This is a genomic window from Streptomyces xylophagus, from assembly GCF_000716435.1.
GTDB lineage: Bacteria > Actinomycetota > Actinomycetes > Streptomycetales > Streptomycetaceae > Streptomyces > Streptomyces xylophagus.
The window spans coordinates 173015-401863 of sequence record NZ_JNWO01000005.1; the positions used below are offsets into that span (position 1 = coordinate 173015).

General features: G+C 69.6%; 210 protein-coding genes, 1 pseudogene and 1 riboswitch (2 of these 212 only partly in view). Of the genes and pseudogenes, 99 read left to right on the plus strand and 112 right to left on the minus strand.

Going from position 1 to position 228849, the window contains the following annotated elements; all coding sequences use genetic code 11:
- Both OO70_RS12075 and OO70_RS12080 read right to left on the minus strand, forming a co-directional pair.
- A protein-coding gene (locus tag OO70_RS12075; RefSeq protein ID WP_043668252.1) for a DUF885 domain-containing protein crosses the window boundary here: on the minus strand, positions 1-1391 show its 5' portion. Its footprint begins 301 nt before the window's first position; only the first 1391 of its 1692 coding nucleotides appear in the window; the start codon lies at positions 1389-1391; its stop codon lies beyond the left edge, outside the window.
- A gap of 33 nt (positions 1392-1424) precedes the next feature.
- The gene (locus OO70_RS12080) at positions 1425-1919 is read right to left on the minus strand and encodes an Lrp/AsnC family transcriptional regulator (RefSeq protein ID WP_043668255.1); all 495 of its coding nucleotides are present in this window, start codon (positions 1917-1919) and stop codon (positions 1425-1427) included.
- Positions 1920-1961: 42 nt separating this feature from the next.
- Here OO70_RS12080 and OO70_RS12085 point away from each other — a divergent pair, with 42 nt between their 5' ends.
- Positions 1962-3227, plus strand: coding sequence for a trans-sulfuration enzyme family protein (locus tag OO70_RS12085; protein WP_199827301.1), 1266 nt, complete (start codon positions 1962-1964; stop codon positions 3225-3227).
- Here the strand turns inward: OO70_RS12085 and OO70_RS12090 are convergent.
- From OO70_RS12090 to OO70_RS12115, 6 genes are all read right to left on the minus strand, one after another.
- Complete coding sequence (locus OO70_RS12090) at positions 3196-4665, minus strand: GNAT family N-acetyltransferase (protein WP_234336829.1); 1470 nt, start codon at positions 4663-4665, stop codon at positions 3196-3198. The two genes, OO70_RS12085 and OO70_RS12090, sit on opposite strands and share 32 nt — an antisense overlap.
- Positions 4666-4809: 144 nt before the next feature.
- Entirely contained in the window at positions 4810-7473 is a 2664-nt protein-coding gene (locus OO70_RS12095) for a DUF7824 domain-containing protein (protein ID WP_043668258.1), read from the minus strand.
- Positions 7470-8897 (minus strand): SWIM zinc finger family protein, encoded by a 1428-nt coding sequence (locus OO70_RS12100; RefSeq protein WP_043668260.1) that lies wholly within the window; start codon positions 8895-8897, stop codon positions 7470-7472. The genes OO70_RS12095 and OO70_RS12100 overlap by 4 nt, the downstream gene beginning before the upstream one ends.
- A 141-nt stretch (positions 8898-9038) precedes the next feature.
- Positions 9039-10622 carry an alkaline phosphatase D family protein gene (locus tag OO70_RS12105; RefSeq protein WP_043668265.1) on the minus strand — a complete coding sequence of 528 codons (1584 nt, stop codon included), beginning with the start codon at positions 10620-10622 and terminating at the stop codon, positions 9039-9041.
- 125 nt (positions 10623-10747) lie between these two features.
- Positions 10748-12223: a MocR-like pyridoxine biosynthesis transcription factor PdxR gene (gene pdxR, locus OO70_RS12110; RefSeq protein ID WP_043668268.1), complete on the minus strand. Its 1476-nt coding sequence runs from the start codon at positions 12221-12223 to the stop codon at positions 10748-10750.
- Positions 12224-12332: 109 nt separating this feature from the next.
- Positions 12333-13583, minus strand: coding sequence for a tyrosine-type recombinase/integrase (locus tag OO70_RS12115; protein ID WP_158711447.1), 1251 nt, complete (start codon positions 13581-13583; stop codon positions 12333-12335).
- A gap of 194 nt (positions 13584-13777) precedes the next feature.
- Here OO70_RS12115 and OO70_RS12120 point away from each other — a divergent pair, with 194 nt between their 5' ends.
- The 7 genes from OO70_RS12120 to OO70_RS54520 all read left to right on the plus strand — a co-directional run bounded on the left by OO70_RS12120 (position 13778) and on the right by OO70_RS54520 (position 20335).
- The gene (locus tag OO70_RS12120) at positions 13778-14032 is read left to right on the plus strand and encodes a helix-turn-helix transcriptional regulator (RefSeq protein ID WP_078651366.1); all 255 of its coding nucleotides are present in this window, start codon (positions 13778-13780) and stop codon (positions 14030-14032) included.
- A gap of 38 nt (positions 14033-14070) precedes the next feature.
- Positions 14071-14352, plus strand: coding sequence for a helix-turn-helix domain-containing protein (locus OO70_RS57020; RefSeq protein WP_407702766.1), 282 nt, complete (start codon positions 14071-14073; stop codon positions 14350-14352).
- Complete coding sequence (locus OO70_RS54515; RefSeq protein WP_158711448.1) at positions 14349-14525, plus strand: hypothetical protein; 177 nt, start codon at positions 14349-14351, stop codon at positions 14523-14525. Before OO70_RS57020 ends, OO70_RS54515 begins: the two co-directional genes overlap by 4 nt.
- Complete coding sequence (locus OO70_RS12130) at positions 14522-14983, plus strand: hypothetical protein (RefSeq protein ID WP_043668282.1); 462 nt, start codon at positions 14522-14524, stop codon at positions 14981-14983. The genes OO70_RS54515 and OO70_RS12130 overlap by 4 nt, the downstream gene beginning before the upstream one ends.
- Positions 14984-15105: 122 nt before the next feature.
- Positions 15106-15291, plus strand: a complete 186-nt coding sequence (locus OO70_RS12135) for a ribbon-helix-helix protein, CopG family (protein WP_043668284.1) — start codon at positions 15106-15108, stop codon at positions 15289-15291.
- Positions 15292-15631: 340 nt separating this feature from the next.
- The gene (locus tag OO70_RS51230; RefSeq protein ID WP_051741128.1) at positions 15632-18316 is read left to right on the plus strand and encodes a bifunctional DNA primase/polymerase; all 2685 of its coding nucleotides are present in this window, start codon (positions 15632-15634) and stop codon (positions 18314-18316) included.
- Positions 18317-19996: 1680 nt separating this feature from the next.
- Positions 19997-20335 (plus strand): hypothetical protein, encoded by a 339-nt coding sequence (locus OO70_RS54520; RefSeq protein ID WP_158711449.1) that lies wholly within the window; start codon positions 19997-19999, stop codon positions 20333-20335.
- On the opposite strand, the gene OO70_RS12145 is transcribed toward OO70_RS54520, so the two are convergent.
- The 3 genes from OO70_RS12145 to OO70_RS12155 all read right to left on the minus strand — a co-directional run bounded on the left by OO70_RS12145 (position 20275) and on the right by OO70_RS12155 (position 22739).
- Positions 20275-20757: a hypothetical protein gene (locus OO70_RS12145; RefSeq protein ID WP_043668287.1), complete on the minus strand. Its 483-nt coding sequence runs from the start codon at positions 20755-20757 to the stop codon at positions 20275-20277. The two genes, OO70_RS54520 and OO70_RS12145, sit on opposite strands and share 61 nt — an antisense overlap.
- A gap of 674 nt (positions 20758-21431) precedes the next feature.
- On the minus strand, positions 21432-21929 hold the full coding sequence (locus tag OO70_RS12150; RefSeq protein ID WP_043668290.1) for a hypothetical protein: 498 nt from the start codon (positions 21927-21929) through the stop codon (positions 21432-21434).
- 90 nt (positions 21930-22019) lie between these two features.
- On the minus strand, positions 22020-22739 hold the full coding sequence (locus OO70_RS12155; protein WP_043668292.1) for a hypothetical protein: 720 nt from the start codon (positions 22737-22739) through the stop codon (positions 22020-22022).
- A gap of 222 nt (positions 22740-22961) precedes the next feature.
- Here OO70_RS12155 and OO70_RS12160 point away from each other — a divergent pair, with 222 nt between their 5' ends.
- Both OO70_RS12160 and OO70_RS12165 read left to right on the plus strand, forming a co-directional pair.
- Complete coding sequence (locus tag OO70_RS12160; protein ID WP_043668296.1) at positions 22962-23639, plus strand: hypothetical protein; 678 nt, start codon at positions 22962-22964, stop codon at positions 23637-23639.
- Positions 23640-23682: 43 nt separating this feature from the next.
- A complete protein-coding gene (locus OO70_RS12165) occupies positions 23683-24306 on the plus strand; it encodes a hypothetical protein (protein WP_043668300.1) in 624 nt (207 codons plus the stop codon).
- Positions 24307-24341: 35 nt separating this feature from the next.
- Here OO70_RS12165 and OO70_RS12170 read toward each other — a convergent pair whose 3' ends face one another.
- Complete coding sequence (locus tag OO70_RS12170; RefSeq protein ID WP_043668303.1) at positions 24342-24632, minus strand: hypothetical protein; 291 nt, start codon at positions 24630-24632, stop codon at positions 24342-24344.
- 298 nt (positions 24633-24930) lie between these two features.
- Between OO70_RS12170 and OO70_RS12175 the strand changes: the two genes are divergently transcribed.
- From OO70_RS12175 to OO70_RS12200, 6 genes are all read left to right on the plus strand, one after another.
- Positions 24931-25515 carry a hypothetical protein gene (locus OO70_RS12175; protein WP_158711450.1) on the plus strand — a complete coding sequence of 195 codons (585 nt, stop codon included), beginning with the start codon at positions 24931-24933 and terminating at the stop codon, positions 25513-25515.
- 75 nt (positions 25516-25590) lie between these two features.
- Positions 25591-25800 carry a hypothetical protein gene (locus tag OO70_RS12180; protein ID WP_158711451.1) on the plus strand — a complete coding sequence of 70 codons (210 nt, stop codon included), beginning with the start codon at positions 25591-25593 and terminating at the stop codon, positions 25798-25800.
- Positions 25797-26258 (plus strand): hypothetical protein, encoded by a 462-nt coding sequence (locus OO70_RS12185; RefSeq protein WP_043668312.1) that lies wholly within the window; start codon positions 25797-25799, stop codon positions 26256-26258. The genes OO70_RS12180 and OO70_RS12185 overlap by 4 nt, the downstream gene beginning before the upstream one ends.
- Positions 26255-26650, plus strand: a complete 396-nt coding sequence (locus OO70_RS12190; protein WP_043668315.1) for a hypothetical protein — start codon at positions 26255-26257, stop codon at positions 26648-26650. The genes OO70_RS12185 and OO70_RS12190 overlap by 4 nt, the downstream gene beginning before the upstream one ends.
- Positions 26647-27207: a GIY-YIG nuclease family protein gene (locus tag OO70_RS12195; RefSeq protein ID WP_158711452.1), complete on the plus strand. Its 561-nt coding sequence runs from the start codon at positions 26647-26649 to the stop codon at positions 27205-27207. Before OO70_RS12190 ends, OO70_RS12195 begins: the two co-directional genes overlap by 4 nt.
- 166 nt (positions 27208-27373) lie before the next feature.
- A complete protein-coding gene (locus tag OO70_RS12200) occupies positions 27374-28300 on the plus strand; it encodes a hypothetical protein (RefSeq protein ID WP_051741129.1) in 927 nt (308 codons plus the stop codon).
- A 43-nt stretch (positions 28301-28343) separates the two neighbouring features.
- On the opposite strand, the gene OO70_RS12205 is transcribed toward OO70_RS12200, so the two are convergent.
- Positions 28344-29108, minus strand: a complete 765-nt coding sequence (locus OO70_RS12205) for a restriction endonuclease (RefSeq protein ID WP_234336830.1) — start codon at positions 29106-29108, stop codon at positions 28344-28346.
- A 220-nt stretch (positions 29109-29328) separates the two neighbouring features.
- Between OO70_RS12205 and OO70_RS53710 the strand changes: the two genes are divergently transcribed.
- The 6 genes from OO70_RS53710 to OO70_RS12230 all read left to right on the plus strand — a co-directional run bounded on the left by OO70_RS53710 (position 29329) and on the right by OO70_RS12230 (position 34583).
- Positions 29329-29583, plus strand: coding sequence for a helix-turn-helix domain-containing protein (locus tag OO70_RS53710; protein ID WP_158711453.1), 255 nt, complete (start codon positions 29329-29331; stop codon positions 29581-29583).
- A 255-nt stretch (positions 29584-29838) separates the two neighbouring features.
- On the plus strand, positions 29839-30264 hold the full coding sequence (locus OO70_RS12210) for a hypothetical protein (RefSeq protein WP_043668324.1): 426 nt from the start codon (positions 29839-29841) through the stop codon (positions 30262-30264).
- Complete coding sequence (locus OO70_RS12215) at positions 30261-30785, plus strand: hypothetical protein (protein ID WP_158711454.1); 525 nt, start codon at positions 30261-30263, stop codon at positions 30783-30785. Before OO70_RS12210 ends, OO70_RS12215 begins: the two co-directional genes overlap by 4 nt.
- The gene (locus OO70_RS12220) at positions 30782-31666 is read left to right on the plus strand and encodes a hypothetical protein (RefSeq protein ID WP_043668330.1); all 885 of its coding nucleotides are present in this window, start codon (positions 30782-30784) and stop codon (positions 31664-31666) included. Before OO70_RS12215 ends, OO70_RS12220 begins: the two co-directional genes overlap by 4 nt.
- A 156-nt stretch (positions 31667-31822) precedes the next feature.
- Entirely contained in the window at positions 31823-32269 is a 447-nt protein-coding gene (locus OO70_RS12225) for a hypothetical protein (protein ID WP_043668332.1), read from the plus strand.
- Between the two features lies 1 nt (position 32270).
- On the plus strand, positions 32271-34583 hold the full coding sequence (locus OO70_RS12230; protein WP_043668335.1) for a Kelch repeat-containing protein: 2313 nt from the start codon (positions 32271-32273) through the stop codon (positions 34581-34583).
- Between the two features lie 158 nt (positions 34584-34741).
- On the opposite strand, the gene OO70_RS12235 is transcribed toward OO70_RS12230, so the two are convergent.
- Positions 34742-35992 (minus strand): AlbA family DNA-binding domain-containing protein, encoded by a 1251-nt coding sequence (locus OO70_RS12235; RefSeq protein ID WP_158711455.1) that lies wholly within the window; start codon positions 35990-35992, stop codon positions 34742-34744.
- A gap of 598 nt (positions 35993-36590) precedes the next feature.
- Here OO70_RS12235 and OO70_RS12240 point away from each other — a divergent pair.
- The 3 genes from OO70_RS12240 (at position 36591) to OO70_RS12250 (ending at position 37879) form a co-directional block, all read left to right on the plus strand.
- On the plus strand, positions 36591-36869 hold the full coding sequence (locus OO70_RS12240) for a hypothetical protein (protein WP_043668341.1): 279 nt from the start codon (positions 36591-36593) through the stop codon (positions 36867-36869).
- Between the two features lie 133 nt (positions 36870-37002).
- Positions 37003-37215 (plus strand): hypothetical protein, encoded by a 213-nt coding sequence (locus OO70_RS12245; RefSeq protein ID WP_158711456.1) that lies wholly within the window; start codon positions 37003-37005, stop codon positions 37213-37215.
- A 112-nt stretch (positions 37216-37327) separates the two neighbouring features.
- Positions 37328-37879 (plus strand): hypothetical protein, encoded by a 552-nt coding sequence (locus OO70_RS12250; RefSeq protein ID WP_043668347.1) that lies wholly within the window; start codon positions 37328-37330, stop codon positions 37877-37879.
- An 89-nt stretch (positions 37880-37968) separates the two neighbouring features.
- Here the strand turns inward: OO70_RS12250 and OO70_RS12255 are convergent, their stop codons facing one another.
- The 3 genes from OO70_RS12255 to OO70_RS12265 are packed head-to-tail and all read right to left on the minus strand — an operon-like array spanning position 37969 to position 39159.
- A complete protein-coding gene (locus OO70_RS12255) occupies positions 37969-38481 on the minus strand; it encodes a hypothetical protein (protein ID WP_043668350.1) in 513 nt (170 codons plus the stop codon).
- Positions 38478-38777: a hypothetical protein gene (locus tag OO70_RS12260; RefSeq protein WP_043668352.1), complete on the minus strand. Its 300-nt coding sequence runs from the start codon at positions 38775-38777 to the stop codon at positions 38478-38480. The genes OO70_RS12255 and OO70_RS12260 overlap by 4 nt, the downstream gene beginning before the upstream one ends.
- Positions 38761-39159 (minus strand): DUF6415 family natural product biosynthesis protein, encoded by a 399-nt coding sequence (locus OO70_RS12265; RefSeq protein WP_043668355.1) that lies wholly within the window; start codon positions 39157-39159, stop codon positions 38761-38763. Before OO70_RS12265 ends, OO70_RS12260 begins: the two co-directional genes overlap by 17 nt.
- A 236-nt stretch (positions 39160-39395) precedes the next feature.
- Here OO70_RS12265 and OO70_RS12270 point away from each other — a divergent pair, with 236 nt between their 5' ends.
- Genes OO70_RS12270 through OO70_RS12280 form a run of 3 tightly spaced genes read left to right on the plus strand, consistent with a single transcriptional unit; the run spans position 39396 to position 41034 of the window.
- On the plus strand, positions 39396-39656 hold the full coding sequence (locus OO70_RS12270; RefSeq protein WP_043668358.1) for a hypothetical protein: 261 nt from the start codon (positions 39396-39398) through the stop codon (positions 39654-39656).
- Positions 39628-40155, plus strand: a complete 528-nt coding sequence (locus OO70_RS12275; protein WP_043668361.1) for a DUF6879 family protein — start codon at positions 39628-39630, stop codon at positions 40153-40155. Before OO70_RS12270 ends, OO70_RS12275 begins: the two co-directional genes overlap by 29 nt.
- 24 nt (positions 40156-40179) lie before the next feature.
- Positions 40180-41034, plus strand: a complete 855-nt coding sequence (locus OO70_RS12280) for a Scr1 family TA system antitoxin-like transcriptional regulator (RefSeq protein WP_043668363.1) — start codon at positions 40180-40182, stop codon at positions 41032-41034.
- A gap of 435 nt (positions 41035-41469) precedes the next feature.
- Here OO70_RS12280 and OO70_RS12285 read toward each other — a convergent pair whose 3' ends face one another.
- Entirely contained in the window at positions 41470-41853 is a 384-nt protein-coding gene (locus tag OO70_RS12285) for a hypothetical protein (RefSeq protein WP_043668367.1), read from the minus strand.
- Between the two features lie 321 nt (positions 41854-42174).
- Here OO70_RS12285 and OO70_RS52335 point away from each other — a divergent pair.
- Positions 42175-43011, plus strand: a pseudogene (locus OO70_RS52335) (DMT family transporter); the annotation flags it as partial.
- 45 nt (positions 43012-43056) lie between these two features.
- On the opposite strand, the gene OO70_RS12300 reads toward OO70_RS52335, so the two are convergent.
- Positions 43057-43887, minus strand: coding sequence for an alpha/beta fold hydrolase (locus OO70_RS12300; protein WP_043668374.1), 831 nt, complete (start codon positions 43885-43887; stop codon positions 43057-43059).
- 159 nt (positions 43888-44046) lie between these two features.
- On the opposite strand from OO70_RS12300, the gene OO70_RS12305 reads away from it, so the two are divergent.
- Positions 44047-44931, plus strand: coding sequence for an RNA polymerase sigma-70 factor (locus OO70_RS12305; RefSeq protein WP_043668377.1), 885 nt, complete (start codon positions 44047-44049; stop codon positions 44929-44931).
- Between the two features lie 239 nt (positions 44932-45170).
- Entirely contained in the window at positions 45171-45932 is a 762-nt protein-coding gene (locus OO70_RS12310; RefSeq protein WP_043668380.1) for a GntR family transcriptional regulator, read from the plus strand.
- A gap of 156 nt (positions 45933-46088) precedes the next feature.
- On the opposite strand, the gene OO70_RS12315 is transcribed toward OO70_RS12310, so the two are convergent.
- The 3 genes from OO70_RS12315 to OO70_RS12325 form a co-directional block, all read right to left on the minus strand.
- Positions 46089-47243, minus strand: coding sequence for an ROK family transcriptional regulator (locus OO70_RS12315; RefSeq protein WP_019070977.1), 1155 nt, complete (start codon positions 47241-47243; stop codon positions 46089-46091).
- 99 nt (positions 47244-47342) lie between these two features.
- Positions 47343-48005 carry a response regulator transcription factor gene (locus OO70_RS12320; RefSeq protein ID WP_043668383.1) on the minus strand — a complete coding sequence of 221 codons (663 nt, stop codon included), beginning with the start codon at positions 48003-48005 and terminating at the stop codon, positions 47343-47345.
- 14 nt (positions 48006-48019) lie between these two features.
- Positions 48020-49177 (minus strand): sensor histidine kinase, encoded by a 1158-nt coding sequence (locus OO70_RS12325; protein ID WP_043668386.1) that lies wholly within the window; start codon positions 49175-49177, stop codon positions 48020-48022.
- A gap of 108 nt (positions 49178-49285) precedes the next feature.
- On the opposite strand from OO70_RS12325, the gene OO70_RS12330 reads away from it, so the two are divergent.
- A complete protein-coding gene (locus tag OO70_RS12330) occupies positions 49286-50206 on the plus strand; it encodes an ABC transporter ATP-binding protein (RefSeq protein ID WP_043668389.1) in 921 nt (306 codons plus the stop codon).
- Positions 50207-50208: 2 nt separating this feature from the next.
- The gene (locus OO70_RS12335; protein WP_043668391.1) at positions 50209-50931 is read left to right on the plus strand and encodes an ABC transporter permease subunit; all 723 of its coding nucleotides are present in this window, start codon (positions 50209-50211) and stop codon (positions 50929-50931) included.
- Between the two features lie 68 nt (positions 50932-50999).
- On the opposite strand, the gene mug is transcribed toward OO70_RS12335, so the two are convergent.
- The 7 genes from mug to OO70_RS12370 all read right to left on the minus strand — a co-directional run bounded on the left by mug (position 51000) and on the right by OO70_RS12370 (position 57188).
- Positions 51000-51545 (minus strand): G/U mismatch-specific DNA glycosylase, encoded by a 546-nt coding sequence (gene mug / locus OO70_RS12340; protein WP_078651367.1) that lies wholly within the window; start codon positions 51543-51545, stop codon positions 51000-51002.
- Positions 51542-52984: an adenylosuccinate lyase gene (gene purB, locus OO70_RS12345; protein WP_043668397.1), complete on the minus strand. Its 1443-nt coding sequence runs from the start codon at positions 52982-52984 to the stop codon at positions 51542-51544. The genes mug and purB overlap by 4 nt, the downstream gene beginning before the upstream one ends.
- A gap of 59 nt (positions 52985-53043) precedes the next feature.
- On the minus strand, positions 53044-53400 hold the full coding sequence (locus OO70_RS12350) for a DUF4326 domain-containing protein (RefSeq protein WP_043668400.1): 357 nt from the start codon (positions 53398-53400) through the stop codon (positions 53044-53046).
- A gap of 6 nt (positions 53401-53406) precedes the next feature.
- Positions 53407-54189: an SGNH/GDSL hydrolase family protein gene (locus OO70_RS12355; RefSeq protein WP_043668405.1), complete on the minus strand. Its 783-nt coding sequence runs from the start codon at positions 54187-54189 to the stop codon at positions 53407-53409.
- Positions 54190-54257: 68 nt separating this feature from the next.
- Positions 54258-55271: a hemolysin family protein gene (locus tag OO70_RS12360; RefSeq protein ID WP_043668408.1), complete on the minus strand. Its 1014-nt coding sequence runs from the start codon at positions 55269-55271 to the stop codon at positions 54258-54260.
- Positions 55268-56608, minus strand: a complete 1341-nt coding sequence (locus OO70_RS12365) for a hemolysin family protein (RefSeq protein WP_043668411.1) — start codon at positions 56606-56608, stop codon at positions 55268-55270. The genes OO70_RS12360 and OO70_RS12365 overlap by 4 nt, the downstream gene beginning before the upstream one ends.
- Positions 56609-56762: 154 nt before the next feature.
- Positions 56763-57188: a GNAT family N-acetyltransferase gene (locus OO70_RS12370; protein ID WP_043668414.1), complete on the minus strand. Its 426-nt coding sequence runs from the start codon at positions 57186-57188 to the stop codon at positions 56763-56765.
- A 181-nt stretch (positions 57189-57369) separates the two neighbouring features.
- On the opposite strand from OO70_RS12370, the gene OO70_RS12375 reads away from it, so the two are divergent.
- Positions 57370-58266, plus strand: a complete 897-nt coding sequence (locus tag OO70_RS12375) for a helix-turn-helix transcriptional regulator (protein WP_078651368.1) — start codon at positions 57370-57372, stop codon at positions 58264-58266.
- Here the strand turns inward: OO70_RS12375 and OO70_RS12380 are convergent.
- From OO70_RS12380 to OO70_RS12390, 3 genes are all read right to left on the minus strand, one after another.
- A complete protein-coding gene (locus tag OO70_RS12380; protein WP_043668421.1) occupies positions 58161-59063 on the minus strand; it encodes an LLM class F420-dependent oxidoreductase in 903 nt (300 codons plus the stop codon). The two genes, OO70_RS12375 and OO70_RS12380, sit on opposite strands and share 106 nt — an antisense overlap.
- Positions 59064-59167: 104 nt before the next feature.
- Positions 59168-61738: an ABC transporter permease gene (locus OO70_RS12385; protein WP_043668425.1), complete on the minus strand. Its 2571-nt coding sequence runs from the start codon at positions 61736-61738 to the stop codon at positions 59168-59170.
- A 4-nt stretch (positions 61739-61742) separates the two neighbouring features.
- Complete coding sequence (locus OO70_RS12390) at positions 61743-62573, minus strand: ABC transporter ATP-binding protein (RefSeq protein WP_043668429.1); 831 nt, start codon at positions 62571-62573, stop codon at positions 61743-61745.
- 250 nt (positions 62574-62823) lie between these two features.
- Between OO70_RS12390 and OO70_RS12395 the strand changes: the two genes are divergently transcribed.
- Positions 62824-63063 (plus strand): hypothetical protein, encoded by a 240-nt coding sequence (locus tag OO70_RS12395; RefSeq protein WP_043668432.1) that lies wholly within the window; start codon positions 62824-62826, stop codon positions 63061-63063.
- A gap of 5 nt (positions 63064-63068) precedes the next feature.
- Entirely contained in the window at positions 63069-63443 is a 375-nt protein-coding gene (locus OO70_RS12400; protein WP_043668435.1) for a hypothetical protein, read from the plus strand.
- Here the strand turns inward: OO70_RS12400 and OO70_RS12405 are convergent, their stop codons facing one another.
- On the minus strand, positions 63444-64139 hold the full coding sequence (locus tag OO70_RS12405) for a class I SAM-dependent methyltransferase (protein ID WP_043668438.1): 696 nt from the start codon (positions 64137-64139) through the stop codon (positions 63444-63446).
- A gap of 130 nt (positions 64140-64269) precedes the next feature.
- On the minus strand, positions 64270-64956 hold the full coding sequence (locus OO70_RS12410; RefSeq protein ID WP_043668440.1) for an esterase/lipase family protein: 687 nt from the start codon (positions 64954-64956) through the stop codon (positions 64270-64272).
- 114 nt (positions 64957-65070) lie between these two features.
- Here OO70_RS12410 and OO70_RS55930 point away from each other — a divergent pair, with 114 nt between their 5' ends.
- Complete coding sequence (locus OO70_RS55930) at positions 65071-68154, plus strand: LuxR C-terminal-related transcriptional regulator (protein WP_407702764.1); 3084 nt, start codon at positions 65071-65073, stop codon at positions 68152-68154.
- 42 nt (positions 68155-68196) lie between these two features.
- Here the strand turns inward: OO70_RS55930 and OO70_RS12425 are convergent, their stop codons facing one another.
- From OO70_RS12425 to bioB, 4 genes are read right to left on the minus strand one after another with little or no spacing between them, the layout of a single operon-like run.
- The gene (locus OO70_RS12425) at positions 68197-68685 is read right to left on the minus strand and encodes a hypothetical protein (protein WP_234336831.1); all 489 of its coding nucleotides are present in this window, start codon (positions 68683-68685) and stop codon (positions 68197-68199) included.
- Positions 68682-69455 carry a dethiobiotin synthase gene (gene bioD, locus OO70_RS12430; protein ID WP_051741135.1) on the minus strand — a complete coding sequence of 258 codons (774 nt, stop codon included), beginning with the start codon at positions 69453-69455 and terminating at the stop codon, positions 68682-68684. Before bioD ends, OO70_RS12425 begins: the two co-directional genes overlap by 4 nt.
- Before the next feature lies 1 nt (position 69456).
- Positions 69457-70749 carry an adenosylmethionine--8-amino-7-oxononanoate transaminase gene (locus tag OO70_RS12435; protein ID WP_043668448.1) on the minus strand — a complete coding sequence of 431 codons (1293 nt, stop codon included), beginning with the start codon at positions 70747-70749 and terminating at the stop codon, positions 69457-69459.
- A complete protein-coding gene (bioB, locus tag OO70_RS12440; RefSeq protein WP_043668450.1) occupies positions 70742-71986 on the minus strand; it encodes a biotin synthase BioB in 1245 nt (414 codons plus the stop codon). Before bioB ends, OO70_RS12435 begins: the two co-directional genes overlap by 8 nt.
- 147 nt (positions 71987-72133) lie before the next feature.
- Here bioB and OO70_RS12445 point away from each other — a divergent pair, with 147 nt between their 5' ends.
- On the plus strand, positions 72134-73261 hold the full coding sequence (locus tag OO70_RS12445) for an 8-amino-7-oxononanoate synthase (protein WP_043668452.1): 1128 nt from the start codon (positions 72134-72136) through the stop codon (positions 73259-73261).
- Between the two features lie 44 nt (positions 73262-73305).
- Here OO70_RS12445 and OO70_RS12450 read toward each other — a convergent pair whose 3' ends face one another.
- Together OO70_RS12450 and OO70_RS12455 are read right to left on the minus strand one after the other, a co-directional pair.
- Complete coding sequence (locus tag OO70_RS12450; RefSeq protein WP_043668455.1) at positions 73306-73530, minus strand: DUF397 domain-containing protein; 225 nt, start codon at positions 73528-73530, stop codon at positions 73306-73308.
- A 9-nt stretch (positions 73531-73539) separates the two neighbouring features.
- The gene (locus OO70_RS12455) at positions 73540-74409 is read right to left on the minus strand and encodes a helix-turn-helix domain-containing protein (protein WP_043668458.1); all 870 of its coding nucleotides are present in this window, start codon (positions 74407-74409) and stop codon (positions 73540-73542) included.
- Between the two features lie 212 nt (positions 74410-74621).
- On the opposite strand from OO70_RS12455, the gene OO70_RS12460 reads away from it, so the two are divergent.
- Complete coding sequence (locus OO70_RS12460; RefSeq protein ID WP_043668461.1) at positions 74622-75080, plus strand: ATP-binding protein; 459 nt, start codon at positions 74622-74624, stop codon at positions 75078-75080.
- Between the two features lie 96 nt (positions 75081-75176).
- On the opposite strand, the gene OO70_RS12465 is transcribed toward OO70_RS12460, so the two are convergent.
- The 3 genes from OO70_RS12465 to OO70_RS12475 form a co-directional block, all read right to left on the minus strand.
- Complete coding sequence (locus OO70_RS12465; protein WP_043668464.1) at positions 75177-75650, minus strand: C40 family peptidase; 474 nt, start codon at positions 75648-75650, stop codon at positions 75177-75179.
- Between the two features lie 3 nt (positions 75651-75653).
- A riboswitch (cyclic di-AMP (ydaO/yuaA leader) is annotated at positions 75654-75833 on the minus strand.
- Between the two features lie 372 nt (positions 75834-76205).
- The gene (locus OO70_RS12470; protein ID WP_043668467.1) at positions 76206-76514 is read right to left on the minus strand and encodes a hypothetical protein; all 309 of its coding nucleotides are present in this window, start codon (positions 76512-76514) and stop codon (positions 76206-76208) included.
- 7 nt (positions 76515-76521) lie between these two features.
- Entirely contained in the window at positions 76522-77157 is a 636-nt protein-coding gene (locus OO70_RS12475; protein WP_043668471.1) for an ATP-dependent Clp protease proteolytic subunit, read from the minus strand.
- 63 nt (positions 77158-77220) lie between these two features.
- On the opposite strand from OO70_RS12475, the gene OO70_RS12480 reads away from it, so the two are divergent.
- The 8 genes from OO70_RS12480 (at position 77221) to OO70_RS12515 (ending at position 84237) form a co-directional block, all read left to right on the plus strand.
- Positions 77221-77508, plus strand: coding sequence for a type II toxin-antitoxin system Phd/YefM family antitoxin (locus OO70_RS12480; protein WP_043668474.1), 288 nt, complete (start codon positions 77221-77223; stop codon positions 77506-77508).
- A gap of 288 nt (positions 77509-77796) precedes the next feature.
- Complete coding sequence (locus tag OO70_RS12485) at positions 77797-78099, plus strand: urease subunit gamma (protein WP_020270782.1); 303 nt, start codon at positions 77797-77799, stop codon at positions 78097-78099.
- 17 nt (positions 78100-78116) lie between these two features.
- Complete coding sequence (locus OO70_RS12490; RefSeq protein ID WP_043668481.1) at positions 78117-78428, plus strand: urease subunit beta; 312 nt, start codon at positions 78117-78119, stop codon at positions 78426-78428.
- The gene (locus OO70_RS12495; RefSeq protein WP_043668484.1) at positions 78421-80142 is read left to right on the plus strand and encodes an urease subunit alpha; all 1722 of its coding nucleotides are present in this window, start codon (positions 78421-78423) and stop codon (positions 80140-80142) included. Before OO70_RS12490 ends, OO70_RS12495 begins: the two co-directional genes overlap by 8 nt.
- Complete coding sequence (locus OO70_RS12500; RefSeq protein ID WP_043668487.1) at positions 80142-80816, plus strand: urease accessory protein UreF; 675 nt, start codon at positions 80142-80144, stop codon at positions 80814-80816. The genes OO70_RS12495 and OO70_RS12500 overlap by 1 nt, the downstream gene beginning before the upstream one ends.
- A 243-nt stretch (positions 80817-81059) precedes the next feature.
- The gene (ureG, locus tag OO70_RS12505) at positions 81060-81737 is read left to right on the plus strand and encodes an urease accessory protein UreG (RefSeq protein ID WP_043668491.1); all 678 of its coding nucleotides are present in this window, start codon (positions 81060-81062) and stop codon (positions 81735-81737) included.
- Entirely contained in the window at positions 81725-82492 is a 768-nt protein-coding gene (locus OO70_RS12510) for an urease accessory protein UreD (protein ID WP_043668494.1), read from the plus strand. The genes ureG and OO70_RS12510 overlap by 13 nt, the downstream gene beginning before the upstream one ends.
- A gap of 134 nt (positions 82493-82626) precedes the next feature.
- Positions 82627-84237, plus strand: coding sequence for an alpha/beta hydrolase (locus tag OO70_RS12515; RefSeq protein WP_043668497.1), 1611 nt, complete (start codon positions 82627-82629; stop codon positions 84235-84237).
- A gap of 94 nt (positions 84238-84331) precedes the next feature.
- Here the strand turns inward: OO70_RS12515 and OO70_RS12520 are convergent, their stop codons facing one another.
- The 4 genes from OO70_RS12520 to OO70_RS12535 all read right to left on the minus strand — a co-directional run bounded on the left by OO70_RS12520 (position 84332) and on the right by OO70_RS12535 (position 89801).
- Positions 84332-85051 carry a lysophospholipid acyltransferase family protein gene (locus OO70_RS12520; RefSeq protein ID WP_043668500.1) on the minus strand — a complete coding sequence of 240 codons (720 nt, stop codon included), beginning with the start codon at positions 85049-85051 and terminating at the stop codon, positions 84332-84334.
- A 203-nt stretch (positions 85052-85254) separates the two neighbouring features.
- Entirely contained in the window at positions 85255-87132 is a 1878-nt protein-coding gene (locus tag OO70_RS12525; RefSeq protein ID WP_043668502.1) for a phospholipase C, read from the minus strand.
- 189 nt (positions 87133-87321) lie between these two features.
- A complete protein-coding gene (gene efeB, locus OO70_RS12530; protein WP_043668505.1) occupies positions 87322-88539 on the minus strand; it encodes an iron uptake transporter deferrochelatase/peroxidase subunit in 1218 nt (405 codons plus the stop codon).
- Positions 88536-89801 (minus strand): EfeM/EfeO family lipoprotein, encoded by a 1266-nt coding sequence (locus OO70_RS12535; protein WP_043668508.1) that lies wholly within the window; start codon positions 89799-89801, stop codon positions 88536-88538. The genes efeB and OO70_RS12535 overlap by 4 nt, the downstream gene beginning before the upstream one ends.
- 322 nt (positions 89802-90123) lie before the next feature.
- Here OO70_RS12535 and OO70_RS12540 point away from each other — a divergent pair, with 322 nt between their 5' ends.
- Positions 90124-90336 carry a hypothetical protein gene (locus tag OO70_RS12540; protein ID WP_043668511.1) on the plus strand — a complete coding sequence of 71 codons (213 nt, stop codon included), beginning with the start codon at positions 90124-90126 and terminating at the stop codon, positions 90334-90336.
- Between the two features lie 56 nt (positions 90337-90392).
- On the opposite strand, the gene rocD is transcribed toward OO70_RS12540, so the two are convergent.
- From rocD to OO70_RS12555, 3 genes are all read right to left on the minus strand, one after another.
- Positions 90393-91631 carry an ornithine--oxo-acid transaminase gene (rocD, locus tag OO70_RS12545; protein WP_043668513.1) on the minus strand — a complete coding sequence of 413 codons (1239 nt, stop codon included), beginning with the start codon at positions 91629-91631 and terminating at the stop codon, positions 90393-90395.
- The gene (gene ddaH / locus OO70_RS12550) at positions 91628-92440 is read right to left on the minus strand and encodes a dimethylargininase (protein WP_043668516.1); all 813 of its coding nucleotides are present in this window, start codon (positions 92438-92440) and stop codon (positions 91628-91630) included. Before ddaH ends, rocD begins: the two co-directional genes overlap by 4 nt.
- Positions 92441-92563: 123 nt before the next feature.
- The gene (locus OO70_RS12555) at positions 92564-93067 is read right to left on the minus strand and encodes an Lrp/AsnC family transcriptional regulator (RefSeq protein ID WP_043668519.1); all 504 of its coding nucleotides are present in this window, start codon (positions 93065-93067) and stop codon (positions 92564-92566) included.
- 77 nt (positions 93068-93144) lie between these two features.
- Between OO70_RS12555 and OO70_RS12560 the strand changes: the two genes are divergently transcribed.
- The 4 genes from OO70_RS12560 (at position 93145) to OO70_RS12575 (ending at position 97295) form a co-directional block, all read left to right on the plus strand.
- Positions 93145-93894, plus strand: coding sequence for a LytR/AlgR family response regulator transcription factor (locus OO70_RS12560; RefSeq protein ID WP_043668522.1), 750 nt, complete (start codon positions 93145-93147; stop codon positions 93892-93894).
- A 2-nt stretch (positions 93895-93896) separates the two neighbouring features.
- The gene (locus OO70_RS12565) at positions 93897-94256 is read left to right on the plus strand and encodes a hypothetical protein (RefSeq protein ID WP_043669057.1); all 360 of its coding nucleotides are present in this window, start codon (positions 93897-93899) and stop codon (positions 94254-94256) included.
- 5 nt (positions 94257-94261) lie between these two features.
- Positions 94262-95974 (plus strand): sodium/solute symporter, encoded by a 1713-nt coding sequence (locus OO70_RS12570; RefSeq protein WP_043668526.1) that lies wholly within the window; start codon positions 94262-94264, stop codon positions 95972-95974.
- A gap of 103 nt (positions 95975-96077) precedes the next feature.
- The gene (locus OO70_RS12575; protein ID WP_043668529.1) at positions 96078-97295 is read left to right on the plus strand and encodes a sensor histidine kinase; all 1218 of its coding nucleotides are present in this window, start codon (positions 96078-96080) and stop codon (positions 97293-97295) included.
- Between the two features lie 6 nt (positions 97296-97301).
- Here the strand turns inward: OO70_RS12575 and OO70_RS53725 are convergent, their stop codons facing one another.
- The 7 genes from OO70_RS53725 to OO70_RS12610 all read right to left on the minus strand — a co-directional run bounded on the left by OO70_RS53725 (position 97302) and on the right by OO70_RS12610 (position 105117).
- Positions 97302-97460 (minus strand): hypothetical protein, encoded by a 159-nt coding sequence (locus OO70_RS53725; protein ID WP_019070924.1) that lies wholly within the window; start codon positions 97458-97460, stop codon positions 97302-97304.
- A 13-nt stretch (positions 97461-97473) separates the two neighbouring features.
- Positions 97474-99333, minus strand: coding sequence for a serine/threonine-protein kinase (locus tag OO70_RS12585; RefSeq protein WP_043668532.1), 1860 nt, complete (start codon positions 99331-99333; stop codon positions 97474-97476).
- A gap of 25 nt (positions 99334-99358) precedes the next feature.
- Positions 99359-100681 (minus strand): PASTA domain-containing protein, encoded by a 1323-nt coding sequence (locus tag OO70_RS12590; RefSeq protein ID WP_078651370.1) that lies wholly within the window; start codon positions 100679-100681, stop codon positions 99359-99361.
- Between the two features lie 117 nt (positions 100682-100798).
- On the minus strand, positions 100799-101749 hold the full coding sequence (locus OO70_RS12595) for a cytochrome c oxidase assembly protein (RefSeq protein ID WP_043668538.1): 951 nt from the start codon (positions 101747-101749) through the stop codon (positions 100799-100801).
- A 163-nt stretch (positions 101750-101912) separates the two neighbouring features.
- Positions 101913-102938: a 6-phosphofructokinase gene (locus OO70_RS12600; protein WP_043668541.1), complete on the minus strand. Its 1026-nt coding sequence runs from the start codon at positions 102936-102938 to the stop codon at positions 101913-101915.
- A gap of 190 nt (positions 102939-103128) precedes the next feature.
- Complete coding sequence (locus tag OO70_RS12605) at positions 103129-103857, minus strand: type 1 glutamine amidotransferase (protein WP_043668543.1); 729 nt, start codon at positions 103855-103857, stop codon at positions 103129-103131.
- Positions 103858-103878: 21 nt separating this feature from the next.
- Positions 103879-105117: a Mur ligase family protein gene (locus OO70_RS12610; RefSeq protein ID WP_043668546.1), complete on the minus strand. Its 1239-nt coding sequence runs from the start codon at positions 105115-105117 to the stop codon at positions 103879-103881.
- Between the two features lie 154 nt (positions 105118-105271).
- Here OO70_RS12610 and def point away from each other — a divergent pair, with 154 nt between their 5' ends.
- Complete coding sequence (gene def / locus OO70_RS12615; protein ID WP_043668549.1) at positions 105272-105826, plus strand: peptide deformylase; 555 nt, start codon at positions 105272-105274, stop codon at positions 105824-105826.
- Positions 105827-105960: 134 nt separating this feature from the next.
- On the opposite strand, the gene OO70_RS12620 is transcribed toward def, so the two are convergent.
- Positions 105961-106605 (minus strand): TetR family transcriptional regulator, encoded by a 645-nt coding sequence (locus OO70_RS12620; RefSeq protein WP_019070916.1) that lies wholly within the window; start codon positions 106603-106605, stop codon positions 105961-105963.
- Between the two features lie 171 nt (positions 106606-106776).
- Between OO70_RS12620 and OO70_RS12625 the strand changes: the two genes are divergently transcribed.
- Positions 106777-108006 carry an acyl-CoA dehydrogenase family protein gene (locus OO70_RS12625; protein WP_043668551.1) on the plus strand — a complete coding sequence of 410 codons (1230 nt, stop codon included), beginning with the start codon at positions 106777-106779 and terminating at the stop codon, positions 108004-108006.
- Positions 108007-108056: 50 nt separating this feature from the next.
- Here the strand turns inward: OO70_RS12625 and OO70_RS12630 are convergent, their stop codons facing one another.
- The 4 genes from OO70_RS12630 to OO70_RS12645 all read right to left on the minus strand — a co-directional run bounded on the left by OO70_RS12630 (position 108057) and on the right by OO70_RS12645 (position 111482).
- The gene (locus OO70_RS12630) at positions 108057-108605 is read right to left on the minus strand and encodes a GNAT family N-acetyltransferase (protein ID WP_043668553.1); all 549 of its coding nucleotides are present in this window, start codon (positions 108603-108605) and stop codon (positions 108057-108059) included.
- A 61-nt stretch (positions 108606-108666) separates the two neighbouring features.
- Positions 108667-109188, minus strand: a complete 522-nt coding sequence (locus tag OO70_RS12635; RefSeq protein WP_043668555.1) for a cupin domain-containing protein — start codon at positions 109186-109188, stop codon at positions 108667-108669.
- A 7-nt stretch (positions 109189-109195) separates the two neighbouring features.
- The gene (locus OO70_RS12640; protein WP_043668557.1) at positions 109196-110410 is read right to left on the minus strand and encodes a cytochrome P450; all 1215 of its coding nucleotides are present in this window, start codon (positions 110408-110410) and stop codon (positions 109196-109198) included.
- Between the two features lie 7 nt (positions 110411-110417).
- Complete coding sequence (locus OO70_RS12645) at positions 110418-111482, minus strand: type III polyketide synthase (RefSeq protein WP_043668559.1); 1065 nt, start codon at positions 111480-111482, stop codon at positions 110418-110420.
- A 182-nt stretch (positions 111483-111664) separates the two neighbouring features.
- On the opposite strand from OO70_RS12645, the gene OO70_RS12650 reads away from it, so the two are divergent.
- Positions 111665-112258 carry a thiaminase II/PqqC family protein gene (locus OO70_RS12650; protein ID WP_043669060.1) on the plus strand — a complete coding sequence of 198 codons (594 nt, stop codon included), beginning with the start codon at positions 111665-111667 and terminating at the stop codon, positions 112256-112258.
- A 74-nt stretch (positions 112259-112332) separates the two neighbouring features.
- On the opposite strand, the gene OO70_RS12655 is transcribed toward OO70_RS12650, so the two are convergent.
- The 5 genes from OO70_RS12655 to OO70_RS12675 all read right to left on the minus strand — a co-directional run bounded on the left by OO70_RS12655 (position 112333) and on the right by OO70_RS12675 (position 117117).
- A complete protein-coding gene (locus OO70_RS12655; protein WP_043668562.1) occupies positions 112333-112569 on the minus strand; it encodes a DUF6213 family protein in 237 nt (78 codons plus the stop codon).
- Between the two features lie 25 nt (positions 112570-112594).
- Positions 112595-113980, minus strand: coding sequence for an NADP-dependent succinic semialdehyde dehydrogenase (locus OO70_RS12660; protein WP_043668563.1), 1386 nt, complete (start codon positions 113978-113980; stop codon positions 112595-112597).
- Positions 113981-114094: 114 nt separating this feature from the next.
- Positions 114095-114565 carry an NUDIX domain-containing protein gene (locus OO70_RS12665; RefSeq protein ID WP_043668565.1) on the minus strand — a complete coding sequence of 157 codons (471 nt, stop codon included), beginning with the start codon at positions 114563-114565 and terminating at the stop codon, positions 114095-114097.
- The gene (locus tag OO70_RS12670) at positions 114562-116100 is read right to left on the minus strand and encodes an ATP-dependent DNA ligase (RefSeq protein WP_043668567.1); all 1539 of its coding nucleotides are present in this window, start codon (positions 116098-116100) and stop codon (positions 114562-114564) included. Before OO70_RS12670 ends, OO70_RS12665 begins: the two co-directional genes overlap by 4 nt.
- Before the next feature lie 99 nt (positions 116101-116199).
- Positions 116200-117117 (minus strand): NAD(P)/FAD-dependent oxidoreductase, encoded by a 918-nt coding sequence (locus OO70_RS12675; protein WP_051741169.1) that lies wholly within the window; start codon positions 117115-117117, stop codon positions 116200-116202.
- 78 nt (positions 117118-117195) lie between these two features.
- Between OO70_RS12675 and OO70_RS12680 the strand changes: the two genes are divergently transcribed.
- The 6 genes from OO70_RS12680 (at position 117196) to OO70_RS12705 (ending at position 122639) form a co-directional block, all read left to right on the plus strand.
- The gene (locus OO70_RS12680; protein WP_043668571.1) at positions 117196-117777 is read left to right on the plus strand and encodes a helix-turn-helix domain-containing protein; all 582 of its coding nucleotides are present in this window, start codon (positions 117196-117198) and stop codon (positions 117775-117777) included.
- A 192-nt stretch (positions 117778-117969) separates the two neighbouring features.
- Complete coding sequence (locus OO70_RS12685) at positions 117970-118947, plus strand: NADPH:quinone oxidoreductase family protein (RefSeq protein ID WP_043668574.1); 978 nt, start codon at positions 117970-117972, stop codon at positions 118945-118947.
- On the plus strand, positions 118944-120173 hold the full coding sequence (locus tag OO70_RS12690) for an acyl-CoA dehydrogenase family protein (protein ID WP_051741137.1): 1230 nt from the start codon (positions 118944-118946) through the stop codon (positions 120171-120173). Before OO70_RS12685 ends, OO70_RS12690 begins: the two co-directional genes overlap by 4 nt.
- Positions 120170-121243, plus strand: coding sequence for an acyl-CoA dehydrogenase family protein (locus OO70_RS12695; RefSeq protein ID WP_043668577.1), 1074 nt, complete (start codon positions 120170-120172; stop codon positions 121241-121243). Before OO70_RS12690 ends, OO70_RS12695 begins: the two co-directional genes overlap by 4 nt.
- A 182-nt stretch (positions 121244-121425) precedes the next feature.
- Entirely contained in the window at positions 121426-122289 is an 864-nt protein-coding gene (locus OO70_RS12700) for a phosphatidylinositol-specific phospholipase C/glycerophosphodiester phosphodiesterase family protein (RefSeq protein ID WP_043668580.1), read from the plus strand.
- Positions 122290-122444: 155 nt separating this feature from the next.
- Positions 122445-122639 carry a hypothetical protein gene (locus tag OO70_RS12705; protein WP_019070900.1) on the plus strand — a complete coding sequence of 65 codons (195 nt, stop codon included), beginning with the start codon at positions 122445-122447 and terminating at the stop codon, positions 122637-122639.
- 2 nt (positions 122640-122641) lie between these two features.
- On the opposite strand, the gene OO70_RS12710 is transcribed toward OO70_RS12705, so the two are convergent.
- From OO70_RS12710 to OO70_RS12725, 4 genes are all read right to left on the minus strand, one after another.
- Complete coding sequence (locus tag OO70_RS12710) at positions 122642-123793, minus strand: phosphodiester glycosidase family protein (RefSeq protein ID WP_043668584.1); 1152 nt, start codon at positions 123791-123793, stop codon at positions 122642-122644.
- 228 nt (positions 123794-124021) lie between these two features.
- A complete protein-coding gene (locus OO70_RS12715; protein ID WP_043668587.1) occupies positions 124022-124381 on the minus strand; it encodes a DUF779 domain-containing protein in 360 nt (119 codons plus the stop codon).
- Positions 124382-124473: 92 nt separating this feature from the next.
- On the minus strand, positions 124474-127158 hold the full coding sequence (locus OO70_RS55935) for an ABC transporter permease (protein WP_234336832.1): 2685 nt from the start codon (positions 127156-127158) through the stop codon (positions 124474-124476).
- Entirely contained in the window at positions 127155-127880 is a 726-nt protein-coding gene (locus OO70_RS12725; protein ID WP_043668590.1) for an ABC transporter ATP-binding protein, read from the minus strand. The genes OO70_RS55935 and OO70_RS12725 overlap by 4 nt, the downstream gene beginning before the upstream one ends.
- Before the next feature lie 210 nt (positions 127881-128090).
- Here OO70_RS12725 and OO70_RS12730 point away from each other — a divergent pair, with 210 nt between their 5' ends.
- Together OO70_RS12730 and OO70_RS12735 are read left to right on the plus strand one after the other, a co-directional pair.
- Positions 128091-129353 (plus strand): sensor histidine kinase, encoded by a 1263-nt coding sequence (locus OO70_RS12730; RefSeq protein WP_043668593.1) that lies wholly within the window; start codon positions 128091-128093, stop codon positions 129351-129353.
- Complete coding sequence (locus tag OO70_RS12735) at positions 129350-130048, plus strand: response regulator (protein WP_043668595.1); 699 nt, start codon at positions 129350-129352, stop codon at positions 130046-130048. Before OO70_RS12730 ends, OO70_RS12735 begins: the two co-directional genes overlap by 4 nt.
- 29 nt (positions 130049-130077) lie before the next feature.
- On the opposite strand, the gene OO70_RS12740 is transcribed toward OO70_RS12735, so the two are convergent.
- Together OO70_RS12740 and OO70_RS12745 are read right to left on the minus strand one after the other, a co-directional pair.
- A complete protein-coding gene (locus tag OO70_RS12740; RefSeq protein WP_043668599.1) occupies positions 130078-131382 on the minus strand; it encodes a cytochrome P450 in 1305 nt (434 codons plus the stop codon).
- A gap of 146 nt (positions 131383-131528) precedes the next feature.
- Complete coding sequence (locus tag OO70_RS12745; protein WP_106971666.1) at positions 131529-132725, minus strand: serine/threonine-protein kinase; 1197 nt, start codon at positions 132723-132725, stop codon at positions 131529-131531.
- A gap of 247 nt (positions 132726-132972) precedes the next feature.
- Between OO70_RS12745 and OO70_RS56640 the strand changes: the two genes are divergently transcribed.
- From OO70_RS56640 to OO70_RS12760, 3 genes are all read left to right on the plus strand, one after another.
- Complete coding sequence (locus tag OO70_RS56640) at positions 132973-135729, plus strand: AfsR/SARP family transcriptional regulator (RefSeq protein ID WP_267881214.1); 2757 nt, start codon at positions 132973-132975, stop codon at positions 135727-135729.
- A gap of 141 nt (positions 135730-135870) precedes the next feature.
- A complete protein-coding gene (locus tag OO70_RS12755) occupies positions 135871-136791 on the plus strand; it encodes a TIGR03619 family F420-dependent LLM class oxidoreductase (RefSeq protein ID WP_043668604.1) in 921 nt (306 codons plus the stop codon).
- An 8-nt stretch (positions 136792-136799) separates the two neighbouring features.
- Complete coding sequence (locus OO70_RS12760) at positions 136800-137459, plus strand: hemerythrin domain-containing protein (protein ID WP_051741139.1); 660 nt, start codon at positions 136800-136802, stop codon at positions 137457-137459.
- Between the two features lie 117 nt (positions 137460-137576).
- Here OO70_RS12760 and OO70_RS12765 read toward each other — a convergent pair whose 3' ends face one another.
- From OO70_RS12765 to OO70_RS12775, 3 genes are all read right to left on the minus strand, one after another.
- Positions 137577-138404 carry an isocitrate lyase/PEP mutase family protein gene (locus tag OO70_RS12765; protein ID WP_043668612.1) on the minus strand — a complete coding sequence of 276 codons (828 nt, stop codon included), beginning with the start codon at positions 138402-138404 and terminating at the stop codon, positions 137577-137579.
- 70 nt (positions 138405-138474) lie between these two features.
- On the minus strand, positions 138475-139167 hold the full coding sequence (locus OO70_RS12770) for a GNAT family N-acetyltransferase (protein WP_043668615.1): 693 nt from the start codon (positions 139165-139167) through the stop codon (positions 138475-138477).
- A gap of 139 nt (positions 139168-139306) precedes the next feature.
- Positions 139307-140167, minus strand: a complete 861-nt coding sequence (locus OO70_RS12775; RefSeq protein WP_043668618.1) for a LysR family transcriptional regulator — start codon at positions 140165-140167, stop codon at positions 139307-139309.
- A gap of 159 nt (positions 140168-140326) precedes the next feature.
- Between OO70_RS12775 and OO70_RS12780 the strand changes: the two genes are divergently transcribed.
- Positions 140327-141646: an MFS transporter gene (locus OO70_RS12780; RefSeq protein ID WP_078651385.1), complete on the plus strand. Its 1320-nt coding sequence runs from the start codon at positions 140327-140329 to the stop codon at positions 141644-141646.
- A gap of 113 nt (positions 141647-141759) precedes the next feature.
- On the opposite strand, the gene OO70_RS12785 is transcribed toward OO70_RS12780, so the two are convergent.
- Complete coding sequence (locus OO70_RS12785; RefSeq protein WP_043668621.1) at positions 141760-141993, minus strand: MFS transporter; 234 nt, start codon at positions 141991-141993, stop codon at positions 141760-141762.
- A gap of 99 nt (positions 141994-142092) precedes the next feature.
- Here OO70_RS12785 and OO70_RS12790 point away from each other — a divergent pair, with 99 nt between their 5' ends.
- Together OO70_RS12790 and OO70_RS12795 are read left to right on the plus strand one after the other, a co-directional pair.
- Entirely contained in the window at positions 142093-143301 is a 1209-nt protein-coding gene (locus tag OO70_RS12790; RefSeq protein ID WP_051741141.1) for an MFS transporter, read from the plus strand.
- Between the two features lie 155 nt (positions 143302-143456).
- Entirely contained in the window at positions 143457-146108 is a 2652-nt protein-coding gene (locus OO70_RS12795; RefSeq protein ID WP_043668624.1) for a WD40/YVTN/BNR-like repeat-containing protein, read from the plus strand.
- Positions 146109-146144: 36 nt separating this feature from the next.
- Here OO70_RS12795 and OO70_RS55950 read toward each other — a convergent pair whose 3' ends face one another.
- From OO70_RS55950 to xylB, 8 genes are all read right to left on the minus strand, one after another.
- Positions 146145-146630 carry a hypothetical protein gene (locus OO70_RS55950; RefSeq protein WP_234336833.1) on the minus strand — a complete coding sequence of 162 codons (486 nt, stop codon included), beginning with the start codon at positions 146628-146630 and terminating at the stop codon, positions 146145-146147.
- Positions 146631-146723: 93 nt separating this feature from the next.
- Positions 146724-148247, minus strand: a complete 1524-nt coding sequence (adh, locus tag OO70_RS12805) for an aldehyde dehydrogenase (RefSeq protein WP_043668629.1) — start codon at positions 148245-148247, stop codon at positions 146724-146726.
- Positions 148248-148403: 156 nt separating this feature from the next.
- Positions 148404-149681 (minus strand): GAF domain-containing protein, encoded by a 1278-nt coding sequence (locus OO70_RS12810; RefSeq protein WP_043668632.1) that lies wholly within the window; start codon positions 149679-149681, stop codon positions 148404-148406.
- A 229-nt stretch (positions 149682-149910) separates the two neighbouring features.
- Positions 149911-150510, minus strand: a complete 600-nt coding sequence (locus OO70_RS12815) for an N-acetylmuramoyl-L-alanine amidase (protein ID WP_043668634.1) — start codon at positions 150508-150510, stop codon at positions 149911-149913.
- A gap of 18 nt (positions 150511-150528) precedes the next feature.
- Positions 150529-151542, minus strand: coding sequence for an acetamidase/formamidase family protein (locus tag OO70_RS12820; RefSeq protein ID WP_043668636.1), 1014 nt, complete (start codon positions 151540-151542; stop codon positions 150529-150531).
- Positions 151539-153023 (minus strand): APC family permease, encoded by a 1485-nt coding sequence (locus OO70_RS12825; RefSeq protein ID WP_043668638.1) that lies wholly within the window; start codon positions 153021-153023, stop codon positions 151539-151541. Before OO70_RS12825 ends, OO70_RS12820 begins: the two co-directional genes overlap by 4 nt.
- A gap of 211 nt (positions 153024-153234) precedes the next feature.
- The gene (locus tag OO70_RS12830) at positions 153235-154467 is read right to left on the minus strand and encodes an ROK family transcriptional regulator (protein WP_043668640.1); all 1233 of its coding nucleotides are present in this window, start codon (positions 154465-154467) and stop codon (positions 153235-153237) included.
- Positions 154468-154495: 28 nt separating this feature from the next.
- Complete coding sequence (gene xylB, locus OO70_RS12835; RefSeq protein WP_043668642.1) at positions 154496-155944, minus strand: xylulokinase; 1449 nt, start codon at positions 155942-155944, stop codon at positions 154496-154498.
- A 132-nt stretch (positions 155945-156076) separates the two neighbouring features.
- Between xylB and xylA the strand changes: the two genes are divergently transcribed.
- Positions 156077-157243, plus strand: a complete 1167-nt coding sequence (gene xylA / locus OO70_RS12840; RefSeq protein ID WP_043668645.1) for a xylose isomerase — start codon at positions 156077-156079, stop codon at positions 157241-157243.
- Between the two features lie 341 nt (positions 157244-157584).
- Positions 157585-157830 carry a hypothetical protein gene (locus tag OO70_RS12845; RefSeq protein WP_043668648.1) on the plus strand — a complete coding sequence of 82 codons (246 nt, stop codon included), beginning with the start codon at positions 157585-157587 and terminating at the stop codon, positions 157828-157830.
- 23 nt (positions 157831-157853) lie between these two features.
- Here the strand turns inward: OO70_RS12845 and OO70_RS12850 are convergent, their stop codons facing one another.
- Positions 157854-159200, minus strand: coding sequence for an esterase-like activity of phytase family protein (locus tag OO70_RS12850; protein ID WP_043668651.1), 1347 nt, complete (start codon positions 159198-159200; stop codon positions 157854-157856).
- Between the two features lie 177 nt (positions 159201-159377).
- On the opposite strand from OO70_RS12850, the gene OO70_RS12855 reads away from it, so the two are divergent.
- Positions 159378-160622, plus strand: a complete 1245-nt coding sequence (locus OO70_RS12855) for a GNAT family N-acetyltransferase (RefSeq protein WP_043668654.1) — start codon at positions 159378-159380, stop codon at positions 160620-160622.
- A gap of 24 nt (positions 160623-160646) precedes the next feature.
- On the opposite strand, the gene rox is transcribed toward OO70_RS12855, so the two are convergent.
- On the minus strand, positions 160647-162071 hold the full coding sequence (gene rox / locus OO70_RS12860; RefSeq protein ID WP_043669082.1) for a rifampin monooxygenase: 1425 nt from the start codon (positions 162069-162071) through the stop codon (positions 160647-160649).
- 379 nt (positions 162072-162450) lie between these two features.
- Between rox and OO70_RS12865 the strand changes: the two genes are divergently transcribed.
- Together OO70_RS12865 and OO70_RS12870 are read left to right on the plus strand one after the other, a co-directional pair.
- Positions 162451-163512: a fatty acid desaturase family protein gene (locus OO70_RS12865; protein WP_043668657.1), complete on the plus strand. Its 1062-nt coding sequence runs from the start codon at positions 162451-162453 to the stop codon at positions 163510-163512.
- A 135-nt stretch (positions 163513-163647) separates the two neighbouring features.
- Entirely contained in the window at positions 163648-163830 is a 183-nt protein-coding gene (locus tag OO70_RS12870; protein ID WP_043668661.1) for a hypothetical protein, read from the plus strand.
- A gap of 272 nt (positions 163831-164102) precedes the next feature.
- Here OO70_RS12870 and OO70_RS12875 read toward each other — a convergent pair whose 3' ends face one another.
- The 3 genes from OO70_RS12875 to OO70_RS12885 form a co-directional block, all read right to left on the minus strand.
- Entirely contained in the window at positions 164103-165032 is a 930-nt protein-coding gene (locus OO70_RS12875; protein ID WP_043668664.1) for a hypothetical protein, read from the minus strand.
- 135 nt (positions 165033-165167) lie between these two features.
- On the minus strand, positions 165168-165464 hold the full coding sequence (locus tag OO70_RS12880) for a hypothetical protein (protein WP_043668667.1): 297 nt from the start codon (positions 165462-165464) through the stop codon (positions 165168-165170).
- A 125-nt stretch (positions 165465-165589) separates the two neighbouring features.
- The gene (locus OO70_RS12885) at positions 165590-166114 is read right to left on the minus strand and encodes a PadR family transcriptional regulator (RefSeq protein ID WP_043668671.1); all 525 of its coding nucleotides are present in this window, start codon (positions 166112-166114) and stop codon (positions 165590-165592) included.
- A 122-nt stretch (positions 166115-166236) separates the two neighbouring features.
- Here OO70_RS12885 and OO70_RS12890 point away from each other — a divergent pair, with 122 nt between their 5' ends.
- Entirely contained in the window at positions 166237-166992 is a 756-nt protein-coding gene (locus tag OO70_RS12890) for an alpha/beta fold hydrolase (protein ID WP_043668674.1), read from the plus strand.
- 13 nt (positions 166993-167005) lie between these two features.
- Here the strand turns inward: OO70_RS12890 and OO70_RS12895 are convergent, their stop codons facing one another.
- Positions 167006-167605: a class I SAM-dependent methyltransferase gene (locus tag OO70_RS12895; protein WP_043669084.1), complete on the minus strand. Its 600-nt coding sequence runs from the start codon at positions 167603-167605 to the stop codon at positions 167006-167008.
- A gap of 152 nt (positions 167606-167757) precedes the next feature.
- On the opposite strand from OO70_RS12895, the gene OO70_RS12900 reads away from it, so the two are divergent.
- From OO70_RS12900 to OO70_RS12920, 5 genes are all read left to right on the plus strand, one after another.
- Positions 167758-168531 carry an MHYT domain-containing protein gene (locus tag OO70_RS12900; protein ID WP_043668677.1) on the plus strand — a complete coding sequence of 258 codons (774 nt, stop codon included), beginning with the start codon at positions 167758-167760 and terminating at the stop codon, positions 168529-168531.
- 51 nt (positions 168532-168582) lie between these two features.
- Complete coding sequence (locus OO70_RS12905; RefSeq protein WP_043668680.1) at positions 168583-171105, plus strand: sensor histidine kinase; 2523 nt, start codon at positions 168583-168585, stop codon at positions 171103-171105.
- Entirely contained in the window at positions 171102-171539 is a 438-nt protein-coding gene (locus tag OO70_RS12910) for a roadblock/LC7 domain-containing protein (protein ID WP_043668683.1), read from the plus strand. Before OO70_RS12905 ends, OO70_RS12910 begins: the two co-directional genes overlap by 4 nt.
- Positions 171540-171561: 22 nt before the next feature.
- The gene (locus tag OO70_RS12915; RefSeq protein ID WP_043668685.1) at positions 171562-171975 is read left to right on the plus strand and encodes a DUF742 domain-containing protein; all 414 of its coding nucleotides are present in this window, start codon (positions 171562-171564) and stop codon (positions 171973-171975) included.
- A 182-nt stretch (positions 171976-172157) separates the two neighbouring features.
- Positions 172158-172763 carry a GTP-binding protein gene (locus tag OO70_RS12920; RefSeq protein WP_043668688.1) on the plus strand — a complete coding sequence of 202 codons (606 nt, stop codon included), beginning with the start codon at positions 172158-172160 and terminating at the stop codon, positions 172761-172763.
- A 9-nt stretch (positions 172764-172772) separates the two neighbouring features.
- Here the strand turns inward: OO70_RS12920 and OO70_RS12925 are convergent, their stop codons facing one another.
- The gene (locus OO70_RS12925) at positions 172773-173201 is read right to left on the minus strand and encodes a PPOX class F420-dependent oxidoreductase (RefSeq protein WP_043668690.1); all 429 of its coding nucleotides are present in this window, start codon (positions 173199-173201) and stop codon (positions 172773-172775) included.
- A gap of 92 nt (positions 173202-173293) precedes the next feature.
- On the opposite strand from OO70_RS12925, the gene OO70_RS12930 reads away from it, so the two are divergent.
- Both OO70_RS12930 and OO70_RS12935 read left to right on the plus strand, forming a co-directional pair.
- Entirely contained in the window at positions 173294-173707 is a 414-nt protein-coding gene (locus OO70_RS12930) for a roadblock/LC7 domain-containing protein (RefSeq protein WP_043668693.1), read from the plus strand.
- A 126-nt stretch (positions 173708-173833) separates the two neighbouring features.
- Positions 173834-174727: a DUF6397 family protein gene (locus tag OO70_RS12935; protein WP_043668696.1), complete on the plus strand. Its 894-nt coding sequence runs from the start codon at positions 173834-173836 to the stop codon at positions 174725-174727.
- 36 nt (positions 174728-174763) lie between these two features.
- On the opposite strand, the gene OO70_RS12940 is transcribed toward OO70_RS12935, so the two are convergent.
- Together OO70_RS12940 and OO70_RS12945 are read right to left on the minus strand one after the other, a co-directional pair.
- Complete coding sequence (locus tag OO70_RS12940) at positions 174764-175630, minus strand: acyl-CoA thioesterase (protein WP_043668699.1); 867 nt, start codon at positions 175628-175630, stop codon at positions 174764-174766.
- 19 nt (positions 175631-175649) lie between these two features.
- Positions 175650-178163, minus strand: coding sequence for a DEAD/DEAH box helicase (locus OO70_RS12945; RefSeq protein WP_043668702.1), 2514 nt, complete (start codon positions 178161-178163; stop codon positions 175650-175652).
- Between the two features lie 145 nt (positions 178164-178308).
- Here OO70_RS12945 and OO70_RS12950 point away from each other — a divergent pair, with 145 nt between their 5' ends.
- Positions 178309-179100 (plus strand): metal-dependent hydrolase, encoded by a 792-nt coding sequence (locus OO70_RS12950; RefSeq protein ID WP_043668704.1) that lies wholly within the window; start codon positions 178309-178311, stop codon positions 179098-179100.
- A 32-nt stretch (positions 179101-179132) separates the two neighbouring features.
- On the opposite strand, the gene OO70_RS12955 is transcribed toward OO70_RS12950, so the two are convergent.
- From OO70_RS12955 to OO70_RS12970, 4 genes are all read right to left on the minus strand, one after another.
- Positions 179133-179402 (minus strand): type B 50S ribosomal protein L31, encoded by a 270-nt coding sequence (locus OO70_RS12955; protein ID WP_043668706.1) that lies wholly within the window; start codon positions 179400-179402, stop codon positions 179133-179135.
- A gap of 51 nt (positions 179403-179453) precedes the next feature.
- A complete protein-coding gene (locus OO70_RS12960; protein ID WP_043668709.1) occupies positions 179454-179930 on the minus strand; it encodes a DUF5709 domain-containing protein in 477 nt (158 codons plus the stop codon).
- Between the two features lie 358 nt (positions 179931-180288).
- Complete coding sequence (locus tag OO70_RS12965; protein ID WP_043668712.1) at positions 180289-182070, minus strand: ABC transporter ATP-binding protein; 1782 nt, start codon at positions 182068-182070, stop codon at positions 180289-180291.
- The gene (locus tag OO70_RS12970; RefSeq protein WP_043668714.1) at positions 182067-183902 is read right to left on the minus strand and encodes an ABC transporter ATP-binding protein; all 1836 of its coding nucleotides are present in this window, start codon (positions 183900-183902) and stop codon (positions 182067-182069) included. Before OO70_RS12970 ends, OO70_RS12965 begins: the two co-directional genes overlap by 4 nt.
- 202 nt (positions 183903-184104) lie before the next feature.
- On the opposite strand from OO70_RS12970, the gene OO70_RS12975 reads away from it, so the two are divergent.
- The 3 genes from OO70_RS12975 (at position 184105) to OO70_RS12985 (ending at position 188134) form a co-directional block, all read left to right on the plus strand.
- Entirely contained in the window at positions 184105-184860 is a 756-nt protein-coding gene (locus OO70_RS12975) for a L,D-transpeptidase family protein (RefSeq protein WP_043668717.1), read from the plus strand.
- Between the two features lie 10 nt (positions 184861-184870).
- Positions 184871-186532, plus strand: a complete 1662-nt coding sequence (locus OO70_RS12980; RefSeq protein WP_324604852.1) for a peptide-N4-asparagine amidase — start codon at positions 184871-184873, stop codon at positions 186530-186532.
- 174 nt (positions 186533-186706) lie between these two features.
- Positions 186707-188134: a cation:dicarboxylate symporter family transporter gene (locus OO70_RS12985; protein ID WP_043668724.1), complete on the plus strand. Its 1428-nt coding sequence runs from the start codon at positions 186707-186709 to the stop codon at positions 188132-188134.
- Positions 188135-188198: 64 nt separating this feature from the next.
- Here OO70_RS12985 and OO70_RS12990 read toward each other — a convergent pair whose 3' ends face one another.
- A complete protein-coding gene (locus OO70_RS12990) occupies positions 188199-189059 on the minus strand; it encodes an SDR family NAD(P)-dependent oxidoreductase (RefSeq protein WP_043668726.1) in 861 nt (286 codons plus the stop codon).
- A gap of 59 nt (positions 189060-189118) precedes the next feature.
- On the opposite strand from OO70_RS12990, the gene OO70_RS12995 reads away from it, so the two are divergent.
- Positions 189119-189802: a TetR family transcriptional regulator gene (locus OO70_RS12995; RefSeq protein ID WP_051741173.1), complete on the plus strand. Its 684-nt coding sequence runs from the start codon at positions 189119-189121 to the stop codon at positions 189800-189802.
- A gap of 15 nt (positions 189803-189817) precedes the next feature.
- Here OO70_RS12995 and OO70_RS13000 read toward each other — a convergent pair whose 3' ends face one another.
- Positions 189818-190792, minus strand: a complete 975-nt coding sequence (locus tag OO70_RS13000) for a GlxA family transcriptional regulator (RefSeq protein ID WP_043668729.1) — start codon at positions 190790-190792, stop codon at positions 189818-189820.
- A gap of 143 nt (positions 190793-190935) precedes the next feature.
- Between OO70_RS13000 and OO70_RS13005 the strand changes: the two genes are divergently transcribed.
- Positions 190936-191574: an HD domain-containing protein gene (locus tag OO70_RS13005; protein WP_043668732.1), complete on the plus strand. Its 639-nt coding sequence runs from the start codon at positions 190936-190938 to the stop codon at positions 191572-191574.
- A gap of 36 nt (positions 191575-191610) precedes the next feature.
- On the opposite strand, the gene OO70_RS13010 is transcribed toward OO70_RS13005, so the two are convergent.
- Positions 191611-192114: a MarR family winged helix-turn-helix transcriptional regulator gene (locus OO70_RS13010; RefSeq protein WP_043668734.1), complete on the minus strand. Its 504-nt coding sequence runs from the start codon at positions 192112-192114 to the stop codon at positions 191611-191613.
- Positions 192115-192244: 130 nt separating this feature from the next.
- On the opposite strand from OO70_RS13010, the gene OO70_RS13015 reads away from it, so the two are divergent.
- On the plus strand, positions 192245-194047 hold the full coding sequence (locus OO70_RS13015) for an ABC transporter ATP-binding protein (RefSeq protein ID WP_043668737.1): 1803 nt from the start codon (positions 192245-192247) through the stop codon (positions 194045-194047).
- Positions 194048-194090: 43 nt separating this feature from the next.
- Positions 194091-194933, plus strand: coding sequence for an endolytic transglycosylase MltG (gene mltG / locus OO70_RS13020; protein WP_043668740.1), 843 nt, complete (start codon positions 194091-194093; stop codon positions 194931-194933).
- A 327-nt stretch (positions 194934-195260) separates the two neighbouring features.
- Here the strand turns inward: mltG and OO70_RS13025 are convergent, their stop codons facing one another.
- The 6 genes from OO70_RS13025 to OO70_RS57025 form a co-directional block, all read right to left on the minus strand.
- The gene (locus tag OO70_RS13025) at positions 195261-196337 is read right to left on the minus strand and encodes an NAD(P)-binding domain-containing protein (protein WP_043668745.1); all 1077 of its coding nucleotides are present in this window, start codon (positions 196335-196337) and stop codon (positions 195261-195263) included.
- Between the two features lie 42 nt (positions 196338-196379).
- On the minus strand, positions 196380-197522 hold the full coding sequence (locus OO70_RS13030; protein WP_043668748.1) for an LLM class flavin-dependent oxidoreductase: 1143 nt from the start codon (positions 197520-197522) through the stop codon (positions 196380-196382).
- Between the two features lies 1 nt (position 197523).
- Complete coding sequence (locus OO70_RS13035) at positions 197524-198549, minus strand: ABC transporter substrate-binding protein (RefSeq protein ID WP_043668752.1); 1026 nt, start codon at positions 198547-198549, stop codon at positions 197524-197526.
- Positions 198550-198624: 75 nt separating this feature from the next.
- Positions 198625-199392: an ABC transporter ATP-binding protein gene (locus tag OO70_RS13040; protein WP_043668755.1), complete on the minus strand. Its 768-nt coding sequence runs from the start codon at positions 199390-199392 to the stop codon at positions 198625-198627.
- On the minus strand, positions 199365-200258 hold the full coding sequence (locus tag OO70_RS13045; protein WP_043668758.1) for an ABC transporter permease: 894 nt from the start codon (positions 200256-200258) through the stop codon (positions 199365-199367). Before OO70_RS13045 ends, OO70_RS13040 begins: the two co-directional genes overlap by 28 nt.
- A 128-nt stretch (positions 200259-200386) precedes the next feature.
- The gene (locus OO70_RS57025) at positions 200387-200470 is read right to left on the minus strand and encodes a putative leader peptide (RefSeq protein WP_315986669.1); all 84 of its coding nucleotides are present in this window, start codon (positions 200468-200470) and stop codon (positions 200387-200389) included.
- Positions 200471-200592: 122 nt separating this feature from the next.
- Between OO70_RS57025 and OO70_RS13050 the strand changes: the two genes are divergently transcribed.
- A complete protein-coding gene (locus OO70_RS13050) occupies positions 200593-201015 on the plus strand; it encodes a YjbQ family protein (protein WP_043668761.1) in 423 nt (140 codons plus the stop codon).
- A 493-nt stretch (positions 201016-201508) separates the two neighbouring features.
- On the opposite strand, the gene OO70_RS13055 is transcribed toward OO70_RS13050, so the two are convergent.
- The gene (locus tag OO70_RS13055) at positions 201509-201697 is read right to left on the minus strand and encodes a hypothetical protein (protein WP_043668764.1); all 189 of its coding nucleotides are present in this window, start codon (positions 201695-201697) and stop codon (positions 201509-201511) included.
- 274 nt (positions 201698-201971) lie between these two features.
- Between OO70_RS13055 and OO70_RS51235 the strand changes: the two genes are divergently transcribed.
- From OO70_RS51235 to OO70_RS13090, 6 genes are all read left to right on the plus strand, one after another.
- Complete coding sequence (locus tag OO70_RS51235) at positions 201972-203009, plus strand: hypothetical protein (protein ID WP_158711457.1); 1038 nt, start codon at positions 201972-201974, stop codon at positions 203007-203009.
- A 384-nt stretch (positions 203010-203393) separates the two neighbouring features.
- Positions 203394-204062: a hypothetical protein gene (locus OO70_RS54525; protein ID WP_158711458.1), complete on the plus strand. Its 669-nt coding sequence runs from the start codon at positions 203394-203396 to the stop codon at positions 204060-204062.
- A gap of 227 nt (positions 204063-204289) precedes the next feature.
- Positions 204290-206803, plus strand: coding sequence for a protein kinase domain-containing protein (locus tag OO70_RS52340; RefSeq protein WP_158711459.1), 2514 nt, complete (start codon positions 204290-204292; stop codon positions 206801-206803).
- Positions 206804-207120: 317 nt separating this feature from the next.
- A complete protein-coding gene (locus tag OO70_RS13080) occupies positions 207121-210264 on the plus strand; it encodes an NACHT domain-containing protein (protein WP_051741144.1) in 3144 nt (1047 codons plus the stop codon).
- Between the two features lie 813 nt (positions 210265-211077).
- Complete coding sequence (locus OO70_RS13085; protein ID WP_051741146.1) at positions 211078-215655, plus strand: AAA domain-containing protein; 4578 nt, start codon at positions 211078-211080, stop codon at positions 215653-215655.
- Between the two features lies 1 nt (position 215656).
- Positions 215657-216472 carry a hypothetical protein gene (locus tag OO70_RS13090; protein ID WP_043668777.1) on the plus strand — a complete coding sequence of 272 codons (816 nt, stop codon included), beginning with the start codon at positions 215657-215659 and terminating at the stop codon, positions 216470-216472.
- A 411-nt stretch (positions 216473-216883) separates the two neighbouring features.
- Here the strand turns inward: OO70_RS13090 and OO70_RS13095 are convergent, their stop codons facing one another.
- Together OO70_RS13095 and OO70_RS13100 are read right to left on the minus strand one after the other, a co-directional pair.
- Entirely contained in the window at positions 216884-217645 is a 762-nt protein-coding gene (locus OO70_RS13095; protein ID WP_043668780.1) for a class I SAM-dependent methyltransferase, read from the minus strand.
- Between the two features lie 473 nt (positions 217646-218118).
- Complete coding sequence (locus tag OO70_RS13100; protein WP_158711460.1) at positions 218119-218586, minus strand: RICIN domain-containing protein; 468 nt, start codon at positions 218584-218586, stop codon at positions 218119-218121.
- A gap of 148 nt (positions 218587-218734) precedes the next feature.
- On the opposite strand from OO70_RS13100, the gene OO70_RS13105 reads away from it, so the two are divergent.
- Together OO70_RS13105 and OO70_RS13110 are read left to right on the plus strand one after the other, a co-directional pair.
- On the plus strand, positions 218735-222514 hold the full coding sequence (locus tag OO70_RS13105) for a WD40 repeat domain-containing protein (protein WP_043668783.1): 3780 nt from the start codon (positions 218735-218737) through the stop codon (positions 222512-222514).
- A 207-nt stretch (positions 222515-222721) separates the two neighbouring features.
- Entirely contained in the window at positions 222722-224074 is a 1353-nt protein-coding gene (locus OO70_RS13110; RefSeq protein WP_043668786.1) for a beta-1,3-glucanase family protein, read from the plus strand.
- A gap of 73 nt (positions 224075-224147) precedes the next feature.
- On the opposite strand, the gene OO70_RS13115 is transcribed toward OO70_RS13110, so the two are convergent.
- Positions 224148-228419 carry a discoidin domain-containing protein gene (locus tag OO70_RS13115; protein ID WP_043668789.1) on the minus strand — a complete coding sequence of 1424 codons (4272 nt, stop codon included), beginning with the start codon at positions 228417-228419 and terminating at the stop codon, positions 224148-224150.
- Positions 228420-228794: 375 nt separating this feature from the next.
- Positions 228795-228849, minus strand: partial view of a response regulator gene (locus OO70_RS13120; protein ID WP_043668791.1) — the 3' portion only. The gene runs 602 nt beyond the window's last position; the window shows 55 of its 657 coding nt (coding positions 603-657); its start codon lies beyond the right edge, outside the window; its stop codon occupies positions 228795-228797.

A 228849-nucleotide genomic window follows, 5' to 3' on the forward strand; every position in this document is an offset into this window, starting at 1 on the left:
TCCAGCTCCAGGTGCATGCCGATGTCGACGATGATCCGGGTGGCCCGCATCATCTGCCCGTCGAGGAAGCCGAGTCGCTGCTCCGCGTCCTCCAAGTAGCCCAGCTCGTCCATCAGTTGCTCCGAGTACAGCGCCCAGCCCTCGGCGTTGGCGCTGACCATGCCGACGGACGTCTGATAGCGGGACAGGTTCTCGGAGACGTGCGTCCACTGGGCGAGTTGGAGGTGATGGCCGGGGACGCCCTCGTGGTACCAGGTCGAGACGAGGTCGTAGACCGGGAACCGGGTCTGTCCCATCGTCGGCAGCCAGGTGCGGCCCGGCCGGGAGAAGTCCTGCGAAGGGGACGTGTAGTACGGCGCCGCCGCGCTGCCCGCGGGGGCGATGCGCGACTCCACCCGCCGTACCCGCTCGGCGAGTTCGAAGTGGGTGCCGTCCAGTTCCTCGATCGCCTTGTCCATCCGGCCCTGGAGCCACTCGCGGACCTCCTCGACGCCCTCGATGTGCCGACCGTGCTCGTCGAGGTGTGCGAGCGCCACCCACGGGGTCTCGGCGCCGGGCAGGATCTTCTCGGCCTCCCGCTTCATCTCGCTGAGCAGCCGGTGGTACTCGGACCAGCCGTACGCGTACGCCTCGTCGAGGTCGAGCTCCGTGCCGTTGTAGTAGCGGGCCCACCGCGCGTACCGCTCACGGCCCACCGGGTTCGGCGCGCCCTCGATCGTCGGCGCGTACACGTCGCGCATCCAGTCCCGCAGCTCCACCACGGCCGCGGTCGCCTCGCGGGCGGCCTCGTCCAGCTCGGCGCGCAGGGAGTCGGGCCCGGCCGAGGCGAAGTCCTCGTACCAGCCGCGCCCCTGACCGTCCGTGTCCGACCATTCGGTGAGCTGGCCGATGAAGGTGGCCGTCGGGCGCGGACCCGCGAACAGCTTGCGGTCCAGGCCCAGTTGGAGGGACTCGCGGTAGCCGGCGAGCGCGGTGGGTACCGCGCGCAGCCGTTCGGCGATCGCGGCCCAGTCCTCGTCGGTCTCCGCGGGCGTCAGCGTGAACACGTCGCGCACCCCGTGCGGGGGTGTGTGCATGTTGCCGACCTCGCGCAGTCCCTCCTCGGTGTCGTGGACGCCGAGCGCGGCGGTCAGCCGCTCGCGCAGCAGGCGCGCGCAACGGCGCTCGACGTCCCTGTCCGCGCCGGGTTGGCGCTCTGCCTCGTCGAGCTTCGCGAGGGTTGCCCGCTGAAGCTCCGCGAGTCGCTCCTGACCTGCGGGGGAGAGGTCGGGCAGGCGGCTCGAACTCTCCTTCACGCCGAGATACGTACCGATGACCGGGTTGAGGGCGATGAGGTCGTCGACATAGGCGTCGGCGACCTGCCGGGGCAGCGGAGTGTTGGTCTGCGACATGGGGACCATCCTCATACGCGGAACTTCTCTCCGTCACCCCGATTCAGCTACGGGCGTGGCAGGCGGCAGCAAAGGCCCGCAGTCCCACTGCTGGAAGATCAACCGGGTCTCCACCCGCGCCACTTCACGCTGTGACGTGAACTCGTCCAGAACCAGCCGCTGCAGGTCGGCCATGTCCGCGACGGCCACATGGACGAGATAGTCGTCGGGCCCGGTCAGATGGAACACGGTCCGCGACTCCGGCAACACCCGGATCCGCTCCACGAACGGCCCCACCAACTCCCGCCGATGCGGCCGCACCTGCACCGACAGCAGCGCCTCAAGACCGCGCCCCAACTTGGCCGGATCGAGCCGCAGTTGATGCCCGAGGATCACCCCGGCCCGGCGCAGCCTCGCCACCCGGTCCAGACACGTCGACGGCGCGACCCCGACCTGCGCCGCGAGATCGCGATACGTCGCCCGGGCGTCGTTCTGCAACAACCGCAGCAGATGGAGATCCACCGGATCCAGTACGACAGATTTGGTCATCCATCGAACGTAACACGGACTGTCGTCCGCAGACCCCGTTGGATGTTCACCCTTCCGTCCATGGAGACAACGAGCCCGCACCGCTCCCCGGCCCCGCGAGCACTGGCCACCGAGGCCGTGCACGCCGGCCGCGACGACCTCGCCCGGCAGGGTCTGCACGCCCCGCCGATCGACCTGTCGACGACCTACCCGTCGTACGACAGCCGTGGCGAGGCCGCCCGCATCGACGCCTTCGCCACCACCGGCGCCGAACCCGACGGCCCGCCCGTCTACGGCCGCGTCGGCAACCCCACCGTCGCCCGCTTCGAGACCGCCCTCGCCCGCCTCGAAGGCACCGACAGCGCGGTGGCGTTCGCCAGCGGCATGGCCGCCCTGACCGCGGTCCTGCTCGCGCGGGCCGCGACGGGGTTGCGCCATGTCGTGGCGGTACGACCCCTCTACGGCTCCAGCGACCACCTGCTCACCGCCGGGCTGCTCGGCACCGAGGTGACCTGGACCGACCCGGCCGGAATCACCGACGCGCTGCGCCCGGACACCGGCCTTGTCCTCGTCGAGTCCCCGGCCAACCCGACCCTGGCCGAACTCGACCTGCGCGCCATCGCCCACTCCTGCGGCTCGGTCCCGCTCCTCGCGGACAACACCTTCGCCACACCCGTGCTGCAACGCCCCGCCGAACACGGCGCGCGGATCATCCTGCACAGCGCCACCAAATACCTGGGCGGGCACGGCGACGTGATGGGGGGAGTGGTGGCCTGCGACGAGGAGTTCGCCGGACAACTGCGCCAGATCCGCTTCATGACCGGCGCTGTCCTGCACCCACTGGCCGGCTATCTGCTGCTGCGCGGCCTCGCCACCCTCCCGATACGGGTACGTGCCGCCTCCGCCACCGCCGCCGAACTAGCCCGCCGCCTCACCGCCGACCCGCGCGTCGCCCACGTCCACTACCCGCGCATCGGCGGCGCGATGATCGCCTTCGAGCCCCAAGGCGACCCCCACGAGGTCATCGCGGGAGTCCGCCTCATCACCCCGGCGGTAAGCCTCGGCAGCGTAGACACCCTGATCCAACACCCGGCTTCCATCAGCCACCGGGTGGTGGACGCGGACGACAGGAGGGGTGCGGGCGTGAGCGACCGCTTGCTGAGACTGTCGGTGGGCTTGGAGGACGCAGAGGACCTATGGACAGATTTGGATGGGGCGCTTGCGCCCCTCCCAAGGGGCGCGGGGAACTGCGCGACCAGCCACAGCGAACCCGCACCCACCCACCGAACCTTGGACGCTACGGCGCTTCGGCCCTCCCGAACTCCGTAACTTCCGCAGAACTCACCGCCGCACCCAGCCGCGCCGTGACCACCAACGTCCCCTCCTCGATCTGATAATCCAACGGCAGATCAAGCCCCCGCATCGCCGCAACCATCCCCGTGTTGGACGCCTGCGTCACGGCATACACGCTCTCGCACCCCGCTTCGACAGCCATCCCCACCAGCCGCCCCAACAACTCACTGCCGATACCCCGCCGCTGCCAGTCGTCCTCGACAAGCAGCGCGACCTCCGTCTCGTCCCCGTCCCACAGCAGGTGCCCGAGCCCGACGATCCGCCCGGAGGCCGTCTGCACGGCCAGCGTCCGGCCGAAGCGCGGACTGAGCAGGTGGTTGAGATAGCGGTCGGCGTCACCGACCGGCCCGTGATAGCGCATGCCCAGCGTCCGCGCCGAGCACCGCTCGTGCATCTCCCGTGCCGCGTCCAGATCACCGGTGTCCGCGCGCCGCACGGTGATCGCGTTGCCCTCGGGCAGCGTCAGCACGTCCTGGCTGCGCGGGATGCGCGGACCGAGCCGGGCGTCCAGCTCGACCAGCGCCCGCGCCCGCGCGAACTCGGTGGGCGTGAACGGCAGATACGGCCGCTCGATAGTGATCACTCCGCCTTCCGGCGCCCGCAGCCGCATGACCGTGTCCTCCAGCGCTCCTTCCACCGGAAGCGACTCCGGCTCGCGCCCCTTGCCCGCGACAACGTTGGCGGGCAGCGAACGGATGGTGCACCGGCCCAGCAACTGCCGCAGCGCCAGGGGCAGTTCCGCCGCGTCCAGGGCCGTACGCGTGGCCAGGCCCAGGACCCGGGTCGGCGCGTCCACCAGATCGTGGGCGTCGGCCCGCTCGATCCAGGTGCCCGAACCGCCGGCCAGCGACACCGCCCGGGTGATCTCGGACGCCGCGACCGCACCCGGCGCCCGCAGCAGGAACTCGTCCACCGTGCCCTCGGCCAGCGGATGCGTCTGCAGACTCAGAATGTCGACCTTCTTACCGGCCAGCGCCGTGCACAACGCCGCCAGCGATCCCGGCGCGTCCTGCACCGTCGTCCGCATCCGCCACAGCGCGGCCGGCTCGGCGACGGCGTCGGGCGTCGCGGACGACTGCTCGGACTCGGACGTGGACTTCGACTCGAACGTGGATTCCGACTCGGACGATCCGGTCGGCCCGGTCTGCCGCAGCCGCGCGGCCGGCCGGGCACCGGTATCACTCGCCGGCGGCGCATGACCGTGGCGGCGTGACCACCATGTGTGGAACCCCGCCGTGGCGATCAGCGCGAGCGCGGAGATCGTCAGCAGCACCGGACCGTCGGGCCCGTGCCCCACGAGGTCGGCCACGACGTCCGCCACCGCGACCGCTGTGAACAGCGCGGCCAGCTCCACCAGGTCCCGCCGCCAGTGGTGCACCGGACGCCCGTGCCTGGCGCGCGTCACATCAGACATGTCTCGACTCATGCAACCACTGTGAAGGAAGGGTGTTGCGTGATCACGAACGCTCTGTGACCTACCGGTAAAAGCGTGGTTCTGTCCCTTTTGCCATTCTTTTGGTGAGTGGGGTGCACCGGAGGTCAGCCCCACCGCCCTACGTCAGGCGGCCACCCCCTCCACCAGCGCACTGCGCAGCCGACGCGCCTGCACGACCAGCCGGGACGAGCCGCCCCGGGCCGCCGTCTGCGCCAGATGCGGCAGCTCACCACGGGCCCCGGACCGCTCCGCGCATTCGGCGGCCACGGCGAGAAGGTCCCCGAGTCCACGCGTCTGGGCGGGCTTGGCGTCGCCATCGAGGTCGGCGAGTAGCGCGGTCACGGTGTGGCGGAGGATCCCCCATATGGTCGCGTTCGCCCCGGTGACCGCCCCTGTCCGCACCGACTCGGCGAGCCGCGACGGCTTCACTGCCCCGCTCCGCACCAGCTCCCCGAGATCCGTGCCCAGCCGATTCACGTCCAACTGTCCACGCGCCGCGAGCACCAGCAACGCGTCCACCGCGGCGAGCCGATCCTCGGGGTGCCGCGCGCCGAGACCGTACGCCAGACACAGGTGCGTGGCCTCACCGGCCGCACCGTCGGACTCGGCCAGCAGCGGGAGTACGGCGGCTGCGCCCCGGGTGCCGTCCAGGGCGACGGCGGACACGTCCCGCACCAGCCGTGCCGCCACCAGCTCGCGACGCTCGGGGAGTATCGCGAGCCAGTTCCGCTGCATGTCCCGGTTCCAGTGGTAGCAGTACCACCGCTCGCCGTAGGCAGTCACCGGGCGGCCCAGCGCGCGGAACTCCGCCGGGAAGTCCTCCTGGAGATCGAGGAGTTCACCGAGCTCCAGCACGATGCGCACCCCGGCCGTCCGTCGCCTGCTCAGGGGCAGCGTGGGGCCCTCGGAGGTCAGCCAGTGGGCCAGCCGGGTACCTTCCGTCGTGCCGAGAGCCTCCGCTCGCCCGGCGGCAGCGGCCGCCGCCGCCCGGTCCCCGCGGCGCACCCGGAGCAGGGCCTGCGCGAAGTCGGCGGTCGAGACGCGTGCGCCCAGGCGCCGGTAGGTGTCCAGCCGGTCCACCAACTCGTCCGGCTCCAGCAGTCCCGTGCTCCAGCTCGGAGTCGACAACAGGAACGGCAGCGGCTCCGCGCGGAGCCGGTACGCCACCTCCCACAGCCGGGCGTCGAAGGCCCGGGACAGTGCGCTGTGCCCGCACTCCCGGGACCGGTGACCCTGTTGCATCCCGTCGTGGAGCGTGGCGGTGCGCACCTTGCCCCGGAGGGTGGCCAGGAGGAGGTCGAGCGCGTGCTCGACGCTGCCGAAGCTGTGGTGCGACCTGCTGAAGTGGTCGTCCGCACGCTGGACATAGTCGGGATCGGCGCTCTCCCACCAACGGCGCGCGACCACCGGCCCCAACGCCTCCACCAGAGTGTCCCGGTCCCGGTACGCATGGCGGACCAGTCCGTCCAGCGCGCGCTCGAACGCCGCTACGTCACCTTCGGTCGCCAGCAACACCCCCAGTTCCTCGGCGAGTTCGACCGCCGACTCGGGCGCCGGTGCCAGACGGGCCGGCTCCGGTGCCGGAGGAAGCACCTCTTCGTACACCATCGACGTCGCCGTCAGCGGCACGGCGCCCAGCGTCTCGACCGCACGCGCACGCAGGGCGGGAACCAACTGCTCTGCCGCTGTGGCCAGTTCGGCCCGCACATCGGAGGAGTCGAGCTTCTTGACGTGCCGTTCGACCAGCTTCAGCGCCCGCTCCTGCACTTCCGCGTCCTCGTGCGCGAAGGCTTGCGCGAGGGCGGGCAGCACGTCGGCGGCGGCCGAGGCGTCCCGCGCCAGCACCTTCCCCAGCAGCACGAGCTGGGCCCGGACGAGCTTCTTCTCGGTGCGGAACAGGACCGCGTCGGACATCTCCGCCAGCCGACGCGCCGTCAACTCCCCGTCCAGAGCCAGCGAACCGAGCACCGACTGGGCGTGCGACGCCACCATGGACACCGCGTCCGAGGCGAGCGCCAGCCAGTCGGCGATCCGCTCCCGCTCCTCCTCGCGGGTCAGGGCGAGGGCCTTCAACACGCGCAGGAACACCCGGTTGTCCAAGGTCGTACCGCCCCGGAGCAACCGGGCCACGCATGAGTCCACAGTCGCCTTCCGGTCCAGGGTCCCTTCGGCGGTGAGCAGGGCGAGCGCGTCGACCCAGTTGTTCGGGCCCTCGGTCGAGGTCCACTCCAGTGCGCTGCCGATGTCATCCGTCTCGAAGACCGCGGCCACCAGCTCCGCGAGATGCGGGTCCTTGCGCAGCCTCTCGAGCAGGGTGTTCCCGCGCTGCCAAATGCTGCCGTTGTGCTGCACCCAGCCCCGCACATAGGCGTCCGTCGTCGGCACCGGGCAGCCGGAGAGCCGCACCAGACCGGCCATCAGCTCGTACGGCACGTCGGCGGAGGCCGGGCGCGCGGCCAGGCGCTGCGTCACGTCGGCGAGCCAGGCCGTGTCGCGGTCGCCCAGGATGTGGATCAGCAGCCCCGGGGACGACTGCGACCAGCGCATGTCGGTGGCGGCGATCCAGGCCGCCGCGGCTGCCGCCCCTGTCTCGCAGGCGGTCCCGGCCGCGTGCAGAGCCGGATAGGCACGGCGGGACGGCTCCTCCCACGGTGCCTTGCGCAGCTCCTTGCGGAGGTCCTTCAACTCCGGCAGGAACGCACGCCGTTCGGTGTCCGTCAGCCCGTCGAGCAGCCCCACCGCCTCGGCCGTCCGGCCCGCCCGCACCGCTTCCATCAGCGAACTCATCGCACACCCCCGTCGACCCGCACCATGTCCTGATCCGCGTCCCGGATCGTGTTCTGCTCCGTCGCGGCGCCCCGCTTCACCATCCGCACCGCCAGCGCGTGCTTGCACGGCCCGCGCCCGCCCCGGTACTTCGCCCACCACACGCAGCTGCAACTCAGCACCCCCGCCTCGTCACGCACCCGGTGCACATGACCGTCCTCGGCGGTCACCGTCCCGATCGCGCCCTCCAGGGTCACCGCACCTGCGGCCACCAGCGCGCGAGCCGAACGGAGCCGCGGATTGTGGCGCTCCACGCGCTGCGCGTCGTAGGGCAGTTCACGGTGGAAGTAGGCCGCCTCCGCCGTGTCGTAGCCGACGCGCCCCGAAGTGCCCAGCCGGACCAGGGCGGCACGCACCCGCTCGGGCGTCAGCCCCGAGGAGGCGGCCAGGTCGGCGACGTCGATGCGGGGCTCCCATGCCAGCAGCACGGCGATCAACTCGGCGTCCTCGCCCGCCTCGTCGGCGGTGAGCGCGTCCAGGACCCCGCCCTCGCCGGAGAATCCGCGCGACGCGTCCGGCGACAGCGTGAGGGTGAGCCGCATGCCCGGCAGGACGGCCTCCCACGCACCGGCCGTTGCGTCGGCACCGATGACGGAGGGGCCGTAGATGCGCAGGGCCGTCGCGTGGCGCAGGACCCGCTGGAGGGCGATGAGGCGCTCCGGGCCCGGCAGGCAGACCGCGCCCGGTACGGGGCGGGTGGTGGGGCGCAGGCCGCGGCCCGCCGGTACGACCCAGCGCGGTCCGCTCGCGGCGCCACGAGCGCCGCCCTTCGGCAGCGAGCGCAGGAACCGGACCGCCTCCGCCGCGGGCAGCTCGGCCCGCAGGTCGAAGCCGGCCGCTATGACCTGGGCTTCCGCGAAGCCGCGCAGCCAGCGGTCCGGGAGTGGCACCTTCTTCTCCACCACCGGGCCGTCCAGCGTGGTCACGGCCAACTCCTCGGGGCCGACCCGGAGATGGAGCGGATCGTCCGAGCCGATCCGGGACAGGGCCTCGCGCAGCGGGTTGTTGACGTCGACGTTCGTCGTGCCGTGGCCCACCTCGTCGCCGTCGAGACCGGGGCCGAGGACGTCCAGTCGCGCGTACACCCCGCCGCAGCCCGAGAAGGACTCGAAGCGGAGCCGGTCGCCGCCGGCCGTCACCACCGGGTCGAGCGAGGAGGGGAGTTGGCGCTGGTAGTAGCGCGTGGCCGCCACGTCGGCCACCGCGAGCAGCGCCGCCGAGGCCACCTGAGGGGAGGTCAGGAAGCCCGCGAAGAAGCGCGGATGGTCGGTGACACCCGAAGGAGTCGCACCCTGTGAGGTCTCGAGGCCCAGGCGCCGCTCACCCGCCGACGACTCCAGCACGGAGGGTCGGCGATAGGTCACGGCCTGCAAAGATCGCGTCATGGAAAAACCGTAGAGGCGACCACTGACAATCGGCCCTGACCTGCGAAAACGCGGTCCGCGAAGGGGTGTTGGGGCGCCGCTGCACATGCCGCGCACCGGGGGATGACGCCGGTGCGCGGCCCACGTACGAGGGTAGTGGAGTTACTGGCCGACCCGTCCCGGCTGCAGCGTCTGCGTGAACAGCACGGTGCCGTCCTGCTCGCGCAGACGCACCGTCAGTTCCCCGCTGTGGCCGTCGATGTCGACCTCGCCGAAGAACTGGTAGCCCTGGGCCGGCGACACGTTCGCCACGGTCGGGGCCTTCACGAACACCCGCTCCGGACCGAACGTGTTGTCGAGGTCGTTGGCCGGGAAGGCGCCCGCGTTCAGCGGACCGGAGACGAACTCCCAGAACGGCTCGAAGTCGGTGAACGCGGCCCGCGAGGGCTGGTAGTGCTGGGCGGACGTGTGGTGCACGTCGGCCGTCAGCCATACGGTGCCGGTGATCCGCCGGTGCTTGATGTACCGCAGCAGTTCGGCGATCTGCAGCTCACGCCCGAGCGGCGCGCCCGGGTCGCCCTGCGCGACGGCCTCGATGTTCGCCTTGCCCTCGGTGGCGTCGGGCACGACCAGACCGAGCGGCATGCCGGCGGCGATCACCTTCCACACCGCACGCGAGCGCGACAACTCCCGCTTGAGCCAATCCAGTTGCTCACGGCCGAGGATGCCCTGCGGGTCCACGGTCTGGTTGTCGGGCGAGTTGGCGTTGCGGTAGGTCCGCATGTCCAGGACGAACACGTCGAGCAGCGGACCGTGCCGCATCACACGCTGGACCCGGCCCTCCTTCGCGCCCGGCCGCAGCGTCGAGATCGGGAAGTACTCGCTGAACGCACGCCGGGCGCGCACCGCCATGACGTCGACGTTCTTCTCCGTGTAGCGGGTGTCGGAGGCGGCGATCACCTCGCCCGGGTACCAGTTGTTGCGCACCTCGTGGTCGTCCCACTGGATGATCGACGGAACCTGGGCGTTGAAGCGCTTGAGGTTCTCGTCGAGCAGGTTGTAGCGGAAGTTGCCGCGGAACTCGGCCAGGGTCTCGGCGACCTTGGACTTCTCCTCCGTGGTGACGTTCCGGTACAGGCTGCCGTCGGGCAGCGCCTGGGTCGCCGTGATCGGACCGTCGGCGTAGATGTTGTCGCCGCTGCACACGAAGAAGTCCGGGTCGAGCCTGGCCATCGCGTCGTAGATGCGGTAGCCGCCGAGGTCGGGGTTGATGCCCCAGCCCTGCCCCGCCAGGTCACCGGACCACAGGAACCGCACACCCCGCCGCCCGGTCGGCACCGTACGGAACGTACCGGCGACCGGCTCGCCCGTACGACGCGGGTCGTCGGGGTCGGCGAGCAGGACCCGGTAGTGGATCTGCTGCCCCGAGGGCAGCCCGCGCAGCCGGGTCGTACCCGTGAAGTCGGTGTCCGGGCCGAGCAGCGGACCGTGCCACCGGTGCGGATTGCGGAACGACTCGGTGGCCGAGGTCTCCACGATCATCCGAGCCGGGCGGTCCGAACGCACCCACACCAGGCCGGAGTCGGAGGTCACGTCCCCCGCCTGCACGCCCCAGCCGGCCTTGGGGCGCCCCGACAGGGCGAGGGCCGGTGCCGCGCCGAGGGCGACGGGCACGGTCAGGGCCGCCGACGCGGCCAGAGAGCCGCGCAGAACACTGCGGCGGCCGGGGAACGGACGATGCGACATGGGGTTGCGCCTCCACTGAGGGGATGCGGTCAGGGTGCACTGCCACAACTACGGGTACACCGCAGCGCAGACGGAAACCACGGGTGAACAACGGAACGCGGTGACATGGGAGCCCGCGTGCGAGCTCAGAGTTCGTGCGCGCGTACGGCGTCGGCCATGAGACGTATGCCCGCGCCGATCCGCGCGGGAGACAGCTGCGCGTAGCCCAGGACCAGCCGTACGACCGCGTCGTCCACGCGCGCGTGTGCGTAGGCGCTGAGCGGGCGCACGGCGACACCGGCGGAGGCCGCGCGGGCCAGGAAGTCCTCCTGAGGGCCGTACTTCTCCGGCAGCTCGGCGATGACGTGCAGTCCCGCCGCGATCCCGGTCACCTCCGCTCCGGGGAAGTGCTCCTCCAGGGCGGCGACGAGGGCGTCGCGCCGCTGCCGGTAGGCGCGCTGGCAGCGGCGCAACTGGCGGTCGTAGTCGCCGCGTTCGAGGAAGCGGGCGAACAACGCCTGGTCGAGGGTCGGGTGGCCGAGGTCCATGGTCCGCTTTCGCTCGACGACCTCGTCGGCGAGGGACTCCGGGACGAGCAGCCAGCCGAGCCGCAGCCCCGGGACGAGGGACTTGCTGACCGAGCCCGCGTAGGCGACATGCTCCGGGTCGAGTCCCTGGAGCGCACCTACGGGGGCCCGGTCGTAGCGGAAGTCGCCGTCGTAGTCGTCCTCGAAGACCAGACCGTCCACCGACCGCGCCCAGTCGAGGAGTTGGGCGCGCCGCCGCGCGGAGTAGGCGATGCCCGTGGGGAACTGATGGGCGGGTGTGGTCACCACGACTCGTACGCCCGACGCTCGCAGTGGTGCGACCGCCAGGCCCTCCTCGTCCAGGGGCAGCGGTACGGTGCCGACGCCCGCGGCGGCGTACAGGGAGTCGTGCTGCGGGCTGCCCGGGTCCTCGACGCCGACGGTGTGTGTCCCGCGCGCATGGAGCACGAATCCGAGCAGTGCCGTCGCCTGCGCCACTCCGGAGACCACGACGAGTCGCTCCGGGTCGGCGACCACACCCCGGCGGCGCGCCAGGAGTTCCGCGAGAGCCGTACGCAACCGGGGCAGCCCGCGCGGATCGGGATAACCCAGCAGGTCGTGCGGCAACTCCGCCAGCACAGCACGCTGCGCCGCGGCCCAGGCGGCGCGCGGGAACAGCGACAGGTCCGGAGTGCCGGGCACGAAGTCGGCCCGGGCGCCGGGGGAGCGCGGCGCGAGGTCACGCGCGCGTGGCCGCGCCGCCCGCACGGAACCGCCCACCCAGGTGCCCGCGCCCCGGCCGCTGCGCAGATAACCCTCCGCCGTCAACTGCTCGTACGCCTCGGTGACCAGCCCCCGCGACACCCCGAGGTCGGCCGCCAGGTCCCGGCTCGACGGCAGCCGGGTGTCCGGCGCCAGCCGCCCCGAACGCACCGCCTCGCGCAGCGCCGCCTGAAGCGAGCGGCCACGCGTGCGTGCCGGTGCCGAGGCGGCGGGCAGCAGCAACTCCCAGGCGGCGGAACCCGTCAGACCCTCCGTCTCGGCCAGACCTTCCGGCTCGATCGGCCCCTCCGGATTGGTCCGCGATGACGTCATGGAAGTGGACCTTATGTCGTCTTGCCTGGTCCCCAGGGTCTGACCTGGGCTTTTCCAAGTCCGTGATACCTCGCCGATACTGATCATGGCCTGTGACCAGGGAGTTCAGTCACTTTCCGCCCTCAATGGACCTGAGGTGGGGACGGTCGGCGGGGGTCTCGTCAGCGGTTGGTGCACCCAGCCGCCGAGCCGCCGCAACCTGCCTCGCGGCGGCTGCCTGAGAGCCCGGCATGACGTGGGCGTACGTGTTGAGCATGAGGGTCACGGAGTGGCCCGTTCGCTCGGCGACGACCTTGACCGGGATGCCCGCCGCCAGCCAGGTGGAGACCATCGTGTGCCGGAGCCCGTGAAGCGTGATGCGCGGGATCAGGTCCTCACCCAGGTCGCGTTGGCACCGTTCCACGGCCCGGATGAACCAGGCCGTCACGTTTCCGGGACTGTGCCGCTCCCCGTTCTCATCGCCGAAGACCGGTGCGGGGTCCCGGGCGAGCCCGAGGTGAAGGCCACCCCGCCTCGCCCGCCAGGTTCGGAGAAGCGCCACGGTCTCGTCGTCGAGGGCCACGGCGCGGGAACGGCGGGTCTTGGTGGGCGCGATCACAGGCTTGCGCCCCGGGCCGGGTATGGCACTCCGCCGCACGACGACGACGTCCCCGCTGACGTCGCGCCAGTCCAGGGCGAGCAGCTCACCGCGCCTCATGCCCGTCGCGGCGGCGAAGCGCCACAACGAGGCGTGTTCGGTGTCGTGTTCGTCCGCCCAGGTGAGGAAGCGGTTGAGCTGCTCCGGGGTCCAGGCCTTGATGGCCCCGGGGTCGTCGTCGAGCAGCGGCGGCTTGGCCTTGGTCGCGGGGTTCCGGGAGAGGAGGGGCGGCTCAGCCTCCACGGCGGCCTTGAGGGCCATGCTCATCACGGCGGCGGCGAGACGAACCGACCGCGGGGCAAGTGGCGTGCCCTGCTTGCTGCCGTTCGCCTCCAACTCGCGGTAGAAGGCGTCGATGCGAGTCGACGTCAGCTTGGCGAGCTTCTCGTCACCGAGGCGCGGTTTGATGACGACCTTGGCCATCTGGCCGTACACGCCGCGGGTGCTGGCGGAGACCCGGAGGCCGGCCAGCCACGCGTCGAGCCACTCGCCCACGGTCACCCTGCCGGGGTCGGCAAAGAGGCCGTCGTCGCTCAGCTTCATGGCCGCGCGCATGTCCTTCGCGGCCTCCGGACGGCCCTTGAACCCGCGCCGGACGACGGGCTTGCGCTCGCTCCCGACCTGGATGGTCGCCTTCCAGTAGTACCGCTTCTCCCCGTTCCGGAGGCGGTACTCGTACACGCCACCCTCACCGGGGGAGCGGCGAGATTTTGAGGTGCTCATGACATCTCCGTTTCCGTCGTGGTGGGAACTCTCGGTTCCCGGGTTTTCCCGACCGGGGGCAGCTGCATTGCATAGCTCCCCTGGCTCCAATTTTATACCGAGAGTCACTGAAATGACATACGGAAGGTAATCGTGACTGGTGGGAGCATGTGCGCGAAATGGCATTTGACTGTCACTCGGGGTAATATTCGGTCATGAACACGCCAATGGATCGCGCCAGGCTCGTCACGTGGATCGCCACGGGCAAGGCGCGCGAAGCCAGGGGGAACGCGGGCTGGACCGCTGGGCAGGTGGCCGAGGAGTGCGGCGTCACGCTGCGCACGGTCTACCGCTGGGAGAACGAGGCCAGGGTTCCGCGGGGTGCCGCGGCGGGGCGCTACTACGCGCTCCTCGACCGGTGGATCAACGGCCCGGAGATGCTCACCGCCGAGAAGGGCGCCGAGCGGTGAACGCCGCCACCCGTCTCCGCGGGCGGTGGTTCGCCACCGTGACGGAGGCCGCGGAGGTGCTCCACGTCGACGCGCGAACGGTGCGCCGAGCCATCGACGGGGGAACCGTCCCTGCCACGCGCGTTGGCCAGCAGCTCCGCGTGCCCGTGGCGTGGTTGGAGGCCCAGGCGATGCTCACGGAATCTCCACCAGGAGGACCGTCACCACTCGTGCATACTGATGACCAGGAACAGGAAGGCGCCGCGCAAGCGGCGCCTTCTCGCGTTTCCGATGGTGTTAGCGGCACCGTCCTCAACTGCGTCAACCGGGAGTTGGCATGACCAGCCGTAACCTGCTCACCCCCGTCGCGGGTCTGATCGCCGACGAGTTCGGGGCCGAGGCCCGCCAACTGGCCGTCGCGAACGAGGCGGAGACCGTCGTGTGCCTGGAGCTGCTGCGTCTGAGGCTGGGTCAGCTCGGCGATGTTCTAGGGCTGATGGAGGCCGGCCAGTGAGGGATGGCAAGCACGTCGACCTCGACACTGTCGCCAGGTACTGCTCAAGGGCTGGCCTCGGACCCGTCGCGGGCTGCCGGGAGTGGCTCCTCAAGGAGTTCGCCACGAGGCGTCGCGTGGTCGTCAACGGCCGCTCCCTCGCGGGCTACCGGGACGTGAAGGGCAAGTGGTGGTGCCTCACGAGCCGCATGGTCAAGGTGTTCGCCCTGACGGTAAGCCAGGCGAACGCCCTGCGAGGGATCGCGGAAAGTCGGCGGGCCCCCAAGTTCCCGCCGACCACGAAACGGTTGGAGAAGGGTGAGTGCGTGGCCTGCGAGGGACCGTGCAAGCAGCGGGTGTTGATCGAGATGGACGCCGACCTGTCGCGCGACGGTCGGCCGAACGCCGCTCTCGTGGCGGAGTTGACGTACCACCGCTTGACGCCGCGGGCGATGACGGTGCGGATATCGCGACGTTGAGCGAAACGGTGAAGGCGTATCGATATGCCTTTACCGACTTGAGCGTGGACGCTTTTCCCGATCGTTTCCCGGGTATTCCCGATCACTCGCAGGATATTATTGATCTCGAAGGAGGCCGCCAAATGACCACCCGAGTAAACGCCCGCGGCGTGACGGTCTATCACGTCAACTTCGACCTCGCCGAGGACGTCGTCAAGGACCTCGACGAGGAGGCCAGTCTCACCGGGGACACGCGCGCGGCGGTGCTGCGCCGGGCCGTTCGCGAGTGGCTGGACACGCGCCCGAAGCGGGAAGCGCTCAGCGCCTAAGACCCCGCGTCGCTCACCACGGCACGGCAGCAGTATCCCAGGAAACGGAAGAGCCCCGGAATGACCGCGCAAGCGGTCGCCGGGGCTTTTTCGTTCTACGACATCACCACGTTTCACCACCGGAACGGATCACCACATCCGCCCGACAGTCGCGCTCGCACCCGTCATCGCTCGCAGCGAGAGGACGGCCGCCCTGGAAAAGGAGGCGCTCATGTAGCCAACCACCGCACTCAATGAACGGGAATCGGCATTCAGTTGAAAGGAACCAACGTGACTCTCGGTAGCCATTTTACCGTGTTTCGCCCCTCGTCGGTAACCGCCCTTCGAGAGGAGGTGCGTCGTGGCTGACGTTGTGTTTGGCGACGTCATCACACCCATCGGGTTCGATCTCGCCTTCATATGCAGTCAGGGGATGGGATGGCGCGTCGTTCCCGCCGCCCTGGGGAAGAAATTCCCAACCCTGAAGCGGTGGCCGGAGCTTGCCACCACCGACCTTGACCAGGTGGCGGCGTGGTGGCTCTGGCTCGACGCCTCGGAGGCGTCGGAGAGTTTCAGTAGCAACGTCTGCGTGGTGACCGGACGGGAGTCGGGAATCTGGGTGCTGGATGTTGACCCCCGTCACGGTGGTGACGAGTCACTCGCGGCGCTTGAGGCGGTGCGCGGCCCGCTGCCGGAGACCCTCGTCGTCGACACCCCGAGTGGCGGCCAGCACTACTACTGGGCGTATCCCGCGGAGGGGGAGATCAGCAACGCGGCAAACCTCCACGCGGCGGACGGTAAGGCACACGGCCTCGACGTCCGGGGCAGGGGAGGCCAGGTCATGTCGCCGTTCAGTCGGCTCAGCGCAGGCATCTACATGCCCAGGAACGCTGTTGAGCCGGTGACGGCCCCCACCTGGCTGGAGGCCCTGGCCCTGAACTCCTCGCGAGCCCTCGCAGGCGCTCAGGGGTACAGCGAAGCCAACCTGCCGAGCGTCGACAGGATGATCGACGACGCGGGCGACGTGGCGTCCGGTGGGCAGGAGGACCACCTCTTCCGCTTTCTGTGCAAGCTGCGTCAGCTCAACCGTTCCCCGGAGGAGATGGCGGATCTCGGCTGGGAGCTGGCGAGCCGATTCACCAACGAGGCCGGCCACCGCCTCGGCGACTGGAGCAGGGAGCACGTGGAGGCAAAGGTCGCCTCCGTCGTGGAGAGGTACGAGGCCGGTCACTCTGAGACTGCCTCCGAGGCGGAGACGGCCTGGGCGCGCGGCGCTGGGCAGATGCGAGAGGCAGTGCGTATGACGACCGAGATGCGGAGCGACAAGACAGCGGAGAAGCTGGTCGGAACGATGTCGGCCGCTCCTGTCCGCGACGACGAGCGGGCGCCGCGCCTCGTGTACGACATGCTGCTGCCGTACCTCTGCAACCACCAGGGCATGGCGAGTCTCTTCCTCGATCGCTGGGCGTCAGACGTCCGTTGGGACCAGGGTGAGCAGCGGTTCATGGTCTTTAATGACACGGGTGGTAGTTGGAGGCATGACGGCCAGAGCCACGAAGCCGTCCATCGTCTCGTGAACGAGCTTGCTCTCCTCGTGCACGAAGCATGCGACGAGAGAGTGCAGGGCGACGACCAGATCCAGCGGCTCCTCACGGCGGAGGGCAACGACCGGCAGGCGCGCGCCCAGCAGGCCGAGGGCCGCCGACGCGCCGCGGCCATCCGCGTCTGGGAGAAGGTCCTGAGCGGCACCGGCAACATCCGGTCGGTCATCAACGCCGTCGTTCCGGAGGCGGAGAGCTGCCAGACGGACGACTTCGACCGCAATGCGCACCTTCTGAACGTCGAGAACGGCACCTACGACGTCACTCAGGACGTTCTGAGGGAGCACCGACAAGCGGACCTGCTGACCCACGTTCTCCCGTGGAAGCTGGACCTCACACTGGCTGAGAAGCCTCTCGAAGAGGTCGCGCCGCTCTTTCACCACCTGCTGTGGCGCATGTGTGGGGCACCGGGAGAACTGGACGAGGTCACGCACGCCGCTCGCTACGACGCGGTCTGCCGGTATCTCGGCTACATGCTCCACGGTGCCAACCCCGCCAAGAAGATGGGCGTCTTCATCGGCGCGAGTGACATCGGTAAGAACCAGGCCTTGGAGATCGAGGGCACGGTAATGAAGCCGTTGGCCTTCATGTCCGCCAAACCGTCCCTGCTCACGAAGACCCGCAACGACCGGCACGACGGCGATGAGTCGCCGATGCGTGGCAAGCGCATGGTGATTCTCAACGAGCTGAGTGGCAAGCAGGTGCTTGACGATAATCAGGTGCTGCGCCTGGTGAACCCCGAGGGCACGAGCGTCTCGCTTCGGCGGATGAAGATGGACCCCGTCGAGACCCGCATCACGTGGACTATCACCGTGACCACCAACGAGATCCCGCGTGGCGAGCTCACGCCCCAGGTGCAGAACCGTCTCGCGATCTTCCCGCTCAGCGAGGTCCGGGTACCTACCGAGGAGCAGTGGGACATCAAGAACGCGATCCTGCGCGGCGGCGCGCACGACGGCGTGTGGCACGAGCCGGAGGTGGAGGCAGTTTTCGCTCACCTCGTGAAGTGGTGGCGGGAATGGTACGTCGCCAGTCAGGAGGACGGCGCGACGAACGGTGGCCTGTTCGTCACCGACGAGATGGCGGGACTCCTCTCCCAGTACGTGAAGAAGGGCGCCCCGCTGTCTGAGGTGTTCGCGGGTGAGCAGCTTGACCAGGTAGAGGGCGGCTTCCTAAAGAGCTCCGAGGTCATGGACCGGTTCAACGCCTGGGTCAAGCGCGACCATCCGAACGCCAAGCGCGAGTACGCCGGAACCCGTGCCGATGTGTTCCGCGAGATCGAGGCGCTGCCGGGAGTGACGCGCAAGGAGAAGAAGCGCGGCAAGCAGGGCTCACTTCTCCTTGGGTGGCACGGCGTTCAGTGGGGGGACGCGACCGCGGACCAGGGGGAGCCGAGCACACGGCACCTTCACGCGGTGGCCGATCACTCCATAGACGTCGGCTGAGACAGCAACCGAAGGCGCCGGTCTGACCGAGGGACCGGCGCCTTTCTCATGCCCAAGGATGGTTACTCAGAGCACATCAGAACGGGATGCGCGGGGTTCCGGTGAAGGTACCTTCGGCCGGAAGACGAAGGTACCTTCGGCTGCCCGAAAATCTGACGAAGGTACCCAGTGGGGTGGCGGTGGCGGTCCGTCACAGCGAAGTTGCGTCAGCGACGGCGAGAGCCGTCGGCGAAGGTACCTTCTCGGTACCTTTGGAGTACCTTCTCTCGGACGAAGGTACCGAGCGAGAGAGACGGTCCACGAGTTTCTGACCTGGTGATTTTCTCGGAGACAGACCGTCTAAGGACTTGGAAGTACCTTCAGGTACCTTCTCTGCATCTATCCGCATACAAGAGAGAGTGCATTCATGCCTTTGCACTTCGCCTCCTAGCTTGTAATAGCAACGAAGGTACCCGGAGGTACCGAGGTACCCGCGGTCCTCACCCCCCACTGGTTACACCGAGTTCCAGCGGTCGGCCGAGTAGCCGTCCCCCTGGCGGAAGCCACTCGTCACCGCCGTCATGGCGGTCTTCGTCCCAACGCCCGCGCTGCGCCCCCTGGTTAGTTCGAGTAACCCGGAGGGGTAGGCAACGAGGGCCGACCCCTCGGTACGGTCCGTGTCCGTACAGGTGACACGGCGTCGGGCCCGGTGGGGGATCCGTCGAGGCGACGCCCCTGGGCATGGCTCGTATCACTTCAAGTGACCCTGGCCATGCGGAAGATCGTTGCCAGGGTGTTCACGCTGAACGCCTTCATCAAGGGCGCGGGCAGCGGGCGTGATCCACGTTGCTCAGGTCGCGACAGGGGTAACGCTTGCGCTCCGTAGCGCGAAGATGATGCCTATGGACTGGAGTCCGGTCGTCACTACGTTCATGGGTGCTCTCGTTGGTGTGGGAGCAACCACGATCGCGGACCGCGGTCGATGGCGTCGGGAGGAACGACGTCAGGCTTCGGAGGCGCGACGGGAGTTGTACAGCCAGTACCTTCTAGCACTGCACGATGCGGGCGAACAACTGCGGGCCGTGGCACTGGGAGATCTGCTTACCGATCTCCCCCGAACCACGGCAGCCCGGGAAGCGTTTCGGTCCAGCAACCTGCCAGTTGCTCTGGAGAGGATGCGCATCACGGCTCCGGAAGGAGTTGGTGAGGCGGCAGGGCATGCGTTCCACTGCATGCGCCGGTTGCGAAACCGAGTTGCCGAGGGAACTGCCGTTGGCTCCCTGGAGCATCGGGGAGCGGAGTTGGCGTGCGAAGAGGCGCACCGCAACCTCAGGGCAGTCATGCGGGACAACCTCGACAATCGTTAGTCGTACCCGCGGCCGTCTTCGTGGCGGTCGACGCTCGACCATCACGCTCACCGTCGACCTTGCGCCACTCACTCGCTGCGCTCCTGGCCGGCCAATCCTGGTGACCGCTCGTCAGGCCCGCTCGGGTCGCTCGTGGGCCGCTCGGCAGCTCGCGTTCGTTTGTCCTGGTCCAGGTCACCTGTGCGGCGAGAGGGATCGAGAGGGGCGCGAGCAGCAGTTCCGAATTGCGGAATTTTAGTTCCAGTTCGGTCTACGCGTGTGAACCTTTGCCGCTCACACGCGCTCTCGGGTGGTCTCATCCCTCCGGCGCCCCGACTCATCTACCCTGGCCCGCGTGACGTGGAACGGGTGGGAGACAGGCTTACCGGACCCCGGTGTGTGGGTGGTCCTCGCCGACGAGACCCTCAGTCTCGCCGAGCTGCGGCCGACGGCTGGCCCGCTCGGTGTCTCGCCGGGCCGGTCGGTGAGCCACGCGATTTGGGTGGCGTGTCCGCGGCCGACGAACCTCCCAACGTCCAGCGGCCATGAGATCCGCTTCGTTGACGCCGACCTGGATCTCTCGGGCGACGAGCGCGCCGATGTGGGCGGTGACTGGCTTGACCCCGGCAAGGCTCACCCCTGGCCGAAGTCGAGCGACAAGGACGGCAGCGGGGACGGCGTCGCGTTGTCCTGAAGCTCCTGCACGAGCTGGTTGTAGTAGGCGACGTCGTGCGGCTTGAGGACGTAGTCCTCGATCTGGCCGTCCGGCTGAGGCGCCTGGAGCGTGAGCGTGCTCCCGCTCAACGTGCCCTTGAGGGCGGTGCCGCCGACCTCGAAGTCGACGGTCAGCGTCACGCGCTCGCCGCTGACCGTCCCGCTCACCCGTCCGTGCTGGTGCGTGACGTTCGCGCCGTCCGCCTCGCTGGTGTCGAGCGTGCCGGTGACCGTCTTCCCCGACGAGTCGGTCTCCAGCATGGTGACGGAGTTGTAGTCCGAGCCAACGAGCGTGTGCGGCAGCTCGGGGCCGCCGCCCCCGGTGAGGCCACTGGCGCCGCAGCCCACCGTGGCGAGCAGGCAGGTGAGGGTGGCGGCGAGCGCCGCGGGTCTGACGGGCATGGGTCCCCCAGGGGTGAGGGCGCCACCGTAGCGCCGCCCTGCTACCGTGCCCAGTCGGCCGCCGGGTCCGTGACCACTTGGGGCAGCCTCGGCTCAGTCGTTCTCACTCTCTGCGGTCGCGGTGACCTCTATGTCTCCACCCTGGATTACGGCACCGCTGTGCCTGTCATTCCTGACTGTTCTGTGAAAGCGCGCTGTGGGACTCCTTTGTGAGTCGCTGCGCACGCTCGTGGGTGGGGCCGAGCTGGCGCGCCGATGGCGCCAGAAGACCACGAGTCCCGTCAAGTAGGCCGTACCTCCGGTCACCCCGAAGACGAGCAGTGGGAGTGCGTGTGGGATGGATTGATCAAGGCCGAGACGTCCCATGGCCGTTGTCAGCAGCAGTACGGCGAAGCCGAGGGTGAGAAGTGTCCCGAGTAGGGCCGTGGCAACGAGAACACCGTCAACGCCGCGCGTCGAGGTGGGCTTTCGCCCAACACCGGCAGCACGACCGCCCATCTTGCGCACCAACATAGGCGCGACTCGTTCCGTGGCCCGCTCCCGACGACGCCTCAGCCGCCGTTCGATCGCCGTAGCCCAGCTCGTGACCTCGCGCGCTGAGCGAGGCTGGAAGGCCGGCGTTTGCCGCGTGTACACCGCGAGGACCTGCCGGGCGAGTGAGGTCGCCATGCCGCTCAGCTCCCTTCCTGCGGGTTTGGCTCCGGGGCGACGCCGGGCGGCGACGCCGCTGACTGCCTCGGTATCTGAATCTCAGCGGCGCCTTGACCCTGCATCACCTTGAAGCCTTCCCGCGCCACCCCGCCGAGGAACGGCACGAACAGTGTGACCTTCTCAAGGACGTAGGGCACCCCGGCGCCTGCGATCATCGCTAGCCAGGGCGTCATCGCATCCCCGCTGGACGCGGTGAGTGCGGCGGCGCCGCCCAGGCCCACCGCCACCCGCAGTCCCCCGGCGATGAGGTACGCCACCATGCCGGGTACTGGGTCGTCACCGGCTTGGGTAGCTCCCCCAGCTCCACCCTGCGGTGCGGGCGTCGCCTTGGGGTCGTTCAGGCTGGGGGCACCCACCTTCCACGGCAGCTTGCGCCAGCGTCTCACCGCGATCATGTAGTCCACGGCCTCGATGGCGAAGCCCCCGAACGCGCCCCACAAGGCGCCATGCACCCAGTCCATCCGCCGAGCGTAGGGGTGAGACGGTGGCGTTCACCACCGGTTCGTCACGTTTCCCCAGGGGGTGGTGAGTGGGCCCATCGACGCGGGCCGTCAGATCAGTGCGACCGCCGCAACAACGACCGCCAGTCCCGCGAACGCAGCGGAGACGATGGCGATGCGGTCCCCGGTGGACAGGCGCGACCAGGTCGAGCCCCACTGCACGTCACCTAGGATGTTGAGGACCGGTCGACTCTCACCGAGCCCGAGCCGAAGGCTCAGTAGCCACATGAGAATGAAGGCCCCGGTCGCCGCAATCATGCCCTGCATGATGGCGTAGCTGGAGTCGTTCTGAAGCTTCGGCGACATCGCGTTCAAGACCCCAATTCCCAGGAGCATGAGCATCATGACGCCCAGCTGAATCAGCCTGCGCTTGTACGGGGGAAGGAATGTGACGCCATGCGCCTCCTCCAGGATTTCGCCTAGCCGATGCATTTGGCCGTGAGTCCAGATCGGGTCAACCGAGCGCACCGTCACCGTCACGACGCCGTCCTTGCACTCGACGCCGACGAACCTGGCCGCGCCCTCGTCCCGGTCGAGGGTGAGCGCGGTCCACGGGGTCCGGTTGGACACGTACGGCAGGGCCGCGCGGGTGGCTATGAGGTCGTCGAGCGTGTCCTCCTGGAGCTGGGCGCTGCCCACCGTGCACTTGACCGTCACCGTCCCGGCGGGTGCGCCCTCGCCGACGACCAGGAGCAGCTTGTCGAGCTCGGTCCGTCCGACACGGGTGTTGAAGTAGCGGGCAGTTCTCGCGATCACCGGGGGTGCGGCCATAGCAGGAGTATGCCGATCCGGCGGTCCCCCTTCGCTCGCTTGGCCGCTCAAGGAGGCGGTAAGTGACGGGTTCGTTATCGACTGCCCACCAATGAGGGCAAGCTGGGCGGCCCCTGCCTCTGGGAGTGCCCTCCCTGAGCGGATGCCTCTCGCCTGGCCGTGGCGCGTTCGGCGACGCTGTTCGATGGACAACCTCCGCGCCAGGCCACACAGTTGACGGTCGTGGCGGAGCTCGTGTTCTGGATCATCGGTGCTGTGATCAGCCTTGGGGGACTGGTGCTCGCATATGTCCAGCACCGGCACCAGCGGTGGCAGGCGCGCGAACTAGCCGTCCGTGAGACGGCCCTTCGGGCGCGGGAACTCGACTCGGAACGCCGGGACGCGACGCTGCACGCGTCCATGCTGCGCGTGGTGGTCGGCAAGCAACCGTCACCTCTCGACCCGTCGGTCACTGGCTGGGAGCTCACCGCGACGAACGACAGCATGCAGCCGTTCACCGGCGTGGTGCTTTGCTACGGCGATCAGGCGCTTGCGCCTGCGGCGCTCAACGGGCTTCTGAGTCCCGGTGCGTCCGTCACGGAGGCGCTTCCGGTCAACCGCGAGGAGCCGGACCCGGTGCTCTGCGTCGTGGAGTTTACCGACGTTGCCGGGCGACTGTGGCGGCGCCTGGCGACGGGAGACCTTCACCGCGGACTCAGCCGCGACTCGGACGGCGAGGTCATCTGGGAGACGGGCGAGGCGTCTTACATTCATGTCGCTGGGATCGAATGGCGTGGGGATGTGCCCGGGACGGACAGGTCACCGAATCCGTTCCCCGTCGGGAAGGTGATCGCCTGCGCGGCCGTCGTCGTGGTCGCTGGCGCCGTAGCGTTGGCCGTCTGGTACGTCTTCACTCGCTGAGCGGTGACGGGTCGGGCCTTAACTGCCGCTATGCTCCGGCGCCATGGGAACACCCTGGGCCGCCATCGTTGGCGGGACGACGGCCGTCTTCAGCGCCATCGCCGCCGTGGGTTCGTGGCGCGCCGCGCACCGCGCCAACTCGACGGCGGACGCGGTCGGTCGCATCGAGCGCGACCGTTGGCACGCCGACCTCACGCCGCAGTTCCGTGTGACGATCGAGCGGGGTGACGGTGACCGCGCGACGCTCAACGTGCACCTGGCCGGACCGCTCCCCCTTAGCCACCTGGACGAGGTCCAGGTGGAGATCAAGCAGAGCGACGACATGGACTACACCCCCACGCTCCCTGGCGCTGCGACGTCAGAGCAGGTGGCCGCGCAGGTGTGGGGCCCGTACCGGTTCGTGCCGCACGTGAACGAAGCCGACGCGAACGGGCAGGTGATGCCGGGCTTCCCGTTGCGGGTGGGCGCTGGCCAGCCTCGTGCCCTGGAGCGGACCCGGGCGCCCCTCTGGTGGGACGGCAACGACCGGGAGGCCCGATGGCGGGACAAGTGGCTGAACAAGCCGATGCGACTGGTTCTTATCTGCCGCCGGGACGACTTCGCCCCGTGGGAGGTACCGTATGACCTGGACGTGCCTGAGGCGCCCCGGGTGCGAATCCTCGGTTGACCGTGGCCGCCAACTAAGGCCGGCCGCCGCGTCCTTCAGGGATCGGCGCTTTTGCGCTGACCCGCCTTTGTACGGGCAGCGTCCGTATCGCCACTGGATATACGGACGTTAAGGGTGCGGCACCTAGCCCTGCGGGCGTCCTTGAGCTCGCGAACCATGAGGCGGTAGCGGAGTACCTCCCGCCACCACTCCAGCCGCGCCGGGGCGGTCTGGGGGAGGGTGCGGACGAGGACGCGCGCGAGGGCAACGACGGTCGTCGTGACGGTGGTGAGGATGACGATGGACGCCGCGGCCCAGGATGGGACCGCTGAGAGGTCGGGCAGCACGGGAGGTCGGCCTTCCGGAGGCATGGGGCGAGGCCTGCGACGGGCCTCACACGGTCTTGCCGAGGAGCGTGGAACTGGCCGAGCGGTGGTCGTGGGTATGCCCATGCTGTCGGGAGGTCGCTCGCTTCAGCCCCGTTGGGGTGGCCGGTCACCGGGTTCGGCATGCCGGTGACGCGTTAGCGCCACATACGACATGTGCGTCCCCCTGGGCTCGCTGTCTCCGTCGCCCGGTGGATTCCCTCCTCCGGTGATCCCTACACTCTCGCCGCCGACCGGCACGCACGGCACCATGTCCCGCATGGGAGAGCAGGCGGGGAACGTCGTGGTCGCTCTGATCGCCGCGGGCAGCGCGCTGGCCGGTGTCCTCTTGGGGCGGCGGAACGTCAGCGACCAGGCAGCGGTGGAGCACGGCCAGTGGCTGCGCGGGCAGCGCCAAGAGGCGTATGCGTCGCTCCTGGAGGCCTGGGACGGCGGCCAGAAGCGGTTCGACGAGATGGTCGAGAACTGGGAGGGCGAGCACTACCGCGCCGAGCGCTTCGAGGGTGACGGGTGGCTGGAGAGCGAGAAGTCGATCTACCAGGACACCTACGAGATCTTCGAGGCCGTGAGGAGGGCGATCGAGCGGGTGGAGCTTCTCGGTCCAGAGGACGTGGACACCGCCGCCGTTCAGCTGACCAATGCGCTGAGGGTGGTGCGAGACAGCGTGCGGTCGAAGGCCGGTAGTGAGGACTGGCCCGACTGGACCTCGTACAACGAGGCCCTCGCCCAAGCCGACGTCGCGCGGCGCGGGTTCCTGACTGCGGCCAAGAAGGCGACGCGTGTGGCCGCTCGCCCGGGAGCGCGTGAAACGCGACGACGCTGGGTGCGGGGACCGCGACGCTGACCACGATCATCGCGGAAAACCGATAAATGTCGCAGTGTGGTACAGAGTGGGCCATCAAGCTAAGATCGACTTGTCATGAACTCGACGAATGGGGGCGGGATGGTGGACACCACGGACGGCGCGGGCCACGTTCTCGTCCGGCTGACAACGTACGTGCCGGTTGAGCTTCGTGACCGCATCGACGCTGAAGCGGAGCGGGAGAACCGCACGCGGGCAAGCCTCGCTCGCCGCCTGCTTGCCGAGTGGGCGAGCGAGAGTCCCAGCGGCCGGGGGCGCAACTCGTGAGCAGCGACGTCATCCAGACACACCGTGAGTGCGGGTTGCAGGTCTACCGGTACCCCGTGCACGCGGCGCGCTCCACGGTCACCTGGCGGTACGTCAACCTGGACGCGGTGGCGCTGCCGGAGCCGGTGGGAGACGCGGACCTCACCGCCGACGACGAGGCGGTCATCGGCAACACCGGGACGGGGATCTACACCACGCACCAGTGCCCGGCCCGCGTCGTGCCCTGCCGGTGGTGCGGTGACCCGATCATCAAGGTGACCCGCCGCTACGACGGCTCAGCCTGGCGCTTCACGCTCGTCGACGCCACTCCTGACCCCAACGGGACGGTCGCCCTCGACGAGAACGGCCACGCCACCACGGATCTGGCCGCATACCCCGACGGCGAGCGGTACCGCGTTCGCCGCGACCGCCCCGCGCAGCAACGGCCAGCCAATCCGCCCAACCGGAGGCCCCGATGACGCCAACGCCGCCCGCCCTGCCGCTCATCACAGCCCTGCCGTTCCCGGTCACCGCGTACCCGCGCCGCGCCGAGGGTCTCGACCACGTCCGTCGCCAGGTGCTCGCGGGCTCCACCAGCCTCAGCGTGGCGACGCGCCCCGACGAGGCCGCGGCGATGAGCCTGCTCCTGGCGGCGGCTGGCCTCGGTGACCGGGACGCGTGGGAGACCCTGGCCACGCTCGGTGCCCTGCCGCGTACCTGGCGGGAGCTGCGGGCACGAGTGCCTGTCTCGCCGTCCCGAAAGGACAGTCCGGTAAATACCCCTGGACCTGCTGACTCGCAGCCCGAGCGGGTCACTCGACCCCGTTCTCGGGTCAGTGCGGGCCAGTGGCCCGCGGGGGTCGTCGCGTGACCCCCGCCGCGCCCCGGGTCGAGATCTACGCCCTGCTCGATGCCGACGGCACGGTTCGGTACGTGGGGCGGTCCGTGAACGCGAGGGCACGGGCGAGCAGCCACCGTCGGGACGTCGTTCGCTACCCAGACGACGACCGCCCGGTGGCGACTTGGCTGCGTTCCCTCGACGCGCCGCCCCGGGTTGAGGTCCTGGCGCGCGTGGTCGCGTCCCAAGCCGCGGCGGCTGAGGTGGCGTGGATCCGCCGTCTTCGGCGCGACACCGCCGCGCGGCTGCTCAACCTCCGGCCGTATGAGCCCCTGGCCGGGCTCCCCGGCGTAGACCCGACGGTTCTGAAGCGAGTGCGGTGGTCGGTCGCCCGGACGGTGAGCGCCGAGCGCCGAGCCAGGGTCAGTGTCGCTCTTCAGGGGCACGCCGTCTCCCCGGCCACCCGTCAGCGGATCGCCCTGGCCCATGCTGGCCGGCCAAAGTCCCCTGAGCACCGGGCGGCGATCACGGTGGGGGTCCGTCGCGCTCTCGCTCGCCGCCGTGCCGAGCCGTCGTCTCGCGGTATCTGACACCTGGTTGCCTGCCGTGGTGGGCGCGTCGAGCAGCGAGCGCCGTCACCGTGGAGGCAACGGATTCACGTGCTTGTGCCAGCCACCTACGTTGCTTGATTCGGGGCGATCTTGAGCGAGTGGTAATTGCTCGCCTGCGCTTGGGCGTTGGCGTACCGTCCTGCGCATGGACGACGCTCTTTCCGTGGAGAACCTTCTCGCCGGGGCGAGGCGGTTCGCTCACCTGGCCATGGCCGCTCACGACCGGTCCGACCACGAACTGTTTGCGCTGCACGGCGGCGTGGCGGTTGAACGGCTCGCCAAGGCTGCGCTGGCGGCCAAGTCTCCCGCCCTTCTCCTGGAGATGAGGGGAAAGGTGGACGCGCTGTTCCACCTCACCGGCGTCAAACCGAGCGTGAGCCGAGTGCACACGGTCGGGGCTGGCGAGGCTATCGCGCGCCTGCGGAAACTGGATGTTTTGCCTGGCGACAGCGGGCTCGATGACCTTATCGAGCTGCGGAATGGTGTCGCCCATGCCACGCAAGGCGACGAGGGCCGGGAACTTTTGCCCACCCTTGTTAGGACGGTTGAGCTTCTTCTGGCGGACCTGGGAGTGGATACCACCTCGTTCTGGGATCGCTGGGTGGAGACTGTGAGACTGGCTCTCGACGAGGCGCGTACCGAACTGGAGAGGGACGTGCGGCTGCGTATCCAGAAGGCGCGAAACGTCTTTGAAGAGCGCTTCATGGGGTTGCCGGATGACGCCAGGGAGAGATTCCAGAAGTCACAGGGCAACGTCTTCAACATGGTGATCATGGCGGAGGAAAATCTTGTTCTCGCCGGGACAGGAGCGCGGTGCCCGGCGTGCGACAGCCAGGCGGAAGTGACGATGCAGGGCCTGGACTCTGAGCCCGGCTACAAGGCGCTTACGGCCAACGGGTTGAGATGTTCCATGTGTCACCTGGTAATTAGTGGTGCAGCGGAGTTTGAGGCGGCGGGCCTGGACCTAGGGAGTCTCAACGAGGCCACGACGTCGGAGCTCCTTAGGCTGATCAGGCCGCGAGACGACCAGACGTCTAAAGACGTTCGCCTCGGAGTGACACGCAGCGGGTAAGCCTTCGCTTACCGGGCTTCCACCGTCTAGGTAGATCACCTCGTCAGCTGTCTCCGTTGTTCCAGTCGTCACCAAGCACCCACCGGAGCGCCGACAGCTCACCGAGGAGGTATGCGACGTTCCACGTCTCTTGCTCATCCTCGGGGATGATGAAGTCGGGGTCGTCGGCGTACTGCTCCTCGGTCTGGCGCATCGCGTCTTTGATCAACTGATCCGTCTTCGGGTCGAGCGGTTCTCGCTGGCCAATCTCGATGAAGTGATAAAGCAGCTGCTTGCGCGAGTACCAGAGCTTGTTGGTGCGGTACTCCTCAGCGGCGACGATCTCCGCCTCTGTGCGGGACCGGGCGTCGACGTACCTGGCCACAAACTCGGGAACGCCGTCCAGCAGCTTGCCGAGTTGCGGCCGTTCCCAGTACTTCACACGGAACGGCGGGCGGTTGTTGAGCTCGTACGCCTTTAGGTACTCCTTGCACGGGTTAGAGAGGAAGCTGCTGGCGATGATCAGCGCCACGTCCGCTCGTTCCGCGCTGGCCCACGTGAGGAGTCCGGTGATCTTGTCGGGCGGGACGCCTTTTGTGTACTTCTTGCAGTCGACGAACCAGCGCTGCATGTGAACCGCGCCGTCGAGCTCCTCGACCTGGCGCTCGGCGACGATGTCCCGGCCGTTGTCCGACGGGCTCGCGTTCAAGCCCGTGCCCTTGCGCCAGTCGACGTTTACGAACCCGAGCTCCTTCATCAGCTCGAAGCAGAACTCCTCGAACTGCGTGTCGGTCAGGTCGTCGTATGGCATCGCCGCGTCAGTCACCACGTCGTCAGGGTAGCGATCGTCACTGACACCGCGGTCTTCTCAGGCCAACGGCCGTCGAATCCACGAGCGGACGCACGACGCGAGTCGTCGTTGGGTCGATGACGTTTTACGTGGGTTTTCCGCTTCCCGGTTGAGTGCGCTTGTTGGACCGCAATGTGACTCATCCGTAAGTGACTGGTGATCCTCGACCATGTCGCCAGTCGCCACGCAAGTAGGTTCAGTGGAACTCTCGATCATGACGAAATATGGTCGGGACATGACAAATCTGATGACGAGGGAACAGGCAGCGGGTGCCCTGCACCTGTCGCTTTCGACCGTCAATCGGATGTGCAAGGACGGTCAGTTGGTGGTCGTCCGCCCCCGCGGTGCGGGACGCGGCCGACCACTTCGCATCACGGCAGAGAGCGTTCAGAGGGCACTGACGCCCGTCATCACGAAGGCCGAAGGGTCGAACCCGGTGGGGGAGACCGCATGAGCCGCCTCAAGTGCCCACGCGGTTGCGGTGGCACCCGCAGTAGCAAGACCAGTCGATCCCGTCAGTGCCCGAGCTGCGGCGCGAAGCGGACCCCGGTTGTCAAGAAGTCTCTCCCCATCGCTACGGATTCCTGGACCTGGGCGGCGGTGCCAACCAGGGCTGAGCGGCCGGTGGCCGTTACATGGAGCGTCTCGCGATGAACCCGACAGTCAATCCTCAGCATGATCACGCCGTTTGGCGGCGAGAGGGGATCAAGTGCGAAGCAAGAACACCGGCATCGTGGCCAAGCGTCAGCGAGCCGTCACGAAGGCGGTCAAGACCGCCATGCGCCACTGCGTGAACGGCTGCGGAAAGGGCAAGCCCGGCGCCAACTTCTGCGTGGAGTGCGGCACCGCGCTTCCGATTGCCGCGGGCGTCGTGGCGAAGAGCGTTCCCCTTCCCGCACCCGCCCCGGTTACCGATCCGCTGTGGTTCGGCCACAGCGCAGACAGCGACCCCGACCCTGCCGTCCGCGAGGCGGCCTGGCAGCGGCAGTTCAACGGCCTCGTTGCCAAGTCCCAGGCAACCACCGTCGACAACTTGTCTCTTCTCGGGGACCCCAACAGCGCCGACCCCGCTGAGCGTGAGCGCGCGTGGCAGCAGGCGTACGACCACGCAACGAAGGGATGGGACCGGCCATGATCGGACTGGTCACCCAGCACGCCAGGAACATGGTCGCCGCGGCCGAGGCCTTGAAGGGCCAGCGCTACCGCGAGGTTGAGGACGCCGACGGCGGCACGCGTCTCGTCCCGGCCCGTCTCGGAACCGCGCCCCTGCTCACCGCCAGCGACTCAGACGACGACGTTGAGTCCGTCGAGACGGACGAGACGGAGGCGGACGACAAGAGTGAGAACGGCGCCTTCAAGGGCCTCTTTCCGTCGCAAACCCCGCACGCCAACCCGGTCGTTCAGGGAAACGGCGCGATCACGCAGGCGCTGGCTGGTCACGTCTACGCCGCGCAGCGCAACGCCCAGATGCCTCAGTACTTGGCGAGCCTCTCGGCGACCGGGACACCCGCCCCCGCTGGCCCCACGTTCGCGCCGGGCACCGCGACCGTCCAGCAGCAGAACCAACGCGCGCCGACCGGCACCTTCCCGCAGACTCACGCCGCGGGGCAGGTTCCATTCCACGCCGCGCCGATCAACACCGGAGGCCAGCGATGAGCGATGAGACGATCATCAGGCAGGTGATGGACGCGTTCGTCAGCGATATGGCAGGCGGCGTTGACGACGTGGTCAAGCCGCTTCTCGCGCAGCTCATGAGCAACCCGGAGGTCACCGACGCCGTTGGTCCGTCGGCGATTCGCCGGAACGCGCTTCAGCTTCAGCTCGCGGCTGGTGAGCTCCTGGACCAAGCGGATCAGCTGGAGTTCGAGGCTCAGCTGCGGGCGGCGGCGAGGGCGACCGACGGGCCGGGGGATGAGGCCCGCGAGGAGGAAGCACGGCTCATTGAGGCCATCGAGGCGGCGGTTCAGGCTGAGCGTCAGGCCGAGGACCGGGCGCGGGAGGCCGACGAGAACCACCGCCAGGCCGCCGAGACGGAGCGGGACGGTCAGCGTGGCCGGCTCAGCGCCACCGAGGAGACCGACCTTCTCCAGCGGGCTCGTGCCGCCGCGGACATCGCCGCCCGACGCCGGGCCCACGCGGAGGGCGCCAGGGCACACCGCGAGTCCCTGGAGCGCCAGCTCGTGGCCGCTCGTCAGCTTGTGAGGGAGCGGACGAGCGCGGAGGAGACGGCCTACGCCCTGGCGAAGAACCCGCCGAAGGCACCCACCTCCGCCTACACCGGGTTGATCGACGGCTTCCGTCGCCTGATGTGGGGCCAGGGTATGGACAAGGAGGCGCTGGCGATCACCGCGGGTCTCGTTCAGGACGCGGCCCAGCGAACGGGGCTCACCCAGCGCGTTCGCGCTCAGGCCGTCGAGCAGCACGACAAGGCACGCGCCAACGCCGCCTTCGAGCGGAACATGCCCGCCAAGGGCCACCCGCACCGGCCGAACCCTGCCGGTCAGACCTGGCACGTTGCCCAGGTGCCGTCGCGGTAACCGCAACACCCGCGGGCGGAGCCATCATTGCGCCCCGCCCGCGAGGCGTGGATGACGACCACGCGCCGCCGTTCCCGTCCAGATCCTCTCGTCTCCGGGAGTTGGGGCGGGAACGGCCTCTCAGTTCAACCGGCCGCCCTCCCCAGGAGACCACCGATGACCACTCCCCTTTCCACGCACCGAGACCGGTTGGCCGGCCACCTGGTCCAGGTCGACAACTGGGCCCTGGGTGCCGAGTTCGACGTTCGGGAGTTCGAGAGGCAGATCGAGGAGGCTGAGCGGAACCTCGCCAACGCCGCCCGGCAGTTCTCGATGGCCGACGTGAGCGCGCGTGCCGTCCTCGGCGGCGGCCCCGACTCCGTGACGTTCAGCAGCGACGTCGACCGCCAGGTCGCCGCCCTCCTGGCCGCGATCGAGATGCGCGCGAACCGGACCAACTTGCAGGCCGCGCGGGAGACCCTCTCCATGCTCAAGGCGAAGCAGGCGAACGCCAAGACCACCCTGCTCCAGGCGCAGGCGCTCCGGAAGCGCCTCCAACTGGCGGCGGAGGCAGATGAGTTGCCGCGCGTCACGGACGAGCTCGAAGCGCTGCTGGAGGACTGAGATGGTGTTCAACCCCCGCCAGCAGGCGGCGCGGAACGGGTTTCCGGGCAACCGCGATGCGGTCAACCACGCCAACGAACTGAACCAGCCTTTGAGCACCCCCTACACCCAGGTCGTCTATCCGGGGTCGCAGATCCTCACGCCGAACGGCGCCACGTTCAGCTGGACGGACAGCGCGGCCCCTAACGACCTCGACCAGCCCTTCGTGCTGTCGGGCACGGCGGTCGGACGGGTCACCGTCCCGGTCCTGGTCCAGGGGGCTGGCTCAGACCTCACGGTCAGCCTGTGCCCCGACGCCGCGGGTGCCCCCGACCTGTCCGCCCCGCTGGCCCAGACCGTCATGCCTGCCAGCACGCTGGCCAACCTCACCTCGTCCCTCGGTTTGTCCGCTGGCGGCCCGCTCGTCACCGTGGACAACGGGACCTTGCTGTACACCGCGACCGGCACGGGAACGTGGGCGAGCCCGGCGGGCAGCCCGAACGGTGCCCCGGTTGCCAGCGGCATCCTGACCAGCGGCCAGTACTTCGTTCTCATCGGCGGCTACGACACGACGGCGAGCGCGGCCACGGCGGGTGTCACGAGCACTCAGTTCCTGGGCGATGGGCTCCTCGGTGCCCCGACTCCTCAGCCTTCATTGCCCCTCGCGTGCTTTCGCGCGGCTTGCGCGGTCACCTCGTCCAGCATCGTTGTCGCCGGTGGGCAGACCGCCGTGGCGTCGGGCCTTCTCAGCAACTCCTGGGCGGCGAGCTGGGACCCGAACACCGGGACCGTTGGCAGCTGGAGCGCTCAGACGGCGCTGCCGGTGGCCCTCAGCCACTCAGGCGCGGCTACCTGGCCCATCGGTGACGACGTCGACGTGGTGTACGTCATCGGTGGCAGCACCGACGGTTTCTCCTCGGGAGCCGTGAGCACCGTCTACTACAACACGGTCAACAACGGGCAGCTCGGCTCAACGTGGCTGACCGGTCCGGACCTGCCGCAAGCCGAGCACTTCATGTTCTCTGCCGTCATCAACGGCTGGCTGGTCGTCACCGGTGGCGTCCTGAGCAACAGCACCATGACGGGCAACACGTACTACGCCAGGGTTAAAGCCGACGGATCGATCGACGGCTGGAACGCCGGACCAAGCCTGCCAACCCCAGTGTGGACCGGCGTGGGGGCGAACTGGGCTCTCTCGACCACCGACGACGCCCTATTCATCGTTGGTGGCACCACCAACGCGGCCAGCACGACGTTCTCGGGGAACATACAGGTCTTGCCGGTGACCGCTGACGACGGCCCCGGACAGTGGTTCCTCACCAATGAGGCCACCCTGAGCGAAGAGATCTACCGTGCCAGCCTGTTCACGGAGGATGACGAGACCTGCAACCTGGTGCGCATCCTCAACGACGGCACGTACGTCTACTACACCTTCGTACCCGTCCCGCTCGTGTCGGTGCCGCTGCCCGCGACCGGCCTCACCAACGGGGCGACCTATCACGTAGTGCTGCACCCGTCCCCAAGCCAGGTGCCCTTGGTCGACTACCTCCAGTTCGGCGCGGGCGTCGGTGGTCTCACAAGCAACTTCGAGTACCGGGCGGTGGGCTCCAGCGGCGCCTGGTCCGCCGACGCGTCTCGGTCGGTCCTGATCTCGGTGTACGACAACACCCCGAACGGGGGCCAGCCGCTTCACCTGTGGCAGGACCCGGACAGCTCCAACCTCGCGGCGGCCAGCTCCACGTTCGTCAACGACTGGCACGGCCGACTGGTTGGCTACTGCGAGGGGATCCTCTCGCCCAACGACCCGCTGAACTCGAACCCGACGTTCGTCACCAGCACCTCACCGTGGGTGGCGACGAACTGCACGCTCACCCAGTCGAACGCGCAGGTTCACGGCGGCCTCACCGAGTCGGGCCTCCTCACGCCGAACGGCACCTCAGCCACGGTGTACGCCTCGTCGGAGCTCATCCGCGTGACGCCCGGTCAGTGGTACGAGGCTCAGGGCTGGCTCTACTCGCCCCCCGGCTGGTCGAACGTGTCGCTGAGCGTGAACTGGTTCGACTCCGGCCAGGCCTACCTCACGACGTCCAGCCATACGGTCTCCCTGGTGGCGGCCACGTGGACCCAGCAGGTCAGCAACTTTCGGGCGCCGAACGGAGCCGCGTACGCGACGCTGGTGCCAACCGAGGGCGGAACGCCGAGCGCCGCGAGGTCGCTGTTCCTGTCGAACCTCACACTCACCGACGCCGACCCGAGTGTGCTCGCCAGCGTCGCGCAGATGACCTACCCGGACAGCGAGCCGTGGGCGCCGACGGGCCTTACGCAACTGAACTGACGGCCCGCCAAGTCCCCCTCAGGCCCGCTTTCGGCGGGCCTGAGGGTTTCCCAGGGTGAGGCCGGCCGCAGCCGCTCGCGGGCACTCAGTCCCAGCGACAGGCCAAAGACGGGCCGGAGTCGTGCCTCCCCGGCCAGCGCGCTCCGGCGCGAAAGAAGTCAGGGGAACTTGGGGTCGGGGAAACCCCAGTCCATCGCCATGGTCACCAGCGCCTCTCGCACAGCTTCGTCCCAGTGCGGCGGGTCCACCAGGCTGCGCAACACCGTCTCGCCACCCTGCCTGATGAACCGTCCGCCGACCCTCTCACCCAGCGAGCCCAGCGACACGAGCTCTTCCAGGTTGACGGGAGTCCCGTCACCGTAGTCGTCGACCGTGTCCCGCGCCGCGACGTGGATCTCCGTCAGTGGGGCTGGCATCGCCTTGACGCCGACCGTTGCCCCAGCGACGTGGGGCAGGAGCGCGTTTGCCACCATCGGCACGCTGTCGTAGAAGACTTGGAGGAAGAGGTCCAGGCCCAGCGGGACACCGTCGGGGAGCCAGAACGCCGTGTCGAACAGGACCTCAAGCTCTGAGGCCGGCTCGCCGCCGCCCAGAGTGACCGTGCAGGTCATCTCCGCGCCCGGTCGTGAGGGAGCGGACCCGTCCGTGCCAGTGGTGGACATCCGGAGCCGCAGCCGTCGGCTCGTGGCGTCTACGAGCTGCCACGGTGTCAACGCGACCCGCCTACCGCCCACGAGAGCGAGCCCCAACTGACTCAGCAACGGGAGTGCGCGCGTGCGCTGCAAGACCTCGATGACCGTCCCTGCCAGCCCGCTCGGGAAGCGCGTCCGCTCCTCTCCCTCCCACAGGCGCATGACGCTCGCGGCTCGCAGGACGACGTCCGGGTCGTTTCCCTGGCCGAAGAACGGGGACTCGCGAACGTTGAGACTCCGGGTGACCGCCGACGGCCGGGGCTCAGGCTGTGAGTTCGGGTCGTCCAGCAGCATCCGCATCATCTGCCGGTTCGCCTTCTCGTTGCGGGCGTCCAGCCGCACGAAGATGGAGCCGTTGAGGACGATCGGCCGCGGGACGGTTGCCCGGTCGATGCGGACCACCAGGACGACCTTGTCGCCCTGGTCGTTGCAGGGCACCTCAATCACCTCGGGTGACCACGGCGGGTCGAAGCCCGTGCCCATCTGGTTGACCAGCTTTTCCTTATCGCCGAGGGGCACTCCCGTGATCTCGGAGGGTACGCCCTTGTCCCCCTCAGCGACCCCGACGAAGAGGAGGCCGCCGTAGGTGTTCGCGAGCGCGGCTACCGCCTCAATCGGCTTGTCACCGGCGCGCTTGTACTCGACCGTGAGGCCCTCCCGGATCTTCAGGTTGATGAAGTCCTGGACCAAGGCCAGCGTGACCTCGGTGGAAGGCACGTGAAACAGCGGATGCATCCATAGAGCATCGCAGTCTCAGATGCCTCAAGACACCCGGTTTAACCGGTAACAGGCACGAAGGCATGCAGCGAAGGGCTGTCGGCTCGCCTGGCCCTACATCCGACGCTTGGCCGGCCTAACCCCCGAGCAGCCCGCGAGCGGGGTTGAGTGACCGCGAGAGGTTGCGGTCGGCCGCGCCTGAGTTTCCCGTTCCGGAGGCTCTCGGGGTGCCTCACGTGGGGGCGAGGCGGACCCGCCGTAACGGGAATCCCGGCTCGCCGCTCACGTGGCAGACGACTCGTCAGGTCACGTTGGGCGATTACGCAGAGTCAGTATTCGATTAGTCGCATGAACGACCAACCAGTTGGTGAGACGGCCAAGCCGAACTCAAGTGCCACGCGCGCCACCTCAGTCGCCACCTCATGGCGAGACCCCGCGGTGCGTCAGCGTCGCCTGGAGGGAATGCGGGAACGCCGCCAGCTCATCCAGGGGGGCAAGGCCCGGTGCTTCGTCTGTGGGCGTGGACCGGAGAATGACGACGCAGCCTGACGAGCGGTTGAGCTTGCCAGGGGCGAAACAGGGAGGGGAACTGCATCTCATGAACACCTGGACCAGGATGACCAGACGGGGCAAGGCCGCAGCCGCAAGCGCCGTCGCGGGAGTGGCGCTGCTCGGTTTCGGCGCCTACGTCGAGTTGTCCACCCCGAAGCCGCCGTCATGTGCCAAGCCCGAAAATCAGAATGGCATGGGAACCACGGCACTGAGTGACTGCCTGACCCAGGTCGGCAACTGGTGCCAGAAGAACTACCCCGATGACTCACTCTGCCAGAACAGGGTGTACGGGTACGCGCCCGGCAAGCCGGGCGACAGCGACTGAGACGAATACAGGCGCAACCGAGGCGCACCTAGAGAACGGCCTCCGCGAAGTTGGAAGACGTGGAGGCCGGCTCACGCAAACTGCGGCGCCATCCGAACATCCTCGATTTGCTATGACCATGTCAAGTGAGAGCATGCTGGCACCGCCTGGCAAGGGGACGGCACCGGGAGCACTGGTCCTCTCAGATGCCGCGAGGTTGGCTCTCGTTGAGGCAGACCCGCTGGCCCGCCCCGGGGACACCGTGGCTGCCCGTGCCACGCGCCTCGGCCCGCAGCTCGGGCTGAGGGACCGCGCTGCCAGGGGGCAGATCAGCGTCATCACCCGTGAGCTGCGGGCCGCCGCGTAGGTAGCGTTGCTGAACCGTTCGTCTGTGAGGTTTCCGGACCGCTCCGTTGCATACGGGGTGTGAGCCACAATGCCGCTGTCATCGCAAAGAGCGGGCGCCCCGAGGAGCAGTCATGGCAAGAGACCGCAGCGGCCGGAAAGACAGAATCGCCTACAACCAGCAGGTGGCTGGTGCGGATACCACCCCCATCGTTGGCACTGCAATCTTCTTCGGGGCCTTCGCGTGGGGACTGGCCGACGTGACGCACGGCTACTCATGGGTGGCGTTTGTCGCGCTGCTTGTGATCGGGTGGGTGCGGGACACCCGAGTGCACAACCGCGTGGTGTTTGTGTGGAACCGTCGCGTAGCGGCGGACAGCGCCGTCGGCATCAGTGGCGCCCCGACCCCCGCGTACTGCCGGGAAGGCAAGTTCAGTGACGGGACGGTCCTCGGCCTGGCGGTGCCCATATACACGGGCGGCTTTCATTTCTTCCCGGAGAGCGGCGGGTCTCATCAGTTCCCGCCGGTGGAGATCGTCAAGGTTAACCGGAGCCTGCCGTACAACAGAATCGAGATCATCACGACTAGCACGGTGTGGCCAACGATCGTGATATTCCCGCAGAACTGGAACATCAAGGCGTGGGAGCTTCTCAAGGGCCGGAAAACCTACCAGGCAGACCAGTAGGAACCGCCACGAGAGCCGCTTCCAAGGGGCCCGGACACGGAACTGGCCGGCCTCCCCGCTGGGAGCCCGGCCAGTCGTCATCTCCGCCGCTATGCCCCCGGCCCCACCAGGCACCGGTACGTCTCGGCCGTGCCCGCGTCGACGAGCGTGCCCTCAACGGCTTTGAGGGCCGTGAGCGGCACGGGCACGTTCATGTCCGTCACGTAGATGGTCTTGCCGCCGCTCGTGTCGGCGTACCAGGTCTTGTCGTAGGCCTTGCCCGTCGTGGTGGTCGCCGTCAGCTCCACCGTCCCGGCCCGGGAGGCGAACACCGCCCAGCCCGCCGTGCCGTGGGCCCCCGCCCGGTAGCGGAGGACGCAGTTGGAGGACCCGTCGCCCTGGTGGTCGAGGCGCGGCAGGTCACTCGGCTGCGCGCTGGGTGTCGCCTTGGCCGCCGCCGCGCGGGTGGCGGACGGCGACGGGGACGCGTGCCGCGTCTCGTGACGGGCGGCGCTGACCTTGCCGTCGCCGCCGTCAGGCTTGGCCACCTGGGAGTAGATGGCGCTGCCCACGCAAAAGGCCACCACGCCCGCGATGGTGGCCGTCTTCCGGTTGAGTCTCACGCTTTTCCGTTCTTCTCGCGTTGGGCTGGAGCGTGCCACAGCCGCCGCCAGGTCTGGTAGAGGTGCTGAGCGTGCGGGCAGGTGCCGTCCGCCCAGCCGTCCGCGTTCACGGCCTTGCAGGCTCGACACCCGGAGGCGTGGGTGACCAGGTGGCGGTAGGCGGCCTGCGCGGGCGTCTCGCCGGGGAGGTCCTCGGTGGGGACGTCGTTGCCGTCCTCGTCGTGGACGAGAACGCGCTGCTGGTACGGCGGACCCGACGGGCGGTCACGCCACTGCCGCTCAACCCGCGTTCCCACGGCTCTCACCCCCGCCGAGGTTCTCGTAGTGGTCGCAGAGGGCGAGGACGGAGCGGGCGAGGCGCCGCGCCGACGCCACGCGGACGGCGAGGGTGCCCCCGTCGCCGAGGCGGAGCCGCATCCGGGCCTCGCCGCAGCAGGCGAGGGCGCAGGCGCGCGGCACGTCGTCCTCGGGGAGGGCCCAGGCGAGGGTCTCGACGTCCGGCACGGCGACGACGATGTGGCCGCGGAGCCGCGCGGTGAGCGTGCTCAGTTCGTCGGCGGCGGGCGGCTCGGCGTCCTCGGTGAGCAGGCGGCGCGCGCCGTCGCGCATGACCTGGACGTCGAGCGGCCGGCGGTCCGGCTCTTCAGCGGTGGGTGGGCGGGCGGTACGTTGCCCCATGTTGGCGCTCCTTTGCAGCGTCGGCCACGCCCCCGGAGGTCTAGTCCACCTCGCGGGGGTCTCTCCTTAGAACTGCCGAGGCTAGAACCCGCCCCCTGATCAAAGCCAGGCGTGTGCAGAAGTGTGCAACTCTCCTCACCTGGCGGTAGGTTGACGGGTCGCCAGGGGTTGACCGGGCTCACACCTGGGGGAGACTAGACCGCAAACATCTGCACACCGAGAGAGCGGAGAACGCCGTGACGCTACGGTTCATCGGGATCGACCCGAACACCGGTGACGACGAGAGCCCCACCGTGTGGGTCGACCAGGAGAGGGAGGAGCTCGTCTTCCAGGGCTGGAAGCCGGGCACGGAACTGGAGGCGGAATGCGCCGCGTTCGAGGTGCCCGGCCATGGCAGGGGCATCCCCGAGGGCGAGGCCGTGATCCGCATCCCGGCCAGGATGGTCGGCATGATCAGGGAGGCGTGTGATGTCGTCGAGCGTGCCGCCGTTCGCTGAGCTCCTCGCGGGCTGCGAGCGGTCCGCCGTCCACCTGGAGATGCGCGACGTCTACGCCGTCACCGGCGAGGCCGAGCGGCTCGCGGCCTGGCGCGACGGCCACCGGCTCGACCCGGCTGACCGCGCGTCCTGGTGGCGGCCGTGGCTCAGCCTGGTCGAGGAGACGGTCGCCCGCGGGGTCGAGGTGCGCCGGGCCCGCGTCGTCTCCGAGCCGGTGAGCGAGTACATCCGCTACGAGCACTCGTTCACCTTCACCAACGTGGCCGCCGGGGAGCAGGTGCGCTGGCTGCCCCGCCGCCGGGCCTCGGACCTCGCGCTGCCCGGCAACGACTTCTGGCTCCTCGACGGCCGCCTGATCCGCTGGAACCACTTCACCGGTGACGGCGGCTCAGCGGGCCAGGAGCTGAGCGACGACCCGGCGTCTGCGAAGCTGTGCGCCGAGGCGTTTGAGGCCGTCTGGGGCCGCGCCACGCCACACGACCGGTACGAGATCCGCTAAGAGCAAGGAACGCCAGGCCCGTTGATGTCCGTCTCCCCGTCCTCCTCCGCCCAGGCCGCGCGCGAGGCCGTCGCCCGGAGCCTGCGCGACCTCCGCCGGGAGGCGGGGCTGACGGTCAAGGAGCTGGCGGCGGCGTGCGGCTGGCACCACGCGAAGACGTCCCGGGTGGAGAACGCCCTCACCGCCCCGTCCGCCCGGGACATCCGCGCCTGGTGCGAGGCGACCGGGGCGGCCGGCCAGGCCCAGGACCTCATCGTCCAGTCCCTCAACGCCGAGTCGATGTACCGGGAGTGGCGCCACCAGGTCCGGAACGGCCTCCGGCAGCTCCAGGAGGGCTCGGCGCGGCTGTTCGAGGACACGGAGCTGTTCAGGGTCTACTCCGCCACGCTCGTTCCCGGGCTCCTCCAGACGGAGGGGTACGCCGCGGGGGTCCTGGCCCGCGCCGCCCGGTTCCGGGACGTCCCAGTGGACGACAGCGCGGCGGCGGCGCGGGCCAGGGTGGAGCGCTCCCGCGTGCTGTACGAGCCGGGGCGCCGGTTCGTGCTCGTCATGGAGGAGGGCGTCCTCCGCTGCCGGATGGCGGACGAGGACGCCATGGCGGCCCAGCTCGGCTTCCTGCTCACCGCCGGGGCGCTGCCCGCGGTGTCCCTGGGGATCATCCCGATGACGGCCACGGAGCGCGCCCAGTGGCCGAGGGAGACCTTCCACGTCTACGACGACAAGCTGGTGTCGGTGGAGCTCGTGTCGGCGCGGGTGCGGATCAACCAGCCGTCGGAGATCGCCCTCTACCTCAAGGCCTTCGAGGAGCTCCGGGCCTCGTCCGTGTACGGGGCGGAGGCCCGAGAGCTGGTCCTCCGGGCGATCGAGGCACTGCGGTAGGTGTGGACATGCTTACGTGCGCGGGACTCGCGCTGAGAGAAGAAACGTGTGGACACGCTTAGAAGGAGCTGGCGCGGACGGATTGCAATTTCCGGCAGGTGTCCGACCTCCACGGCGCCCTATACGAAGAGAGTCAGGCCCATCGCCACGCTCTCCGTCGCGTTGCTCGCCCATTCACTCTCTCGCGCACCATCGCCTCGCCTCGCTCGCTTCACCTGACCACGGTCAGCGCGTCAAGCCGTGAGTCTCAGCTCTCGCTCGCCTCGGTCTCGCCTCACTCACGCGTGAGTGTGCGCACGTGTGCAACTAGGTCGTGCCGCGCAACGGGCACCCACTCGGTCGCATGGCTGGCGATGCCCGTGACGCTCGCCTCCTAGCCCAACGAGAAGCGGCGTGACGCGCTGGTCCGCGTCACGCCGCTTCTGGGAACGCCCGCTACTTCTTGGTGCGCTTCACGGCGATCTTGTCCCGCACTCGGTACACCAGCTCGCTCGGGTTGTCGGTGCGGCGACGCTGGAACGTCAGCTTGGTCTCTCGGTCGAAGCAGTAGCGACGAGCCTGCTTGAAGACGCGCTCAAGCGCCTCGGGGCCGCTGAGGGTGACGACCTGCCACGCGTTCTTGTCCGTCTGCCACGCCTCGTACGCGTTCTCCACGAAGGTGGCGACCTCCTGGGGAACGCTGCTCGTGCCCGCCTCGTAGCGCTTGGGGGCGAGAAGGGCGCTGAGGTCGTCCGCGACCGGCGCGGCGGGCGTCTCGGCGACGACGGTGCTCCTTGTGGCCTTGGCGGCCGGGGTCTTGGAGGCTGCGGTCTGAGCCATCGTCTCTTCCTCTTCCTGTTCCGGAGCGGTCACCGTTTGGTGACTGCCTGTAGTTAAATATTACGGTGAGTAGTCGCCGCTGTCCACATCAACTGCCGTTTGGTTTGCGGGAGTTGACGGGAAATTGCAGGTCGGGCGGTGATACCCGCGGTGATACCAGGCGGCCAGGGTCGGCGACCGGTGACGCTGGGTCAGGTGCACCGTCACGTCGGCGAGTTGCCTGGTCGGAGTGGCTCTGGGTGTCCCGGGTGGAATTGGTCTGCCAACCAGAGGCAAAAGTGGACCTTAAACCGGACCGCTGCTCTCCCTAGCGTCGCTGCCATGAACGCCACCACCGTCCGCGGCGCCCCGCTCGCCGCCTTCGCCTGCGTCCTCGTCGGCGCGTCCTTCACCGCCAACAGCGTCCTGGGCCACTACCCGTACGCGGGCGGCCAGTTCCTGCGCTACGGCCTCGCCTGCCTGCTGCTCCTCCCGTTCACCGGCAAAGGCGCGACGGCCCGGCTGCGCGCGCTCACGCCATGCCAATGGGCCCGCCTCGCCCTGCTCGCGGCCGTCGGCATGGTCGGCTTCAACCTGGCCGTCATCGCCGCCGAACGCAGCGCCGAACCGGCCGTCCCGGGCGTCTTCGTGGGCTGCGCACCCGTGGCCGTCGCGGTCATCGTCCCCCTCCTGGAAGGGCGCCGTCCGCGCAGGATCGTGCTCTACGGGGCGTCGCTCGTCGCCGTCGGCGCGTTCACGGTCCAGGGGTGGGGCCGGACGGACGGTGCCGGAATCGCCTTCTCTGGGTGCGCACTTGCGGGTGAGGTGGGCTTCGCGGTGCTCGCGGTTCCCGTACTGCGGCCCCTGGGACCGCGGTTGCTGTCGGCCACCGTGTGCGGTCTCGCCGCGATCGAGGCGGCGACGGCCGGGCTGGTCCTGGACGGGTCCGCCTGGCTGCGGCGGCCCGACGGCACCGAGGCCGCCGCGCTGCTGTGGCAGGCGGCGGTCGTCACGGTCGTCGGGTTCGTGTGCTGGTACATGGGCATGCAGCGGATCGGCGCGGAACGCGCCACGCTCTTCTCCGGCCTCATCCCGGTCGCCGCCGCCGCTACCGCACCGCTCGTCGGAACGGGCTCCTACGGGGCCGCCCAGGCCGCCGGAAGCGCCCTCGTGGGTGCCGGAGTCGCCCTGGGATCGGGCGCGGTGAAGCTGCTGCCGCGCCGGTCAGCGGCTGCCGTCGAGGATGACGCGCGCGACCAGGGCCGGGTCGTCGTTCATCGGGCAGTGCCCGCAGCCGGGCAGCCGCACGAGTCGGGATCGCGGGATCATCTGCTTGGCGCGGACACCCTGGCGGCGCAGCAGCAGCCGGTCCTGGGTGCCCCAGGCCACGGTCACCGGGACACCGGGGATGTCGTCGGTGAACCGGACGGTCGTACCGGCCCGGAGCGTGTCGTCGAACCCGGTGGCGTTGACCAGCGCGAGCGTCTCGGCGACCACGGCCTCGGGTGAACGGCGGCCAGGGCGGGCGTAGATGGTGCTGGTGAGCGCGGTGCGGCCGACCGTCGTGCGCGCCAGCCGCTCGACCATCGGGAGCGGCATGCTGCGGGCGATCCGCCGCATGGTGAGCAGCACACCGAAGGCGTAACGACGCTCGGCCTGGGACCAGAACCCGGCCGGGGACAGGGCGGTGACGGACCGTACGATCTTCTCGCGGCCCAGCTCCAGGGCCATCAGCCCACCGAGCGAGTTGCCCGCCACATGCGGCCGGTCGAGCCCCAGCGCCTCGCAGAAGGCCCTGAACACGGCGGCCGTCGTGGACAGGTCGTACGCCAGCCCCTCGGGCAGCGCGGGAGAGGCGCCGAACCCGGGCAGGTCCACGGCGATCACGTCGCGCTCGGTCGCGAGGACATCCACCACCGGGTCCCAGGCCTGCCGGTGGTGGCCTATGCCGTGCAGCAGGAGCAGCGGTTCGCCGCGGCCCACGCGCGCGTAGGACACGGTCACGGTCCGCGGACCGTGCGGAGAGGGGACCGGGAAGGAGACGGTGGCGGACATGGGGGTGCTCCTCGTCTGGGACGCGCTGACAGACGCCGTACAGGCCGTGTAGACAGCTTGTCAGCAACTGCTACTGACCGGTAGCCCCAAGTGCCAGGGACCTTGAGGCCCTGCGGATTTCTGCTGGACAGAGCGGCTCCCACCGCGTGGGATGAGGTGGTGACCACCGACACCCCTACCGATGTCTTCGAAGAGCACCGCCCCGTCCTCATGGGAGTCGCCTACCGCATGCTCGGGCGCGTGGCCGACGCCGAGGACGTGGTCCAGGAGGCCTGGCTGCGCTGGTCCGGCGCCGACCGCGCCGAGGTCCGCGAACCGCGCGCCTACCTGGTGCGCGTCACCACACGCCTCGCGATCGACCGGCTGCGCCAGGTCAAGGCACGCGGCGAGGCCTACGTGGGCCCATGGCTGCCCGAGCCGTACGTCACCGACTTCGGGGACACCGTCCCGGACACCGCGGAGCGCGCCGTGCTCGCCGACTCCGTCTCCCTCGCGGTACTCGTCGTCCTGGAGTCGCTGTCGCCGCTGGAACGCGCCGTGTTCGTCCTCAGGGAGGCCTTCGGCTATCCGTACGCCGACATCGCGGCCATGCTGGACCGCGGTGAGCCGGCGGTGCGCCAACTCGCCGGACGGGCCCGCAAGCACGTCGACGAACGGCGCCCGCGCTACGAGGTCGACCCGGCCCAACGCCGCGATCTGACCGAGCGGTTCCTCGCCGCGGCGGCCGAGGGCGACCTGGCGGGCCTCATGGCGATGCTCGCCCCGGACGTCCGACTCGTGGGCGACAGCGGCGGCAAGTCCAAGGCGCCGCTGCGGATCCTGGAGAGCGCCGACAATGTGGGCCGCTTCCTGGTCGCCGTCGCCGGGAAGGGCATCCCGGAGATGTCGTTCCGCTTCCTCGAGCTCAACGGCGGACCCGCGGTCCTGATCCTTTCGGGTGACAAGCCCGACAGCGTCTTCCAGGTGGACGTATCCGACGGACGCATCCGTTCTGTCTATATCGTCCGCAACCCTGACAAGCTCCGATCGCTGGCTTCCGCTTAGCCGCGGCCCGGGCGGGGCCCTTGTTTCGCGACGGGGGCTTTGCCGTTACGTCACGAAGAACCCCCAGTACGAACGCCCTGTGAACGCTCTGCGGCAGACGCTCTGTGCATTGCATATGACATAGAGGATTGGTCTTGACCAAGGGTGGGGGCCGTCCTATGGTCGCAGATAAGTGAAACAACCTTTAATAAACAAGGGCGCTAAAACGCGGCCGGACCACGGCGATTGCGGAGGACAGGGTGGGGACCACGCAGTTGGAATCGGTGCCGGAGCCGAAGTACTGGCATCTCAAGACAGTGCTCAGTGAGGCACTGAACTCCGAGTTCTCCGTGGGCGAGATCCTGCCCAACGAGCGAGACCTGGCAGCCCGCTTCGGCGTCGCCCGGGCCACGCTCCGGCAGGCTCTGGAACAACTCGAACTGGAAGGCCGGCTGCAGCGCCGCCGCGGCGTCGGTACGACCGTCGCGCCGCCGCGCGTGGGCGTCGCCGTCGGCACCGAACAGCACGCCTGGCCGGGCGCCGCCGGGGATGCCTGGCAGTCCGTCGACTGCGTCCTGGCGGTTCCGCCCGCGGCCGTCGCCGACGTCCTGGAGACCGGTTCCGAGGAACTGGTGCACACCGTACGGCGCTCCCGGGTGAGCCACGGCCAGCCGGTCGCCGCCGAACTGCTCTACATCCCGGAGTCGTCGGTGCCCGACCTCTCCGCCATAGACACTCCGTCCGCGGCGGCACGCGCGCGTGCGGTACTGCGCGAGTTGCAGCGCCTCGAACTGGAGGGCCAGGACCGCGCCGTCGAACTCGGCTCGGCCCGCGCGGACGACGCCAAGGAGCTGGACCGCCTCCCCGGGGCACCGGTTCTCGTCGTCACCACTCGCTTCTTCGCCGAGGGCCACACCGCCGCGGTCTCCGTGGCGACCTACCGCGCGGACACCTGCCGGCTGACCTTCGCCGACTCCGGCGGCGTAGAAATACACCACGGCCCGGAACGCCAGGCTTCCTGACCGAGATCACAGCGAAACCCGTTGCGCCCCGGACGAAGTCCGGGGCGCAACGGGTTTCCTTCTCAGCGCAGGGCAGGACAGCGCCCCAAAGGGGCGCGGGGAACTGCGCGCCCAGCCACAACGGCGCCGCACCCAACACACGACCTCACGGCCAAGCTAGCGCCGCGTCACCGTGCCCTCGACCGCGAACAGTTGCTCCTCAACATGGTCAAGAGCCAACCGCAGCGCGCCCGTTGCCGCAGCCGCCTCCCCGAGCAACGACAGGGCAACCTTCGGCGGCCGCAGGCAATACCGCGCCAACTCCCGCCGCAGCGGCTCCAGTACACCGTCAAGACCGGCCGCCCACCCACCCACGACGACCAGTTCCGGATCGAGGGCCAGCACCAGCGCCGCCACGTCATGCACAAGGCGTTGGATGAACCGATCAACGGCCGCCCGGGCCCGCTGGTCACCGTCGCGCGCCAGCGCGAAGACCTGCGCCACAGCCTGCTCGTCCAACGGATGCAGTGGCTCGTCCGTGGTGGAAAGCAACGTCTCCGGAGTCACATCCCGCCCCAGCAGATGCAGCGCGCCGATCTCACCGGCCGCCCCGCGATACCCCCGGTGCAACCGCCCGCCGATCAGTGACCCGGCGCCGGGGCTCAACCCGGCCAACACCATCACCATGTCGTCGGACTCGGTGGCCGCACCCTTCCAGTGCTCGGCGACCGCCGCCGCGTTCGCGTCGTTCTCGACCAGCACCGGGCACTTGAAGGACCGGCTCAACCGCTCGCCCAGGTGCAGCCCCGTCCACTGGGGCAGCGCGGTACCCAGCCGTACGGTGCCGTCCGCCTCCACGATGCCCGGCGTGGCGACGCCCACCGCGCGCAGGGAACCGCGGGCGACCCCGGCCCGGCGCAGCAGCTCGGCGACGGCGGTGCGCAGCCGCTCCAGGCGCTCGTCGGCCGAAGCGGTCTCGTCCACGTCCTTGGCGATCGCGCCGAGCACCCGGCCGTCCAGATCGGCGAGGAGCACGGCGACGCGATGTGCGCCGATCTCCAGGCCCAGCAGATGCCCGGCCTCGGCCCGGAACCTGAACCGCCGCGCGGGCCGCCCCTGCCGCCGTACAACGCTCTCGTCGGCCGCCTTCTCGACGACCAGCCCGGCCTCGATCAGTCCCTCGACAACTCCCTCGACGGTCGGCCGGGACAGACCTGTCACCCGGGTGATCTCCGTCAGCGTGGCGCAGTCCGTGGCACGCAACGCGTGCAACACCACCGCGGAGTTGATCCTCCGCAGCAGCGAGGGGTCCCCGCCGGTCAGCCCCGCCAAGGTCTGTCCTCCCAGCTCGTGCGCGTGTTGGGCGGATCGTACTCGGCGCGGCGGACCCCGGCGAGTGCCGGGCGCCCTCGACCCACCCGCCCCACCTGTTCACCCCGGCGCGACGAACCCCGACTCGTACGCCGCGATCACCGCCTGCGTACGGTCCCGCGCCCCCAGCTTCGCCAGTACTGCGCTCACATGCGACTTCACCGTCTCGGTCCCGACGACCAGCCGCGCGGCGATCTCGGCGTTCGACAACCCCCTCGCCATCAGCCGCAGCACCTCGGCCTCACGCTCGGTCAGCTGGGCCCGCTCCATCACCGCGCGGGCCGCCCGGTTCCCGCCGTCGTCGCCGTACTCGGCGGCCAACTGCCGTACGGAGGCCGGGAACAGCAGCGACTCGCCCTCCGCCACCAGCCGCACCGCGTGCACGATCTCGGCCGGCCGGGCCCGCTTCAGCAGGAACCCGTCGGCACCGGCCCGCAGCGCCTCGTACACGTACTCGTCGTTCTCGAAGGTCGTGATGACCAGGATCTTCGGCGGATCGTCGACCGTGCGCAGCACCGCGCGCGTGGCCTCGATGCCGTCCAGGAGCGGCATCCGTACGTCCATGGCGACCACGTCCGGCCGCAACTGCCGCACCAGCGGGATCACCGCCGCCCCGTCGGCGGCCTCCCCGACCACCTCGATGTCCGGCTGCGCCTCCAACACGGCCCGCAGACCCGCGCGTACGAGGGGTTCGTCATCGACCAGGAGAACGGTGACCGGCATCCGGCCAGCCTAGATCAGCGCAGCGGCAGTTCGGCGTGCACCTGCCAGTCGCCCTCGTCCGGCCCGGTGTACGCCCGGCCCCCGAGCAGCGCGGCACGCTCGCGTATGCCCCGCAGACCGCTGCCCCGGCCCGGGCCGGATATCTCGACCGTCAGCGGATTGCGGACCTCAAGATCGAGGGTGCCGTCGGCGACCTGGATACGGACCCGGACAGGGACGGACCCGGCGTGCCGCAGCACATTGGTCAGTGCCTCCTGCAGAATCCGGTAGCCCTCCCGGGAGACCGGCCCCGACACCGTCTCCAACGGCCCGGTCACCTCCGCGTCGACCTTCGCCCCGGAGACCCGCGCCGACTCCAGCAGCCGGTCGGCGTCCACCAGCGTCGGCCGACTGCTCACCGGCCGCTCCGCCTCACGCAGCACGCCCAACACCCGGTCCAGGTCCTCCAGTGCGGCTCGGCCGGTCTCCTCGATGGCACCCAGCGCGCGCTCGGTGAACTCAGAGTCGCCCGCCGTCCGGGCCGCGCCCGCCTGCACCACCGCCACCGTCAGCGCGTGACCGATCGAGTCGTGCAACTCCCGCGCGATGCGGTTGCGTTCCAGCAGTTGCTCGGTGCGCTCCTCCAACGTGGCGAGCTGCTCCGCGCGCGAGGGGCCGAGCAACTTCCGCGCCAGAAGTGTGGCCAACTCGCCGAGGCCGACCACGGCGGCGTACAGGGCGATCAGGGGCAGGGGCACCAGCAAGGCGTACCAGCCGTGCGGCGTCGCCTCCTTGAGAAGCCATACGTCGTCGTCGGGCACGCGCCCGCGTGCTGCCTCGATCAGCTGGAAGGCGATGACCGGCAGCCAGACGCAGGCGAACGTCGTCGCCCAGCCCAGAGCCATCCGGGCCTCCAGCCACAGCACGGTGCGCCCCCGGTCCCGCCAGGTCGCCGACGGCGCCACGGAGATCCCCGAGTCCTCCCTGCCTGGCGTCAGCAGCAACTGCGCCTGCACGCCTTCCCCGATCCGCACGGCCGGGATCAGACCGACGGGGATCAGCACCAGCGCGGGCACATACGGCTTCGACGAGTCGATGAACATCCACACGCTGACGATCAGTATCGGCACCCAAAGGTGCAGCAGACGCGTATACGTCGTCCCCCGGAGCAACGGGCGCAAGAAGCGGGCCATTTGGACATCGTGACAGCCGGCACTGACAATCGGCCTCCCCCGGGCGGGGGAGACGATCTCCACCGGCGGGGGAGGCCCCAACTCCCGTGCACGGCCAGGCTGTTGGTCATGACCAGCATCGACGTACGAGACCTCACCAAGGAGTACGGCACCCGACGAGCCGTGGATCACGTCACCTTCGGCGTCCGCCCCGGCAAGGTCACCGGCTTCCTCGGCCCCAACGGCGCCGGAAAGTCCACCACCATGCGCCTCGTCCTCGGCCTCGACCGGCCCACCTCCGGGACCGCCACCATCGGAGGCCGCCCCTACGCCGCGCTCACCGAGCCGCTGCGCCACGTGGGCGCCCTGCTCGACGCGCAGGCCGCGCACGGCTCCCGCACCGGCCGCGACCACCTGCGCGCCCTGGCGGCGAGCAACCGCATCCCGGCCGCCCGGGTCGACGCGGTGCTGGAAGAGACGGGACTCGCGTCGGTCGCACGGCGCCGGGTGAAGACGTACTCCCTGGGCATGCGCCAGCGGCTGGGCATCGCCGGTGCCCTTCTGGGCGACCCCGAAGTCGTCCTGCTGGATGAGCCGTCGAACGGCCTCGACCCCGAAGGCATCGTCTGGATCCGGGAGTTGCTGCGCCGACTGGCGACGGAGGGCCGCACGGTCCTGGTCTCCAGTCACCTGATGAACGAGACCGCCTCCTTCGCCGACCACCTCGTGGTCCTCGGACGCGGCCGACTCCTCGCCGACACCCCGATGCGCGACTTCATCGACGCGCGCGTGCAACCCCATGTACGCATCCGTACGACGGACCCCGGCGCCCTCAAGAACGCGCTCGCCCGGCACGGCCACGACGCCGTGGAGCACGAGGACGGGCACTGGACAGTGGCCCACGCACGCGTGGACGAGATCGGCACCCTGTTGTCCACGGCCGGCGTCCCGATCCTCGAACTGGCGTCCGCCGAGGGCACGTTGGAAGAGGCCTACCTCGATCTGACGGCCGCCGAGACCGAGTTCACCGCACAGAACCAGGAGGCCTGACCATGGCATTCACGCCCGTCTTCCACTCCGAGTGGATCAAGATCCGTACTCTCCGGTCGGAGATCGCCGCGCTCGCCTCGATCCCCGCGGTGACGGCGCTCTTCTCCGCGCTCGCCTCATCCGACACCGGCGGCGACGACTTCGACCCGCTGTTCGCGGTCTTCTTCGGCGTGACCTTCGGCCAGATCGCGGCGATCGCCTTCGGCACGACCGCCGTGTCCTCCGAGTTCCAGGGCGGAGCGCTACGGCTGTCACTGGCCGCGGTGCCGCACCGGGGCCGCTGGTTCGCGGCCAAGGCGGCGGCGATCGCCGTACCTGTGCTGGCCGTCGGCCTGGTCACCGGCTTGGTGACCTTGATGGTGGGCAAGGCGGTGCTCGGTACCAAGGCCGACGGGCTCGACTGGGCGGAGCAGACGCGCGGTGTGGTCGGCTGTGCCGTCTACCTCACGCTGATGGCACTGTTCGCGGCCGGACTCACGGCGTTGCTGCGCAGCGGAGCGGCGACGCTGGGCATCCTCATCCCGTTCCTGCTGATCGTGTCCTTCGTGATCGGCGACATGTCGAACAACATCGCTGACCTCCTGCCCGACAGGGCCGGCCAGGTGGCGCTCCACGAGACCTGGGACGGCGCGATGGGTCCGTGGACCGGGCTCGCGGTGACGGCATTGTGGACGGCGTTGGCGCTGGCGGCGGGGGCGTGGAGCGTACGGCGCCGGGACGCCTGACAATCGGCAGGGTGCTGACGCCCGGCCGATTGTCAGTTCCGGCCGGTTTACTGGATCACATGACCCGCCTACCCGCGCGCAGCGTCCCGCAGCCGCCCGAACTCCTCGGCCATCGTCGCCGCCGTCCAGTGCGCGTTCAGCCCGCTCGGATTGGGCAGCACCCACACGCGCGTGTCCCCGAACATCCGCTCCTGCGGCCCAACTTGGGCCCGGCGATCGTCGAAGGCGGCCCGGTAGGCGGTGACGCCCAGCACCGCAAGCCACCGCGGCTTCCACCCCGTCAGCTTCGACGCGAGGAGTTGCCCGCCCTCGCGGTACTCCTCCGCGCTCAGCTCGTCGGCCCGAGCCGTCGCCCGGGCCACCACGTTGGTGATGCCGAGCCCGTACGACAGCAACTCCCCCTGTTCGTCCGGCTTCATGAGCCTCGGCGTGAAGCCGGACAGGTGGAGCACCGGCCAGAAACGGTTGCCGGGACGGGCGAAGTGGTGGCCCGTGGCCGCCGTCATCAGACCGGGGTTGATGCCGCAGAACAGCACGGCGAGGCCGTCCGCGACGACGTCCGGTACGAGACGGTTGCGGGCGGCCTCCAGCTCGGCCTGGGTGAAGCGGGTCAGAGGATCGCCCCCGGGGTGTAACCCGCGGCCTCCGGGTGCTGCTTCGCGATCTCCTCGACACGGGCGACCACGGCGGCGACCTGGTCGGCGGCGGCGCCCGTGAAGGACAGCTTGTCGGCCATCAGCGCGTCCAACTGGGCGCGGTCCAGCGGGATCCGCTCGTCGGCGGCGAGCTTGTCCAGCAACTCGTTGCGCTCGGCGCCCTGTTCACGCATGGCCAGCGCGGAGGCGACGGCGTTCTCCTTGATCGCCTCGTGCGCGACCTCACGGCCGACACCCGCGCGGACCGCGGCCATCAGCACCTTGGTCGTCGCGAGGAACGGCAGATAGCGGTCCAGCTCCCGCGCCACGACGGCCGGGAAGGCGCCGAACTCGTCGAGCACGGTCAGGAACGTCTCCAGCAGCCCGTCGAGCGCGAAGAACGCGTCCGGCAGCGCGACCCGGCGCACCACCGAGCAGGAGACATCGCCCTCGTTCCACTGGTCGCCCGCCAGCTCGCCGGTCATCGACGCGTAGCCGCGCAGGACGACCATCAGGCCGTTGACGCGCTCGCAGGAACGGGTGTTCATCTTGTGCGGCATCGCGGACGAGCCGACCTGGCCGGGCTTGAAGCCCTCGGTGACCAGCTCGATCCCGGCCATCAGCCGGATCGTCTTCGCCAGCGACGAGGGCGCCGCCGCCACCTGCACCAGAGCGGTCACGACCTCGTAGTCCAGCGAGCGCGGGTACACCTGGCCGACCGAGGTGAACGCGTGCGAGAAACCGAGGTGGGAGGCGATCCGCTGCTCCAGCTCCGCGAGCTTCGCCGCGTCACCGCCGAGCAGGTCCAGCATGTCCTGCGCCGTGCCCACCGGGCCCTTGATGCCGCGCAGCGGGTAGCGGCCGAGCAGCTCCTCGACCCGGCCGTACGCCACGAGCAGCTCGTCGGCGGCGGTCGCGAAACGCTTGCCGAGGGTGGTGGCCTGCGCGGCCACGTTGTGCGAGCGGCCGGCCATGACCAGCTCGCCGTACTCACCGGCCAGCTTGCCGAGGCGCGCCAGGACGGCCACCGTACGATCGCGCATCAGCTCCAGGGAGAGCCGGATCTGCAACTGCTCGACGTTCTCCGTCAGGTCCCGGGACGTCATGCCCTTGTGGACCTGCTCGTGCCCGGCGAGGTCGTTGAACTCCTCGATCCGCGCCTTCACGTCATGCCGCGTGACCTTCTCGCGCTCGGCGATCGAGGCCAGGTCGACCTGGTCGAGCACGCGCTCGTAGTCCGCGATCGCCGCGTCGGGCACCTCGATCCCGAGGTCCTTCTGGGCCCGCAGCACAGCGAGCCAGAGCTGCCGCTCCAGCTTCACCTTCTGCTCGGGCGACCAGAGCGTGGCGAGCTCGGTGGAGGCGTAACGTCCGGCGAGGACGTTCGGGATGCGGGGCTTGGCGGCAGCGGAAGTCACGTGTACGGATTCTACTGGCGATTCGTGCAGGCCAGCGCCACGCCCACCTTCGTCGGAAGCTACGAGACCTCCGTCACCGTCCCGGAGTCCGCAAGCTCGGCCAACACTCCCGCATGGCACACCAGCGGCGCACACCAACAAGCCAACGTCCGCCCACGCAGCGCCGGCACCAGGGCCAGCAGATCAGGACGCTCCAGCAGATACGCCCGGTACTTCGCCATCACCTCGGCGCGCGTGCCGTCCCGACGGCGCGTGGGGGTGTCGTAGGCGAAGGGGTTGTAGAGCGGGTGTCGGGGGAGGTCCCAGCCGCCGAGGGTCCAGCGGCGGCCTACGTAGACGATCTCCTCCGGGGCGAGTTCCAGTCGGGGGCCGAAGTCGTGGATACGGCCCCTGACGTTGATCACCCGCGTGGTCATGGGGAGTTACGCCGCCGGGCCCTCGTAGGGGAGCAGGTCGGGGCGTTTGGGGGAGAGGCCGTCGCCCGAGGAGCGGCCGGTCAGGCGGCGGCCTATCCAGGGGAGGAGGTACTGGCGGGTGAAGCGGGCGTCCTCGATGCGGCGGGCGGTCCAGTTCGGGGGCGGGGTCGGCGGCATAGGGGTGCGCCACTCCGGGTCCTCCGCCTCGTAGCCGAGGGTCTGCCACACCGCCTCGGCGACTCGGCGGTGGCCCTCGTCCGTGAGGTGGAGCCGGTCGACGTCCCACGCGCGCTGGTCGGCGAGCGAGGGGGCGCTGTACAGGTCGACGACCAGGGCGCCGTGCCGGTCGGCGAGGTCGTCGACGTAGGAGAAGAGTTCCTCCATGCGCGGCCGGAAGCGCTGCTGGACCGGGCCCTCGCGGCCGGGGCTGCGCATCAGCACCAGGTGCTTGCAGGCGGGGGTGAGGCGTTCGACGGCCTCCTCCAGCAGGGCGCGCACCCGGCCCATGTCGCACTTGGGGCGCAAGGTGTCGTTCAGGCCGCCCACCAGCGTGATCACATCGGGCTGCATGGCGGCCGCCGGGCCGACCTGCTCGTCGACGATCTGCGCGATCAGCTTGCCGCGCACGGCGAGGTTGGCGTAGCGGAAACCGGGCGTCCGGGCGGCCATCCGCCCGGCGAGGAGGTCGGCCCAACCCCGGTAGGAACCGTCCGGGAGCAGGTCCGACATGCCCTCGGTGAAGGAGTCGCCGATCGCGACCAGGCTGGTGTGCGTGGGATTCGTCTGCATGGCGACGAAGATGATAACTCGCGTCCATACCCGTCGGTAGGTCGACCTCCGCGATCACGGGGCCGGGCTCACGCCCGCTGCCCGAACAGCTCCCGCAGCACGTCCTCCATGGTCACCAAGCCAGTGAGCCGGCCCTCCTCGTCCTGCACCGCCGCGAGATGCGTACGGCTGCTGCGCATCGCGGTGAGGACGTCGTCCATGGGTGTGGTCTCCCGGACGTTCGCGATGGACCGCATGTCCTCCACCTTGAACGGCTCGTCGCGCGGTGAGGCGTCGAGGGCGTCCTTGACGTGGAGGTAGCCGATGATGCGGCGCTCGCCGTCGACCACCGGGAAGCGGGAGAAGCCGGACTCGGCTGACAGCACCTCGAGCTCGGCCGGGGTGATGCCGGCGACCACGTAGTCGACGCGTTCGAGGGGGAGGACGACGTCCCGCACGGGCCGTCTGCCCAGCTCCAGGGCGTCGTTCAGCCGCTCCAGGGCCCGTTCGTCGATGAGTCCCGCCTCGCCGGAGTCCCGTACGATCCGGGCGAGTTCGGCGTCCGAGAAGCTCGCCGTGACCTCGTCCTTGACCTCGACGCGCAGCAGTTTGAGCAGGGTGTTGGCGAACGCGTTGATCGTGAAGATCACCGGGCGCAGGGCCCGGGACAGCGTCACCAGCGGCGGACCCAGCAGCAGCGCGCTGCGCACCGGTTCGGCCAGGGCGATGTTCTTCGGGACCATCTCGCCGAGCAGCATGTGCAGATAGGTCGCGGCGGCCAGCGCGATCACGAAGGACACCGCGTGTCCCGCGCTCTCCGGGACGCCGACCGCGTGGAACACCGGTTCCAGGAGATGCGCGATCGCCGGCTCCGCGACGATGCCGAGCACCAGCGTGCACAGCGTGATGCCGAGCTGGGCCGCGGCCATCAGCGCCGACACGTGCTGCAGACCCCACAGCACGCTCTTGGCGCGCCGGTCGCCCTGCTCGGCGTGTGGCTCGATCTGGCTGCGGCGCACCGAGATCAGCGCGAACTCGGCAGCCACGAAGAAGGCGTTGACGACCAGCGTCGCCAACCCGATCAGCAGTTGTACGGCGGTCACAGCTCCCCCTTCACGGAGTCGGAATCGGCGTCGTCGAGCGGTGCGTGCAGCAGCAGCCGCGCGGCCCGCCGCCCGGACGCGTCCACCACGTCGATCCGCCACCCGGCGACCTCGACGGTGTCCCCGACCTCCGGAATCCGCCCCAGCTCGTTGGCGACAAGACCGGCCAGCGTCTCGTACGGCCCCTCCGGCGCCCGCAGCCCCACGCGCGCGAGCTGGTCCATACGGGCGGCGCCGTCCGCCGAGTACAGCGTGCGGCCCTCGTCGTCCGTCCCGGCCGGGGCCAGGTCGGGCGTCTCGTGCGGATCGTGCTCGTCCCGCACCTCTCCTACGACCTCCTCGACGATGTCCTCCAGCGTCGCGACCCCCGCCGTACCGCCGTACTCGTCGATGACGACGGCCATCGTGCGCTTGCCGGACAACCGGTCCAGGAGACGGTCCACGGTCAGGGACTCCGGGACGAGAAGGGGTTCACGGATGACCTGGGAGATGGGGGAGCGGGCCCGCTGGTCCGCCGGTACCGCCAGGACGTCCTTGATGTGGACCGTGCCCACGACCTCGTCGAGGTTGCCGCGGTACACCGGGAATCGGGACAGCCCGGTCGCCCGGGTCGCGTTGGCCACGTCCTCGCAGGTCGCCTGGGTGTCGAGGGCGACGACCTGGACGCGGGGCGTCATCACGTTCTCCGCGGTGAGGTCGGCGAGGTTGAGGGTCCGTACGAACAGCTCGGCGGTGTCCGGCTCCAGGGCGCCCTCCCTGGCGGAGTGCCGGGCCAGCGCGGCCAGTTCCTGCGGCCCGCGCGCGGAGGCCAGCTCCTCGGCGGGCTCCAGGCCGAAGGCGCGCACCACATGGTTGGCCGTGTTGTTCAGATGACTGATGAACGGGCGGAACGCGGCACTGAACCAGCGCTGCGCGTTCCCCACCCGTTTCGCCACGCCGAGCGGCGAGGAGATCGCCCAGTTCTTCGGCACCAGCTCGCCGACGACCATCAGGAACACCGTCGACAGCGCCGTACCCAGCACCAGCGCGACCGACTTCGACGCGGAGTGCGAGATGCCCAGCGACTCCAGCGGGCCCGCGATCAGCACGGCGATCGACGGCTCGGCGAGCATACCGACGACGAGGTTGGTGACGGTGATGCCGAGCTGCGCCCCGGAGAGCTGGAAGGTCAGATTCCGTACGGCCTTCAGGGCACCCGCGGCGCCCCGCTCGCCGCGCTCGACCGCGCGCTCCAGCTCGCCGCGCTCGACGGTGGTCAGCGAGAACTCGGCCGCGACGAAGGCACCACAGGCGAGCGAGAGCAGGATCGCCACCAGCAGCAGAAGCACTTCGGTCATCGGGTCACCTCCGTCCCATGATCGGGCAGGGCAGGGAGGTTCGCGCGATGTCGCGTACTGGGAGGCTCGCCCATGGGCGGACGCTCACACCTTTCGAGGAGATCGATTCCGAAGTTCCGTGTCGTCCGCCAATAGTAAAGGATGGGCAAAGCGATCAGGTGGTGAGATGCTTCACCCAGCGCCGCCACTGCTCCTCGGGTGCGTACCCCGCGGCGCGCCACGCATGCTGTCCGGTCTCGTTGCGCTCCAGCACCATCGCGTCCCCGCGACGCCCGCCGAGCGCCACGAACCGCTCCTCCGCCGCCGTGAGCAGCGCCGAGCCGATGCCCCGGCGGCGCTGCTCCGGGTGCACGGCCAGCCGGTAGAGGTGACAGCGCCAGCCGTCGAACCCGGCGATCACCGACCCGACGATCCGTCCCTCACGCTCCGCGAGGATCAGCGCGTCCGGGTCCCTGGTGATGAGCCGGGCCACCCCGTCCCGGTCGTCGCTGATGCTCGTCCCTTCCGCGGCCTCGCGCCAGAACGCCAGCACGGCGTCGATGTCGCCGAGGGCGGCACTGCGGATATGAAGATCAGTCATGCGATGAGCCAAGCAGAGCGCGGACACGGGCGGCCAGTGGGTTTCGGTACGACCTGCCGACAGACGAACACGTCCTCGCGAGCCACCCCGGAACGGCGAAGTCCCTCGCTCGTCTTCGGGGGTGTGACAGGGCCCCTCACTCCGCTGTCCCGCAGGTCAAGGGGCTGGCAGACTGGATCGCATGGCACGTGAGCAGGCCGGTGGTGGCGGTGAGCTGGGGCGTTTTCTGTGGGCCCGTCGGGCGCGGGTGACTCCCGCGGAGGTCGGACTGCCGCTGGGACCCGGGCTGCGGCGCACGCCCGGCCTGCGCCGCGAGGAGCTGGCCACGCTCGCCGGAGTCAGCATCGATTACTACATCCGCCTGGAACGCGGCAAGGAGACCAACCCCAGCCCGTCCGTCGTCGACGCCCTCGCGGCAGCCCTGCTGCTCGACGGCGACGAACGCGAGCATCTGCGCGACCTCGCCGCCCGAGCCGCGCGCACGCAGCCGGACCCGGCGCCCGTGCTCAGCCGGACCGTGGCGCCCGGCGTGGAACTGCTGCTCGAGAGCCTGCGCCCGTACCCCGCCCACGTGGTCGACCGCACGATGGACGTGATCGCCTGGAACCCGGGCGGGCTGCGTCTGATGGCCGGCATGGAGGACTGGCCGCCGGGTCGGCGCAACATCGTGCGCTACGTCTTTCTGCACCCCATGGCCCGCACGCTCTTCGAGGACTGGGAGCACCAGGTCCGCGGCTGTGTCGCCCGCCTCCGCACCCTCGCCGGTGTCGAACCGGACGCCCCCGACCTCACCGACCTCGTCGACGAACTCCTGCTCAAGAGCCCGGACTTCGCCCGCCTGTGGGAGCAGTACGACGTCAAGGGCAACACCACCGGCCGCAAGACCTTCCACCACCCCATGGTCGGCGACGTCACCTTCGGCTACCAGGGAATGGAGCTGGAGGGCAGCCGCGGGCACCGGATGGTGTCGTACTACGCGGAGCCGGGGACGTCCGAGTACGACGCGATGCTCCTGCTGGACAGTTCCTCGACGACCGGCGCGAACGCCTCCAAGTACGGCTCCAGCACGGTGAGATAGGAGAACCCGTACCGCTCGCGCAGCGCGCACAGCTTCGCGGTGATGTGGTCCAGGGTGCCGACCAGCATGACCGGGAGGTCGAGGACCTGTTCCAGGGTGAGGTCCGGCCGGCGGTCCAGCAGCGGGCGGAGCGCGCTCGCCGGGTCGTCGGTCACCGCCACCAGCTGGATCAGCAGGTTCAGTTCGGCGGGTTCCGCGCGGTCGGCCGCGAACTCCCGGTACCGGGCGACCCGTTGGCCGAACTCGGCGGCATCGACCGGTGCGAGCCTGCCCTCGGTGTTGCCCGGCACCAGACGCGCACCCGTGAACGCCGCGATGTCCGCGTGCTGGGCGGTGAGGCGCAGCATGCGGTCGCCGTTGCCGCCGAGGAGCAGCGGGACCCGGCACTCCGCCGCGTCCAGCAGCCGTTCCAACTCCTCTACCGTACGCCGTACATGGTCCACGCGTTCCCCCGGCGAACCGAAGGGCAGCCCCGCCGTGTCGTGCTCCGCCTGTACGTAGCCGGTGCCGAGGCCGAGTTCGAGGCGCCCGCCCGTCAGGTCGTTGGTCGTCGTCACTTCGCGGGCCAGCAGAGTCGGGTTCCAGAAGCCCGCGTTGAGCACGAACGTGCCCACCTGCGGCCGTTCGGTCGCCTCCGCCGCCGCGACCAGTGCCGGGAACGGCGCGACCATGCCCAGATGGTCGGGGACCAGGATCACGTCGTAGCCGAGTTCCTCCGCCCGGCGGCATTTGGCGCTCCACTCGGCGGCGGGCGCGGACGTGAGCAGACTGGCCCCGAAGCGGAACGGGCGCGGCATGAACTCTCCTCGACAGAAGGCAACTTGGGTGAGTGTCAGGCGACTTGTGTGACTGTGACAACTCTCCTCGGCGGCAGGCGACTCGAGTGACCGCCGCGATTCCCTCACTCGTGTGCGATCGCCGCCAGCACGTTCATGCGGGACGCGCGCAACGCGGGCAGCAGTGCCGCCACGATGCCGACCACCGCCGAGCCGATCACCACCGCGACGATCGTGCTCCACGGCACCGCGAGCGCCTTCATGCCCTGGAGCGCCAGGACTTGTTGCGCGCAGACGCCCCACACCAGGCCGAGACCGAGCCCCAGCACCGCGCCGAACACCGCGATCACCACCGACTCCAGCCGGATCATCCGCCGCAGTTGGCGCCGCCCGAGCCCGATCGCGCGCAGCAGGCCGATCTCCCGGGTGCGCTCGACGACCGACAGGGCAAGGGTGTTGACCACGCCGAGCACCGCGATGACGATGGCCAGCCCGAGCAGCGCGTACACCAGGTACAGCAGTACGGCGATCTGGTCGTGGATCAGCTTCTTGTAGTCGGCCTCGTCGCGTACCTGCACCTGCGGATAGGGCTTCAGCGTCGTGTCCAGCGCCTTGCGGAGCTGGTCGGCGCCGGTGCCGGACGTGGCGTTGACGTACAGCGTGGAGTCCTGGCCGTTCGGGACGTACTTCTCGACCGTGGCGATCCCGAAGAACAGCCCGCCCTGCGTCCCGAACCCGCCCGAGGAGCCCTGGTCGCTGAGGGCGCCCACCGTCAACTGCGTGGTGCGTCCGCCCGGGAACTCGACCGGGAGCACACTGCCGAGTCGTACCTGATGGTCCTTCGCGAAGTTCACGTCCATGGCGAGATGTCCGGCGGCGAGTGCCGAAGTCGTGTTGCCCTGGGCGTACTTGATGTGGGCGACGTCGTCGAGTGGGGTGTCGTAACCGGCCGCCGTCGTCTCCACCCGCTTGCCGTCCGGCAGTCGGACCGCGAGGGGTGCGAACCGGGCCCGTACGACGAGACCGACGCCCTGGGTGGCCCGCACACGGTCCGTGACCTCCTTGGAGAAGGGAACGAAGCTGCCGTTCTGGATCACGAAGTCGGCGCCCAGGGTCTTGTCGATCTGCTGGTCGAAGGACTTGGACATGGAGGCGCTGGCCACCGACATCCCGCCGACCAGCGCGAGCCCCACCATCAGGGCCGCCGCGGTGGCGCCCGTACGGCGCGGGTTGCGCAGGGCGTTGCGCTGGCTCATCCGGCCGACCGAGCCGAACAGGGCGGGGAAGGCGCCGCCCAGCACCCGGATCATCGGGCGGACCAGGAGCGGGCCCGCGATCACGGTCGCGATCAGGGTCAGGACGATGCCGAGGCCCAGGAAGGAGGCGGACGAGGCGGTCTTCGTCGCGGCGGCGCAGCCCGCGAGCGCGGCCACTCCGATCGCCCCGACGATCGAACCCACGACGGCACGCACCCTCAACGGCCGCCCCACACCGGCGACTTCGGCGTCCGCGAGGGCCGCCATCGGTGAGACGGTCGCGGCACGCCGGGCCGGGAGATACGCGGCGACGAAGGTGACGCCGACACCGACGACGTACGCCGCAACGGGAGTTGGCCAACCGACCACCATCTCCGTGGTCTTGAGGTTCATGCCGAACGCGGTCATCAGCTTGATCAGCCCGGCCGCGAGCCCGATCCCGGCCGCCAGACCCAGCGTCGAACCGACCAGGCCGAGCAGCAGCGCCTCGGTGAGCACCGACCGCCGCACCTGCTTGCGGTCGGCGCCGAGGGCGCGCAACAGGCCCAGTTCGCGGGTGCGTTGGGCGATCAGCATCGAGAACGTGTTGACGATCAGGAAGACGCCGACGAGGACGGCGATGCCCGCGAAGCCGAGCATGACGTACTTGATCACGTCGAGGAAGCCGCCCAGGTCGGCGGCGGCCGACTTCGCCTGCTCGTCGGCGGTCTTGATGTCGTACGTACCGGGCGAACCGATCGCTGCGGTCACCCGCTGCTTGAGTACGGCGTCGGTCACGCCCTTCGCCGCGTCCACCGAGATGCTGGTTGCCCGGTCGGGGGCGCCGAGCAACTGGTCCTTCGCGGTGGCGGGGTCGAGGAAGACCAGCGCGGCGCCCGGGTTGGTGGTGGTGAAGGTGGCGATGCCGACGATCCGGACCTTGAAGCTGCCGGGCTGTGCCTGCACGGTCAGCGTGTCGCCGATCTTCACGTGCTTGTTGTCGGCGGTGTCCGCGTCCAGGAGGGCTTCACTGGCACCCTGCGGGGCGTGCCCCGAGGTCAGTTTCACCGGGCTGCGGTCGGTGAGGTACCAGTCGGTGGCGATGGTGGGCGCGCCCGTGGTCGGGCCGACGGACTTGTTCTTGCTGTCGACGACCACGATGTTCTCGACGGACACGTCGGCGTGGGTCGCGGCGACCCCGGCCACCTTCGCCACCTGGCCGGCGAGCGAGGCGGGCACGGTCTCGGTCGCGCCGGTGGGCACCGAGGACTTGAGGTCCTGCTTCGGCTCCACGGTCACATCGGCGGACGTGGACGCGAAGAGCCGGTCGAAGGTGCGGGTCACCGTGTCGGAGAAGATCAGGCTGCCGGCCACGAACGCCACCGACAGCACGACGGCCAGCGCGGAGAGCAGCAGCCGCCCCTTGTGCGCGAGGAAGCTCCGGAGGGTCGCCTTCAGCACGGGTTCAGTCCTTGTCGAGGGTTACGTCGGTCGTGTTCCCGGCGGCGCCGTCGAACTGGCTCCTGACCAGGTCGAATCGCTTCATGCGCTCCAGCACCGCGTCCGCTGTGGGCCGTTCCATCTGATCCACGATCCGCCCGTCCGCGAGGAAGAGCACCAGGTCGGAGTGGGCGGCGGCGCCCGGGTCGTGGGTGACCATGACCACGCTCTGGCCGAGTTGGTCTACGGCGTCGCGCAGGAAGCCGAGGACTTCGAGGCCCGCCCGTGAGTCGAGGTTGCCGGTCGGCTCGTCCGCGAAGATCAGCTCGGGCCGGGAGGCGAGCGCCCGCGCGCAGGCCACGCGCTGCTGCTGGCCCCCGGACAGCTGGGACGGCCGGTGCTTGAGGCGGTCCCGCAGCCCGAGCGTGTCGATGACCTGGTCCAGCCACTTCTGGTCAGGCTTCTTGCCGGCGATGTCCATGGGCAGCGTGATGTTCTCGGCCGCGTTCAGGGTCGGGATGAGGTTGAACGACTGGAACATGAACCCGATCCGGTCCCGGCGCAGCCGGGTCAGCTCGCGGTCCTTCAGCCCCGTGATCTCGGTGTCGCCGAGCCAGACCTGTCCGGCCGAGACGTTGTCGAGCCCCGCCAGGCAGTGCATCAGCGTGGACTTCCCGGAGCCCGAAGGGCCCATGACCGCGGTGAAACGGCCGCGCGCGATATCCACGTCCACCGAGTCCAGGGCAAGCACGGTCGTCTCGCCCGAGCCGTAGGCCTTGGTCAGACCGCGGGCACGGGCCGCGTTCTCGCCGGCCGAAGCCTGACCCGGAGCGTGCTCCGCAGCAGATGTGGACAAGACAGCCCCCTGGGATTCCCTCGCTCGTCGACGTTCCGAGACGTTCCGATGCCTTCTTCTGCCTTCTTCCGTCTTCCTCGCGGGCCGAGCCTAGTGTGACGCGCCACACAGCCGATATCCCCCGTACGACCGAGGCGGTCTCCGTCCCAGGTCGGGCCCCCGATACCGGTGTAAGGGGCACTCTCCACCCGTCGGAGGAGCCCTTGCGGGTGCCTTGCGGGTGCTAGCGATCCGGCGCTAGCGTCTAGGTATGGCGAAGACCCAGCTGAACGTACGCGTGGACGAGGGCACCGCCCGCGCGGCCCGTGAGCGTGCCCTGGCGCGTGGCATGAGCGTCAACCGGTACATAGAAGAGCTGGTCAGACAGGACACCGGCGAGGTCGGCCACACGTTCGTCGAAGCCGCGGCCGACTTCATGAAGCAGTACGAGTCCGTCTTCGCCGACGAGTTCGGCGCGGACGGGGAGAGCACCCGCGAAGGTCGCCGCTGATCCCTTTGAACAACCTCAGGATCGACCTCGCCTGGCTGCTGATGCTCGCCGAACAGAAGACACCGGGTGACCCCCAGGTCACCGACTGGGGCGCGCTCGTCGCCGCCGTGGCGCGCCACCAGGCCGACATATTCGACGTTCCGGTCTACGACAGCCCGTACGCGCGCGCCGCCGCCTTACTCCAACTGCTCATCCACGTCCCCGCGTTGGAGCGCTCCAACGCCCTCTTCGCCTCCGCCGTCGCATACGCCTACCTCGTCGCCAGCGGCCTGAAGGTCGTCACCTCGCCCGAACAGGTCCGCGATCTGGCCCGGTTGGTGAAGAGCGGCGAGGCGTCGGTCGACGACATCGCGCACGAGCTGCGCCAGTGGAGCCTGTGATCACTCCTCGGTGGCAGGGCGCCACGCGGTACCCAGGACGCAGTACGACGTAGGCAGCGTGGGTCCCTTCTCCGGGATCAACACCCGCCGGTACGGCCCGAGTTCGAACCCGGCGGCGCGCAGCGCGGCGACCGGGTCGCGGGCCAGATGACAGCCACCGTTCAGCGGCGGCCACAGCGTGCGGTCCAGGGCGCGCTGGGTGAACGCCATCGCCGGTCCGCCGCCGCGGCCGTGCTCGAAGAACCGTACGACTCCGCCGGGCCGCAGCACCCGCCGTACCTCGGCGAGCGTCCTCGGCACATCGCGCACGCTGCACAGCACCAGCGAGAGGACGACCGCGTCGAAGGCCTCGCTCTTGACGGGCAGCTTCTCCGCCGCGCCCGGCACCACGTCGACGGGCACCTCGGAGCGGAGCGCGGACTCCACGGCCAGGTGCCGCAGGGTCCGCTCGGGCTCGATGGCGACGACCTCGGAGACGGCGCTCGGATAGTGCGCGAAGTTCAGGCCGTTCCCGGCGCCGATCTCGATCACCCGCCCGGAGAGCCCGGCGAGCAGCCGGTCACGCATCCCGGCGAGGCCGAGCCGTGACTCGGCGCTCACGCTGAAACGGGCGTAGTACCGGGCGAACAGCGGGTGGTGGACGGCGTCCCGCGGCACAGTGCCGATCGTGCCGGAGCCTGCGGACCGTAGCGGCATGGCGACCTCCCGGACCGGACCGGCCGGAAACCGGTCCTTACCGGGATTGTCCCCCCTGCCGCCCTTGACCACCCCCGCTGCCGCCGGGGAAGGAGCAGGAACCGGGCCAGGGCCAGGGCCAGGGTCAGGCTCAGGAGATGAAGTCCCGGACCTGCTCGTAGACGCCGTGGTCGTTGTTCATGTCGGTGTGCGAGATGCACCCGACGTCGACGTTGGTCGCGCCGCTCAGCTCGGCCGAGGTGTCCGGGTTGATCGCCTCGTCGCAGTCCGACCAGTAGGCCGCGTACGACACGCTGCCGGGCGTCTCGTCACCGGAGTTGAGCGCGGTGAGGAAGGAACTCCCGGTCTGCATCTCCTTGCAGGACGTGTAGAGCCAGCCGCAGAGCGAGGCGATGCTCGTCCCGTGGTTCACCCCGGCGACGGACACGAAGTCGTCGACGTACGAGGTCCCGCCGAGGTTCTTGAGGTAGTAGCGGCTGTTGAGCGCACCCATGGAGTGGACCACCAGGTCGACCTTCGACGCGCCGGTCTTGGACAGGACGGACTGGATGTAGGTCGACAGCGTCGAAGCGGTCGTGACGTTCGACTTCGTCCAGTCGTACGAGATCGCGTACAGCTCGGAGGACGAGTAGCCGTCCGCCTCGAAGTCCGCGATCCAGTCGTCCCAGCTGGTGGAGTCGCTGCTCAGACCGTGTACGAACACGATCGGGTTGTGGCTCGCCGCCTGCGCGGGCGTCGAGGCCAGGGAGAGTGACAGAAGGAGCGAGGTGGTCACGGCCGACAGGGCCATGGCGATGCGACGCTTGTGGCGCTGCATGATGCCTCCTGATACGGGTGGGGTTGTCAGGAGTGTCAGCGGGGTCTACGCGCGCCGCATCGGCGAAATCGCCGGTCTTTACGGGTGAATTAACTCGCCAGTAACGTCAGTTGTGTGCTGACTCCGGTGAACCCCACTTCTCTAGACCGCACTTCGCCACCGTCGCGCATCGACACGGGGCGAACCTCCGATCCCGCGCTCCCCGAAGGCGTGCGCATCCGGGTACTGCGCGCGACCTACGGCGATCCGCGCGCCGCCGCCGAACTCCTCCCGCGCCTGACCCCACGCCAGGCCGCGGGCCTCGACCCCCTCCCGACTGAACCGGCCTCCCTGGCACCGGAGTTGCTGAACCGGCACCGCCGGGAGATCCGCGCCCTGCCCGACGACACCCGCCTGCTCCTTCTCCTCGCCGCGGCGGACCAGTACCCGGTCGCCACCCACGCCTTCCTGCGTGCCGTCGCGGCCGGGCGGCTCGACACCCGGCCCCTCGAAGCCGCCGAGACGGCCGGGGTCGCGCAGGCGACCGCCGGCGGGGTCGTGTTCCGCGACGCGTGGACGAGGATCGCCGCGTACGAGACCGGGTCCCCGGCGGACCGGCGGGACGTCCACCGGTTGCTGGCGCGGGTGTTGCGTGCGGAGGGCGAGACTCCGCGACGCTCCTGGCATCGGGGCGCGGGTGCGCTCGGCCCCAGCGTGCGGCTCACGGCGGAACTCCGCACGGCTGCCCAACAGGCACGCGACGCCGGTGAACACACCCTCGCCTGCGCCCTGGTGGAACGCGCCGCCGCGCTCTCCCGCGACCCCCGCGAACAGTCCCGCCTCCTCAACCGCGCCGCCGGCGACGCCTGGCAGTCCGGCGAGGGCGACCGGGCCCGAAGACTCGCAGCCACCACGGACAGCGACGCGTTGAACGGGGTGTTCGCGCTGCGGGCGGGGAACGCGGCCGAGGCGTTCGACGCGCTGCTGATCGCGGTGGGGCGGCGGGAGTTGGGGGAGTCTGCGGGCTCCTTGAGCGAGGCGCCTCGGGCGGCGGGGACGGCCGGGTCGGCAGGGGTACTCCGGTCGGCTGAGGCGGCTCGGTCGGCTGGGGCACGTCGGTCGGCGGAGGTGGCTCGATCGGCTGAGGCGCCCGGTTCGACTGAGGCGGCCCCGTCGGCTGGGGCGTCGCGGTCGGGCGAGTCAAGCCGGTTGGCGGGGACGCCCGGGTCGGCGGAGACGACAGGATTGACCGAGGCGGGCCGGTCGGCGGAGACGGCCCGGTCTTCTGGGGAACTCCGGTCGGGCGAGTCAGCCCGGTTGGCGGGGACGCCCGGGTCGGCCGAGAGGACCGGTTCGACTGAGGCATGCCGGTCGGCCGAGACGGCTCGATCGGCTGAGGTGCCCGGGTTGACTGAGATGGGCCGGGCGGTTGGGGCGTCGCGGTCGGGCGAGTCGGCCCGGTTGGCGGGGACACCCAGGTTGGCGGAGACGGCCGGATCGACTGAGGCACGCCCGTCGGCTGAAGCGGCTCGAACGGCTAGGGCGCCTCGGGCGGCGGAGGTGCCCCGGTCGACTGGGGTGTCGCGGTCGGGCGAGTCGGCCCGGTTGGCGGGGACACCCGGGTCGGCGGAGAGGACCGGTTCTACTGAGGCAAGCCGGTCGGCTGAGACGGCCCCGTCGGCTGGTGCACCCCGGTCGGCGGAGACGGCCCGGTCGGCTCGGACACCCCAGGCGGCCGCGACAACCGGATCGACCGGGGCACCCCCGTCGACTGAGACGGCACGATCGACGGAGATACCCGGATCGACCGCACCCCCTCGAGCGGCCACGCCCCCGTCGACTGCGGCACCCCGAACGACCGGGACGCCCCCCGTCGCCATCACCGCCGTGCCCCGAACTCCCGGCCTGGATCACGCAGTTCACCTTCTCGCCCGGGCCACCGAGGCCGCCGTCTACACCGGGGACCTGAGACGGTGCCGGGAGGCGGCGGCTGTCGCTTCCCGGCTCGGGATCGTGCCGCACGGGACGCTCGGGGGACTGGCCGCCGCTTTCGAGGGGCGGTACGAGGACGCGAGGGACCTGCTCAAGGCCGCCGCCGGGAGATGCGGACCCGGGGGTGACCCCACCCTCCTCATCCACGCCGGGATCGCCGCCCTGATGCTCGGCGACCACACCCGCGCCACCACCGCCACCGTGCGGGCGGCGGCCTCGGCCCGGGCGCGGGGCGCGACCGTGATCGTGGCGCAGGCGATGGAGTTCCGGGCCTACGCCGAGTTCTGGACCGGGCATCCACGGGCCGCCGAGACGGCCGCGGCGGACGCCCTGTGGCAGGCCCACGCGACCGGACAGGACAACGGCGCGTGTCATCTGCAGGCAGCGCTCGCCATGTTCGCGGCGCTGACCGGAGACGGGGACGTCTGCCGGGAACGAGCCGCAGCCGCCCGCTCGTACGCCCTCGGCCGTGGGCTGGGCCTGCCGGCCGCCCTCGCGCAATGGGCGCTCGCCTACCTCGACCTCAGCAGTGGCCGTTTCGCCGCAGCCGCGGCCCGGCTGCGCGCGCTCGCCGGGTTCGGCCCGGGCCACGGTCACCGGGCCATCCGGCACCTGGCCACCCCGCACTACGTCGAGGCCGCCGCCCGCAGCGGCGACACCCGTATCGCCCGCGCAGCACACGCCGACTACGACCGCTGGGCACGCGCCGTCCGCAGCCCCGACGACCTTGCCCTCAGCGCCCGTTGCCGGGCCCTGCTCGCACCCGGCGACGAAGCCGTCGATCACTACCGCACCGCCCTCGACCTGCACGCACGCGGCACCCGCGACTTCGAACGGGCCCGCACCGAGCTGCTGTTCGGCGGTGCGCTGCGCCGACTGCGCCGCCGCACCGAGGCCCGAGACCGGCTGCACACCTCGCTGGAAGCCTTCGAGTCCTTCGGCGCCCCGCACTGCGCCGCCCAGGCCCGCGCCGAACTCCGCGCCCTCGGCACGCCGGTGGGAGCGACCGCCCTGCCTGCACCCGGAGCGCCGACCACCCGCCTGACGGCCCAGCAACTGATGGTCGCCCGCATGGCCGCCGACGGCGCCACCAACCGCGAGATCGCCGTCCGCCTCGCGCTCAGCCCGCGCACGATCGACCACCATCTGCGCGGAGTTTTCAGCCGGTTGGGCATTCGGTCGCGGATCGAGCTGGTGCGGTTGCTGGCTGAAGGGGAGGCTTCCTGAACCGGGGCGTCGGTCTGTAGTTCCCCGGGCCAGTCGGTCCCGTCAGCTACTGGGAGTCAGAACCGTACGGAAGCCTTCTCCGCCGTGGAGGGAGTCATATCGGATCTCCACCGTGATGCGGTCCTGAATCAGGGCCTCGAAGTCCGCGTGATCCTGGGGGCTGTACGTCGGGACGCTCAGCAGGTACTTCTCCCGGTCCACGGCGAACACTTCTTGTTCATTGAAGGTCGAGTACGAGGGCCGGATGGACAGCCCGTCGCTCAGCCGGTTTGCGCACGCTGACGTCCACGGCCCGATCGCCTCACCGTCGACCCATACTCTGCTGCTGGTCACGATGGCGGGGCCGAGACCGCAGTTGCTGAGGCGGATACCAGTACGGCTTCCGTGATGCCAGATCCGATGGAGCTGGAGGATGGGGCGCACGGAGTTTCGATTGTGGCGACGCGATGCCCGGGCTTCGTAGATCGAGACGGTCAAGGAACACAACGCGATAAGCACAGCGCATAACGCGATGACGTTCTCCGACTTCACTTGCCCCCCTGAGACGGTGCAGGAAACGCCGAGGCAATGACGGTATCCATGGGTGCCGCCGCCTCCCGCGCCCGGAACCCCTCCGCATCCCACGTCCCGTCAAGCCGCGGCGCCAGCCAACTAGGCGCCGCCGCACGGAAGTCCGCCGGAGTGAGCGCCCCCGCCCCCTCCGGCAACGCGCCGAGCAGCGGTGCCCCGGACACCTCCGGCAGGTCGGCCACATTGCAACGGGAAGCCAGGTCAGGTGCGGTGGGCCAGCTGCCGATCACCACGCCCAGCAAGTCGAGCCCCTGGGAACGGAGTTCACGGGCCGTCAGTTCCGTGGTGTTCAGGGTGCCCAGACCCGCCGACGCCACGACCAGCACCGGGGCGCCCAGCAACCGCGCCGCGTCCGCCAGCGTGCCGCCCTCCGCGTCGAACCGTACGAGCAGCCCGCCCGCACCCTCGACCAGCACGAGGTCGTGCTCTGTGGCCAACTTCTGGGCCGCTTCCGCCACTTCGTGCGGGCGAACCGGACGCATACCGGCCCTGCGTGCCGCCGTGCCGGGGGCCAACGGCTCGGGGTAGCGGGCCAGTTCGGCCGCCGTCACGGTGCCCGCGAGTCTCGCGACCTCGTCGGCGTCCCCTCGCTCGTCCGGCCGTAGACCCGTCTGGGCGGGCTTCAGGACGGCCACCGTGCGGCCGGCCGCGACCGCCGCTGCGGCTACCGCGGCCGTGGTGATCGTCTTGCCGACCTCCGTGCCCGTGCCCGTGATCACCAGTACCGGCATGTCATCCCTCCCGTGCCGCCGCGCACACCGCGCGGGTGATGCGCGCCACGTCGGCGTCGCCCGTGACGTACGGCGGCATCGTGTAGACGAGGTCGCGGAACGGCCGTAGCCACACGCCCTCGCGGACGGCCGCGTCCGTGGCGGCCTTCATGTCGACGGGGTGGTCGAGTTGGACCACGCCGATGGCGCCGAGGACGCGGACGTCCCTGACGCCGGGGATTCCTGACGCCGGGGCCAAGCCCTCCCGCAGGGCCGCCTCGATGCGCTTGACCTCCGTCAACCAGTCCTGGGTCAGGAGGAGTTCGAGCGAGGCGCAGGCCACGGCCGCCGCCAGCGGGTTGCCCATGAATGTCGGGCCGTGGGCCAGGACCGGCACCTCGCCGCGCGAGATGCCGTCCGCCACGCGTGACGTGCACAGCGTCGCCGCCATCGTCATATAGCCGCCGGTCAGCGCCTTGCCCACGCACATCACATCAGGCGTGACGGCCGCGTGGTCCGCCGCGAACAAGGCTCCCGTGCGGCCGAAACCCGTCGCGATCTCGTCGAACACCAGCAGCACGTCGTGCGCGTCGCACGCCTCGCGCAGCACTCGCAGATACGCGGGGGAGTGGAACCGCATCCCGCCCGCGCCCTGCACCACCGGTTCCACGATCACCGCGGCCAGTTCGTGCGCGTGCCGTTCGATCAGCTCGTGGAGATGGGCCGCGTACGAGTCTTCGTATTCGGTCGGTGGTGCGTCGGCGAACACCTGGCTCGGCAGAACTCCCGACCACAGCTCGTGCATCCCGCCCTCGGGGTCGCACACCGACATCGGCTGCCAGGTGTCGCCGTGGTAGCCGCCGCGCCAGGTCAGCAGGCGCTGTTTCGCGGGGCGGCCGAGCGAGCGCCAGTACTGCAGGCACATCTTCACCGCGACCTCGACCGACACCGAGCCCGAGTCGGCCAGGAACACGTGCTCCAGGCCGTCGGGAGACATGTCGACAAGGAGCTTCGCCAGCCGTACGGCGGGCTCGTGGGTGAGCCCGCCGAACATCACGTGGCTCATCCGGCCCAGCTGCTCGCGCGCGGCCTCGTTGAGCACGGGGTGGTTGTAGCCGTGGATCGCCGACCACCAGGACGACATGCCGTCGACCAACTCGCCCGCGCCGTCCGCGAGTTGGAGCCGCACCCCGCTCGCCGACGCGACGACGAGCGGTTCTGTGCGGCCCGGCATCGGGCCGTACGGATGCCAGACGTGCCGCCGGTCCAGTTCCAGCAGCTCCGGGACGGGCAGGCGGCCGGTCGGGTCAGGCATTGGGCGCGAGATCCGTTCCGGCACCTCGACGGCGTACGGAGACCAGGTCGCGACGGACCTCGTCGACCTGCGGCACGGGGGCGGACGTAGACGTGGCAGGGGCGCTGGAGCCGCAGACGCCAGCGCCCTCGTGCCCACCGCATCCGGCGCCCTCCGTCGAACCGCACCCGGCACCTTCGTGCGACCCGCAGCCCGCGCTCTCGTGCGAACCGCACCCACCCGTCGCCACAGCCGCCCGGTGCTCCGGCAGCGTCACCTCGCCCGCGCCCTCCACCTCGAAGCCCGCGTCCGCGATCATCTCCAGGTCGGTGTGGCCGGCCTGGCCCTCGGACGTGAGGTAGTCGCCGAGGAAGATCGAGTTGGCGAGGTTCAGGGCGAGGGGCTGCATCGTGCGCAGGTGGACCTCACGGCCGCCCGCGATGCGCACCTCGACGTCCGGGCAGACGAAGCGGACCATCGCGAGGATGCGCAGACACCGCTGCGGGGTGAGGTGCCACTCCTGGGCGAGCGGGGTGCCCTCCATCGGGATCAGGAAGTTCACCGGCACCGAGTCCGGGTCGAGATCGCGGAGGGAGAAGACGACGTCCACCAGGTCCTCGTCGGTCTCGCCCATGCCGGCGATCAGGCCGGAGCAGGCGGACAGGCCGGCCGCGTGCGCCTTCTGCACGGTGTCGACGCGGTCGGCGTAGGTGTGGGTGGTGGTGATGTCCCCGTACGTCGACTCGGACGTGTTGAGGTTGTGGTTGTAGGCGTCCGCGCCGGCCTCGCGCAGCCGGTCGGCCTGGCCGTCGGAGAGCAGGCCGAGGCAGGCGCACACCTCGACGCCCTCGTTCTGGTCCTTGATCGCCTTGATGGTGCCCGCGACCCGGTCCACGTCCCGGTCGGTCGGGCCCCGGCCGGAGGCCACCAGACAGACCCGCTTGGCGCCACCCGCCACACCGGCCGCCGCGGCCTTCGAGGCGTCGTCGGGTTTCAGCCACGTGTACTTCAGGATGTCGGCCTTGGAACCGAGCCGCTGCGAGCAGTACGAGCAGTCCTCGGGGCACAGGCCGGACTTCAGGTTGACGAGGTAGTTGAGCTTCACCCGTCGGCCGAACCAGTGCCGGCGCACCTTTCCGGCCGCGGCCACGACATCCAGCAGGTCGTCGTCGGAGGTGGCGAGGACGGCGAGTGCTTCCGCGCGGGTCGGCAGTTCACGCCGAAGCCCCTTGTCCACGAGCGTGTTCAGCAGGTCCATGAGGCCCGATCCTGTCCTACGGGACCGCCCGCGGCCAAGGAGAGATCGGACAAGAGACGGGGTTCGACGTGTGGGTATTGCCACATCCTGGGCGGCTGGTCGTCCGATTACTGTCTGTGCACTGCCTACAAAAGTCCCGGAGGAACCATGGCGTTCGGCTGGATCGACGACCAGGCGGAGCAGCGCCGCCGCGCCGGGCTCGTACGCACTCTGCGGCCGCGTCCCGCCGACTCGCCGCTCCTCGATCTCGCGAGCAACGACTACCTGGGTCTGGCCCATCACGCCGAGGTCGTCGAGGGGGCCGCCGCGGCGGCGCGGACCTGGGGCGGCGGGTCCACCGGGTCGCGGCTCGTCACCGGAACGACCGAATTGCACGTCCAACTGGAGCGTGAACTGGCCGAGTTCTGCGGATTCGAGGCGGCCCTCGTCTTCTCGTCCGGCTACGCGGCCAACCTCGCCGCGGTCACCACCCTCGCGCCGCACGGCTCGCTGATCGTCTCCGACGCGGGCAACCACGCCTCGCTGATCGACGGCTGCCGACTGGCCCGGGGCGCCACCCAGGTCGTAGGACACGCCGATCCGGACGGAGTGCGCAAGGCGCTGCGGACGCACGACGGGCAGGCCGTCGTCGTGTCCGACTCGGTGTTCTCCGTGGACGGGGACGCGGCGCCGGTGGGCGCGCTCGCCGAGGCGTGCCGGGAGTCCGGGGCGGGGCTGCTGCTCGACGACGCGCACGGGCTCGGGGTGCTGGGCGACGGTGGGCGCGGGGCGCCGTACGCGGCGGGGCTCGCCGGGGCCGAGGACGTGGTCGTGACGGTCACGCTGTCCAAGTCGCTGGGCAGCCAGGGCGGGGCCGTGCTCGGGCCGGCCCGGGTGATCGACCATCTGGTCAACGCGGCACGGACGTTCATCTTCGACACGGGACTGGCGCCTGCGGCGGCGGGTGCCGCGCTGGCGGCGCTCACCCTGCTGCGGCGCGAGCCCGAGCGGGCTGCCCGGGCCCGCGCCGTGGCGGGTGACCTGCACGCGCGGCTGACCGCCGCGGGTCTGGAAGCGGTACGTCCGGACGCCGCCGTGGTCTCGGTGCGCGCGCCGTCCCCGGAGGCGGCCGTGCAATGGGCGGCCGACTGCCGTGCGGCAGGGCTGGCCGTGGGCTGCTTCCGTCCTCCTTCCGTGCCCGACGGCATCTCACGGCTCAGGCTGACCGCCCGAGCGGACCTCTCCGGGGCGGAGATCGAACGCGCTGTACGTGTGATCGGCGAGACGCGACCATGAGTCGGCGTGACACGGTCGTGTGCCGCTGACGATGGGGGAACCGATCAGTGGAACGCGGTGAGGAAGCCCGTCCAGCTCTCGGGGGAGAAGAGCAGGGCGGGTCCTTGCGGTTCCTTCGAGTCGCGTACGGCGAGCAGCCCCGTGCCGGGGCCTGAGCGCGGGCTGGCCGCCTCGACGCAGTTGTTCGCTCCCGTGCTGTAGCTGCTGCGCAGCCACCGCACCCCGTGCAGATCGGTACTCGAAGGTACGTTCCGAGGCAGTGCAGACATGGTGCCTCCTTACGCGCCGTCACCTATCCCGGCGATGTAATCCAACGAATCCTCGGGCGAAAGGGCGTGGAACTGAAGGGTGTTGAAGGCCTCGCTGTAGGCCTCTAGGTCTTCTTTCCGTTCGAGGTAGAGGCTACTCGTCAAGTGGTCGAGAACAACCACGTCCAGATCAGAAGTGCTCGGAAAGGAGAAGATTACGAAAGGGCCGGTGATGCCGATGTGCGCTCCTGCGGCGAACGGCAAGACCTGAAGCCTCACTTGGGGCAGGTGGGCCGCCTCCATGAGCCGCTCCAGCTGACGTGCCATCACACTCGGCCCGCCGACCTCCCGGCGCAACACCGCCTCGTCGAGGACCACGCTCAGTGCCAGCGGCGGATCCACCCGCAGCACGTCCTGCCGGGCCAGCCGCACCTGCACCAGCGCGTCGAGCCGCTCGGTCCCGTCGTCGTCGAGCCCGCCCACGGCGGCCCGGGTCACCGCCCGGGCGTACTCGGGCGTCTGCAACAGGCCGGGGACCACCGAGGTCTCCAGCGTGCGGATCGTGCTGGCCTGCGACTCCAGGCTGATGAAGTCCCGGTAGGCGGGCGGCAGTACACCGCGATAGGCGTGCCACCAGTGGTGCCGGCCGCCGCCGTCCTCGGAGCCCGCCAACACGAGCAGCATGTCCCGAAGTTGTGCGTCGCCGACCTGATAGGCGTCCAGAAGTAACCGTACGTCGGGCGCTTTCACGCCACTCGCGCCGGTCTCGATCCGGCTCACCTTCGACTGGTGCCAGCCGACCAGCCGGGCCGCCTCACCGCTGGTGAGTCCCACCCCCGCGCGCAGCGCGCGCAGTTCGGCACCCAGTTTCCGGCGGCGCACCGCGGGACCGTACTGCATGGGTTTCTCCTTACTCCTTCCGAGCCGCCCAAATAGAGTCTGGGTTCGCAGAGTTCACCGCTTCGAGCGACAGATATATGCATATCTTGGTGGATCGGCACCGTTGGCGACGCGGTAATGGCAGTCTGGCGAAGAAGCACCAGTCCGGGACCGTACTCGAACCATCCGCTCCGTGTCGGACACCGGTCCCGCGGGAAAGGGACGACCGCGCCATGGCAGACCATCTGGAAGCATCCGTCACTCTGCCGAGCGATCCCGCCTCGGTCTCCACCGCCCGCACCTACGTGGTCGGGACTCTCGCGGAATGGGGACTGCCGGCGGACGCGGAGGTCGCCGACACCATCCGCCTCATCGTCTCCGAACTGGCCACCAACGCCGTACAGCACACCTTCGGGCAGTCACCCACCTTCACGGTGGACATCGAGCTGGAGCGTGACGAACAGCTGCGCATCGGTGTCACCGACAGCCATCCCCGCTTCCCCAAACGCCTGCCCGCGGCGGTCCAGCAGGACAACGGCCGCGGCATGGTCATCATCCGCTGGCTGACCGCGGAGTGCGGCGGCAAACTCAAGGTCCGGGCCACTCGGGAGGGCGGGAAGACGGTCTCCATCGAGGTGCCCTGGACGGTACCGGCCCGTCCGGTGACCACCGCGGTCCAGCAGGAGCCGTAGCGCGCGCCCCGAACGCCCGGGAGCACCCGAGGGGGTGGCGGCCCGTCAGGTGGGCAGCCACCCCCTCGGGGGGTTCAGCGAGGGCCAGGTTCTGTCCTAGCTGACCCGGCCGTACCAGACGCTCTTGGTCCAGATCTTCTGCAGACGCACCACGTCCCCGGTCTTCGGGGCGTGCCAGATCTTTCCCTTCCCGGCATAGATGCCGACGTGGTAGACGCTGGAGCCCGAGTGGAAGAACACCAGGTCCCCGGCCTTGCGGCTCTTGGCCGAGATGTGGTGGGTCTTGTTGTACTGCTGGGCCGCCGTACGGGGCAGTTTCTTGCCCGCCTTCTTGTACGAGTACAGCGTGAGCCCGGAGCAGTCGAAGCGGCCCGGACCGGTGGCCCCGTACCTGTACGGGGAGCCTTTCTTGGAGGCGGCCACCTGAAGTGCCTTCGTCGCGGGTGTCGCGGCCGCGGCGTCGGATGCGACGCCCGGTATCACGACGGAGCCGCCGACGGCGGCGATGGCGAAAGCCGAGGCCGTACCGGCCCTGACCATCAGCGACGGGACACGATTGAGCGCAGTCATGCGCAACCCTTCGTCAGCCGCCTGTGAAGGATGACCTGTCGGATTCGGGCTGACAAAGTTGCCCGGCCGCTGACGCGGCTTCACCCCAAGGGCTGCTCGACCCGGCCATGGCGTGACCGTTCCGGCGACCCGTCGTGCTTGGGTCCTCCACTCCTGCCGATGCAATCCTGTCGACCTGTCATCCGGGCGGCGGCAGGACTCGGCGTCCGCCCAGATCGCCCCGCCGCTGCGGCGGGGTCTTGTCGTCAGACAGGGATCTTCACCTATGGATGTCCGAAAATCCCAACGGAATCGGGGATTTGTGGGGTTACTCACCACTCACCCGTTCGGGTGGACACCATGATGTTCGAATAGGTGTCGAGGGGGTCAAATGCCCCCGGACCAGCGGCGGAACGCCTCACCGTCCCCACTGGACTACGCGCGTTGCGCAACCCCAACGGGCTTGTGGAAGGAGGGGTGTCTACTCCGAACAGGGGTACGCCGTTTGGTCCGTTTCGACTCCGCTCCGGACGCGCCTTTGGCGAGACGCGTCCGCCGGGAACGGCTCCGCGTCCCTCAACTGTCGGAGGGTGCGGGGAGGGTGACGCGCGCCGTGCGGCGCTCCCCGTCCAGCACGCGCAGCGCACGCGCCAGCGTGGGCGCGTGCAACTCGGTCTCGCCCCGCTGGTGCATCAGCGCCAGAGCGTCCCGCAACTGGGTCGCCTTGGCCACCAGCGCCTGAGCGGCCCGCAGTCCACGGTACGTGTCCCCGTGGTGCGCCGGGTTGATACGGCCCAGCAGATCGGCCACATCCAGGTAACGATCGATCAACTCGCCCTCGGCGCGCGTCAGTGCGGGCAGCGGCGGAAGTTCCGGCGGCAGCATCGTCGGCTCACTCCCCGCCCTGCTCGGTGAACGAGGACTTGCGGGTGGTCACGATCCGGTCCACCAACCCGTATTCCAGGGCCTGTTGGGCGTTCATGATCCGGTCCCGCTCGATGTCCGCGCTCACCTGCTCCACCGTCCGGCCCGTGTGCAGGGCCAGCATTTCCTCCAGTTGGGCCCGCGTACGCGCCAACTCCTCGGCCTGGATGACGAGATCACTCGCCTGACCCCGGACCGGCTCGGTGAACGAGGGCTGATGGATCACCACCCGCGCACCCGGCAGCGCCGACCGCTTGCCCGGAGTGCCCGCCGCCAGCAGCACCGCGGCGGACGAGCCGGCCTGGCCCAGGCAGATCGTCTCCACGTCGCAACTGACGTACTGGAGCGTGTCGTAGATCGCCGACATCGCGGTGAACGATCCGCCGGGCGAGTTGATGTACAGCGAGATGTCCCGGTCCGGCGCCTGGTACTCGAGGTGCATGAACTGGGCCATCACATCGTTCGCCGAGATGTCGTCGATCGGCGTCCCGAGGAACACGATCCGCTCCTCCAGCAGCTTCGAGTACGGGTCGAGGGTCCGGTGCCCGGAGCTGGTGCGCTCGGAGAACTCCGGCAGGACGTGGCGGGCGGACGGTCGGGTCATGGGTACCCCTCCTTCGGCATCTGTAAGAAATGTACAGGACGTACATGACGTTATGATGGGGGTATGGCCTACGAGATTCCGGTGACACAAGCCAGGGCTGAGCTCGCCGACCTGATCAACCGGGTGGTGTACGGCGGTGAGCGCGTCGTCGTGACACGGCACGGCAAGCCCCTTGTCGCGCTGGTCTCCGCCGCCGACCTGGAGCGACTCGACGAGCTCGACAAGCTCGACGCGAACGCCGACGAGCAGGTGATCAGTGCCGTCTCGCACGTCCGCGAGGTCGCGTCCGCTCCTCGCGAACACCAGCGGTTCGGCATCGCGGCCGAGCACCGGGGGTCGAATCCCGCTTAGCGCGGGCGTGCTCTACGGGCGTAGATGTGATTGTCCTGATCACAGCTCGGTTAACTTGCTTGAAACTCGGTCCAACTAGCCTGCCGATCGATGCCACCAGGGATTTTGCCCTGGGGGCTGAGCGGGTCCGGCGAAGTCCGCTGCGGTTCGGCAGCGCCCCCGAAGGGGCGCGGGGAACTGCGCGACCAGCCACGACGGGCCCGCGGATGACGTCCCGCACTCCGAGCGGAGCGTTCAAGCGGCAACCGGACCCCGCACGGTCCGGAGCGAGGACTGTGAGGTGGGAGCGTGCAACTGACCCCGCACGAGCAAGAGAGGCTGCTGATCCATGTGGCGGCCGACGTGGCCGAGAAGCGCCGGGCCCGTGGTCTGAAGCTGAACCACCCCGAGGCGATCGCCCTCATCACGTCGCACATCCTCGAAGGCGCCCGTGACGGCCGTACCGTCGCCGAGCTGATGTCCTCCGGGCGCAAGCTGCTCACCAGGGACGACGTCATGGAGGGCATCCCCGAGATGATCCACGACGTACAGGTCGAGGCGACCTTCCCGGACGGCACCAAGCTCGTCACCGTCCACGACCCGATCGTCTGACGAAGGGGAGCGACGCCATGATTCCCGGAGAGTTCCTGTTCGCGGACGACCCGATCGTCTACAACGCGGGCCGCGAGGTCACACGGATGACCGTCCTCAACGCCGCCGACCGGCCCGTCCAGGTCGGCTCCCACTACCACTTCGCCGAGGCCAACCCCGGCCTCGCGTTCGACCGCGCCGCGGCCCGCGGCAAGCGGCTCAACGTCGCCGCCGGTACGGCCGTGCGCTTCGAGCCGGGGATTCCCGTCGACGTCGAACTCGTCCCGCTGGCCGGCGCCCGTGTCGTGCCCGGACTGCGCGGGGAGACCGGAGGTGCCCTCGATGCCTGAGATCTCCCGTGCCGCGTACGCGGACCTCTTCGGGCCGACCACCGGCGACCGCATCCGGCTCGCCGACACCGATCTGCTGATCGAGATCGAGGAGGACCGCAGCGGCGGTCCCGGACTCGCCGGTGACGAGGCCGTGTTCGGCGGCGGCAAGGTCATCCGCGAGTCGATGGGCCAGGCGCGAGCTACGCGCGCAGACGGCACCCCCGACACCGTCATCACCGGCGCCGTGATCGTCGACCACTGGGGCGTCGTCAAGGCCGACGTCGGCATCCGCGACGGCCGCATCACCGGCATCGGCAAGGCCGGCAACCCCGACACCATGGACGGCATCCACCCCGACCTGGTGATCGGCCCCGAGACCGAGGTCATCGCGGGCAACGGACGCATCCTCACGGCGGGTGCCGTCGACGCGCACGTCCACTTCATCTGCCCGCAGATCGCCGACGAGGCGCTCTCCGCAGGGGTCACCACCCTGGTCGGCGGCGGCACCGGTCCGGCCGAGGGTTCCAAGGCGACCACGGTCACCCCCGGCCCCTGGCATCTGGCCCGGATGATGGCGGCGATGGAGCAGTACCCGCTCAACATCGGCTTCCTCGGCAAGGGCAACACCGTCTCGCACGACGCGATGATGTCCCAGATCCGCGGGGGAGCGCTGGGACTGAAGCTGCATGAGGACTGGGGCTCGACCCCCGCCGTCATCGACGCCTCGCTGACCGTCGCCGACCGGACCGGCATCCAAGTCGCCATCCACACCGACACGTTGAACGAAGCCGGGTTCGTCGGCGACACCCTCGCCGCGATCGCCGGACGGGGCATCCACGCCTACCACACCGAGGGTGCGGGCGGTGGGCACGCGCCGGACATCATGACCGTGGTCTCCGAGCCGCACGTGCTGCCCAGCTCCACCAACCCGACCCGGCCCTACACCGTCAACACCGCCGAGGAACACCTCGACATGCTGATGGTCTGCCACCACCTCAACCCGGCGGTCCCCGAGGACCTGGCCTTTGCCGAGTCCCGCATCCGCCCCTCGACGATCGGCGCGGAGGACATCCTCCACGACCTCGGCGCCATCTCGATCATCTCCTCCGACGCGCAGGCGATGGGGCGCGTGGGTGAGGTGATTCTGCGGACCTGGCAGACGGCGCATGTGATGAAGCGGCGTCGGGGTTCGCTGCCGGGTGACGGCCGCGCGGACAACCATCGCGTACGGCGCTACGTCGCCAAGTACACGATCAACCCCGCGCTCGCGCAGGGCCTCGCCCGTGAGATCGGCTCCGTCGAGACGGGCAAGCTCGCCGACCTCGTGCTGTGGGAACCGGCGTTCTTCGGCGTCAAGCCGCACCTCGTCATCAAGGGCGGACAGATCGCGTATGCGCAGATGGGTGACGCGAATGCGTCCATCCCCACTCCGCAGCCGATTCTGCCGCGTCCGATGTTCGGCGCGATCGGACGGGCGCCGGCCGCCAACTCCTTCAACTTCGTCGCGCAGTTGGCGATCGATGACGGGCTGCCGGAACGGCTCGACCTCGGCAAGAAGTTCGTTGCCATCGAGTCCACCCGCTCGGTCACCAAGGCCGACATGCGCGAGAACGATGCCCGGCCGCGCGTCCAGGTCGACCCCGACAGCTTCGCCGTGCACATCGACGGGGAGCTCGTCGAGGCGACTCCGGCGGCCGAACTGCCCATGGCCCAGCGGTACTTCCTCTTCTGATGTCCAGGGGAGCATTGCTGGTTCTGGCCGATGGGCGCTTTCCCGCCGGAGGGCACGCGCACTCCGGCGGGGCGGAGGCGGCCGTCAAGGCCGGGCGGGTCACCGGGGCGGCGAGCCTCGGCGACTTCTGCCGGGGGCGGTTGCATACGGCCGGGCTCGTGTCGGCCACCCTCGCCGCGGCTGCCGTACTCGGTGTCGATCCGGTCGAGTTGGACGCCGCCGCGGATGCGCGGACGCCCTCGCCCGCGTTGCGGGTGGCCGCGCGGAAACTCGGGCGGCAGTTGATGCGGGCCGCTCGGGCGACCTGGCCGTCGGCCGAACTGGACGCCCTCGCGCGGGAGTTCCCCAAGGGGGCGCATCAGCCGGTTGTGTTGGGGTTGGTGGCTCGGGCGGCTGGGCTGGGGGCTGAGGATGCGGCTTACTGCGCGGCCTACGAGAGTGTGAGTGGGCCTGCCTCCGCGACGGTGCGGTTGCTGAGTCTTGATCCGTTCGACGCTACGGCTGTACTGGCTCGGTTGGCGCCGGAGTTGGACCTTGTCGCGGATCGGGCGGTGGAGGCGGGGCGGCGTGTGGTCGACGAGGGGGTCGATGCGTTGCCGTGTGCGTCGGCGCCGCTGCTGGAGATCGGGGCGGAGGCGCATGCTGCTTGGGCTGTGCGGTTGTTCGCGTCCTAGGGGTTTTCTCGCCCCCGCCGCCCCTACCCGTCCCATCCTCCAGGGGCTCTGCCCCTTCGACCCCGATCCCAGGGGGCTCCGCCCCCTGGACCCCCGATCGGCCTGAACGGCCTCGTCCTCAAACGCCGGACGGGCTGGATGATGCCGGCCCGGGTGAAAAGGCGCCGAAGCTGGATGGCGCCGGCCCAGATGAAAAGGTGCCGGGGCCGTAAGCACCGTAGAAACACGTAAGGAGCCGCACTCATGCACCTCGACCACACCCACGACGGCCCCGCCGCCGTCAGCGCCGACGCTCACCGCATCGACGGCACCCGTCGCGCCCTGCGTATCGGTCTCGGCGGGCCCGTCGGTTCCGGTAAGACCGCTACCGTCGCCGCGCTCTGCCGGGCCCTGCGTGACGAGCTGTCCCTCGCTGTCGTCACCAACGACATCTACACCCGCGAGGACGCCGAATTCCTGCTTCGGGAGGCCGTGTTGCCGCCCGAGCGGATTGCCGCCGTCGAGACGGGGGCATGTCCGCACACCGCGATCCGGGACGACATCTCCGCCAACCTCGAAGCGGTCGAGGATCTGGAGGACGAGGTCGGGCCGCTGGATCTGATCCTGGTGGAGTCCGGTGGGGACAACCTCACCGCGACCTTTTCCAAGGGGCTCGTCGACGCGCAGATCTTCGTGATCGACGTCGCCGGCGGGGACGACATTCCGCGCAAGGGTGGGCCCGGGGTGACCACCGCCGATCTGCTGGTCGTCAACAAGACCGACCTCGCGCCGTACGTGGGGTCCGATCTGGGGCGGATGGCCGCCGATGCCAAGGCTCAGCGGGCCGAACTGCCCGTTGTCTTCCAGTCATTGCGGACCGAGGCAGGGGTAGCTGACGTTGCCGCCTGGGTGCGTGCGCAACTCTCCGCGTGGGCGGCGTGATCGCGACCGGGGTACGGGCCACCGCGCGGATCGTGGCCCGGGAGGACGGGCGGGGCGGTACCGCGCTGCCCGTGCTTGAAGGGGACGGGCCGCTTGCGCTGCGGCGGACCCGCGCCAGTGGTTCCGAGGCGCGGGTCATGCTCGTCGGGGCCATGAGCGGGCCGCTCGGCGGGGATCACTTCGCCGTCGAGGCCGATGTCGAGAGCGGGGCCCGGCTGCGGATCGGGTCCGCCGCCGCGACCATCGCGCTGCCCGGGCAGGCGAAGGGCGAGTCGCGGTACGACGTGCGGCTCAGTGTTGCCGAGGATGGTGAACTGCACTGGCTGCCCGAGCAGTTGATCTCCGTGCACGGGAGCGACCTGCACGTCACGACCCGTGTCGAGGTCGCCCAATCCGCGCGGCTCGTGCTGCGTGAGGAGCAGGTGCTGGGGCGGGCCGGGGAGGAGCCCGGGCGGCTCACCAGTCGGCTCTCGGTGCGGGTCGCGGGGCGTACCGTGCTCGATCAGGAGTTGGCCTGCGGGCCCGGAGCGCCGGGCGGCTGGGACGGGCCCGCCGTTCTCGCGGGACATCGCGCGGTGGGGCAACTCCTCGTCGTACGGCCGGAGTTCACCCGGGAGCCGGTCGCGGCGCGCATGCTGGGAGAGCACGCGGCCCTGGTGCCGCTCGCCGGTCCCGCCGTGTTGGTGACGGCCCTCGCGACGGACGGGCTGCGGTTGCGGAGGGTGCTGGACGAGGCGTTGGCGTCGCTCGGCTGAGTATCCGCTGAGCGGGACGCGCGTTTCCGCTTATCGGATTGGTAAAGAAGGTCAACAGCCCCTGTCCTCAGGTGGCTCACAGCCGCGAGGATCCCCCGAGACCATTTCGCAACTATGTACGGGGAGGGGCCCACTTGAGGTTCATCAGACCGAGGAGCCGCGTCACCGCGTTCGGCTCGGCCGGGTTCGCCGCGGCGGCTCTGATAGCCGGCGCCGTCGTGGCACCCACGGCCAACGCGCAGACCAACCAGACCGCTGGTCACGGGAAGGACGACGCGGCCGCCCACGGTGCCGCGCTCGCCGCCACCCGCGCCGCCAAGGCCGGGATCGACTGGCAGGACTGCCCCGCCGACTGGGGTTTCGAGAAGCCGATCCAGTGTGGCTATGTCACCGTGCCGATCGACTACACGAAGCCCAACGGCAAGACGATCAAGCTGGCCGTCGACCGCATCGCCAGCACGGGCACGAAAGAGGAGCGCCAGGGCGCGCTCGTCTACAACCCCGGCGGCCCGGGCGGCTCCGGAATGCGCTTCCCGCGCCGCGTCACCACCAAGAACCCGCTGTGGGTCAACACGTCCAAGGCGTACGACTTCGTGGGCTTCGACCCGCGCGGTGTCGGCCACTCGGCGCCCATCTCCTGCATCGACCCGCAGGAGTTCGTGAAGGCGCCCAAGGCGGACCCGGTACCTGACTCCACGGCCGACAAGAACGCGCAGCGCAAGCTGGCCCGTGAGTACGCCGACGGCTGCGCCGAGCGCACCGGCCGCACCATGCTCGCGCAGATGACCACGCCGAACACCGCGCGCGACCTCGACGTCATCCGCGCCGCCCTCGGCGAGAAGAAGCTCAACTACCTGGGCGTCTCCTACGGCACCTACCTCGGCGCCGTCTACGGCACCCTGTTCCCGAGCCACGTGCGCCGCATGATCGTCGACAGCGTCGTCAACCCGGCGCGCGACAACATCTGGTACGAGGCCAACCTCGGCCAGGACGTCGCGTTCGAGGGCCGCTGGAAGGACTGGGAGGACTGGGTCGCGAAGAACGACGCGGCCTTCCACCTCGGCACCACGCGCGACGCCGTGCAGGCCAAGTGGCTGCAGCTGCGGGCCACCGCGAAGAAGAGCCCGCTCGGCGGGGTCGTCGGTCCGGCCGAGCTGCTCGGCTTCTTCCAGGGCGCCCCGTACTACGACTCCTCGTGGGTGCCGGTCGCCACCGCGTTCAGCAAGTACTTCGCCGGTGACCCCCAGCCGCTGATCGACGCGGCCTCGCCCGATCTGTCGGACACCGCGGGCAACATCACCTCGGAGAACGGCAACGCCGTCTACACGGCCGTCGAGTGCACCGACGCCAAGTGGCCCACCAGCTGGAAGAAGTGGGACAAGGACAACACGGAGCTCAACAAGCAGTACCCGTTCCTGACCTGGGCCAACGCCTGGATGAACCTGCCGTGCGCCACCTGGCCCGTCAAGCAGCAGTCCCCGGTCGAGGTCAAGACCGGCAAGGGTCTGCCGCCGGTCCTCATCGTGCAGTCGCAGCGCGACGCCGCCACGCCGTACGAGGGCGCTGTCGTCCTGCACCAGCGTTTCAAGGGCTCCCGGCTCATCACGGAGAAGGACGCGGGTTCGCACGGTGTGACCGGTCTGGTCAACCCGTGCATCAACTCCCGCGTGGACACCTACCTGTTGACCGGCAAGCTCGACGCCGCCGACTTCACGTGCACCCCGCACGCGACGCCGGTGCCGTAAACAGAAGTAGCAGTGGCAAGTAGCAGTCGTACGTGACGAGGGGCGGCCGGTTCTGAACCGGCCGCCCCTCACTCGCATCCCGGCTCGCTCGCGTTCAACTCAGCGGCAGCCGCGGGAACTTGCGTTCCTTCGCCGCGGCCGCCTCCTCCGCCTTGGCGACGGCCGCGTACTGGTCGACGTACTCCTGCTCGGAGAGCTTGAGGATGGCGTACATGATCTCGTCGGTGATGGCGCGGAGGATGGCCTTCTCGTTCTCCATGCCCTCGTAGCGGGAGAAGTCGAGAGGCTTGCCGAAGCGGATCGTCACCGGGTGGATGTTGGGGATGACCTTGCCGGGCGGCTGGGCCTCGAAGGTGCCGATCATCGCGCAGGGGATGACGGGTACCTGGGCCTTCAGGGCCATGACCGCCACGCCGACCTTGCCCTTGTAGAGGCGGCCGTCGTGGGAGCGGGTGCCCTCCGGGTAGATGCCGAGCAGCTCGCCCTTGCTCAGGACGCCGAGGCCCTCGCGGATCGCGGCCTGGCCCGCCTCCTTGCCGGAGCGGTCGACCGGGATCTGGCCCGCGCTGCGGAAGAAGGTCGCGGTGAGGCGGCCACGGATGCCGGGGCCGGTGAAGTACTCGGCCTTGGCGAGGAACGTGATGCGGCGCTTGAGAACGGCCGGCATCAGGAAGTGGTCCGCGAAGGAGAGGTGGTTGCCGGCGACGATCGCCGGGCCCGACTCCGGTATGTGGTCGAGGCCCTCGATGGTGGGCCGGAAGACCAGCCTGAGCAAAGGACCCAGAATGACGTATTTCAGGAGGTAGTAGAACAAGGGGGGTCGCTCCTCACTCCGGCGGGTCGGCTCGACCGACCTGTTCTCGCAGGTCACCCGGTACCTCGTGGGCTGCCAGTGTAGGGGCAGGCGCCGCGGCGTGGAACCGGGGCGATCAGGCCGCCGTCGACATGGCGGAGGGCGGCGAGGAGATGGTCCTCGCCGCCCTCGGCACGGGGCAACCGGCCCCGGTTCGCCCTGACTTACAGGGACGCGGTGCGCGTCCTGCGGCGGTACACGGCGAACGCCGTGGTGACTCCCGCCGCAGTCAGCAGACCGGCGCCGATCGCGACCGGCAGGGTCGTCGAGGAGTCGGTGCTCGCGGCGACGTTCTGCGCCTTCAGATCCTGGACGTACGCCGGGTACGGGGCCTTGGTGGCCGTCGACGAGGTCTGGGAGTAGTGCGGAATCCGCTTCACCGACTTCACGGAACCGTTCGCGTTCAGCAGCACCTGCTTGTTGTTCGGGTGCTTGAAGTCGAACATGCCGCTCAGGCTGCCCGCCCTCTTGTCGAAGGACGCGTCACCGATCCGGCCCGTGCGCCAGTTGTCCTCGATGAACTGCGTGATCGACGCCTGCTCGGTGGCGGTGTGGTCGATCTTGTTGACCTTGCTGTACGGCGAGACGACCAGCAGCGGCTGCCGGGTGCCCGGTCCGCAGCGGTCCGCGTAGCCGCTCTTGGCGGCCGGACCGGACTGGCAGGCGGGGCTGTCCGTGGCCTTGCCGTTGGAGCCGACGGTGGAGTCCGTGGAGCCGTTCAGCACCTTCGAGGACACGTGGTCGTACCAGCCGTCGGAGTCGTCGTAGGCGAGCACGACCGCCGTCGACTTCCACTCGGGCGACTGCTGAAGGGCGTTGATCTCCTTGATCAGGAAGTTCTGCTCGTCGGCCGGGTCGGAGTAACCCGCGTGCCCGTCCTGGTACTCGGCCGCCTTCAGGAAGCTCACCGCGGGAAGGTTGTTCGCCTTCAGCGCGGCGTCGAAGTCGGTCAGGTCGTAGTTGTGGTTCGCACGGCCGTTGTGCCCGATCTCGGCGACCGACTTCGGGGCCAAGTGGTGCGGGTTGGACGTCGACTTGTAGTACTCGAACGGCGAGTGGTGCGGGCTGTAGTCCTCGGAGGCCGCGCCGCCGACATTGGTGTGGGTGGTACCGCCGCACTTGGCGTAGTCACCGCTCTTGCCGTCCCACGCGGTGCTCGGCCGGAAGCCGCCCTGGAACCAACCCCAGCTCACACCCTTGGAGTTGAGCAGGTCACCGATGTTCTTGCCCTGCATCACCGCGAGCGCGCTGGTCGAGGAGTGGTCCTTGTCCGAGCAGTCGTCGAAGGCCGGGTCGGGGTCGTTGATGACCGTGCCGACACCCTTGGCGTTCGGGGAGACCACCGCGTACGAGTCCGGAGTCGTCGTCTGCTTCGGGTTCTCGGTGCCGGAGGCCGGGTCGACGGATATCACGCCGTGCGTCTGACCCGATATCAGGTTCAGGGCGCCGGGCGTCGAGGGGCCGTAGACCGAGCTGAAGGAGTGGTCGTTCAGCGCGTACTGCTGGGCGTAGTTCCACATGCCCGTGACGGTGTTGCCGTCGTAGTAGTCCATCACCAGGCCGGGCTCACCGAAGAGGCCGGTGCACTTGTTGACCTCGGTGTTCTCGACGTACTTGTCGGCCTTGCCACCGTCGGCCGCGTACTGCTCGGGGCCGTAGGAGTGGTTCTGGTCGCAGGTCATCACCTGCGAACTGCTCAGCCGCGTCGGCGTGTAGAGGTTCGGGTTCTTCTTCAACAGACCGGCGTTGAGCAGGTTGTCGGCCTTCGGCGTGTGCGCCGCGGCCTTGAACTTCGTGCCGTCGGTGTTCGCGGCCTGGGGGTAGGTGGCGAAGTAGTGGTCGAAGGAGATGTTCTCGTCGTAGATCACGACCACGTGCTTGATCGGCGTCGACGTGTGCGTGCCGCCCGAGGGCTTGTGGCCGTTCGAGGCCGCCGCCGCGGGGAACGCGCCGCCCGCGGTGGCCAGGGCCGCGGCGCCGAGCAGGGCGCCCACGCGTGTCAACCGGCGCCGTGCGCCTGGGTTTCTTCCTTTGCCGATCATGCTGTCTCGCCTTCCGGGAGCAGTGGTTCTGCTGCCACGCCATCGGTGGCCATGGCACCTACGGCCGAAGCCTGCGCAATGGTGACGGCGGGGCGGGGGAGCGGCAATGACGCGAGGGCGAACGCCCGGTCAGGAATTTCTCATGGTCTGTTGGCCTGTTCTTGACCGGCGTCTCAGGTCGGCGGTCTATCAGGTCAGCAGGCTGCGGCCCAGCCAGTCGGAGGCGTCGCGCACGCCGGGCAGGGCGAAGAAGTAGCCGCCGCCGTACGGGGAGATGTAGTCGACCAGCGGTTCACCGGCCAGCCGCTTCTGCACGTTCTCGAACTGCCGGGCCAGGTCCTGCTGGTAGCAGCAGAACAGCAGGCCCATGTCGAGGTTGCCGTTGCTGTCCATGCCCCGGTCGTAGTTGTAGCCCCGGCGCAGGATGCGCTGGTCGGCGCTCTGCGTGGTGCGCGGGTTGGCGAGCCGGATGTGGCTGTCGAGCGGGATGACATCGCCCTGCGGGTCCTGCGCGAAGTTCGGGGTGTCCTTCTCGTGGTGCCCGTCCAGCGGGGCGCCGGTGTCCCGGGCCCGGCCGAACATCCGCTCCTGCTCGGTGATCGAGACCCGGTCCCAGAACTCCACCAACATCCGTATCAGCCGTACGACTTGATAGCTGCCGCCGGTGGCCCAGTCCGGTTCACCGCTGCTACTGCCCACCCACACAAGGTCGTTCATCGCGCGGGCGTCGGTCACCGCCGGGTTGGCTATGCCGTCCTTGAAGCCCAGGTGGTTGCGCGGGGTGCCCGAGGGGCGCGGCGGACTGATGAACCCGTCCGTCCGCCACCGCACTTGGAGGCCCCCGCGCGTGTGCCGGGTGACATCGCGCAGGGCGTGCAGCACGGTGTCCGCGCTGTCCGCGCAGAACTGCACGCTCAGGTCCCCGTGACACCAGTCGGCGTTCAGATCGTCGTCGGGGAACGACGGCATCGCGGTCAGCCGGCGAGGCGCGAGCTTCGCCAGCCCGTAGCGGTCGTCGAAGAGCGAGGCCCCGACGCCGACCGTGACACTCAGCCGGTCGGCCGGGAGGTCCGGGCCCAGCGTGCCGGAGTCGGCGGGCGGCGCGGTGATGCCCAGATCCTCCGGGCTGCCACCGGCGGTCAGGAAACGGGCCCGGTCGGTCAACGTCCGCAGTAGGTCGGTCAGTTCGGCCCGGTTCTCGGCGGTGGTGTCGAAGGACACGAACGCCGTGGCGCGCTGCGCGGGGGTGACGATCCCGGCCTGGTGCGGGCCATGGAAGGGCACGCTCGCCGAAGTCTGCACGGCAGCCGAGGCGGCATCCCGATCGGCGGCCACCAGACCGGCACCGGCCACGGCGGCCGCACTCGCCAGGAAGCCCCGGCGGCCTACCTCGTTCGCGCGCTTCACGCGGTCCTCCGTACGTCCGTGAGGGCGGCCACGTCGGCCAGCCGCTCGACCAGTCCACCGAGGTCGGCGTCGACCTTCTCCCGCTGCGCACGGGTGAGTTGGGCGAGCGGCGTCCACTTCCCGGAGTGGTCGAGGCCGTCCAGGGTGTGCTGCGCCCGGTCCATCCAGTCGCCGAGTTCACCGAACCCCGCGTCACGTGTCTTCAGCAGCGGGCGCAGGTACCCCAGCAGTACGCGGGTGCCGTCGAGGTTGGCGCGGGCGGTGGCCAGGTTGGTGCCGCTGCCGTAGTCGGTGCGGCCGGTCAGCTCGAACTGCACGGTGTTCTCCAGGATTTCGTGCGCGCGCAGACCGGTGTCGGCCGGGTCCATCCGCTGAGTGGGCCAACTGCTCTCCAACGCGTGGACGTCCTTGGCGAGTTGGCCGGCCGGTCCGCGCAGCCCGCTAGCCGACTCGCCGTGCCACAGCCCGTACTCGACCCGGTGGAACCCGGTGAACCCGGCGTCGCGCACCCCGCCGGAGAGCCCGGCCGTGGTGCCGTTGATCGCCCCGTCGGAGTCGCCGAACGTGCCGTAGGCGGCGCCCATCCGCTCGTAGACGAGATGTGCGGGCAGCCACGCCTTGCGGGCCGCGGCGAGGTCGCCCCGATCGACTGCGGCCCGCAACACATCGGTCTTCCGGGCCAGTTCGACGGTGCGCGCCTGGATCCACTTCTGATAGGCGAGCGTGGGCGGGATGAGTTCCTGCTGGGTGATCGGGACGGCGGCCGGTCCGCTCCTCACCTTCGAACCGGTGATCCGCACGGTGGGCCCGGTCACGGCGTCGGCGTCGTCGGGCAGACACTTGAAGGCATACGACCCGTTGCCGAGGGTCACCCCGAGCGGCCGGACCGTTCCCGGCGCCAGCCCCTCGACCTCACCGTAGACCGCGCCGGTCGCCGGATCGGTCAGATACACCTCGGCCGCCGTGCTGGACGTGTTGTGCAACTCGAAGACCTGGTGCCCCGCCCGCGGATGCGTCCAGCCGTTGCCGCAGCCGGAGGTCGCGACCTCGACGGTGGTGTGCGGCAGCCCGTCGACGGCAGCCGCGGCTTTCCCGTCCGAGCCGGAGCCCCGAGCCGCCAGCACACCGGCTCCCACGGCCGCCACGGCGACGAGCGCGCCGGCGGTGAGCAGGATGGTGCGGCGCCGTCCGGCGGGGGCCGACGAGGGCGCTATCGGACCGGGCTCGGCTTCGGCTTCGGCGCCGCGCGCGGTTTCGGGCACGCCGGGCCTCCAAGGGGAGTCGTACGAAAGGTGGCGGTACCAGCGATCTTATGAGGGCGCCGAGACCCCCACCGCGTCCCTTGACCCTGTTCTGACCGGAGGGCGGGCGAGAATTCGCCCGGGGTTCACCCGACGGCCCGGGACCACCACGGTCCGCCGTACGGACGGACACGGTGCGCTACGGCCGCCCCGCGCACGTCGGGAACAACCCGGGCCCGTTCCGCGCTGCTCCTGATACCTCGCCGGGTACTCAGGGAAGGTCGTGGAGGAGATGAATCGGTCAGGGCAGGAGCCGCTCCCGCCGTCAGGTGAAGCACCGTTGGTGACCACGTGCGGCCGGCAGGTCGCGGTGAAGCGACTGCTGCTGGCGATCCCGGAGCGGCCGATCAGCCGGGTCACCCTGGACGTGGGTCCCGTCGTGCGCGGCGAACCCGGGCTCTGGGCTTCGCTGACCGTGGACGAGGCCCGTGACCTGGCCCGTCGGCTCCTCGCCCAGGCCGCGCTGGCCGACACCGGCGCTCCCACCGCCAAGTAGCAGTCGGTGCGGGTGGTTGGACCGACGCCTGTGCGCCGGTCCAACCACCCCGCGCCTCACGCCCCTTGTGTCAGCACCCTCTCCAACGAGCCCACGGCCGACCGGAGTTCGTCCCCCGTGATGGTCAGCGGCGGCGCCAGCCGAATCGTCGAGCCGTGGGTGTCCTTGGCCAACACGCCTTCCCGCATGAGGCGTTCGCTGATCTCACGCCCGGTGCCGATCGCCGGGTCGATATCGACGCCCGCCCACAGACCGCGCGCACGGAAACCGACGACGCCCTTGCCGACCAGCTCGGTCAGCCCGTCCCGCAGCACCACGCCCAACTCCGTGGCCCTGCGCTGGAATTCACCGGTCTCCAGCAGTTCGACGACCGCCGTGCCGACCGCGGCGGCGAGCGGGTTGCCGCCGAACGTCGACCCGTGCTCGCCCGGATGCAGTACCCCGAGCACCTCCCGGCGCGCGACCACCGCCGACACCGGCACGATCCCACCGCCGAGCGCCTTGCCCAGGAGCAGCACGTCCGGCACGACACCCTCGTGCTCGACCGCGAGCGTGCGGCCCGTGCGGCCGAGCCCCGACTGGATCTCGTCCGCGATGAACAAGCAGCCCTTGCGGGTGGTGAGTTCACGCACGCCGGCCAGATAGCCCGCGTCCGGGATGATCACCCCGGCCTCGCCCTGGATCGGCTCGATCAGCACCGCCGCCGTCGTCTCGTCGACCGCCGCCTCCAGTGCGGCCAGGTCGTTGTACGGCACGATCCGGAAGCCCGGCGTGAAGGGACCGAAGCCCGCCCGTGCCGTCTCGTCGGTGGAGAAGCTGACGATCGTCGTCGTACGGCCGTGGAAGTTCTCCGCGGCGACGACGATGGTCGCCTTGTCGGCGGGGACGCCCTTCACGTCGTAGGCCCATTTGCGGGCCACCTTGATGCCGCTCTCGACCGCCTCGGCGCCCGTGTTCATCGGCAGGACCATGCCGAGGCCGGTCAACTCCGCGAGCCGTTCGGCGAATTCGGCCAGCTTGTCGTTGTGGAAGGCGCGGGAGGTGAGCGTCAGCTGGTCGAGCTGGCGGTGGGCGGCCTCGATCAACGCGGGGTGGCGGTGGCCGAAGTTGAGGGCCGAGTAGCCCGCGAGCATGTCGAGGTAGCGGCGGCCCTCGACGTCCTCCACCCAGGTGCCCTCGGCGCGGGCGACGACCACGGGCAGCGGGTGGTAGTTGTGCGCGAGGACCGGCTCCTCGGCGAGGATAAGGTCGGCGGACGTACGGGTGCTGGCGGGTTCACGGGTGGGCGCAGTCATGAGCGGATCTCCTGGGTGCAGCACTTGATGCCGCCGCCGGCTTTGTGGAACTCCGACAGGTCGACGGGGACGGGGACGTAGCCGCGTTCGGCGAGGCGCGAGGCCAGTGCCTCGGCCTGGGGCGCGATGAAGACGTGCAGGCCGTCGGACACGGAGTTGAGGCCGAACGTCATCGCGTCCTCACGGGTCGCGAGCACCGCGTCGGGGAACAGCCGCGCGAGCACCTCACGGCTGCCCGGCGAGAACGCCTCCGGGTAGTAGCAGATGTTGTCCTCGTCGAGGACGAACAGCGCCGTGTCCAGGTGGTAGAAGTACGGGTCCACCAGCGTCAGGCTGATCACCGGGACGCCGAAGAACTCCTGCACCTCGCGATGGGCCTCGCGGGTCGTACGGAACCCGGTGCCGGCCAGCACATAGCGGCCGGTCGGGATCAGGTCGCCCTCGCCCTCGCTGACCGACTCGGGGCGGTACACGTCGTAGCCCGCCGTCTTGAACCACGTTTCGTAGTGGTCGGACTCGGGGCGCCGCTCGGGCGCGTGGAAGAGGGAGCCGAAGACGCGGCCCTCGACGACGACCGCCGAGTTCGCGGCGAAGACCATGTCCGGGAGGCCGGGGGCCGGGGGCACGGTGTCGACGGTGTGGCCGTGGGAGCGGTAGGTGTCGATCAGCGTCCGCCACTGCTCATGGGCGAGATCGACGTCCACCTGGGTGTCGGGATGCATCCAGGGGTTGATCGCGTACTGCACGGCGAAGTGTCTGGGTTCGCAGACGAGAAAGCGCCGCCGGCGCCGCACACGGGTCTCGGGCACAGAGGGGTTCCTCCGCTTCCTGTGATGTCGACTGGGGTTGACACCACGGTAGGAAGAGACCAATACGTGCGACAAGCGATGAAGGCTGCGTGTCTGCGCAGGAATGCTGCGTCTTTGAGGGCGTCAACGCAGGTCTGATGCGTCTCCAGGGGCGGGGTGGGTGGCGCCCGCTTCCGGGCTTTCCGGGAGGAGGTGGGACAGCACCATCACGCTGATCGTCTTCCGGATGAACGGCTCCTGCCGGATGCGCTCCAGCACCTCCTCGAAGTGGTCCACATCGGTCGCCCGGACATGCAGCAACGCGTCCGCGCCGCCGGTCACCGTCATCGCCGCGGTGATCTCCGGATGGTTGCGCACCACCTCCGCGAGCCGCCTGGGGGGCGCGGCACCCTCGCAGTACACCTCCACGTACGCCTCCGTGCGCCAGCCGAGCGCGGACGGCTGCACGGTCGCCGTGAACCCGGTGATCACACCCGTCTCCCGCAGCCGGTCCACGCGCCGCTTCACCGCCGTCGCGGACAGCCCGATCGCCGCGCCGATCTCGGCGAAACTGGTCCTGGCGTTCGCCATCAACGCGGTGATGATCTTCCGGTCGAGTTCGTCGAACGGAGTGGTCCTGCTGTTCATGTCGGCACTGTATCCAGCGCGAACGTCCATGCCCGGTACATGTCCAGCGCCGCGAATAACTCCTACACTCCACCTTCATGCTGCGCGCCCTCGCCGTCGACGACGAACGCCCCTCGCTGGAGGAGTTGCTGTACCTGCTGAACGCCGATCCACGCATCGGCAGCGCGGAGGGCGCGGGCGACGCCACCGAGGCGCTGCGCCGCATCAACCGCGCCCTGGAATCAGGCCCCGGTGGACCCGAGGCCATCGACGTCGTGTTCCTCGACATCCAGATGCCCGGCCTCGACGGGCTCGACCTGGCACGGCTGTTGACGGGTTTCGCGCAGCCGCCGCTCGTCGTGTTCGTCACCGCGCACGAGGACTTCGCCGTACAGGCCTTCGATCTCAAGGCAGTTGACTACGTCCTCAAGCCCGTCCGCAAAGAACGCCTCGCGGAGGCCGTACGCCGGGCGGCCGAACTCGGCGGCGCCGCACCCCGGATACCCGTGCACGAACCCGACCCCGACCACATCGCCGTCGAACTCGGCGGTGTCACCCGCTTCGTGGCCATCGAGGACATCACCCACGTCGAGGCGCAAGGCGATTACGCCCGGCTCCACACCGACCGGGGCAGCCACCTCGTCCGTATCCCGGTGTCCACCCTGGAGGACCGCTGGCGCGCCCGCGGCTTCGTCCGCATCCACCGCCGCCACCTCGTCGCCCTCCGCCACATCGGCGAACTCCGCCTGGACGCGGGCACGGTGAGCGTCCTGGTCGGCGGCGAGGAACTCCAGGTCAGCCGCCGGCACACCCGCGAACTGCGGGACCTGCTGATGCGGAGGTCATGACCGTGCCCCAGGACCCCACCGAACGCCGGGTCGTCGTCACCGGCCCACCCCGCCGCACCCGACGCGCCTCCGGCTACTCCCGCCCCCGCACCGAGATCGACGAACAGACCACCCTCGGCCACACCTACGTCCGCTCCCTCATGCGCACCCAACTCCGCGCCGCCCTCACGGTGTTCGCGGTCCTCGTGCTGCTCGTCGGCCCGCTGCCCCTGGTGTTCGCGGCGACCCCGGACTCCCACCGCCTCGAATGGCTGGTCCTCGGCTTCTGCCTCTACGCCCCGTTGGTCCTCCTCGCCCTCTGGTACGTCCGCCGCGCCGAACGCAACGAACGCGACTTCGTGCGTCTCGTAGAGGACCGCTGAGGCGGGTGAACTCCAGCTATGCGGTACCGGCCGTCGCCCTCGTCGTCGTGGCGACGGTCCTCGTCGGCGCCTTCGGCCTGCGCATCTCCCGCACCACCTCCGACTTCTACGTCGCCTCCCGCACCGTCGGCCCCCGCCTCAACGCGGCGGCCATCAGCGGCGAATACCTCTCCGCCGCCTCCTTCCTGGGCATCGCGGGCCTGGTCCTCGTACAGGGCCCCGACATGCTCTGGTACCCGGTCGGCTACACCGCCGGATACCTGGTCCTCCTGCTGTTCGTCGCAGCCCCGCTGCGCCGCTCCGGCGCCTACACCCTCCCCGACTTCGCCGAGGCCCGCCTCGCCTCGCACGCGGTACGACGCCTCGCGGGGGCCTTCGTCGTAGGCGTGGGCTGGCTCTATCTCCTGCCCCAACTCCAGGGTGCCGGGCTGACGTTGACCGTCCTCACCGGGGCCCCCGACTCGCTCGGCGGTCTCATCGTGGCGGTCGTGGTGGTCGCCACGGTCGCGGCCGGCGGTATGCGCAGCATCACCTTCGTGCAGGCCTTCCAGTACTGGCTGAAGCTCACCGCCCTGCTCGTCCCCGCCCTGTTCCTGGTCCTCGCCTGGCAGAGCGACGGAGCACCTCGGCAGGCCTTCGAGGAACCGGCAACGTTCCGTGAGCAGAGGGCAGTTCGGGTCGACGACACCCTCGACCTCAAACTCGACCACCCCCTGACCCTCACCGTGAACGGCACCGTCGACGGCCGCCGCTACGACGCCGTGAAGCTCCAACTCCCCACCGGCACCCACCACATCGAGCGCGGCACCCGCCTCACCTTCGCCAAGGGCGCCACCGTCCCCGTCGCCGACCGCGGTACCAACGGCGGCATGTCGACCTCGCTGGCCGCCAGCCGCGAGGAACGCCCGCTGTACGCCACGTACGGCCTCATCCTGGCCACCTTCCTCGGGACGATGGGCCTGCCGCACGTCGTCGTCCGTTTCTACACCAGCCCGCACGGCGTCGCCGCCCGCCGCACCACGGTCGCCGTCCTCGGCCTGATCGGCGCCTTCTACCTCCTGCCGCCCGTCTACGGCGCCCTCGGCCGCCTGTACACCCCCGAACTCACCCTCACCGGCGACGCGGACGCGGCCGTACTCCTGCTGCCCGACCGCATGATCGGCGGTGTCGGCGGCGATCTGCTCGGCGCGCTGGTCGCGGGCGGCGCCTTCGCCGCGTTCCTGTCCACCGCGTCGGGACTGACCATGGCCGTCGCGGGAGTCCTCACCCAGGACGTCCTCCCGTCGCGCGGGGTACGGCACTTCAGGCTCGGCACGGTCCTCGCCATGGTCGTACCGCTGGCCGCGAGTGTCTTGGTCGGCGGGCTGCCCGTCGCCGACGCCGTGGGGCTCGCGTTCGCCGTGTCGGCGTCCTCCTTCTGCCCGTTGCTCGTCCTCGGCATCTGGTGGACGCGGCTCACCCCGCCGGGTGCGGCGGCCGGGATGCTGGTCGGCGGCGGGTCGGCGTTCGTCGCCGTGGCCGCGACCATGGCGGGCTTCCCGGGCACCGGCTCCCTGCACGCGCTGCTCGCCTGGCCCGCGCTCTGGTCGGTGCCGCTGGGCTTCCTCACCATGGTGCTGGTGTCCCTGGCCACGCCCGGGCGGGTGCCGACGGGAACGGCAGCGATCCTGGCGCGGTTCCATCTGCCGGAGGAACTGCGGGCGGAGGTGAAGGCGTGAGGGTGCGATATATGGGGGCGGATCACATGGGGACGGATCACATGGCGGCGCGACACATAGCGCCGCCCCACATGACAGCGCTCTACATGGCAGAGGCGGCCGCATGAGCGGATTCCTGGCCGGCCTCTGTGTCGCCGTACTCCCGCTCCTGGCCGCCGGTTTCTGGCTCGGGCGGCGCACCGCGCGGCACGAGAGCCTCGGCGGGCTCGGTACCCCCGTCGAGCACGCCACCTTCCAGACCCTGCACACCGCCTCCCTCGCCGCACCCCCGCTGCGCGCCGGTCTCACCGAGGAGACGGCCCGCCGCTCGGCCCGCAGACTGCGCACCCTGCTCGGCACCGACGCGCTGTGCCTGACCGACCAGAAGCAGGTCCTCGCCTGGGACGGCATCGGCGACCATCACCGCGCCGAGATCATGGAACGCCTCGCGGGCCCCCTGGAGACCGGCCGGGGCGAGGCGTTCCGGCTCACCTGCTACGCCCCCGACTGCCCGCTGCGCTGGGCGGTGGTCGCCCCGCTCACCGTCGACGACCGGGTCCACGGCGCGCTGGTCGCCTGCGCACCGCGCGAGTCCGCAGTCCTGGTCCGAGCCGCGGGAGAGGTCGCCCGATGGGTCTCCGTCCAACTGGAGTTGGCGGATCTGGACCAGTCCCGCACGCGCCTCATCGAGGCCGAGATCAAGGCACTTCGGGCCCAGATCTCCCCGCACTTCATCTTCAACTCGCTCGCGGTGATCGCCTCGTTCGTCCGCACCGACCCCGAGCGTGCCCGCGAACTGCTGCTGGAATTCGCCGACTTCACCCGCTACTCGTTCCGCAGGCACGGCGACTTCACCACCCTCGCCGACGAACTCCACGCCATCGACCACTACTTGGCACTCGTCCGGGCCCGCTTCGGCGAGCGGCTCTCGGTCACCCTGCAGATCGCCCCCGAGGTACTGCCGGTCGCGCTCCCGTTCCTCTGCCTCCAGCCGCTCGTGGAGAACGCCGTGAAGCACGGCCTCGAAGGCAAGGCTGCGTCTGCCGCGGGCAAGAGCCGTATCAGCATCACCGCGCAGGACGCGGGCGCCGAGGCACTCGTCGTCATCGAGGACGACGGCACCGGCATGGACCCCGACCTGCTCCGCCGCATCCTGGCGGGCGAGGTCAGCCCCTCGGGCGGCATCGGCCTGTCGAACGTCGACGACCGGCTCCGCCAGGTCTACGGTGACGACTACGGCCTCGTCATCGAGACCGCCGTAGGAGCGGGCATGAAGATCACCGCCCGGCTGCCCAAGTACCAGCCGGGCGTGCACTCGGCGAGTCGGCCCAGCGAGGAGTAGTGCGCGTCAGGTGCTGCGCGTGGCCACCATCCCCAGCGTGATCAGTCCCAGCACGACCCAGCCGAACCACAGCCAGCCGTTGCTGCCGAGCGCCACCGTGTAGGCCGTCACCACCACCAGCCCGCCGACGGTGATCACCCCCATGGTCTTCGTGGAACCGGGCATCGCGACACCCTCCTCATGGTTCGTCCCCCTCCATGGTGCCCCCGTTCTGCTTCCGAACGGCGCACACGACGAAATGTGTGCCCGACTTCCACGGACCCTGGCTCGTCCAGGAGGCGGCCTCGTAGACCGACGGATCGAAGCCGTAGTCGGCCGGCGGGACGTCCCGGGCGCATACAGCGTCCGACTGGGTACGGGCCTGGGCCAGCGTGACGCCCGCGCCCAACCGGGTGAACCCGAGCACCTCCTGATCGTGCTTGCCCGCGCAGGAGACCAGGCTCGCGGCCCGGTTCGAGGGCACGTCCAGACAGTCCCGCTTCTGCATGGTCGACGTGTCAGCAAAGCTCGCCCCCATGAGGCGGTGGCTGCCGAGGGGCCCGTAGACCGGCCCGTGCGCACCCAGCACCAGACAGGCGGTGCGGTGTCCGGCCGCGTCGAACCCCGCGTCGGTCGGCACGACGGCGTAGCCCCGCACGTCCGCGAGCTTCCCCCGGATCTCCTGCGTCCGCTGCGCACACCGGTCATCACCGACCTTGCGCGCCTCGGCGGCGGACGCGGTCGACACGAACGCCATCACCTGACCGTCCGGCACGATGGTCCGGCAGGTGCCGTCGACGACGAGCCGGGGCGTCCCTTGGAATCGGTTCCCGCCGGGCCAGTCGGCGGTCACACAGTCGCCGTCCTTGAGCGGCGCGGACAGCCCGACCGCCTTCCCGTACGGCTGATGGCTGCTCGTGTCCTTGCCGGGAGGCTGATGGGCCATCGCGTACCAGACGCCGCCCAGGGCGAGGGCGAGTCCGAGCAGACCCGCGAGGACGGCCTGGAGGCGACGGGGGCGCTGCCGGCGGCGCCGGCCGGTGGGGAAGGACGGGGACGGAGGAGCCCCGTACCCGTACGGCGGGGAGGCCTGTGTCGGCACCGCCACCGGCACCGGCGCGGCCTGGCCCTCCCAGGGCGACTGTGAACCCAGGTCGGTCTGGGTCCGGGCGTACGCCTCCGCCTCCGTCTGCGGCGTCACGATCCGCGACAGCGCGACCTCGGCCTCCGCCGCCGGAATCCGCAGTAGCGGATCCTTCTCCAGCATCGCGTGCAGCACCGGCGCGAGCGCACCCGCGCGGGCCGGAGGCAGCGGGTCCTCCATGACCACGGCGGTGACCTCCGCGAGCGGTGACTCACGGGTGAAGGGGCCGTGGCCCTCGACGGCGTGGTACAGCGTGCAGCCCAGCGAGAACAGGTCGGCGGCGGCGGTCGGCGGGCCGCCGGTGGCCCGTTCCGGCGCCAGATAGCCGGCCGTGCCGACGAGCACGGACGTCAGCGTGTACCGCGTCTCCCCGGCGTCCGGCTGCACCGAGATGCCGTAGTCGGTGAGCAGGACCCGGGCGTACGGCGAACCGGTGCGGTCCGGCGCGAGCAGGATGTTCGCCGGTTTCACGTCCCGGTGCATGACGCCCCGCTGGTGCCCTGCGGTCAGCGCGTCGAGCACGGCGAGCCCGATGCGGGCGCACTCGGCGGGGGCCAGCGGGCCGTGCCGACCGACCATGTCGCGCAGGTCCATGGCGTCCGCCACGTACTCCATGACGATCCACGGCAGCCCGTCGTGCTCCAGCACATCGTGGACGGTCACCACATGGGGGTGGCCGCGCAGCCCCGCCGCGTGCCGGGCCTCGGCCTGGGCGCGCGCGACCCGGGCCTCCCGCTCGGCGTCGGCGGAGGCGGAGTTGCTGAACACGATCTCCTTGAGCGCGACCTCACAGGCCAGCCTCTGGTCATGTGCGAGCCACACATGTCCCATACCGCCACTGCCCAGCCGGTTCAGCAGCAGATAACGGCCGGCGATGACCCGGCCCACTCCCGACGTCGGCGATCCCTGTGGCATCCGGTGTCCCCCTCCCGGGTCCACGTCACGTCTCGGTCGCGGCGGGCGTGCCGGTCACGGGTTCACTGGTGACCGGGTCACTGGTGACCGGTTCGGTAGTGACCGACGCGCTGGTCGTCACGGGGGCGCTGCTGGTGACGGGCGCGCTGCTGGTCACCGGAGCACTCGTCACCGGCGCGCTGCTGGTGACCGGTGCGCTCGTCGAGGGCGGGTCGGTGACCACCGAGGGCGAGTCGGTCGTAGGAGAACTGCTCGACGGCGGTGGGGATTTGCTCGCGGGCGAGGACGGGGGTGGCGACGCGGGCGGTGAGGAGGAGCTGGGCGGTGGGGACGTGGACGTCGAGGGCGGTGCCGTGGACGTCGGCGAGCCCAGGGTCGGTCCGGAGGTCGTCGGCGTCGGGGGAGTAGATGTCACCCCCGTGCTCCTCCCGCCGGACACGCTCAGCGTCACGTACTCCCCGAACCGCAGCTCGGTCCCGGCCGGCGGATCGGTCGCGGTGACCTTCGAGTCGTCGGCCGGAGGCGCGCTCCCGCCGTACCCGACGGCCAGCCCGCTGCTCACGAGTTGCTCCCGGGCCTGCCCGAAGGTCACCCCGGCGAGGTTGGGTACGGCGTGCTGCTGCCGTGTGTCGAAGGTGGTGTCGCGCTTGCCCGTCGTACCGACCGGACGCGTGATGCCCTGGTCGGGATCGTCGATGTCGACGAGGGCGAGCCGTTCCATCTTCTGCTGCGCCGGACGCACGGCCACCACGGAGGACGGCTCATATCCCTTCCACTTCTTGTTGCCGTCCGCGAACTTGACGGAAATCCGCCCCGCGTCGCCCTTGAAGGGGCGCAGGGGATTTCCGCACGAGCACTTCGCGGCCGGTTCGCCCTGCTCATCGACGAGAATCGCGATTCCCGCCTGGAGAAGGGAGTTGAAGGGCGTGGCCTTTCCCTTTTTGTAGTCGTGGTTCTGTACGAGAGTGTCGTGACGCAGGAGTACGGGTGTGAGCCGGTCGAGATAGGCCGGGATCTCGTCCGTGCCGATACCCAGCACGCTCGACCACGCCACCGCCTTCTGATGGTTCGCGGGATCGGTCAGGAACCTCTTGAGCTTCGCCACGTCACAGATGGTCGGCTTCTTCGTGCCCCCGTACAGACCTGGCGTGTCCCCCTGCTGCAAGGTCCCCTGCACCGGAAGCGAACGCGCCTGGGTGTCGTGACCCAGTCCCTGATTCTCGTCGAAGAAAGGCGCGAGCGACGGAACTCCGGTGGCGACCGCCTTCACGACGAACATATGTGCGCCCCCGCCGCATCCACTCACGACCAGGACACAGACGAGCAGTACGGCGATCCTGCGGATCACCGTAATTCCAGCCCTTTGCACAACTGCGCGAAATGTCATTACCGCTCCCCCCGGTGGCGGTTCCCCCATCGCGCTTTATGCTACTGAATGAAATTGCGGTTCAGTTGCCGCGTGTGTTCAATTGGCTCGTGTGTTCAATGAGGCCAAATAGGCGTTGTACGCCTCGAGTTCCTTGTCGCCGTCCCGGTCGGCGGCCCGGTCCTGCCGCTTGGCCTGCCGCTGCTCAGAGCTGTACCACTGGAACAGCAGGGCGATCAGCACCAGCACGGACGGGATCTCGCTGAACGCCCAGGCGATACCGCCGGCCGCGTTCTGATCGGAGAGCGCGTCGATGCCGAGCGAGGCGGGCGGATGCTTGAACGTCTCGACCATCGGCTCCGACGCCATCATCAACGCGATACCGAAGAACGCGTGGAACGGCATCCCGGCGAACAGCTCCAGCATCCGCATCAGATAACCGGGCCGGCTCGGCCCCGGATCCACACCCATGATCGGCCAGAAGAACACCACACCCACCGCGAGGAAGTGCACCATCATCGCGATGTGCCCGGTCTTCGAGCCCATCAGGAAGTCGAAGATCGGCGTGAAGTACAGCGCGTACAGGCTCGCGATGAACAGCGGGATCGTGAACGCGGGATGCGTGACGATCTTCATGTACCGGCTGTGCAGAAACATCAACAGCAGCTCGCGCGGCCCCTTCTTGCCTCGCGCGGCCGGCGGCAGCGCACGCAACGCCAGGGTGACAGGGGCGCCGAGCAGCAGCAGGATCGGCGACAGCATGCTGATGATCATGTGCTGCACCATGTGCACGCTGAACATGACCATGCCGTAGTCGTTCAGCCTGGTGCACATCACCAGCCCGATGGTCAGCACCCCGATGACGTACGAGATCGTCCGCCCCACCGGCCACGAGTCCCCCCGCCGCCGCAACCGCACGACCCCCCAGCCGTACAGCCCGAGCCCCAGCAAGCAGGCGGTGAGGAAGAACGGGTCCGCCGACCATTCGAGTCCCCGCCCCAACGTGAACGGCGGCAGATCCATGGTCATGCCGTGCCCGCCGTGATCCATCGGACGGCTCCTGATTCGTGGGGTTGTGCGTCGTCTGTCCGCACCAGGGTAGAACCGCGCCGGGTCACTTCTGCGACCGGGGCCAGCGGAACCCACCCAGGGGCGCGGGGAACTGCGCGACCAGCCCCCACGCACCCGCACCCGACGAACTACCTCACGACGCTCAGAGCACGCACTCGGCCTCTTCATACCGATCAGCGGGAACGGTCTTAAGAGTCTCCACCGCATCCGCCAACGGCACCATCAAAATGTCGGTCCCCTGAAGCGCGGTCATCTTCCCGAACTCCCCCCGATGCGCGGCCTCCACCGCATGCCACCCGAACCGAGTAGCAAGCACCCGGTCATACGCAGTCGGAGTACCCCCACGCTGCACATGCCCGAGAATCACCGGCCGCGCTTCCTTACCGAGCCGTTCCTCCAGCTCGATGGACAGCTGCCGCGCAATCCCCGCGAAGCGCTCGTGACCGTAGACGTCCTTCTTGCCCTCGTCGAACTCCATGGAACCCGCGCGCGGCTTCGCGCCTTCCGCGGCCACCACGATCGCGAACCGTTTACCCGCCTCGAACCGCTCACCGACCCGAGCCGCCAACTCCTCGATGTCGAAGGGTCGTTCAGGTACGACGATGGCGTGCGCGCCGGCCGCCATGCCGGAGTGGAGGGCGATCCACCCGGTGTGACGGCCCATGACCTCCACGACGAGGACGCGCTGGTGGGACTCGGCGGTCGTCTTGAGCCGGTCGAGCGCCTCGGTCGCGACACCGACGGCCGTGTCGAAGCCGAAGGTGACGTCCGTGACGGCGATGTCGTTGTCGATGGTCTTGGGGACGCCGACGATCGGCAGCCCGGCGTCGTACATCAGCTTCGCGGCCTTGAGCGTGCCCTCGCCGCCTATCGGGATGATCGCGTCAAGGCCGAGCTCCTCGACATGGCCCCGGGCCCGCTCGACACCGTCCCGCAGATGGGAGGGTTGGACGCGGGACGATCCGAGGATGGTGCCGCCGCGAGCAAGGATGCCGCTCACCGCGTCGAGGTCGAGCTTGAGGTAGTCGCACTCCAGGAGGCCTTTCCAGCCGTCCCGGAAGCCGATGACCTCGTCGCCGTGGTCCACGACGGCGCGGTGCACGACGGACCGGATGACGGCGTTCAGGCCGGGGCAGTCGCCGCCGGACGTGAGGACACCAATGCGCATAGCCCGAAAGAACCTTCTCAACGTGGGCCGAAACCGGACCACGTTGTCCGGTACGAACCCCGCCAGCCTAACGGCAGGAGGGGGCGGGGTCGTAGCGTGCGTCCGCCTGCTGGACGACCCCGCTCACCTGCGCGGACGTGCCGTCAGACGGGCTGGTTTCCGGCGTCCGAAGACGAGATGTACACCCGGTTCAGGCAGGCTGCTGAGCTGCGGTGATGCGCTCGTTGCGGAGCGCCTCGTACCAGCGGTCGTCGATCGGCGGCAGCGCGTTCACGTCGAGGGCCAGCTTCAGCAGCAGGTCCGCGATCAGCGGGTTGCGGGCCAGCACGGGCCCGTGCATGTAGGTACCGAACACCGTGTCGTTGTACGCGCCCTCGGTGCCGTCGCCCGTGCCGTTGCCCTTGCCGAGGCGGACCTGGGCGAAGGGGCGGGCGGTGGGGCCGAGGTGGGTGACGCCCTGGTGGTTCTCGAAGCCGGTCAGCTGGGGCAGGCCCAGCCGCGCGTCGATGTCCCCGAGGACGTCCCCGACGCACCGCTCGCCCTCGCCGCGCACCGACACCACGTCGAGCAGGCCGAGGCCGGGCTCGCGCTGGCCGAGGTCGTTGATGAACTCGTGGCCGAGGATCTGGTAGCCGGCGCACACCGAGAAGACGATCGCGCCGTTCCCGACGGCCCGGTGCAGACCGCCGTCACGGCGCAGGCGCTCGGCCGCGAGCCGCTGCGGGCGGTCCTCGCCACCGCCGATCAGATAGATGTCGCCCGAGGTGGGGATCGGCTGGTCGCTGCGCACGTCCATCCGGGCCACGTCGAGGCCGCGCTGGCGCGCCCGGCGTTCCACGACAAGGGCGTTGCCCTGGTCGCCGTAGGTGCTCAGCAGGTCCGGGTAGATCCACACCAGACGCAGCTGGTTGTCGCTCATGGTCAATTCGTCCTCTGAGTCTCAGTTGCCGACGCGGCGGCGCAGGTCCTGGAACGCGGTGTAGTTCGCGATGACCTCGATCCGGCCGGGCGGTGCCAGCTGCACGGCCTGGTCGAGGTTGTCGCAGACCTGGAAGTGCTGGTTGGCCACTTCCAGTCGGACCGCGAGGTCCAGCTTGCGGTCGCCGACGACGAAGATGGGGTGGCCGCTCAGTCGCGTGTAGTCGACGTCCCACAGCCACGAGGTGTCGGTGCCGTCCGCGCCGCGCGCGTTCACCGAGAGGATCACCGGGGTCGGCGGCGGATCGATCAGGCTGAACGTTTCGAGCCAGCCCGCCGGGTTCTTGGCCAGCAGCAGGCGCAGGTCGCGCTGCATGAACTGGACGACGTCGTACCGCCCGGCGACGGCCTGCACCCGGTACATGCGCTCCAGGGCGACCTGCGGCGGCACCCCGAATACGGCGGCGACGGCGGCGGAGGACGCGGCGTTGGCCTTGTTGGCGCGCCCCGGCAGCTGGAGGTGAATGGGCCAGGCGGACCCGTGCGGGTCAAGCACATGATCGCCGGACAGCGCCCAACTCGGCGTAGGCCGACGGAATCCGCACTCGCCGCAGAACCAGTCGTCACCGGGCCGCTGCATCACGCCACCGCACGAAGGACACGACCAGGCGTCGTCCTTCCACATCTGCCCGGCGGCGACCCAGATCACGTTGGGGGAGGAGGAGGCGGCCCACACGACCAGCGGGTCGTCCGCGTTGGCGACGACGACCGCCTTCGAACCGGCAAGCCCCTCACGCCAGTTCTCCGCGAGCATGCGGGTCTCGGCCGCGCGGTCCAGCTGGTCGCGGGAGAGGTTGAGCAGCGCGATGCACTTGGGGTCGGTGTCCCGGGCGACGCCGGCGAGGTACTTCTCGTCGACCTCGATGACCCCGAACTTGGCGTCCGAGCCACCGGCCAGCGCCGAGGTGATACCGGCGGGCATGTTGGCACCGAGCGCGTTCGAGACGACCTCTCCGGCGGCCCCGAGGGCCTCGGCGATCAAACGCGTCGTCGTGGTCTTGCCGTTGGTGGCCGAGACGAGCGTCACGTCCAGGTTCTGTGCGAGCCGGGCGAGCAGGTCGGGGTCGAGTTTGAGTGCCACTCGGCCGCCGATCACCGATCCGCTGCCCCGCCCCGCGGCACGCGATGCCGCCGCGACCGCCTTGCCCGCCGTCACGGCCAGCTTGGCCCGCGGCGTGAGCGGGTCCGAGTTGCCTGCCATCAGTTCTCGATCCTCCTTGCGTACGCGCCGCGCCTCTGCCTCCGGCAACGTGGTGTGGACCTCAGCCTATCGAGATCCTTATCGGTGCCCGAACCGCGGCACCGCGAACGCCTCGCGGCGGGCGTGCGCCGTAGAGAACCGTACCCTTGCGGCCATGCGATACGGCTCCATCCCGGGCGCCCACGGGCGAGTCCGTCCCCTCACTCTGCTCGGCGACCCATTGCTTCACACCTCCTGCGCAGAAGTAACAGACTTCGGCCCGGAACTCGCCCGCCTCGTCGAGGACTTGTTCGCGACGATGTACGCGGCGGGGGGAGTGGGCCTCGCCGCGAACCAAGTGGGCGAGTCCTTGCGGGTGTTCGTCTACGACTGCCCGGACGACGAGGAGGTCCGCCACCTCGGCCATGTGGTCAACCCACGTCTCGTGGAGGCGGACGGTGTGGTGTTGAGGGGCCCGGAGGGGTGCCTGTCCCTGCCGGGCCTGGAGGCGGGAACGGAACGCTACGACCACGCGGTGGTCGAGGGTTTCACGGTGACGGGAGAACCCATCACCGTGCACGGCACGGGTTGGTTCGCAAGATGCTTGCAGCACGAGTACGACCACGTGGAGGGAAAGGTGTACGCGGACCGAGTGACGGGCTGGCGCCACACCCGCTTGATGCGACAAGCAGCCCGAGCCTCATGGTCCCGGCGAGGTGAGGTCCTTTAGGGGCGCGGGGCTGTATCGATTTGCGGCTCCGCCGCGTGGGCGCGACCAGCTCTCAGCACCGGTGAGCGAAGCTTTTTAGGGGCGCGGGGAACTGCGCGACCAGCCCCCACGCACTCGCAGCCGAAATACGACCCCTAGAACCCCGGCCCACCAACCTTGTCCCCGGCGGCAGCCAACCGCCCCCACAACAGATCGGCCAAACTCCGCACCAACTCGGCCCGGGAGCAAGGCCGTTCACCCAGCCACCAGTCACCCGCCGCATGCATCATCCCGACAATCCCATGCCCCCACACCCGAGCCAACTGCTGACTGTTGGGCCCAAGATCCACCCGCTCCTCGATGACCTGAGCCAACTCCTCGCCCATACGCCTGAGCAGCGGAACCGAGTGATTCCCCGTGTCGAACCCCTGGTCAGCGGTCTGCCCACCCTCCACGGGATGCATCAGAAACCGATACACCTGAGGCAGCGCCTCAATCGCGGCGAGGTAAGTATCGAGCGTGGCCTCGACCCGCTCCCGCCGCTCTGCCGGCGCATCCAACGCGGCCCGCAGCGAGGACAGCAGGGCATCCGTGTGCCGCTTGGCGAGGGCGGCGTACAGTCCACCCTTGTCCCCGAAGTGCCGGTACAGAATCGGCTTCGTAATACCCGCTTCCGCGGCGATCGCGTTCATCGAGGCCTGCGGACCGTCACGCAGCACCACTCTGTCCGCGGCCTCCAACAGCTCGCGCCGTCGGCGGTCGGCGGACCGCTGCTGATCGGTCCGCTGTGTGGTGTCCATGAGCTCTCCCCACCCGTGCTGAATCGGTGACGCCTGCGCAAAGTAACACTCAATGTGCCCAACACCTCGAACGGGCTGCCGAGTGGTCATCGGGAGTTGACTTTTCCTACCCGTCGGTAACAGACTCTGTCGTTACCGCAAGTAACATGCTAGTGCGCTGCTGGAGGAGTCATGGCCGAGTTCACCATGGAACTCAACGACGAACAGAAGGAGGTGCGGGACTGGCTGCACGGCTTCGCCGCCGACGTCATCCGCCCCGCCGCCGCCGAATGGGACGAGCGTGAGGAGACTCCCTGGCCGGTCATCCAGGAGGCCGCGAAGGTCGGCATCTACTCCCTGGACTTCTACGCCCAGCAGTACTTCGACCCCACCGGCCTCGGCATACCCATGGCCATGGAGGAGCTGTTCTGGGGCGACGCGGGCATAGCCCTCTCCATAGTCGGCACCGGCCTCGCCGCCGTGGGCGTCCTCGCCAACGGCACCGAGGAGCAGATCGGCACCTGGATTCCCCAGATGTACGGCGACGCCAACGACGTGAAGGTCGCCGCCTTCTGCTCCTCCGAGCCTGACGCCGGCTCCGACGTGGCCTCCATGCGCACGCGTGCCGTGTACGACGAGGCCAAGGACGAGTGGGTGCTCAACGGCACCAAGACCTGGGCGACCAACGGCGGTATCGCCAACGTCCACGTCGTCGTCGCGGTCGTCGACGCGGACCTCGGCTCCAAGGGCCACGCCTCCTTCATCGTCCCGTCGGGCACGCCCGGCCTGTCCCAGGGGCAGAAGTTCAAGAAGCACGGCATCCGCGCCTCGCACACCGCCGAGGTCGTCCTGGAGGATGTACGCATCCCCGGTTCCTGCCTGCTCGGCGGCAAGGAGAAGCTCGACGAGCGCCTCGCCCGCGCCCGTGAGCGCGCGAAGGCCGGCGGCGGCGAGCGGGTGAAGAACGCGGCGATGGCCACGTTTGAGGCGTCCCGCCCGGCTGTCGGCGCGATGGCGGTGGGCACCGCCCGTGCCGCGTACGAGGTCGCCCTCGACTACGCGATGACCCGCGAGCAGTTCGGCCGGCCGATCATCGACAACCAGGGTGTCGCCTTCCAGCTCGCCGACATGCGTACGTCCATCGACGCGGCGCGGTTGCTTGTGTGGCGGGCGTCCTGGATGGCGATCAACGGGAAGCAGTTCACGGCGGCCGAGGGGTCGATGTCGAAGCTGTTCGCGAGTGAGACGGCGAAGAAGGTCACCGGGCAGGCGATCCAGATCCTGGGCGGCAATGGCTACACCCGTGAGTATCCGGTCGAGCGGATGCACCGTGACGCGGCGATCTACACGATCTTCGAGGGTACGAGTGAGATTCAGCGGCTGGTGATCGCTAGGACGTTGTCGGGGATGCCGATTCGTTGAGTTTCGGGTGCGGGTCGGTGGGGGCTGGTCGCGCAGTTCCCCGCGCCCCTTCAGGGGCGCCGGTGCGCAGCGGAATTCCAATCCTCGGCCAGCAAGCCGAAGATCACCTCGTCGACGAACTCGCCGTTTACCCACGCGGCGCGGCGGAGTTGCCCCTCCTGCGCGAACCCGGCGCGGGAGGCCGCTCGGATCATCGCCGTGTTGTCGGCCAGCGTCTCGAGTTGCAGTCGGTGCAAGCCGCGGACGGTGAAGCCGTAGGTGCACAGCACCTCGACGACGTCGACGGCGAGTCCGCGGCCGCGGAAACCCGGCCGCAGCGACATGCCCAGGTGGGCGTTCCTGTTGTGGGTGTCGATGCCCCACAGCCCCGCGGCCCCCGCCAACTCGTCGTTGTCGAGGGAAACGACAGAGAAGGGGGCGGCATCGTCGTCGGGTTCGGTGATCGCGAAGGGTGAGGCCTCGGTGCCCGGTGAGACGGGGCGCCAGGGCCGTGAGTCCGCTCGCGATCTCGTCGCCACGTCGTCGTACAACTCGGCGTGCAGGACCGGGACATCCGACTCGTGCCGGGCCCGGAGCCCGATCTTGGTTCCTCTCAGCATGGACTGTTCCTAGCCGACCCGCTCGGCGCCGATCAACCCGATTACCGCCCGTGCCAGAGGGTCAACGGTGCTTGAGGGGCGTCAGCTGCTCGATGTCGTACCGCGCCCGCAGCTCCTCGATCGCCGTGTGGTCCGGTGGACCTCCGCCGCCGAGGATCTCCAACAGCTCCTCGAAATACCGCTCGTGGTCCGGTGGCGGGGACGCCTGGAAGAACATCTTCGCGGGTGTCTCCGTCGGGTTCGCGAACGCGTGCGGACAACCGGGCGGTACGACGATCACCGTGCCCGGTGTCGCCCGTACCGCCCGGGTGCCCGAACTGGACTCCCAGCGCTGCCAGTTGTCCGGTGTCCGGATGCGCGGCTCGAAGGCGAGGACGTCCAGCTCGCCCTCGAGTACGTAGAACAACTCCTCGCTGCGCGTGTGCACATGGGCGCCGACGTCGAAGCCCGGCGGCACCACCACCTCGAAGGTGGACGCGGTCCGCGAGTGCGACCCGGTCACCTTGAACGTCACGTGCTGCGCCGGTGTCTGGACGATCCGGCCATGACCCGGCGGTACCAACAACCCCTCCGTCGCCGTCATCGGTACCTCACCACGTCACGGGCAGTGCCTCGGGCCCGCGGATCAACGCACCCTTCTTGAACGGGACTTCGTCGGCCGGAACCGCGAGCCGCAGCCCCGGCAGCCGGTCCAGCAGCGCGTCCACCAGCAGCTCGGACTCCAGCCTCGCCAGCATGTTGCCGGGACAGAAGTGCGGGCCGAAGCCGAAGGACACGTGCGGGTTCGGACTGCGCGAGAAGTCGATCCGGTCCGGGTCCGGGAACACGTCGGGGTCCCTGTTCGCGGCCAGGTACGACACGTACACCGGGTCGCCCGCCCGCATCCGTACCCCGCGGATCTCCACGTCCTCCATGGCGATCCGGGACAGCCCGACCGCGTTGCGGTGCGGGATGTAGCGCAGCAACTCGTCGATGGCCTGGGGTCTCAACTCCGGCTCGGCGCGCAGTCGTTCGACGAGATCCGGGCGGGTCAGCAGCAGGTAGAACATCTGCCCGCTGTTGTTGGTGACCGCCTCGCCGCCGATCTGCAGCAGCACCGCGAGCCCGACGGCCTCCTCCAGCGTGATCTCCTCCCGGCCCACGGCGGCACCGAGCAGCGAGGCGACGTCCTCACCGTCACTGCCCTCCCGCAGGCCGATCAGATCGCCGAAGTACGCGCCCATCTCCTGCTTCGCCTTCTCGCTGACCTTGGCGCCGTGCGAGGAGGACAGGATGAGCTGGGTCCAGGTGTGCATGCCGTGCCGGTCGGCGGCCGGCACGCCCATCAGCTCGCAGATCACCGCGATCGGGAAGGGGCTCAGTACGGTCTCGGTGAGATCGGCCGGGGGTCCGTCCTGGAGCAGCTCGTCGATCAACTCGTCGAGCAGCAGCCGGGATTGCTCCCGCACCCGCTCCACCCCGCGCGCCGTGAACGCCGGGGCGACCGAGCGCCGTAGCCGGGTGTGGTCCGGCGGGTCCAGGAAGCCGACCGCGCCACGGGCCGGGATGAAGTGCGGGGCGAGCCGGGTCACCGGCTGGTCCATCACCGCCTCGCGGCTGAACCGGGGGTCGTTGGCGACCATCCGCACGTCGTCGTGGCGGGTGACCAGCCACGCCCAGCCCTCGCCGTTGGGCAGCTTGATCCGGTTGACCGGACCCTCCCGCATCAGCTTGGCGAGGACCGGGTCGAAGTCCACCCCGGTCAGGTCGAGGGCCGGCCAGGGCCGGACCGGGGGCAGGGTCTCGGTGAGCGTCTCTTCAGTCATGCCGTTCTCAAGCCGTCTCTCGGTCGTCGCTGTGCCAGCGGCCCAGGGCCATCTCGGCGGTGATACCGGGTCCGAACCCGGCGAGCAGTCCACGCGCCCGGTGCTCGGCGCCGCCCTCGTCGAAGAGCCGGCGCAGCGCGTCCAGGACGACGGCGCTGGCGATGTTGCCGTACTCGGTGAGGGTGGCCCGGCTGAACCGGAACGCGTGCGGGTCGACCTGCAGGAACTTGCTCAGGTCGTCGAGTATTCGGGGCCCGCCCGCGTGGACTATGTAGAAGTCCAGGTCGGCCGCGTCCCAGCCGTGCAGTCCCGCGAGGTCCTGGAGCGCCGGTGCGAGGGGCTCCATGGTGGCCGGCACCCGCTTGTCCAGCAGGAAGTGGAAGCCGGTGGCCCGGACGTCGTACATGATCCACTCTTCGGTCTTGGGGATCAGGTACGACCCGTTGCGCTCGAGCTGGATGCCCGTACCGCCCCGCCCGCGCACGACCGCGGCGGCGATACCGTCGCCGAACAGCCCGTTGGAGAGCAGGGAGCCGATGCCGAGGTCGGTCGGCTGGTAGCACAGCGAGCAGAACTCGCAGGCCACGATGAGCGCGTTGGCGTCCGGGTACGCCGTGCAGAAGTCGTGCGCCCGGTTGATCGCCGCACCGCCGGCCGCGCAGCCGAGCTGGGCGATGGGGATCTGGCGCGTGGTGGACTCGAAGGCCATCTCGTTGATCAGCCAGGCCGTGAGCGAGGGCATCATGAAGCCCGTGCACGAGACGTAGATGATCACGTCGATGTCGGTGGTGAGCAGCTCGGCCTCGTCGAGCGCCCGCTGCACGACCGCCGGGACCCGGGCCTTCGCCTCGGCCGTGTAGATCTTGTTGCGGTCCTCGAACCCCGGGTGCTTCAGGGTCTCCTCGATGGGCTGCACGATGTGCCGGGTACGCACACCGGTGTTCTCGATCAGCCGGAGGGCCAGCGGCAGGTTGGGGTGGTCCGCGTGACGGGAGCGCGCCAGCTCCAGCGTCTCCTCCATCGTGATCACGTGCTCGGGAACCGACACCGAGGGCTTGCACAAAGTCGCCATGAACCGTCCCTGCTTTCGCCTTCCGGAAGGCCTTCGCCCGCCGGTCAGAAGGTGGTTCACCTCAGAGGGTGGTGCACCCACGATCACCCTTGAGAGCGACGATCTCTCGGTGGACTACTCCAATTCAGGGACCCTGTGTAAAGGTCGGATCAGTATCCAGACCTCGACGGATGAAGGACGCGATGACCACGAACCCCGTCGTAGCCCGGATCTCGACCGGTACCGCACCCCGAGAAACCCTCGCAACCCTGGCCCTGGAACAACACCTGGTGATCCCGGCCGACCGCCGCGCCTTCCTGCATCTGGCGCAACGCGAGACGGCCACTCCGGAGGCGACCGACTTCTTCGAGTTCCTGGCGGCGGGCGAGGCGATGGCGGGGGAGCGGCTGACCGCCTTCGCGGAGGCGTGCGGTGTGGACGAGATCCGGCTGCGGACCTATGAGCCGCTGCCCGGCTGCCAGGCCTATCCGGCATACGTCGCCTGGCTGGCCCTCAACGCGGAACCGACGGACGTAGTACGGGCGCTGACGTCCAACTTCGCGGAATGGGGCGGCTATTGCGCAACAATCGCGCGTGCGCTGCGCGACCACTACGGCTTCACGGAGGAGGCCTGCGGCTTCTTCGATTTCTTCGCGGAACCGGCGCCGGAGCTGGAACTCAGGGCGACGGCGGCGATGCAGGCGGGCAAGGTGAATGAGAGTTCGGTGACGACGTACAGCACCCTGCTCAAGGCTTACGAGGCGAGCTTCTGGAACACGCTAGGGGCAACCCCCTAGGGGTGCGGGGCTGTGCCAATTTGCGGCTCCGCCGCGTGGGCGCGCCCAGCCACAACAGACCCGCACTCGCCCGACTACGACGACCCCCCACTGCTATGCGCGATGCAAGCCACGTCAATACGATCCGCCAGCTTCGCCAGCTCGATCGTCAGCGCGGCCACCGTGTCCTCGTCGAGCCCGTCCTCCCCGGCCTCAACAAGGTGCAGCCACCTCCCACCCACGGTACGGAGAAGCTTGCTCACATCGGCCGCAGCCACCTGCAAGGTCCCGCGGTCGTCGACGATCAGAGGCAGAGTCACTTCGCGGTTCACACAGGGGATCGTAGCCGCGGAACGCTCACGCTCCGTGCCATACCGTGGTGATGTTGCAGAACTCGCGGATTCCGTGCCCCGACAGCTCCCGCCCGTACCCGGACCGCTTCACCCCGCCGAACGGGAACGCCGGATGGGACGCGGTCATCCCGTTGACGAACACCCCACCGGCCTCCAGGTCCCGTACGAAACGGTCGACCTCGGCGTCGTCCCGCGTCCACACGTTGGAACTCAGCCCGAACGGCGTGTCGTTGGCGATCAGCACGGCCTCGTCGAGGTCGGCGACCCGGTACAGCGTGGCGACGGGCCCGAACGCCTCCTCACGGTGGATGCGCATCTCGCGGGTGATGTCGGTGAGGACGGTCGGCGGGTAGTACCAGCCGTCCCCGTCGGGCCGCTCACCGCCGCACAGTACGGTCGCCCCGCTCTCCACGGCGTCGTCGACGAGTTCCTCCAGATCGCTACGGCCCGCTTTGCTCGCGAGCGGTCCGACCTCGGTCTCCTCCTCCAGCGGATCACCGACAGTGAGCGCCTTCATGCCCGCGACAAACCGTTCGGCGAACGCGTCGAAGACATCTGTGTGCACGATGAACCGCTTGGCGGCGATGCAGGACTGCCCGTTGTTCTGCACCCGTGCCGTCACCGCGATCTGGGCGGCCCGTTCGACGTCCGCGGACGGCATGACGATGTACGGGTCGCTGCCGCCCAGTTCGAGCACCGTCTTCTTGACCATGTCCCCGGCGACGGACGCGACCGCCCGCCCGGCGGGCTCACTGCCGGTGAGGGTGGCCGCCCTCACCCGCTCGTCGCGCAGGATCTCCTCGATCGCGCCCGAGCCGACCAGGAGGGTCTGGAAAGCACCCTCCGGGAAGCCCGCGCGATGGAACAGGTCCTCCAGGTAGAGGGCGGTCTGCGGGACGTTGGAGGCGTGCTTGAGCAGGCCTACGTTGCCCGCCATCAGCGCGGGCGCGGCGAAGCGGATCACCTGCCAGAGGGGGAAGTTCCATGGCATCACCGCGAGCACGGGGCCGAGCGGCCGGTAGCGAACCAGGGCGTGGGAGGCGCCGGAGTCCTTCGCGTCGGCCGCGGCGGGCAGTTCGTCGGCGAGCAGTTCCTGCGCGTGGTCGGCGTACCAGCGCATCGCCTTCGCGCACTTGGCCGCCTCCGCGCGGGCCTGCTTGACCGGCTTGCCCATCTCGGTGGTCATGATCCGGCCGATGTCCTGCTGGTCCTCGTCGAGCAGGTCGGCGGCCCGGTGCATGAGCCGGGCGCGCTCGGCGAAGGCGGACGTCCGGTAGGTGCGGAACGTGGCCTCCGCGAGCTGGAGCCGCCGCTCGATCTCCTCGCCACCCATGGCCTCGTACGTCTTCAGCGTCTCGCCGTTGGCCGGGTTGACCGTCGCGATGGGCATGGCTGACCTCCTGGAGCGGGCTGTACTTCGACCTTCCCGCGCGGCGCGGGGGACCGCAACGCGTACACATGTCGCGGTCGCTCGGTCCGAGGACGCGTACCCGTGCACGGTCGCTCAGTCCGAGTGCTCCGCCAGCCGGTCGAGAAACGTGGCCTGCGCCTTCACGATGACCGCCCGCGCCCGTTCGAGGCCGAACCACTCGACCCGGTCCAGCTCCGGGAACTCCTGGACCTGCCCGGACTTCGGCGGCCACTCCATGCGGAAGGTGCCGGGCACCATGGTCGCCGGGTCCAGATCGGCCTCGATCGCCCAGGCGGTGACGACCTTCCCGTTGGTCTGCCGCACCTCGCCGAGCGCGATCGCCTCCCCCTCGGGCGGCGCGAGCCCCAGCTCCTCCTGGAACTCGCGCCGGGCCGCGTCCCAGGCGGGTTCGTCCGGCTCGTACTCCCCCTTGGGCACACCCCACGCCCCGGCGTCCCGGCGCGCGAAGAACGGGCCACCCATATGGCCGAGCAACACCTCCAGACCGTGATCGGTGTGCCGGAACAACAACAGCCCGGCGCTGCGCTTCCCACTCCCACTCACGGCTTCACCTCCGGATGCGCGGCCAGCAACGTCTCCACCGTGTCCGCCTCCTCCGCCCGCTTGTCCTCGCGATAGCGCACGACCCGGGCGAAACGCAGAGTGACGCCGGCCGGATAGCGGGTCGACTTCTGCAGGCCGTCGTAGGCGATCTCTACGACGAGTTCGGGCCGTACGGTCACCACGTGGCCGTCGCTCTCCACGGCCAGTTCCTGGAGGCGCTCGGTCTGCCAGGTCAGCAGGGCGTCGGTCATCCCTTTGAAGGTCTTGCCGAGCATCGCGAAGGAACCGTCGGGGTTGCGGGCGCCGAGGTGGAGGTTGGAGAGCTTGCCGGTACGGCGGCCGTGGCCCCACTCGGCGGCCAGGACGACCAGGTCGAGCGTGTGGACGGGCTTCACCTTCAGCCAGGAGGCACCGCGCCGGCCCGCGCTGTAGGGGGCGTCCAGGCCCTTGACCACGACCCCCTCGTGACCGCGCTTCAAGGTCTCGGCGAGGAAGGCCTCCGCCCCGGGGACATCCTCCGGACCGGACACGAGGGTGCGGCGGACGCGCATCGGTTCGGGCACCAACTGGGCCAGTTCCGCGTGCCGTTCGGCGAACGGCAGGTCGAGCAGATCGCGGCCGTCGACGGAGAGCGCGTCGAAGAACACGGGAGAGACGGGGACGGTCTCGGCGGCCGTGGCCACGTCCACCCGGGAGCCGACCCGGCCGGCTGTCTCCTGGAAGGAGCGCGGCCGGCCGTCCCCGTCGAACGAGATGACCTCACCGTCCAGGATGAACCGTTCACCTCTCAACTCCAGCGCTGCGGCCGTGAGTTCGGGCAGACGGTCGGTGATGTCGTCGAGGGTGCGCGTGTAGAGCCGTACGACTTCGCCGTCGCGGTGGACCTGGACGCGGATGCCGTCGAGCTTCTCCTCGACCGCGCAGGCACCCAGCTTCTCGACCGCCTCCGCGACGGAGGTGGCGCTGTGCGCGAGCATCGGCAGGACCGGGCGGCCCACGGTCAGCCGGAAGCGGTCGAGGGAGGCGGGGCCTTCGGAGAGCAGTGCCTCGGCCACCGTCTGGAGCGAACCGGCGAGCATGACGGCTCGCCGTACGTCCGTGGAGGGCGTGCCGGTCGCTTCCGCTAGGCCCTCCACGGCGACCGCGTCCAGCGCGCCCTGCCGGACCTCGCCCGTGATCAGGCCGAACAGGAAGCGCTGCTCGTCGGCGGTCGCCGCGCCCATCAACTCGCCCACCAGACGGGCGCGTTCGGCCTGCGAACCGGTGCCCGACACCTTGCCGAGGTCGGTGAGACGGGCGTCCGCCTCGCGCACGGTCAGGGTGGGTTCCGGGGCCGGGTCGACCGGCCGGCTCAGCACCTTCCAGCCGATGCCGAGCCGGCCCTGTGGCAGGCGGCCCGCGAGATACGGGATGACGATCGGGACGTCGTCCGCCTCCGCGTCCCGGAAGAGCTCCGCGAGCAGAGCGATCTTCCGGGACCGCGCCGAGGTGGCGGCGACCTCCTGGGACACATGCGCGAGCCGGGTCAGCAGCATGCAGCCATCGTGCGGCGCGCTCCGCTGTTTTTCACGCCGACGAACGGTCGTTTTTCGTCTGCGGGTGCGTTGTGGCTGGTCGCGCAGTTCCCCGCGCCCCTAGGGGGCGGTGTCGAGGTCGGTCATGAGTAGTTCCCCGTTGATCGTGGCGGCCGCGCGGTATCCGGCGGCGGCCGCGTTCACGACCTGCTCTCCGAAGCCCATCGCGTTGCCGACCGCCCACACGCCGGGCACGGTCGTCAGACCCGTCGGATCGACCACGGGGTACGCGCCGAACGGGGTCTCCTGCAGCTCGGCGCCCAGCTTCTCCAGGAGTCCGGTCTGCGGGATCGCGCGGGGCGCCACGAACAGGGCCTCGCGGGGGTGTGCGGTGCCGTCCGCGAGGCGGACGCTGGTGAGCCGGTCGTCCTCGACGGTCAGCTCGGCGACCTCGCCGGGCACCACGGCGACCCCGGCCGCGGCCAGCCTGCGCAGGTCGTCGTCCGCCAGCTCGGACTCGGCGACCGTGTGCAGGAACAGGGTCACGTCCCTGGACCACTGCGAGACCATCAACGCCTGGTGCACACTCATCGGCGTCGTCGCGAGCACACCGAATGCCTGGTCGCGGACCTCCCAGCCGTGGCAGTACGGGCAGTGGATCACGTCACGCCCGAAGCGCTCGGCGACTCCGGGGACGGTCGGCAGCTCGTCCTTGAGACCGGTGGCGATCACGAGTCGGCGTGCGTGCACGGTCTCCCCGCCGGCCAGCGTGACCGCGAAGCCACTGGTGATGTCGACCACCCGGTCCCGGACCAGGTCGACGCCGTAGCGCGCGATCTCCTCGCGGCCGAGCGCCAGGAACTCGGCGGGCGCCATGCCGTCCCGGGTCAGATAGCCCTGCATGTGCGCGGCGGGCGCGTTGCGCGGCTCGCCCGCGTCGACGACCAGCGTGCGGCGCCGGGACCGGCCCAGGACCAGCGCGGCGGACAGGCCGGCGGCGCCGCCGCCGATGACGACCACTTCGTATGTGTCGGTCACGGTGACCACCTCCACTCAGAAGGTCGCCCCGATCCGACCGTATTGACAAACGCGTTTGCTGAAACTGCAATAACGGTCATGAGCGACGACACGGACGAGGTCCTGGCGGAGGTCGGCCCGAGGCTCCGGCGCATCCGGAAGGAGCGGGGCGCGACACTCGCCGGACTGTCGGAGACGACCGGCATCTCGGTGAGCACGCTGTCCCGGCTGGAGTCCGGCCTGCGCAAGCCCAGCCTGGAACTGCTGCTCCCGATCGCGCGTGCCCACCAGGTGCCGCTGGACGAGCTGGTGGGGACGCCGCCGGTGAGTGATCCCCGGGTCCGGTCCGAGCCGATCCAGCGGCACGGCCGCACCTACTGGCCGCTCACCCGCCAGCCGGGCGGACTCCAGGCCTTCAAGGTGCTGGTGCCCCAGGGACAGGAGGAACCCGATCCGCGGACCCACGAGGGCTACGAGTGGCTGTACGTGATGTCCGGCCGACTCCGACTCGTCCTCGCGGAACACGACGTCGTGCTCGCGACGGGGGAGGCGGTCGAGTTCGACACGAGGGTGCCGCACTGGTTCGGGTCCACGGGCGAGGGCCCCGCGGAATTCCTGAGCCTGTTCGGCCCGCAGGGGGAGAGGATGCATGTGAGGGCAAGGCCAAAGAGGGGCCAGTGAAAGACGTCGGCCACCGGGGCGCCCCTTTTTTAGGGGCGCGGGGAACTGCGCGCCCAGCCCCCACCGGCCCGCGGTGTACGAGACCTGCTCAGCCAGCGGACCGTGACGAACGCGACTGTTCCCCGACACGCAAGCGACCGCTTAGTATGCGACCGAGCCCGGATAGACAGAGCAGTCCCGTGGAGGCCCCGCATGCAGGCATGGCAAGTGCACCAGAACGGCGAGCCGAGTGAGGCGATGCGCCTGGAGGAGGTGCAGCAGCCGACACCCGGTGCGGGCCAGGTTCTGCTGAAGGTACGCGCCGCGAACATCAACTTCCCGGACGTCCTGATGTGCCGAGGCCACTACCAGGTAAAGCCCCCTCTCCCGTTCACCCCCGGCGTCGAGATCTGCGGCGAGACCGAGGACGGCCGCCGCGTGATCGCCAACCCCGCGCTGCCGTACGGCGGTTTCGCCGAGTACGCCGTCGCGGACGCCGCCGGACTGCTGCCCGCGCCGGAGTCACTGGACGACGCGGAGACGGCCGCGCTCCACATCGGTTACCAGACGGGCTGGTTCGGCCTTCACCGGCGCGCCCACCTGGAGGCCGGCGAGACCTTGCTCGTGCACGCCGCCGCCGGAGGGGTCGGCAGCGCGGCCGTCCAGCTCGGCAAGGCAGCCGGTGCCACCGTCATCGGTGTCGTCGGCGGTGCCGAAAAGGTGGGCGTTGCACGGGAGTTGGGCTGCGACGTCGTGATCGACCGGCGTACCGAGGACGTCGTCGCCGCCGTCAAGGAGGCCACCGGCGGGCGCGGTGCCGACGTGATCTACGACCCGGTCGGCGGCGACGCCTACACGCAGTCCACGAAGGTCGTCGCCTTCGAGGGCCGGATCGTGGTCGTGGGCTTCGCGAGCGGGACGATCCCCAGCCCCGGCCTCAACCACGCCCTGGTGAAGAACTACTCGATCCTGGGCCTGCATTGGGGCCTGTACGCCATCAAGAACCCGAAGCTGATCCTGCACTGCCACGAGCAGCTGACCGAACTGGCCGCACGCGGCGCCATCAAGCCCCTGGTGAGCGAGCGCGTGCCGCTGGCCGGTGCGGCCGCCGCCGTGCAGCGGGTCGGCGACGGTGTCACCACCGGCCGGGTCGTCGTCGTACCGTCCTTGGAGAACGGAGCCGCCGCATGAGCGAAGAAACCACGGAAGAGACGACGCGGGCGACCACGGAAGCGGCCTCGGCCGCAGCCGAACTGCGCCGCCGCGCCCAGGAGTTGCTGGCCGCGCACCCACCGCTGGAGACCGACCAGCTCGACTTCCTCAAGGCCCGCTTCGACGCGGGTCTGGCCTGGGTCCACTACCCCGAGGGCCTCGGCGGGCTCGGTGCCCCGCGCGCCCTCCAGGCCGTCGTGGACGCCGAGTTGGAGGCTGCGGGCGCCCCCGACAACGACCCGCGCCGGATCGGTATCGGCCTCGGCATGGCCGCCCCGACCGTCCTCCGCTTCGGCACCGAGGAGCAGAAGCAGCGCTTCCTCAGGCCTCTTTGGGTCGGCGAGGAGGTCTGGTGCCAGCTCTTCAGCGAGCCGGGCGCCGGGTCGGACCTGGCCGCGCTAGGTACACGTGCCGTACGGGAGGGCGAGGACTGGATCGTCAACGGGCAGAAGGTGTGGACGTCCAGCGCCCATCTCGCCCGCTGGGCCATCCTCATCGCGCGCACCGACCCGGACGTGCCCAAGCACGCGGGCATCACCTACTTCATCTGCGACATGACCGACCCCGGCGTCGAGGTCAGGCCGCTGCGCCAGATCACCGGTGAGGCCGAGTTCAACGAGGTCTTCCTCACCAACGTCCGTATCCCCGACGCCCACCGCCTCGGCGAGATCGGCGACGGCTGGCGGGTCGCGCAGACCACGCTGATGAACGAGCGCGTCTCGATCGGCGGCATGCGCATCCCGCGCGAGGGCGGCATGATCGGCCCGATCAGTAAGACCTGGCGCGAGCGTCCGGAGTTGCGCACGCACGACCTCCACCAGCGCCTCCTCAAGCTGTGGGTCGAGGCCGAGGTCGCCCGGCTCTCCGGCGAACGGCTGCGCCAGCAGCTCGTGGCCGGCCAGCCCGGCCACGAGGGCTCCGGCATGAAGCTCGCCTTCGCCCGCCTCAACCAGGAGATCAGCGGCCTGGAGGTCGAACTCCGGGGCGAGGAAGGCCTGTTGTACGACGACTGGACCATGCGCCGCCCGGAACTCGTGGACTTCACCGGCCGCGACGCCGGCTACCGCTACCTCCGTTCCAAGGGCAACAGCATCGAGGGCGGGACCAGCGAGGTCCTGCTGAACATCGTCGCCGAGCGCGTCCTGGGCCTCCCGGCCGAGCCGCGCACCGACAAGGACGTCGCCTGGAAGGACCTGGCCCGATGACCGACCTGCTCTACTCGGAGGAGGAAGAGGCGCTGCGCGCCGTCGTCCGGGACCTGCTCACCGACCACTGCGACGCGGCGAGCGTCATCGCCCGCACCGAGTCGGACGCCCCGCACGACCTGTCCCTGTGGAAGTCCCTCGCCGAGGGCATCGGCCTCGCCGGCCTCCTGGTGCCCGAGGCGCAGGGCGGCCAGGGCGCCACCCACCGCGAAGTCGCCGTCGTACTGGAGGAGTTGGGCCGCGCCGTGGCCCCCGTCCCGTACCTCACGAGCGCGGTCGTCGCCACCGAGGCACTCCTCGCGTGCGACGCGGACGACCTCCTCGCCGAACTGGCCTCCGGCCGGCGGATCGGCGTCCTCGCCGTCTCCCTGAGCGTCGCCCCGGGCGGCTCCTACAAGGCCGTACGGCATGAAAACGGCTCCCTGCACGGGGAGTTGACCGGGATCGCGGACGCGGCCGCCGCCGATGTGCTGCTGGTGCCGGGCGAGGACGGCGGGCTGTATGCCGTCGACGCGGGTGCCGTGTCCGTCGTACCGCAGGTGTCCCTGGACCTGACCCGGCCGCTCGCGACGGTTGTCCTCGACGGGGCGTCCGCGCGCCGGATCGGTGACGCCGAGCCCGCCGTACGACGCGCCCTGCGGGCCGGTGCCGGGCTGCTCGCGTCCGAGCAACTCGGGGTCGCGGACTGGACGTTGACCGAGACGGTCCGGTACCTGAAGGAGCGGAAGCAGTTCAACCGGCCCGTCGGCGGGTTCCAGGCGCTCAAGCACCGGCTCGCGCAGCTGTGGCTGGAGGTCGTCAGCCTGCGGGCCGCCGCGCGCAACGCGGCCGACGCCCTCGCGACCGGCGAGGACACCGACGTGGCGGTGGCCGTCGCGCAGGCATACGCGGCGTCCGTCGCCGTCCACGCGGCCGAGGAGGCCGTCCAGTTGCACGGCGGCATCGGCATGACGTGGGAGCACCCCGCCCACCTCTACCTGAAGCGGGCCAAGGCCGACTCGATCGCCTACGGCACGGCGGGCGCCCACCGTGAGGCACTGGCCGAACTGGTCGACCTGCAAGCCCTCTGAGCGTCGGCAGGTGAAGCCTGCGGGAAGCCCGTCCCACCTGGGGCGGGCTTTTCCGTGCGCCCCCGCCGAAGGAGTGAACAAGCGAGGGCAGTCCGGCCAACTCCTGGCATGTACAGGTTCATTGGAGTCCCGACGGCCTCATACTCCCTGTGGTTCGAACCCGCCCCACAGGGAGGAACACCATGGCCCTCATCACCCGTCGCAGAGCCCTCACCGCGCTCGGCACCACGCTCGCGGCAGTACTCGCCCCGCCCGCCGGCAGCGCGTTCGCCGGCGAACAAGGGCACCGCCCACGGCCGTTGTGGCGCGCCCACGCCCACAACGACTACGAGCATCCCCGCCCGCTCTTCGACGCCCTGGACCACCGCTTCGGCAGCGTCGAGGCCGACATCTTCCTCGTCGGCGACCAACTCCTCATCGGCCACGACGCCTCCGAACTCGATCCGAGCCGCACCCTCGAATCCCTCTACCTCGACCCGCTCGCCGCCCTCGTGAAGGCCAACCACGGCTCGGTGTACCGGGGTTGGCACAAGCCGCTCCAGCTCCTGATCGACATCAAGACCGAGGGCTCCTCGACCTACCTCGAACTCGACCGCCATCTCCTGCGCTACAAGCACCTGTTCACGACCTACGCCCACGGACGCGTCCACGCTGGCGCGGTCACCAACGTGATCTCCGGCGACCGCGCGGCTCGTATCCCGATGGAGGCGCAGACCGTGCGCCGCGCCTTCTACGACGGCCGGCTCACCGACCTCGGCAGCCCGGCGCCCGCCTCCTTCATCTCGCTCATCAGCGACAACTGGGCGCTCAACTTCACCTGGCTCGGCGACGGCGCCTTCCCCGACGCCGAGCGGCAGAAGCTGCGCGGCATCGTCCGACAGGCACACGCGGCCGGGCAGACCGTGCGGTTCTGGAACACCCCGGACCTGGCGGGCCCGGCCCGGGACGCGCTGTGGGGCGAACTGTTCGCCGCCGGTGTGGACTTCCTCAACACCGACGACCTCGCCGGCCTGGAAGCGTTCCTGGACGCCCGCCGCACGGCGTGACACCACATGTGGTCACACGACATGTGGTCACTCGACATGGCGTGACACCACACGTTCGGGGGACACGTCAGTAGCCCAGACGAACCCTCCGCTACGCCACACTTGCGGCCGAACGCCGTGAATCAGACATGGCGGCGTGGCGGAGGAGGGTGACGATGGCCATTTCCATCTCTGTGGTGCTGCTGCTGTTGATCCTTGCGGTGATCTTCATGCGCAGCGGTGGGCTGAAGGTCTCCCATGCGCTGGTCTGCGCACTGCTCGGGTTCTTCATGGCGAGCACCAGCATGGCGCCCACGATCCACAGTGGCCTCACGGCCACCGCGGATCTGGTGAGCGGTCTGCATCCGTGAGATCAGCCGGTTGAGAAGACCCCGACACCGTTCGGTACGGGCCGTTCGGCGCCGCCGCTGGGGTGGTTCCGTACCGTGACGGCGCTCGCGCCGGACGCGCGGGCGACCAGGGTCGTCGAGCCGCCGCCGTCCAGGCTGAAGGCGTCGACCGAGCCCAGTTTCCGCATCTGGGTGGCGACTTCGGCGATCGTCAGGCCGCTGCGGTACGCGACCGCGCCGTCCGTCGCGAACAGCAGCAGACGATGGCCGCTGTCGGCGATCCCCACTGCGGTGCGTACGGCCGAGGCCGTGTTGTCGAGACCGGCCAGCGGCTGACCGCTCCGCAGGACCGGGTAGCCGCCGAGCGCGAAGCGGTACGGAACCCCGGACCGCGACGCCACCAGCCGGTGCTGCACTCGCACCCGTTCGCCCTTGAACAGCTTCCGCAGCCGCTGGGCACCCGCCTCACGGCCGACGAGCACGGTGGTGCCGGCGGCGATGGCACCGCTGCCGGGAGTGTTGGTGGACGACACGACCCGGCCGCCGCGAATGGTTACTTCATAGGTGTCGGTACTACAGGCGGCGGCCCGGTTCGTGTCCGTGCCACATGTGGCACGCACCCGGGAGACGCTGCCCCACTGTGTGGTGAACGCACCGATGGAGTTCTCCGGCAGCGCGTACTGATTGAACCCGCCGAGTGCCAGCCGCCCCTGTGGGGTGCGGATCGTCCCGCTGAGGGTGAGGCTGTCCAGCCGGGCCACCCGGTCGACACCCACGCCGAGCACGTTCCGTGTGTTCGTACCGGGTGGCAGTGCGGGCCCGAAGCGCTGGCCGTCCGGCACCGCGCCCTTGAGTGCCACACCGGACGCGATCGCCGGTCCGTCGGTGGAGCCGGTGGCCGCGACGCCCGGGTGCTGGGTCTCGGTGATGTTGAAGAAGTCACCGTTGACACCCGCGACGGCGCCCACCGAGTCGGCCAGTTCGGAGACGGGCTCCCGGGCCGCCACCTTGCCCGGGTACAGCAGGTTGACGCGCACATGGGTGTTGCGCAGGTCGACGACCACCACATGGGCGTGGGTCACCCCCCTGGCCGCCGAGATGTCGAACTGCTGGTAGGTGACACCCGGCGCGAGCCGGGTGACGCCCGGCACGGCACCGGCCGGTGCCGCCCCCACCAGGGCCGCACCGGCCAGCGCGCCGAATGCCGTGAGAGACGCGAGTACCGATCTACCCGCTCCCCAATGCTCCGTTCTCCTGAAAAGCTCTGCTCTTCTGGAACTCTCTGCTCTGAAACGGTCTGCTCTGGAACGCTTTTGACGGTGCGTCACAGTGCCCCCTGATGTCTCGTCAACTCTCCCAGGACTCAGGGGCAGTGCACCAGATGGCGATGACGGGCGGGGCTCCTAGGCGCCGACTACACGGGAACGGGTGAGAAAACGCACCCCCTCGGGTGCTTCCAGCGAGAAACCGCTGCCGCGACCCGCTACGACGTCCACGATCAGGCGCGTGTGACTCCACACCTCGTTCTGGCTGCGCGATATCCAGAACGTCACGGGCTCCGGCACGCCCTCGACCTCCAGTTCGGCGAGCAGCACGTCCGAGCCGCCGGTGCGGAACTCGCCCGCCAGGTAGCACATGGGGGCACTGCCGTCGCAGCAGCCGCCGGACTGATGGAACATCAGCGGGCCGTGCTGGGCGTGCAGTTGACGCAGCAGGTCGGCCGCGGCGGGGGTGAGTTCGACGCGCGGGGTGTTCTCGTCCATGTCAGCCGTCCCGAGGAAGCCGGATGAGGGTGACCATCGCAGCACACACAAGGTTGCGAGAGGGTTGCGCAGCTGTCCGCTGTCCGGCTCGCCTATTCGGCGCGGAGTGCGGTCGCCGTGCGGACGCGTGCCGCCCAGCCGGCCGGCAGCAGGGAGCCGAGGACGGCGACGACGACACCGGCGAGCCCGAGCAGAACCAGGTCCCGGGCGTCGTAGACATCGATCACGGATTCGGGCAGCCGCAGGTCCGCCGCGTGGCCCATCGCGGGGAGCACCGCGCTGTGCACGGCCAGGCCGAGTGGTACGCCCAGGGCGCCGCCGGCCAGTCCGGGCAGGACGACCGAGGTGACGACCATCGTGACGGTCTGCCGGGGTGTCATGCCGAGCGCCTTGTGGATGCCCAGGTCGTGGACGCGCTCGTGGGTGTCGAGGACGACCCCGCCCAGCACACCGAGTCCAGCGACGCACACCAGCATCAGGGTGAGCAGTGCCGTGAGCGAGTCGAGGATGGTCGCGGTATCGCTGCCGTTCGTGTGCTTGGCGCTGGTCGCGCTGACGCCCAAGGGCTTCAACTCGGCGTCGAGCGCGGTGACATACGCGTCCGTGTCCGTGCCGGGCTTCAGATCGACGTACTGGGTCGTGGACTTGAGGTCGGGGGCGGCGGCCTTGAGCGTGCCGGCGTCGGTGAAGACCGTACGGCCGTCGTTGCCGGTGTCGAACACCTCCCCGACGATCCGGACCACAACTGCCTTGCCCCGCACGGCGAGTGTGACGGTGTCGCCGACCTTGGTCCCGGTGGCGGTCAGGATCGTACTGGGCACGACAGCCTCGCCCGCCTTCGTGAACCACCGCCCGCCGACCATGGTGAAGCCGCCCCAGGACGCGTCGCCGTCGAACGCGGTCACGGTGACGGTTCCGCTCATGCCTGATACCGCCGCCTCCGTGGAGACGCTGCCGTAGTAGGCGCGGGTGCCCGGTTGGGCCGCGATCGCGGCGGTGACTGCGGCAGGGTCCGCCTGGTCGGCCGGATCGGCGCCGTCAGGCCCCTGGCGGACCGCCTTGCCGGTTCCGGCCTGCCCGCCCGGTGCGCCGACGGTGACATCGGCGGCGTTGTGGTTCTTGGCCGCGATCACCTCGCCCAGCGACGAGGACAGACCGGTCGCGAAGGTGACGGCCGCGACGCCGAACAGCACCGCGACCACCATTGCGACCGTCCGCGCGGGCCGGGCGAACGGCCGCGCCAGCCCCAGCCCCACCGGCCGCGAGAAGGGCAACCGAGCAGCGAGCCGAGCCGCCCGTCGGCCTCGGCCTGCGGGTGGGGTGCGTTCGGCCGTCCGCCGGTCCCGGTCCGCGGCCGGGGTGAGATCTGTCGTCCGCGGGTCTCGGTGCGTGGTTGAGGTGTGCCGGCTCGCCTGTCGGTCGTGGCCCCCCGGTGGGGTGGACTGTGCTGTCTGCCGCCGGTCCTGGCCTGCGGGCGGGATGGCCCTGACCGTCCGCTGCTTGTGGCCGCCCTCGGCCGGGATGGGCCCTGCCGTCCGCTGCTTCCGGCCCACGGCCGGGATGCGCCCGGCCGTCCACTGGTTCCGGCCCGCCGCCAGGATGCGCCCGACCGCCCACCCGCCCCGGCCGGCCACCGATACGCGCCCGACCGCCAGCGCGTCGACCGTACGCAGCCGTCCTGCTCGCCACGCGCTCGCGCAGGCGGTGAGTGCGACCACGGTCAACACCCCGCCGATGACCGCGACATCGACCCACAGTTCGACGCCGAGCCCGGCTGTGCCGTAGGCGTCCGATGTCTCGGACAGGACGGGGACGGCGAGGAGGTGGCCGGTGGCCGTACCCAGCGCCGCGCCGACCACGGCCGGGAGCAGGGCCTGGCCCGCGCAGGCCCGTACGACCTGTCCGGGGGTGCAGCCGACGGCCTTGAGGATGCCGATGCGGCGCACGCCCGTGGCGACCGCGCCCGCGACCACGTTGCCGACGATCAGTACCGACATGACCAGGCCCAGCACCCCGAACGCGACGAGGAACGGCACGAACAGCGCGGTTTCCCGAGTGGCGATCTTCTTCACGCCGAGCCAGGACTGCGCTCCGGTCAGCGACTTCACGGGCAGCGCCGCCGTCACCGATGCGCGGTCCTGGGCCAGTTGGGCCGCGGTGTCGGCGTGGGTGAAGCGGTAGAGCATCTGGTAGCCGCCGATCCTGCCGGACGGCGTCAAGTCCGCGATCTGCGACGGGAGTACCCAGGCGTCGGCGGTACGGCTGACCGAGCGGGCCACGCCGACCACCGTCAGCGTCGGACTGCCGGGCAGGTCAGGGAAGTTCAGCTGCTGACCGAGCCGTACCTCGGGTCCGGTGTCCGCCGACACGACGATCTCGCCGGGCTTCTCGACCCAACGGCCCTTGGTCACCGCCACGTTGTCGACCGAGCCGCCGGACGTGGCACGCCCGGCGACCGCGATCGGTGCTCCGCTGTGCCCGTCGACGGCCGGGGTGACGGTCGCCGTCGGGAACGGGCCGGATGCGTCGGTCACCCCCAACGCCCGCGCGGAGTGGGCAAGTTGGGCCGCCGTGACCCGACTCGCGTCGAACTGGGCCGTCAACTGCGCCCCGTGCTGCCGGTCGAAGGCCTTCTCGAACGGCGCCTCGGACGAGACCAGCAGCGCGCCGCCCAGCACTGACGCCGTCACGGCCAGCATCGTGGCCAGCCCGATCACCAGTGTCTGCACCCGGCGGCGGGCCATGCCCGAGCGGATCACCCGGCCCAGCGCGCTCATCGGACGGACTCCGGTTCCGTGTCGACGCCGGTGGTGGAGGTGGCGGCGGTGTCGGAGGTGATCCGGCCGTCCACGAGCCGGACCGTGCGGCGCGTACACGATTCCGCGAGCGCCATGTCGTGCGTGACCACGAGGATCGTCTGGCCGTCGGCGTTCAACTCCCGTAGCAGTCGGCTGACTTCCTCGCCGGACGCCGAGTCCAGCGCGCCGGTCGGCTCGTCGGCCAGGAGCAGCGCGGGACGGTTCATCAACGCCCTTGCCACGGCGACCCGTTGACGCTCGCCGCCGGACAGCCGGCCGGGATGGGCTCCGGCGTGCCGTGCGATACCGAGCGACTCCAGCAGCTCTGCCGCCCTGCTCTGCGACTCACGCCGCCCGAGACCGGCCAGCCGCGCGGGCAGGGCGACGTTGTCGGCGACCGACAGATCGTCCAGCAGATGGAAGAACTGGAAGACCATCCCGATCTTCGCCCGCCGGTAACGCGCCGCCCCGGCCTCGCCCAACCGGTCCACCCGCACCCCGTCCACGGTCACGGTCCCCGAGTCCGGCCGGTCGAGACCGGCGACGAGATTCAGCAGCGTCGACTTGCCGCTGCCCGACGGCCCGAGTACCGCGACGGCCTCACCGGCCCGCACACTCAGCGACGCGTCCTCCAGCGCCGGCGGCCCGCTGCCGTAGCGGCGGCTCACGTCGAGGAGTTCGATGAGGTGTGGTGTCGTCATGGTGGCCTTCCTGATGGTGACCCTTCTCGGATCGGACGCCACCGACGCTAGGAAGGCGACCGCCGCGGGCGCGCCGGTCGCCCGGACCAAATGCCGTACCGCACTGGGGTGATGGACCACGACGTCATCCCTGAGATGTAGCCGACGGATGTATGCGGCCCGTCCGCCGGAGGGATTCCGGGCGATGCCGCCGGCCGAGAGAATGGGCCGGTGACGGTGGCAAGGGAAGTCCGGGCCCGGCTGCGCCGAGCGGCCGGCGCGCTGCTGCGTCCCGGTGGTCAACTGCCGCGCCCCACAGGGGAACAGCGGCTCCTCGACGCGGGACTCGCGCTCGTCCTCACCTTCGTGGCGGTGCAGTACGCGTGGGGCGACGGCTACGAGGAAGCCCATCGGCACCGCATGACCGAACTGGTGATCCTGGTCTTCCTGGCCTCGGCGTCGCTGGCGTGGCGGCGCCGCTACCCCCTCGCCGTGCTGTGGATCGTGGCGGTCGCGATGGCACTGACCCCGGACGACGTGGCCCGACTCACCTTCTACGCCTGCGTCATCGCCGCCTACAGCGCGGCGGCCTACAGTCCGCACCGGCTGCCGACCCTGGCGAGCCTCGCCGTGGTGGTCGCCCTCATCAGCAGATCGGGCCGAGCGGGCCCACCCGACCCGTACTTCTACGTCGCCCCCACCGTGCCCACCCAGTACGTGCCCCTGTTCATCTCGGTGCCGATCGTCGTGGCCGCCATCGGCCTGCGGACCTGGAAACTCCGGGCCGCCGAGACCCGCACCCGGCTGACCGCCGTGGAGAGCGCCCGGACCGAAGAGCTGCGTCGGGCCGTAGAACACGAACGCGCCCGGATCGCCCGGGAGTTGCACGACGTGGTCACCCACAACGTCAGCGTGATGGTCATCCAGGCCGGCGCCGCCCGCAAGATCATGGACAAGTCCCCCGACCGGGCACGCGAGGCACTGCTCGCGGTCGAGGCGGGCGGCCGGGCGGCGATGGGGGAACTGCGCAACGTGATGGGCCTGCTCACCATGGACCTGGATCCAGAGAGCGCGGAGCCGGAGAACTTCGCCCCGCAACCAGGCCTGGACCGGCTGGAGGCGCTGGTAGGCCGTGTGCGCAGCGCCGGCGTGCCCGTCGAACTGACCGTCTCCGGAGCACCCCGCCCCCTGTCCGCGGGAGTCGAACTCGCCGCCTACCGCGTGGTGCAGGAAGCCCTGACCAACACCGTGAAACACACGTCCGGAGCCGACGCGAGCGTCCAGGTGTCGTACGGCGACGACGAACTCCACGTCGAGATCACCGACACCGGCGGCAGACCCGCGCCCGCCGCGACCACCGGCAACGGCCGCGGCCTGATCGGCCTGCGCGAACGCCTCGCCGTGTACGGCGGCACCCTGCGCACCGGCCCCCGCCCGCTCGGCGGCTACCGCGTCCAGGCCCTGATCCCCCTGCATCCCCTGGAGGACCTGTGAACCGGCCGCCGCGCGTCGTGGTCGCCGACGACCAGGCCCTCGTACGCACCGGCTTCCGGCTGATCCTCGACGCCGACGGCATCGAGGTGGTCGCCGAGGCGACCGACGGCGCGGAAGCCGTCGACGCGGTCCGGCGCACCCGGCCCGACGTGGTGCTGATGGACATCCGAATGCCCGACATGGACGGCCTGGAGGCGACCCGGCGCATCCTCGCCGGTACGTCCGAGGACGCGCCGCGCGTGGTCATGCTGACCACGTTCGACCTCGATCACTACGTCTACGCCGCGCTCGCCGCCGGAGCCAGCGGCTTCCTCCTCAAGGACGTCACGCCCGAACACCTCGTCGCCGCCGTCCGCACGGTGCGCGCCGGCGACGCCCTGCTCGCCCCCGCCATCACCCGCCGCCTGGTCGAGCGGTTCGCCCGCCGGGCCCCGGAATCGGCCTCCCTCCACCGCGACCTGGCCGCCCTCACACCCCGCGAACTGGATGTCCTCCGCCTGCTCGCCCAGGGCCTGAGCAACGCCGAACTGGCCACCGGGCTCCATCTCTCCGAGGCCACGGTCAAGACCCACGTCTCCCACATCCTCGCCAAACTCTCCCTCCGCGACCGGGCCCAGGCGGTTGTCGTCGCATACGAGACGGGACTTGTCAGCCCCGGGGCGCGGCGGGAGGGCGAGGGCGCGGACGCGCGGTGAGGCGGTCGTGGACGCGGTCACCCTGTCCGCTACGCCTCCGGACCTTGACTTACGGGGCACACGCCGACGGGCGTCGCGTGGTCGAGGGTGCTGGTGCTGGTGCCGGTGCTCGGGGAACTGTGGGTCGGCGGGGTGAAGGCGACGTCCAGGCGGGTGAGACCGCGGAAGTTGAGGCTGCGCTGCCACTTCGGCGGCTCGGTGCCGTCGAGACGCAGGTCGGGGAGCCGAGTGAGGAGCGCTTCCAGGACGATCGTGCCTTCCAGCCGGGCCAGCGCCGCGCCCAGGCAGAAGTGCGGACCGTGTCCGAACGCCATGTGCCGTCCGCCGGGCCGTTCGAAGTCGAGCACATGGGGATCGGGGAACACGGCCGGATCCCGGTTGGCGGCGCCGCACACCAGCAGCACCGTCTGCCCCTCGGCGATGGTGCGGCCTGCCAGGTCCAGGTCGTGCCGCGCCCGGCGCAGCATGAGCTGGACCGGGGCGTCGTAGCGCAGGAGTTCCTCGACCGCGGCGGGCATCAGGTCCGGCCGCTCGCGCAACTGCTGTGCCGCGTGCGGGTGGTGGAGCAGGGCGAGGGTGGCGTTGCCGATGAAGTGGGTGGTGGTCTCGTGGCCGGCGATCAGCAACAGGGCGCAGTTGGCGAGGAGTTCGTCGGGGTCCTGGTCGGTGTTCTCGGCCTGCGCGGTCACCAGGGCGCGCAGGGTGTGCGGGGCCGGCGGGGTGTCCGGGCGGGTGAGGAGTTCCCGGAGGTAGGCGAGCATGTCCGCCATGCTCTGCGAGGCCTCGCGGTTGCGGTCGGCGTCGAGCCGGGAGTTGCCGATGGCCTCGGCGATCGGCGCGGACCAGGCGGCGAGGGCGGGGCGGTCCTGCTGCGGTACGTCGAGGAGGTCGCAGATGATGGTCAGCGGCAGCGGACGGGCGAGGTCCGCGACGATGTCCATCCGCCCGGTCGGCGCCGCGTGGGTGATGATCCGGTCGACGGCTTCGAAGATCCGGGCGCGGAGTGTCTCAACTGCCCGCGGGGAGAAGGCTTTGCTGATCAGGGACCTCAGCCGGGCATGGTCCGGGGCGTCGTTGTAGAGCATCTGCCGGCTCAGGACCCGCGCCAACGGCCGTAGTTCTTCAGGGACTTCCTCGATGTCGGGGTAACGCACCGAGGACAGCCCCGAGTTGCCCGTCGCGCTGCTGACCACCGCGTGCCCGGTCGCGATCCAGGCGCTCAAGTGACGGTCCCAGAAGAGCTCGTCGCTGTTCCGCAGCTCCTCGTAGAAGTCGTAGAGGCGCTCCTGGACCTGGGGTCGAAAGGCCGGCAGCAGCGAAGTAGGGGTGCGCATCGCGTCAGGCTAGATCATGTTCGGACATGGAGGAGTTGCCGTACCGGAAACAGGTTGTGGCGGTTCGTGTCGGTATCTCGGGGTGGCCCGGATACCACTTGGACAGGGAGTTGGCCCCGCCCTGGATGAACCGCTCGGCTACGGGTTCAGCGCCGAGGGGGTGCCGGGGTGGTGAGGCTCGCGGTGTTGGGCGGGTCCTTCGGTGGTGTGTCCGCCGAGCTGTGGTCGGGGGAGAACCAGGCCAGGCCGACCAGCAGTGCCCCGAGGAAGATCAGCACGGCGGCGACCGTGCCCACTGCCCTGGAGCGTGGTACGACGACGGCGCGGGCTCCCGTGCGCTGCCGACGGCGTGTCCGGTGGGACGGAGCGGTGCCGGTGACGGCGGACGGGAAGGCGTAGGTGGTCACGGAGCCGGGGGCCGCGTCCCTCCTGGGCGCCACGTCCGCGTCCCAGGCGGTCACGCGGGGTTCCGGCTTCTTCGGCTCGGGGTGCGGTGCGGCCGCCGGGAGCGGCTCGGGACGCCCTCTCCAGGCGCCCGAGGCGAACCACTCGGCCGCCTGACGTGCCGTGGGGCGGTCCTCGGGTCGCTTGGCCAGGAGACCGAGTAAATAGTTCTCGAAGGCGGGCGGCAGTCCGACGCCGAGTTCCCGGGGTGGTACGGGGGCCGTGTCGAGATGGTGGTGCAGGACGGCGATGGGGCTGCCGGCGCGGAACGGCGGTTGTCCGGTGAGGAGTTGGTAGAGCACACAGCCGAGCGAGTAGACGTCGGACGGCGGTCCTGCGGGCTGGCCCAGGGCGCGTTCGGGGGCGATGTACAGGCTGGTTCCGACGATCTGGCCGGTCGCGGTGAGCGCGCCACCGGGGTCGTTCATGAACTGCGCGATGCCGAAGTCGCCTATTTTCAGGGAGCCGTTGGCGTCGAGGAGGAGGTTGCCGGGCTTGATGTCCCGGTGCACGATGCCCTGTTGGTGCGCGGCGGCGAGTCCGGCGGCCGACTCGGCGGCGATACGGGCCACTTGCTCGGCCGGCAGGGATCCCGCCTGGGTGAGCACGGAGGCGAGACTGTCGCCCTCGACCAGCTCCATCACCAGGAACAGTCGCCCCTCCTGCTCGCCGAAGTCGACGACGCCGACCACATGAGGGTGGCTGAGCCGGCCCGCGGTCTGGGCCTCCAGGCGGAAGCGGGCGGCGGCGGTGGGCTCGGAGTTCTGGGCGTGCAGGAGCTTGACGGCCACCGGCCTGCCGGCCATCTCGTCGTACGCCTGCCAGACCTCGCCCATCGCGCCACGCCCGATGGCGACGTTCAGCCGGTACCGGCCCGCTATCAGCACCTGTTCCTTCATCCTCACGCAGGGAGACGACTCGACCGCTGACGGCCATGTCCCTTTGTGGGGACGGGTGTTGGTGGGGATGCCGCAGCCGCCCCAGCTTACTGGCGGCCCGACGGCGACTGACCCCAATCGGGAATCGACAGCCATGCCGATCGACCGGGATTCTGGTCCTGGCCACCGACACCATCGCGAACGAGGCCCGCGTCTCCCGCTGCGAGGCCCGTCTGGCGAGCCCGTTCGGCCCGCTAGACTCTGCCGGGTGGTAACGGCGGTGGAGGGGTACGAGTTCGGGCTGCTGGGGCCACTGAGCGGTCGGCACGACGGGCGTGAGCTGGATCTGGGCAGCCCGCTGCAGCGTGCGGTTCTGGTGCGGCTGCTGCTCGGCGAAGGACGTCAGTGCGGCCTCGACCACCTCGTCGACGCGCTGTGGGAAGAGCCGCCCGGCAACGCGGCACGCTCGGTGCAGACGTACGTCTACCGCATCCGCCTCGCGCTGGGCCAGGAACGTTCCCGACTGGAAACCACCCAGGGCGGATACCAGCTCGACATCCCGGAGCAGGCAGTCGATGCCCTGTGTTTCGAGCAACTGGTCCGTGAGGGCGAGGAGTTGCGGGCCGCGCGGCGGACCGGCCCCGCCCTGCGCGCGTTCGACACCGCGCTGGCGCTGTGGTCGGGGGAGCCGCTGTCCGGCGTGCCCGGCCCCTACGCCCAGCGGCATCGTCGACGGTTCGTCGATCTGCGGCTGAACGCCCAGGTGGCGCAGCTGGAGTGCGCCGCCGACCTCGGTGAGCACGCCCGTGTGGCGACGGAACTGATCTCGCTGATCGCCGACCATCCGCTACGGGAGGACCTCTACGCGCTGCGCATGCGTGCCCTGTACCACGCCGGGCGTGCGGCGGAGGCCCTGGCTGTCTACGCCTCGGCCCGCGAGACCATGGTGGCCGAGCTGGGCATGGACCCGGGGCCGGAACTGCGGGAGCTGCAGGCCCGCATCCTCAGCGGCGCCGAGCCCGGCCCCGTCGAGTCGCGTCCCGGGGGACACGGCGGACGTCGTGCCGGTGCCGCGCCGTCGACCGGTGACACCGCCTCGACTGATGACGTGATGTCGACCAGTGCTACGACGTCGACCGGTCCCGAGTCGTCGACCGCTGCTACGACGTCCGCTGGTCCTTCCGGCGACGCCGTGGCGCGATCGGGCGGCCGCCGGGGTCAGCCCATCGCATCGGGCGCCACCGACGAACTCGACCGGTTCGCGACGACGCGGGACGAGGAGGTCCCGGCCGGTGTCCGTCCGCAGCAACTCCCCCCGGCGCCGGGCGACTTCGTCGGGCGGGAGCGGCTGTGGGAGCGGCTCCGGCTCGCGCTGCGGCCCAGTGGGGAAGCGGTCGCGCTCACGGTGCTCAGCGGTATCGGCGGCGTGGGGAAGACCGCGCTCGCGTTGCGCGTCGCCCACGGCCTGCGCGGCGACTATCCGGACGGGCAGCTGTACGTGGACCTGCGGGGTGACGGCGGCCAACCCGCCGATCCCGCGGACGTGTTGGTCGACTTCCTCCTCGCGCTCGGCATGCCCGCCGCCGAGATCCCCGCGACGCCCACCGCCCGCGCCGGGGCCTATCGCACCCTGACCGCCGACCGCCGGATTCTGGTGCTCCTGGACAACGCGTCCGACACCGCCCAGGTGACACCGCTGCTCCCGGGCACCCCGGGCAACTCCGCGCTGATCACGACCCGGCACCGGTCGCTCGTACCGCCGGGTGCGACGCGTTTCGAGGTACCGGTGCCCGATCAGCAGGAGGCGGTGACCATGCTGGGCCGGTTCACCGGCGACGCCGAGATCGCCGCCGACCCGGAACTCGCGCTCGAACTGGTCAGCGCGTGCGGGCAGTTGCCGTTGGCGCTGCGCATCATCGGTGCCCGTGCGGCGGCCCGTCCCGGACGCGGGCTCGGTGCGCAGTTGCTGCGGCTGCGCGCCGAGGAGCACCAGCTCGACGAGTTGCGGGCCGGCGGCATGTCCGTAGAGGCCACTTTCCAGGTCGGATACCGGGCCCTCGCCCCCGATCGGGCCCGGGCGATGCGGCTGTGTGCGCTGCTGGATGCCGCGGACTTCCCGGTAGCGGTCGCGGCGGTGCTCCTGGACCAGCCGGAACAGGAGACCGAGGAGCAACTCGAGCATCTGGTGGAGGCCGGTCTGCTCGAACCGCACTCGGCCGACCGCTACCGATTCCACGATCTGGTACGGGCGTTCGCCGCCCGGCGCGCCGATCGCGAGGATCCCGTCGCGGAGCGCGAGGCGGCGCTGGTGCGGCTGACGATGTTCCTGCACGCCACCCTGCTCCAGGCCATGAGCGCGACGGACCAGGCCGACTCGCTCAGCATCCACCTCCTCCCCGTGCCCCTGACCGGACTGCGGTTCGCCGACGCCGAGGAGGCGCGCACCTGGCTGCTGGCCGAACACACGCTGCTCGTCTCGGTGTTCTCCCGGGTACTGCGTGACATTCCGCACGCTTCGCGGATCGTCGTCGCCGCGCTGTCGGTGATCGCGTCGAGCGGGCTCTTCGCCGGACCCGCGCATCAGCGGGAACTGGAACGCGTCACGGACCACGCTGTCGCGGCGGCGGATCTGGGTGACGATCCGGCGCTTCGGGGGCAGACCCGGCACATCCGGGCCTGGCTCTCCTTCATCCGCGGTGATCTGACAGCGGCGGAAACCGATCTGCGCGAGGCGATCCGGCGTGCGCACGACAGCGACGACCGGGTGACGTTCTTCATGGCCGCTCGGCTGCTGTCGGTCGTACTGGCGGACCGGGGGCGGACCGCGGAGGCCGTCGAGTTCTTCGCCGAGTCGGAGGCCGTCGCCGGTGCGGAGGACGATCCGAACAGCCCGGCCTACTTCCTCCAGGAGGTGGCCCGCCTGTTCACCGCATTGAGCTCCGACCGGGCCGAGGTCAACATCGCTGCGGCCCAGCATGTGTACGAGGTGAGCGACCGCCTGCGGCAGGCGGCGGCACAGCGCTGAGCAGGGCTTTCACACGCCGTCGACCGAACGTTGATCCGTGTTCGACACGGTGGTCCGAGAACGGACCGCGGCCGGAGTGCCTCCGCACGCCCGCCCGCTGCCTCAGCATCTCCTCGAACAGGTGACCAGCAGGTGACAGACATGCTCAAGATCGGTCTGGGAGCTCCCCAGTACGGATTGTTCACCGACCCCGCCACGATCTCCGGGTTCGCCGCCTCGGTCGAAGCGATCGGCTACGACAGCCTGTGGGTGGGCGACCGGGCCCTCGTACCGACGCAGCCCCGTGACCCCTATCCCGGCGGCGGCCCCGTACCGGAGGAGTACCGCACCTTCCTGGACCCCATCGCCACCCTGTCCTTCCTGGCGCACGCCACCCGCCGGATGCGCCTGGGGACCAGCACGCTGAACGCGCCCTTCTACTCCCCGCTCCTGCTGGCCCGTTCGCTGACGTCCGTCGACATCCTCAGCGAGGGACGGCTCGACATCGGGTTCGGGCTCGGCTGGTCGTCCGACGAGTACCAGGCCATCGGTGTGCCGTGGCAGGGACGCGGGGCACGGCTGGAAGAGATCCTGGACATCCTGGACCACGTCTGGTCGGGTTCGTCGACGGCCGAGCACAAGGGCGCCCTGTGGACGATCCCGAGCGCGCACATCGAGACGCTCCCCGTGCAGCGTCCCCGCCCGCCGGTACTCCTGGGCGGCTTCACTCCGGCCACCCTGGAACGTATCGGCCGTCGCGCCGACGGCTGGGCTGGAGTCGCGCTGCCGGTACCCCAACTCGCCTACGTCATCAGCCAGATCCGGCAGATCGCGGAGGCGGCCGGACGCGACCCCGACGCCCTGCGCACCGTCGTCCGGGTGAACCCCGTGGTGACTGCCGAGGCCGCACAGAACGACGCCGTTCCGCACCGGGGGACGGTCGTACAGGTGTCGGACTATCTGCTCGCCGCCCACGCGGCCGGGGCCGACGAGGTCCTCATCGACCTCCAGCAGACCGCGCGGAGCGCGGAAGAACTGACGGACCTGGCACACCGTTTTCACGACCAGCTGAGCAAGGGCTAGGGAACACCATGTCTGATGTAGTCACTGCGAAGCCGGATGTCCACGACATGGTGGTGGTGCACCGCACGTTCCGCCAATCGTGCGCGGAATTGCCCGAGTTGGTACGCGGACTGCGGCCCGGCGACACCGCGCGGGCCGCGCTGGTCGTCGACGCGGTGCGGTTCATGCTCATCGGCCTGGAAGCCCACCACGTCAGCGAGGACGAATTCCTCTGGCCCCGCCTCGCGGCCCGGACGGCGGGGCAGGCCGAGACGATCGCGCGCATGGAGGAACAGCACCACCGGCTCGAGGAGTTGGTCACGCAGGTGACGGGCGCGCTGGACAGTCTGGCCGCCGATCCCCGACAGCCCCTCTGCGAGCAGGTAGCGGCGCAACTCAGCGAACTGGGCTCGGTGTTGAACGCGCACATGGACGAGGAGGAGAACACCATCCTGCCGTTGGCCGCCGAATATCTGACCGTCGCCGAATGGGAGCAACTCGGCGAGATCAGCCTGGCGAAGCTGGACAAGAAGCATCTGCTGCGCGCCTTCAGCGCGTTGATGGCGGTCGCGACTCCCGAAGAGCAACGAGCGCTCCTCACCAAGGCACCGCTGCCCGCCCGCGTCCTGTGGCGCCTCTCCGGCCGCCGCTCGCACGCCCGTTGGGAGGCCCGCCTGCGCGGGGTGTGAGCCGGACGAACGCACGCACGAGGGCCGACAGTTGACGGCTGCCGGCCCTCGAAGGTGCAGAGATCAGATGTGCGTCTCTCTACTGACGGAACATCAGCTGCCGTGAGTGCTCGGCGTTCACCGGAGGTTGCGGGTGAGCAGCTCGACGGACTGGGGGACGCCGACCGCGTCCTCCCCTCCGGCCGGGAGCCGTCCGTCCGTCGCCTTGAGGTCGGTCAGCGCCTTGTCCATCGCCTCGTGCGCGGCGAAGAGACAAGGGGTGCTGTAGATCGCCACGTCCACACCCAGTTCCGCCAACTCGCCCAGTGACAGACGGGGGGAGCGGCCCCCGGCGATCTGGTTGAACAGCAGGGGCTTGTCACCGATGGTGTCGCGGATCCGGCGGATCGCCTCGATGTCGCGCACGCCGTCCACCAGCACCACATCGGCGTCGGTGGCGGCAAGTGCCTTGGCGCGGGTGAGGATCTCGGCGTCGTCGGTGGCGTCGGTCCGCGCGACCACGGTCAGTTCGGTCCTGCAGGCCAGCACCCGTTCGAGTTTGTCGAGGTACTCGTCGAGCGGCAGCAGCTGCTTCCCTTCGACGTGGCCGCACCGGCGGGGGCGCTTCTGGTCCTCCAGGATCACCCCCGAGGCGCCGGCCTGTTCCAGACGTCGTACGACATGACAGGCCACCTCCGGGTCGCCGTACCCGTCGTCGATGTCCACCAGCAGGTGGTGGTCGGGGAAGGCCCAGCGGAGCCGTTCCGTGAAGGCCACGATGTCCGGCCAGGCGATGAAGCCGATGTCCGGCAGACCGTAGTAGGACGCGGCGAATCCGAATCCCGAGACGAAGAAGCCGTCGTAGTGCCGGGCCGCGATCGATGCCGAGTACATGTCGTACACGCCGATCAGAGGTGTGGTGCGGGGAGTGGCGATCGCGCTGCGCAGTGCGTTGCCGTGAGGCATGGAACAAGTCCTCTTGTTGCTGGCCGGGTTGGCGATGTGCGCTCGCATAACGATCGAAATCTTTTGGGAGTTACGCAGGTGACGCTTCCGGGGATTTCCGGGGGTCGATCCCGAGGACCGGCAGACAGTCGGCGACACCGATGAGCTCGATGTCGTCACGCCGCTGCTTGGTCCACTCCTCGCGGGTCAGCCGCCAGCACTTGATCTGCGCCCGCTCGCCCCGCCGGGTGTCCCAGGAGACACCGTTCGGTACATATCCCAGGGCCTCCGAGACACGGTTCGAGGCATGGTTGTCGACGAACGCGTCGCTGCCCGCCTCACCGGCGCCCATCCCCTCGAAGGCCAGGTGCAGCACAGCCTGGCGCATCTCCTTCCCCAACCCGGCGCCGCGCACATCGGGGCTGAGCCAGGAGAACGTGGTGACCGTCCCGAACCTGGCGAAGTCGACGCCCTTCAGATCCTGCATGCCCACCGGCTCCCCGTCGACGGCCACGACGAAGTACAGGCGCCAGAAGTCGGCACTGACCCGGCCCCGGCCGGACCAGATACTCCGCAGCCAGCGCCACTCGCGTTCCGGGCTGTCCTCATACAGGGACATCGGATCGTCGAAGGGCCACGGAGGGCTGATGGCCACCCCCTTGCGCACCGTGGGGACCAGGCGTTCCAGAAGCTCGTCCGTCGCCCCCAGCAGAGACAGCCGGGGTGTGTGCACCTGGACGTTCAACGGGGGATACGCGGACAGCGGCGAAGCGGTCGTCGGCATGGGCGCAACCGTAGAGGCGAGCCGTCGTAGCGTGCATCGCATTTTCGGTCCTGGGGCAACGGGCGGCCCCGCGACGGGTTTTGGGGTGCGCCGGTCCGGTGGTGCGCCAGCCCGGTGGTTCGGCCGGCCGGCGGGCCGGTCATCGGATGTGCCGCAGGAGCGCGGCGACCGCGGGTGGCTGTTCTCCGTGCAGATGGACGACTCTGAGAGTCCAGGAGGGGGCCTGCGCGGCGAAGGGGCGGGTGGGCAGTTCGGGGAATCGTGCCGCGAGCGACGGGGGCATGATGCACACACCCAGGCCGTACCGGACCAGATCGCCGGCTGCCAGGATGTCGTTCACCTCGAAGATGGTGGTGTGCTCGACGGAGGCCGCGCGGAACGCCTTGTCGACCTCGTGCCGGATCGCCCAGGTCGGCGGAAAGTCCACCAGGGGCAGGCGGCCCGCCTCGGCGAGGGTCGCCGGTCTAGTCGGCCGCGGTGGTTCGGTCGGCGCGGTCACCAGGACCATTTCCTCGCGCAACAGCAGGCGGGTGGTGAGCCCGCGTGACTGCGGGGCGTCCAGCGCGGCGACGGCCAGGTCGGCGGTGCCGTCGCGCAGCGCCTGCGGGATGTCGTCGACGGGGGCCTGGCGCAGCCGTAACGTCACCCCCGGGTGTTCGCGGTGGAAGTCGGCCAGTGCCGGGGCGAGGCCGGAGTAGAGGCCCTGCATCACGGCGACCGTGATCTCACCGCGCAGCTCGCTCCGCGCGAGGTCGACGGCGGCACGGGCCTGTTCGGCGGCCTCCAGGGTGGCGCGGGCGGCAGGCAGGAAGGCGTGCCCGGCGGGGGTCAGTGACACTCGGTGCGTGGTGCGGTGGAACAGGGGTGTGCCCAGCTCGCGCTCCAGGGCACGCACCGTGCTGGAGACCGCGGACTGCACCACGTGCAGGCGCCGGGCCGCAGCGCTGAAGCCGCCCTCCTCTGCGACGGCGATGACGACCTCCATCTGTCGCAGATCCATGGCCGCCGCCCTTCCTGGTCAGCTGATCTGGAGATAACCATTATCTCCAGCCATCTCTCCGGAATGGGAAACAACGTCTCCGGGCGCACGTTGAAAAGGACAGGTGGCCCAGGCCGCCGGATTCCATCCTCACTGGCTGGGAGTGCTCTGATGCTGTTGATGTCGACCGCGCACCCGCGCACGGACCGCGTACCCGATCGAGGCATGCGGGCGGCGGACCGCCCGCACTCCGCCCGCCGTTACGGCGTCGGGTTCTGGACGATCGCCGCGGTGTTCGTCACGGCCATGGCGTTCTCCACCGTGCCCACCCCGCTGTATCCCCTCTATCAGGCGCACGACGGCTTCTCCACGTTCACGGTCACCGTCGTGTTCGCCGTGTACGCCGTCGGCGTGCTCACCAGCCTGTTGTTCGCCGGGCATGTCTCGGACTGGGTCGGCCGCAAGAAGGTCATGACGTCCGCCCTGATCCTGGAGTTGCTCGCCGCCGCGCTGTTCCTGTCCGCGCCGTCGCTCCCGGTCCTGATCGTCGCCAGGCTCGTCACCGGCCTCGGCGTCGGCATGCTGACGGCGACCGCCACCGCCCATCTGCAGGAGCTGCACAGCGCGCACCGGCCCGGCGCCTCGACCCGGCGGTTCGAGATCGTGTCGACCGCGGCCAACATCGGCGGCCTGGGCCTGGGCCCGCTCGTCGCGGGGGCGCTCGCCCAGTACCTCGGCGCGCCGCTCCGAGTGCCGTACGTGGTCTTCGGCGTACTGCTGCTGACCGGTGTCGTCGCCGTCGCCCTGACACCGGAGACCGTACGGAAGCCGGCCGTCCGGCCCGCGTACCGGCCCCAGCGGGTCGGTGCCGGTCTCGGCGAGCGGGGATACCTGGGCGCGGCGGCGGCCGGGTTCGCGTCCATGGCCGTCTTCGGTCTGTTCACCTCCCTGGTCCCCGGGTTCGTCGGCGGGACCCTGCACCACCCCTCCCGCGCGCTGGCCGGTCTGATCGTGTTCAGCGTGTTCGGAGCCGCCGCGGCGGCCCAGGTGTTCACCGGCCGACTCGGCGCCCGCACCCGGTGGACCTTCGGCCTGCTCGCCCTGACCGCCGGTACGGCGGTCCTCTCGGTCGCCATGCACATCGCCAGCCTGCCGGTGTTCGTCCTGGCCGGGATCGCTGCCGGTGCGGGTGCCGGAGTGCTGTTCAAGTCCGCGGTGGGCCAGGTGGCCGGCACGGCATCGGCGGCCCGGCGCGGCGAGGCCCTCGCCGGTCTCTTCCTCACGTCCTACCTCGGCCTGGCCCTGCTGCCCGTCGGCCTCGGCGTCGCCAGCCGCACGATGACGGTGACCACGGCGACGACATGGTTCACCGGCGTCGTCCTCGTCCTGCTCGCCGCCGTGGCCGTACTCACGCGCGGCCACGCCACCACCCCGAGCAGCCGGACCGCCCCCACCACCTCACCCGACACGGGCCACGAGCACGAGGAGACGGAACGCTGACCCCACACGGTCTCTCCGGACGGTCCCTCTTGGGGTGTGCCTCAGTGCCCCCGGCGCTCCGATACCGAGCCGGTGCTCACTGCTCACGGCAGGGCAGGGCAGGACGGGGTGGCTCAAGGGGCGAGTTCCTCAAGGGACTTGTTCTTGGTCTCCAGCGCGACGAAGGCGGTGACCGCGGCGCCGGCGACCGCCTGGACGGCGAAGGCGGTGAAGACGTGGCGCATTCCCAGGCCGCTGACGATCCAGGCGACCATGAACGGGCCGAGTGAGGAGCCGGCCCGCAGCCAGGCACTGCCGAAGCCGGTGCCCGTGGCGCGCAGGCGGGTGATCCACCATGGCGGCAGCATGGTCCCGCACTTCTCCGGCCGGTGGTGCCCGCCGTGCCGCCTGTGCTGCCAAGCTCTCTCCGGCGTCGTGCTCAGCCGCTTCCTGGAGGTGCAGCACCCATGACCGAGCCCACCACCCCACCGTCGGCGGGACAACGCTCCGTGTGGCTGACCCGCAACGTGAAGGTGCTGAGCGGGGTGTCCTTCCTGCAGGACGCGGCCAGCGAACTCCTCTACCCGATCCTGCCGATCTTCCTGACCGTGGTGCTGGGCGCCCCGCCCGCCGTCGTGGGCGCGATCGAGGGACTGGCCGAGGGCGCGGCGTCGATCACCAAGGTGGCCGCCGGGCGCCTCGCGGACCGGTTCGACCGGCGTCCCCTGATCGGCGTCGGCTATGGCCTGGCGGCGGTGGGCAAGCTGCTGATCGCGCTGGCGACCGTCTGGCCGCTGGTGCTCCTCGCCCGGGTCACCGACCGGCTCGGCAAGGGCATGCGCGGGGCGCCTCGAGACGCCCTGCTCGTCGAGGGCGTCCCGAAGGGGCAGCGCGGCAGGGTGTTCGGTCTGCACCGGGCCGCCGATACCGCCGGCGCGGTGGTCGGCCCGCTCGTGGGGCTGGTCCTGTACGAGGCGCTCGACCATCGGCTGCGGCCGCTGTTCTGGGTCGCCGTGATCCCCGCCGTCGCGTCGGTCGCGCTGGTCGCCGCCGTCCGCGACCCCCGCTCCCGCGGGACGGCCGACGGCACACCGACGAAGGCGGACCGGACACCGTGGCGATCCCTGCCGCGCCCGTACTGGCGTGTGCTGGGGATACTGCTCGTCTTCAACCTGGTCAACTTCCCTGACGCGCTGCTGCTGTTGCGCGCCCACGACCTGGGCCTCTCGACGGCCGGGGTGGTGGGCGCGTACGCGGTCTACAACCTCGTCTACGCCGCCCTGTCCTACCCCGCCGGGGCGCTCTCCGACCGGCTGCCGCGCTCCCTGGTCTTCGCCACCGGCCTGCTCTTCTTCGCGATCGGTTACCTGGGCCTCGGCCTGATCCACACCCCCTGGCTGGTGTTCGTGGTGCTGCCCCTCTACGGCGGTTTCGCCGCCTGCACCGACGGCGTCGGCAAGGCGTGGATCTCCACGCTCGTCCCCGACCGCCAACAGGGCACCGCGCAGGGCCTGTTCCAGGGCGCCACCGGCGCCGCCGTGCTCCTGGCGGGCGTGTGGGCCGGGCTCGCCTGGGGCACCGACGGCCACCTTCCGCTGCTGATCTGCGGCGGCATCGCACTGGCCCTCGCCGGAGTGCTGCCGGCCGTTGCCCGTGCGCGGCCCACGGCCATGTGATCCCGAGTCCTCGATGAAGGCGCGATGAACAGGTCGGCTTCCAGCCATGTGTAGTGACAGGTTCTGGTCAAGGGCTGTCCAAATGCCGGACTCCTCCGGCGGGCGGTGGTCGGGTCGTCCCGACGGCTGTATCCGCGCCCGCTCGGGAGGCCCTGGTGTCACAACCGACCCGCAAGAGACGTTGGTTCACGATCTGCGCCATCACCGCATCCGCCGCACTCGTGGCGATACCCGCCGGCGCCGCGCCCGGCTCGGGCGGGACCCCCTTCGGGGTCCGCGCACTGGCTCAACTCGCCGCCGAACGGGGGCAGTCGGTGGGTTCCGTCAGCCCGAAGGCCAAGGCCGACGACGACGGCGGTGACGACGGCAACGAGGCCGACGAGATAGCCGAGGGCGCCGACCAGTACGCAGAGGCCCGCACCTCACCCGGCATCGTCGCACCTGGCGCGTACGGAGCCGCCTGGACGAGTCTGACCAACCTGCCGAGCACCGGCGGCAGTTGGCGCAACATCACCGACCTGCCGTACAACTCCGACGACCCGCGCTACCGCGACTACGACTCCAACTCCAGTGGCGGCTCGGGCAATGTCACCGGCCGGATGGCCGCGATGGCCGCCGACGACGACGGGTACGTGTACGCGGGCAGCGCGGGCGGTGGCGTGTGGCGCTCCCGTACCGGAGGCGGCCGTTGGCAGCCCATCAGCGACAAGCTGTCCTCGCAGTCCACCGGCGCGCTCGCGCTGGACGGCACCGGACGGCTGTGGCTGGGCACGGGCGAGGCGACGACCAACGCGGACGCGTATCTCGGCAGCGGCGTCTACGTCCTGTCCGACCCGCGACACGGTGCGTTCTCCTCCCGCAGCCGGGTCGGCGGCGACGAGCTGGAGTCCACCACCGTCCACGAACTGCGCTTCGGCGGCGGCAAGGTGTGGGCGGCGACCAGTGAGGGCGTGTGGAGCCACTCCACGAATACGCTCAAGGGCGCCTGGAAGCTGGAGTTCGCGCCCAACCCGGCCTATCTGCCGGGCGGTTCACTCGCGAGCGACGCCTCGGCCGCGTACAAGAACATCGCCAACGACATCGCGATCGACCCGAAGGACCCCTCCAAGGTGGTCCTCGCGGTCGGCTGGCGCAGCGGCGACGACTACAACGGCTTCTACACCAAGGACTCCAGCGGCACCTGGACCCGGATCACCAGCGGCCTGGGTGACCTGCCCGCCGACGCCGACAACGTCGGCAACGTCACCTTCGCCCGCTCCGCCGACGGCTCGCGCTACTACGCCATCGACCAGTCCCCGGAGCAGCTCAACACCAACCCGGACAGCGGTCTGGAGGGCATCTACGTCTCCAAGTCCGGCTCTCCCACCGGCCCTTGGACGAAGATCGCCGACTACCAGGGCCTGGCCGCCGACGGCTCGGCACTGACCTCCAGCGGCTACATGCCCGGCGTGCAGGCCTGGTACAACCAGTTCCTGACCGTCGACCCGGCGAACGCGGAGCACGTGTACGCGGGCCTGGAGGAGGTCCACGAGACCAAGGACGGTGGCGCCACCTGGTCGGCCGTCGGCCCGTACTGGAACTTCGGCTTCCCCTGCTGGAGCATCGACCCCACCAAGCAGACCGGCGACTGCAACCAGACCACCCACCCCGACCAGCACGGCGTCGCGATCGGCAGCTACCACGGCAAGAGCTTCGTCTACGTCGGCAACGACGGCGGCGTCTACAAGCGCCCGCTCGACGGCTCCCAGGACGCCTCCGGCCACGCCACCGACTGGACCTCGCTCAACGACGGCACCATCGACACCCTCCAGTACTACTCGGTGGGCGTCGGCAAGGACCTGACCTACGGCGGTGTCTCCGTCACCGGCGGTCTGCAGGACAACGGCCAGTCCATCCTGCGCAGCAACGACAAGGTCATGGGCTCCAACTTCGGCGGCGACGGCGGCGACACGCTCACCGACCCGGCCAATGGCTGCAATATCGCCGAGGAGTACGTCTACCTCGCCATCCAGGTGACCCAGAACTGCGCGGTGAACGACGGGAGTTGGGTCACCGACCCGAGCAAGATCACGTCGTACAGCGTGGCTCCCGCCGACAACGCCACTGGTGAGGCCCGCTTCATCGCCCCGATCACGGCCGACATGAAGAACAGCTCGACCTGGATCGCCGGCGGCCGCCACATCTGGGTCCAGACCCACGGCTACGCCATCCGCAGTGGCGACGAGTGGACCAGCGTCTACGACCTCGGTGCCGGCCGTACCGCGACCGCCGTCGCGGCCTCGGGCGGCAAGGTGTACGCGGCCTGGTGCGGCCCCTGCAACAACCAGGGCTTCGCCCGCGGCATCTCCGTCGGCAACGCGGACGGCACCGGCTGGCACGACGTGACCCTGCCGGTGGACGCGACCGTACCCAACCGCTACCTCAGCGGCTTCGCCGTCGATCCCAAGAACGCCGACCACGTCTACCTCGCGGTCAACGGCTTCTCCCGGCACTGGACCGAGGGCCCCGGCGCCGGGATCGGCCACGTCTTCGAGTCCACCGACGGCGGCACCACCTGGAAGGACATCTCGAAGAACCTCCCCGACGTCCCGACGAACTCCGCGGTCGTCACCCCCAACGGCGGCCTCGCCGTCGCCACCGACCTCGGCGTCGTCTACCGCGCGCCGGGCCGTACGACCTGGCAGCGCGTCGGGAACCTCCCGGCCGTCGCCGTACTCCAGCTGAAGCTGAGCCCCGACGGCAGGACGCTGTACGCGGCCACCCACGGGCGCGGCATCTACACCATCAAAGTGAGCGACTGCGACTGAGGCAGCAGGGCGGAGGGGTGATCCCGGATTCCGGGGTCACCCCTGTGTCGTGTACGGCACCACGCTCACGTCGAGGGTGAAGGCGACGCGCGCCGCGCCCGCCACGTCCGGTGCCTTCGCCATCGCCGTGATCTTCGCGGTACCGCCCCGGGTGCCCGCACAGCGCAACGAGGCACGGGCCGAGCCGTCCGACTCCGGCTGCCACCGGGACACCACGACGAGGGCGGGAGCGGAGCTGCGCAGGGCCGTCCACCGCTTGTCGTCCGTACGGGACTTCAGGACGAGGGACACCACTGTCCCGGGCCGCACACAGAGTCGCCGTCCGACCGCGTCACCAGGGCTGACGGTGACCTCGGCGTGCCCGGCGGCACAGCTGCCCGACGAGGGGGAGGGCGCGCTGGGCGACGGCTCCGCCGACCGGCCGCCTGACGCCCCTCCTGCGGCTCCGTCACCCGCCGACGAGCCGCAGGACGTCAGGACGAACATCCCGGCGACCATCCACACCTTGGCCCACCCTTGCATGCCAGAACCTCCGGCCCGCCTGCTCCCGTGTCGAGTTGCCTGAAGCCTAACGAGGCCTTCAGGCAACCGACTTCAGGCAACCGACGTCAGGCTCTAGAAGAAGCCCAGCTTCTTCGGCGAGTACGAAACGAGGAGGTTCTTCGTCTGCTGGTAGTGGTCCAGCATCATCTTGTGGTTCTCGCGGCCGATGCCGGACTGCTTGTAGCCGCCGAACGCCGCGTGCGCGGGGTACGCGTGGTAGCAGTTCGTCCACACCCTGCCCGCCTGGATCGCCCGGCCCGCGCGGTACGCCGTGTTGATGTCCCGGGTCCACACGCCGGCGCCGAGACCGTACAGGGTGTCGTTGGCGACCTTGATGGCGTCGTCGAAGTCGTCGAACGACGTCACCGAGACCACCGGCCCGAAGATCTCCTCCTGGAAGATGCGCATCCGATTGTCACCCTCGAAGATCGTCGGCTGGACGTAGTAGCCGCCCTTCAACTCGCCGTCGTAGTCGATGCGTTCGCCGCCCGTGAGGACCTTCGCGCCTTCCTGCCGGCCGATGTCCAGGTAGGAGAGGATCTTCTCCAACTGGTCGTTGGAGGCCTGGGCGCCGATCATCGTGTCGGTGTCGAGGGGGTGGCCCGGCTTGATCGCCTCGGTGCGGGCGATGGCCGCCTGGAGGAAGTCGGAGTAGTGGCCGCGCTGGATCAGCGCCCGGGACGGGCAGGTGCACACCTCGCCCTGGTTGAGCGCGAACATCGTGAAGCCTTCGAGCGCCTTGTCGAGGAAGTCGTCGCGCGCCGACGACACGTCGTCGAAGAAGATGTTCGGCGACTTGCCGCCCAGCTCCAGCGTGACCGGCTTGATGTTCTCCGAGGCGTACTGCATGATCAACCGCCCCGTGGTGGTCTCGCCGGTGAAGGCGACCTTCGCCACGCGCGGGCTGGACGCGAGCGGCTTGCCCGCCTCCACGCCGAAGCCGTTGACGATGTTCACCACGCCCGGCGGCAACAGATCGGCGATCAGGCTCATCCAGAAGTGGATGGACGCCGGGGTCTGCTCGGCGGGCTTGATGACGACCGCGTTGCCCGCCGCGAGAGCCGGGGCCAGCTTCCAAGTCGCCATCAGGATGGGGAAGTTCCACGGGATGATCTGCGCCACGACCCCGAGCGGCTCGTGGAAGTGGTACGCCACCGTGTCGTCGTCGACCTCGCCCAGTGAACCCTCCTGCGCGCGGATCGCCCCCGCGAAGTAGCGGAAGTGGTCGATGGCGAGCGGGATGTCGGCGGCGAGGGTCTCGCGGACCGGCTTGCCGTTCTCCCAGCTCTCCGCGACCGCGAGCTGCTCCAGGTTCGCCTCCATCCGGTCGGCGATCTTGAGCAGGATGTCGGACCGCTCGGTCACCGATGTACGGCCCCAGCCCGGCGCCGCCGCGTGCGCCGCGTCCAGCGCCCGCTCCACGTCCTCCGCGGTGCCGCGCGCGATCTCGGTGAACGGCTGCCCGTTCACCGGGGACGGATTCTCGAAGTACTGCCCGCGGGCCGGCGGCACGTACTCGCCGCCGATGAAGTGGTCGTAGCGCGCCTGGTAGGAGACGATCGCGCCCTCGGTGCCGGGTGCCGTGTAACGGGTCATCCTGGTCTGCCTCCCGGAACAGCGCTGCCCGCCGTTGGGCAGCTCTCGGCGCGAGGCTAGGGAGCGCGAGGTTGCATGTACGTTGCGTGGGGTGGACGGGCGGGTCGGGGTTCGCGAGGGGTGGCTTCAAGTGCCTTGCGCCATAAGAGGGTTACGTCATCGGGCGGTCGCGCGTGACCATGGCGCAGGCGCCGCCAGCTCTGACTCCAGTGCGGCGAGGCGCGAGCGCACCGGTGCCGTCGGTCGTATCGCCGCGAGCGCCCGCCATACGTCGAGGTCGTCCTCGCCCCACGGCGCGTGCGCCCAGTCCGCCAGCAGGTCGGGGTCGCGGCGGGCGATCAACGCCGTACGGAGGCCGTCCGCGAGCCGGGTCCGGAGCCGGACCACCGCCGGCGCCTGCGAACCGGGCAACAGCGGACCCGTGTACGCCGTCACCGCTCCCGTGACCGCGCCCCCTTCCAACCGCCGCTCGACGATCGCCACGTCGGACTCGACCGGCGACGTGAGCCGGTAAGGCCGCGAGGCGAGCAGGCCGGGACCCAACAGCCTGCGGAGCCGCGCCAGTTCGGCCCGCAACGTCACCGGCGGCACCGACTCGTCCTCGTACAGCGCGCACAGCAACTCGTCGCCGGTCAGCCCCTCGGGATGCCGGGCCAGCAGCACCAGGATCTCGCTGTGCCGTCGGCTCAGCCTCATCTTGCGGCCGTCGACGCACAGTTGGGCTTCGTCCCGGCCCAGCGCGGAGAGTTCGGGCCCGTCGACGTGGGTCTGCTCCGGGGCGAGCAGTGCCAGTTGGGACTCGGCGGCGCGCGCCACGGCCTGGACGAAGCCCAGGCTGTGCGGATGCGCCAGCCCGTTCCCGCCGGTGATGTCGACGGCGCCGAGCACCCGCCCGGTGCGCGGATCGTGCACCGGAGCCGCCGCGCACGTCCACGGCTGCACCCGCCGGATGAAGTGCTCGGCCGCGAACACCTGCACCGGCCGGTCCAGGGCGACCGCCGTACCCGGCGCGTTCGTCCCGACCGCGCTCTCCGCCCAGCGCGCACCCGGCACGAAGTTCATCCGGCCCGCCTTCCGCCGCGTCGCCGGATGCCCCTCCACCCACAACAGCCTGCCCTGCGCGTCGCACACCGCGAGCAGATGCTCCCCGTCCGCGGCGAACGTGCCCACCAACTCCCGGATCAGCGGCATCACCCGCGCCAGCGGATGCTCCGCCCGATAGACACCCAGGTCACCGTCCGTCAGCTCCACGCTCGCCGTGCCCTCGGGACCGACACCGGCCCGCGCGGAACGCCGCCAGGAATCGGCCACCACCGACCGCACCGGCTGCGGCACCGTGCCCGCCACGGCGAACGTCTCGTGCGCCCGCCGCAGCACCCGAACCCGCTCGGCAGGGTCGGCCCCCGGCTCCAGGGCCACCCATGGATCGGTCAACTCGGCCTCCCAAGAAGGCGATACAGCGACGCGACTACCTCGATACAGCGACCCGAGTACCGCGACACAGCAGTGACACGCCCGCGATACGGCGGCGAAACGCCTGCGGACATCGTCACTCCGGGGAAGGGTACGGACAACCGTTTCGACCGGGGACGATCCGAACGCGGCGCATCACGTTCGGATCGGGCTCGGATCAGGCCTGGATCTGGCTCGGATCGGGCTTGGGTCAGGCGAAATTGACCAACCTTATATAGCGCGTCCAGTCCCAGTTCGGCCCCGGATCGGTGTGGTCGGTGCCCGGCACCTCGTAGTGCCCGATGATGTGCGCCCGGTCCTTGGGGAGCCCGTACTTCGTGCAGATCGCCGCCGTGAGCTTGGCCGACTGCTCGTAGAGGGCGTCGGTGAAGTACGCGGGCTGATCCACCCAGCCCTCGTGCTCGATACCGATGCTGCGGGTGTTGTAGTCCCAGTTCCCCGCGTGCCAGGCGATATTGGCCTCCCGGACGCACTGGGCCACATGCCCGTCCGCCGACCGCACGAGGTAGTGCGCGGACACCTTCTTCTTCGGGTTCTGGAAAATGGACAGAGTGCTGGCGTACGTCTCCTGGGTGACGTGGATGACCACGTAATCGACGGGATAGGCGCTGGGGCGGTTGGACGCCGTGTAGTTGGAAGTGCTCGCCGGCTGCCACTCGGCCGACGGGTAGTCGACGGCCTGGGCCTGTGCGTCGGCCTGCGGTGCAGGGAGTAACGCATAGGGGACGGCGGCGAGGGCTGCGCCCTTCAGGAGCCATCGCCTGCTCGGGAGCGGTCTTGCCCGTTCCATGGTCGGTCGCCTTTCGGTTCAGTGCCGGAGTGCCGCCGCGGTCTCACGCAGCTGCGCGTGCAGTCCGCGATGAGTCTCGCGCGCGGGCAGCCATTCCTTCCGGATCTTCGCCACGCAGGTGTAGTTGGTGTCGCACACGTTGGCCAACGGCGACTCGACCGCCTGGGTCGCGAACTGATAGGCGTCCAGTTCGCTGAACCCGTAGTCGCGCACCAGCCACCGCACCAGATCGAGCTGGGAGATCCGGAACGCGTCCTCCAACGGGCGTGCCGAGCCCGTCGAGATGATGTGCGTGTCCGACTCGATGCGCGGCCAGGGAGTGGCGACCCCCTTGAGCAGCTCCACGATCACGACCGTGTTCATCGCGCACTCGACGGCGACTCCGCAGGTCTCGCCCTCGCCCTGCCGGGCGTGTCCGTCGCCGAGGCTGAGGAGCGCGCCCTCCACGTTCACCCCGAGGTAGCAGGTGACCCCGGCCCGCATCTCGGGCGTGTCCATGTTCCCGCCGTGCGCGTCGGGCACCAGCGCCGAACGCACCTCCAGGTTGGCGGGGGCCACGCCCACCGTGCCGTGCATCGGGTCGAGAGGCAGCTCGACCTCGATGTCGCTGTCCCGCGCGCGGAACAGCGCCGTACGGCGGGTTCGGTCCAACTGCCAGATCCAGACGGTCTCCGGGAGCGGCGGCTGCAGTGTCGCCGTGGTGTGCGTCGAGGTGAGTGCGCCGAAGAGGGGGACCGTGGTGGAGGCGGCCCAGTCCCGGGCGGGTTCGATCGACACGAAGTGCACGGCGACCGTGTCGCCCGGCTCCGCGCCCTCCACATGGAAGGGGCCGGTCTGCGGGTTGAGGAACGGGAACTCGCACACCTCGGACACCAGGTCCTTCTCGGACCGTACCCGTCCGGCGAAGCAGTCCTCCGTGTACAGGTCGAGGACCGTGCCGGGCGTGATGCGGGCCACGGGCGGGGCGCCGCCGAACGTCCAGGCGTACTCGCCCGGTTCGGGCCGCACCGTCAGGATCCGGGGGTCGTTCATGGCTGTACTGCTCCGTTCTGCGGAAGATCGGTGGAGTCTGGTTCGTCGAGATGGACACGGGCGGTTTCGGCTATGCGCTCGGGGTGGCGTCGTAGCAGAACGAGCAGGACCACGACCCCGGCGGCCATCCAGACGCCGACGACCGGGTCGGCGTAGGACACGGGAGTGGTCAGCTCGGTCACGAAGTCGAAGACCGGGAGGCCAGCCGCGGTGAGCAGGGCGGGGACGAACGCGACGATGCCGAGGAGCGGGACCAGCAGGTGCCGTACCGGCTTGAGCAAGTCGCGTCTGCGGCGCAGGAAGTAGCCCGCGCAGGCCAGGTTCACGACGATGTAGACGGCGATGACGACCGTGACGATCACTGTGGCCAGCAGGAGGAACGCGGTCACCGGGTCGTAGCCGAGGCCGAGACCCAGCACGGCTCCCACCGTGACGACGGTCTGCACGGCGATTCCGGCGACGGGGGAGCGGTGGCGCGGGTGCAGCGTGGCCAGGACACGGGGGAGTACCCGGATGCGGGCCAGGGCGAAGGCGGTGCGGGTCGAGACGGTGGCACACGCGTTGGCGTTGGCGATCGTCGAGTTGACCACGGCCAGGAACACCAGCACCCAGAACAGTCCGAACGACGCGCGTGCCACCTCTTCCCAGGACGCGGCACCGGAGGCGCCGAATCCGCTGAAGCGGTCCGGCCCGAAGTACACCGTCATGGCGTAGGTCGTCAGCACGTAGAACAGGCCGATCCCGAGGGCCGCGCCGAGCACCGCGCGGTGCATCGTCCGGCGCGGGTCCCGGGTTTCCTCGGCGAGCGGTGCCGCGGCCTCGAACCCGGCGAACGCGAGCACCGTGTAGACCGAGCCGGCGAAGACTCCACCCAGACCTGAATACTCCTTGGCCGTGTGCGAAGTGCCGAACACCGACAGGGTGTTGTCCCCGCCCGCCTTGCCGATCAGCCAGACGGCGAACACCAGGAAGACCAGGATCTCGAAGACCCCGAGGACCGTGCCGAAGCGGGCCGAGGCGCGCACTCCGAACCAGCCGGCCACGGCGATGATCGCGGCGCCCGCGAGCGCCCAAGGCCACCACAGGTTCTCCGGATACGAGGACCACTCCTGGTGCAGGGTGCCCGCCGTGGTGAAGCCGAGTTGCAGGAGCAGCAGCGGTGGGACCAGCGCCTCCACGAAGACATAGCCCCAGCCGACCAGGAAACCGACGGTCGGATGCAGTCCCTGCGCGGCATACGTGGCCACCGAGCCGGCGGCGGGCAGTTCGCGGGCCAACTCGGCCACGCAGGACGCGGTGAACAGGCAGGCCACCAGCGCGATCAGCACCGACAGCGGCAGACTGCCGCCCGCGAAGGCCGCGCCCGACGGAATCGACGCGGCGACCGCGGCCGCCGGAGCCATAGCCGTGACGCTCTGGAACAGGACCTCACGCAGCCCGACGGCATCCCGTCGCAGCCCCTGAACTGTCTCCCCCGACACGTGAATCCCCCCTCGTCCACCCGTATCCGCATCCACACCAGCACACCGTCGTCACGACACGACGGCTGCGCCTCGCGTGAATCACGGTACGGCGCTTGCGGGTCGGGCAGTAGGGCGTCGCGTGCTTCCGTGGACGACGGCGGAACTGTGGACAACCGGGCCACTCGGACGAGTGAAGGTCGAGCCATGGTCGAGTGAAGTCGGCTGTGTTTCAGGCCTGTTCGGCCACGATGTCCCCAGCTCGCTCGGCCACCGCCGCCGGGTCGTCGAGCACGGCCCGCACCACCGAGTGCGCGGCCCCCAGCAACGGACCCTCGGGCCCCAGACGCGACACCGACACCGGGCAGGCGGGCCCCGCCGTGCGCCGCGCCAACTCGGCCTCCAGCGACGGCAGAAGCCAGGGCGCGAGCCCGGACAGCGCGCCGCCCAGCACCACCAGCTGGGGATCGAGCAGGTTGACCGCGCCGGTCAGTGCGATGCCGAACGCCGTACCGGCGTCGTGCAGGGCCCGTCGTACCGCCTCGTCGCCGTCGGCCGCACGGGTCGCGAGCAGACCGACCCGGTCCACGCCGGGCTCGATGCCGGCGGCGCGCAGTACCGCCTCCTCGCCCGCGTACTGCTCGAGGCAGCCGCGTCCGCCGCACGCGCACTCCGGCCCGTCGGGACGCACCGGGACATGCCCCAACTCGCCCGCGAATCCCCGTGTTCCGCGCAGCAGCCTCCCGTCCACCACGACCGCGGCGCCGATGCCGATCTCGGCCGACACATGCAGGAAGTCGCGCGGTGTGGTCTCGCCCAGCCAGAGTTCGGCGAGCCCGCCGAAGTTGGCCTCGTTGTCCACAGTGGGCGGGAGTTCGGCGGGCAGCAGGGCGCCGAGATCGATGTCGTGCCAGTCGAGGTTCGGTGCGCGCACGACCGTACGGCCGTCGCGGGCCACCAGACCCGGTACGGCGACCGCGAGTCCGGCCGGCCACAGGCCCTCCGCGTCCGCCTCGGCGACCACCTGCCGTACCAGCGCGGTGAGTTCGGCGAGCACCGGTTCGGGGGAGCGGCCGCGGTTCACGCCGTGCCGTACGGCACGGGCCCGTATCTCGCCGCGCAGATCGACCGCGCAGGCCGCGAGATGGTCGACCCCGATCTCCGCGCCGATCCCGGCCGGACCGCGGCCGCTGACGGCGAGCGCCGATCCGGGTCGGCCCACCCGGCCGGGCCGCTCGGGGCCCAGCTCTTCGAGGAGACCCGACCGGATCAGCTCGTCCACCAGCGTCGACACCGCCGCACGGGTCAGCCCGATGCGGGAGGCCACGGCCGCGCGCGAGAGCGGGCCCTCGGCGCTCACCGTGTGCATCACGCGCGCGAGATTGCGGCGGCGCATGCCCTGCTGGGTGTCGGGCAGGGCACGGCCGGGCCCGGCGGGGTGCGCCTCGTGCAGCGGTGCGGTCATGCCTCCCTCAGTCCTCGGTCGGTACGCGTCAGCGGGCGTCGTCCGTCCCCCGTTCGAGCAGCGGAGCCGCGTCGGAGAGTACCCCGGAGATCCTGGCGAACGTCGTTTCGTCCCGCTCCACGGCGTCCAGCACCGGCCCGGCGGCCGTGTTCCAGCGCCGGGCGACCGCGGCCGGGTCCTCGCCGGTCAGCAGGCCCGCGGCCTGCGCGGCGGCGCCGAGCGCGACCAGTTCCTTCGCCTCGGGCACCTGGACCGGACGCCCCGAGAGCCGCCGTACCGTCTCCTGCCAGGCCGTGCCCCGGGCGCCCCCGCCGATCAGCAGCAGCGGCGTGGTGCGGTCGGCGTCCTCGTCGAGGACCAGGTCGAGCGCGCCCAGCAGGGCGTGTACGGCACCGTCGTAGGCGGCCTGGAGGAGCTGGCCGCCGGTGGTGTCGTGGCGCAGGCCGTGCAGCAGGCCCGAGGCGTTGGGCAGGTTCGGGGTGCGCTCGCCGTCGAGGTACGGGAGCAGCGTGACCGAGGTGCCGGGCTCTACGGCCTCGCGGTCCAGGCCCAGGAGGGTCGTGATGCGGTCGACGGCGAGGGTGCAGTTCAGGGTGCAGGCCAGGGGCAGCCAGTCGCCGTGCGCGTCGGCGAAGCCCGCGACCGTGCCGGACGGGTCGGCGGGGCGGTGCTTCGACACCGCGTACACCGTGCCCGATGTGCCCAGGCTGAGCACGGGGACGCCGGGGCGCAGCCCGAGGCCCAGCGCGGCGGCCGCGTTGTCGCCGGTGCCGGGGGCGACCAGGGTGCCCTTCGAGAACGGCAGGTCGTGGCAGTCGCGCACCGTCCCCGCCACCTCGCCCGGCCGCACCACCCGGGGCAGCAGTGCCGGGTCGAGCCCGACATGCCGGAGGATCTCCTCGTCGTACGACTCGGTGCCCGAGGCCCACCAGCCGGTGCCCGAGGCGTCGCCTCGGTCGGTGGTGCCCTGTCCGGTGAGCCGCTCGGTGAGGTAGTCGTGGGGAAGGCGTACGGCCGCCGTGGCGCGCACCGCCTCCGGCTCGTGCTCGGCGAGCCAGGCCCACTTCGTGACCGTGAAGGACGCGCCGGGCACGCTGCCGGTGCGCTCGGCCCAGGCCTTCGGTCCGCCCAGCTCCTCGATCAGGCGGCGGGCCTGCGGCGCCGACCGGACGTCGTTCCACAGCAGCGCAGGGCGCACCGGCTCGCCCTGCGCGTCCAGCGTGACCAGGCCGTGCTGCTGGCCGCCGATCGACACGGCCGCCGCCTCGTGGGCCGCGTCCCCGCACTGGCGCAGGGCCTCGCACAGGGCGTCCCACCACTGCCGGGGATCGCTCTCCCGGCCCGCCCCCGAGGAGACGGTGTGCGGCGCCTGGCCACTCGCGACGATCCGTCCGGTGGACACGTCGACGACCAGTGCCTTGGTGGACTGGGTGGACGAATCCACGCCGACGACGAGCGGACCTTCGGCTGCTGACATCGGGTTTCTCCCTTGTGTGCGGCATGTGTCTCCGCCCGGAGACACATTGTCCCTTCCCAGAGACGCTCCGGCATACTAATTTGTAAACCGCCATGACGAAATAGTCGGAGCGAAGCAACAAGGAGCCGCGTCATGAACTACCAGCCCACCCCCGAGGACAGGTTCACCTTCGGCCTGTGGACTGTCGGCTGGCAGGGAAGGGACCCGTTCGGCGACGCCACCCGCCGTGCCCTCGACCCGGTCGAGACGGTGCAGCGCCTGTCCGAGCTGGGCGCCCACGGTGTGACCTTCCACGACGACGACCTGATCCCCTTCGGGTCCTCGGACACCGAGCGCGAGTCGCACATCAAGCGCTTCCGTGAGGCCCTCGACGCGACCGGCATGAAGGTGCCGATGGCGACCACCAACCTCTTCACGCACCCGGTCTTCAAGGACGGCGCGTTCACTGCCAACGACCGCGACGTGCGCCGCTACGCCCTGCGCAAGACGATCCGCAACATCGACCTCGCGGTCGAGCTGGGCGCCGAGACCTACGTCGCCTGGGGCGGCCGCGAGGGTGCCGAGTCCGGCGCAGCCAAGGACGTACGCGTCGCGCTCGACCGCATGAAGGAGGCCTTCGACCTCCTCGGCGAGTACGTCACCGACCAGGGCTACAGCATCAAGTTCGCGATCGAGCCCAAGCCGAACGAGCCCCGCGGCGACATCCTGCTCCCCACCGTCGGCCACGCCCTGGCGTTCATCGAGCGCCTGGAGCGCCCGGAGCTCTACGGCGTCAACCCCGAGGTCGGCCACGAGCAGATGGCCGGGCTCAACTTCCCGCACGGCATCGCCCAGGCACTGTGGGCGGGCAAGCTCTTCCACATCGACCTCAACGGCCAGTCCGGCATCAAGTACGACCAGGACCTGCGTTTCGGCAACGGCGACCTGCGTGCCGCCTTCTGGCTGGTCGACCTCCTGGAGAGCGCCGGTTACGCCGGCCCGAAGCACTTCGACTTCAAGCCGCCGCGCACCGAGGACCTCGACGGCGTCTGGGCGTCGGCGGCCGGCTGCATGCGCAACTACCTGATCCTCAAGGAGCGTTCGGCCGCCTTCCGCGCCGACCCGGTGGTCCAGGAGGCGCTGCGCGCCTCGCGTCTGGACGAGCTGGCGCAGCAGACCGCGGCGGACGGCCTCAAGTCGCTGCTCGCGGACCGCTCGGCGTTCGAGGACTTCGACATCGAGGCGGCCGCCAAGCGCGGGATGGCCTTCGAGCAGCTCGACCAGCTCGCCATGGACCACCTCCTGGGAGCGCGTGGCTGACCGCACGCACGCGTGCGTCACTCGCGGGCCGGCTGGTGTTCGTGAGTTCCCCTTTGTGACCGGCCCCCGCACGGAATGCTCCGGAATCATGCGATCCATGGCATGAGTCCGTATCAACCACCGCGCGGGGGTCGCGTCATGACCGCTACCAGGCGACTCTTGACGGTATGGCCATGCCGCCCGTACCGCCTCGACCGCCCGGGCCACCGGGCGCCACCCCGCCTCAGGGAGGCGGTTTCGGACCACCTCCCGAAGACTTCGGGCAAGGCACGGGAGGTGACTACGGGGACTACGGACCGCCTCCCCGCAGGCGCCCCCGGCCCCTGTTCATCCTGCTCGCCGTGATCGTGCTCGCCGGGGCCGTCGTCGCCGTCGTACTGATGGCGTCCGGGGGACATGACTCACCGGACAAGAAGGCGCCCGCCGAGAGCAGTTCGAGCGGGAGCCCCTCTCTCACCCTCCCGACGAAACTCCCCACCAGCCTGCCGACCGAGCTCCCGACCGCCCTGCCGTCGAACCTCCCCTCGGAACTGCCGAGCGAGGTTCCCAGCGACATCGAGTCGCTGCTCCCGTCCTTGTTCGGCTGACTGCCAAGGGAGTTGACGGGTGATCAGATTCCGTGCGGCAGCTTCACATACACCACGGTCGTCTCGATCCCGCTGTCGACCAGCCGTCCCTGCGTGTCGAACGCGCCCGCGCCGTCCGTCATCCCGAAGTCGTTGTCATTGATCAGCGCGAGCGTGTCGTGGTCCACGCGCGCGATGCCCTCGATCTTCTGGGGCACTCCGGAGACGGTCCCCAGGTCGACGACCAGCTTCTTCGCCAGCACCGGGACACCCGCGGCGGCGGGGTCGTCGAGCTGCTCCAGCGACGGGGACGTCGTGTCGTCGTCGTAGGGACCGCCGAGGATGTTCGACTTGCGCCCCAGCTGGACCAGTTGGAGCCGGGCGGCCTTGTCGGTGCGCTCCTCGACGAGCAGTCGGTCGTCGCCCACGGCGACCACCGAGGAGATCTTGAGTTCGGAGGTGTCGTCCTCGCTGGGGTCGACCACGTTCACCGGGTCGAACCGGTACGCGTACTCCGCCGTGACAGCCTTCCTCTTCGTCGAGAAACGCAGCAGACGGGTGTTGAGCGACGCGTCCCCGGCGTCCCCGTCCGGCAGCGACAGCGGGCTCTGCAGGGCCATCACCAGGTCACCGCCGGGCAGTTGGGCGAGCCCCTCGAAGCCGCGGTTGATCTTGCGGTGCAGCAGGACGGCCGGCAGGGCCTCCACCACCGGGTAGTCGGCCCCGGTCAGGTTCAGCCCCTTGGGCACGTACCGCGTGAGCACCTTCCCGCGCGCGGAGACATGCACCAGGGAGGGCCCGTACTCGTCGACGAGCCAGAACGAGCCGTCCCCGGCCCGCACGATGCCCTCCGTGTCCAGCCCGTTCGGGTTGTACGACAGCGCCGTCCTGGCGTCGTAGGAGTACGGCGCCTCGTCGCGTCCCTGCTGGTTGGGCAGCCCGGTGACGGCCTTCCCGGAGGACGTGGTGATCGGGATGGCGTCCAGGACCTTCACCGTGTCCCCGGAGACACGGATCTTCACGATCGCCGGGTCGAAACCGGGCACCGGGAACGTACGGCGCTTCGTCCCGCTCACCTTGATCTGGCCGTTGGGCCCGCGGTCGGTGATCGTCCAGTACTCGCCCTTGCGGCCGGCCGGGTAGATGTCGCTGCCGATGCCGCCGAGGTCCACTCCCCGGTCGTTGTCCACCGTCCCGGGCAGCAGCGCGTTGCTGAACGCGCCGAGCGGGATGTCGCCGAGCGTCGCCGTACGCGTGACATGCGCGGCCTCACCCCCTGAGGGGGCACCGACGGCCGTACCGGCCCCCATCAGGGCGACCACCACGGCGAGCGGAACACCAGCCGCGACGGGGCGACGGACGCGGCGCCGGGCGGGGGCGTGCGGGGACATACGGCCTCCTGAGGGCAAATTCGTTGACAGCGGCCAGAGTTGGTCCCCGTGAGGAACGGTGTTCTACGGTCAGGTGAATCCGGGGTGTCGGCCGGTTGTCGGGAGGGCGCGGCACCGGGAATGGGCTCCTCCGTAATCCGATCGCGCCCCACGGCACGGGTCGGTTAGAAAGGCCCGGTGACTGACCCCTATCCCCTCCGCCCGGTCGCCGAGGGCGAGTTCGAGACCTGGGCCCGCATGGTCGCCGACACCTATGGGGGTGACCTCTCCGACGAGCAACTGGTCCACGAGAGAGCCTCGACCGAACTGCACCGCACCGTCGGCGCGTTCGACGGCCCCGCACCGGTCGGCGGAACCGCGGCGCACACGCGCGTGCTGACCGTTCCCGGTGCGCTGCTCCCGGTCGCCGGGGTCACCTGGGTCGGCGTCACCCCGACCCACCGTCGACGCGGCATCCTCACCTCGATGATGCGCCGACAACTCACCGACCTGCACACGTCCGGTGCCGAACCGATCGCCGCACTGCGCCCCTCCGAGGCAGCCATCTACGGCCGCTTCGGCTACGGCCCGGCCACCCAGGGGGCCCGTCTCCGCTGCGAGAAGCGCGCCCTGCGCTTCCGTCCCGGAACCGAGTTCGGTGACGGAACCATCCGCCTACTGGGACGCGATCAGGCCCGCCCGCAGATCGAGAAGCTCTACGACCTGGTCCGCACCGGCACGGTCGGCTGGCCCGGTCGTAACGCCAACTCCTGGGACAGTCGTCTCACCGACCGCCCGGAGGAACGCGGAGGCGCGAGCGCGTTTCGCTTCGCGCTCCATCACGAGACGGACGGCCGGACGACCGGGTACGCCCTCTACCGGATCAAGCAGGACGCGTCAGGCGGCGCCGGAAACGCGCTCCAGGTCGTCGAGTTGGCCACCACCTCCCGGCAGGCGTACGCCACCCTGTGGCGCTTTCTCGCCGGTGTCGACCTGATCTCCTGGATCGAGTACGAGGGGGCCGTGGACGAGCCGCTGCCGCACCTCCTGACCGATCCGCGTGCCGTGCGCTCCGCACCGGTCGATCGTCTCTGGGTGCGACTGGTGGACGTCGACCGAGCGCTGGCCGCACGCAGTTACGCGGGCGCACTGGACCTTGTCCTCGACGTCGAGGACGCCTTCTGCCCCTGGAACACGGGCCGTTACCGGCTGGAGGCCGACCAGGGCACCGCCGTGTGCGCACGGACTCACGCTCCGGCCGACCTACGGCTGAGCGTCGCCGAACTCGGCGCCGCCTTCCTCGGCGGTACCACGCTCGCGTCCCTCGCCGCCGCCGGCCTCGTCCAGGAACTGCGGCCCGGAGCCCTGTCTCGCGCGACGGTGGCGTTCCGCGCGGACCGGGAGCCGTACTACCCGGGTGGTTGGGCGTTCCCCGCGTACTGACAATTCAGGAGGGCTGGTCGGCACTCACTGGGCAATGCCGAACCACTTGGGCAGTCGGCTGAGCAGGTCCTCCTGATCGTCACCGACCCACGCCACGTGGCCGTCCGGCCGCAGGAGAACCGCGGGTACGTCCAGTTCCTCGCTGACGTCGACGACATGGTCGACCCGGTCCGTCCAGCCCTCCACCGAGAGCCGGCCCGTCTGGTCGAGCAGCAGCCCTCGGCCGTCGTGCATCAACTCGTAGAGGCGCCCTTGCTTCACCTTCATGTCCCGCAGGCGGCGGCCGAGCAGTTCATGTCCCTCGCCGAAGTCGTAGCGGATTCCGACCGCGGTGATCATCTCGGTCACGTACCGGTTCACCTCCTCGAAGTCCATCAGCGTCGAGAACAGCTCCCGTAGGGCGGTCGCGCCCGGATCGCTCCCCAGGAGCGTGATCTGCGCGCGCGTGTTGTCGAGAACGCGGGCGCCGACCGGATGCCGTTCGGTGTGGTAGCTGTCCAACAGCCCTTCCGGAGCCCACCCGTTGACCGTGGCGGCCAGCTTCCAGCCGAGGTTGAAAGCATCCTGCACGCCGAGGTTGAGTCCCTGTCCGCCCGTCGGCGGGTGGATGTGGGCTGCGTCGCCGGCCAGCAGGACCCGGTCGACCCGGTAGCGCTCGGCCTGCCGGGTGGCGTCGCCGAACCGCGACAGCCAGCGGGGCGAGTGCACGCCGAAGTCGGTGCCCGCGACGGCCCGTAGCCGCTGTTTGAACTCCTCCAGTGTCGGCGAGGTCGCACGGTCCTCGGCCACGCCGTCAGCGGGCACGACAACCCGCCACACGCCGTTCTCGCCGGGGCTGACACCGAACCGCAGTTGGGTTCTGCGGACCTCCTCGACGACGGCTGCGACCATCGCAGGGTCCTCGGCCACCTCCATTTCCCCCAGCAGCGTCTCCACTGTGGCGGGCAGGCCGGGGAAACCGACGCCGAGCAGTTTGCGCACCGTGCTGCGGCCGCCGTCGCATCCGACGACGTAGCGCGAGCGCAGGCGCGTGCCGTCCGCCAACTCGACGGTCACCCCGGCCTCGTCCTGGCTCAGGCCGACCACTTCGCAGCCGCGCCTGATCTCGGTACCGAGTTCGACGGCGCGCTCGCCGAGCAGCCGCTCGGTGACCGGTTGCGGGGTGGCGACGCCGTAGGGGTGAGCCGTGTCCAGGCGGTCCGGCCACGGCTTGACGATGCCGCCGAAGAGACCGCCGACCTGGAACTTCTCACTGACCTCGAGGAACCGGTCGAGGAGGCCACGCTGGTCCATGATCTCGACGCTGCGCGCGTGCAGACCCTGCCCGCGGGACTCCCCGGTCGGCCCGGTCAACTTCTCCGGCACGACCACACGCACGCCGTGCAGCCGCAACTCACAGGCCAGCATCAAGCCGGTCGGTCCGCCGCCGACCACGATCACGTCAATCATCGAAACGCCCATCCCACGAGATTGGTTTCCGGCCGGTCGCTCCAGCGTCCGCCTGTGCCTCGCGGATCCTTCATTTCCGCAGGTCATGGCCTCGGTCGGCCATTTTGGAGTACGACCCGGGCCTTGCCGCAAGCCCCCCGCTGCGCTATACCTTGGGTGTGGCAAGGAGCGGACGAGCTCCTTGCCATCGCTGTTTTCCGAGTACTTCTCCGCCGTCCCGATTCCTGGTGGTCGGGCCGCCGAGGGTGTCGTCAACCCCCCTGCGCGGACCCGACTGACCCCCGTACGGACACGGGGGGTGCCGCCATGGTCGCGACCGGTCACCGATTCGTACGTTTGCTCAGGTCAGCCCGTTGCCTGAGAGAGCCGGAGACCGGACATGTCCCAGCCCACCGCAGTCGTCGGCGCACATGATCCAGGTGATGCCGTCGCGCCCCCGGGAAGCGAGTTCGCGCCCCTCCTGCGCACGGTCAAGGGCCGCGGCCTACTGGAGCGGCGACAGGCCTGGTACGTACTCTGTATCTCCGTCAACGCCCTCGCGCTGGCCGGCATCGTCACCGGCATCGTCCTGATCGGCGACTCCTGGTCGACCCTGCTCCTGGCCCCGTTGCTGGCCGTCTTCGGTGCCCGGACAGCCTTCATAGGCCATGACGCCGGCCACTCCCAGATCGCGGGCGACAAGGCCGTCAACCGCCTCGTCGGACTGATCCACGGCAACCTGCTGCTGGGGATGAGCTACTCCTGGTGGAACGACAAGCACAACCGCCACCACGCCAACCCCAACCACATCGACAAGGACCCGGACGTCGTCGCCGACGTCCTCGTCTTCACCGGTGAGCAGGCCAAGTTCCGTACAGGCTTCCGGCGTTGGCTCACCCGCAACCAGGCGTGGCTCTTCTTCCCGCTCACCCTGCTCGAAGGCATCGCCCTCAAGGTGCACGGTTTTCAGGATCTGCGTCGGCAACCCCGCCGTGAGCGGGTCGTCGAGGGCGTCCTCCTGGTGAGCCATGTCGTGGCCTACGGGACGCTGCTGCTGACCTCGATGTCCCCAGGGAAGGCACTCGCGTTCGCCGCGCTGCACCAGGCCCAGTTCGGCCTGCACCTCGGTCTTGCCTTCGCGCCCAACCACAAGGGCATGGAGATGCCGGATCCGAACGGCGAGCGATGGGGCCATCTCCGTCGCCAGGTGCTCACCTCGCGGAACATCCGCGGCGGTGCCCTGACCGACTGGTTCCTCGGCGGCCTCAACTACCAGATCGAACACCACCTCTTTCCGAGCATGCCGCGGCCCAATCTGCGGCTCGCTCAGCCGCTGGTGCGCGCCCACTGTCAGGATGTGGGTATCCCCTTCGTGGAGACCGGCCTCGTCGACTCCTACCGGCAGGCCCTTCACCACCTCCACGAGGTGGGGGAGCCGCTGAGGAGGGAGTGGACGGAGTGATGACGGAGTGGCCGACGGTCGGGTACCAGTAGGGGAAGCGCCTCAGGGATGTCTCAGGGTCGCGATCCGGAACCGTGGGAAGCGCGGACCCGTTTTCAGTTCAGAGAGCGGCTGCGGCCGCGGAGGAGGCGACATATGTCGAAGAACGCGAAGATCGCCGTAGGAGGTGTGGCGGTCGGACTGATCCTGTTGATCTGGCTGCCCTGGTGGGTCTCATTCCTGATCGTCGTGGGAGTGCCGACGGCCGCATATCTCACGCTCGACCCGTCCCAGCGGCGTCGGCTGCGCCGTGTCGCGGGCAAGGAGATCGGCCGCTGACGCAGCGAGACCCCACTGGGTTCCCGCCCGGCGCACAGGAGCAGAGCACAGCACCGTCCGCGGGACTGCCGACGACAGTCCTGCGGACGGCGCCCGGTTGAGGGCGGTGACGTTCGGCCTGGGGTGCGCCTCGTCCGTACGGGAAGTTGTCGTCCACGCGCGCGTGTGTGTGCCGCCGCCCGGCTCACCACCGACCTGGACGAGCGCCGACGTCGACCCGGGCGAGCGACGCTCCGCCCGTCCCGCCGACGTCCGGAGCCGCGCCCAACGGCTCAACTCGGCCGTACGGCAAGCTTGTCGAGTGCCTCCAGTAGGCCGGGCAGTTCGGGGCCCCGACCGACCGGCAGTACTTCGCCGGGCTCGTCGTCGAGCAGGACGAACGCGATGTCGTCGGTGCGGGCCACCATCGACCAACCGGGGCCGTCGGCACGCAGCGTGCGTGCCTCACCCGGTGCGAAGGACGACCTGACGCGCCCCAGGGGCGGCGGGGTGTCCACGTACGCGCGGAGCTCCGTCAGTACCCGCCGGACCCCGCTGTGGCCCGCCTGGGTGCCTTCCTCGGCGCTGTCCGACGTGTCGTCGTCCGACGACGCCACGTCCGTCTCGGCGGCCGTGTCCGCAGCGTCGTCGGAGGTGGCCTTGTCGGAGGTGGCCTTGTCCGCCTTCGACGCGTCGCCCGCGCCGTCGTCCTGAGCCGGGAAGGCCGAGTCGTCGATCTGCTCCCGCCACAGGGCCCACTGCAGTGCGATCTCGTCGGCACCCAGACGTCGCTGCGCCGGACCCCAGGTCGTGGTGTCCGGGGGAGCCAGCGGCGGCCCGTCCACGAGCTCGGGGTCCGGATCGTGCGGCGCGGGCACGTTCGGCGCCGCGACGGCGACCGCGAGCGGCCAGCCCGGCAGGGCGGCGACCACCGTGCGCTCGCTCGGCGACAGGTCGTACTCCATGCCGCAGTCCCAGGACGCGATGGCGACCGCGACCAGCGACACGTCGTCGATGACGACCGTCCACCGCGCACCGTCGCCGTCCTGGCCGAGCACCAGGCCGTACCCGTCGGCGAGCGGCGCCATACCGAGCGCCGCACAGGCCTCCGAATAGTCGTCGCCCAGCACGCTCGGGAACTTCGCCGGCGTCAGCAGCACCGCCGTGAGCACATAAAGCGCATCGTCCTCGGCGGCGACGGCCTCTTCATCCGTGTCGGCCATCCCAGCCTCCCCATCGTTCGTCCAACCGCGCGCACCCTAGTGTGCGCGGAAGCCGCTTGTCACGACTCCCAAGTACACCCGGAGCTGCAGTTTTCCGGCTGGACGGGGCGAAATGACCACCGGTAACCCGAAGTGTCAGGCCACAGGGAGCCCAAGAAGTGCCCGGGCCACCGTCCGCGGCGACTCGTCCCGCTCCCTGGCGAGCGCCACGACGGCCCGGCACGCCAGCTCGCTGACCCCGAAGGACAGCGCCTCCGGCGACACCCAGCCCGTGGCCTCGTCGATCCGGTCCTGGTCGTCCTCCGCGCGGGCCGAGACGTAGACGGCCGCGGCCTCGAACAGATTGTGCGGGCGCCGTGCCGGGCCGCTGCTGGCCTTCGCGCGCGCGGAGGTGCGAAGTCTGGCGAAGGTCTTGCGGGGCCTGCCGAACATGCTGACCACCTTCCCCCTGCGTGGTTTTCTGTCGCCGACCGTCCATCTACTCCTACCCAACCTGGAGTTGGAGTTGCGGCGTCATCAGGGGAACGGTTCGGTGAAGTGTGCCTCGCAGACGTGGGTCAGCTGTCTAGCGAGTCCAACGTGGCGCGCAGCCAGGTCAGTTCGGCCCGGGTCGTGGCCCGTGCGATGGTGAGGATCCCGCGCCGGAAGGGGTCGTCAAGTTCCTCGGCGTGCAGCGGCCGGTCACCGTCGTAGAAGAAGCTCGCGGGCTCCTCCAGGAAGGCCAGTCGGCGCTGTAGTACGGCCGCCTGGGCCGTGGGGTCGTCGAGGTGTCTGAGGAAGGCGAGGACCGTGAACCAGCGGTTCTCGTCGGTGATGTTGCGTTGGGGCGGCTCCGTGAGCCGGCGGCGCAGTTCGTGCCTGCCCTCTTCGGTGAGCGTCAGGACGTGACGCGGGGCGGCGACCGCGCCGGGTTCGGTGGTCCGTGCCAGAAGCTCCGCCTTCTCCAGTCGCTTGATCGCGGGGTACAGCGTGCTCTCGGCGACGGGCCGCACGTGACCCGCGAGCGCGGTGATGCGTTTGCGCAGCTCATAGCCGTGCAGGGGGGCGTCGTAGAGGAAACCGAGGATGGCGAGCTCCAGCATGCCCGCATTCTGTCGCATCGGCGGTGTACATCGCCCTTCGCATACCTCGTCTTGGCTATACATCGGTTGCGAGGTATCTTCCTGGGGATGCTGATTGCGGGAACGGTGCCAAGGAGGGCGCGATGAAGCAGGCCGAGTTCGACGGCAAGGGGAGCTGCATCCGCTGGACGGAGGCGCCGGGTGCACAACCCGCGCGCGTCTATGTGCATGGGCTGGGGTCCGTGTCGACGGTGTACCACGCGCACATCGCGGCCCGCCCTGAACTCGCGGGCCGGCGCAGTCTGTTCGTCGACCTGCCCGGGCATGGCATCAGCGACCGGCCCGAAGACTTCGGCTACACGCTTGAGGACCATGCCGACGCGCTGGCGGCCGTTCTGGATGCGGCGAGTGTCACCCGTGCCGAGTTGATCGCGCACAGCATGGGCGGTGCCGTCGCCGTCGTGCTCGCCCACCGTCGCCCCGAACTCGTCTCCCGGCTGGTCCTCACGGAGGCCAACCTGGACGCCTTTCCGCCGGCCACGGTGGGCAGCAGTGGAATCGCCTCCTACGGGGAGGACGAATTCGTCGACGGCGGGTACGCGCGCGTGCTGGAGAAGGTCGGCCCCCTGTGGGCGGCGACCATGCGACTGGCCGACCCGCGAGCCCTGCACCGTACCGCCGTCGGGCTCCGGCACGGATCCGATCCGGTGATGCGCACGATCCTCGAAGGGCTCGCGATCGACCGCGTGTGTCTCCAGGGCGAGTTGAGTGGTGAACTTCCCGGCGGCGAAGGCCTGGAAGCGGCAGGCGTGCGCGTGGTGACCGTGCCCGGTGCCGGGCACAACGTCATGTTCGACAACCCCGACGCCTTCGCGGCGGCGGTCGCGGGAGGCGTGTGACCCGCGCGCGGGCTCAGCCCTCGCGCACGGCCAGCGCGAGGAAGCGGGCGTCCTCGTCGGCGTACGACGTCATGCGCCACCCCGAACCGGCCAGCAGCGGACGGAGATTGGGCTCCGCGCGCAGGTCGTCCGGAGTGATCCGCCGTCCCTGACGGGCCGCGAGCGCCGCCCGGCCGATCGGGTGGAACAGGGCCAGCGTGCCGCCGGGGCGCACCACACGTGCCAACTCCCGCAGGTTCGCCTCCGGTTGGGGCAGGTGCGCGATCAGGCCTGCCGCGAACACGGCGTCGAGCGACTCCGACCGCAGCGGCAGCGCGGCGACGTCGGCGAGCAGCAGGTGCCCCTCACGGCCGCGTCCGGCCCGTACGGCGGCCTCCAGCATCGCCGGAGTCAGATCGGCCCCGACCACCACTCCCGACGGCCCCACGGCCGCACGGAGCGGCGGCAGCGCACGCCCCGTCCCGCACCCCGCGTCGAGCACACGGTCCCCCGAGAGCAGGCCGAGTTCGGCGACCGCGGCGGCGTAGGCGGGGCCGTCGTCCGGGAAGCGGCTGTCCCAGTCGGCCGCCCGTGCGCCGAAGAACTCCTGGACATGTGTGTGGTCGTCGCTCATGTTCCGCATGATCCCTCACCGACACGGATGACGCTTCGGCGCACACGTTCGAGCGTGACGTGGTCGTTCACGTACCTCTCTGCGTCATATTGCAACACCTTTCGAAATGCGCCCCCTTTGTGCGCCCATGCCCCCACTAGCGTCCCCTGGTCATGGGACACCTGGACCACGCCACCTTCGGCTGGCTGACACCCGTGCTGTCATACGTGATGGCCTGTATGGGCGCCGCACTCGGGCTGCGCTGCACCGTCCGCGCGCTCGGCGCCACCGGCCGCTCGCGCCGCAACTGGCTCATCACCGCGGCCTCGGCGCTCGGCACCGGCATCTGGACCATGCACTTCGTGGCGATGCTCGGCTTCGGCGTCAGCGGCACCGACATCCGCTACGACGTGCCACTGACCATGCTCAGCCTCCTCGTCGCCATGGTCGTCGTCTGCGCGGGCGTCTTCGCGGTCGGCTACGGCCGCGACCGGGCCCGCGCGCTCTTCCTCGGCGGCCTCACCACCGGACTGGGCGTCGCGAGCATGCACTACCTGGGCATGGCGGCGATGCGGCTCCACGGAGACGTGAGCTACGACCCGATGCTCGTCGGACTCTCCGTGCTCATCGCTGTCGTCGCCGCGACGGCGGCCCTGTGGGCGGCCCTCAACATCAAGTCGCCCGTCGCGGTCACCGCCGCCTCCCTCGTCATGGGGGCGGCCGTCAGCAGCATGCACTACACCGGCATGTTCGCGGTGCGCGTGCACGTCACGCCGTCAGGGGCGGTCCTGCCCGGGGCCACGGCGATGCAGTTCATCTTCCCCCTCGCCGTCGGCCTCGGGTCCTACCTGTTCCTGACCTCGGCGTTCGTCGCGCTGTCGCCCACGACAGGAGAACGCGAGGCAACCGCCTCGGCCCAGCGGCCGCTCGAGAGCGTCGCCCGCTAGCCCGGCCCGCGCAGCCCGCCCCTGAGAACCACACTTCCGAGCGAGGAGGCCATGCGTACCCCCCGTAGGACCCCGACAGCCGGCGCCGAGACGCCGCCCGTGCGCGGTCGTCGCGCGCACGCCGGACCACCCGCCGACGAACTCTTCGACGAGCCCCTCGACGCCCCGCCGGACGACATGCCCCCGCGCGCGGGACGATGGCGGATACGCCCCCGCACCGTACGAGCCAAGATCGTCTGCCTCCTGATGGTGCCGGTCGTCTCCCTGCTCGCCCTGTGGGCGTACGCCACCGTCAGCACCGCCCAGGACGTCGCCCGGCTACGACAGTTGCAGCGCGTGGACTCCGAGGTGCGCAGCCCCGTCGCGGCGGCCGTCGCCGCGCTACAGGCCGAGCGGTCGGCCGCGGTGAGCTATGCGGCCGACCCCGAGGCGGAGCCGAGCGGAGACCTGAAGAAGCTGGCGGCGACCACGGACCGGGCCGTCGCCCGGTTGCGGCTCGGCAACGACAACACGGTCGCCGACAGCGAAGAACTGCCGGCCGGAGTCGCCCTACGACTGAAGACCTTCGTCACCGGAGCCGAGCAACTGCGGTCACTGCGAGCCGATGTGCTCGGGCACCGCGCGGGATGGGACGAGACGTACGGGCAGTACACGAAGACCATCTCGACGGCCTTCGCCGTGGGCGGGGCGCTCACCGGAATCCAGGACGCCGACCTCGGATCCGACGCGCGCGTGCTGCTCGAGTTCTCCCGGGCCGGGGAATCACTGTCCCAGGAGGACGCGGTACTCGCCGCCGCCCGACTCGACGGCCGACTCGACGGGGAGCGACTGAGGCTGTTCACCGGCGCCGTCGACACCCGCCGCACCCTCACCGACTCCGCCGTCGAGGATCTGAGCGGCTCCGAACGCGCCGCCTGGCAGAACCTCGCCGACACCAGCGCCTACGCCACGGTCGGCGCCGTCGAGGACAGGGTCCTCGCCACCAACTCGGCCTCCCGGGCGATCGCGGCCGCTCCGGAAACCATCTGGAACAACGCGCACGCACGCGTGCAGGACGGCATGCGCACCATCGAGGAGGACGCGGGCAGCGGCGTCGCGGACCGCGCCGATCCGTTCGCCCGCGGGCTGCTCACCGCCGCCGGAGCCGCGGTCCTGCTCGGCCTCGCGGCCGTCATCGCGTCGCTCGTCATCTCGGTGCGCATCGGACGCGGTCTCGTCGTCGAGTTGGTGAGTCTGCGCAACGACGCCTTGGGGATCGCCCGCCACAAACTCCCTGAGGCCATGCGGAGGTTGCGCGCGGGGGAGGAGATCGACATCAGGGCGGAGGCCCCGCCCGGGCCGCCCGCCGAGGACGAGACGGGACAGGTCGCCGAGGCCCTGGGCACCGTGCACCGAGCCGCCCTGCGCGCCGCCGTCGAACGCGCCGAACTCGCCAGCGGCATCTCCGGGGTCTTCGTCAACCTCGCCCGCCGCAGCCAGGTCCTGGTGCACCGTCAACTCAGCCTGCTGGACAGCATGGAGCGCCGCTCCGAGGACCCGAACGAACTGAGCGACCTGTTCCGCCTCGACCACCTGACCACCCGTATGCGACGGCACGCCGAGAGCCTGATCATCCTCTCCGGAGCGGCACCCGGCCGGGCCTGGCGCATGCCGGTCTCCCTGACCAACGTCGTCCGCGCCGCCGTCTCCGAGGTCGAGGACTACGCGCGCGTGGAGGTACGCCAACTCCCCGAGGCGGCTGTCGTCGGCGCGGCCGTCGCCGACCTCACGCATCTGCTCGCCGAGATCGTGGAGAACGCAGCCCAGTTCTCGCCGCCGCACACACGCGTGCGTGTCTCCGGCGAACCCGTCGGCAACGGCTACGCCGTCGAGGTCGAGGACCGGGGCCTGGGCATGGGCAAGGAGTCCCTGGGAGAGGCCAACCGCCGCATCGAGCAGTCCGAGGCCCTCGACCTCTTCGACAGCGACCGGCTGGGCCTCTTCGTGGTCAGCAGGCTCGCCGCCCGCCACGGCATCAAGGTGCACCTGAGGACCTCGCCCTACGGCGGTACGACAGCGGTCGTCCTGCTGCCGACGACGCTGCTGCACGGCGGTGCTGCCGAACGCACGCCGCGCGCGGCCGTGGAGGACGGAGAGCGGGCCGTGGAACGCGAGTACGCGCGTGTGCCCACCGCCGCCCAGCACCAGGAGTCCGTCCCGGCCTCGGCCGACCGGCCCGCCCTGGCGGCCGCCGCACGGGCCGCGGCGGAACCGGTGAACGACACCCCGCCTCCCGGAGTCACCACCTTGCGCCTGCACCGTCCTCCCGAGGACACCGAAAAATCCGAGGACAGCGACGACCTGCCACGCCGCGTACGCCAGGCGAACCTCGCTCCCCAACTCCGCGAACAGCCCGCAGCGGAACGGGAACCGGCGCCGGCCCCACGCCACGAACACCGCACACCGGAGGTCGTACGGGACCGGATGGCGGCCTACCGCGAAGGCTGGACGCGCGGCGGCGGCAGGCACCCGGGACGCGGTGCCACCCCAGGCCCCGCAACGGGCAGCGACAGCAGCGAAGGAGACCCCGCATGATCCAGGACCCGAGCATGAGGGCCGCCCAGCGGTCCGGCGAACTCGACTGGCTGCTGGACGACTTGGTGCTGCGCGTGAGCGAAGTGCGGCATGCCGTGGTGCTGTCCAACGACGGCCTCGCCATCGGCGCGTCCACCGACCTCGAACGCGAGGACGCGGAACACCTCGCCGCGGTCGCCTCCGGATTCCACAGCCTGGCCAAGGGCGCGGGGCGGCACTTCGGCGCCGGTGGAGTGCGGCAGACCATGGTGGAGATGGACGACGGGTTCCTCTTCGTGGCCGCCGCAGGGGACGGCTCCTGCCTCGCCGTCCTCACCGCCGTGACCGCCGACATAGGCCTGGTGGCGTACGAGATGGCACGGCTCGTCAAGCGCGTGGGCGAGCACCTCTACACGCCGCCGCGCGTCGGTGCGCGGCCGCCCGTCGCCGGATGAGGCGAGAGTGGGGTCCGCTCAGATGACCGAGGACATGACCGGCGCCCCGCACGAGCCGGGCAGCCAGTGGTACGACCAGGAAGCCGGGCCTCTCGTCCGCCCCTACGCCATGACGGGCGGACGTACCAAACCAGGCCCTACAGGGGTGCGTTTCGACCTGATCGCGCTCGTCACGCTGGATGTGGGCGCACCCGACTTCGACGACGACACCGGGCTCGGACCGGAGCACCGGGCCCTCATCGACCTGTGCCGCACGGAAACGCAGTCCGTCGCCGAACTCGCCGCCGGAGCGGACCTCCCCCTGGGGGTGGTCAGGGTGCTCCTCGGCGACCTCCTGGAGCTCGGCTGCGTCACCGTCAGCCGTCCGGTACCGCCCGCGCAGCTGCCCGACGAGCGGATTCTGCGCGAGGTGATCGAGGGACTTCGGGCACTGTGATGAAACTTCAGAACCACTCGAACGCCTACGACACCGACTTGTGCACCCTTTCGCACACCGAACGGGTGCGAGGCGGTCACATCGGACAAATAGTGGTCCAACCTCCCCGGTTGAGGCCGCACTTGCCAAGATGCGTACCTACGGACGTCGAGCGTTGCCGGCACTCCCGAGAGAAGTGATCGATGGTCTCCGAGCACTCCGATGCCGAAGGCGGCGAGACGACCGCCCTGGCGTTGAAGATCCTGGTCGCCGGCGGATTCGGCGTGGGCAAGACCACCATGGTGGGCGCGGTCAGCGAGATCAGGCCGCTGCGCACCGAGGAACTGCTCAGCGAGGCCGGCCAGTTGGTGGACGACACCGACGGCGTGGACCAGAAGGTCACGACGACCGTCGCCATGGACTTCGGCCGCATCACCATCAGGTCAGGCCTCTCCCTCTACCTGTTCGGCACACCGGGCCAGGACCGCTTCTGGTTCCTGTGGGACGAACTGTCGCAGGGCGCCCTCGGGGCCGTGGTCCTCGCGGACACCCGGCGACTGGAGGACTGCTTCCCCGCGGTCGACTACTTCGAGCACCGGCACATCCCGTTCGTGGTGGCCGTCAACTGCTTCGCGGGCGCCCGCAGTTACGGCGCCCGCGACGTCTCCCGCGCACTGGACCTCGACCCGGGAACACCGGTGGTCCTCTGCGACGCCCGTGACCGCGACTCGGGGAAGGAGGTGCTGATCCGACTCGTCGAGTACGCCGGGCGGATGCACACCGCCCGCATGCTCGACTCGGTGGGCTGACAGGGCATCTCACTCCGAAATGCCCTTCTGCGCCAGGACCTTCTCGATCCTGACGCGGACGAGGAGTTCCCCCGGCACCCCGTTGCGGGCACCGAACTCCTCGGCGCGTTCCTCGCCCATGTACCGGGCCCCGATCCGGGCGGCCCAGTACCGGAGTTCGCCCGGCTCCTCCGACAACTCGGCGCGCCCCTGCAACACCACGAAGTCGAACGGCGGCCGATCGTCGTCCACGCAGAGGGCGACTCGCCCATCACGGGCCAGATTGCGCCCTTTTACGGTGTCCTTCGCGGTGTTGAACACCACGTCGTCCCCGTCGAGCAGAAACCAGATCGGCGCCACATGTGGGCTCCCATCGGCGCGAACGGTCGACAGCTTGCCGGTGCGCGTACCGTGCGAGACGAACGCCCGCCACTCCTCGTCGGTCATCTTCTGTGCCATGCCCCTATCCTCCTTGCCCGGGCGAGGGAGGTGGTGAAGGCTGACGGGAGATCCTCCGGCCAGGGGGAGACGCGACACGGGGAGGCCGGAACATGGCGCAGAACCAGGGACTGAGCTGGCTGCTGGACGATCTGACCGAACGCGTCGAGCACGTACGACACGCTCTCGTCCTGTCCAACGACGGACTCGTGACGGGTGCGAGCACGGGACTGCGCCGCGAGGACGCGGAACATCTCGCCGCCGTCTCGTCCGGACTGCACAGCCTGGCCAAGGGCTCGGGACGCCACTTCGGCGCGGGCGGGGTGCGGCAGACGATGATCGAGTTCGACGATGCCGTCCTGTTCGTCACCGCCGCGGGCAGCGGCAGTTGTCTGTGCGTCCTCAGCGGCGCGGAGGCGGACATCGGCCAGATCGCCTACGAGATGACGCTCCTCGTCAACCGCGTCGGCGAGCACCTCGGCGTGGACGCCCGACAGCCCGAGCGAACCCCCGTCACAGAGCTCTGACCTGCGAATTCGTCAGCTTCCGCGGAGTTATCCACAGGCCTGCCACGAGATCCGCCGATCCGGCTACGGTTTGTTCATCGCGAGCGCACACAGCGTGAGCAGCAGACTCCGCGGGGGAGATTGACAATGGCAGGCAACACCATCACCAAACCGTCCGACGTCTCGTGCACGCCGAGTCGCGCGGCACGAGAACTGGGGCTCAAGCGAGGCGAGTTCGACCTCGCGGTACACCTCGGACGCATCCGCACCGTGCCTGACGAAGGGGGCGGCGGTCGGCGCGTCGCCCGCACCGAGATCGACCGACTGCGCTCGGCGGACCGGTTCCCCGAAACACTCCTGGAAAGTGTCAGGACCGTGGGCACCACGGACGGCGCGGCCCTCATGGAGATCACCTCCGCCAGGTTCACCCGCTTCGCCCGGCTGGGACTCGTGGTGCCGGTGAAGTTCTACCTCAACCGCTACCGGGCCGTGGTCTGGCTCTATCTGGCCGAAGAACTACGGCAGTTCGCCACCGACAAGAACCACACCTCGCTGCTGAACGGCCGCACGCCGGAGGGACTGCGGGACCAATTGCAAGCGGGCCTGGATCTACGGCCCCGCAACTGGCGCGGACGCCATCTGGGATTCCTGCTGCGCGAGGCCGACGGCCCGTGGGAGCGCGCCGGAGCCCTGGCCGCCCTGCTCGACCCCGTCCAGATCGCCGAAATCGTCCAGGACCCCTACGAGCGCGCCTACTTGAACAGGTTCCGGCCGGACCCGCCCGCCCATGGGGCTCCCGGCTCGCCCGCCGCCCACCTCGCCGAGCGAATCATGACGGCGGCCGACCCGGACGAGATCAGCTGGCTGCGGGCGGATCTGACCCAGGTGCTGGACGAGGCACGGCTTCACCGCCCCGCACCACGGCCCATCTCCGAACCGGCCGCACCGCCGCCGTCCCTGAGCCAGCAGCCGCACGAGCCGGCGCGGGAGCCCGAGCGATCACGCGGAGTGCTGGGTTGGCTGCGTCGCAGAAGCGCATGAGTCACGGCGCTCACGCATGGCTGCGGAGCGCTGTGGCTAGAGCGCTCTGAACAGCCCTTCCTGGACGACCGAGACGAGCAGGCGGCCCTCCCTGTCGTAGATGCGCCCGCGGGCCAGACCGAGGCCGCCCGTCGCGATCGGGGACTCCTGGTCGTACAGGAACCACTCGTCCGCGCGGAACGGCCGGTGGAACCACATGGCGTGGTCGAGGGAGGCCATGTCGAAGTTCCGCGGTCCCCACAGGGGTTCGACGGGGATACGGACGGCGTCCAGGAGCGTCATGTCGCTGGCGTACGTCAGCGCGCAGGTGTGCACCAGCGGATCGTCGCCGAGCGGCCCGACCGCGCGCATCCACACCGCGCTGCGCGGCTCGGCGTCCTTGATCTCCTCGGCGCTCCAGCGCAGCCCGTCCGCGTACCGGATGTCGAAGGGCTGACGCCGAGCCATCCGCTCCAACTGCTCCGGCAGCGCGCCCAGATGGGCCCGGACCTCCTCCGCCACCGTCGGCAGGGACTCCGGGTCCGGGACCTCGCGGGCCGGCGGCAGCTGGTGCTCGAACGGACCTTGCTCAGGCTTGTGAAAGGAGGCGGTGAGATTGAAGATCGTGCGGCCCTGCTGCACGGCGGTGACCCGACGGGTGGTGAACGACCGCCCGTCCCGCACCCGCTCGACCTGGTACACGATCGGCACGCCCGGCCGGCCGGGGCGCAGGAAGTACGCGTGCAGCGAGTGCACGGGCCGGTCGCCCTCGGTGGTGCGCCCGGCGGCGACCAGCGCCTGGCCCGCCACCTGGCCGCCGAAGACCCGCTGCAGGGACTCCTGCGGGCTGCGGCCACGGAAGATGTTGACCTCGATCTGCTCCAGGTCGAGCAGGTCGACGAGCCGCTCTGCCGGGTTCGTCATGGGTGGGATTCTCCTGTGCTCACAGCTGGCCGACGTCGGTGACGCGGACGACCGCACGGCCCTCCTCGTCGGAGGCCGCGAGATCGATCTCCGCGCTGATGCCCCAGTCATGATCGCCGTTCGGGTCGGCGAAAATCTGCCGAACGCGCCACAGGCCGTGCTGCGGCTCCTCCTCGATGAGCAGAAGCTTGGGCCCGCGGGCGTCGGGTCCGGTGCCGAGGTCCTCGTACTCGTCCCAGTACTTGTCCATCGCCTCGCCCCAGGCATCCGCGTCCCAGCCCGCCTCGGCGTCCAACTCGCCCAGCTCCTCGACATGGTCGAGCGCGGCGAGCTCCACCCGGCGGAACATCGCGTTGCGCACCAGGACCCGGAAGGCACGCGCGTTCGCGGTGACCGGTTTGACCTGGTCGGCCTTCTCCTGGGCCTCCTCGGCGGTCATCTCGGCCGGGTTGGCCAGCTGCTCCCACTCGTCCAACAGGCTGGAGTCGACCTGGCGCACCATCTCGCCGAGCCAGGCGATCAGATCCTGAAGGTCCTCGGACTTGAGGTCGTCCGGGACGGTGTGGTCGAGGGCCTTGAAGGCGCCGGCGAGGTAGCGCAGCACGATGCCCTCGGTGCGGGCCAGCTCGTAGTAGGAGGTCAACTCCGTGAAGGACATGGCCCGTTCGTACATGTCACGGATCACGGACTTCGGGGACAGCGGATGGTCGCCGACCCACGGGTGGCTCTTGCGGTACGTGTCGTACGCGTGGAAGAGCAACTCCTCCAGCGGCTTGGGGTAGCTGACGTCCTGGAGGCGCTCCATGCGGTCCTCGTACTCGACGCCGTCCGCCTTCATCGCGGCCACTGCCTCGCCGCGCGCCTTGTTCTGCTGGGCGGCCAGGATCTGGCGCGGGTCGTCCAGCGTGGACTCGACGACGGACACCATGTCCAGTGCGTACGACGGGGATTCGGGGTCCAGCAGCTCGAACGCGGCGAGCGCGAAGGTCGACAGCGGCTGGTTGAGGGCGAAGTCCTGCTGCAGGTCGACGGTGAGGCGCACGATGCGGCCCTCGGCGTCCGGGGTGTCGAGCTTCTCGACGATGCCGCCGTCCAAGAGCGAGCGGTAGATGGCGATCGCGCGCCGGATGTGCCGCAACTGCTGCTTGCGCGGCTCGTGGTTGTCCTCGAGAAGATGCCGCATCGCGTCGAAGGCGTTGCCGGGGCGGGCGATCACCGACAGCAGCATCGTGTGCGTGACCCGGAACCGGGACGTCAGCGGCTCCGGATCGGAGGTGATGAGCTTCTCGAAGGTACCTTCCGTCCACCCGACGAAGCCCTCGGGCGCCTTCTTGCGGACGACCTTCCGGCGCTTCTTCGGGTCGTCGCCCGCCTTGGCGAGCGCCTTCTCGTTCTCGACGACGTGCTCGGGGGCCTGGGCGACCACGAGACCGGCCGTGTCGAAGCCAGCGCGTCCGGCGCGTCCCGCGATCTGGTGGAACTCACGGGCGCGCAGGGTGCGCACGCGGATGCCGTCGTACTTGGCCAGTGCCGTGAACAGCACTGTGCGGATGGGCACGTTGACGCCCACCCCGAGCGTGTCCGTGCCGCAGATGACCTTCAGCAGACCGGCCTGCGCGAGCTTCTCCACCAGGCGCCGGTACTTGGGCAGCATGCCGGCGTGGTGCACACCGATGCCGTGCCGTACGTAACGGGAGAGGTTGCGGCCGAACTTGGTGGTGAAGCGGAAGTTTCCGATCAGCTCGGCGATCTGGTCCTTCTCCTCGCGCGAGCTCATGTTGATGCTCATCAGCGCCTGCGCCCGCTCCACGGCCTGCGCCTGGGTGAAGTGCACGATGTAGACCGGCGCCTGCCTGGTCTCCAGCAGTTCGGTCAGCGTCTCGGTGAGCGGGGTCAGCCGGTACTCGTAGGACAGGGGCACCGGCCGGACCGCCGAGCGGACCACCGAAGTGGGGCGCCCGGTGCGCCGCGTGAGGTCCTTCTCGAACATCGCGACGTCGCCGAGCGTGGCCGACATCAGGATGAACTGCGCCTGCGGCAGCTCCAGGATCGGGATCTGCCACGCCCAGCCGCGGTCCGCCTCCGCGTAGAAATGGAACTCGTCCATGACGACCTGGCCGACGTCCGCGTGCTTGCCGTCGCGCAGCGCGATCGACGCGAGAACCTCCGCGGTGCAGCAGATGATGGGGGCGTCGGAGTTGACGGACGCGTCGCCGGTCAGCATGCCGACGTTCTCGGTGCCGAACATCTTGCACAGCTCGAAGAACTTCTCGGAGACCAGCGCCTTGATCGGGGCGGTGTAGAAGGTGACCTCGTCCCGGGCCAGCGCGGCGAAGTGCGCACCGGCGGCGATCATGCTCTTGCCGGAGCCGGTGGGCGTCGACACGATCACGTTCGCACCGGAGACCACCTCGATCAGCGCCTCCTCCTGATGGGGGTAGAGCGTGAGACCGCGCTCCTTGGCCCACGACTCGAAGGCTTCGTAGAGGGCGTCGGGATCTGCGGTCGGCGGCAACTGGTCGATGAGGGTCACGACCCCATCTTGCCTGGCGCCGTGGCCGATGGGGGAATCGGCTGCGGGGACGAAGATCGCTACCGCTACGCTGTGGCGCCGACAGAGTGTCAGGGCACCCGAGCAACTGACCGGCGGCGTAAGAGGAATGGGGCGGGGAACGGCCATGATGGGACCAGCACACTCACTGTCGGGAGCGGCGGCCTGGCTCGGCGTCGGAGCCGCGACCGCCGCCGCCGGGCACCCGATGCCCTGGCCGGTCATCCTGGTCGGCGCCCTGATCTGTGCCGGCGCCGCGCTCGCCCCGGACCTCGACCACAAGGCGGCGACCATCTCGCGGGCCTTCGGACCACTCTCCCGGGGCGTGTGCGAGGTCGTCGACAAGCTCTCGTACGCCGTCTACAAGGGGACCAGGAAGCAGGGCGACCCGCGCCGCAACGGCGGGCACCGCACCCTCACCCACACCTGGCTGTGGGCGGTCATGATCGGGGCGGGGAGTGCGGCCGTGGCGATCCTGGGCGGTCGCTGGGGAGTGCTGGCGATCCTCTTCGTGCACATGGTGCTGGCCATCGAGGGGCTGCTGTGGCGGGCGGCCCGCGGCTCCAGCAGCGACATCCTGGTGTGGTTGCTGGCGGCGACCAGCGCGTGGATCCTCGCCGGAGTGCTGGACAAGCCGGGCAACGGTTCGGACTGGCTGTTCACGGACCAGCACCAGTACCTGTGGCTGGGCCTGCCCGTCGTGCTGGGCGCGCTGGTGCACGACATCGGGGACGCGCTGACCGTCTCCGGCTGCCCGATCCTGTGGCCGATCCCGTTGGGCCGCAGGCGCTGGTACCCGATCGGGCCGCCGAAGGTGATGCGGTTCCGCGCGGGCAGCTGGGTCGAGCTCAAGGTGCTGATGCCGGTGTTCATACTGCTCGGGGGAGTGGGCTGCGCGGCGGCGCTCAACGTGATCTGAGCGCCCACCCCCGTTCCGGCGCGGGCAGTGGCCTACGCCCCGTCGGAACCCTGGCCCGCCCCGCCGCCGTAGCGCCGCTCGAACTGGGCGATGCGACCCTCGGTGTCCACCGTCCGGGCCTTGCCGGTGTAGAAGGGGTGGCTCTCCGAGGAGATCTCCACGTCCACGACCGGGTAGGTCTCGCCGTCGTCCCACTCGATGGTCCGTTCGCTGGTCGCGGTGGACCGGGTCAGGAAGGCGTATCCGGCGGCGCGGTCCCGGAAGACCACGGGGTGGTAGTCGGGCTGCTTGTCCTGCTGCATGGCTGCTCCTCGTGCGGCGGGGATGTCGGTGACGGCGAAGAGGCGGCGAGGTCAGCCGTAGAGGGAGTCCTCGTCCTCGTCGACGATGTGCATCGCGGCCTCCTCGGCGGAGGCGGCCGCGCCGTCGATGCCCACGTCCGTGGCGATCAGGCCGCTCTCCTCGTCCTCGTGCGCCCCTTCGTCGGGTGCCACGAGCCGACCGGAGCGGGTGTCGCCGACCTCGAAGTCCCGGAGTTCGCCGTCGGTGTCCTCGGAGTCGCCGAGGCCGTCGCCGTCGGACGCGGAGACATCCGGGACCTCCTCGGCGAGGCGCTGGTCGAGCGTCTCCCCGTGTTGACGCTCCGCGGCTGTGACACCGTCGTGTTCCACCGCCCAGGGGCGGTCCGGTGGGGACCAGCCGCGGTCGAGGGGATCCTCGACGCCGTCGGCCACCAGGGTGTCCTCCGCGTCGAGCAGACCCGCGTCGTCCTGCACCTCGGATCCGTCGGGCTGGTAGACGTCGTCTCCCCATCCGTCGGCGCTGTTCACAGGTACCTCCAGGTGGTGGGGACCGGCCCGTTCTCACCGCGGTCGGCGGCGGGTCGCCGCTGTGCGGGGCACAGGCGGCGCCCGGCACGAACCACAGGGTTCCCGGGCACTCCCCGAACCGGTGCCGCTCCCCAGCCTTCCACCCCTTTTCCCCCGCGCGCAACGGCACGCGTCCGGCTCCGGTGCGGTACAGCGCCCAGAAAGGGGCGCGGGGAACTGCGCGACCAGCCCCCACCGGCCCGCAGCCAAGCCACGTCCTTCCCCGACCGGCCCTCACCGACCCGCAGACCAGTCACCCCCTCCCCGACCAGCCCCCCCCCGACCGACCCCCAGGTCAGTCACCGCTCCACCAGCGGAGCTACCCGTGCCACGACCGCCACAGCGCCGCGTACGCCCCCTCCGCCGCCACCAACTCGTCGTGGCTGCCCAGTTCGCTGATGCGGCCGTTCTCGACGACGGCGATGACGTCCGCGTCGTGGGCGGTGTGCAGGCGGTGGGCGATCGCGACGACCGTGCGGCCGTCGAGGACACGGGCCAGGGAGCGCTCGAGGTGACGGGCCGCACGCGGGTCGAGGAGCGAGGTCGCCTCGTCCAGGACCAACGTGTGCGGGTCGGCCAGCACCAGCCGGGCCAGCGCGATCTGCTGGGCCTGGGCCGGGGTGAGCGCGAGCCCGCCCGAGCCGACCTCGGTGTCCAGGCCCTCGTCCAGCGCCCGCGCCCACCCGTCCGCGTCGACCGCGCCCAGCGCCGCCCACAGCTCGGCGTCCGCCGCGTCGGTCCGGGCGAGCAGGAGGTTGTCGCGCAGGGAGCCCACGAAGACGTGGTGCTCCTGGTTGACGAGGGCCACGTGGGAGCGGACGTGTTCCGCGGTCATCCGGGACAGTTCGGCACCGCCGAGGGTGATCCGGCCGTCCCGGGGCGCGTAGATGCCGGCGAGGAGCCTGCCCAGGGTGGACTTGCCCGCGCCCGAGGGGCCGACCAGGGCCAGCCGGGTGCCGGGCGCGACCTCCAGGGACACCTTGCGCAGCACGTCGACGCCCTCGATGTAGCCGAAGTGCACCCGGTCCGCGTGCACGTCCCGGCCCTCGGGGGACAAGGTGGCGTCCCCGGCGTCCGGCTCGATGTCGCGGACGCCGACCAGCCTGGCCAGCGAGACCTGGGCGACCTGGAGCTCGTCGTACCAGCGCAGGATCAGGTTCACCGGGTCGACGAGCATCTGCGCGATGAGGGCGCCCGTCGTCAGTTCGCCCACCCCGATCCAGCCCTGGAGGACGAACACCCCGCCGAGCATCAGGACCGAGCAGAGCACCGTGACATGGGTGACGTTGATGACCGGGAAGAGCACCGACCGCAGCCAGAGCGTGTAGTTCTCCCAGGCGGTCCACTCCTTGACTCGGCGCTCCGAGAGGGCGATGCGCCGGTCGCCGAGTCGGTGGGACTCGACGGTGCGGCCGGCGTCCACGGTCTCGGCGAGGGCCGCGGCCACGGCGGCGTACCCGGCGGCCTCGGAGCGGTAGCCGGCCGGTGCGCGCTTGAAGTACCAGCGGCAGCCGATCACCAGCACCGGCACAGCGATCAGCACGGCGGGCGCCAGCGGTGGCACGGTCACGACCAGACCGCCGAGCAGCAGCACCGCCCACACCACACCGATCGCCAGTTGCGGCACGGCTTCGCGCATCGCGTTGGCGAGCCGGTCGATGTCGGTGGTGATGCGGGACAGGAGGTCGCCGGTGCCCGCCCGTTCGAGGACGCCCGGGGGCAGCCCGACCGACCGTACGAGGAAGTCCTCGCGCAGGTCGGCCAGCATCCGCTCGCCGAGCATCGCGCCGCGCAGCCGCACCTGCCGGATGAACACGGCCTGGACGGCGAGCGCGACCACGAACACCCCGATGGTCAGGCCCAGATGGAGTTCCCGCGCACCGTCCGACACCCGCTCGACGAGGTCGCCGAGCAGATAGGGGCCCACCATCGAGGCGATCACGGCCACCGTGTTCACGCTCACGAGGACGAGGAAGGCGCGGCGGTGCCGCTCGAACAGTTCGGACACGTAGGCGCGTACGGTCGCGGGGGCGCCGACCGGCAGAGTGCTGGCCGTGGTCGGGGCCGCCGGGTCGTACGCCGGGGGCGCCACGCCGATCATGCGCTTTCCTCGATTTCTTCCAGTGCGCTCCGCAGAGCGGCTTCGTCGTCGTCCAAGGCACCCCGGAGAGGAGCCTCGTCGTGCCTCGCGGCCTCGGCCTCGTCCTCGGTCTCGCGCGTCACCACGGCCCGGTACCGGGGCTCGCTGTGGAGCAGGTCGCGATGGGTGCCGACCGCCACGACCTCGTCCTCGTGCACGAGGACGACCCGGTCCGCGTGGTCGAGGAGCAGGGGCGAGGTGGTGAACACCACTGTGGTCCGGCCGGCCCTCAACTCCCGTACGCCGTCGGCGATCCGGGCCTCGGTGTGGGAGTCGACGGCGGAGGTCGGCTCGTCCAGGACGAGCACCTCCGGGTCCGTGATCAACGACCGCGCCAGAGCGAGCCGCTGGCGCTGTCCACCGGAGAGGGAGCGTCCGCGTTCGGTGATGCGGGCGTCCATCGGGTCCTCGGTGTCGAGCGACCCCTGGACGAGCGCCACCAGCACGTCCCCGCACTGCGCGGCGGCCAGGGCCTCCTCGGCGCCGACCGCACCCGAGGCGGGCACGTCGAGCAGTTCGCGCAGCGAACCGGACAGCAGTACCGGGTCCTTGTCCTGGACGAGGACGGCGGTGCGCGCCGAGTCGAGGGGGAGTTCGTCGAGCGGTACGCCGTCCAGGAGCACGGAGACGCCCGCCTCGGCCGGGTGTCCGCCGAGGCGTTCCGCCAGCCGCCCTGCCGCGTCGGGGTCGCCGCACACCACTGCGGTGAGCCGGCCGGAAGGAGCGAGCAGACCGGTGTCCGGGTCGTACAGGTCCCCGGCGGGCACCTCGGCCGCACGCGTTCCCACGGTGTCGGTGACCCGCTCCAGGGACAGCACACGCGCGGCGCGTTTCGCCGAGGGCCGGGAGAAGGAGTACGCCATGGCGATCTCCTCGAAGTGCCGCAGCGGATAGGACATGACCATCACCGCGCTGTAGATGGTGACCAGTTCGCCGACGGTGATCCGGCCCTGGCGGGCCAGCTGCACGCCGTGCCAGACGATCGCGATCAGCAGCAGCCCCGGCATCAGCACCTGGATCGCGGAGATGATCGCCCACATCCGGGCACTGCGCACGGCCGCGTGGCGCACCTCCTGCGAGGCACGGCGGTAGCGGTCGAGGAACAGTTCCTCGCCGCCGATGCCGCGCAGCACCCGCAGTCCGGCGACGGTGTCGGAGGCCAGTTCGGTGGCGCGGCCCGCCTTCTCGCGCTGCACGTCGGCACGCCGGGTGGCGCGGGGCAGCAGCGGCAGCACGGAGATCGCCAGCACGGGCACGCCCACCGCGACGACGACACCGAGCGCGGGCTGGTAGACGAACAGGCCGACGCACACGATGACGATCGTCAGCGCGGCGGCGAGGAAGCGGGACAGCGCTTCCACGAACCAGCCGATCTTCTCGACGTCACCCGTCGACACGGCCACGACCTCACCGGCGGCGACCCGCCGGGTCAGCGCCGAGCCGAGGTGGGCGGCCTGGCGGGCCAGGAGCTGCTGGACGCGGGCGGCGGCCGTGATCCAGTTGGTGACGGCGGCCCGGTGCAGGAAGGTGTCGCCCACGGCGATGCCCGCCCCGCACAGCACCATCAGCCCGCCGGTCTGGGCCAGCCGGCTCCCGGAGCGGTCGACCACGGCCTGCACGGCGAACCCCACACAGAACGGCAGCGCGGAGACGGACACGAAGTGCAGCAGTCCCCAGGCCAGGGCCTTGAACTGGCCACGGAGCTGATTCCGGCCGAGCCACCACAGGAACCGAGGCCCCGAGCGCGCGTCCGGCACACCCGGGTCGGGATACGGAAGGTCTTGAATCTGCATGACGTCCCAGTGGCTCTTGTCAGGCGGGAAGGAGGAGGAAGGAACCGCGGAGTGCGGCAACAAACCGTGAAAGGTTCGCGTCGCAGCGTGGTCGGAAGCAAGCGGTTTTCCTCGCCGGGGGTCAGAACCGGCGTTCACCCATCGGGGGAGAGATGTCCGTGACCTCACCCAATGTCACTGAATGCGATGTGAGCATGGGCCGATGCAGAGTGGCGGCACACGACGTGCGATGGTCGCGATGGCGGCTCTCGGTTCCCTCCTGACGATGACGACCCTGACCGCGTGCGGAAGCGCGCACACGGGACACCCCGACGGTCGGCAAGGCAGACCCGGCGCCCCGGCGGCCCATCCGAGAGCGGCCGCCGCCACCCCCGACCGGACCCGCATCCCGGACGTAGGTGACCGACTCCACCGAGACATCCCCGCCGACACACGCCAGGTCCTCGCGGTCTACGGTGACGGCAAGGACTCCCCGGACTCCACCGCCGTGCTGTTCACCAGACGCGGCTCCACCTGGGACCGGACCCGCAGCTGGCCCGCGCACAACGGCAAGAAGGGTTGGACCCTCGACCATCACCTCGACGACCGGCGCAGCCCCGTCGGCGTGTTCACGCTGACCGCAGCGGGCGGTGTGCTCGACGACCCGGGAACGGCCCTCCCGTACTCCCAGGACGAGTCGTACGAGGCGCCGCGCGACTGGGACGAGTCGCACTGGCACGACTTCGACTACGTCATCGCCATCGACTACAACCGCGTCCCGGGCACCCCGCCCGACGACGCGGAACAGCCCGAGGGCGAGGACAAGGGTGGCGGGATCTGGCTGCACCTGGACCACGGCAGCGGTACGTCGGCCTGCGTCAGTCTGTCCAAGGAAGCGATGGAGTACCTGCTGCGCACACTCGACCCGGAGCAGCATCCCGTGGTGCTGATGGGGGACAGGGCGGACCTCAAGGGGTAGAACACCGCCCATGAGAAACCGGATAGTCATGTCCATGCTCGCCGGGGCGACCCTCCTGGCGAGCACCCTCCTCGGGGCGAGCCCCGTCCAGGCGGCCGAGACGCAGACCCAAGTGGTCGACACCCAGACTCAAGCGGCCGATACGAATGCCCAAGTCACCGACGTCCCCGCCGAGTTCGGCACCGACTGGCACGACCCCCTCACCGCGGCCCCGCCCATCGCCAAGCCCGCCACGAAGTCCTGCCAAGTCACCCTCGCCGACACCGAGTTCCGCGACTTCACCCCGTACGAGGGCACCTACACACCGCCCAAGGCCTGCGGTGACCGCTGGAGCAAGGTGGTGCTGCGTCTCGACGGCACGGTCAAGGGGCGGCAGTACGACCGCCTCGGCTATCTGCACGTCGGCGGGGTCGAGATCCTGCGCACGTCGACACCGGAGCCCTCGCCCGACGGCATCGCGTGGTCCGTCGAGAAGGACGTCACGCGCTACAGCGCCACCTTCCGCAGCACGCAGGACGTCGAGATGCTCATCGGCAACGTCGTCGACGACACCTACACCGGCGTCATCGGCGTCAAGGCCACGCTGACGTTCTACGAGGGCAGACCGGCGGCGGCGCAGACCCCCGACCGCGTCCTCACCCTCGCCTCCGACTCGACGCTCACCACCCCGCGCAACAGCGAACGCATCGTCGCCGAGGTGTACGCCACCGGATCCGGCGGCGGCTGCGAGGAGTTCTGGTACCTCGCCGTGCCCGACTCGGCGCCGTACTCCTGCCAGGCCGACAAGGGCCCCTACCGCGAGGTCCAGATCAAGGTCGACGGCCAACTCGCCGGAATCGCCGCGCCGTTCCCGAACGTGTGGACCGGCGGCTGGTCCGATCCCTTTCTCTGGTACGTCATTCCGGGCCCGCGCGCCTTTGACGTCAAGCCGATCGAATACGACCTCACGCCCTTCGCCGGACTGCTCGACGACGGCCGCCCGCACCACATCGACGTCTCCGTGGTGGGCGTGCCCGAGGGGCAGAGCGGGTGGAGCGCGCCGGTGAACGTGCTGGTCTGGCAGGACGCGCAGCGCGCCCAGGTCACCGGGAAGCTCACCGTCGACCGGGCGGGCGAGATCGCCAACTCCTCGACGTACACGCCCGGTTCGGAGGAGCGTGTGGACACCGAGGCGGGGCATCGGCTGACCGTCTCCGGGTACGTCGACACCTCGCACGGCCGGGTGACGACCACCGTCGACCGGACACTCGCGAACACCTCCGTGCACCGTTGGACCGACGGCGAGAACACGGACGGGCTCGACGCGACCTGGACGGACGACGAGTCGGTGACCGTGGACGGGCGTGGGCCGGCGCGGACGACGTCCACGCATCGGACGTACACGATGAACGGTGAGACGTCGATCGGGACGGACGACCGGCTGCGTACCGTTCTCGCGCTGGGCGACCGGGCGGCCGTCGTCGACACGCGGGACGGGCGGCGGACCGGGTGGTCGCGGCTCGACGACACCTACAGCGGGGACGCGACGTACACGCTCGGCGTGCCCCGTGACCAGCGGCACGCCGTCGGGACGTCGAGTGAGCGCTATCGGCTGTACGGCTCGGGCCGCTGCTACGACCGTTCGCTGAAGACCGTGCAGGGGGTGCTCACCGAGGACCGCAGCGGCTGCTGAGTCGTCGTGCGTGCGACGCGTCACCCCGGTGCGTGATTTACACGGCCGTCACACGGAGGTTTTCCGGACGATCAACAACGGCTTCAAAGTGTCCATCTGGAAGCCGCTTTCCGTATCGCAGAAGTCGCCCCCATTCGACTTCCGCGAACGACCGTCCCCCCTCAAGGAGTGCCCGTGCCGCCGTCCGTCCCGCCTCTGCCGCGACGCGTCGCACGCATACTGCGTACCTCACTCTTCGCGCAGGTCGCCTGCGCGCTCGTCCTCGGAATCCTCGTCGGAAAGCTGTGGCCGGACGTGGCCACGGACCTTCAGCCCCTCGGCGACGGATTCACCCGGCTCATCAAGACGATCATCTCGCCGCTCGTGTTCTGCGTGGTCGTCGTCGGCATCGCCAAGGCCGGTGACCTCAAGGCCTTCGGCCGGATCGGCCTCAAGGCGCTGATCTGGTTCGAGGTCGCCAGCACCGCGGCCCTGATCATCGGTCTGGTCCTCGCCAACGTCGTCCAGCCCGGTTCCGGGATGCACGTCGACCCGTCCACGCTCAACACCTCGGCGGTGGACGCGAAGACGGGCGGCGGCTCGCTGCCCTCGACGACTGAATTCATCGTCAACGCGCTGCCCACCAGCTTCATCGGCGCCTTCGCCGAGAACTCACTGCTCCAAGTCCTCATCCTGGCCTGCCTGGTGGGCGCCGCGCTGCTCCACCTCGGCCACACCAAGGTGCCGCAGGTCCTGCCCGCGATCGAGCAGGCCCAGGAGATCATCTTCGCGATCGTCGGCTTCGTCATGCGGCTCGCCCCGCTCGCCGTGTTCGGCGCGATGGCCGTCCTGGTCGGCCAGTACGGGCTCGGCGTCATCAAGACCTACGCCAAGCTGATCATCCTGTGCTACGTCGCCGCCGCGCTCTTCGTCGCCCTGCTCGCCGTCGCGCTGCGGCTGGTCACGGGGCTCAGCCTCTGGAAGTTCCTCCGCTACATCCGCGAGGAGATGCTCCTCGCGCTCGGCACCGCCTCCACCGAGTCCGTCATGCCGCGCGTGATGCAGAAGCTGCGCAAGGCCGGCGCCCGGGACGACGCGGTCGGCCTGGTGCTGCCCACCGGCTACTCCTTCAACCTCGACGGCGCCTCGCTCTACCTCTCCATCGGCACGCTGTTCATCGCCCAGGCCGTCGGCGTCGACCTCAGCCTCGGCCAGCAGATCACCGTCGTCCTGGTCCTCATGCTCACCAGCAAGGGCATGGCCGGCATCCCCGGCTCGGCCTTCCTCGCCCTGTCCGCGACCGCCTCCTCCCTGGGTGCGATCCCGGCCGGAGCCGTCGCCCTGCTCCTCGGCGTCGACCGCATCATGGACTCGATGCGCGTCGTCACCAACCTCCTCGGCAACTGCGTCGCCGTCTTCGCCGTCTCCCGCTGGGAGGGCGCCCTGGACATCGAGCGGGCGAAGAAGGTCCTCGACGGCGAGATCACGGACGTAGAGGAAGATGTCGTAGCGGAAGAAGTCGTAGAGGAAGCCGTAGTGGACGGCGTGGACGAAGAAGGCGTGCCGGAAGAGGCGGGGATTCCCGCTCAGGTCGTCAAGGAGACTGCCTCCGAGGCCAGTTGACCGCTTTGTGGCGGGCCGTGGCTCCTGTGTCCATCGGTACGGTGGGGAGTCGCGGCCCGTTTTCCTATGCCTGGTCGACGAGGTCGACCGGGTAGTCCTGGTCGAAGTCGGCCGAGCGGCTCACCGCTTCCCATGCGGCTGCCTGCGCTATCTGGTCGCGTGAGTAGCTCTGCGCCATCTCGACGGCGACGACTCCCAGGAGTAGGTGGGAGGGGAGGGTCGGCTGCTTGACGAGTCGCACCAGGATCTCCCCGGCGCGCTTCGGGTCGCCCGCGGCGGTCACGGGACCATCGAAGAGGCGGATCAGCGCGCCGACCGTCTCGTCGTACTCCGGCGCCACCTCCGGGATCTGCATCGACGAACCGGCCCAGTCGGTCGCGAAGCCTCCCGGCTCCACGACGAGGTACCTGATGCCGAACGGCGCGGTCTCGGCCGCGAGGACGCGGGTGAAGCCGTCGACCGCGAACTTCGCCGCCTGGTAAGACCCGAGCCCGGGATTTCCGCCCACCCGGCCGCCGACGGACGAGAACTGTACGACCGTGCCCGCGCCCTGCGCCTTGAGGAACGGGAGCGCAGCCGTCGAGACGTTGTAGACGCCCCAGAAGTTCGTGTCGAACTGGCGGCGGAAGTCGTCCTCGGGGGTCGTCTCGACCGGGGAGAGGTTGGCGTATCCGGCGTTGTTGACGACCACGTCGATCCTGCCGAAGCGGTCGACTCCCGCCTGTAGAGCGGCTGTTGCTGCCGTCCGGTCGGTGACGTCGAGCGCGACGGGCAGGACGCGGTCGCCGTACTTCTCCACGAGGTCGTCGAGTTGCTCCGGCTTGCGGGCGGTGGCGACGACTCGGTCGCCGGCCTCCAGGGCCGCGACGGTGAGGTTGCGGCCGAAGCCGCGGGACGAACCGGTGATGAACCATGTCTGAGTCATGCAGCTAGCAAAACACTGTTTCGTTATTAGTGCAACTCGGTTGCGCTATGCTCTGGGTCATGAGCACGCCCAGTCCCCAGCGCGCCCGCAGTGCGGCGGCCAAGCAGCAGCGTGAGAGGGCGATCCTCGACGCCGCTCGATCCCTCGGTGCCGCACGGAGTGTGCGCGAGGTCACCCTCACGGACATCGCCGCCGCCGTGGGCATGCACAAGTCCGCGATGCTGCGGTACTTCGAGACGCGGGAGCAGATCTTCCTGGCGCTGACCGCCGAAGGCTGGGAGGACTGGTCTGCGGAGCTCCGCGCGCGGCTGGGCGAACTCGCCGACGGGGATTCCGACGCGGTCGCGGCCGTCCTCGCGCAGTCGCTCGTCGCGCGGCCGTTCTTCTGCGATCTGCTGGCTCAGGCGCCGTTGAACCTGGAGCGCAATGTCTCGCTCGAGTCGGTGTACGAGTTCAAGACCGTCGTGCTCGGCGAAGTCGCGGCGGTGGCAGGTGAGTTGTGCCGGAAGCTCACGCTCACCGAGCGTTCGGCCATCGATGTGATCGCCACGGCGACGAGCATGGCCGGGGCGCTGTTGCAGATGGCTGCCCCCGGCACCCGCCTCCGTACGCTCTACGAATCCCGCCCCGAGTTGGCGCACGCGCTGGTCGACGTCGAACCCCAACTCACGCGCATCCTGGCCGCGTTGCTGGCAGGTCTGCGTGCGACTACGACGGCAACGGACTCTTCCGCGTCGGTGTAGCCGGCAGGTCGCGGATCACCGTGACGGGCGGTGCGTACTGGCGAAGCGGCTGCGGTAGTTGGTCGGGGTGGTGTCCAAGTGGCGGGCGAAGGCGCGGCGGAGGGTTTCGTCGGTGCCGAGGCCGCTGTGGTGCGCGGCCGAGGTGACGCTGTGGCCTTCGAGGAGGAGATGCCTGGCGCGGTCGAGCCGGACCCGCTCGACCCAGCGGGCGGGTGTGGTGCCGAGTTCGGCCTGGAAGAGCCGGGTCAGATGCCGGGGGCTGACGGCCACGGTCGACGCCATGACGGGCAGGCTGTGGTCGGCGGCCGGGTCGGCCAGCACGGACGCGATCAGTGACCGTAGTGGATCGGTGCGCGGTGGCGGAGTGGCCGTGGCCGCGGAGAACTGCGACTGCCCGCCTGGGCGTTGCATGAAGACGACCAGCTCGCGCGCGATGTCCCTGGCCACGCCCGCGCCGTGGTCGTCCTCGACGAGGGCGAGCGCCAGGTCGATCCCGGCGCTGATGCCCGCCGAGGTGACGAAGCGCCCGTCGCGGATGTGGATGGCGTCCGGCTCGACACGCACCCGGGGGTAGCGGCGGGCGAGGGTCTCGGCGTGCCGCCAGTGGGTCGTGGCCGAACGGCCGTCCAGCAGGCCGAGTTCGGCGAGGACGAAGGCGCCCGTGCAGACGGACGTGACCCGTGCCGCGTGATCGGTGAGAGTACGGGTCGCGGTCAACAGCTCTTCCTCGGCGGGCTGTTGGGCCAACCGGTCACCGCCGGCAACCATGACCGTCTCGACCGACCCGGCGTCGGCCGCGGTCACCGTGCCGGTCAGCGTCAGCCCGTTCGAGGCGGTGACCGTGCCGCCACGGGGCGAGACCAGCACCAGCTCGTAGGAGTGCCCGAGCTTGCCCGACTGGTGCAGCACCTCGGCCGGACCGCTGACGTCGAGCATGGTCACGCCGTCGAAGACGACGAATCCCACCCGGTGCGTCGGACCCGCGGTCATGTCCGAATCCGTGGGTTTCCTGGCTGTGAGGACATGGCCCCAGGCTACGCCGCTGACGATCCTGGATACAGACCGGACCAGTCGTCCGGTCGGCAGATCAAGGAGAAGGGTCTGCAGATCAAGCAGAAGGAGAGGGAACGGCGATGAGTGAAGTAATCGCAGGCGTGGAGATCCCCGACACCGCCCTGGTGCGGGAGGCGACCGAGCTGGTGCGCGAGGCCGCACCGCCGCTGGTGTTCGCCCACTCCCGGCGGGTGTTCCTGTGGGGAGCCCTGCGCGGCCGGGAGCAGCGACTCGACTACGACCCCGAGCTGCTCTACGTGGGCGCGATGTTCCACGACTTGGGGCTCACCGAGAAGTTCCGCCGCACCGACCAGCGCTTCGAGATCGACGGTGCCGACGAGGCGCGCCGCTTCCTGCACGCCCACGGCATCGCCGGTGAGCCGGCCGACCGGGTCTGGACGAGCATCGCCCTGCACACCACACCCGAGATCCCGTTGCACATGCCGGCCGAGATCGCGCTGGTCACCCGGGGCGTGGAGCTGGACGTCCTGGGGATCGGCTACGACGCCGTCTCCGAAGAGCAGCGCGCGGCCGTCGTGGCGGCGCATCCCCGCCCGGACTTCAAGAACGGGATCCTCGCCGCCTTCACCGAGGGCATCAAGGACCGCCCCGAGACCACCTTCGGCAACATCAAGGCGGACGTGCTGGAGCACTTCGTACCGGGCTTCGTGCGCGGCGACTTCGTCGAGCGCATCAAGGACTCGAACTGGCCGGAGTGACGCGGGTCCGGTCTCCGGAGGGAACCCCGGCGCGGGTCAGCAGGAGCGCCCGTGCCTCTGCCCCTCATGCGCATGCCCCTCATGTACGTGTTCCTCATGTGCACCGGGGGGCCCGTCCACCAAGGTGTCCAGCAACCCCCGCAGCACCTCGCGCTCCACATTCGTGAGCGGCGCCAGGATCTCGTCCGCCGCGCCCCGCCGCGCACCCCGCAGCTCCTGCAGCGCCTTGCGGCCGTCGTCCGTGATCTCGATCCGGATGACCCGGCGATTGGACGGGTCGGGCACCCGCCGTACCTTGCCGCTCGCCTCCAGGCCGTCGACCAGCGTCGTCACGGCCCGGGGCACCACCTCGAGGCGCTCGGCGAGGTCGGCCATGCGGGGCGGGGAGCCGAAGTGCGCGAGGGTGCGCAGCAGGCGGGACTGGGCGGGGGTGATGCCGAGGTCGCGCTGCTCCAGATGGCGCTTCTGGATGCGGTGCACCCGGCGGGTGAGCCGCAGCAACTGCTCCGCGAGCAGGCCGTCGGAATCGGGGGTGGTCATGCGGGAACAATATCAGGACTTGGTTCATTGTGAGTATAGGTAACAATGAGCTATGCTCCATCAAGTCTCATCGCTCCATGAGTCATGAGCGCTTGACCAGCCCTGATCGCCTCACCCTCCGTAGGAGACCATGCCCCGCGACGACATCAACTGGACACCGTCCCCCGGCACCTCGACCGACCAACCCCGGCAGGTGCGCCGCATCCTCAAGCTCTTCAAGCCCTACCGTGCCCGGCTCACGGTCGTCGGCCTCCTGGTCGGCGCCGCGTCGCTGGTCACCGTGGCGACCCCGTTCCTGCTGAAGGAGACGCTGGACGTCGCCATCCCGCAGGGCCGCACCGGCCTGCTGAGCCTGCTCGCGCTCGGCATGATCCTGAGCGCCGTCCTGACCAGTATCTTCGGCGTGCTGCAGACCCTCATCTCCACGACGGTCGGCCAGCGCGTCATGCACGACCTGCGCACGGCGGTCTACGGCCGGCTGCAGCGCATGTCACTCGCCTTCTTCACCCGGACCCGCACCGGCGAGGTCCAGTCCCGCATAGCCAACGACATCGGCGGCATGCAGGCCACCGTCACCTCCACGGCCACCTCCCTGGTCTCGAACCTGACCAGTGTGGTCGCCACCATCATCGCGATGATCGCCCTGGACTGGCGGCTGACCGTCGTCTCGCTGCTGCTGCTCCCGGTCTTCGTGTGGATCAGCCGCCGGGTCGGCAACGAACGCAAGAAGATCGCCACCCAGCGCCAGAAGCAGATGGCCGTGATGGCTGCCACCGTCACCGAGTCGTTGTCCGTCAGCGGCATCCTGCTCGGCCGCACCATGGGCCGCTCCGACTCGCTCACCCAGTCCTTCTCCGAGGAGTCCGAGGGCCTCGTCGACCTCGAAGTCAGGTCGAACATGGCCGGGCGCTGGCGCATGGCCGTCATCTCGATCGTCATGGCCGCGATGCCCGCCGTCATCTACTGGACCGCCGGAATCGCCCTCCAGATGGGCGGCCCGGACGTCTCCATCGGCACCATCGTCGCCTTCGTCTCCCTCCAGCAGGGCCTGTTCCGCCCGGCCGTCAGCCTGCTGTCGACCGGCGTCCAGATCCAGACCTCGCTGGCGCTCTTCGCGCGCATCTTCGAGTACCTCGATCTGCCGATCGACATCACCGAGCGCGAGAACGCGGTGCACCTCGACAGCATCAAGGGCGAAGTCGCCTTCGAGGACGTCGAGTTCCACTACGACGACAAGAGCGGTCCGATCCTCGACGGCATCGACATCACCGTCCCCGCAGGCAACAGCCTCGCGATCGTCGGCCCGACCGGCGCCGGAAAGTCGACCCTCGGCTATCTCGTCCCGCGGCTCTACGACGTGACGGGCGGCAGGGTCACCCTCGACGGGGTCGACGTCCGCGACCTGGACTTCGACACGCTCGCGCGTGCCGTCGGCGTCGTCTCGCAGGAGACGTACCTCTTCCACGCCTCCGTCGCCGACAACCTCCGCTTCGCCAAGCCGGACGCCACCGACGAGGAGCTGTACACGGCGGCGCGCGCGGCGCAGATCCACGAGCACATCGCGGGGCTGCCCGACGGGTACGACACGATCGTCGGGGAGCGCGGGCACCGGTTCTCCGGCGGCGAGAAGCAGCGGCTGGCCATCGCGCGCACGATCCTGCGCGACCCGCCGGTCCTCATCCTCGACGAGGCGACCAGCGCCCTCGACAACCGCACCGAAGCCGCCGTCCAGGACGCCATCGACGCCCTGTCGGCCAACCGCACCACGCTCACCATCGCCCACCGGCTGTCCACCATCCGCAGTGCCGACCAGATAGTGGTCCTCGACTCCGGGCACGTGGCGGAGCGGGGCACGCACGAAGAACTGCTGGATCAGGACGGGCGGTACGCGGCCCTCGTACGCCGGGATGCCCAACTGGAACCGACAAGCTGAAGATATGCCGTGTTTGTGACGGTATGCGGGTTACCGTGCCCGCATGCAGATGAACACTCCGCCACGGAGCACGATTCGACTGACCCGCAGGGGCCGGGTCGCCCTCATCGCGACCGGGGCCGTCGTGGCCGGCACCGCCGTGGCGGTGCCGCTGCTGAGCCTGGAGAGCGAGGGGGACGCGCGCCCCACGTCACTGGTGATCCCGGAGGGCTGGCGCTCGGGCCAGATCTACGAAGCCGTGGACAAGGTCCTCGCGCTGCCGGTCGGCTCCACGAAGAAGTCGATCGCGAAAGCGCAGCTCAAGCTGCCGAACGACGCGGAGGGCAACCCCGAGGGCTATCTCTTCCCGGCGACGTATCCGCTGAAAGAGAAGGCGACACCCGAGTCGTTGCTGTCCTTCATGGTCAGCACCGCGAACCAGAAGTTCAACGGCGCCCCGGTCGCCGCCGGCGCCCAGCGGAACGCGATGAACGTCTATCAGGCGGTCACCATCGCGAGCATCGTGCAGGCCGAGGCGGCGTCCAAGGCGGACATGGGGAAGGTGGCCCGGGTCATCTTCAACCGCCTCGAACGCGGGATGCCGCTCCAGATGGACTCGACCATCAACTACGCGCTCAACCGCGCCACGTTGAAGACCACCACGAGCGACACGAGGCTCGACAGCCCCTACAACTCCTACCAGCGCATGGGCCTGCCGCCCACCCCCATCGACAACCCGGGCGAGGACGCGATGCACGCCGCGATCAACCCACCCCCGGGCGACTGGCTCTACTTCGTCACGGTCAAGCCCGGCGACACCCGCTTCGCGGCCACGTACGAGGAACACCAGCGTAATGTCGCCGAGTTCAACGCGGCCCAGAAGAGCAGCGTGCCGCCTACGAGGTGACCCGCGCGGGACACCGTAGGGCGGCGCTCGGCTTTCCGGCCGGCGCCGCCTGGTATGTCGCGGGACTGCGCGGAGTTGATCGCTGACGGTCTGTGCAGTGACCGGGGCGGCGCGGCGTCGGGCTCATGTGCGCGTTTCGGGGTGAGTGGCTTGTGTTTCGTTGGCGGGTGCGGGTTCGCTGTGGCTGGTCGCGCAGTTCCTCGCGCCCCTAAGAGACTCCAGGCCGGCCGGTACTGTCCAGTTCTGCCGTGCTCGAAACAACCGCGAACGGGCGCCCTCGACGCGTTGCCTCCGCCCCGCCCGTGAAGCGACCCCGCCAGAACAACCTCAGACCGCGACCGGCTCCCCCGCCAACAACCGCCGGATGTCCCGCACAGCCGCACGCCCCGCCCGGTTCGCGCCGATGGTGCTCGCGGACGGCCCGTAGCCGACGAGATGGATGCGCGGGTCGGCGACCGCCCGGGTCCCCTCGACACGGATGCCCCCACCCGGCTCGCGCAGCTTCAGCGGGGCGAGATGGTCGATCGCGGCCCGGAAGCCGGTCGCCCACAGGATGACATCGGCGTCCACATGGCGGCCGTCGTTCCAGTCCACGCCGTCGGGTGTGATCCGGTCGAACATCGGCTGCCGGTCCAGGACCCCGTCCGCGATGGCCTGCCGGATCGCGTCGTTCAGGGGCAGCCCGGTCACGGAGACGACGCTCTTCGGCGGCAGCCCCTGTCGCACCCGTTCCTCCACCAGCGCGACGGCCGCGCGGCCCACGTCCTCGGTGAACGGACCCTCGCGGAAGACCGGCGGGCGCCGGGTCACCCAGGTCGTCGCGGCGGCGTACGGGGCGAGTTCCATCAGGTGCTGCGTGCCGGACGCGCCCCCGCCGACCACGACGACCCGCAGTCCGGCGAACTCCTCGGGCCCCGGGTACTGCGCGGTGTGCAACTGCCGCCCCCGGAACGTCTCCTGACCCGGATAGCGCGGCCAGAACGGCCGGTCCCAGGTGCCGGTCGCGTTGATCAGCGCCCGCGTCGACCACGTACCGTCCGACGTCTCGACGAGCAGCCGGCCGCCCTCGCCCTCCCGTACCGCCTTCACATCCACCGGCCGCCGCACCCGCAGGTCGAAGGCGCGCTCGTACGCGGCGAAGTACTCGGCGATCACCTCGGCGGACGGGCGGGCCGGATCGGCGTCCGTGAGTTCCATGCCGGGCAGCGCGTGCATCCCGTGCACCTTGCCGTACGTCAACGACGGCCACCGGAACTGCCAGGCCCCGCCCGGCGCGGGTGCGTGGTCCAGCACCACGAAGTCGCGCTCCGGCTCGAAACCGGTGCGCCGCAGGTGATAGGCGCCGGCCAGTCCCGCCTGCCCGGCGCCTATGACGACCACGTCGACCTCACGCGTGTTGTTCACGTTTGTACGAACAGCGCCGTGGCCGTGGATCTTCCCGCCCGCTCAGCGCCCGCTGCTCACGAGCAACGGCAGGCCGACCTCCGTCCTCCCCGCGACCAGCCCGCGCGCCGCCAGCTCGGGAATCACGCCCTCGCCGAACCAGTACGCCTCCTCCAGGTGCGGATACCCGGACAGTACGAAGTGCTCGACACCCAGCGAGTGGTACTCCTCGATCAGGTCGGCGACCTCGGCATGACTGCCCACCAGTGCGGTGCCCGCGCCGCCCCGGACGAGACCGACCCCCGCCCACAGGTTCGGGTGGATCTCCAACTCCGCCCGCGAACCGCCGTGCAGCGCCAGCATCCGCTGCTGCCCCACCGACTCACTCCGCCCGAGCGCCGCCTGTGCCGCCGCGATCGTGTCCGCGTCGAGGTCGTCGAGCAGCCGGTTCGCGGTCGCCCACGCCTCGGCCGACGAGTCCCGGGAGATGGTGTGCAGCCGTACCCCGAACCGCACGTCCCGCCCCTCCCGCTCGGCGAGCCCGCGAATCCAGTCGATCTTCTCCTTCACCTGCGCCGGCGGTTCTCCCCAGGTGAGATACACGTCCGCATGCCGGGCGGCGACCGGCCCGGCCGCCGCCGACGACCCGCCGAAGAACACCTGCGGCACCGGATCGGGCGGCAGCGCCGTCAGCCCGCCCTCGACCTGGTAGTGGACACCGTCGAAGTCGTACGGCTCTCCCCGCCACACCCCTCGTACGACCGACAGGAACTCGTCCGTACGGGCATACCGCTGGTCGTGGTCGAGATGGTCGCCGAAGCGCCGCTGCTCGGCCGAGTCGCCACCGGTGACCACATTGAGCAACAGCCGCCCCCGCGTGAGGCGTTGATAGGTCGCCGCCATCTGCGCGGCCAGCGTCGGCGAGATGACCCCCGGCCGGAAGGCCACCAGGAACTTCAGCCGCTCGGTGTGCTGGGCGAGCGCCATGGTGGTCAGCCAGGCGTCCTCGCACCAGGTGCCGGTCGGCGTCAGCACCGCCTCGAAGCCCAACTGCTCGGCCGCCTTGGCGATTTGGGCGAGGTACTCGATGTCCGGCGCACGCACCCCGCGAACCGCCCCCGCGCGGTTGGGCCCGTAGGCGTGCCGGTCGACGAGCGTACGGCCGTCGCCGCCCGTCGGCAGGAACCAGTGGAGACGGACGGTCATGTCACTTCTCCTTGTAGACGCGCGGCGCGGTCGTCGAGGCGGGCAGGCCGCCGTTGAAGCGGGTGTCGACGAACTTGCCGAAGTCGACCTTGCGCGGAATGAGCTTCAGGGTGGTGAAGGTGTCCGCGATCTGCTGCTCGGAGGCGATCAGCGACGTGTCGACGGCGACCGCGACCCGAGAGGCGTTGGTCCGCTTCACCGAGGCCAGCGCCACCGCGTACGGCAGCCCGGTGTCCTTCGCCCAGACCTTGGCCCACGCGTCGGGGTGGTCGTAGACCCAGTCCTGTGCGCGCCGCAGCCGCTCCAGATAGTCCTTGATGGCCGCGGCCTTCTTGCTGTTCCCCAGCGCGGAGGGCGCCGCCACCTGGAAGTTGAGCCCGTTGACCAGCCCCTGACCGGTCGTCAGGATGCGGCCCTGCTTCGCCTGGAGGACCTGCGAGGTGTACGGGTCCCACACCGTCCACGCGTCCACCTTGCCGCTGGTGAAGGCGGCCAGCGCGTCGGCCGGCTGGAGGTACTTGACCTTGACGTCGCTCAGGGTGAGCCCGGCCGCCTTGAGGGAGGCGATCAGCTGGAAGTGCGCGGACGAACCCTGCGCCACGGCTATGGACTTGCCCTTGAGCTGCTCGGGCTTTGTCAGCTTGGAGTCCTTGGGTACGAGGATGGCCTCGCCCTGGGAGTTGCCGTGCCAGGCCGCCACCACCGTGATCTTGGAGTTGGCGCCCGCCGCGAACACCGGCGGTGTGTTGCCGACGCCGCCGATGTCGACGGCCTTGGCGTTGACGGCCTCCAGGAGCGGCGGGCCGGAGGTGAACGTGGACCACTTGATCTTGTAGTCCAGGTTCCTGAGTTCACCGGCGGCCCGCAGCACCGCCTCCGAACCACCCTTCTGGTCACCGACGTTGAGCGTGAGCGAGCCCTTGCCGTCGGTGCCCGTCGAGGTCTCGGCGGCCGAGTTCCCGCCGCAGGCGGAGAGCAGGAGGGCGAGGGGGAGCAGCAGGGCGGCGGGGACGAGGCTTCGTCGCATGGGGGATCCGATCTCGGTAACTGGGTTGATGCGTGGGGGAGTTCAGGTGCCTTCGGGGCTGATGCGCGGGAGAGTTCAGGCGGCTTCGGCGGCGGTGTCGACGCCGAGGCGTTCCAGGAGTCCGGCGCGGAGTTCGGCGAACCGGGGGTCGGTGATGTCGCGCGGCCGGTCGAGGTCGATCCGCTGCTCGTGCGCGATGACGCCGTCGTCCATCACCAGGACACGGTCGGCGAGCAGGACGGCCTCCTCGACGTCGTGGGTCACCAACAGGACGGCGCAGCCCCGCCGTTGCCACAGCTCGCCCACCAACCGCTGGGCCTTGATACGGGTGAGCGCGTCGAGCGCGCCGAACGGCTCGTCGAGCAGCAGCAGATCGGGCTCGCGCACCAGGGCACGGGCCAGCGAGGCACGCTGCGCCTCACCGCCGGACAGCGTCTTGGGCCAGGCGTCGGCATGGTCCCCGAGCCCGACCTCCGCCAACGCCCTTTCGGCTACGACGCGTTCGGGCCTGCCGGGCAGCCCGAGCAGGACGTTGCGCCACACCTTCTTCCACGGCATCAGCCGGGGCGCCTGGAACGCGACGGCCTTGCGACGCGGCACGAGGACCGTGCCCTCGATGTCCCGGTCGAGCCCGGCGAGGATACGCAGCAGCGTGGACTTCCCGCAGCCACTGCGGCCGAGCAGCGCCACGAACTCGCCCTGCTGTACGTCGAGTTGGAGCCCGTCGATGACGGCGCGGCCGTCGAAGGAGCGGGTCAGCCCCTCGACCCGTACCGCTTGCGTGGTCGTCGGCGAGGAGGTCGCCGCCTGCGGGCTCACCGGCCCGTGAACGTCGGTCGCCATTGCAGCAGCAGCCTTTCGAGGGTACGGACGACGAAGTCGGCCAGCAGGCCGAGGAAGGCGTAGACGATCAGGCAGACCACGATCACGTCGGTCTGCAGGAAGTCCCGTGCCTGCACCATGAGGAAGCCGATGCCGGCGTCCGCGTTGATCTGCTCGGCGAAGACGAGCGCCAGCCAGGCGATGCCCAGGGAGTAGCGCAGCCCGGTCATCGCGTTGGGCAGCGCACCCGGCAGCACCACATGCCGTACGAGCCCCCAGCGGGACAGCCCGAGCGACTCCCCGGCCTCGATCAACTGGCTGTCCACGCCCCGGATTCCGGCGTAGACGTTCAGGTAGAGCGGGAAGGTCACACCGAGCGTGATGATGGCGACCTTCGGGGCTTCGCCGATGCCGAACCAGATGATGAACAGCGGGATCAGGCCCACGAAGGGCACGGTCCGCAGCATCTGCACGGGGGCGTCGACCAGGTCCTCGCCGACCCTGAACAGGCCGGAGACCAGGGCGAGTCCGGTGCCGATGACCGTACCGAGCAGCAGGCCGACGGCGACCCTCTGAAGTGACGTCGTCATGGCCGAGGTCAGTGAACCGTCGGCGATCAGATCCCAGCCGACGTGTGCGATCCGCCCGGGCGAGGCCAGCACGTCGGAGGTCAACACGCCTGTGCTGCTGAGGAGTTGCCAGAGCGCGAGCAGTACGAGGGGGCCGGTGGTGCGGCGCAGCCAGCGGGGGACGCGGGTGCGGCGGGAGGAGGTCGGGACGAGGGGGACGAGATCGAGGGGAGACTGCTCGTCCGTGTCGGCCTTCGAGGTGGATATAGGAGAAATATCAGCCCCGGAAGGATCGGGTGGGGCATGGCTGATGCTCATGGGTGCTCCACGGAGTGGGGGAGAGCGGCCGGTGAGGAAGGGGATACGCCTCAACGCCGCCGCGTCACGAGGATGTGCACGGGCGCGGCGGAGTGCAGAAAAGGCAGGGGGTGAGGCGGGAAAAGGCGTCAGCAGCCGCGGCAACACGCGGCGGAAGCCACCCGCAGCAGGTCGATGTGACCGCGCGTGGTGAGCAGAACTGAACGCAACATGCGGCCGAAAATAGGTCAGATGGCGTGCCACGGTCAACGGTGTCTCGCGTACTGGACCTCTCGTGTCACGGACCGGACGATCGGGCGGACGTGGAGCCCGAAGCATGGGTCAGGATGGAGACATGTCAGCTGCCTTCACCACCCGCGTTCTGCATGTCGCCACCGGCTCCCGGGAGAGGGTCATGGATCTGACCCGCGACTGCGAGGCCTTCCTCCGGGAGGCGGCGGCCGGCCGTGACGGCCTCCTCAACATCTTCGTCCCGCACGCCACAGCGGGCGTCGCGATCCTCGAAACGGGCGCCGGCAGCGACGACGACCTCCTCGCCGCCCTGCACACCCTCCTCCCCGCCGACGACCGCTGGCAGCACCGCCACGGCAGCCCCGGACACGGCCGCGACCACGTCCTCCCGGCGTTCGTACCGCCGCACGCGACGTTGCCGGTGCTGGGCGGACGGCTGGAGCTGGGGACGTGGCAGTCGGTGTGTCTGGTCGACACGAATCGGGATAATTTGGAGAGGTTGGTTCGGCTGTCGTTCCTTGGCTGAGGCCCTTGGCGTGACGACCGTAGATGTGATGCCCGGCCGTTCCAAACGGGGTCAATCTGCAGCCGGTTGTGACAGCGTGGATCCAGGTTCTTGGTCTGCTGGTAGTACAGGCCACGGACGTCTCTGACCTGTGTAGACGCTTGACTGCAGGGGGAATGGTCGGACTCTGGCCCGCGTATGGACCGGATGCCGGGCGGGATACGAACGGGCCAGGATGTGGTCGGGGGGCGTTTGCGGTCCTGCCGCGGTCTGCGAAGTCTGAGAGGCGAGGAGACTACGGCCATCGTCCGGATGTAGCGCCTAACGGCACACAGTCATGAACCGCCCCGCCATTTCCTCTGCGGGAACACGGCATCCTCCTGCGAATCGCGCGCCGCAGGGGCGAGAGCTCGGCCCGAGTCTGCTGGCGACGGCTGAGGAAGCTCCGGCCCCGTCAACTGTCGTTGTCCTTGGTGCCCTGAAGGCGGGTTAGCCCGGGAGGCGCTGACTGGGATCAGGAGGGCTCGGCAGGGACCCGGGCGAGACGCGAGTCGAGCGCGTACACCGCCGTCGGTTCAGGTCGTGAGGGGAGGTGTTCGTTGACCCAGGTTCGGGGGAGGGCGATGGTGACGCCCTCGACGGCGTCGGATCCGTCGACCGGGCCGGAGAGATGGTCGCAGCCGTCGACGCCCCGGTCTAGCATGCCACCGTGACGCAGCTGACCGTCTTTTGGCCAGCGCCGACACCCGTCGCCACGCCTGGAGCGTGCTGCGCACCACGGTGATGTCCCGCGCGCCGCTCGTAGATGGCCGTCCCCAGTTCACGCACACCCGTTCCACACCGTCACCCTGCGCAGCCCGACGGCGCGCCCGAGAACGTCGAGGCCACGGTGGAGCAGCTCACCGAGACCGAGGCCCTGTTTAGGGCAATGAGCCCGACTGCAGGGCCACCAGCTCGAAGTCCTCGTCCTGCGGTCCTTGGGGGAGATCGCCGAAGAGGTGGTCAGTGACTGGCTTGGTGTCCGGCTGGCCACTGTGCGTTCCGACGAGCGCCACGAGGCCCGCTTCCTCGACAGCATTCTGTGCTGCCCGCCCACTGACCAGCAAGGGACCCCTCGTGACCTGTATCGAAGACATCCTGTCGCGTGCATTGCTGGCACACGACCGTACCGTGCCTCCGACGTCGTCCGGCCCGCTTCCGCCCCACTGTCTGCCCCCGAAACAGCCGGGGGCGGGTGCGGGGCAGCCGAGGCCGGCAAAGACCTGCGGGCTCTGTGCGAAACCGTCCTGTCACACACCTCGCCTGCCGACGTCGCCACCGACCAGGTCCCCGCTCTCCGCAGCGCCCTTGCGCTGGCCTGCGTCCTGCAGCTCACCGACACCGACGACGGCGCCCATTTCTGGTGGCAGTCCGCCGCCGGGGCGGGCCAGAGCACGGCCGCCTATTGCCCTTACCTCCACCACCTGGCCAACGGAGAGGATGACATCGCGGAGTGGTGGCAGCAGACCGATGCCACCGGCGGCCCCGTTCCCACGAACGACACCTTCGCCCAGACACCGGCGTACGAATGGGAATGGGCACCCGGCAGTCATTCTCTCGGTGAATTCCCCACCACGATGCTGCGTGTCCGGCGCCAGCGCGCCAGAAGCCACCATCGGGCCATCGCTGTCACCGACCTGATGGCCTACCTGCTGACCGTCGTCAACATCGGCTACCTCCGCCACGACTTCGAGATTCCCCTGCCTGGCCCGGGCCTGGCCCGCCGCGTCAGCGCCCTGTTCCGCGTCGATGTCCAGCCTGACTCCGGCATCCTGGAGGTAGCCGACAGACACACCTGTTCACGATGGGAACCGACGGTGGCGCCCGCGGAGGCGGTTCTCTGGCCGGTTTTGCCGCGCGTCGGGCGAGGACCGGCAGGACGGCTTCTGCGAACGACGACACGCCGTGGCGGCCGCGGTCGGCAGCGCGATGCCGTACAGCGCGCCGAAGTTTCGGGCGCGCACCCGCCCTTATAGGGGGTCCGGTGCTGGTTCCTGACGGGCTGCACGGCCAGAGCATCGAGGATGCGCGGGGTCACGTGGCTGCCAGAATCGGTCCCACGCTTGGCGATTGGTGGAACGCAGGTAGGGGCAGGCCAGTTGTACGAACGGCTCGGCGAACGTGCTGTGTGGACAGGAACCCGCGCTGCCAAGGTCCGCCGTATCCGGTCGAGTCTGAAACCGACGACACTGCCCTGCCCACCGAACTCACCGGATAGCCCCCAAACGAGATCACTGAGTGGCCGTCTATACACCACTCCCGCAGGCGCGGCCTGCACCAGATCTAATCCGCCCGGCTGCCGACCATGATCGGAGGCAGGCTCCGATAAAGCGATGCGGACCGAGAGAGGTAATGACCGCATGGCCGATACGCGGCAGACGTACGTTGAGCATGCCCTGCGCAATTATGTCCGCACCAGCCGGACATCTCGTGGTCTGCTGGACGCGAGCGCCTCGGAGGGGAAGCGCCATCTACTTACTGACGGCCTGACGCCGCTCGACGTGGAGAGCCTGGCGGTCCGGAACTACCGATCAACGATCGTTGGCCTCTATGACCAGCGTGACTTGACAGTATCGAGTGCCACCGAACTTCGCAGTTTTGTTGAGTCCGTTGTGCTGTCTATCAATCGAGGTCTGACCAGAGAAGGAGTTTTGTACCGCCAGCACGACTCCTCGACCTTGCCCTACACGCGAGCAGGCGCGCTGCTCCTTGAGGTGGTTGGGCCGCTCTTCGAGGACTTCTACGACAAGTTGCTGCGGTGCCCCTCGGATCCAGTGGAGACGGCTGGGTGGGTCGAGTACCGGATGGACCTTACGGATCATCTATGGGCTGACGGATGCGGGCGGTCGACCAAGGCCATCGCTGCATGGGTCCTGATGCGCGCCCGGCACCGCCTGCCCGACTACCCGTCGAGCCGCCATTCTCAGTTCGCTGCTGCGCCGCGAGTGCCCCGCACCGAGAACGAAGATCACGAACGGGGTCAGTATGAGAAATGGTTACGCTATTACCGATCTCTCTTCGTGGGGTGACCTGACAGCTTGGCGTGCAACGGCTACCTGCATCGAATGGAGAACCTGGCCGTCCCCAAGATCGATTCGTCGAAGTGTTACCTACTACTTCCCCATGTGATGTGATCTTGTCACACTGGGGGATCTGGCGCGGTACCGGTACCGGAGGCGAAGTGACTCGTATACATGATCACGCGGATCGTGAGGACTTCGAGCCGCGTGACGCCGGAGCCGACTTAAGATTTTCCGTGGGTGAGAAGATCAGCGATATTTACACAATTCTAGACCAGTACGGCGCAGTCGTCGCCGATTCCGATACGATTTCGAAGGATCCCGCCAGTCCCTTGGGGCGGGGCGGATCGGGAACAGTTTACCTCGCTTCGTATCGCAACATGCAGCTGCGGGCACTAAAGTTTCTGACGCTGAACTATCTCTCAGGTGATACAGGGCAACATGCATCGGATTTTCATGCTGTGTTCGACCGGGAGCGTGTAGTCCTGTCGACTTTGGCTCACGGCAACATTGCCCGTCTCTATGATACGGACAGCTATCGTGATGCGAACGGCGTCGAATGGAAATATATAGCAACAGACTTCATTGACGGCGATGAGCTCTTGCCCGCGTTAAAGCGTGAGGATGCGACGCCAGACGAGGTCTACAATGCTATATCGGACGTGCTCCGAGCGGTAAGCTACATGCACGGAAAAGGTGTCCTTCATGCTGACCTGAAATGGGAAAACATTAAGTGCCGGCACTCTCCCACTGGGATAGAGGCTGTTCTGCTCGACCTAGGCACGGCGCACTATGTAGCCGAGGAGGACTCGGAACCGCACCAACTCACCTTCGATAAGGTGTCCCCCTCTAGGGTCCGCTTCATCACGACCAAACGGATAACCCACGACCTGCATCAGCAGTACCGCAGGAAGATCGTGGACAAGGAGACGCTGCGTCAGCTCTTCCCGTACCACGACCTGCACGCATTGGGAGTGCTGCTGAACGAGATCCAGGAGGATGTCGACGTTGCAAAGAAACTCCAGGCCGTGATCGGTAAAGACGGGCTGAGTGCCCTTGGTATCATGTCTTACAATCTGCGAAAGTCCCCTGAGCCGGAACCCAAGCCTCACGCGCGAGACCATAAAAGAGTCATCCAGTACTCATCGGTGGAACAAGTCTATCGCGACTGGCGTAAACTGCGCAGAACCTACCTTGCGCCGGTCAACGTACCCGAACTCAGTCTCGCTGCGGAATTTAAATACTCGGTACCCACCGCTGCTGGCCGCGGCGTGGTCACGCCGAGGTTGTCACAACTTATCAACCATAAGCTGTTTCAGCGTCTGCGCCGGGTTCCGCAGTTGGAAATGACACTGATGAAGTTCCCTGGTGCCACCCATACCCGCTTCAGCCACTCGCTGGCTATGCTTCGCAACACCCGGTACTACCTCGCACATCTTCTTAACGATCCCAAATTTAGACTGCTGTGTGAACCGGCGGACCTGGAAGCCACGATCCTGCTTGCCCTCCTCCATGACGTGGGCCACTATCAGCTGAGCCACATGTTTGAGGACTACGCCAGCGCTCAACGCAGGGCGAAGCACGACGACCCCTGGCGCGCCATCAACTTCGACATACCCTCAGATGACGATCTCTTCTGGTGCATTGTCGACCCTCAACGACATTCCTCGTTGCGCGGTGGCTACGGAGGTGTCGTAGAGCAGGCGTGGCGGGCCAGCGAGGCACGGCTGGGCCTGACCTCGGCCCCTGCCATAGCCGAGATCATCAAGAACGACTTCAGCGAGGCCACTTACGAGGCGATGCTCCGCATTCATCACGCGATTTACGCACCGGGCGCTTACACGCAGGCGACCCCTGCGCAACTCGTGTTGGGCTCGGTCCTCTCCTCGGATGTCGATGCCGACAAGGTCTCGTACCTGATCGAGGACTCGCTCCGCTCTGGCGTCCCATACGGCTCCGGAGTCGACTTCGATGGTCTGCTTGGCGCCCTGCGGATGCCTGACGTCCACGACATCCAAGGCGGGCCCACTCTCGGTATCACGCAAAAGGGGCTTGCCGCCGCCCAGTCCATCGTGGTGAGCCGGAACTTGATGGTGGGACAGGTCTATTGGCAGCACACGAACCGGGCTGCCACGGCCATGATCAAATATGCCATCGCCCGCATGCTGCAGAGGGGTGTCTTGTCGATGCCGGATTTCCTTGGTGCCACGCTGTTTCTCGAATACGACGCAACACTAAACTACCTTTTCGAGAAGTTTGAGGAGGTTCGTGCCGAGTCGGAGGTGAACCCGATCGCCAACTTGCTGGACGGTGAACGGCGCATCTACGACACGGCCTTTTCGACAGCCCGGCTGGACCGTGATGCCAGTGAGCACGTGGGTACCGTCCTCACTGGAAAGAGCTTTGCCGGGGTCATCAACCTGGAAAGTGACCTGCGGGACATCGTCAAGGCGGTGTCCGGTATCGGTGACATCGCGAACGGTGAGGTGCTGGTGGATGTGCCAATCAAGGAACGGGAGCGTGGATCTGGTGATCGTGGGGGCCAGGTGCTCGTTTACGACGGCCGGGGTGACACAAAGGGCTCGCCGCTGCGGACGTATACCCCATTCCTCCAGGCATTGAAGGATCAGCACATTCGCGAGAATCGGATTTGTAGGGTCTTCGTCTCTCCTCGAATATCGGCCTCCGATACCTTCGAGGCTGTCGTGGAAGCGTTGTCCCAGCACATACGGCAAGAGTATTCAGACTGACGCGTTGCGCAGGGTGGTGAACCTCACTGCACAGCTGCACCTGTTTGGGTAAAGGTATGGAGGCGCTCTATATAGGTGGGTTAAACAACGGATACGCAATGAGGTTGATCGACCCTCTGATGGCCCTGCCATGGGCGTGCGGACAGGGTTCGGCGGTCCCGGGTCCGGACCCAGGGTGCTGTTTATCGGGGTCGACTTGCGGTTGCTTCTGTAGTCGGACGGCCACCCAGTGCCCCTGTCATCTATCGTCCCAGGGAAACCCACACCGCCGAGCCTGCATCCCTTCGAGACGGACAGTCCACATACGGGGGTCGTTCATGCCGCGCGCACTGTGCTACGCCGATGCCGTCAAACTGCTTGGTGGCGACAGCCCGTTGGTGAGGGTGATCGACCGACTGACCGGCGGACTCCTCCTGATGGCGACCGGGGGCGGAAGCGAGTTGGCACTCAACCTCTTCGACGCGAAAGGTGAACTGGCCGCAGCCAGCGGGCAGTTGGTGGGGCGTCTGAGGGACAGGCTGCACGGGCTGAGCCGCATCGACCGCACCCAACGGCTGACGGCCGCGCACAAGGTCATCGTCCTGACTTCCTACTTCGAGGCACTGAGCACGGTCGAGCTTCCCTTCGGCCGAGATGCACTCCCTCGAGGCCGAGCCTCCCAAGTGGTGCTGGCCACCGGCGAGTCGGCGTCCTCGGACAGGCTGGGGGACCTCGCCACCATTCTCAGTGACACCAGCGTGCCCGGAGAATGCCTGCCGTTCGGCGGGGAGACGCCGTCCGACGAACTGCGGCGGTTCTACCGCTCCGTCAGCGCGCGGATCATCACCTATGTGCACGGGCTCGATGCGTGGAGTGCGGTCAGCCCCAGCAGGCAGGCCGGCTTCACTGGCTCTCTGGCCGACGAGATACCCGCGCTCGCTCTGCGCGGCTACGAGGAGCACCTGCGGCGCCTGGCAGGTGAGTTCCCCGAGGTGGCGTTCTGGACACACCGGCAGGGTCTTGGCTCGGTCCATGAACAGCTCCGACAACTGCACACCGGACTGGAGGGGTTGGGCCAGGTCCTCGGCGAGATCGCGTCCGGTGCTCTTCCGGACGACCGGCGCGATGCTCTGGCTCGCCGCTACCGCAACACCCTGGAGCGGCCGATCGTTGCGACCGGAGAGGTGCCCGCGGGCCTGAGTATCCCGTCTCTGGCCGTCGCCTACATCAACCACCGCTACCGCGCGGCTCCCGCCACGGTCGCCGCCCGGCTGGACCGGGAGTCCTGGTGGCAGGAGTTCCCCGTGCAGGAGGACGTGCAGGAGTTCCTGGCCGGTTATCTGACCTCGGCCCGTGCCACCGAGGGCCCGTTGGTCGTACTCGGTCAGCCCGGATCGGGAAAGTCCGTGCTGACCATGGCGCTGGCGGCTCGTCTGCCCGCCCGCGACTTCCTGACGATCAGGGTCTCCCTGAGGGAGGTGCCGGCGGACACCGATTTACAGTCCCAGATCGAATACGCGATCCGCGATGCCACCGGCGAGAACCTCTCCTGGCCGATGCTGGCCCGGTCGGCCGGCGACGCCCTCCCAGTGGTCTTGTTGGACGGCTTCGACGAACTTCTGCAGGCCACCGGAACCGGCCAGACCGACTACCTGGAACAGATCACACGCTTCCAGGAGCGGGAGGCCGACCAAGGACGGCCGGTCGCCGTGATCGTCACCAGTCGTACCGCCGTCGCCGACCGGGCCCGGATCCCGCAGTCGGGAGCCGTAGCCCTGAGGCTGGAGGCGTTCTCCGAGAACCAGGTGGAACGCTGGCTGACGGTCTGGAACGACCACAACTCCACTTACCTTACGGAACACGGGCTGAGCACGCTTCCGGCGAGCGTGGTGCTGCAGCAGCCGGACCTCGCGGCCCAGCCGCTGCTGCTGATGATGCTGGCCCTCTACGATCTTGCGGGCAACGCACTCCAGCGCTACGGCGAGGGCCTCGATGAGGCCGACCTCTATGAGCGGATCCTCACCAGTTTCGCCGAGCGCGAGGTCCGCAAGACCAGGCCCGAGCTGCATGCGGGCCCCCTGCAGACCGCGGTCGAGGAGGAGTTGCTGCTTTTGTCGGTCGCCGCGTTCGCGATGTTCAACCGGGGTCGGCAGTGGGCGGCGGAGGACGAGCTGTCCGCCGACCTCGTCGCCATGCTCGGCGACACCGTCGTACCCCGCGGCGCGACGGGATTCCATGCCGCCGCCACCCCTGCGCAGACGCTGGTCGGCCGCTTCTTCTTCATCCACGAGGCACAGGCCCTGCGTAACGACGTCCGGCTCACCTCGTGCGAGTTCCTGCACGCCACCTTCGGCGAGTACCTGGTGGCCCGCCTGACCGTCCGCGAACTCGACGACCTTGCCCTGGTCGCCTCGGCGCGCAGGCGGCACACCGGCGACGACGGGTTCCTCCGCGCGCTACTGTCCTTCTCTCCCCTGACTATCCGGGGGAAGATCATTGACTTCCTCACCTCGTTGATGCAGCGGCTCCCGGCGGAGCGGCGTGCCCTTGCCCGAGAGGTCCTGCTCACCGCGTTCCGCAGCGCCCTCGCACCCTGGAAGGACGTTGGCCACGAGGGCTATGGCCCGGAACAGGTCAGCATGCCCGCACGGCACGCGGCGTACTCGGCGAACCTCGTCGTCCTCATCCTCATGGCAGGCCATCCCGAACCGGTCACCGGCCGGGACCTGTTCCCTCAGACTCCGTCAGTCAAGTACGACTGGCGTCGTCATGCGATGCTCTGGCGCTCTCAGTTCACCACCGAGGGGTGGACCAGCCTTGCCCCCCGGCTGCGGCTGGAACGCACCTGGACGTGCGGAGAGCGGGACATCTCCCTCAGCATCGCCCACTGGACGCCTCCCGACCCAGAGGGTTTCTGGGTCTCCAACATTCCCCCGGAGAACGAGGAGGGGTGGGTGGGATGGAGCCACGTACTGGTGGAAGACCTCCGCCGGGAAAGCTATTTCACCTGTGATCTGGCCGAGGACATCGCATGGCACGCGCTGCTGCCGATCATCGAGGCCCTGGACGTGACGACGTCGGTGAGTCGCGAAGGCACCGACGCCACCACGGCCTTCGGTGTTCTGTCCGGCGGACGAGCTGTCTCGGCTGCGCAGGCGATTCTCGCGCTGTGGGTGGTTTCCAGCGGTCCCACGACCACGGAAGAACTCCAGCAGTCCTATGAGACCTGTCTCAGAGTCATCGGCTACAGCCGCCCCCAGAGCGACCGGAACCTACACGTTCTACTTGCCCGTGTTCTACGACAGTTGGCCGCCGACCGGGACAGGCTCTCCCCCGAATTCCGGGACAAGCTGCTGCAGGACGTCTTCCGCCCCTCTCTCCTCGCCGATGTAAATCTGGACCAGCATCCAACCGTCCGGCAGTGGGCTGCCCAGGCTTTCGGAGACGTCGGCTTCACGGACCCCGCTCACCCCGGCACCTGATCCCCTGTACGGGTCGTCCCACGGACCCGAGGGTGGTGACAAGGCCAACCTGGGCAAGGACGCCCGGCCTACCGCATGACGACGCCAGCCTCTCCACCGTCCTGCGCCTCCGCAGCCGTGTCGCTCAGAGTAATCCCCGCAGGCACACACCGAACGACACGGACGCTGCCACAAGACTGCGGGGTGTGCTGCTGCTCGCTCAGGGGGAGGAGCGAGTACCCGAGCACTGGCCGTGCGCCCCCTTTGAGCGGGCGGAGGGTCGTCCGCGCAGATGCTTGGGAGCGTGTCACGAGAGTGGTCCCGACGGGGCCGGAGGCACTTCTCCGGTGGTGCGCGGAGATAGGACCGGGGCTCGGCCGGTGGTCAGCTCCTCAGCAGCCACGCACACAGGGTGTCCGCTGACTACTTCCTGTGGTCCTTCACGCCTGTCCTGATGCTCGAGGTCGTGCCGTCCGTGGACGGTTCCAACCGCTACAGACGGGAGCCCGGTTCGGTGGGGTGCGCCTCGGCGACCATGACCGCCAGGACATAGGCGAGGGCAATGTGCCGCAGTCTCGTGTAATGGGCAGCCAGGAGGGATGCCACCCGCGCGCAATCGTTGCCCTACTTCACTCGCAGGTGATCGGTACGCCGGGCTATGGCGCGTTGATGCCGGGTGTCTGTCGACGAAGTCCGCCACTAACGGGGACTTGCTGCGCAAGAAGCTGCTGCATGTCCAGAAACGGCCGTAGCTGAGGCCTGTCGCGTTGCCTGATTTGTGGCGGTCATGGATTCTGGAAAGCTTGCCACGGTGGCAGGCGTTTGGGGGATGTGATGACCCGCCCGGCGGTACGCGATGGCAGTGATCCCAAGGCCATCCGCGATACTCGTGTGTTGGTCGACTGTCTGCAGGAGCTGGTGCGAGGTGCCTACCGGCCCGTCAGGAACTGTGCCAAGTACTCAGAGGTGGTGTGGTTCGCGGAGGTGCCCGAAGGGCTCGTCCGCCGTTCCCGGGATGCCGACTCCCGGATCATGCTGGTCAAGCACCGTCCGCCTCTTGATCCACCACGTTTGCCTGCCATCCTGGACGGCCGCGTGTCGGTCGAGGCCGCAGCCACCGCTGCTGCCGAGCCTCCCGAGCTGATTGACGACCCGCTGATCGATGGTGGACAGGTCGAAGTCCCCGCCGACCAGGGTGAGATCCCACTGGCGTTGGACATCGGCACGTCGGAGGTCCGCAAGGCCTACGAAGCCTGGGCCGGACGATGGAAGACGTGGGCGCAGGACGAACAAGAGGCCGAACCGCAGCGCCGTCTGCATCAGCAGCTGTACCGGATAGCCAAGAAGATCCAGCAGGACGGTGACACGTTCGAAGTCGTCCTGGCAGTAGGGCTCTTGCAGATGGGGGCTGAGCGCGCTTCGGCTCGGGTGCGCAGGCACCTTGTGACTGCGCCCGTTATTCTCACAGTTGATCCGAATTCGGTCAATATAACGGTGTCCCTGGTGCCGGGGCAGTCGGGCCGTCTGGAAGACACTGAGTTCCTCAGCGAGTCCGACGGCTACACCTCGGAGTTGCTGGGGGTCGTGCGTGCTGATGTCGATGACGTCGCCTATGACCCACTGTCGGACCGGGCGACAGAAGCCCTGCGCTCGTGGTCACAGCGGGCCTTCGGAGTCGAACGAACGCTTCCGTTCGATGCGGGCAGAGAGCATCCCGACCTCACCGCAGACCCGCGGGCGCGTTCGCTGCATCGCGCGCCGGCGCTCATCTTGCGCGAACACGGTCAGCGCTCGGTGCTCGGCTTCTTCGAGGGCATCGCCCGAGTGTTGAAACGTCCAGGAACGCAAGCCCCCTTGGGGCTGGCGCAGCTGCTGTACGACCTCGAACCGGAGCAGCGCATGGCCTGGCGGAGCAGAAGTGGCTCCGTTCCTCCGGCACTGGGCCCGGAACCGTTGTTCCCGATGGTCACCAATGCGGCCCAGCTGGATGTTCTGGACAGGCTGCAGCGCGACACCAGTGTCGTGGTCCAGGGACCGCCGGGGACAGGAAAGACCCACACGATCAGCAACCTGATCGCAGCGCTCCTCGCGGACGGGAAGCGAGTTCTGGTCACGAGCGAAAAGGGCCAGGCCCTGAAGGTGCTGCGCGACCAGCTGCCCGCGAAGCTGCGCAGCATGTGTGTCATCCAGCGCGATCATTGGCAGGGCGGCAGCTCTGATCTGCGCCAGTCCCTCGGGGCTTTGGCCCACCTGAGTGCGACCACGAATCCCGAGAGGCTTCAGCGGCGTATCGAGGACCAGCAGGCTCAGCGACACCAGCTCATGGCGGAACGGGCCAGGTTGCGGGAGGGCTTGCGGGCGGTGCGAGAAGTCGAGTGGTACGAGCACTCCGAGATCGCGCCGGGATACCGCGGCCGTCTCGACGAGATTGTGCAGGCAGTTGATCGCGGCGCAGCCGAATACGAGTGGCTGTCGCCGCTGCCTGCGCAGTCGGAGCACCTGCCGCCTCTGAGCACGGACGAGGCGCAGCGACTGTGGCTCCTGGTCACCCTGCACGGCCCGGGAATCCTCGACGCGCACATCCAGTACTGCCCCGATCCCGCCACGCTGCCGAACCCCGCGGACGTCGCCGGCCGGATCAAGGATCTGGAAGCCGCCGAGCAAGCTCTTGGCCCGGAGCCCGTCATGCCACTGGCCTGGACGCTGGCCGGCCACGGCGACGCGGAGCTCACGGTCCTGGAAACGCTGCTCGATCAAGCCCAGCAGGCCCTGCAGAGTGTGGGACTGTCCGCGGATCCTGTGTCGTGGCAGGAAGAGTCCTGGTCCACCCGTGCACTTCAGGACGGCATCGCACGCCGATGGCAGCAAATGTGGGACAGCATCCGAAACGCCTCACAGCGCGCCCAGCAGACACAGGAGGAGATAGCGGCCGCCTCCTTCCCCGAGGTGGAGATACCGAAGCTTTCCGAAAGCGAGGAGAAAGAGCTCCTGATCAGCGGCCGCAAGGTGGAGCAGTACGTCCTGCAGGGCGGGCAGTTGAACAAACGCTGGCCACGGCCAGCCGTTCTTAAGCAAGCCCGTGTCCTGCTGGAGCAGTGCCGTGTCGAAGGCATGGCGCCCGCCGGCCGGGAGCAGATCGCCGCCGTGGTGCGCCATCTGGAGATGCGCGCCCACGCCCGTGTCCTGCGCGACCGATGGGCAGGTGTCGGATCGACCGTAGGGCAGGACACGGCCGAGTTGCTGGTCTCCGAACTCCTGGACAGAGCAGCAGACTTGCAGGCCATCGATACGTGTGTCGAGGTCATCCGCCAAGTCCACGCAACCTTGCTGTCCCGCGGCATCCCGGCATCGGTCACCACTCCTGAACAATGGCAGGACATCCGCCACGCGGCGGCACAGGCACGGCAGTTGCTGCAGGTCCGGACAGCAGGCCGACAGCTCGACGACCTCCTCACTGCTCTTCCGCAGCCACAACCACATGCCGTTGAGGAACTCCAGCACGCGGCTGATGCGGCAGCCGCACGCGACGCACAGGCCTACGCACGCGCGGTGGAAGCACTGGAAGTGGCCTACCAGCGAGAAGCGGACCGGCGCGAGACCGGCAAACTCTTCCAGCGGCTCAGCGAAGCCCACCCGGAGCTGGCACAGGCATTCGCTGCCGATCCCCTTGCCGGGGACTGGCGTGCCCGGTTCACCGCCTTGCCTCAGGCCTGGGCATGGCGCCAAGCACAGGACTTCCTCGACACGCATTTGCTTCCCGGACGTGAAGAGCAGTTGGACGGGGAACTGGCACAGGTCGAAGCCCGACTCAACGACCTGGTCGAACAACTCGTCTGCGACCGTGCGGCTCTCCACTGCGTAAGCCGGATGACCACGAAGCACAAGCAAGCCCTGGCCGCCTACGCCAGCGCCATCGCCAACGCCGGTCAAGGAACGACCGAATACGGCAAACGCCATCAGCGCCACGCGCGCTCAGCCATGCAGACAGCTCAGGGCGCGGTACCGGCGTGGATCATGCCGCTGAGGCAGGTAGCCGAAACGATCAGCCCGGAACCGGACACCTTTGACGTCGTGATCGTCGACGAAGCAAGCCAAGTCGGGCTGAACGGCCTGCTGCTGCTCTGGCTCGCCCCGCGGATCATCGTCGTCGGAGACGACCGCCAGTGCGCGCCCTCCTACACTGGCAGCAAGCACGACCGGATCACCCAGATCTTCGACGAACGCCTGGCCGCACTCGAACCCTGGCAACGCGAAGGCTTCGATCCCAAATCCAACCTGTACGAACTGCTGTCATCCCGCTTCACCGAAGTGATCCGCCTCACCGAGCACTTCCGCTGCATGCCCGAGATCATCAAGTGGTCTTCCCTGCAGTTCTACCCCGACAACCAGCTCATCCTGCTGCGCCAGCACGGCTCGGACCGGCTTCCCCCGCTGAAAGTGATCCACCTTCCCGAGGGGCACTGCGAAGGACGCAGGGACAAGTTGATCAACCGGCCAGAAGCGGAAGCTGTCGTCGACCAACTTCACCGCCTCACCCAGGATCCCGCCTACGCAGGTCGCAGCATGGGCGTGATCATCCTGCGTCAGGGCGCCCAGACGCGGCTCGTACAGGACCTTGTCGACCAGCGCATCGACATGCCCGCCCGCGAACGCCACAACATCCAGGTCGGCACCCCCGAGGAATTCCAGGGCGACCAACGCGACGTCATCCTGCTGTCGATGGTCGTCGACGGCCGCAACGTCATCGCCGCGACCGGCCGCCACCACGAACGACGCTTCAATGTCGCCGCCAGCCGAGCCCGGGACCAGATGTGGCTCTTCCACTCCATGACCGCCGACCAGCTCAGCAGCAAGGACCTGCGCCACTCCCTGCTCACCTACATGCAAAGCCCGCCCCCGCCCTACACCCACGCCTACCAGCCCACCAACGTCAGCCCGGATCAGCACTGCAAGCCGTTCGGTTCACTCTTCGAACAGCGCGTTTTCCTGCGCATCAAGGAACGCGGATACGACGTGGTGCCGCAATGGGAAGTCAACGGTAAATACATCGACCTCGTCGTCACCGGAGACCACGGGCGTCTCGCCATCGAATGCGACGGAAGCCCCTACCACTCCGACAGGCGGCAGATCCACGACGACGCCGAGCGGGAACGGGAACTGCGCCGCGCCGGCTGGACCTTCTGGCGCGTACGCAGCAGTGCCTTTGCTCTCTCACCGGAAGAGGCCCTGGCCCCCCTGTGGAAACGCCTGACCGACCTGGGCATCCACCCGCGCACCGCGTCGGCGACATCAACGGATGACACCGGATCTCACGCGTCATGGACACCGGTCGGGCTGGCAGAAGCCGAACCCGATGACGAAGACACGGACCCCTACGACGGCGAGCTGGACGACGACAGCGAGGCAGCCTGACATGGAGAACTTGGACGACAGCACACTCGACGAACTCGCCGCCATGATCTGCGGCGATGAGCCCGGCATGAAACGACGGCGTGGATGGGAGCTGGCGCTCTTCCTTCGCCGGGCCGGCTGGGAAGACGTTCCCGATCACGACGGAAGCCCACGGCAGCCCTGGATCCTGGACCTCCTGCGCGAACGGAAAGAGGACGACTCCGGCGACATCGAACGCGTCGTCCTGCGACTGGCCGACCGCCGGGAGTACCAGCAACAGCCCAGCGAATACGACAGCGTCATCGAACGCCTTCAGGAAGTCCTGGCCCTGGAAGGCCGCCGCATCGACTACCGAAACGGTCAACCCGTCCTTGTCGCGCACGACCCCGACGAACAACCGCGCCTACAGCGGGTGGAACTCAAAGTGGCCATCACCGACATTGTCGCCGACCCGGACCTGGCCCGCGCAGTGCAACTGCGCCTCGATGAGGCACACATCTGCCAAGAACACGGCGCCTACACGTCCGCGGTCATCATGCTCGGCAGCCTCCTGGAAGGCGTCCTTGTCCACGCAGCTGAAGCCAGGCCCGCAAGCGTGGCTCTTTCCAGGCCGCTACGCGCTACCGGGTTGCAGGATCTGGTCCAGCACGCCCACGCCAATGGATGGATCGACCAGGACGCGAAGATGGCCTCGGAATTGCTGCGGACTTACCGCAACCTGGTCCACCCTCTCGCGGAGAAACGAGCCAAACACAGTGCAGACTTCGACACGGCCGATCTCTGCTGGTCCACGGTCAACGCTGTTCTCAACGATCTGGCGGCGAGCAAACCCCAATAGACACGGGATGTTATGCCCCGGTTCTGATGGAGTCAGGCTGCTGAACAATTGACCGTCCAGCAGCCTTCGGAGGCCATGATGCCCCGTAACTATCCGCCCGAGTTCCGCCGTAAGGGTCTCGATCTCGCGGCATCCGGAAGGTAGGTCGCCGAGATCGCCCGGCTCCTTGGCGCCGGCGACCGGACGATCTATGTCTGGCATCGCGAGTACCTCATCGATACGGGACAGGTGCCCGGCACGAACAGCAGCGACCTGTCCGAACTTGCTGTGGCCCGGAAACGCCCGCCGAGCTGGAACCTGGTTGGCTATCCACGGCCATGCTGTCGAACTGCTGGGTGAGGTGATGGCCCCAAGAGCGGTTCGAAGCTATCCGCGTGATGGCCGGTGAGTATCTGATGGGGAGGGCTATGCCTACTGGTGCGCCGTATAGACGGTCGCGGTCATTGGCGCCGTGACAGGGCCGGTGCCAAGCTGGTCCGTCATCTGCTGCGTGACGGCGGCCCGGAGGGCCTGGGCGTCCTCGCGGTCCTGCACGGCGGCGCTCACCGGTGTGCCTGTGAGGAACCCGGTGGCGACGGACGCTGCGGATTCCGCGACGCCTTCCAGCGTGACCTCCTCGGCACTGGCCAGGGTCAGTCCGGCAGCCGTGAGGTCCGCGGTGACCACGGCCGGGACGGAGTAGCCGTGGGGCACGTCCTTCAGGAACGGTGGTGCCCCGTCGGGCATGGACTGTTCCAGGGCGGTCTGGAAGGCGGCCCCGAATCCGTGCGAGGCCAGCGGACCCCAGCTGTTGAACAAGAACCGCCCCTGCGGGGTCAGGACCCGGCGTACCTCGGTGTAGGCGGCGGGCCTGTCGGGGAAGAACATCACCCCGAACTGGCACACGACGAGGTCGAAGCTGCCGTCCTCGAAGGGCAGGTCCTGGGCGTTCGCCTGCCGCCAGTCCGCACGCGGTTCCCTTGCCGAGCCTGCGGTGACCATCGCTTCGTTGAGGTCGGTCGCCACCACCGAGGCCGTGGGCACCGCGGTGAGTAGGGCCGAGGTCAACGCCCCGGTTCCGGCGGCGAGCTCCAGGACCGTGCGGGGCCGTAGCGCTGCTGCCCTGGCGGACAGGTCGATGGCGAAGGGGTGGAAGAAGACCGGTACCAGGTGGCGTTCGTAGGCCTCTGGCATGGACCGAGTCCAGCGTCTGTTCGCATCGTCTGTGCTCACCTGGCAGACATTAGCCCCGTGGGAGAGCTCCGACGGCGGACGGCCGCAGGTACGGCGGCTTCGTAGCGCTGTTGCCGCCCAGCCACAGGGGCAGGGCAGGCAGGAGAATCCTGGAGCCAGGAGCGCAGACAGGGTGCTGCGGCATCGACCGCGCATGTCCCGAGTGTGGGTAAAGTGGAGTTGCCCCAACGGAGTTTGGCGGACACGAACAGGGACAACCCCGAGCGACAGGTGCGGCTCACCTTTCTCGCGGGCTCGTGAGGTGCGGCTCGCTCCTCTCGCGGGCTCGTGACCTCTTAGGGTGACAGCGGCCCGTTCGGCCCCTGGTCTCGTGCGCAGTGCGCGAGTCTCGTCCGGTGTGCGATCGACGTGAGTACCGTGCGCGAATGACCGCGGCCCAGCCCGGCACACCATGTGCCGGGCCGGGCCACCGTTCAGAAGTCCCAGCTCTGACTCCTCGCTCCGTTGCAGCCCCAGCTCACCAGGAGCTGGCCGTTGTCAGACCGGCCGCCCAGGATGTCGAGGCACTTCCGGTTCAGTTGGTTGATGATCTGGCTGCCGTTCCAGACCCACCTCTGGTTGATGCCCCCGTTGCAGTCCCAGAGGTCCACCGATCCCTGGTCGTTGGGATTGGAACCGTAGATCTCCAGGCACTTGCCGTTCATGTTCGAACGGATCTGGTCGCCGTCCCAGCGCCACTGCTGGTTGGTGTTTCCGGTGCACTCCCACGTCACAGTGGAGGCGCCGTTCTCGTTGTGGAACATGAAGACGTCGGCACACCTCCCGTCCAGGTTGGACCTGATCAGCGGTGCTGCGGCGTAGGCCGGCGGGGCCGACACGGCACCGCCGACCGCGAGCCCGATCGCCGCGAGGAGCGGCACCAGTCGTTTCGTGGCCTTCATGTTGTCCCTCCGCATGGTCGGTGCGCGGTTGCGCTGAACCATGGCTATCCGCCGCCGGTTGTCCGGCGCCGGGCCGTCCACGCCGGACATCAACAGCCGGACAACCAGGGCGCTCCGGGGCCACGGAAGTGCTCGGGAAAGGAACGGCATGCCACGCGCCGAACGCCCGCTTGACCTGGACGACGGTCCGTTGACGCGCTTCGCGGCCGACCTGCGGAAGCTGCGCGAGAAGGCGGGCGGGCCGCCGTACCGGACCCTGGCCAAAAGGGCGCACTATTCGTCCACGACGCTGTCGGACGCGGCGGGCGGCCGCGCGTTTCCGAGTCTGGGGGTCACGCTCGCGTACGTCGACGCGTGCCAGGGTGACCGCCGCGCGTGGGAGTCCCGTTGGCACGCGGTCGCCGTCGAGATCGCCGCGAGCGCGCAGGGCGACCGGCCCGAAGACATCGGAGGGCAGCGCGCGCCGTACGCCGGGCTGTCGGCGTTTCAACCGGAGGACGCCGACCGGTTCTTCGGGCGCGAGCGGCTGACCGACGAGGTGCTCGCGAGAGTGCGTGACCGCCGGTTCCTGGCGGTCTTCGGGCCGTCCGGATCGGGGAAGTCCTCGCTGTTGCGGGCCGGGCTCGTCGCTCGTGTACGGGAGTTGGGGTGGCCGGCGATGCTCCTCACGCCGGGGGCACACCCCGTGGAGGAGTGCGCCGTCCGGCTGGCCGCGCTGACGGGAGAGGCGCCCGGCCCGCTGGTGACCGAACTGCGCGACGATCCCGAGGCGTTGCACCTGCGGATCCGGCAGACCACGGTCGACCGCGCACCGGACATCGAGACACTGATCGTGGCCGACCAGTTCGAGGAGGTCTTCACGCTCTGCCGGGACCGGGACGAACGGGACGCGTTCATCGCCCTGTTGATCGCGGCCGCCACCGCGCCGACCAGCCGGACCCGGGTGGTGCTCGGCGTACGCGCCGACTTCTACGGCCATTGCGTCCAGGACCCCCGGCTGGTCGAGGCGATGCGCGACGCGCAACTCGCCGTCGGCCCGATGAGCAGCCAGGAGCTGCGCGAGGCCATCACGCGGCCTGCCAGGCTCGCCGATTGCACGGTGACCGGCCCGCTGCTGGCGGCCGTGGTCGCCGACGCGACCGGTCAGCCGGGTGCGTTGCCCCTGGTCTCGCACGCGATGGTGGAGACCTGGCGGCGGCGCAGCGGCAACCGCCTCACGCTGGACGGGTACTTGGCGGCCGGCGGAATCCAGCACGCGCTCGCGCAGACCGCCGAGGCCGCCTACCGGGCGTTGTCGCCGGCGCAGCAGGGCCTCGCGAGATCGCTGTTCCTCCGGCTGACGGCGCTGGGCGACGGTACCGAGGACACCCGGCGCCGTATCACCGCGGACGAGCTGGACCGGTGCCCCGACACCGCCTTCGTGCTCGAATCCCTCGCCCGGCAACGGCTGGTGACGCTGGACGAGAGCTGCGTCGAGATCACCCACGAGGCGATCATCCGCTGCTGGCCGAGGCTGCGCGGCTGGCTGACCGAGGACCGGGAACGGCTCCTTCTGCACCGGCAGCTCACCGACGCGACGGCCGGCTGGGAGGTGCAGGGCCGCGACCCGCACGTGCTGTGGCGGGGCGCCCGCCTCGCCGCGGCAGTGGACCTCGCCGCCGCGGACGGCGGCCGACTGACGTCCAGGGAACGGGACTTCGTCGACGCGAGCCGGGACGCGCAGGCCGGTGAGGCGGCGGCGGCCAGACGGCGGACGGTCCGCCTGCGCCAACTGGTCACGCTGCTCACGGTGTTGATGGTCACCGCCGTCTCCGCGGGGGTGCTGGCCGTCGGCTCGCGCAACTCGGCCGTCCAGCAGCGCAACGTGGCCATCGCGCGGAAGGCCGCCACGGACGCGGCCGAGGTAGCGCGGCACAACCCCGCGCTCGGCGCGCAGTTGAACCTGGCCGCGTACCGGCTGGCGGCCACGGCCGACGTCCGCGATCAGCTCATGAGCACTTTCGCGACGCCGTACACGAGCCGGCTCACCGGCCACTCCGCCGAGGTGGTCTCGATCTCCTTCGCGTCGCAGAACACCGTTCTGGCCAGCGCGAGTTGGGACCGCACGGTCCGCCTGTGGGACGTCGGGAACGCCCACCGTCCCGTCCAGCTGGCGGTTCTGAAGCAGTCGTCGCGAATGTGGTCGGTCGCGTTCGGGCAGGGCGGCCGAGTCCTGGCGACGGCGAGCGAACGAGCGGTGCGGCTGTGGGACGTGGTGGACCGGCGGGCGCCCGTCGCACTGAGCACCCTGCCGGATCAGCCGGCCGCGCCGACGTGGGTGGCGTTCCGGCCCGACGGCGACGTCGTCGCCACCGGCCACACCGACGGCACGACACGGCTGTGGAACGTGACGGATCCCCGGCATCCGCGGCTGTTGGCCACCCTCACCGGCCACACCGGCCCGGTCACCTCGGCGGCATTCGGTCCGGACGGTCGCACGCTGGCGACCACGGGCGACACCACGGCCAGGCTGTGGGACGTCACAACTCCCGCGCATCCGCGCCGCCTTGACGTGCTGCGCGGCCACACCGACACGGTGACCTCGGTGGCGTTCAGCCCGGACGGCCGGACCGTGGCCACCGGAAGCTGGGATCACACGGCACGGGTCTGGCGCGTCGGCAGCGGCCCGCGGACGCGACCGCCGGTCGTCCTGCTCGGCCATCCCGCCATCGTCTGGTCGGTGGCGTTCAGTCCCGACGGCCGGACACTCGTCTCGATCGGCGGATCCACCCTGTTCTGGGACATCACCGACCAGGCACACCCGAAGCGCGTGAGCATGATTCCCGGCGGTGCCTACCAGGCCGCGTTCAGCCCGGACGGCCGCGTGCTCGCCGACTCCGACCGGCTGCTGGACCTGCGGGACCTGTCGCTCGGGACCCACGACGACGTGGTCACGTCCCTCGCGTTCGCCCCGGGCGGCCACGTGCTCGCCAGCGCCAGTTGGGACGGCACCGCACGGCTGTGGCAGGTCAACGGTGGCCGGGCCCTGTGGCCGCTGGCGGTTCTGCGCGGGCACACCAGGTTCGTCCGGTCGGTGGCCTTCAGCCCGGACGGCCGCACCCTCGTCACCGCGAGCGAGGACACCACCGCCCGGGTCTGGGACGTGACCGAACCACGAAGACCGCGGCTCTTGTCGATAGTGCCCTGCCACGCCGGTGAAGTCGCCGGGGCGGCCTTCGGCCCCGGCGGCCACCTGCTCGCCGTGTGGGCACAACACGGCGCCGGGCTCTGGGACTTGACCGACCCACGCCGTCCTCGGCCACTGAGCCGGATCGCCCAGGGCGGGCCGGACGTCACGATGGCGTCGCTCCGGCCCGACGGCCGCACACTGGTGACGAGCACGGGAGAGGTCGGCTCGCTACGGTTCTGGGACATCCGCGAGCCGCGCAGCCCCCGGGAGCTTCCGTCTCCGTTCCGGTCCGAGCAGCTGACCGACGGCATGTTCAGCCCCGACAACCGGAGCCTGGCCGCGGTCCATCTGCCGGACAGGACCGTGTGGTTGATGGATGTCGGCGACCTCCGCCACCCGTCGAAGGTGACGCGGCTGTGGACGTCCACCCCCTGGCTCTACGCACTGGCCTTCTCCCCGGACGGCCGTCGGCTGGTGGCCGGCGCCGCGGACGGCAAGGTCCTCCTGTGGGACGTGGGCCGTACGGCAGCCCCCGCCGTTCTCACCGGCCACTCGGGCCCGGTACCGGCCGTGGCGTTCGGCCCGCACGGCGACACCCTCGCCACCGGCGGCAACGACTTCACGATCCGGCTGTGGGACACCGGCCTGGACCGGGTCGCCGCCCGCGTCTGCGACAGCGCGTACCCGCGGATCACCAGAGCCGAATGGGCGAGGTACTTCACGGCGACGGACTTCCAACCACCCTGTCCCGCCAGATGACTTCACCCGAAGGTCCATACCAGATGTGTCAAGTCATGGAGGAAGAAGGCGAGTCGAGGCCGGTCATTCGGTCGGCTCCTGAACAGAATGGCCCAGCAACGCACGGCATCACCCCGAACTACCGCGAGTTCGGCTTCAGTTGTTGACGCCAGGAAGGGGCGGGACTACAACCCGGGGAGAGCGCTCCCAACCTTGAGGAGACCCCCCATGCAGACTTCCGCCGGCACATCCGGCAGACCTTCACCCGTCGCCGTACGCCCCCGTACCGCTCTCGGTCTGGTCGTCATCCTGATAGTCGCCTGCTTCGCCGCCCTGACCCCCTCGCCCGCCCGCGCCGCAGACCAGTTGCTGTCCCAAGGGCGGCCCGCCACCGCGTCCTCGACCGAGAGCGCGTCCTTCCCCGCGAGCGCCGCCGTCGACGGCGACACCGGCACCCGTTGGTCCTCGGCGTTCGCCGATCCGCAGTGGCTGCGGGTGGACCTCGGCTCCGTCCAGCAGCTCACCCGCGTATCGCTCAACTGGGAGACCGCCTACGCCACCGGCTACCAGATCCAGACCTCGACCGACGCGAACACCTGGACCACCGTCTACTCCACCACGACCGCCACCGGCGGCACCCAGAACATCACCCTCACCGGCAGCGGACGCTACGTCCGCCTCTACGGCACCGCCCGGGCCACCCAATGGGGCTACTCCCTCTGGGAGTTCCAGGTCTACGGCCCCGGCAGCACCACCCCGCCGGACGACTTCTGGGGCAGCACCACCGACATCCCCGCGGCGAACAACGCCGTAGAGGTGAAGATCCTCAACCGCACCAACGGCAAGTACCCCGACAGCCAGGTGTACTGGAGCTTCAACGGGCAGACGCACTCCATCGCCGAGCAGCCCTACCTCGACATGCCGGCCAACTCCGCGGGCCGTATGTACTTCTACCTGGGCTCACCCACCAGCTCCTACTACGACTTCATCGAGTTCACGGTCGGCAGCAACGTCTTCAACGGCAACACCACACGCGTCGACGCCTTCGGCCTCAAACTCGCCATGCGCCTGCACAGCAAGGACGGTTACGACACCGAGGTCGGCGAGAACCGGGCGACCTTCGCCGAGGACCGCGCGACCACCTTCCAGCGGTTCACCGACGCGGTGCCGGCCCAGTTCAAGGTGCTGGCACAGACCCAGGCGCCGTACCGGATCATCGCGCCCGGCAGCGACCCGAGCTTCCGCGCGGGTGGCGCCAACGCCGGCTACTTCACCTCGTACGCCCAGTCGGTGGGCGTGAACGCCGCCACCTCCGACATCTTCGGCTGCGCGGGCTCGCTGGCCGCCGACCCCAACATGTGTGCCGCCCTCAACCGCCATGTGGCGACCCTGCCCGCGTCGCAGCAGTCCGACCCGGCGCAGTTCTACAAGGCGGCGCCCGCCAACTACTACGCCAAGTTCTGGCACGACAACGCCATCAACCAGCTTGCCTACGGCTTCCCTTACGACGATGTCGCGGGCCAGTCCTCGTTCATCTCGCACGCCAACCCGCAGTGGCTGCTGGTCGCCGTCGGCTGGTAGGCACGGACACAGCGCGAAACGGGGCCGCCCTCGTCAGGAAGGGCGGCCCCGCTTCATGGGGTGATGGTCGGAGCTACTGGACGTTGATCGTGAACGTGGACGTGGTGTTGCGGATGTCCTGGGCGTTGCCGCTCATCCGCAGGTTGACGAAGGTGGCCGAACCGACGGCCGGTCCCTGACCGGGTTCGGGCAACTCGTTGGCCCAGATGCCCCACCCGGACTTGGCGTCGAACGCGTCTCCGCTCTTCTTGGAGTTGGTGATGGAGATGTCGGTGAAGATCGTGTCCTTCACCGGGAACTGGGGCTGTCCGCCTACGTAGTTGGTCTGGAACATCACGCCTCCGTAGGTCGAGTCGTCGATGTCGACGTCGTTGACCCGGATGCCCTGGAAGACCTTCGAGGCAGAGAACGCCCAGATGGCCGGGAAGACCTGGGAGCCCCAGAAGTGGCCGCCTGTTCTGTCCAGGGAGACGTTCTCGATCGTCGTCGGATCGGTCCCGAAGCCGTTCATCGGGTAGCCGAAGTCCAGCGAGGAGATCGTGATGCCGGAGTAGACCAGGGTGTCGGCGACCCGGATGTTGCGGAAGGTGTTGTTGAAGCCGCCGTAGACGGCGATACCGGCCGCACGCCAGGTGAGCGTCGACGTCAGGTTCTCGTAGAGGTTGTTCTTCTCGTCGGCGCCGCCCGCGTCGATCGCCGAGAAGAGCGCGAAGCTGTCGTCGCCCGTGGCCCGGGCATCGTTGTTGACGACGTGGTTGTCCGTGGAGCCGTTCGTCATGTTGATGCCGTCGGCGAACGTGTCACGGATGCGGGAGTTCTTGATGGTCATGTTGTCGGTGTTGGCGCCCCAGTACATGCACACCATGTGCTCGACCCAGATGTCGTCGATGGTGATGTTGGAGACGTTGGAGAAGTCGAATACCTTGCCGGGACCGTCGATTCGGGACGTGTAGTTCCCGAAGTAGGCGAAGCCGGTGAACGACGAGCCGTTCGCGGTGGCCTCCGCCCGGAAGCCGATGTCGGTGTTCTCCTGGGAGGCGGGTGCGTGGAAGCGGGTGAACCACGACCCGGCTCCTACGACCTTGACCGCCTTGCCGTAGACCTGGAGCTTGCTGGACGTCTCGTAGTCACCGGCGGGCAGATAGATGCCGACGAGCTTGCCGGTGGTGTCCATCCGGACCTTGTCGAGCGCGTTCTGCACGTCCTGCTGGGAGAAGCCGGCCGGGACCGTGTAGGCGGCCGGGTCCGGGTTCTGGACCGCCGTCGCCTGTTCGAGGTTGATGAAGTCGACCGCGTAGGTGGAGGTGTTGGCCGCGTCCTTCTGGAGGCGGATCTTTGAACCGGCTGGAACTGTCTTGCCCAGCAGGACATTTGCCTCGTCGTAGATGTGGCGCGGGGCGCCGGAGCTCGGCGAGTTGCCGGGCGCGGTCTCGTTGCCGTACAGCCAGGCGTACTTGGAGGTGAGGTCGATGGCCTTGAGGAACTGGCCGTCGACGTAGATGTCGAGCGTGGTGTCCGTGCCGTCCGGGATCTCGAAGCGCGTCACCAGGGTGTTGGTCGCCGCGCGGGTGGTCCACTCGACGTACTGGCCGGTCCCGGTGAGGGTCACCGCCTTGCGGCCGCTTGCCTCGCCCGCGATGTCGCCGATGGTCCGGTTCGGGCCGACGACCTTGGCGCCGCCGCCGACGGTGCCGTCCTCGGCCTCGTACATGTCGTACGGCATGTCGGCGCCGCGGCCGACGAACAGGTTCTGCGTGGTGGTGTTGTTGGTCCGCTTGACCGGGAGTTCGTTGGCGTCGTCGGCGATGACCGTCTTGACGGTGTACTTGCCGTTGACGGCCGTCCACGAGCCGAGGTTCACGGGTGCGGTCGTCTGGCCGGAGGCGATGGTGCCGCTGTAGGAGCCGGTGAGTGTCTTGACGGTGGCGCCGTTGGCGTCCTGGATGGTGAGTGTCACGCCGTGGGCGCCGGAGGCCGAGTCGACCGATCCCTGGTTCTTGATCGCCACGGTGAACGTGACGTTGTCGCCCGCCGAGGCGCTGGACGGGGTCCATGCCACCGGTGCGGCGACCAGGTCGGAGCTGGAGACCGGCTTGACGACGAGGGCGTCGGTGCGGGTGAAGGTGTTGTTCCCCTCGTTCTGCTCGATCACCTTGTTCGACGGGTCCACCTCGGCGCCGAGCGGGTAACTGCCCGCGTCCCGGGTGCCGATGCTCGCGGTGACCGTCGTCGACGCGCCGGCCGCGAGGACCGGGACGTCCGCCGTGGCGGCCTTCGTGCCGCCGAGGGTGAAGTTCAGGTCGGTGGCCTTGGACGCCTTGCTGCCGCTGTTGGTGACGGTCGCGGTCAGGCTGATGGCGTCCGACTCGACCGGCGCCGCTGGCGAGTTGGTGATGCCGGTGACCTTCAGGTCGGGGTTGGCGGCCGGGGTGCCGATCACCTGGAACTCGGCCACCTGCCCGCCGGGAGCACCGGTGTTGGAGGCGAACTTGAGCTGGATGTCGGCGGCGGCACCGGAGACCGGGATGGTCACCGTGTTGCCGGTCGACGGGTTGAAGGTGTAGTCCTTCGCCGCGACGAGGCTCGTGAACGCGGTCGCGTCCTGGTCGCGCCCGAGCACCTGGATGTTCTGCGTGCGCGTGGACCACGCGGCGTCCGGGTTGAGCTTGACGACGACCTGGCTGAGGTCGGCGTTGGCACCCAGCTTGGTGGTGAGGGTGGCCGGGTAGGCGCCGCCCCCGCTCTCCCAATAGGTGGCTATCTGGCCGTCGTTGGCGTTCGCGGCGACATAGGTGAACGTGTACGAGGACGCCTCGATGGGCTTCCCCTGCGCGAGGTCGGAGCCCGCACCGTTGCCGGCCCGGGTGACGCTGTTGCTCGCCACCGACACGTTCCCGGCGGCGTCCTTGGCCTTCACGTAGTAGGTGACCGTGGCCGTCGCCGACGGGGTGTCGGTGTACGAAGTCACGTCACCCGCAACGGACTTGACGACCTGGTCGTTGGCGTACACGTCGTAGCCGGTCACCTGCACGTTGTCGCTCGACGCCTGCCAGGTGAGCTTCACGTCGCTGCCCGACTGGGTGTAGGCGAGGTTGCCCGGCGCTGTGGGGGCCTGGGTGTCGCCGGTCGACCCCTTGCGGGTGACGCTGTTGCTGTTGGCGGAGACGTTGCCCGCCGCGTCCTTGGCCCGCACGAAGTACGTGATGTCGCTGCCGGCCGGCTGGGTGTCCGTGTACGTCAGGACGTTCCCGGCGACGCTCGACCTCAACTGCCCGTTGGCGTAGACGTCGTAGCCGGTCACGGCCGTGTCGTCGGTGGCCGCGCTCCAGGTGAGCTTGATCTGCCCGGTGGCCGGCTCGGTGTAGGCCAGGTTGGTCGGCGCGGTGGGCGCCTGGGTGTCGCCGGTCGCCGGGCCGTAGACCTCCAGCTCGGACGCCTGCCCGGCGGGCCAGCCGGTGTTGGCGGTGAACAGCGCGCGCACGTACCGCGTGGTGGTCGTGTCGAAGGCGATGGTCGTCGACTGGTCGTTGGAACTGTCGAAGGTGTACGCCTTCGACGCCGTCAGGTCGGTGAAGTTCTGGTTGTCGGTCGAACCCTGGACCTTGAAGGTCTGACTGCGGCTCGGCCAGCCGCTGGGCAGCCGCAACGTCACCTGGTTGATCTTGACCGACGAGCCGAGATCGACCTCCAGCCACTGCGGGAAGGCGTTGTTCGTGCTCTCCCAGTACGTGTCGCGGTTGCCGTCACCGGCGTTGGCCGCGCCGTAGACGTCGGCGTGCCCGCTCTCGCTGAAGGGTTTGCCCTGGGCGAGGTTGGGGGTCGAGGCGGCGGTCGTGAGGACCTGCAGCTCGGCCAACTGGGCTGTTCCGGCTACCGAGTTGGCGCTGAAGTCGGCCCGTACGTACCGGGCGAGGGTCGCGGGGACCGAGATCTTCACGGTGTTGTCGTCGCCGGGGCTGAAGACGTACTGCGCCGACGTCTTGAGCGTGGCGAAGCTCTTCCCGTCGGCGCTGCCCTGGAGCGCGAGTGTCTGCTTGCGGGTCTGCCAGTGCTCGGGCAGCCGCAGTACGACCTGGCGGACGCGCTCGCTCTTTCCGAGGTCGGTCTGCACCCACTGGGCCGACTTCTTTCCGGCCTGCCAGTAGGTGTCGGTGTCACCGTCGGTGATCTTGGCGGCGGTGTGCGCGCCGCGGGTGCTGCCCGCCGTCGTCCTGGCATCGGCGGCGACGTTGGGGCCGCCGGCCGCGTGGGCGCCGACGGCGGGCAGGCCCAGAACCATGACGGCGGAGGCGAGCGCGGCGGTCGCCGCGCGCCGTTTCGAGGATCTCTGCTTGTGTCGCATCATGCGGGGTCACTTCCTGCGGAGACTCGCGCGCCGGTGGGGGCGGCGAGGGCGGCTCATTCCTGGCGGAGTGGTGCAGGGGTGGCGCGATCGAGAGGCAGGATTTTGCGCTGTTTCATCGAAATATTGCAGAGTGACATGGACAGGTCTACGGCCTGAGCGGCACAATTTTCACCAGAAGCACCCATGACTCGGGAGCGGCGGCGGCGCGTGCGTCACTTCCGGGACGGTGAAGTGGTCAAGTAGCAGGCGTCGAGGGGAGCTTCACGGGCCGATGGGGTTCAGTCTGCGACGTGAGGTCAGTCGCGGGCTTGCGCTCCAGGACCGCAAGTGAGTGCAAGAAGCGCAAATTCTTGCGCGATTCTGCGTTGTGGGCGTTCAGTCGCGGTCGCTCAGCCCCGCGTCGCGGGCCAGCAGCGCGGCCTGGACGCGG

Coding starts and splice junctions, on each gene's coding strand:
- OO70_RS12685 (WP_043668574.1), top strand. CDS start 117,970: ATGCAGGCATGGCAAGTGCACCAGAACGGCGAGCCGAGTGAGGCGATG.
- OO70_RS12650 (WP_043669060.1), top strand. CDS start 111,665: ATGACCACGAACCCCGTCGTAGCCCGGATCTCGACCGGTACCGCACCC.
- OO70_RS13080 (WP_051741144.1), top strand. CDS start 207,121: ATGCCGCGCGCACTGTGCTACGCCGATGCCGTCAAACTGCTTGGTGGC.
- OO70_RS12850 (WP_043668651.1), bottom strand. CDS start 159,200: ATGTCCCCGCACGCCCCCGCCCGGCGCCGCGTCCGTCGCCCCGTCGCG.
- OO70_RS12220 (WP_043668330.1), top strand. CDS start 30,782: ATGAGCGATGAGACGATCATCAGGCAGGTGATGGACGCGTTCGTCAGC.
- OO70_RS12935 (WP_043668696.1), top strand. CDS start 173,834: ATGGCAGGCAACACCATCACCAAACCGTCCGACGTCTCGTGCACGCCG.
- OO70_RS12465 (WP_043668464.1), bottom strand. CDS start 75,650: ATGACTGCGCTCAATCGTGTCCCGTCGCTGATGGTCAGGGCCGGTACG.
- OO70_RS13040 (WP_043668755.1), bottom strand. CDS start 199,392: ATGGCGACCGACGTTCACGGGCCGGTGAGCCCGCAGGCGGCGACCTCC.
- xylA (WP_043668645.1), top strand. CDS start 156,077: ATGAACTACCAGCCCACCCCCGAGGACAGGTTCACCTTCGGCCTGTGG.
- OO70_RS12715 (WP_043668587.1), bottom strand. CDS start 124,381: ATGGACGAGAACACCCCGCGCGTCGAACTCACCCCCGCCGCGGCCGAC.
- OO70_RS12200 (WP_051741129.1), top strand. CDS start 27,374: ATGGACGACGCTCTTTCCGTGGAGAACCTTCTCGCCGGGGCGAGGCGG.
- OO70_RS12410 (WP_043668440.1), bottom strand. CDS start 64,956: ATGCAGCGCCACAAGCGTCGCATCGCCATGGCCCTGTCGGCCGTGACC.
- OO70_RS12450 (WP_043668455.1), bottom strand. CDS start 73,530: ATGTCTGCACTGCCTCGGAACGTACCTTCGAGTACCGATCTGCACGGG.
- OO70_RS12700 (WP_043668580.1), top strand. CDS start 121,426: ATGGCCCTCATCACCCGTCGCAGAGCCCTCACCGCGCTCGGCACCACG.
- OO70_RS13100 (WP_158711460.1), bottom strand. CDS start 218,586: ATGAAGGCCACGAAACGACTGGTGCCGCTCCTCGCGGCGATCGGGCTC.
- OO70_RS12815 (WP_043668634.1), bottom strand. CDS start 150,510: ATGGAACGGGCAAGACCGCTCCCGAGCAGGCGATGGCTCCTGAAGGGC.
- OO70_RS12475 (WP_043668471.1), bottom strand. CDS start 77,157: ATGACCCGACCGTCCGCCCGCCACGTCCTGCCGGAGTTCTCCGAGCGC.
- OO70_RS54525 (WP_158711458.1), top strand. CDS start 203,394: ATGGCCGATACGCGGCAGACGTACGTTGAGCATGCCCTGCGCAATTAT.
- OO70_RS12240 (WP_043668341.1), top strand. CDS start 36,591: ATGAACACCTGGACCAGGATGACCAGACGGGGCAAGGCCGCAGCCGCA.
- OO70_RS12990 (WP_043668726.1), bottom strand. CDS start 189,059: ATGACTCAGACATGGTTCATCACCGGTTCGTCCCGCGGCTTCGGCCGC.
- OO70_RS12950 (WP_043668704.1), top strand. CDS start 178,309: ATGATGGGACCAGCACACTCACTGTCGGGAGCGGCGGCCTGGCTCGGC.
- OO70_RS12250 (WP_043668347.1), top strand. CDS start 37,328: ATGGCAAGAGACCGCAGCGGCCGGAAAGACAGAATCGCCTACAACCAG.
- OO70_RS12480 (WP_043668474.1), top strand. CDS start 77,221: ATGGCCTACGAGATTCCGGTGACACAAGCCAGGGCTGAGCTCGCCGAC.
- OO70_RS12575 (WP_043668529.1), top strand. CDS start 96,078: ATGAGCGGATTCCTGGCCGGCCTCTGTGTCGCCGTACTCCCGCTCCTG.
- OO70_RS12680 (WP_043668571.1), top strand. CDS start 117,196: ATGAGCGACGACACGGACGAGGTCCTGGCGGAGGTCGGCCCGAGGCTC.
- OO70_RS12355 (WP_043668405.1), bottom strand. CDS start 54,189: ATGCAGACGAATCCCACGCACACCAGCCTGGTCGCGATCGGCGACTCC.
- OO70_RS12725 (WP_043668590.1), bottom strand. CDS start 127,880: ATGACGACACCACACCTCATCGAACTCCTCGACGTGAGCCGCCGCTAC.
- OO70_RS12695 (WP_043668577.1), top strand. CDS start 120,170: ATGACCGACCTGCTCTACTCGGAGGAGGAAGAGGCGCTGCGCGCCGTC.
- OO70_RS12595 (WP_043668538.1), bottom strand. CDS start 101,749: ATGGATCACGGCGGGCACGGCATGACCATGGATCTGCCGCCGTTCACG.
- OO70_RS12405 (WP_043668438.1), bottom strand. CDS start 64,139: ATGCCGCTACGGTCCGCAGGCTCCGGCACGATCGGCACTGTGCCGCGG.
- OO70_RS12915 (WP_043668685.1), top strand. CDS start 171,562: ATGACCGAGGACATGACCGGCGCCCCGCACGAGCCGGGCAGCCAGTGG.
- OO70_RS12470 (WP_043668467.1), bottom strand. CDS start 76,514: ATGCTGCCGCCGGAACTTCCGCCGCTGCCCGCACTGACGCGCGCCGAG.
- OO70_RS12895 (WP_043669084.1), bottom strand. CDS start 167,605: ATGAGCGACGACCACACACATGTCCAGGAGTTCTTCGGCGCACGGGCG.
- OO70_RS12275 (WP_043668361.1), top strand. CDS start 39,628: ATGTCGTCGAGCGTGCCGCCGTTCGCTGAGCTCCTCGCGGGCTGCGAG.
- OO70_RS12880 (WP_043668667.1), bottom strand. CDS start 165,464: ATGTTCGGCAGGCCCCGCAAGACCTTCGCCAGACTTCGCACCTCCGCG.
- OO70_RS12600 (WP_043668541.1), bottom strand. CDS start 102,938: ATGCGCATTGGTGTCCTCACGTCCGGCGGCGACTGCCCCGGCCTGAAC.
- OO70_RS12325 (WP_043668386.1), bottom strand. CDS start 49,177: ATGGCCCGCTTCTTGCGCCCGTTGCTCCGGGGGACGACGTATACGCGT.
- OO70_RS12620 (WP_019070916.1), bottom strand. CDS start 106,605: ATGGACACCACACAGCGGACCGATCAGCAGCGGTCCGCCGACCGCCGA.
- OO70_RS12640 (WP_043668557.1), bottom strand. CDS start 110,410: ATGACTGAAGAGACGCTCACCGAGACCCTGCCCCCGGTCCGGCCCTGG.
- OO70_RS12865 (WP_043668657.1), top strand. CDS start 162,451: ATGTCCCAGCCCACCGCAGTCGTCGGCGCACATGATCCAGGTGATGCC.
- OO70_RS57025 (WP_315986669.1), bottom strand. CDS start 200,470: ATGTTGCGTTCAGTTCTGCTCACCACGCGCGGTCACATCGACCTGCTG.
- OO70_RS12330 (WP_043668389.1), top strand. CDS start 49,286: ATGACCAGCATCGACGTACGAGACCTCACCAAGGAGTACGGCACCCGA.
- pdxR (WP_043668268.1), bottom strand. CDS start 12,223: ATGACGTCATCGCGGACCAATCCGGAGGGGCCGATCGAGCCGGAAGGT.
- OO70_RS12760 (WP_051741139.1), top strand. CDS start 136,800: ATGTCTGATGTAGTCACTGCGAAGCCGGATGTCCACGACATGGTGGTG.
- OO70_RS12775 (WP_043668618.1), bottom strand. CDS start 140,167: ATGGATCTGCGACAGATGGAGGTCGTCATCGCCGTCGCAGAGGAGGGC.
- OO70_RS12525 (WP_043668502.1), bottom strand. CDS start 87,132: ATGATCGGCAAAGGAAGAAACCCAGGCGCACGGCGCCGGTTGACACGC.
- OO70_RS13115 (WP_043668789.1), bottom strand. CDS start 228,419: ATGATGCGACACAAGCAGAGATCCTCGAAACGGCGCGCGGCGACCGCC.
- OO70_RS12320 (WP_043668383.1), bottom strand. CDS start 48,005: ATGCCGGTCACCGTTCTCCTGGTCGATGACGAACCCCTCGTACGCGCG.
- OO70_RS12370 (WP_043668414.1), bottom strand. CDS start 57,188: ATGACTGATCTTCATATCCGCAGTGCCGCCCTCGGCGACATCGACGCC.
- OO70_RS12745 (WP_106971666.1), bottom strand. CDS start 132,725: ATGAAGGAACAGGTGCTGATAGCGGGCCGGTACCGGCTGAACGTCGCC.
- OO70_RS12890 (WP_043668674.1), top strand. CDS start 166,237: ATGAAGCAGGCCGAGTTCGACGGCAAGGGGAGCTGCATCCGCTGGACG.
- xylB (WP_043668642.1), bottom strand. CDS start 155,944: ATGTCAGCAGCCGAAGGTCCGCTCGTCGTCGGCGTGGATTCGTCCACC.
- OO70_RS13035 (WP_043668752.1), bottom strand. CDS start 198,549: ATGCGACGAAGCCTCGTCCCCGCCGCCCTGCTGCTCCCCCTCGCCCTC.
- OO70_RS12975 (WP_043668717.1), top strand. CDS start 184,105: ATGCAGAGTGGCGGCACACGACGTGCGATGGTCGCGATGGCGGCTCTC.
- OO70_RS13090 (WP_043668777.1), top strand. CDS start 215,657: ATGGAGAACTTGGACGACAGCACACTCGACGAACTCGCCGCCATGATC.
- OO70_RS13005 (WP_043668732.1), top strand. CDS start 190,936: ATGAGTGAAGTAATCGCAGGCGTGGAGATCCCCGACACCGCCCTGGTG.
- OO70_RS12165 (WP_043668300.1), top strand. CDS start 23,683: ATGGGAACACCCTGGGCCGCCATCGTTGGCGGGACGACGGCCGTCTTC.
- OO70_RS13045 (WP_043668758.1), bottom strand. CDS start 200,258: ATGAGCATCAGCCATGCCCCACCCGATCCTTCCGGGGCTGATATTTCT.
- OO70_RS55935 (WP_234336832.1), bottom strand. CDS start 127,158: ATGAGCGCGCTGGGCCGGGTGATCCGCTCGGGCATGGCCCGCCGCCGG.
- OO70_RS12455 (WP_043668458.1), bottom strand. CDS start 74,409: ATGCAGTACGGTCCCGCGGTGCGCCGCCGGAAACTGGGTGCCGAACTG.
- OO70_RS12180 (WP_158711451.1), top strand. CDS start 25,591: ATGAACTCGACGAATGGGGGCGGGATGGTGGACACCACGGACGGCGCG.
- OO70_RS12090 (WP_234336829.1), bottom strand. CDS start 4,665: ATGTCTGATGTGACGCGCGCCAGGCACGGGCGTCCGGTGCACCACTGG.
- OO70_RS12300 (WP_043668374.1), bottom strand. CDS start 43,887: ATGTCCGCCACCGTCTCCTTCCCGGTCCCCTCTCCGCACGGTCCGCGG.
- OO70_RS12245 (WP_158711456.1), top strand. CDS start 37,003: ATGCTGGCACCGCCTGGCAAGGGGACGGCACCGGGAGCACTGGTCCTC.
- OO70_RS12380 (WP_043668421.1), bottom strand. CDS start 59,063: ATGCCGCGCCCGTTCCGCTTCGGGGCCAGTCTGCTCACGTCCGCGCCC.
- OO70_RS12230 (WP_043668335.1), top strand. CDS start 32,271: ATGGTGTTCAACCCCCGCCAGCAGGCGGCGCGGAACGGGTTTCCGGGC.
- OO70_RS12930 (WP_043668693.1), top strand. CDS start 173,294: ATGGCGCAGAACCAGGGACTGAGCTGGCTGCTGGACGATCTGACCGAA.
- OO70_RS12770 (WP_043668615.1), bottom strand. CDS start 139,167: ATGCCGACGACCGCTTCGCCGCTGTCCGCGTATCCCCCGTTGAACGTC.
- ureG (WP_043668491.1), top strand. CDS start 81,060: ATGCACCTCGACCACACCCACGACGGCCCCGCCGCCGTCAGCGCCGAC.
- OO70_RS12645 (WP_043668559.1), bottom strand. CDS start 111,482: ATGGCGACTTTGTGCAAGCCCTCGGTGTCGGTTCCCGAGCACGTGATC.
- adh (WP_043668629.1), bottom strand. CDS start 148,247: ATGACCCGTTACACGGCACCCGGCACCGAGGGCGCGATCGTCTCCTAC.
- OO70_RS13050 (WP_043668761.1), top strand. CDS start 200,593: ATGTCAGCTGCCTTCACCACCCGCGTTCTGCATGTCGCCACCGGCTCC.
- OO70_RS12670 (WP_043668567.1), bottom strand. CDS start 116,100: ATGCTGCTGACCCGGCTCGCGCATGTGTCCCAGGAGGTCGCCGCCACC.
- OO70_RS12490 (WP_043668481.1), top strand. CDS start 78,117: ATGATTCCCGGAGAGTTCCTGTTCGCGGACGACCCGATCGTCTACAAC.
- OO70_RS12830 (WP_043668640.1), bottom strand. CDS start 154,467: ATGACCGCACCGCTGCACGAGGCGCACCCCGCCGGGCCCGGCCGTGCC.
- OO70_RS12625 (WP_043668551.1), top strand. CDS start 106,777: ATGGCCGAGTTCACCATGGAACTCAACGACGAACAGAAGGAGGTGCGG.
- OO70_RS12965 (WP_043668712.1), bottom strand. CDS start 182,070: ATGATCGGCGTGGCGCCCCCGGCGTACGACCCGGCGGCCCCGACCACG.
- OO70_RS12790 (WP_051741141.1), top strand. CDS start 142,093: ATGACCGAGCCCACCACCCCACCGTCGGCGGGACAACGCTCCGTGTGG.
- rocD (WP_043668513.1), bottom strand. CDS start 91,631: ATGACTGCGCCCACCCGTGAACCCGCCAGCACCCGTACGTCCGCCGAC.
- OO70_RS12980 (WP_324604852.1), top strand. CDS start 184,871: ATGAGAAACCGGATAGTCATGTCCATGCTCGCCGGGGCGACCCTCCTG.
- rox (WP_043669082.1), bottom strand. CDS start 162,071: ATGATTGACGTGATCGTGGTCGGCGGCGGACCGACCGGCTTGATGCTG.
- bioD (WP_051741135.1), bottom strand. CDS start 69,455: ATGCCGGTACTGGTGATCACGGGCACGGGCACGGAGGTCGGCAAGACG.
- bioB (WP_043668450.1), bottom strand. CDS start 71,986: ATGGACCTGCTGAACACGCTCGTGGACAAGGGGCTTCGGCGTGAACTG.
- OO70_RS12495 (WP_043668484.1), top strand. CDS start 78,421: ATGCCTGAGATCTCCCGTGCCGCGTACGCGGACCTCTTCGGGCCGACC.
- OO70_RS12870 (WP_043668661.1), top strand. CDS start 163,648: ATGTCGAAGAACGCGAAGATCGCCGTAGGAGGTGTGGCGGTCGGACTG.
- OO70_RS12900 (WP_043668677.1), top strand. CDS start 167,758: ATGGGACACCTGGACCACGCCACCTTCGGCTGGCTGACACCCGTGCTG.
- OO70_RS12955 (WP_043668706.1), bottom strand. CDS start 179,402: ATGCAGCAGGACAAGCAGCCCGACTACCACCCCGTGGTCTTCCGGGAC.
- OO70_RS12555 (WP_043668519.1), bottom strand. CDS start 93,067: ATGAACAGCAGGACCACTCCGTTCGACGAACTCGACCGGAAGATCATC.
- OO70_RS12085 (WP_199827301.1), top strand. CDS start 1,962: ATGTTCACCCTTCCGTCCATGGAGACAACGAGCCCGCACCGCTCCCCG.
- OO70_RS12970 (WP_043668714.1), bottom strand. CDS start 183,902: ATGCAGATTCAAGACCTTCCGTATCCCGACCCGGGTGTGCCGGACGCG.
- OO70_RS13110 (WP_043668786.1), top strand. CDS start 222,722: ATGCAGACTTCCGCCGGCACATCCGGCAGACCTTCACCCGTCGCCGTA.
- OO70_RS53725 (WP_019070924.1), bottom strand. CDS start 97,460: ATGCCCGGTTCCACGAAGACCATGGGGGTGATCACCGTCGGCGGGCTG.
- OO70_RS12460 (WP_043668461.1), top strand. CDS start 74,622: ATGGCAGACCATCTGGAAGCATCCGTCACTCTGCCGAGCGATCCCGCC.
- OO70_RS12190 (WP_043668315.1), top strand. CDS start 26,255: ATGACGCCAACGCCGCCCGCCCTGCCGCTCATCACAGCCCTGCCGTTC.
- OO70_RS12585 (WP_043668532.1), bottom strand. CDS start 99,333: ATGCCACAGGGATCGCCGACGTCGGGAGTGGGCCGGGTCATCGCCGGC.
- OO70_RS13010 (WP_043668734.1), bottom strand. CDS start 192,114: ATGACCACCCCCGATTCCGACGGCCTGCTCGCGGAGCAGTTGCTGCGG.
- OO70_RS12820 (WP_043668636.1), bottom strand. CDS start 151,542: ATGAACGACCCCCGGATCCTGACGGTGCGGCCCGAACCGGGCGAGTAC.
- OO70_RS12780 (WP_078651385.1), top strand. CDS start 140,327: ATGTCGACCGCGCACCCGCGCACGGACCGCGTACCCGATCGAGGCATG.
- OO70_RS13085 (WP_051741146.1), top strand. CDS start 211,078: ATGACCCGCCCGGCGGTACGCGATGGCAGTGATCCCAAGGCCATCCGC.
- OO70_RS12610 (WP_043668546.1), bottom strand. CDS start 105,117: ATGGCAGGCAACTCGGACCCGCTCACGCCGCGGGCCAAGCTGGCCGTG.
- OO70_RS13095 (WP_043668780.1), bottom strand. CDS start 217,645: ATGCCAGAGGCCTACGAACGCCACCTGGTACCGGTCTTCTTCCACCCC.
- OO70_RS12175 (WP_158711450.1), top strand. CDS start 24,931: ATGGGAGAGCAGGCGGGGAACGTCGTGGTCGCTCTGATCGCCGCGGGC.
- OO70_RS12755 (WP_043668604.1), top strand. CDS start 135,871: ATGCTCAAGATCGGTCTGGGAGCTCCCCAGTACGGATTGTTCACCGAC.
- OO70_RS12395 (WP_043668432.1), top strand. CDS start 62,824: ATGGCGAAGACCCAGCTGAACGTACGCGTGGACGAGGGCACCGCCCGC.
- OO70_RS13015 (WP_043668737.1), top strand. CDS start 192,245: ATGCCCCGCGACGACATCAACTGGACACCGTCCCCCGGCACCTCGACC.
- OO70_RS12080 (WP_043668255.1), bottom strand. CDS start 1,919: ATGACCAAATCTGTCGTACTGGATCCGGTGGATCTCCATCTGCTGCGG.
- OO70_RS12705 (WP_019070900.1), top strand. CDS start 122,445: ATGGCCATTTCCATCTCTGTGGTGCTGCTGCTGTTGATCCTTGCGGTG.
- OO70_RS12115 (WP_158711447.1), bottom strand. CDS start 13,583: ATGAGCACCTCAAAATCTCGCCGCTCCCCCGGTGAGGGTGGCGTGTAC.
- OO70_RS12105 (WP_043668265.1), bottom strand. CDS start 10,622: ATGTCGCATCGTCCGTTCCCCGGCCGCCGCAGTGTTCTGCGCGGCTCT.
- OO70_RS12335 (WP_043668391.1), top strand. CDS start 50,209: ATGGCATTCACGCCCGTCTTCCACTCCGAGTGGATCAAGATCCGTACT.
- OO70_RS12120 (WP_078651366.1), top strand. CDS start 13,778: ATGAACACGCCAATGGATCGCGCCAGGCTCGTCACGTGGATCGCCACG.
- OO70_RS13030 (WP_043668748.1), bottom strand. CDS start 197,522: ATGACCGTCCGTCTCCACTGGTTCCTGCCGACGGGCGGCGACGGCCGT.
- OO70_RS54515 (WP_158711448.1), top strand. CDS start 14,349: ATGACCAGCCGTAACCTGCTCACCCCCGTCGCGGGTCTGATCGCCGAC.
- OO70_RS12280 (WP_043668363.1), top strand. CDS start 40,180: ATGTCCGTCTCCCCGTCCTCCTCCGCCCAGGCCGCGCGCGAGGCCGTC.
- OO70_RS12560 (WP_043668522.1), top strand. CDS start 93,145: ATGCTGCGCGCCCTCGCCGTCGACGACGAACGCCCCTCGCTGGAGGAG.
- OO70_RS12905 (WP_043668680.1), top strand. CDS start 168,583: ATGCGTACCCCCCGTAGGACCCCGACAGCCGGCGCCGAGACGCCGCCC.
- OO70_RS12095 (WP_043668258.1), bottom strand. CDS start 7,473: ATGAGTTCGCTGATGGAAGCGGTGCGGGCGGGCCGGACGGCCGAGGCG.
- OO70_RS12635 (WP_043668555.1), bottom strand. CDS start 109,188: ATGACGGCGACGGAGGGGTTGTTGGTACCGCCGGGTCATGGCCGGATC.
- OO70_RS12940 (WP_043668699.1), bottom strand. CDS start 175,630: ATGACGAACCCGGCAGAGCGGCTCGTCGACCTGCTCGACCTGGAGCAG.
- OO70_RS13000 (WP_043668729.1), bottom strand. CDS start 190,792: ATGACCGCGGGTCCGACGCACCGGGTGGGATTCGTCGTCTTCGACGGC.
- OO70_RS12145 (WP_043668287.1), bottom strand. CDS start 20,757: ATGCCCGTCAGACCCGCGGCGCTCGCCGCCACCCTCACCTGCCTGCTC.
- def (WP_043668549.1), top strand. CDS start 105,272: ATGCGATACGGCTCCATCCCGGGCGCCCACGGGCGAGTCCGTCCCCTC.
- OO70_RS12500 (WP_043668487.1), top strand. CDS start 80,142: ATGTCCAGGGGAGCATTGCTGGTTCTGGCCGATGGGCGCTTTCCCGCC.
- OO70_RS12435 (WP_043668448.1), bottom strand. CDS start 70,749: ATGCCTGACCCGACCGGCCGCCTGCCCGTCCCGGAGCTGCTGGAACTG.
- OO70_RS55950 (WP_234336833.1), bottom strand. CDS start 146,630: ATGCAAGGGTGGGCCAAGGTGTGGATGGTCGCCGGGATGTTCGTCCTG.
- OO70_RS12135 (WP_043668284.1), top strand. CDS start 15,106: ATGACCACCCGAGTAAACGCCCGCGGCGTGACGGTCTATCACGTCAAC.
- OO70_RS12660 (WP_043668563.1), bottom strand. CDS start 113,980: ATGCCCATCGCGACGGTCAACCCGGCCAACGGCGAGACGCTGAAGACG.
- OO70_RS12605 (WP_043668543.1), bottom strand. CDS start 103,857: ATGAGCGACAACCAGCTGCGTCTGGTGTGGATCTACCCGGACCTGCTG.
- OO70_RS12375 (WP_078651368.1), top strand. CDS start 57,370: ATGGCACGTGAGCAGGCCGGTGGTGGCGGTGAGCTGGGGCGTTTTCTG.
- OO70_RS12225 (WP_043668332.1), top strand. CDS start 31,823: ATGACCACTCCCCTTTCCACGCACCGAGACCGGTTGGCCGGCCACCTG.
- mltG (WP_043668740.1), top strand. CDS start 194,091: ATGCAGATGAACACTCCGCCACGGAGCACGATTCGACTGACCCGCAGG.
- OO70_RS12690 (WP_051741137.1), top strand. CDS start 118,944: ATGAGCGAAGAAACCACGGAAGAGACGACGCGGGCGACCACGGAAGCG.
- OO70_RS12925 (WP_043668690.1), bottom strand. CDS start 173,201: ATGGCACAGAAGATGACCGACGAGGAGTGGCGGGCGTTCGTCTCGCAC.
- OO70_RS12155 (WP_043668292.1), bottom strand. CDS start 22,739: ATGGCCGCACCCCCGGTGATCGCGAGAACTGCCCGCTACTTCAACACC.
- OO70_RS12350 (WP_043668400.1), bottom strand. CDS start 53,400: ATGACCACGCGGGTGATCAACGTCAGGGGCCGTATCCACGACTTCGGC.
- OO70_RS12920 (WP_043668688.1), top strand. CDS start 172,158: ATGGTCTCCGAGCACTCCGATGCCGAAGGCGGCGAGACGACCGCCCTG.
- OO70_RS12630 (WP_043668553.1), bottom strand. CDS start 108,605: ATGCTGAGAGGAACCAAGATCGGGCTCCGGGCCCGGCACGAGTCGGAT.
- OO70_RS12765 (WP_043668612.1), bottom strand. CDS start 138,404: ATGCCTCACGGCAACGCACTGCGCAGCGCGATCGCCACTCCCCGCACC.
- OO70_RS12215 (WP_158711454.1), top strand. CDS start 30,261: ATGATCGGACTGGTCACCCAGCACGCCAGGAACATGGTCGCCGCGGCC.
- OO70_RS12875 (WP_043668664.1), bottom strand. CDS start 165,032: ATGGCCGACACGGATGAAGAGGCCGTCGCCGCCGAGGACGATGCGCTT.
- OO70_RS12285 (WP_043668367.1), bottom strand. CDS start 41,853: ATGGCTCAGACCGCAGCCTCCAAGACCCCGGCCGCCAAGGCCACAAGG.
- OO70_RS12910 (WP_043668683.1), top strand. CDS start 171,102: ATGATCCAGGACCCGAGCATGAGGGCCGCCCAGCGGTCCGGCGAACTC.
- OO70_RS12265 (WP_043668355.1), bottom strand. CDS start 39,159: ATGGGGCAACGTACCGCCCGCCCACCCACCGCTGAAGAGCCGGACCGC.
- OO70_RS12150 (WP_043668290.1), bottom strand. CDS start 21,929: ATGGACTGGGTGCATGGCGCCTTGTGGGGCGCGTTCGGGGGCTTCGCC.
- OO70_RS12885 (WP_043668671.1), bottom strand. CDS start 166,114: ATGCTGGAGCTCGCCATCCTCGGTTTCCTCTACGACGCCCCCCTGCAC.
- OO70_RS12100 (WP_043668260.1), bottom strand. CDS start 8,897: ATGACGCGATCTTTGCAGGCCGTGACCTATCGCCGACCCTCCGTGCTG.
- OO70_RS12365 (WP_043668411.1), bottom strand. CDS start 56,608: ATGACCGAAGTGCTTCTGCTGCTGGTGGCGATCCTGCTCTCGCTCGCC.
- OO70_RS13105 (WP_043668783.1), top strand. CDS start 218,735: ATGCCACGCGCCGAACGCCCGCTTGACCTGGACGACGGTCCGTTGACG.
- OO70_RS12995 (WP_051741173.1), top strand. CDS start 189,119: ATGAGCACGCCCAGTCCCCAGCGCGCCCGCAGTGCGGCGGCCAAGCAG.
- OO70_RS12785 (WP_043668621.1), bottom strand. CDS start 141,993: ATGCTGCCGCCATGGTGGATCACCCGCCTGCGCGCCACGGGCACCGGC.
- OO70_RS13055 (WP_043668764.1), bottom strand. CDS start 201,697: ATGCTAGACCGGGGCGTCGACGGCTGCGACCATCTCTCCGGCCCGGTC.
- OO70_RS12740 (WP_043668599.1), bottom strand. CDS start 131,382: ATGCGCACCCCTACTTCGCTGCTGCCGGCCTTTCGACCCCAGGTCCAG.
- OO70_RS12445 (WP_043668452.1), top strand. CDS start 72,134: ATGGCGTTCGGCTGGATCGACGACCAGGCGGAGCAGCGCCGCCGCGCC.